Genomic DNA, 204010 nt, shown 5'->3' with positions numbered 1-204010 from the left:
GTGAGGGGACGGGTGGGGCCGGCCGGGCGACGGCCGACGGTCGGCCGCTTGGGCGTCTCCCGACCCTTGCCGCGAGGGCTGGTGTCAGGCGACCGCGCAGGCGGTGCCGTTGAGGGTGAACGCGGCCGGCCGGCCGGTGCCACCCGTGTGGGTCGCCTGGAAGCCGATGTCGACCGAGGTGTTGGGCGCGATCGTCGCGTTGTAGGAGACGTTGCGGGCGGTCACCGCTCCGCTGGACGGGGAGTAGGTGGCGTTCCATCCGCTGGTGATGGCCTGCCCACCGGGCAGGGTGAACGCCAGGGTCCAACCGTTGACCGGCGTGCTGCTCGTGTTGGTCACCGAGACCGACGCGGTGAGACCGCTGTTCCAGGCGTTGACCGTGTACGTCACGCGGCAGTCGCCGGACGGCGGGGGCGTGGTCGGCGGGGGCGTGGTGGGCGGGGGCGTGGTCGGAGGCGTGTCGCCACCGATGCTGCCGGGCACGGTACGGAGAGCGTCGTACCAGGCGGCGGCCATCTTGCGGTAGCCAGTGGCGTTCGGGTGCACCCCGTCGGCCAGATCGCTGAGCGTCAGGGCGCGGTACATGTCGACCAGGTGTACGCGTTTTCCGGCGGCGGCCCGGCTCTGCACGATCCCGGGGATCGCGGCGTTGTAGCCCCGGACCTGGTTGTCAGCGCCGGACTTCGGGATGATCGTCGCGACGAACACGTCAGCGTTCGGGGCGGTGTTGGTGATCCGGTCGACGAGCGTGGCCAGCCGCGACGGAGCCCCGGACGTGTCGCCGTACATGTCGTTGGTGCCGATGTGCAGCAGCACGGTCCGCGGGTTCGTGGCCCGCAGCCAGTTCGCCACGTTGGCGTCGATCTGGGCGATCGTCCAGCCGGAGTGGCCCTGGTGGTCGTGGTCGCCGAGGCTGGCTGGCCCGTTGAACTGGGAGCCGACGAAGTCGATCCGGTAACCACCGGACGTGAACCGCTGCCACAACTCGATCCGGTAACCGCCGGGGACGTTGAATCCGTCGGTGATCGAGTCGCCCAGTGGCATCACGCGTACGCCGCCGTTGGACTCCGCGCTGGCGGGAGTCGTCGCGACCGGCACGGCGGCGATCATGGCGGCGACGGCGGCCAGGGCCGTCCACCACCGGCGGGCCCGCCGGGGTCTCGACGTCCGTGCGCTGGCGGTCGGTGCGAGGGGGACGGGTTGAACGAGGGCTGGACTGCGCATGGGACTTCCTCTGGTGGGGGTGCGCGACGTCAGCGGCTATCGGGAGACGGTTGCCGCCACGAACGCGGTACGCGGAGGTGGGGTGCTCGGCACGACCAGGAGCCCGGACGTCTGCACTGGTGGTCGTGGCGGTTCGGGGTGGGCACCGGTCGTCGAGGGTCTGGCGCGACGGACCGATGAGCCGTGGCGGAAGTGTGCCCTGCACCTCGCCTGACGCACCATAGCGTGTTATCGCTAACACCGGCAATGCATCGGCATTCGACGATGTCCGAGCCGCTACTCCCGGCCTGGATGGAGCACGGAACGCAGCCAGCGCAGCTGACGCCGGACGTGCACGGCCTCGCCGCCCTCATGGCCGTTGAACGGGTAGACGTGCATCTCCCGCTCGGGCGGGACCGGCCTCCCGTTCGCGGCACCGTAGTGGTTGTAGGCGGCGAAGGCGGTTCGCGGCGGGCAGACCGTGTCGCGTTGGCCCACCCCGAAGTGCGCCGGAGCCGTCGCCCGACGCGCGAAGCTCACCCCGTCGACATAGGACAACGTGCGCCACACCGCCTGCTCGGCCTCCCGGTGCACAGCGAGGTACCGGGCGATCTCTCCGTACGGCGCGAGGTCGGTGAGCGCGACGGCCCGGCGCATGTCGCACAGGAACGGGGCGGTCGTCAGCACCGCGCTGAGATCCTCGACGAGACCCGCCACCGCCAGGGCGATGCCGCCGCCCTGGCTGTTGCCGACCACAGTGACCCGGTCACCGTCGACCCCCGGCAGCGCGCGGACCGCCTCGACAGCCCGCACCGCGTCGGTGATCAGACGGCGGTAGTGGTAGTCGCGCGGATCGAGGATCCCCCAGGTGGCCGGCCAGGGCCCGCCGGGCGCGCCGTGCGGGTCGGGGGTGTCCCCGGCACCGTGCTGCCCCGCCTGGCCCCGGTTGTCCATCAGCAGGTGCGCGTACCCGGCCGCCGGCCAGGTCGGCCGCTCGTGGGGCAGGCCGCGCCCGCGACCGTAGCCGGCGTACTCGACCACGGCCGGCAGCGGCTCTCGAACCCCGGCCGGGCGTGTGTACCAGGCGCGGACCGGGTCACCGCCGAAGCCGGCGAACGAGACGTCCCAGGAGTCGAGCAGCCGCAGGTCGGTGGGTTCGGAGCGGACGTCGACGAGCACCGGTACGGCGGCCGCCTCGGCGAGCGTGTCCCGCCAGAACTCGTCGAAGTCGTCGGGTTCGGCGACCTCGGGTGCGTACCGCTGGAGCTCGTCGAAGGTGGAGGCGGAGTGGGGCACGGGTCCTCGCAGGGGCCGGGGTCAGTGCGGGTGGACGGGGGGCGCGGTGCTCTCCCGGACGACCAGCTCGGTCACCAGGTCGATCCGGCTGGTCGCCGGCTCGTTTCCCCTGGTCAGGTCCAGCAACATCTGGGTGGCGATGCCGGCCATGTCGCGCAACGGCTGGTTGATCGTGGTGAGCGCCGGGTCGGTCCAGGCCGAGACCGGCAGGTTGTCGTACCCGATCACCGAGAGGTCCTCGGGCACTCGCAGGCCGCACTGACGGGCGGCCCGGAGCACTCCCATGGCCTGGATGTCAGACCCGGCGAAGATCGCCGTGGGTCGGTCCGGCCGCTGGAGCAGTTGCAGCCCGTGGGCGTGCCCGGCTCCGGCGGAGAAACTGCCGTAGCGGATCAGCTCGCGGTCGACCACTATCCCGGCTTCGTCGTGGGCCGACTGGAAGCCGGCGGCGCGGGCTCGGCTGCACAGCACGTCGGGTGGCCCGGAGATGATGGCGATCCGTCGGTGCCCCAGCTCCAGCAGGTGCCGGGCGGCGAGCAGACCACCGTTCCAGTTGTTCGACCCGACGGTCGGCACGGAGGCCGAGGTGGCACTGTCGGTGTCGACGACGACGAACGGAATGCCCTGCCGGCGCAGGTGCTGTTGTTGGGCCTCGGCCAGGTGGGAGAGGACGAACACCACGCCCAGGGGGCGGTCGGCGAGTAACGCCTCCAACCATCGTGTCGGCGGGCGGTGCGCGCCGTCGAGCTGGGCGATCGACAGCCCGATGCCGGCCGCGGAGGTCACCGCCTCGACGCCCCGCAGGATTTCCATCGCCCAACCCGTGTCGAACTCGTGGAACACGAGGTCCACCCGGCCGCCGCTGGTCGCGTGTCGCCGGGCGCGGCGCTGGTACTGGTGGCGGTCGAGGCTCGCCTCCACCCGGGCTCTGGTGCCGGGGGCGACGTCGCCGCGTCCGTTGAGGACCTTGGACACGGTCGCGACCGAGACGCCGACATCGTTGGCGATGGTCGCGATGGTGGTGGAGGCGGGTGGGTCGAGCGGGCGGTGCTCTGTCATCGCGGCCTCATACAACATCCGAAAGTTTCGGGCGACCTTAACATGATGAGACATTCACGCCAGTGCGTACGGCAGCCGGACTGCGCATTCACGGACATTGCGCGGCTTGTCGACGACGGAGCGCCGATGATGGGGTCACCGTGTGCAGGAAACACCCCCTGGTAGTCCGATTGAGACTCTTGACAGGCATCGATGGGCCACTTAGGTTGCCGAAAAGGTTACGCAGGTTTCCGGAAAGTTTCGGATCGTGAGAAAGGTCCGCCACCGAGCCGGTTCCACCAGGGCACGGGGATGTGGCCGGAGCTAAGGGGTCAGGGCATGAGCAGTCAGTCGCTCGAGGACGGCGGCACCGCGCCGTGGCGAGATCAGCGGCTGTCGCCGACCGAGCGAGCCGAGGCGCTCCTGCCGATGATGTCAGTCGAAGAGAAGATCGCCCAGCTCGTCGGGGTCTGGGTCGGCGCGGACGCCAGCGGCGAGGGCGTCGCACCGCACCAGTCGGACATGATCAGCGAGTTGCCGCAGTGGAGCACTGTCATCCAGTACGGGTTGGGCCAGTTGACCCGCCCGTTCGGCACCGCCCCGGTCGACCCGGTGTCCGGCGCCCGGTCGCTGGCGGCCTCGCAGGCGCAGATCGTTGCCGCCAGCCGGTTCGGCATCCCGGCGCAGGTGCACGAGGAGTGCCTCACCGGGTTCGCGGCGTGGCGGGCCACCGTCTACCCGACTCCGCTCAGCTGGGGCGCGTCCTTCGACCCCGACCTGGTCGAGGCGATGGCCGACCGGATCGGGCGGTCGATGCGCGCCGCCGGTGTGCATCAGGGCCTCGCCCCGGTGCTGGACGTCACCCGCGACTACCGCTGGGGCCGCACCGAGGAGACGATCGGCGAGGATCCCTACCTGGTCGGGACGACAGGTGCCGCCTACGTGCGGGGCCTGGAGCGGGCCGGCGTGGTGGCCACGCTGAAACACTTCGCCGGCTACTCCGCCTCCCGAGGCGGACGCAACCTCGCGCCGGTGCCGATGGGTCGGCGCGAGCTGGCCGACGTCATTCTGCCGCCGTTCGAGATGGCGCTGCGCCTCGGCGGCGCCCGCTCGGTGATGAACTCCTACGCCGAGATCGACGGCCTGCCCGTCGCGGCCGACCGTGGGCTGCTGACCGGGTTGTTGCGTGACGAGTGGGGCTTCACCGGCACCGTGGTGGCCGACTACTTCGCCGTACGGTTCCTCCAGACCCTGCACGGAGTCGCCGAGGACGCCGCCGACGCGGCCCGGCTCGCCCTGCGGGCCGGAATCGACGTCGAGTTGCCCACGGTGGATGCCTTCGGCGACCCGCTGGTGCAGGCGGCTCGCCGCGGCGAGGTCGACGAGGCGCTGATCGACTGCGCGCTGCGTCGGGTGCTGATTCAGAAGATCGAGCTCGGCCTGCTCGACGAGGGCTGGCGGGAACTGCCCGACGACGTGGCGTCCCTGCGCTTCGACGACGAGGCCAGCCAGGACGTCGCCCTTCGCCTCGCCCGGGAGTCAGTCGTCCTACTGCGCAACGTCGGCGTCCTCCCGCTGTCAGTGGGTAGCCGGGTCGCCCTGGTCGGTCCGCTCGCCGACGATCCGATGGCCATGCTCGGCTGCTATTCGTTCCCCAACCACGTGGGCGTCCACCACAGCGACTACGGGCTCGGCCTGCGCATCCCCACCCTGCGCGACGAGTTGGCCCGACGCGTTCCGCTGCTCACCCACGAGCCGGGCTGCGCCATCACCGGCGAGGACACCTCGGGCATCCCGGCCGCGGTCGCCGCGGCCGCGGCCGCCGACGTGTGTGTGCTGGCCGTCGGCGACCGGGCGGGAATGTTCGGCCGGGGCACCTCGGGTGAGGGCTGCGACGCCGTCGACCTGCGACTACCCGGCGTGCAGAGCGACCTCGTCCGCGCCGTCCTCGCCACCGGCACCCCGGTCGTCCTGGTCTCTCTGGCCGGCCGCCCGTACGCGCTCGGTCCGGAGTTCGACGGCGCGGCGGCCGTGGTGCAGGCGTTCTTCCTCGGTCAGCTCGGTGGGCAGGCGCTCGCCGAGGTGCTCACCGGCGCGGTCGATCCCTCCGGGCGGTTGCCGGTCAGCGTTCCCCGCGACGCCGGCGGGTTGCCGAGCACCTACCTGGCGCCGCCGCTCGGCCGGCGCAACAAGGTCTCCTCGATCGACCCGACCCCGGCGTACCCGTTCGGCCACGGGCTGAGCTACACCACCTTCGAGTGGTCCGACGCGACGGTGGTCGAACCGCGCGAAGATCCGACTGCCTGGCCGGTCGACGGCGAGGTGCGGGTGCGGATCACCGTGGCCAACACCGGTGAGCGGGCCGGCACCGAGGTCGTGCAGCTCTACCTGCACGACCCGGTCGCGCAGACCACCCGTCCGGTGGTCCGGCTGATCGGCTACACCCGGCTGCCGTTGGCGCCCGGCGAGGCGGCGCACGTGACGTTCGGCGTACCGGCCGACGTGGCGTCGTTCACCGGGCTGGCCGGCCAACGGATCGTCGAGCCCGGCGACGTCGAGCTGCGGTTCGGCCGATCGAGCGGCGACGTGGCGGCGGCCCTGCCGCTGCGACTGGTCGGCGCCGAGCGCCAGGTCGGCTACGAGCGGGAACTGCTCACCTCGGTGCGGGTCGAGCCCCTCGTGGCCGTTCCACAGTCGGCATAGGAGGGTCGAGGATGACATCCACCCTGCGGCCACCGCCGCCGGCGCCGCCGAGCTCTCCCCAGCAGGCGCAGAGCCCTGCCCCGCGCTCGCCACGACGCGGTCGCAGTTGGCGACAGGCACTGCGCCGGGACTGGCAGCTCTACTCCCTCGCCATTCTGCCGCTGCTGTTCTTCCTGGTCTTCCGGTATCTGCCGATGCTCGGCAACATCATCGCCTTCCGTCGGTTCAAACCGGGCGGCAACATCTTCGGTGAGTACTGGGTCGGGTTGCGCTACTTCCGGATGTTCCTCACCGACCCGACGTTCTGGGAGGTGTTCACCAACACCCTGGTGCTCGGGACGCTGACCCTGCTGTTCTGCTTCCCGCTGCCCATCGTGTTGGCGCTGCTGCTCAACGAGGTCCGGGCCCGCCGCTTCAAGCGGTTCGTCCAGTCCGTCTCCTACCTGCCGCACTTCCTGTCGATCGTGATCGTGGCGGCGATGGTCATGCAGCTGACCTCGATCGAGGGCACGGCCAACCAGCTCGTCAACCTGTTCGGCGGCGACCCGGTGGCGTTCCTGCAGAGACCGGAGTGGTTCCGCACCATCTACGTCTCGTCCGAGGTCTGGCAGACCGTCGGCTGGGGCACGATCCTCTACCTCGCCGCGCTCACCACCATCGACGAGGACCTGTACGAGGCCGCCCGCATCGACGGCGCCGGCCGGCTGCGCCAGACCTGGCACGTCACGTTGCCCGGCATCCGTCCGACGATGGTGACGTTGCTGATCCTCAACATCGGCAGCTTCCTGGCGGTCGGGTTCGAGAAGATCCTGCTGCTCTACAACCCGTTGACGTACCCGACCGCCGACGTGGTCTCCACCTATCTGTTCCGGATGGGCTTCCAGTCGAGCAACTTCAGCTACGCGGCCGCCATCGGCCTCTTCGAGGCGGTGATCGGGCTGGTCCTCGTCCTGTCGGCGAACGTCATCTCCCGGCGCACGGTGGGGACGAGCCTGTGGTGATCCTCGGTACGAAGACCGACGCCCCGAAGACCCGCGGGCCGGATGACAGCCGGGGTTACCGGGTCTTCCGAGTCGTCAACACGGTCGTCCTGATCGGCGTCGTGGTGGTGACGCTGTACCCGTTCCTTAACATCGTCGCCCGCTCGCTCAGCGAAGAGGCGTACATCATCGCCGGCAAGGTGACCATCTTCCCGCGCGGGTTCGACCTGACCGCTTACAAGCTGCTGATGTCGGACGCGTTGTTCTGGACGAACTACCGCAACACTGTGGTGTACACCGTGGTCGCCACGCTCATCTCGATCGTGCTGACCACGTGTTACGCGTACGTGCTGTCGAAACCGCAGCTCAAGGGGCGCACCTTCCTCATCGGTGTCGCGCTGTTCACCATGTTCTTCTCGGGCGGCCTGATTCCCAACTACGTGCTGGTCACCAGCCTGGGCATGAAGAACACCATCTGGGCGGTGGTGATCCCCAATGCCATCAGCGTGTTCAACCTGCTGGTCATGAAGGCGTTCTTCGAGAGCCTGCCGAGCGAGTTGGAGGAGGCCGCGGCGGTCGACGGGCTGAACACGTACGGCATCCTGCTGCGGATCGTGCTGCCGCTGTCGAAGGCGATCATCGCGACGATGGTGCTCTTCTACGCGGTCTCCTTCTGGAACTCGTGGTTCACCGCGTTCCTCTACATCGACCAGCAGGATCTGCTGCCGGTCACCGTGTACCTCCGCAATCTCATCGCGGGCGCCACGAGCGCCGAGTCGGCCGCGGCCGACGCCGACAAGGTTCAGGCCGCGGCCACCCTCCAGGCCGTGACGATCGTGCTCACCACACTGCCGATCCTGGCGATCTACCCCTTCGTTCAGCGGTACTTCGTCCGCGGCGTGATGCTCGGCGCGGTCAAGGGATGACGCTGGGCGCCACACCGCTTCCCCTCGAATCCCCACCACCGAAAGGACGAGCCATGCTCCACAAGACGTGGCGCCGCGTGGCATTGGCCACCGCGGGTCTGCTTGCGCTCTCCCTTGCCACCGCCTGTTCCGAGGACCCCGGTGAGTCGACAGACCTCTCCGAGAACCGGGTCGGCGCGATGGCCAACTACGGCATCGGTGACCAGTTCAAGGCCACCGAGGCGCTCTCGTTTTCCACCCTCTACAACAACCACACGTTCTACCCGCTCAAGGAAGACTGGCTGTTCTGGTCGGAGCTCACCAAGCGGACCAACGTCAAGATCGATCCGGTGGCCGTGCCGCTGAGCGACTACGAGCAGAAGCGCAGCCTGCTGATCGGCGCCGGCGACGCTCCGCTGATCATCCCGAAGACGTACCACCCGCAGGAGGACGCGTTCGTGGCCTCCGGGGCGATCCTCCCGGTGAGCGACTACCTGGATCTGATGCCCAACCTCAAAGACAAGATCAGCAAGTGGAACCTCCAGCCGGAGATCGACAACCTGCGGCAGGCCGACGGTAAGTTCTACCTGCTGCCCGGCCTCCACGAGAAGCCCACGCAGGACTACACGGTGCTGGTGCGCACCGACATCATGCAGGAGCTCAACCTGGCGGTCCCGAAGACCTGGGACGAGCTGTACACGGTGCTCAAGGCGATGAAGGCGAAGTACCCGAACGTCTACCCGTACTCCGACCTGTTCAGCAAGCCCAACCCGACCGGCGCGTTGCTGAACCTCCTCGGCTCGGCCCACGGCACCTACGCGGGTTGGGACTACCAGCACGCCACCTGGGACCCGGCGGCGAAGAAGTTCACCTACACCGGCGCGTCCGAGCAGTACAAGCAGATGGTCACCTACCTGCACAAGCTCGTCGCCGAGGGTCTGCTCGACCCGGAGAGCTTCACCCAGACCGACGACCAGGCGCGCCAGAAGCTCGCCAACGGCAAGTCCTTCGTGGTCACCGGCAACGCGCAGACGCTTGTCAACAACCACAGGCCCGACCTGGCCAAGACCCTGCCGAACGCCAAGATGGCCAAGATCCCGCTGCCGATCGGCCCGGCCGGTGAGGTCAACCCGTTCCCCCGCCTGGAGAACGGCATCATGATCTCCACGAAGGCCCGGGAGAGCAAGAACTTCGTGGCCATGATGCAGTTCATCGACTGGTTGTGGTATTCGGACGCGGGCCTGGAGTTCGCCCGCTGGGGCATCGAGGGCACCACCTTCACCAAGGACGCGTCCGGCAAGCGCACGCTCAACCCCGGGGTCGACTTCCTCGGCCTCAACCCGAAGGCGCCCAAGCACCTGCAGAAGGACTTCGGCTTCCAGAACGGCGTCTTCGCCTACGGCGGCAGCCCCGACCTGGTCCGTGGTTTCTTCTCGCCGGAGGAGCTGGAGTTCCAGAAGGTGATGGACGCCCGTAAGCCGAGGGAGGTCCCCCCGCCGCGCCCGTTCACCGACGAGGAACGCGAGCAGGTGTCGCTCTGGGAGACCCCACTGAAGGACTTCGTCACCCAGAACACGCTGAAGTTCGCCCTGGGCCAGCGCCCCCTCAGCGAGTGGGACGCGTACGTGGCCGAGCTGAAGGCCAAGAACTCCGACCAGTACATCGAGCTGGTGAACAAGGCGTACGAGCGGTTCCAGAAGAAGAACGGCTGACCAGCGGGGGTCCGGTCGGGCGGCCTGTCGCGGCCCGACCGGACCCCGGCGACCACGGATCAGCTGAGTCGACCGGAGGGAGCGACAGTGAGTGGCGCGACTCAGACCCGGCGACAGTTCGGCGACGGACCACTGTCGCGGATCACCTCGCGCGTTTACATCCTGCTCGTGGTCGAGCTGCTCCTGCTGCTCACCACACTGCCCGCCCTGCTCCCGCTGCTTCTGCTGGGCCGTGACCCCAGCAACCTGCCGCTGGCCGCGCTCCTCCTGGTACCGGTCGGCCCGGCGGTCTCCGCCGCCCTGTACGCCCTGCGCCACCAGCGGACCGACCTGACCGACCTGCATCCGGCCAGAGTGTTCTGGCGTGGCTACCGGGCCAACGTGCTCGGTGTGCTGCGCATCTGGGTGCCGACGCTGCTGTGGCTGACAGTGCTCGCCGTGAACCTCGCCTACCGCGGCGCGGTCGGCCTGTCGAGCTGGTGGGCGGTGCCGCTGGTCCTGATCGGAGTGGGCGTGACGCTCTGCGCGGCCAACGCCCTGGTGATCACCTCGCTGTTCGACTTCCGCACCCGGGACGTACTCCGGTTGGCCGCGCACTTTCTGCTGCGTACCCCCGGTGTCGCCGTCGGCAACGCCCTGCTGCTGGCCGCGGCGGCCGGGATCACCGCGGTCTTCTCCGAAGCGGTGTTGATGCTGCTCGCGTCCATCGCGGCGCTGGCGTACCTGCGCGTCAGCGACCCGATGATCCACCTGATCCGGAAGGAGTTCACCGCATGAGCCTGCCCCTCAGCGCCAAGGTGCCCTTCGGGGGCGACTACAACCCGGAACAGTGGCCCGAGGACGTGTGGAAGCAGGACTACCGTCTCTTCGACACCGCGCGGATCGACCTGGTCACCCTCGGCGTGTTCGACTGGGCGCTCACCCAACCCGCCGAGGACACCTACGACTTCGCGCTGCTGGACAGGATCGTCGAACGGGCCAGTGCCGAGGGACGCGGAATCTGCCTGGCCACCGGCACCGGGGCCCACCCAGCGTGGTTGGCGAGGGCGTACCCCGAGGTGACCCGGACCGACTTCGAGGGCCGCAAGCACCGCTTCGGTCAGCGACACAACTCCTGCCCCAGCTCGCCGGTCTTCCGCCGGCTCTCGACGGAGCTGGCCCGCCGGGTCGCCCGCCGCTACGCCGACACACCGGCGGTGCTCGCCTGGCACGTCGGCAACGAGTACGGCGGCGCCTGCTACTGCGCGCTGTGCGCGGACGGCTTCCGGGGCTGGCTGCGCCACCGCTACGGCACCCTCGACGAGCTGAACGAGGCCTGGTACACCACCTTCTGGTCGCACACCTTCACCGACTGGGACGAGATCGAGCCGCCTTCGGCGCTGACCGAGCACTGGCGCGGCCCGGACCACACCGCGTTCCCGGGCATCACCCTCGACTACCTGCGGTTCACCTCCGACGCGATGCTGACCAACTTCCGCGACGAGAAGGCGGCCATCCGGGAGTCCAGCCCGACGCTGCCGGTGACCACGAACTTCATGGGCATGTACCGGCCGATCGACTACCACCGCTGGGCCCCTCATCTGGACTTCGTCTCCTGGGACAACTACCCGCCCGACGACGAGTCGGCGGCCCGGATGGCGCTGACCCACGACCTGATGCGCGGGCTCAAGGACGGCCAGCCGTTCTGGCTGATGGAACAGACCCCGAGCTTCACCGCGTGCCGCGACGTCAACCCGTTGAAACGCCCCGGCCTGATGCGGCTGTGGAGTTGGCAGGCCGTGGCGCACGGCGCCGACGCTGTGCTCTTCTTCCAGCTGCGTGCCTCCCGTGGGGCCAGCGAGAAGTACCACGGCGCTGTCATCGGGCACGCCGGTCGCTCCGACACCCGGGTGTTCCGGGAGGTCGCCGAGCTGGGCGCCGAACTGGAACGGCTCGGCCCGGCGTCGTTGGGCGCGCGGACCCCGGCCCGGGTGGCGCTGCTGTTCGACTGGGACAGCTGGTGGGCGTTGGAGCTGTCCGACGGCCCGTCCCGGCTGGTCCGCTACCAGCAGGTGGTGCTCGCCTACCACAGGGCACTCTGGGACGCCGGTGTGGACCTTGACGTCGTCGCGGTGACCGCCGACCTGTCCCGCTACGACGTGGTCGTGGCCCCGGCCCTGCACCTGCTCAAGGGTGACCTGCCGCAGCGGCTGGAGGCGGTGGCGACGCGCGGCGGGTCGGTGCTGACCACCTACCTGTCCGGCCGGGTGGACGAGAACGACCAGGCGTTCCTGATGGACGTGCCGGGCCCGCTCGGGCAGCTCATGGGTGTCCGGGTCGACGAGTGGGACGCCCGCGGCCCGGAGATGGTCAACCCGGTCCGCCTCGGCGACGGCGTGGATCAGGTGGACGTCGACGCACGACTGCTGTTCGAGCTGGTGATCCCGCAGGGCGCGCAGGTCGTCGGCACCTACCGGGCCGACTTCTACGCGGGTACCCCGGCGGTGACCCGCAACTCCTTCGGCGCCGGTGACGGCTGGTACGTGGCCGCCGGGCTGGACCAGGCCGGGGTGTCCTGGGTGGTGCGGCAGGTGCTCGCCCGGCACGACCTGCTCGGGCCCTACCCGGACGTGCCGGACCTGGAATCCGCCGTCCGGGTCGCGGTGGACGGGTCGCGGCTGCTGTTTCTGCTCAACCACCGCGCCGAGCCGGTCGAGGTGACCGCCCGGACCGGCGGCGTCGACAGGCTCACCGGCGACCGTGTGGCGGCCGGCGGTGCCCTGCGGCTGCCGGCGTACGGGGTTGTCGTGCTGGAGGAGGACCGGTGAACGCCGAAGAGTCGGTGGAGTTGGAGCAGCTGATGTTCGTCGAGGAGCCGATGGACGGTGACGAGCCGCGCGTCCATCCGGCCTGGCTGCCCCCGGAGGCGTTCCGGTCGCTCGGCGCGCGTCGCATCCTCCTGCACGGCGAGGGGTTGCTCGTCGACACCGTCCTCAACGAGGTCTCCCGCGCCTGCGCCCGTTACGGCGGACGGGTGTGGCACTCCCCGTCCTGGGACGTCGACGTCGACCTGGTGCTCGCCCTGCGCGACGCCGCTGAGCTGCCCAACCCGGCGGTGGAGGCGGCACGCGCCGCCGGCGAGGCGGCGCTGGTCGAGCTGGGCGACGGCGGGACGCTCGGCGACGAGGGTTTCGTGTTGGCGCGGGCCGGCGACGTGACAGCGGTGCTGGCCGACACGCCCGCAGGCCTGCTGTACGGGCTCTTCCACGTGGTCCGGCTCTGCGCGGCGGCCTTCGACCCGGCCCGACCCCCGGAGCGGCACCGGCCGGCGCTGCGCCGACGAATGCTGAACCACTGGGACAACGTGGCGGTGCACCCGGTGATGGGCCAGGTCGAACGGGGGTACGCGGGCGGCTCGATCTTCTGGCAGGACGGCCGTCCGCGCGGCGACCTGGCCCGGGTACGGGAGTACGGGCGGCTGTTGGCCTCCTGCGGGGTCAACGCGATCTCGGTGAACAACGTCAACGTGGCCCGCACCGAGGCGCTGCTGCTCACCGAGCGGCTCGGCGACGTGGCCGAGATCGCGGACGCGCTGCGCCCGTACGGCATCCGGGTGCACCTGTCGGTCAGTTTCGCCGCTCCGGTGGTCCTCTCCGGCCTGCCGACCGCCGACCCCCTGGACGAGACTGTGCGGGCCTGGTGGGCTGCTGCCACACGGCGGGTCTACGACCGCATCCCGGACTTCGGCGGCTATCTGGTGAAGGCCGACTCGGAGGGGCAACCAGGCCCGTTCACGTACGGCCGCGACCACTCCGACGGGGCGAACCTGCTGGCCGAGGCCCTCGCCCCGTACGGGGGAGTGGTGCACTGGCGGGCGTTCGTCTACAACCACCACCAGGACTGGCGGGACCGGTCCACCGACCGGGCGCGGGCCGCGTACGACCACTTCGCCCCGCTCGACGGGCGGTTCCGCACCAACGTGGTGGTCCAGGTGAAGTTCGGCCCGGTGGACTTCCAGACGCGGGAGCCGGTCTCGCCGGTGCTCGCCGCGATGCCGGCGACCCGGGTGGCGGTGGAGTTGCAGGTCACCCAGGAGTACACGGGCCAACAGCGGCACGTCTGCCACCTCGGCCCGTTGTGGAGTGAGGTGCTCGGCTTCTCCCCCTGGGGGCCGGGTGGGCGGACGATCGCCGACGTTGTCACGGGGGAGACTGCGGCCGGCGGCGGGATGGTCGCCGTCGCCAACGTCGGCGACGACCTCTTCTGGACCGGGCATCCGTTGGCACAGGCCAACCTGTACACGTTCGGCCGGCTGGCCTGGGACCCTCGGCGGGACCCGACGGCGATCCTCGACGAGTGGATCACGCTGACCTTCCCGCCGTCGGCGACCGCCGACGCGGAGCTGGTGCGGCGGACCCTGCACGAGATCATGGACGACTCGTGGCGCACGTACGAGCGCTACACCGCCCCGTTGGGCGTCGGCTTCATGGTCAACCCCGGCGACCACTACGGTCCCGGCGTCGACGGGTACGAGTACACCCGGTGGGGCACCTACCACTTCGCCGACCGTGACGGTGTCGGCGTGGACCGCAGCCGCGCGTCGGGCACCGGCTTTGCCGGCCAGTACCCGCCGTACTGGGCCCAGGTGTACGAGTCACCCGAGACCTGCCCCGACGAGCTGTTGCTCTTCTTCCACCACGTGCCGTACGGGCACGTGCTGCACAGCGGCTCGACAGTCATCCAGCACATCTACGACACCCACTTCGCGGGGGTCGAGGAGGTGACGGCGATGCGACGGAGGTGGCAGACGTTGACCGGCATGATCGACCCGAGCGTGTACGAGCGGGTCGCCGAACGCCTCGAGGAGCAGGTGCGCTGCGCCACCGAGTGGCGCGACCAGATCAACACGTACTTCTTCCGCAAGTCCGGGGTGCCGGACGAGCGAGGGCGGGACATCTACTGAGCGGCGGCGAGGGCGGCCCGGCCATCCGGTCGGGCCGCCCTCGTGACCGTGCGGCCCAGCGGCCTCGCAGGTTCCGAAAACGTCCCGATAATTTATCGCCACCCATCGGCGCTGATCATGCCCGCCGGTGCCCATTGTTGCGCAGGTGACCGCCGGAACCGTTGCGGCGAAAGGTTTCCGGAAGTCTTGACAATCGAGTGTGCTCGATTGAAGCTGACATGGTCACGCGAGCCGCGGTCAAGGTCGGGCGAAGGGCAACCCTCGACTTAAGTTCCCCTTCCACGCGCCTTTTTCGCAAGGGATCGCGACGATGACACTGAAGACAAAAATGCTTGGCGTCGTCATGGCGGCAGTGACACTGGCCGCCGCCGCGTTGACGTTCGCCACCCCCGCGTCGGCGGCGACGCTCACGCAGGTGACCAACTTCGGCACCAACCCCACCAACCTGCAGATGCACCTGTACGTCCCGGACCGGGTGGCCGCCCGACCGGCGATCCTCCTGGCCATGCATTACTGCACCGGAACGGGCCCCGCGTTCCACTCGGGCACCCAGTACGCCTCCCTCGCGGACCGGTACGGGTTCATCGTGATCTACCCGTCGGCAACCCGCAGCAGCAAGTGCTGGGACGTCTACTCACCGCAGGCGCTACGCCGTGGCGGCGGCAGCGACCCGGTCGGGCTGATGTCGATGGTCGACTACGTGCGGCAGCGCTACTCCGCCGACCCTGCCCGGATCTTCGCCACCGGCACCTCTTCCGGCGCGATGATGACCAACGTCATGCTGGGCGTCTACCCGGACGTGTTCGCGGCGGGCGCCTCGTTCGCCGGGGTGCCGTTCGCCTGCTTCGCCACCGGTGGCACCTCGGAGTGGAACAGCCAGTGCGCCAACGGGCAACTCATCCGGACCGCGCAGCAGTGGGGTGACCTGGTCCGGGAGGCATACCCCGGCTACACCGGCCAGCGGCCCCGGATGCAGATCTGGCACGGCACCAACGACGAGACGCTGCGCTACCCGAACTTCGGTGAGCAGGTCAAGCAGTGGACCAACGTGCACGGGCTGAGTCAGACCCCGACGTACACCGACTCCCCGCAGTCCGGCTACACCCGCACCCGGTACGGCAGCAGCGGCCCGATGGCGCCGGTCGAGGCGATCAGCATGCAGGGTGTCACGCACAACCTGCCGGTCGACGCCGCGCAGGTGATCCGCTTCTTCGGGCTGGACGGCACCGCGCCGCCTACCACCCCGCCGCCGACGACGCCGCCCCCGACGACTCCGCCCCCGACCACGCCGCCCCCGACCACGCCGCCCCCGACCGAGGGCGCCTGCCGGGTCGGCTACACGGTCAACGCCTGGAACAGCGGCCTCACCGCGAGCGTGGCCATCACCAACACCGGCGCCACCGCCGTGAACGGCTGGGCGCTGACCTTCACGCTGCCCAGCGGACAGCGCATCACCAGCGGCTGGAACGCCCAGTACGCCCCGGCGAGCGGTGCGGTGACCGCCCGCAACGTCTCCTACAACAACACCATCGCCCCGAACGCGTCGGTCGAGATCGGCTTCCAGGCCACGCACGAGGGTGGCACCGGCAAGCCCACGTCGTTCGCCCTCAACGGTGCCGCCTGTTCGGTGTCCTGATTTCCTTTCCCACCCCACCACCCCTAGAAGGAGTCACACGATGAGAAGTACGAGATGGAAGGCGGCATCCAGAGCCGCCATCGCGCTGGCCGGCGTGGGTGCCCTCGCCGCCGGCATGGCGCTGTTTGCGACGGCACCCGCCTCCGCGGGGACGACGCTCGGTGCGTCCGCCGCCGAGAAGGGTCGGTACTTCGGTACGGCGGTGGCCGGATTCAAGCTCTCCGACAGTGCGTACACCACGATTTTGAACCGTGAGTTCAACATGGTGACCGCCGAGAACGAAATGAAGATGAACGCCACCGAGCCGCAGCAGAATCAGTTCAGCTACGGGGCCGCGGACCAGATCGTCAACCACGCCCGCAGCCGCGGGATGAGCGTGCGGGGTCACACCCTGGCGTGGCATTCGCAGCAGCCCGGCTGGATGGAGAGCATGAGCGGCACCGCGCTGCGCCAGGCGATGCTCAATCACGTGACGCAGGTGGCCACCCACTTCCGCGGTCAGGTGGTGGCGTGGGACGTGGTGAACGAGGCGTTCGCCGACGGCAGCTCCGGAGGCCGTCGCGACTCCAACCTCCAGCGCACCGGCAACGACTGGATCGAGGCGGCGTTCCGGGCGGCGCGTGCCGCCGATCCGGGCGCGAAGCTCTGCTACAACGACTACAACACCGACAACTGGACGCACGCCAAGACCCAGGGCGTCTACAACATGGTGCGCGACTTCAAGGCCCGTGGCGTGCCGATCGACTGCGTGGGCTTCCAGTCGCACTTCAACAACGATTCCCCGTACGTGAGCAACTACCGCACCACGCTGTCGAGCTTCGCGGCGCTCGGCGTGGACGTGCAGATCACCGAGTTGGACATCCAGGGCGCTTCGGCGAACACCTACCGCAGCGTCGTCGAGGACTGTCTGGCCGTGGCCCGCTGCAACGGCATCACTGTGTGGGGGATCCGCGACAGTGACTCCTGGCGCGCTTCGCAGACCCCGCTGCTGTTCAACAGCAACGGCTCGAAGAAGCCCGCGTACGACGCGGTTCTCGCCGCGCTGAACAACGGCACCACGCCCACCGACCCGCCCACGGACCCGCCGACCGACCCGCCGACCGACCCGCCCACGACTCCGCCCCCGGGCACGGGTGGGTGCACGGCGACGGTGTCGGTGAACCAGTGGACGGGTGGCTTCGTGGCGAATGTTCGAGTGACGGCCGGCTCGTCCGCGCTCAACGGCTGGACGGTGACGATCGCGCTGCCGTCGGGCGCAACGGTCACCAACGCGTGGAGCGCCGACCGCAGCGGTAACAGCGGCTCGACAACCTGGACGAACGTGTCGTACAACGGCCAGGTCGGCGCCGGACAGTCCACCGAGTACGGCTTCCAGGCCAACGGCACCGCCGGCAGCCTCAGCCCCACCTGCTCGGCCCGCTAGACCCCCACCGGCCGGGGGGGGGGGGCCCCCCCCCCCCCCCCCCCCCCCCCCCCCCCCCCGGGCGCGGGGGGGGGGGGGGCGGGGGGCGGCGCGCCCGCCCCCGGGCCCGCCGCGGCGGGGGCGCCCCCCCCCCCCCCCCGCCCCGCCCCCCCCCCCCCCCCCCGGGGGGGGGGGGCCCCCCCCCCCCCCCCCCCCGGCCCCGCACAGCCCTCGTTGATCAAGAGGTTTGCGTCATGACACGCCAGGCCGGATGACGCAAACCTCTTGATCACCGGAGTGGGAGGGGGAGGGGGAGGGGGAGGGGGCGCCTGGGTGTTGGCGGTCACGCTTGGGCGGCGACGAGGAAGATCGGTACGACGACGAGGATCCGGTTCGCGTGGGCGCGTACGGCCTGCTCGGCGAGCCAGGTCTCGTCGTCGGTGATCCGTTTCAGGATGTCGAGTGCGGTGTCGTCGGTGAACACGGCGGTGTGCACCTCGACGATCGGGTCGGTGAAGCCGGCGTCGAGCAGCAGGTTGCGATACCGGCGGGCAACGCGCGGCGACGGCAGCGAGTCCGCCTTCTCGTGGACCAGCCGGCGGGTGGTTTCCGGGTCGTCCGAGTCGATGGCGATCAGGTCCCAGTCCTGGCCGAGCAGCACGGCTCGCCCGCCCGGTGTGAGCACCCGCCGGGCCTCGGCGACGGCTCGCGCCGGTTCGTCGAGCACGTGCAACACCTTGTCGGCCCGGTAGTAGGTCACCGACCCGGTCTCCAGCGGCAGCTCGGTGGCGTCGCCGACATGGAACTCGCCGGCAGGCCAGCGCCTTCTGGCCGCGGCGATCATCTCGGTATCGAGGTCGACGCCGATCGCGTGGGCTCCGCGCTCGGCCAGCTCGGCGACGGCACGGCCACTGCCACAGCCGGCGTCGACGACAGTTCGGCCAGCGAGGTCGCCGAGCAACTCGTAGGAACGGGTGCGCAGTTCGACGGCCGCGGGCTCGCTCTCGATGGCATCGAGGACAGCTAGAAGACTGGACATGCCCGCCATGCTCGGACTTAATGTCGACATGAAGTCAAGCCCGATGACGATCGGTGAGGTGGCCGACCACTTCGGCCTGCCGGCGCACGTCCTGCGGCACTGGGAATCGGTGGGTCTGCTCTGCCCCGCCCGGGTCACCGGCGGCCGTCGCCGCTACACCCGCGACGACCTGTTCCGGGTGGCTTCGATCCTGCGCGCGAAGCAGGCCGGCCTGCCGCTGCCGGACATCCGGGCGTTCCTCGCCGCGGGTGACCCGGCCGCCCGCAAGGACGTGCTGCGCCGCAACCATGGCGCGCTGCAGGCCAGGATGGCCGCGCTGCGGTCGGCGCTCGATCTGCTGGAGGCCGGGCTGTCCTGCTCACACGAGGACATCTCGACCTGCCCGAACTACCGCACCCACCTGGCGGAGCTGGTGGAGGCCGGGGGACGTGGCTAGCCGTCGATGCGGACGATGTTGCGGATCTTGTTGGACGCGTCCAGGGCGGCGACCTTGTACGCCTCGGCCAGCGTCGGGTAGTTGAACACCGCGTCGACCAGGTAGTCGATGGTGCCGCCGCAGCCCATCACCGCCTGACCGATGTGGACGATCTCGGTGGCGGCCGTGCCGAACACGTGCACCCCGAGCAGTCGGCCGTCGTCGGGGGAGACGAGCAGCTTGAGCATGCCGTACGAGTCGCCCACGATCTGACCCCGGGCCAGTTCGCGGTACCGGGCGATGCCCACCTCGAACGGTGTCGAGCTCTCGGTGAGCTGCGCCTCGGTCTGCCCGACGAAGCTGATCTCCGGGATCGTGTAGATGCCGATCGGTTGCAGGCCGTGCATCTCCCGGATCGGCTCACCGCAGGCGTGTTGCGCTGCCAGCCGGCCCTGCTCCATCGAGGTGGACGCGAGCGCCGGAAAGCCGATCACGTCGCCGACGGCGTAGATGTTCTCCACACTGGTGCGGTAGTTGGCGTCCACGGCGATCCGACCGCGTCGGTCCGCCTCCAGCCCGGCCGCCTCCAACGCCAGATCGTCGGTCTGACCCTGCCGCCCGGCCGAGTACATCACCGTGTCGGCGACGATCTTCTTGCCGCTCTTGAGGATGCACAGCGCCGCCGTCTGGTGCTTCTCCACGGCGGCGACCTCCTCGCCGAAGCGGAACGCCACGGACAGGTCGCGCAGGTGGTACTTGAGTGACTCGACGACCTCGTCGTCGCAGAAATCCAGCATCCGCTCACGGCGTTCCACCACCGTCACCTTGGTGCCGAGGGCGGCGAACATCGAGGCGTACTCCATGCCGATCACGCCGGCGCCGACCACGACCATGCTGCGGGGTACGGCCTGAAGGTTGATGACCCCGTCGGAGTCCACGATCGTCCGGTCGTCGAAGTCGACGCTGTCCGGGCGGGCCGGGCGGGTGCCCGCCGCGATGACGATCTTGTCGAAGGTCACCCGGGATTCGCGGCCGGAGCCACCGTCGACCCAGATCGAGTGCGCGTCGGCGAAACGTCCAGTGCCGGTGATCATCGCGACCCGGTTGCGGGCCAGCTGATTGCGGATGACGTCGGTCTGCCGGGTGATGACGTGCTGGGTTCGGGCGGCCAGATCGCTGACCGTGATCTCCTCCTTGACCCGGTAGCTGCTGCCGTACAGGTCCCGCTGGCTCAGGCCGGTCAGGTAGAGCACTGCCTCGCGCAGGGTCTTGGAGGGCACGGTGCCGGTGTTGATGCACACCCCACCGATCATGTCGCGGCGGTCCACGATGCCGACCCGCCTGCCGAGCTTGGCGGCGGCGATCGCGGCCTTCTGACCGCCGGGCCCGGAGCCCAGCACCAACAGGTCGTAGTCATACACAACCGCTAGCGTCGCAAGATGTCGTGTCGGGCGCCAGACCTCGGAGTCGAGCGTTATTCGTCTGCCACGGTGCAGAGGCCGCCGTTCAGCGTGATCTCCTCCGGCAGTTGCGTGCCAGAGGCGACGAGCCCCAGCGACACAGTGCCGCCGGGCGGGATCACCGCGTTGCGACCGGTGTCGCGCACCCGCAGGTAGCTGTTGTTGAGCCGGTCGACCACCTTCGCGCCCCAGATGCCGCGGACCTGCTGGCTGGCCCAGAACCGCCACGTCATCGTCCACCCGTCGACCGCCGTGGTGCCGGTGTTCTCGACGACGAGATGGGCCACGAAGCCGTCCGGCCACTGCCGCACGACGGATCGGACCGCGCAGCTCGGCGGTGGCGGCAGGGTGGTCACCGTGACCGGTGCGGACAGTGGGGACAGGTGTCCGACCTCGTCGCGGGCCTGCACCACGAAGGTGTACGTGGTGTTGGGCGTCAACCCGCTGATCTGGGCACTGTTCACGGGCGGGTACTGGTACACCTCACGGACCCGGGTGAGAGTGCCGACGGCGTCGACCTGGAACACCTCGTACCGGTCGAGCGCGACGTTCTCCACCGAGTGCGCCCACCGCAGCCGGACCACAGTGGCGGCGACGTCGTACGCCACCGGTTGACCAGGCGCGCCCGGCGGCTGGTCGTCCCCGGGCGGCATGGTCAGCCGCAGGCTCGGGTTGGACACCGAGCTGTTGCCGGCCGCGTCCAGAGCCCACACCGAGAAGGTGTACGTGCGCGAGGGCCGCAGGTTGGTGATCCGGATGCTGTTGGTGTTTGTCGAATACTGGGCGCCGGAATCCTCGAACTGCGCGCCGACCGGGTAGCGGACCACGCCCACGTTGTCGGTCGAGGCCTCCCAGGTCAGCTCGACCGAGGTGGTGTCGATGGCGACGACGGTGATCGGGCCGGGTGCGGTGGGCCGTTCGGTGTCGGCGGCGGCGGCGCGCGCCGGGGTCGCGCCGGCGGCGACCAGGGTTGCTGTCAGTGCGCACGCGACCAGCGCGGCAGCCTTGGAGCGAATTGCTCGACTTCGACGATCACGCACGATGAATCCCCCGCCTCCGGTCGTCCACCACTCCACCAATTCATCCACATCGATACTAGGTCACTGTTGCTCGGCAGGATGCCCCGTCGGATTCGGACGCCGACCTTGGCACGCCGGTCACCCCAGGGCTGGTGGACGGTGTGGCGGTCGTTGCCTTTCGAGTTGAATCGTCTGCGACATCGGTGACCGCCGGTGCCGCTGATTCGTTCACGACATCAGCTCCAAAGGCAACGAACAAAGACATCAAGCCGCCCGCGAGCCGCCGCCCGCGAGCCGCCGCACGACCTAGCCGACGAGGCGGCGTTCCCAGGCCCAGGCGGCGATCTCGACCCGGTTGCGGGCCTTGAGCTTCATCTGCACGCTCGCCAGGTGGGTCTTGACGGTGCCCACGGCGATGAAGAGCTGAGTGGCGATCTCGGCGTTCGTCAGGCCGCGGGCGACGAGCTTCACGACGTCGAGTTCCCGTGGGGACAGGCCACCGTCGTCGCGCGCCGGAGCGGGCGAGCTGAGGTGCTCCAACAGCCGTACCGTGATCGAAGGGCTGATCAGCGCGTCGCCGGACACGGCCGCGCGGACCGCCTCCACCAGCAGAGCCGGGCCGGAGTCCTTGAGCAGGAAACCGCACGCGCCGTTGGAGAGCGCGGTGTGCACGTACTCGTCGAGGTCGAAGGTCGTCACGACGACCACCCGGATCGGGTCGGCGACGCCCGGCCCCGCCAGCAGCCGCAGTGCCTCAAGACCGTCGAGGCGGGGCATCCGGATGTCCAGCAGCACCACGTCCGGGCGCAGTCGTCGGGCCAGCTCGACGGCCTGGACGCCATCGGCGGCCTCGCCGACCACCTCCATGTCCGACTGGGCGCCAATGATCATGCCGAAGCCGGTCCGGACCATGGCCTGGTCATCGGCGATCAGTACCCGGATCACCGGGCCACCACCGCTTGCAGCGGGAACGCCGCGTCGAGCACCCAGCCACCGGCGACGCCGGGCCCGGCGGTGATCGTGCCGCCGAGGGCGCGTACCCGCTCGGTGAGGCCGATCAGGCCGAAGCCGTGCCCCCGGGCCGGCGCTGTCCGCGGCGACGTGCCGTCGTCGGCGACCCGGACCAGCAGCCAGTCCGGGGTACGCCGTACCGCCACGTCCACTGACCGCGCATCCGGCGCGTGCTGGCGGGTGTTGGTCAGCCCCTCCATCACCACCCGGTACGCCGACGTCGACACCTCCACCGGCAGTCCGTTCAGGTCGCCGTCGACGTGCAGTCGTGCCGGCGCGTTCGCCGCGCCGTTGAACCCGGTCAGCAGCGGCTCCAGTTCGGTCACCCCGGCCAGTGGCGCCAGCGGCGCGTCCGGTGGGGCGTCCGGGTTGCGCAGGATGCCGACCATCCGCCGCATCGAGGCCATCGTCTCCGCGCCGGCCCGCTCGATCTGCTCCAGGGCGACGATCACCCGCCGCGGGTCCTGCTCGGCGACGAACCGGGCGCCCTGCGCCTGCACCACGATGCCGGTGACGTGGTGGGCGATGAAGTCGTGCAGGTCCCTGGCGAACTCGGCACGCTGCTCGGCGCGGACCAGCGCGATGGCCCGCTCCCGGCCGGCTGCCATGATCCGTAGGTAGAGCCCCACCCCGGCGGCGCCGGCCGCGGCGAGCACCTGGAGCAGGCCGAAGATCACCAGCAGGTTCTCGGTGCCGACGCGCAGTGGCATCGCGGCGACGGCGAGCCCGGCGGCCGCCGCCGCCCACGGGGCGAGCCGGGCCGCGCCCCAACGGCTCACCACGAAGACCACGCCGATCAGCCCGGCCGACTCGGCGAGCCCCCAGGTGCGGGCGGGCAGGAGGCCGCCGCCTCCGGAGACGAGCACCACCCCCGCGGTCACGGCCAGTGAGGCGGTGGCGAGGGCCAGCGCGGCCACCGGCAGCCGCCGGGAACCCGGCCGGTGCACTGGCAGCCAGAGTGGCACGGTCGCCACCGCCAACCCCACCGGCACCAGCAGGAGCACGAGAGCGGCGAGGCTTCGTTCATCCGCCGTGCTGGCCGCGAAGTCGAAGAAGGCGAGCAGGCCGAAGGCCACCAGCCCGGCCGTCTGGGCCAGGCGTACCCAGAAACGTCGAAGATCCGGCGCGCTCATGATGACCCAGCGTAGCCAACCGGACGGAGGTGGCAGATCGGCCAAAAGGCAGACCCGACGACGGCGATACCCGGCCCCGGGCCGATGCGCCCACCCGCCGGTCGCGGCGACGCTGTCCGGGTCACCACGCAGCCACTGGAGGAACGATGACAACCCACGCCCCGCCGGAGACCAGCCACGCCGCGGTCGCCGCGGTCAACCTGGTGAAGGTGTACGGCAGCGGCGACACCGCCGTCCGTGCCCTGGACGGGGTCTCGGTCGGCTTCGGCCGGGCCGAGTTCACCGCGATCATGGGCTCGTCCGGGTCCGGCAAGTCGACACTGATGCACTGCCTCGCCGGCCTCGACACCGCCACCTCCGGTCGCGTCCTGCTCGGCGGCACGGAGCTGACCGGCCAGTCGGACCGGACGCTGACCCGGGTACGCCGGGAGCGGATCGGGTTCGTCTTCCAGTCCTTCAACCTGCTGCCGCAGCTCACCGCCGCGCAGAACATCACGCTGCCGCTGGACCTCGCCGGTCGGCAGCCCGACGCTGAACTCCTCGCCCACCTGGTGCGGGTGCTGGGCCTCGGCGACCGCCTGAACCACCGGCCCAGCGAGCTGTCCGGCGGCCAGCAGCAGCGGGTGGCGTTGGCCCGGGCGCTGGTGGCCCGGCCCGAGGTGGTCTTCGCCGACGAGCCGACCGGCAACCTCGACTCCCGCTCCGGGGCGGAGGTGCTCACCATCCTGCGCGACTCGGTACGCGACCTCGGCCAGACCGTCGTCATGGTCACCCACGACCCGATCGCCGCCGCGTACGCCGACCGGGTGGTGCTGCTGGCCGACGGCCGGCTGGCCGGCGAGATCGACAAGCCGGACCAGGTGTCGGTCACCGACGCCCTGCGTGACCTGGCGGCCCGCCGATGAGGGCGACGGTGCTGCGTACCCAGACGACAGCCGCGGCGCGGCGGCCCGGCCGGATGATCCTGACCGGCCTGGCGATCCTGGTCGCGTCGTTCGTCGTCTTCGGCACCGTGCTGGTGCAACAGATCACCGAACGGACAGTGCGGGACAACCTCAGCGGCACCCCGGCCGTCACCGATCTGGTGATCGGCACCCCCGGCGTGCCGCCACCCACAGTGACCGACGTGCGGCAGGTCCGGGCCGTGCCCGGGGTGGCCGAGGCGGTGGCCCGGGTGGCTACCGGGGTCTCCATCGGAGAGGGGTACCTCAACCTCCAGTCCGATCCGGGCACCGGTCCGCTGACCACGGTCCGGGTGATCGAGGGCAGCTACCCAGACCAGCCCGGCGAGATCGCGATCACCCCGCGTACCGCCGAACGGCTCGGGCTCTCGGTGGGCACCACCACCAGCGGCACCGGCGGTGAACTCACCACGCCCGCCCCGCTCACAGTGACCGGCATGGTGGAGACCGGCGCCGACGCCGGTTACGACGCGTACGCCCCGGACAGCGCCGTGATCGCCTGGGCGCGCCTGACGGCCGTGGAGCGCATCGACCTGCGGGTGGCCCCCGGCAGCTCGGCCGAGGCCGTACGCCAACGGGTGACCGCCGCGGTCGCCGGCCAGCCGATCCGCTCCGGCGCCGAGGTGCGCGAGACCGAGGCTCAGGCGGCGGCCCAACAGGTCGGCAGACTCTTCATCCTGGTCGGCATGTTCGTCTCCATCGCGGTCGTCGCGGCGGCACTGGTGGTCACCTCGACCTTCCGCATCGTCTTCGCGCAGCGGATGCGGCAGCTCGCGCTGCTGCGGGCGGTCGGCGCGAGTCGGGGCACACTGGTGGGTGCGCTGACCGCAGAGGGAGCCCTGACCGGGTTGGTCGCCGGCGTCGTCGGGGTCGCCAGCGCCCTCACCCTCGGTTACGCGCTGCCGGCGATCCTGCGCGCCACCGGCCACGCCGTCTCCTCACCGGGCCTGCCACTGGCGGCTGCGGTCGCTGTGGTGATCGGCGCCGTCGTGATCACCGTGCTGGCCGTGCTGGCACCGGCGCTCTCCGCCGCCCGGGTCTCGCCGCTGGAGGCGCTGCGCGCGGCGAGCACCACCGCCGGCCGGCGCGGCATCGGCGCTCTGCGTCTGGTCCTCGGGCTGCTCCTGGCCGTCGGCGCGATCCTGGCCGCGGTCGGAACGATCAGTCAGTTGCCGAAGCCGGAGCAGTCGGACTACGACCCGTCGATGCCACTGCTCATGCTCGTCGGGTCCGGCGGGTTGGCGTTCTTCGCGCTGGTGGCCCTCGGCCCGCTACTGGTGCGTCCGGTGCTGGCCGTGGTGGGTTGGCCGCTGCGTCAGCTCGGGCCGCTCGGGCGGATGTCGGTCGGGGGGATCGGCGGGGCGCCGCGCCGGGCCGCCGCGGTCTCCGTCGTGGTCGCGCTGGGCGTGACACTGATCTCCGGGGTGGTCATCGGCGGCGCGTCGTTGCAGATCCTCGCCGACCGCGAGATGGCGCTCTCGGCCCCGTCCGACTTCGAGGTCACCAGCAACGGTGGAACGCTCCCGCCGGCCGTGGTGACCCGGGCCGAGGCGGCACACGGCGCGCTGGCGAGGGTGGTGCCGTACCGGATGGTCGACGACGCCCGGCTGCTGCGCGGCGCGGACAAGCTCGGCGACGTCGAGTCCGGTTATCCGACCAGCGACCTGGACCTGGCGGCGTTGCCGAGCACCGGTGCCCTGGACGTGGCCCAGGGCACCCTGACCGATCGTGGCCCCGGCCGGATCGTGCTCAACAGCTGGGTCGCGCGGGACGCGGGTCTGCGGGCCGGCGACACGGTTACGCTCGCCGTCGCCACCGGCACTGTCGACGTGCGGGTGGCCGCCGTCCTGCCCGGTGACGGGCCGCTGCACGCGGGCATCCTCGCCGATCCGGCCGACCTGGACCGGCTCGGTGTGCCGACCGCGTACACCGGTCTGCTGGCCGACGCGGCCGGTGCCGGCGAGGACGGTCGCACCGTCGGCGTACGGGCGCTGCGGCAGGCGATCGGGGGCAGCGACGGGGTTGGCCTGGCGGTGCTCGCCGACGAACGGGACCGCAACGACGCGTTGGTGCGCACCCTGATCTGGATCGCCGTCGGTCTGGTCAGCCTGACCGTCCTGATCGCGGTGGTCGGCGTGGGCTCCACCACCGCGCTCTCGGTGGTGGAGCGGGTACGCGAGTCCGGCTTGCTCCGGGCGATCGGGCTGTCCCGGACCGGCCTACGCACCATGCTGACCGTCGAGTCGGGCCTGTACGGGGTGATCGGCGCGACCATCGGCCTGGTGCTCGGCATTCCGTACGCCTGGTTGGCGGTCCAGACCCTCGGGATCGAGGCGCCGCTGACCACGCCGCTGCTGCCGCTGGCCGGGCTCTTCGTGGTGCTGGTCGGGTTGACCGCGCTGGCCGGGGTGCTGCCGGCCCGTCGGGCGTCGCGGGTCAGCCCGGTGGTGGCACTGGGGGCCGACAACTGAGCACCGCCGTGGGGGGGGGGGGGGCGGGGGCCCCCCCCCCCCCCCCCGCCGGGACGGGGGGGGGGGTCTGGGGGGGCCCACAACTTTCCCCCGCCGTGGGGTGACGCCGTACGTTCGGCGCCACCCCACGGCGGCCTGGATCAGTTGGGGTTGTTGGCGTGGGTCAGCGTTTCCCAGGCAACGAAGAGGTTGTTGGTGCCGGCCGGACGTTGTTGCAGCGTGAGGGTCTGGGTGTTGGTCATGACGTTGCCCAACCGGGTGCTCATCGCGTTGAAGCCGACCTCGGTGATCGGTCCGAGGCCCCGGGTGAGGCTGCCACCGCAGAGCCAGGAGGGCGGCGCCTCGCCGAGCTGGTAGCGCGAGTGGAAGCCCAGCGCCTGACGCAGCCGTTCACCGACCTGCGGGTACAGGTCCCGTCCCTGGATCCGGGAGGTCTCCGCTACGTGCGAGATGGCGGAGATCCCGTACCCGGTGTGGACGAAGTCGCGGCAGGTCTCCTGGGCGAGGCCGGCGACGAAGGTGGACTGGCCCTGCCAGTAGCCGATGATCTCCGCGCTGGTGTCCAGGCCGCTGCCGGGCATCGTGTACGGCAACGCGCCGTCGCTGGGCAGGTAGACGAAGGCCCGGGCGCGGTTGAGGAAGCGGGTGGTCGCCGCGTCGTACACGGCCCGGTCGTCGAGGAACACCGCGATGCCGACGGTGGCCTCCATCATCGTCAGCTCCCAGTTGCCGTTGCTGTTCGATCCGTTGCGCACCATCGGCAGGTAGACGTTGCGCAGCATGGTGGCGAAGCGGTTGGCGTTGGGCCAACTCGTGTACGTGTACTTGATGATCTCGGCCGCCCGGGGCCAGACCGAGGCGGCCCAGCCGGTCTGCAGGGGAGCATTGCTGCCGGTGTGCGCGGTGATGGTGGCCGACCAGGCGTCCATGATCTGGATGGACTTCTGCGCGTACCGGGCGTCCCCGGTGATGTACCAGGCGAGCGCGTCGGTGTACGCCGCGATCGCGTCCTCCCGCTCGTCGGTGCAGCCGTTGTTCGGGTTGGAGTAGGAACCACACTCGACCACCGAACGGGGCGCCGGGGTGCGCGACAGGGAGGCGTACCGGCTGCTCATCATCTGGTTGTGGGCCGCCGCCCACGGCTGCGCGCCGGCCTGCACCCGGCCGCGGACGAAGTCGAGCTGGCCTTTGCTGACCAGCACGCCGGGGTGGGTGAAACCACCAGAGGGCGGTGGTGTGGTGCCGCCGCCGGTGGGCAGCGTCCAGGTCTGGTTGGCGGTGCCGGTGCAGCTCCAGAGCTGTAGCGGGGTGCCGTCGGCCGAGCTGGGGCCGGTCGCGTCGAGGCACTTGCCCGATGTCGGGTTGACCAGTTGCCCGGCGCTGGGCGACCACTGCTGCGCTCCGGTGCCGTTGCAGTCGTAGATCTGCACCCGGGCACCGTTGGCGGTGCTGGCGGCGGCGATGTCAAGGCACTTGCCCAGCGCCCGGATCGTGCCGTCGTCGGCCACCGTCCACTGTTGCGCTGTGGAGCCGTTGCAGGTGAAGAGCTGCACCGGCGTGTTGTTGGCCGGGTTCGCGGCGGCCACGTCGACGCACTTGCCGCCGTACCCGGTGATGGGGCCTGTCGTGGCCGCCATCGCTGGCGATGCGCCGACGACCAGGCCGGTCGGTACGGCGAGCAGGGCCGCGGCGAGCGCGGAGGTCAGTCTGATGCGGGGGCGGCGGGGCGGGAGCCCGGCCAATCGTCGCGCCATGTGGGGGTCCTTCCGGGGCGGCGAAACAACTGTAAAGTGTGTTAATTATTACAGCCATACACACCGATATCAATGTCTTCGTCGCCACGGATGCCGTTACGGGTGCATGGACGCACCCTTGAGCACCTTGTCCACCACGTTGCGCGGCGCGTGCAGCGCCAGGCCCACCAGGTCGAGCTTCTCGCGTCCGACCGCCTGGACGGCGGCGCGGTTGTCCCGGTCGTTGCCGGTGGCGAACAGCTCGGAGGTGAAGATCGCCAGCCGTAGGCCACGGGCGAGGGCGCGCGAGTGCGCGCCGACCAATGTGGCCCGGTCCCCGGCGAAGATCAGTACCGGCTGACCGAACATCGGCAGGTAGCTGGTGCCGTCGGCGTCGCGGTACTCCTCGCCGACCAACTCCGGCAGCGTGCTCGCGATGCCGCTGACCAGGAAGGCGGTGACGTTCAGCCGTTGCCAGCTCGCCAGGTCGTTGCGGAGCAGCACGGCGATCTTGGTGGGAAAGCGGATCGGTTCGGTCATGGCGTCGAGCCTGCCCGCCCCGACGCCTACCGGTCTTGTACGTTCTTAGCGTGGCCACCCGCCCGGCGGGCTCGCACGTCAGCGCGTGGCGACCCGCGGTAGCCGGGGTCGCCGAGGTCTTCCACGCCCATTTCGTCGACCACGCCTACCCCCGGCACATCCACCAGGTGTGGACGCTGTTGATCGTCGACGACGGCGCTGTCCGCTTCGACCTGGACCGGCACCGGCACGGCGCGCTGCGCACGTCGGTCACCCTCCTGCCGCCGTACGTGCCGCACGACGGCAGCTCCGCCACCCCGGACGGCTTCCGCAAGCGGGTCCTGTACCTCGACACCTCGGCGCTCGACGCGGAGCTGGTCGGGCGCGCTGTCGACGAGCCGGACCTGGCCGATCCGCAGCTGCGCGACCGGGTCCACCACCTGCACCAGGTGCTCACCACACCCGGCGACGAGTTCGAGGCCGAGAGCCGGCTCGCGTTCATCCTGGACCGGCTACGCCGCCAACTCCGCCAGCGTTCCCCGGCCGGTGGCCAGCCTCCTGGACGCAGCCTCGCGGTGCGACTGCGGGAGCTGCTGGACGCCCGGACCGTCGAGGGCATCACGCTGGGAGAGGCCGCGGAGCTGCTGCACGCCCACCCGACCCACCTGGTTCGAACGTTCACCCAGGTGCACGGCGTGCCACCACACACGTACCTGACCGGCCGTCGGGTCGAGCTGGCTCGTCGCCTGCTCCTCGCCGGGCAGCGGCCTGTCGAGACCGCCGTCGCGGCCGGGTTCTTCGACCAGGCGCACCTGACCCGCCACTTTCGGCGCTACCTGGGCGTCAGCCCAGCCCGCTACCCCCGCCCGAGCTGACAGCGGTCAGACGAGCTGGCCGCCGATGACGGCGAGCAGGCGCAGCTTCTCGTCGCTTGGCGACCCGGGCACGGCGGTGAAGACCAGCAGTGTCTGTGACTGGTCGGGATCCACAAGTGTCTGACAGTGCAGCTCCAACGCCCCGACCTCCGGGTGCACGAAGTGCTTGGGCGGGCAGTAGCCGGCCGGCACCGGGTGCTCCCGCCACAGCTGCGCGAATTCCGGGCTCCTGGCCAGCAGGTCGTCGACGAGCGCGGCGGCCCGTGAGCCGCGCCCGTCGCGGGTGTACGCCGCGTGCAGGTGCGCCACGAGCAGGCGACTCTGCGTCTGGTGATCCTGCGCCGGGTGCAGTTGCCGGGCCCTTGGGTCGGTGAACCAGCGGTGGTGCGCGCTGCGCGCCAACCCGGTGTACCGGGTCTCGTCACCGAGCAGGGCGACGGCCGGCGCGGTCTGCGCCAGGGTCTCGCCGAGGTGGTTCACCACCTGGGCCGGGGTGTCGTGCATCCGGTCGAGGATGCGCATCATTCCCGGGTTCACGTGGTCGGCCCGCACCGCGCGGCGCGGAACGGCGTGACCGGCGAGCTGGAACAGGTGATCACGTTCGGCGAGGGAGAGCCGCAGGCCCCGGGCCAGGGCGGCGAGCATCTGCTCCGAGGGGTGCGGCCCGCGCTGCTGCTCCAACCGGCTGTAGTAGTCGGTGGACATCCCGCTCAACGTGGCGACTTCCTCACGCCGTAGCCCTCCGGTGCGCCGGCGCGGACCCCGCGGCAGCCCGACGTCCTCGGGCTGGAGCGCCTCGCGGCGGGTGCGCAGGAAGCTGGCGAGCTGGGCGCGGTCCACGATGTCTCCGATCGGCAGGTGCCGGACAACGCCCCGGCACATCGAGCGCAACAGCACACCCCCAACCCCGTGTTCCCCCACCCCCACCCCACCCCTCTGCTTTCGCGATCTTGCAGTTTCTGTCGGTACATGAGGTGCATTTCGCCTCATACCGACGACCGAAAGTGCAAGATCGGCGGGGACAAGGGGTGGGGTGGGGTGGGGGGTAGGGGGTTAGCGCTGGATGGACTTGGTTTCCAGGAACTCTTCGAGGCCCATCCGGCCGAACTCGCGGCCGTTGCCGGAGTGCTTGTAGCCGCCGAACGGGGCGAGTGGGTTCCAGTGGCCCGCGTTCACGTCGACCTGGCCCACGCGCAGCCGGCGGGCGACGGCAAGGGCGTGCTCCGGCTCACCGAAGACGCCGCTGGTCAGGCCGTACAGCGTGCCGTTGGCGATGGCCACCGCCTCCTCCTCGTCGGTGTAGGGGATGATCGTCAGCACCGGGCCGAAGATCTCCTCCTGGGCGATAGCGGAGGCCGGGTCGACGTCGGCGAAGATCGTCGGCTGGACGTAGGCCCCGACGGTCAGCCCCTCGGGCCGCTGCGGGCCGCCGAACACGAGCCGGGCGCCGTCGGTGATGCCCCGCTCGATGTAACCGACGACCTTCTGCCGGTGGGCCTCGGACGCCATCGGGCCGATGCGGGTGGCCTCGTCGCCAGGGTCGCCGACGGTGTACTGCTTCGCTGCCTCGACGGCCAGGGCCACGACCTCGTCCTGGCGGGCGGCGGGCACCAGCATCCGCGGCCACGCGCCGCAGACCTGACCGCCGTTGCCCAACGCCATCATCAGGCCCCGCTCGACAGCGGTGGGCAGGTCGGCGTCGTCGAGGATGATGTTCGCGCCCTTGCCGCCCAGCTCCAGCGCGACCCGCTTGACGGTCGCCGCGGCCACCGCGGAGATCCGCTGACCCGCCCGGGTGGAGCCGGTGAAGGAGATCATGTCGATGTCCGGGTGGGCGGAGATCGCCTCGCCGACGGTCGCGCCGGTGCCGTAGACGACGTTGAAGACACCCGCAGGTACGCCGGCCTCGGCGGCGACCTCGGCGAGAACGCGCGCGGTCAGCGGGGCGTTCTCGGACGGCTTGAAGACGATCGTGTTGCCGGCGAGCAATGCCGGCGCCAGCTTGGAGACGATCTGCTGAAGCGGGAAGTTCCACGGCGTGATCGCGCCGACCACGCCGATCGGCTCGCGGACGATCAGCGAGTTGCCGACCTCCTCGGTCCAGGCGAAGTCGTCTGCCAGGCCGGCGATTGACTCGACCACGGCGGCCGGGAACGCGACCTGGGCGGTCCGGGACATGCCGATCGGCGAGCCCATCTCGGCGGTGATCGCCTGGGCGATCTCCTCCGTGCGGGCGGCGAGGCCGGCGCCGAGGCGGCGCAGCACGGCCGCCCGGTGTTGCGGGGTGGTCGCCGACCAGGCCGGGAAGGTGGCTCGGGCGGCGGCGACGGCGCGCTCGACGTCGGCGGCGGTGCCGGCCGGGGTCTCGGCGACGACCTCGCCGGTGGCCGGGTTCACCACGGGAAGGGTGCCGGCGGAGCTGGTGACGGTCTCGCCGCCGATCCAGTGGCCGGTGACGGTGTAGGTGGAAGGTGTCATGGACCGACCGTCGCACCGCTGCCGAACCCCAACCAGGTGCGGTTTATCCAGGGTCCCGCGATCCTTGGCTGGGGCCCGGCCCGCTCAGAGCGCGAGGACGATCCGGCCGGCGGTGGTGCCCGCGTCCTGCCGGGCCCAGGCGTCAGCGATGGCGTCGAACGGCACGATCTCGTGGTCGACGGTGAGCCGGCCGGCCGCCGCGTGCACGGCCACCACTGTCAGCGCCGCGGCCCGCTCGGCGGTGGACAACCCGTTGTTGGTGTAGCCGATCATCCGCAGTGCCCCGCTGCGCAGCACGGCGGACTCGATGGGGGCGGTCGCGCCGGCGGCGCTGCCCAGGTTGACCAGTCGCCCACCGGGACGCAGCACCCGCAGCGCCGCCGCGGCCGGGACACCGAAGACCGGGTCGAGGACGAGGTCGACCGGCCCGTCGGCGGCGTCGCGCAGCCGGTCGGCCATCGAGGCGACATCGTCGTCGGGGAGCAGTGGGAGGGCGACGGCGGCGCCGAACTCCAGGGCGCGGGCCCGTGCCGCGGCCGACCGGGCCACGGCGATGACCCGGCGGGCGCCGCCGAGCAGGGCGAGTTGGACGGCGGCCTGGCCCACCACGCCCCCGGCCCCGAGCACGACGACCTGTTCGCCCGCCGCCAGGCCGCCGGCCTGGGTCAGCGCCGCGTGCGCGGCCACCGCGGAGAGACCGAGGGCGGCGAGCAGTGTCAGCGGTACGCCGGCCGGCAGCGCCACCACGTCGGCGGTCGGCACGGTGACGGTGCTCGCCATGCTGCCGTCCACACCGGAACGCATCCCGGCCGACGTGCCGAACCAGACGGCGGTGCCGTCGGCGAGCCGACCGACCCCCTGCACACCCGGCACGTACGGCGTGCTCGGCGGGCCGAAGTAGCTGGTGCCGCTGGCGCAGAGCACGTCCAGCGGGGTGATCGGCACGGCCTCGACGGTGACCGCCACCGCACCGTCGGCCGGCACGGGCGTCGGCCGTTCGGTGATCGCCGGGACGGTGCCGCAGGCGGTGAGCACTGCCGCGCGGATCACGACGCGATGTCCGGGTAGGGCATTGAGAAGTGGGCAAGCCGCGCGCCGTAGGACTTCTGGTATTCCAGCGGCTCGGTGTTGTCCCGTTCGAAGAGGGCGATGAAGAGGGTCAGGGTGAGGAACGGGTGCGCGCCCAACTCGAAGAGCTTCACGTGGTCGTGGGTGGCCAGCGCCTCGCGCTCCACGTCGTCGAAGCGCAGCCAGGTGCTCGCCTCGCCGGTGTGGCAGTTCAGCACGGCGTTGGCGCGTTCGGTTTCCCACCAGGCGACCAGCTCACGCGGCTCGCTGCGGTAGCGCTCGACCAGCTCCGGGTCCCGGTCGACGGTGAAGAGGAACTTGTTCAGCAGGTATCTGCTCATGCCGTCGGCGCTCCGTTCGGGTACCAGGTGAAGTACGCCTCCATGGTGTGGAACAGATCGAGGGTGTCCACGTAGTCGGCCTTCACCCCGGCGCCGGCCACGCCCATCATCAGCATGAAGTCCATGAAGCCGTGGGTGGCGTTGCCCGGTGAGTGCAGGCTGTCCAGGGTGACCTCGCGCAGGCACTCGTCCAGGTCGCCGTTGGCGATCCACTCGACGGCCCGCCTGTCGAACTCCGGGTCCGGGCCGTGCGGGCCGAACTGCCGGGGGCCACCCAGCTCCAGCGAGAGGTGACCGGTGCCGATGACGGCCACCCGCAGGTGCGATGGCCACGACTCGACGATGTCGCGGATGCTCTGGCCGAGCTGGACGAAGCGCTTCGGCTGCGGCAACGGTGGCGCGAAGATGTTGGTGTAGATCGGCACGATCGGCAGGTCGGCCTCGGGCCGCAGCGTGATGATCGGGCAGGTGATGCTGTGGTCGATGCGCAGCTCGTTGCTGAACGCGAGGTCGAAGCCGGCGTCGAGCCCGGCCCGCAGGATGTGCCCGGACAGGTCCTCCTGGCCCCTGAGTAGCATCCGGGGCAGCCCGAACTCGCGCTCCTCGTTGTACCAGTTGGCGTCGTAGTGGGGCGCCTTGCCGACCAGGAACTGCGGCATGTTGTCCAGCCAGAGCTGGTGGAAGTGGTCCGAGCCGACCATCACCAGCACATCGGGTCGGGCTCGGGTCAACGTCTCCCGGAACGCCAGGATCTTATGGGTCCACTCGTCGGCGAACGGTGGCCGATCCTCGCCGGTGGCGGTGCTGGCCCGGTAGTAGAAGGGGTGGTGGGTGGAGGCGATGACCGCGACGATGGAGGCCATTCCCACTCCTTTCGGGGGTGGAGGAGGGGATCAGGGTTCGTAGACGGCGTTGCGGTCGACGGTGCGGTAGATGTCCATGCCGAGCGGTCGTCGTCGCTCCTCGGCGAGGTGCCCGAGCAGCCCCGCCGCGCGGGCCAGCAGGGCGAAACCGCGCAGCATCTCGACCGGGAGCCCGAGGTCGGCGAGGGCCGCCCCGCAGACGCCGGCGCCGTTGAGCGGCAGGGTGCGGCCGAGCACCTGCGGGTGTACGCGTCCGATCGCCTCGAACAGCAGCAGGTGCGGGCCGTGCAGACCCTCCTCGGTGGCGATCCTGATCAGCACTGGGGTGCGCGGGTCCTGCTCCTTGTGCACGGGGTGCCCGAGCCCGGGGACCAGTCGACGCTCCCGCTTGGCCCGGGTGACCGCGTCGAGCGCCACCGCGTCGTAGTCGGTCACCTCGCCGGCCTGGGTGAGCGTGTCGGCGAGGAAGCGTCCACAGTCCTCGGTGACGCCGAGGAAGCGGGAGCCGCCGCCGAGCAGGCCGGCGGCGAGCGCGCCCTGCAACGACTCGGGCGCGGACAGGTACGTCAGCCGGGCGGCGATCGCCGTCGGGGTGAAGCCGTGGTCGGCGAGGGCCACCAGCACCGCCTCGAAGACCCGTACCTCACCCGGGGTGGGACGGCGGCCGGCGACCAGCCAGTACGCCAGTTCGCCGAAGCCCACAGTGCCCATCAGGTCGGCGGCCAGGTCCTGTCCGAGCAACGAGATGGTGGTCGGGTCGGAGGTGCCGATCCCGGTGGGGAAGCTCAGTTCTTCAGCCACGCGCGGATCTCCTCGCCGTGTTCGTCGAGCCCCGGCGGTGGCAGCTCGTACCGGGCCGGGGTGTCGGAGAAGGTGATGGGGTTGCGGACACCGGGCACGTCTCCGACGGTGACGACCGGGTCGAGCCCCAGTTCCTCGGCGAGCGCCACACCACCGTCGATGGTGTTGATCGGCGCGCACGGGACGCCGGCGGCGAGCAGGTCCCGAAACCACTCCTCAGTTGTCCGCCTGGCAAGGCGTTCGACAAGCAGGGGCCGCAACTGTTCGCGGTTGGCCGTGCGGTCCTGGTTGCGGCCGAAGCGCGTGTCGTCCGGCAGGTCGGGCAGGTCGAGCACCTGGCAGAGCTTGCGGAACTGCCCGTCGTTGCCGGCGATGACGATCAGCTCGCCGTCGGCGGTGGGCAGTGGCTCGTACGGGAAGAGGCTGGGGTGCGCGTTGCCCATCCGGAACGGGACGGTGCCGCCGGCGACGTAGCCGCTGGAGTGGTTGACCAACCCGGACAGTGCCGAACTGAGCAGGTTGACCTCGACGTGCTGGCCTCGTCCGGTCTCGCCACGGTGGTACAGCGCGGCGAGGATGCCGATGCTGGCGTGCAGCCCGGCCATCACGTCGAAGACGGAGATGCCAGCCCGGTACGGCGAGCCGTCCGGGTCGCCGGTGAGGCTCATCAGGCCCGAGATGGCCTGCACCATGAGGTCGTAGCCGGGAAAGTCCTTACCGGCGCCGGTGCCGAAGCCGCTGATGCTCGCGTACACGATCTTGTCGTTGTGCGCGGCCACGGTGTCGTAGTCGAGGCCGAACCGGGCGAGGCCACCGGGCCGAAAGTTCTCGATCAGCACGTCGGCGCGGCGGGCCAACTCCTGCGCGGCGGCCAGGTCGTCGGGTTTCCTGAGGTCCAGGGCGATCGACCGTTTGTTGCGGTTGATGCCGAGGTAGTACGTCGAGACCCCCTCGCGGGTGGGCGGCATCCAGGTGCGGGTGTCGTCGCCACCGGGGCTCTCCACTTTGATCACCTGGGCGCCCAGGTCGGCCAGGAGCATCGTCGCGTAGGGCCCGGCGAGGATCCGGGAGAAGTCCGCGACGAGCAGGCCGGCCAGTGGGCCTGTCGAGTGCTGCACCATGTTTCCGCCCGTTCTGCGGACACCTGTCCGCCGGGACAGCTTGCGATACCGCACCGTGCGTGTCAACGGTGCTTTTATCGAACAGGGCCACACTCTTGACACGCTTAGTGGTCGGGACCACACTTGCGCCACTCGGGCTGGCCGCACAGCGGACAACGGTCCGGATTCCCCTCGTACTCCGAAAGGAATGGGTGGCGAATGAGCGCAACCGACCGGCCGGTGGTCTTCCGTAACGGCCTGGTTCTCACCATGGACGACGCGCGCACGGTGCTGCCCGGTGCCGACGTGCTGGTCGTCGGCGGCCGGATCGCGCAGGTCGGTGTCGGCCTCACCGCACCCGACGACGCCCTGGAGATCGACGCCACCGACGGCATCCTCATGCCCGGCATGGTCGACACCCACCGGCACCTGTGGCAGACCGCGATGCGCGGGTACGGCGCCGACTGGACCCTGACCCAGTACTTCGTCTGGTACTACCTCGAGTCGGGCAAGCTGTTCCGGCCCGAGGACGTCTACGCCGGCAACCTGCTCGGCGCGATCGAGGCGATCGACGCCGGCGTCACCACCACTGTCGACTGGTCGCACGGGTTGCAGACACCCGAGCATGCCGACGCCGCAGTGGACGCCCTGGAGGCGGTCGACGGACGGTTCGTGCTCGCCTACGGCAACATCCAGCAGGGGCCGTGGGAGTGGGCCACCTCGCCGGAGTTCCGCGACTTCCACCGCCGCCGCATCGACGGTGGCAAGCTGGCCGGCTTCCAGTTGGCGTTCGACGTCACCGGCGACCCCGCCTTCCCGGAACGGGCCGCGTTCGAGGTGGCCCGGGAGTTGGGCGCCGCGGTGACCACCCACGCGGGCGTGTGGGGTGCCACCAACGACGACGGCATCCGGCTGATGCACGAGAACGGGTTCATGACCCCGTCGAACGTCTACGTGCACGCGGCGACGCTCACCCAGGACTCGTACAACCGGATCGCCGCGACCGGCGGCTCGGTCTCCGTCTCGACCGAGAGTGAGCAGAGCGCCGGCCAGGGCTACCCACCCACCTGGCAGTTGCGCCACCACGACATCCCGGTGTCACTGTCGATGGACACCAGCGTGTGGTGGAGCGGCGACCTCTTCTCCGCGATGCGCAGCACGCTCGGCGCGGACCGCTCCCGGGAGCACCTGGAGGCGCACGCCAAGCAGGAAACCATCACCCACTGCCACCTGCGCGCCGAGCAGGTCGTCGAGTGGGCCACCCGGGGTGGCGCCCGTGCGCTCGGCATGGACGCCACGATCGGCGCGCTCACCCCCGGCCGCCAGGCCGACGTCGTGCTGATCAAGAACGACGCCTCGCCGGCGATGTTCCCGATCCTGAACCCGCACGGTCACGTCGTCTTCCAGGCCCAGCGTGCCGACGTGCACACAGTGCTGGTGGGCGGCCGGGTCGTGAAGCGCGACGGCCGCCTCGTCGGCGTCGACCTCGCCGCCGCGCGGGCCACTGTGGCAGCGACCATCGACCACCTGCGCGAGACGATGGGGGAGCAGGCGTGGCAGCGGGGAATGAACCCGGACATCCCCGAGACCGCGATCCTGGAGAACCCGTACCAGTACACCGAGTGGGACGCCGGGTCGGCGCAATGGAAGCATTAAGGACATGAGTGACAACGGAAGGGGCGCCGGACCCGACTTCATCGAGGCTCTCGCCCGTGGCCTCGACGTCCTGCGCTCCTTCCGTCCGGCCTGCCCCTCGATGACGCTCAGCGAGATCGCCACCGCCACCGGCCTGGCCCGCCCCACCGTCCGGCGCATCCTCATCACGCTCGAATCGCTGGGCTACGTCCGCGCGGTCGGTCGCGGTCACACCCTCACCCCGCGCGTCCTGGAGCTGGGGATGGCGTACATCAACGCGCTGAACATGTGGGACGTGGCCCGGCCGCACATGGAGAAGCTCGTGGCGCAGACCAACGAGTCGACCTCGATGGCCCAGCTCGACGGCAGCGACATCGTCTACGTCGCCCGGGTGGCCGTCCCCAAGATCGTCACCCTGGGCGTCACCATCGGCACCCGCTTCCCGGCACCGGCGACGTCGATGGGCAAGGTGCTGCTCGCGGCCCTCCCACCGGACACGCTGGCGACCGTTCTCGCCGAGCCCAGCCGCTCCGGCATCACACCGCGCTGGCAGCCCGCGCCGGGCGACCTCGATGCCGTGCTGCGCGAGGTCCGGGCGAAGGGCTGGGCGCTCGCCGACCAGGACCTGGCCCCGGGCATCCGGTCCGTCGCCACCGGCGTACGCGACGGCGACGGGCGGGTCGTCGCCGCCATCAACGTGACAGTGCACGCCGCCGAGACCTCGCTGGAGACCCTGCGCGAGGAGCACCTTCCGCGGTTGCTGCGCGCGGCCGCCGACATCGGGCACGACTGGGCGCTCACCGCCGTCGTGCCGGTGGTCACGGCGTAGGGGCGTGACCTGGCCCAAACGCGCGTCCCTCTACTGATCCAGCCTGGTCCTGATCGCCGCGATCAGGTGGCTTCCACGATCGGCGCTACCTAGACTGCGTCGATGACGGATGAGGACCTGGCGCTGCCTGCGGTGCTCGTCGAGGCGCACAGGGCGGGGTTCTTCCACGAGCACAGCGGGCATGACTTCGAACCGTACGACCTGTTCATGTGGTCGGGCGAGATGATGGAGTGGTGGCAGAACTGGACGAACGACCCTATGGCCGGCGCTCCTCCATTCCGCGCCTTCGGTCAGGACGGCACCGGTGGTCTGGTCGCCTTCTGGCGCCGTAACCCGGGCGACCCTCTCGACCGCCAACCGGTCGTGTTCTTGGGCTCTGAAGGCGAGTGCACCGTCATCGCGCGCGACCTTGGCGACTATCTGTGGCTGTTGGCGAACGGCGTCGGCCCGCTCGAGACGGTCGACGGCATCGAGCGCGTGCCCGAGCCCATCGCAGCGTTGACGACAATCGCACAGCGGCACGCCGCCTCCGCCCGACGGTCGACCGCAGAGGTGATCGCCGCCGCGCAAGCCCAGTTCCCCGCCTTTGAGGCACTGCTCAACACGCACGCACCGGCGAAGTAGCGCTGGAGTTGGACCCGTCAATAATGGAGCCGGATTCTCATGATCGGCAGGCAGGCGGGGCAACGCCGACGCCCGACCGGATGCGATAGTGCCGCGATGAAGGCGGACCTGCACAGTTACTTGAAGGGCGGCCGCGAGTCGCTGCTGTGGAAGCTCGACGGGCTCGGCGAATACGATATTCGGCGTCCGTTGACCCCGACCGCGACCAACCTGCTCGGTCTGGTGAAGCACTCGGCGGCCATGGAGATCCTCTACTTCGGCGTCGTGTTCGGCCGACCGTTCGAAGAGGAACTGCCGTACGTCGGCGACGGGGCGGAGGCCAACGCCGACATGTGGGCAACCGCGGATGAGACCCGTGAGGAGATCGTCGCGCTGTACCGTCGCGCGATCGCCCACGCCGACACCACGATCGAAGCCCTTACACTGGATGAGGTAGGCCACGTGCCGTGGTGGGGCGGTGCAGGGGTCACGTTGCACCACGTCCTGGTCCACGTCATCGCGGAAACACAACGGCACGCGGGCCACGCCGACATCGTGCGCGAACTCATCGACGGCACGGCCGGGCTGCTGCCCAGGAACGACAACCTGCACCCGGCCGACGAGTCGTGGTGGCTGGACTACCGCCAGCGAGTTGAGCAGGCAGCCCTCGACGCCAGCAAACGCGGCAACTAGGTTCGCTGCCGATCGTTCGCCCGCGCTCAGGTTACGGGCGGCCTGCCCGCCTGCCCGCCGGCACGGTCTGCGGCGGCGGCTCATGCGGCGGCAAAGGCGGCGGGCCCGGCCGACGAACGGAGACTCCGCGCCGACGCCCCCGACGCCCAGGCCGAGCCGATCGAGCATTGATCATGGTGACTGAAAAGTGTCGTACACCTGTTCTAGTCTCGGGTCATGGTCGAGGAGTTGGCGCAGGCAGACGACGCGGTCGCCGCCTGCGTCGACGCCGCCACCTGGGCCCTTACCGAGCACGACCTGATCGCCGCGCTCGACGCCGCGCACCGCCTCGAGCAACGCCTCGCCGCCGTGAAGCTAGCCCTGATCCGTGAGCTCGACGGCCGCGGCACCGCCACCGCGCAGGGCGCCTCGTCGACCGCGGTGTGGCTGCGCGAACGGTTGCGCCTCACCATCCCCGCCGCCCGCCGTCTCGTCGACCTCGCCACCGCCCTCGACACCGGCAACCCAGGGGTACGACAAGCGCTAGCCGACGGGCAGATCAGCCTCGATCAGGCCCGGGTCATCGCCTCCACGGTCAACACCGTGCAGACCACCGCTGGTCCCGAGGCGGCCGACAAGGCCGTCGGTGTGCTCACCGACTGGGCCGGGCAGTTCGACCCCACCCACCTGCGCACACTCGGCACCCGCATCCTCGACCACGTCGCCCCCGACCTCGCCGACGCCGCCGCCCGAGCCGCCCTCGAAGCTGACGCACGGCGGGCCACCCGCGACCGACACCTCACCCTCTCCGAGCAGACCGACGGCCGCCTGCGACTCACCGGCATCCTCGATACCGAAACCGCCGGGCTGTTCCGCGCCGCCATCGACCCGTTGAGCACGCCCTCGGGCGCCGATGACTCCCGGTCCGCCGGGCAACGCCGCCACGACGCCCTCGCCGACATCTGCCGACTCGCCCTGCGGACCAGCGAGCTGCCCGAGCACGGCGGCGACCCCGCGCAGATCGTCGTCACCGCCACCTACGACGAACTGACCCGGCAGTTGGGCACTGGCACCCTCGACACCGGCCTGCACCTCACCCCGGAAACGGTTCGCCGCCTTGCCTGCGACGCCACCATCCTCCCCGCCGTCCTCAGCAGCACCGGCCAACCACTCGACGTCGGCCGACAACGCCGTCTCATCTCAGGGCCGGTGCGACGCGCCCTCGTGCTGCGCGACCGCGGCTGCGCCTTCCCCGGCTGTGACCGACCACCACGCTGGTGCCACGCCCACCACATCCACCACTGGGCCGACGGTGGCACCACCAACCTCGACAACAGCGTGCTGCTCTGCGGCCACCACCACCGACACCTGCACCACAGCGACTGGACCGTGCGACTCGCCGGTGACGGCCACCCCGAATTCGTGCCACCTGCCTGGCTCGACCCCGAACAACTCCCCCGCCGCAACCACTACCACCGACGAACGTGAGCACCGGCAGCGTCCAACGATCATGTGCCAGCAGCCCAGCCCAGTACGCCCTACTTCCGTGCGGTTCACCGAGGCGAAGCGAGGTGCGCGGCCAGGGTTCGGCACGCCCCACTCTCACCCAGTCACTCGGGGCGGGGCCGTCCTGCCGCACGCCGCGCCTGTGGTTGACGTGCCAATCGTTACGACGGTGATCGCGTAGTCGCCAGCCAGCCAGCCAACCGTTGGCCGGTGCCGCGTTGGCCGGTGCCGTGCTGATCCGGGCCGCGACCAACCGCCGGCTCGCGGTTCTGCCGTCTGATCGACACCCCGACGTCCAGTCACAGTCGTACGGCCGTTCGGATGCGACGCCGGGCCGTCACGAAATCCGGCGGCGAATCGTCACAGCTGGCGGTTAGTCTTCCTCCGCGCGTCGTCGTCCTGGCACGTCGCGCCCCCGCGCCCGGTTGGCGCGGCATCGCCGCCACCGCCCACCGTCGGCCGGCTCAATCGACTTCAGGAGAGTTAGTGACACAGCAATCCATCGCGACATCGGACAAACTCGACGCTGCGGTGCTCAAGGTGGCGGGCGTCGTCGTCCTTGGCGCGATCATGTCGATCCTCGACGTGACGGTGGTCAGCGTGGCGCTGCCCAAATTCCAGAGCGAGTTCGACGCGTCCTACGCCCGCGTGGCCTGGACCATGACCGCCTACACCCTCGCGCTCGCCACAGTGATCCCGCTCAGCGGGTGGGCGGCGGACCGGTTCGGCACCAAACGGCTCTACATGGTGGCGCTGGCCCTGTTCACTATCGGGTCGGGGCTCTGCGCCATGGCCGACACGATCGGCGAGCTGATCGGCTACCGGGTCCTGCAGGGCCTCGGTGGCGGCATGCTCATGCCGCTGGGCATGACCATCATGACCCGGGCCGCCGGGCCGCACCGGATCGGCCGGTTGATGGCCGTCCTCGGCATCCCGATGCTGCTGGGGCCGATCGGCGGCCCGATCCTCGGTGGTTGGCTGATCGACACCGCGAGCTGGCACTGGATCTTCCTGATCAACCTGCCGATCGGCCTGATCGCCCTGGTCTACGCGCAGGTCGCGCTGCCGAAGGACGCGCCCGAGCCGTCCGAGTCGTTCGACTTCGTCGGCATGCTCATGCTCTCGCCGGGTCTCGCCCTGTTCCTCTACGGCATCTCGTCCCTGCCGGAGGCGGGCACCTTCGCCGAGACCAAGGTCTGGGGCCCGATGCTGGTCGGCGGCGCGCTGGTGGTGGCGTTCGTGCTCTACTCGTTCAAGCCCCGGCACCCGCTGCTCGACCTGCGGCTGTTCCGCAACCGCAGTCTGACCATCGCGTCGGTGACGATGTTCGTGTTCATCATCGCGTTCATGGGCGCGGGCCTGCTGTTCCCGAGCTACTTCCTGCAGGTGCGCGGTGAGTCGACGCTGGCCGCCGGCCTGCTGATGGCCCCGCAGGGCATCGGCGCGATGATCACCATGCCGATCGCCGGCACGCTGGCCGACCGGGTGCCGATCGGGCGTACCGTCCCGTTCGCGCTGGGTCTCATCGTCGTCGGGTTCTTCGGTTTCACCCAGGTCGACCCGCAGACCTCGTACTGGCTGCTCGGCGGGTCGCTGTTCGTGATGGGTCTGGGCATGGGTGGCACGATGATGCCGATCATGACGTCGGCGTTGCGGACGTTGCAGGCGCAGGAGGTGGCCCGCGGCTCGACGCTGGTCAACATCCTCCAGCAGATCGGCGGCTCGGTCGGCGCCGCCGTGATGTCGGTGATCCTCACCAACGAGCTGAACGGCTCTCGGCCGATCCCCGGCCTGGTGGACGAGAGCGGCAAGCCGGTCACCGAGGCCGGGCTGGCCATCGCCTCCCAGCAGCGGCCGGAGCTGCTTCAGCAGATGCCGGTGGACCCGTCGCTCATCGAGCGCGGGCTCGACTTCGCCGCCAAGTCGTTCGCCAGCACGTTCTGGGTCGCGTTCGCGTTGGTCGTGCTCACGCTCATCCCGGCGGCGTTCCTGCCGCGTCGGCGTCAGCCGGCGCAGCTCGACGACCCGCAGGGCGAGCAGGTCAGGACGCCGGTCGTCATCCACTGACCGATCCCGCCGCGCCCGGCACCCACTGAGGTGCCGGGCGCGGCGGGTACGGCGTCAGCGCAATGGACCGTCGCCGGGCCCGTCCGGGTCCTCGACGACGTGGATCGCCGCTTCCTCCGCGCTGGCGGCACCCGCGTCGATGCCGGCGTCCCACGCCACCGACTCGGCCTCGTCGTCCTCGCGGACACCCTCGTCGTAGGCGACGAGACGGCCGGCGCGTGCCTCCGCCTCGTACCCCCGGCGGGTCAGCTCGTCCTCGTCGTCGCCACCCTCGGCGTACGGGTCGACATCCGGCACCTCCTGGGCGAGGTGTTGCTCCAGCGATTCGCCCGCGCGCTCCTCGGCTGGCGTGGTGCCGAACCGGTTTGCCGCCGTCCAGTGGTCCTCGGCGATGATGCCGGTGTCGAGGGGGTCGCCGACCCGGTCGTCGTCGAGGGTGTCGGAGGCGTCCAGGACGCCGTCGTCCTCAACCACGTTCCACTCGTCGACGGAATCCATCCGTTCGGTCTGGCTCACGGTGGTCTCCTCTTCGTCACGGTGCAGCAAAGCGCTCAGCCTATGACCGTGCAACGCGCCAGCATCCCGAGGCCTGCCCGTTGTGACGAACGAACCTCGGGGCGGGCGGCGCCACTGTGGGTCAACGCTTCAGCAGCTCCGCCACAGCGTCGGTGAACTCCACCGGCTGCTCGATGTGCGCGAAGTGTCCGCTTCGCTCCAGCGTCACCAGCCGCGAGTCCGGAAGCCCCGCGTGCAACTGCTCGGCCCAGCGGGGGCCGCAGATGAAGTCGTACGTTCCGACGATCACCACGACGGGCACGGTGATCTCACCGAGGTTCTCCCGCACGTCGAAGGGCGTGGGGTCCTGCGCGCCGGCCGGCGTCGCCCAGATCCGGACGGCCGCCTGAAACGGGGCGAACTCGTCCTGTCGCCCCCAGAAGTCGGCGAAGTACACAGGCAGGGCGGCGCGCAGAGCGGCCCCCAACGACTCGTTGTCAGTCGCGCCGCCGATCTGCGCGAAGGCAGCCGGGACCGCCGCCGCCTCCGGCCGGTCCGGGTGCCGCTGCGGGTAGGCGGCGAGGCCGGCCATGGCCTCGCCCCAGAATTCGGCTCCGGTGACGGGCGAGGTGTCGTACAGGGCGAGGCCCGAGATCCGGTCCGGGTGGGCCAGCGCGTACCGCTGGACGACGAAACCACCGTGCGAGTGCCCGAGGAGGTATACCCGGGGTTCGCCGAGGTGCTCCACGACGGCGTGCAGGAACCGGACATACGTGTCGAGACGGTAATCGTCGGGATTGTCGAGCTGCCCCGACGCGCCAGTGCCCACTGGCTCGACGTAGACCATCGTGAAGTGCGTCTCAAGGCTGGGCGTCCGCAGGTATTCCCACTCGATGCCCGGGCCGCCGGAGTGCGCCACGCAGACCGGGCCGGTGCCGGCGACGTGGTAGACCTGCCGAACGCCATCCACCGTGAACGTGTGGGCGCCGGGTGCGAGGGCGCTGACGTCGTGGCTGGTGAAACCCATGAACTATCTCCCGATCCGAGACCCGCGCGGCGTCCGCCGACACGGCGACTGGTGCATGACGCGGACCAGATGCGCGGGGCGCGGGAAAAGTTCGCTCGGTCGGAGAAGTTTCTTCAGACCAGCGCGGGGACGGGGTGGAAGAGGGTGAGTTGGCGTACCCGGCCCTCGCGCAGCACCTGCAACCACAGCGCTGCGGGTGGGCAGTGCTCCGGGTCGTCGGGTGGGCTGATCAGGTCGGTTTCCCAGATCAGCACGTTGCCGCTGGCCACCACGTTGCGCAGCCGCTGACGTACCCCGGCGGTCAGGTCGCGGTTCATGCCGTTGATCGCCAGATCACGGCCACCGCGCGGGCCGCCCGGCACGATCATCTCGGCTTCCGGCCACCAGCTCTCGCGGACCACCCGCTCGAAGTCGCCGCCCATCGCCGTGGTGATCATGTCGTGGCCCGCCCGCCACCGCGAGTCGTTCGAGGCGGCGACGTCCGTGTGGGCGGCGTCCGCCGCCGCCCGCAGGCCGCCGGCGAGCGCCCGGCGGGCGTGGCTGAGGCGGCTGCGGACGGTGCCGACCGGCACGCCACACACTGCCGCGATCTGGTCGTACGAGGACGCGTCGCTGAAGTACCGCAGCAGGGTGACGAGCCGGTCAGGTTCGGACAGTTGCCCCAGGGAGTGCCACACCCAGTCGCGCATCGCGACCCGGTCCAGTGCCTCCTCCGGGGTGGGTGTGTCGGCGGGGCGGGTGAACCACTCGGGTTCGGCGACCGGGACGGCTCTGGGCCCACGCAACGTCATCCGGCTGTTGTTGCGGACGATGGCTCGCAACCACTGGCCGACGGCGTTCGGGTCGCGGACCTCGCCGATGCGACGCAGGGCGACGACCATCGCGTCCTGCACCGCGTCCTCGGCGTCCGGTCCGTAACCGAGGACGCTCAGCGCGACGGCCCGCATCCCGGCCTCGTGCCGGGCCAGCAGCGTCCCCAGCGCAGCCGCGTCTCCCGCCTGCGCGAGTACGACCAGCTCCCCGTCGCTCTGCGTCACGCCCAGTTCCTCCCCGAAACGCCTGTTCTGAACGCTTGTGCTCCACCAAGCGTACGGCGGACCGGCGTGCCGATGCCCCGGGCCGCCGGCCGTCCTACGCTGCGGACGGGCTGGCGGCGTGGGTCGCCCGGGAGCCGATCTGCCGTAGGTGCGCGATCAACTCCGGAGGCTCGTGCACCTCCATGTCGTAACCGAGGGTCAGCAGGCGCCACGCCAGCCACTCCAGAGTGTCGGCGTTGCTGCGCAGGCTGACGCCGAGCCGGGTCGCCAACTCGCTGCCGGGCCATTCGCGGGGCGTCTGCAACAGCGACAACAGGCCCAGCAGTCGGGCGGGGGTGTCGGACATGATCCCAAAATGCCAGCGATGTGTGCCAGAAGCTGTCCTACATGGGCCGTAGCGTTCCCGGCATGACGCCATTTCGCAGCCCTGGAACGACCCGCCCGCCGGGCTGTTGGCCTGGATGATGCAGACGTTGAAGGAGGTCACCATGACGGTGTCGACGCCGGAGCAGGCCATCGACCGGGACCACCTGCTCACCAATGTGAGCCTCTACCCGGGCAGCCACTTCGTGGCGATGGATGAGCCGCTGGCGCACGCGGCGGTCATCCGCGCGTTCTTCGCGGGCCCGCGATGATCGAGCTGACCTGGGCTCAGGTCTCCGCTCGACGTCTTCAGCGGCACCGGCTCGACCCGTCGGCCGCGCCGACGGCACCGGACGCCGCGCGCGTCGCCGACGTGGTGTCGGCGATCTGCGGCGCGCACGCCCAGATCGCGTCGGCCGCCGAGCTGTCCATCGGGCTGCGGGTGCCGGGCGCGACCCGCGCCCTGGTGCGCCGATCACTGTGGACCGATCGCACAGTGGTCAAGACCCGGGGGCCGCGCGGGACGGTGCACCTGCTCGCCGCGGCGGACCTGCCGATGTGGGTCGGCGCGCTGTCCGCGTTGCCGGCCCCGTCGTGGGAGCGGAGTGTGGTCCTGCTGACGCCCCGGCAGACCGAGCAGGTCCTCGCGGCCATCGCCGACGCGGTCGCCGAGGCCGACCTGACCACCGCCGAGCTGACCGAGGAGGTCGTCGCCCGTACCGGCCCGTGGGCGGGTGACCTGGTCATGGAGGCGTTTCAGGACAAGTGGCCCCGGTGGGTCGCGGCGATGACCGCCGCCACCCGGGCCGGAGTGGTCTGCTTCGGCCCGAATCGCGGTCGGGCCAGCACGTACACCAGCCCAACCCGGTGGCTGCCCGACTTCGCGCCGATGCCCGGCCGGGCTGCTCTGGCCGCCCTCGTCCGCGGCTACCTGCACGCGTACGGGCCGGCCACCCCGGCGCAGTTCGCCCGGTGGCTGGGGGTGCCCACGGGGTGGGGGACGTTGCTGTTCGACTCGCTCGACCTGACCGAGGTGACGGTGGAGGGCACAGGGGCCTGGGTGACCGCCGACGACACCGAGTTCCCCGACGACCGGCCGTCCGGGTTGCGGCTGCTGCCGTACTTCGACGCGTACGCGGTTGGCTGCCACCCCCGCGAACGGCTCTTTCCCGGTGCCGCCGCCGAGCGGGCGCTCGCCGGTGGTCAGGCCGGCAACTATCCGGTGCTGCTGGTCGACGGGGTGGTCGCCGGCGTGTGGCATCAACGCCGTTCCGGCCGCTCGATCCGGGTCACCGTCGAGCCGCTGCGGGCGCTCGGAGCCGCCCAGCAGCGGGCGTTGGGGGAGGAGGTCGAACGGGTTGGCGAGATTCTGGAGGGCAAGGCGTCGCTGACCATCGGCACCGTCAGTGTCGGTCCGCACGCCTGAGGCCACGCCGGTTCACCGCCTGGGCGACGATGGGAGTGTGCACCCCGAACCGGTCGACCACGCGCCCCGGCAGGCGTTCCCCTGGGCGCTCCTGCGCCAACGCTGGGAGGACCTCACCTTCCTGCACTGGGCCGTCGCTCCGGAGGTGGTCGCGCCGTTGCTGCCCGCCGGCACCCGTCCGGACACCCTGGACGGGGTCAGCTACGTCGGCCTGATCGGTTTCCGGATGGTCGGGCTGGGCCTCGGCCGGGGGCCGGGGGTGCCGTACTTCGGCACCTTCTGGGAGACAAACGTCCGGCTCTACTCCGTCGACGACGCCGGCCGCCGAGCTGTCGTGTTCCGCTCGCTCGACGCGTCCCGCCTGCTGCCGGTGCTGGTGGCGCGGGCGACGCTGCGCCTGCCGTACCTGTGGTCGTCGATGCGGTTGGATCGCGACGGCGACCGTCGCACCTACCGCTGCCGGAGACGCTGGCCGGGGCCAGCGGGCGTGACGAGCCGGATGGTGGTGCGGGTGGGGGAGCGGATCGTCGAGCCGACCCCGCTCGAACACTTCGTCACCGCCCGCTGGGGGCTGCACACCCGGGCGTACGGGCGCACGCTGCACCTACCGAACTGGCATCCGAGCTGGCCACTGCACCGGGCCGAGATGCTGCACCTGGATGACGAGTTGGTCGCCGCCGCCGGGCTACCGGCACCGGTCGGGCCACCGGTGAGCGTGCTCTACTCGCCCGGTGTCGGGGTCAGGTTCGGCCCGCCGGTGGCGGCCCGGCCACGCGGTGCCGGGCCGCCGGAGCCTCAGTAGCGGCCACCCTCGGGCGCGGGCAGCGCGTCCAGGTCGGCAAGGTCCTCGGCGCTGAGCCGCACGTCAGCGGCCAAGCAGTTGTCCACCAGGTACTTCGGGGTCTTGGTGCCGGGGATCGGGATGACCTGGTCACCCTGGGCGACCACCCAGGCGAGGGCGACCTGCGCGGGGCTGAAGCCGGCCCGGTCGGCGATCTCCCGGACCCGGGCGACGATGGCGAGGTTGGCGCGCAGCGCGTCCTGCTGGAAGCGCGGCAGGCCGCGCCGGAAGTCGTCGGCGGGCAGGTCGTCGAACGAGGTGAACCGGCCGGCGAGGAAGCCGCGACCGAGCGGGGAGAACGGCAGGAAGGCGATGCCCTGCTCGGCGCAGTACGGCAACACCTCGGTCAACGGGTCGCGCGTCCACAGTGACAACTCGGACTGCACCGATGCCACCGGGTGCACGGCCTGGGCCCGCACGATCTGCGCGACAGTCACCTCGGACAACCCGAGCTGCCGGGCCTTGCCCGCTGCCACGACCTCGGCCATCGCGCCCCAGGACTCCTCGATGGGCACCTCCGGGTCGACCCGGTGCAGTTGGTAGAGGTCGACGTGGTCGGTGCCGAGCCGGCGCAGGCTCTCGTCGATCGCCGTGCGGATGTGCTCCGGGCGGCCGTTGTTGCCGATCTTCGGCAACTTGCCGGTGTCGCCGGTGGGGGAGGTGGCCACCAGGCCGACCTTCGTGGCCAGTACGGCCCGCTCCCGGTGACCGCCGGCCAGCGCTCGCCCGACCAGCTCCTCGTTTGTGTACGGCCCGTACACGTCCGACGTGTCGATCAGTGTCGCGCCCAGGTCCAGTGCCTGTCGGATGACGGAGATCGACGTGTCGTCGTCGTGAGGGCCGGTGATGTCGTAGGCGTGGCTCATGCCCATGCAGCCGAGGCCGATGACGCCGACCTCGGGTCCGGTGCTGCCCAGCGTGGTGGTTCGCATGCGCCCACGCTACGACTGGCCCGGCCGACCCGCACCCGCCGAGCGGGGCATTGATGTTCCCGGGCAGGTGACGACTCTCACCGGATGTGGACTCGGGAGTCCGGTACGGTGAGAGCTAAGCGGACCTGCGAGTCCGGATATGCCTGAGAGTGACCCACGAGGAGCCCCATGACCTACGTACGGATCAGTGACGCCCTGCGCGCTGTGGTCTTCGAGCCGACGCGCGACCTGACCGAGGCGCTCGACGAGTTCTACGCCCCCGACTACACCCACCGCAGCGACGGCGAGACCCTCGACCGGGCCGGATTCGTCGAGATGGTGACCCAGGTCCGCGGTCAGATCGTCAGCGGCACCGTGCGGGTCCTCGACGAGCTGCGCGACGGTCTGCGCTACGCCGAACGACACGTCTACGAGATCACAGTGGCCGACGGGTCGACCGCCCGGCGGGAGATCACCATCTTCGGGACGTACGCCGAGGACGGCCGCTTCCGCCACCTCAGCGAGACGGGTTTCGACCTGCCCGCCTGACCCCACCTCGACCACCAACAAAGAAGAGAGAGCCATGCCCCGCCTTACCGACCCCGACCCGAACACGATTCCGGCCGACGTCCGCGCCGTTCTGTCCGCCCTGCCGCCCGACCCGATGGTCAAGATGCTGACCCACTCGACCGGCACCGTGAACCTCTTCATCCAGCTCGCGAGGGCGCAGTTCACCTCGTTGGAGCTGCCCGCCCGCTCGCGGGAGCTGGTCATCCTCACCGTGGCCGCGCACACCGGGTGCGAGTTCGTGGCGGCCCAGCACGGCCCGATGTCCGCGACGGCCGGTGTCGACGAGCGCACCCGGGGGATCATCAGCAGTCGGGACGTCGACAACCCGCACCTCTGCGCGTACGACCGCACGCTCATCCGGTTCGCCGCCGAGGTGGTGCGGTCACCGCGCGTTCCCGACGACCTCTTCGACCAGGTGCGGCACATCCTCAGCGAGCGCGAGATCGTCGAGGTGCTCCAGGTGATCGGGTACTACTGGTCGTTCGGCCGGGTGGCCACTGTGCTCAACGTCGAACTCAGCACCGTGTACGGCGACGAGCCGCTGCTGACCGACGAGACCGAGCGGGCAGACTGAGGCGATGACCGCGCCGACGCCGAGCGACCCGGATACGCCCCACCGGCGGCTGGACGCCCGTCGCAACCAGGAGCGGGTCATCGCCGCCGCCCGGGAGCTCTTCAGCGAGCAGGGTCTCCAGGTGACGGTGCCGCAGGTGGCGGAGCGGGCCGGGGTGGGTCGCGCGACTGTGTACCGCAGCTACCCCAGCAAGGAAGACCTGATCGTCGCTGTCGTCCAGCGGCAGTTCGAGGAGTTGGAGCAGCGCATCCGTGCTGCGCTCGACGGCGTCGACGCGTACCGGGAATGGTGTTCCTTCGTGCCCGACCTGTTCGGACGCCTCGCCCGCGACCGGGTCCTCGCCGACGCGTTCTTCGAGGGCCGGCTGGTGCCCGCCGCGCGCATCCTGGAACTGATCGGGCAACTGGTGGCGGCAGCCCGAGCGTCCGGCAAGATCCGTCCGGACGCCGGGGAGCTGGACATCCGGGTAATCCTCTGCGGAGCGGTCCGGCAGCTCATCGTGCTCGACGAGCGAGACCCGGCGGTGTGGCGCCGCTACGCCGACCTCGTGCTCAACGCGCTGCGCCCCTGACGGCCACGGCTGACACTGGGAGAAGGCTAGGCCGACGAGCCGACACCCCACGGACCGAGGAGTGGATCGATGACGAAGGTGACGACCGGGGCGACGATGTCGTTGGACGGCTACATCGCGGACGCGTCCCATGGCGGCTTCGAGTATCTCTTCCAGTGGTACGAGAACGGCGACGTCGAGACGCCGACGGTCGACCCCGAGCTGACCTTCCGGACGTCCGCCGCGAGCGCCCGGCACCTGCGGGCTCGCACCGAACGGACCGGCGCGCTCGTCGTCGGCAGGAGGCTCTTCGACATCACCAGCGGGTGGGGTGGCCGGCATCCGTTGGACGTGCCGGTCGTGGTTGTCACGCACAGCGTGCCGGAGGGCTGGGCGCCCGAGAACGACTCCTTCGTCTTCGTCACCGACGGCATCGAGAGCGCCATCGCCCGGGCGAAGGCGATCGCCGGCGACAAGGAGGTCGGCGTCAACGGCGGCACCATCGCCGCCCAGGTCGTCGAGGCCGGCCTGCTCGACGAGGTGCACGTCGACCTCGTCCCGGTCCTGCTCGGCGCCGGCATCCCGCTCTTCGCCGACCTGAGGATCGCGCCACTTCAGCTGGACGGCCCGTTCAGCGTCGTCGAGGGCGATGGCGTCACCCACCTGGCCTACCGGGTACGCCCAGCGGCCTGAGCGCCGCGGGGGCCAGCGCCCCACCTTGCTCCCATAGTCATTGATCGATATTGTGCGCGCAGGCGCCGCCCCGCCTCAGACCACCACCGTCGATCCGAAGCGGGTTCCGCATGCGCACACTGAGACTTGTCACGACCCTGGCCGTCGCCGGCCTGCTCGCCGGTGGGGTGGCAGTGGTCGCCGCCACACCGGCCAGCGCGGCGAGGGCCGTGTTCTCGGTGACGAACAACTGGGGCAACGGCTACCAGGGGCAGGTCACCGTCACCAACGACACCTCCGCACCGATCACCAGCTGGCGGGTCGAGTTCGACCTGCCGTCCTCCTCGACGGTCAGCCAGTCGTGGAACGCGCAACAGACGACCTCGGGCAGCCACTACACCTTCGCCAACGTGTCCTGGAACGGCACCCTCGCCGCCGGGGCCTCCACCTCGTTCGGCTTCCTCGTCAACGGCACCGGCACCCCGGTCAACTGCACTGTGAACGGCGCGTCCTGCGCCGGCGGCCCGCCCCCGACCACGCCGCCGCCTACCACGCCGCCCCCGACCACCCCGCCGCCGACCACCGGCACGCCTGTCGAGCGACACGGGCAACTGCGGGTCTGCGGCACCACGATGTGCGACAGGTCCGGCGCGCGGGTGCAGCTGCGGGGCATCAGCAGCATGTGGCTCAACTGGGAGACGGCCCCGTACGCCGAGAACCTCTCCGCGTTGACGTGGATGCGCGACAACTGGAATCTCCAGGTGATCCGCGCGGCCATGGGCGTGGAGCCGGCGGGGGCGTACCTCAGTGACCCGGCCAAGGCGCGCGCGCAGGTGGAGACCATCATCAACAACGCGGTCACCGCCGGGGTCTACGTGATCGTCGACTGGCACGCGCACGAGGCGCAGAACAACCAGTCCCAGGCGGTGGCGTTCTTCGGTGACCTGGCCCGCCGGTACGGCCACCTGCCCAACGTCATCTGGGAGCCCTACAACGAGCCGCTCCAGGTGAGCTGGACCAATGTCATCAAGCCGTACCACCAGGCGGTGGTGTCCGCGATCCGCGCCGCCGACCCGGACAACATCGTCGTGCTCGGCACCCCGACCTGGTCACAGGACGTGGACGTCGCGGCGGCCAGCCCGGTCACCGGCACCAACCTGATGTACACCCTGCACTTCTACTCCTGCACGCACGGGGCGTCGCTGCGCGCCAAGGGCGACGCGGCGATCCGCGCGGGCCTGGCGCTGTTCGTCACGGAATGGGGTGCCAGTAACGCCGACGGCGGCCTCGACGGCCGGTCCTGTCTGCCGGAGGCGCAGTCCTGGATCGACTGGATGAAGGCGAACGGCATTTCCTGGACGGCCTGGAAACTCGACGTCGGCACCGACACCACCAACCTGCTCAGCCCGGGGGCGCCGGTGACCGGCGGGTGGACCAACCACCTGCACGGCCACGCGCCGTTCGTGGTGGCGAACATGAGGTGATCCCGGCGGCGCCTTGACCGGGACTGTTCGAATCGAGACTGCTGATGTCGGGGTGTCCAGGCCGGCGGGACACCCCGACATCACCCCCCAGCACGACCACCGTCGCAGGGTCAGGGGGTGAAAGCCCGCCGGTACGCGGTAGGGGTGGTGGCGAAGGCCCGCTGGAAATGCGCCCGGAGGTTGGTCGCCGTGCCCAGGCCGGTGCGCCGTGCGATCTCGTCGATGGTGATTGCGCCGTCCTCGAGCAGAGTGCAGGCGGCGCGCAGCCGTTGCTGGATCAGCCAGGCTCGTGGGCTCATCCGGAGCCGACTCTGAAAGGCGCGGTGCAGCGTACGGCTGGACATCACACCCTGCCGGGCAAGGTCCGCGACGGTGATCGGGCGGTGCAGATTGCCGCTCGCCCAAGCGGTGACAGCGGCCAACTCGTCGTCCGGACCCGTTACGTCGACCGGAATGAACTGGGCCTGACCGCCGGCCCGGTGCAGTGGTGTGACCATGTGCCGGGCCCGTTGGATGGCGACAGCCTGCCCGTGGTCGCGGCCGACGAGGTAGAGGCACATGTCAAGACCGGCGGCGAGTCCGGCGCTGGTGAGCACCTCACCTTCGTCGATGTAGAGCGCACCCGCGTCCACTGACACCAGTGGGTGCTCGTGGGCGAGCGCGTCGGCGTGCGCCCAGTGGGTCGTCGCGCGGCGGCCGTCGAGCAGACCGGCCTGGGCCAGCGCGAAGGCACCGGTGCAGATCGACGCGATGCGAGCGCCACGACGGTGGGCGAGCCGCAGCGCTTCGAGGGCGCGCGCCGGCGCCGGGCCACGGCGGAACCCGGGCACGATCACCGTGTCGGCGTCGTCGAGCGCGTCAAGCGTCGCGGCGACGGTCAGCTCCAGACCGGCGGTGGTGGTGGTGACCGAGCCACCGTCCAGTGCGCACACAGTCATCGCGTACCGACCGTGGCCCTCGTGGCCGAACACCTGCGTCGCGATGGTCAGATCGAAGGCGACGACTCTGGGCAGGGCGAGAACGGCGACCCGATGCGTGGCGGAACTCTTACGCATGATGGCAAGGATGCCACTCGTCGCCGCCCGTTCGACGGGAGATTCTGGGCCGTATGCGAATCGAGATCGTGGTGTTCGACGGCTTCGACGAACTGGACGTCTTCGGGCCGTTCGAGGTGTTGTCGATGGCCGGTTTCGACGTGGCGCTGGTCGCCGTCGAACGGTCGGGGCTGGTCACCAGCATGCGGGGCGTCCAACTCCAGGTCCCCGAGGTGCTGGGTCAGGCCGACGGTGTGATCGTCCCGGGTGGCGGATGGCTGAACCGGGCGCCCGAGGGTGCCTGGGCGCAGGCGCAGCACGGTGTGCTGCCGGCGAGGCTGGCCGCGCTGGCACCATCGGCCCGGTGGATGGCGTCGGTGTGCACCGGTGCGCTGGTGCTCGCGTCCGCCGGCCTGCTGACGGGTCGGCGGGCGACCACCAACCGCAACGCGTACGACGAGTTGCGCGCGCACGACGTCACAGTCCTCGACGAGCGGGTGGTCGACGACGGTGACCGGGTCACCGCCGGCGCGCTGTCGGCCGGACTCGATCTGGGCCTGTGGCTCACGGAACGGGAACTCGACGCCGCCACCGCCAACCGGGTCGCCGCGGCCATCGAGTACCGGACTGCGCGACGCTGAGCAGCGCGAACAGAACGGGCGCGTCACCTTAACGCGCCGGAAACACCCCCGGTACCAACCCTGGGAACGCTCGTCGGACAGCCAGACCACCGACACGCGAACCGGGGTGACAATGGCCGACAACACCACGAACGCGCCGACGTACGACGAGCCGGTGGGCCGGTCCGGCAACGGCCGGACGCTGCCCACCCCCCGTACGAATCCGGTCCTGTCGCTGGACGACGGCGACCCGGCGGACCTGGCCACGATCGGGGTGGAAGAGGAGTTCCACGTCGTCGACCTGCACACCCGGGAGTTGGTGCCCCGCGCCGGGGAGTTGCTCGACCGGTTGCCGGCGGCCTCGTTCACCGCCGAACTGCACCGCAGCGTGGTGGAGACCAACACCGCTGTCTGCCGCACCCTGGACGAGATCCGCGCCGAGCTGACCCGGCTGCGTCAGGCGGCCGTCCAGGTCGCCGACCGGGCCGGTCTGGGCATCGTGGCGGCCGGTACGGTGCCGCTGCGCGCCGACGGCGACCCGAGTGTCACCCCCACCTCCCGCTACCGGCGGATGCTCGACGAGTATCAGATGCTCGCCCGGGAGCAGTTGATCTGCGGCGCGCAGGTGCACGTCGGTGTCTCCGACCGGGACCTGGCGGTGGCGGTCACCCGCCGGGTCCAGCCGTGGCTGCCGGTGCTGCTCGCCCTCTCCACCAGCTCGCCGTACTGGATGGGTCAGGACAGCGGCTACGCCAGCGTCCGCTCCCTGGCCTGGCAGCGCTGGCCCACCGCCGGTGACCCGGGCGAGGTGACCAGCGCCGCCGACCACGAGGCGCTGGTCGCCGAGCTGATCTCTTCCGAGACCATCACCGACCCCGCCATGATCTATTTCGACGTCCGGCCGTCGGCGCACGTGCCCACAGTGGAGCTACGGATCACCGACGCCAACCCCGACGTCGAGACCATCGTCCTGCTCACCGGTCTGTTCCGGGCGCTCGTCCGACGGGAGGTCGCCGCCCTGCGCGCCGGTGTGGAACGCACTGCCGTGCGACCACCGGTACTGCGCGCCGCCGTGTGGCGGGCCGCCCGCTCCGGATTGGAAGGTGACCTGCTCGACCTGCCCCGGTCGGCCCGACCGGTGCCGGCCGCCCAGGCGGTCCGCCGCCTGGTGACCGACCTGCGCCCACAGCTGGTGGCGACCGGGGACTGGGAGCAGGTCAGCGAGCTGACCCGGTACGCGCTGGAACGTGGCAGCTGCGCCGCGCGGCAGCGGCGGGCGTACGAGCGACGGGGCCGGTTGGCCGACGTGGTCGACCTGCTGCTCGACGAGACCCGGGGCCGGGTCCGTGCTCCGCTGCCGGGTGCGCCGACACCGCCGGCGCTGCCCACGTACGTCGACGCCGGCGACGAGGTCTTCGGACCGGCCGGACCGCAACCGGCGTACGCCCCGATGCTCGCGGCCCTGCGCCAACTCGGCGCCGGGGCCCTGCGTCAACGCGAACACGACCGGGACGAGGAGCAGCGGGCCAGAGGCGTGACGTTCAGCGTGGCCGGCGAGGCGAGCACCCGGCTCTTCCCGGTCGACCTGGTGCCCCGGGTGGTGCCCGCCGCCGACTGGCGGAGCCTGCGGACCGGCCTGGTGCAACGCGCCCGTGCCCTCGACGCGTTCCTGCGCGACGTCTACGCCGACCGGGCCGTGGTGGCCGACGGTGTGGTGCCGGCGTGGGTGGTGGAGTCCTCACCCGGGCTGCGCCCGACAGGCGCGCTCATGGGCCGTCGGGGCACCCGCGCCCAGGTGTCCGGCACCGACCTCGTCCGGGACCCGGACGGCGGCTGGTACGTGCTGGAGGACAACCTGCGGGTGCCCTCCGGGATCGGCTACGCGGTGCAGAACCGTCGGCTGACCCAGGCGGTGTTGCCGGAGCTGCCGGTGCCGGAGGATCTGCTGCCCGCCGACGAGACGCCGGCGATGCTGTACCGGGCGCTGGTCGCCGCCGCGCCCGCCGCTGCCGACGACCCCGCCGTGGTGGTGCTCAGCGGCGGCCCCGGTGACCCGGCGTGGTTCGAGCATCGGCTGCTCGCCGACGAGATGGGGGTTCCGCTGACCGAAACCAGCGACCTGCTGGTGGAGGAGGGTCGGGTCCGACTGGTCCGCGAGGGCTGCCGCCGCGAGGTCGACGTGATCTACCTGCGGATGGACGAGGAGGCGCTGCTGCACGCGCCCGGCGCGGACGGGGTGCCGCTGGGCTGGCCGCTGCTCGCCGCAGTGCACGCCGGGCGGCTCACGCTGGCCAACGCGCTGGGCAACGGTGTCGGTGACGACAAGGCGCTGTACGCGTACGTGCCCCGGCTGATCGAGTACTACCTGGGCGAGAAGCCGCTACTCGGGGACGTGCCGACGTACCTGTGTGGGCTGCCCGAGCAGCGGGCCGAGGTGCTGGGCCGGCTCGACGAGCTGGTGCTCAAGCCGGTCGACGGGTACGGCGGTGACCGGGTGGTGATCGGCCCCCGCGCCGAAATGGAGGAGTTGGCCGCCGTCCGGGAGCAGATCCTCGCGGCCCCGCACCGGTGGATCGCCCAGGAGATGATCGCGCTGACCACCCACCCGGTCTTCGACGGCACGGCGCTGGCTCCCCGTCACGTCGACCTGCGGGCGTTCGTGTTCCTCGGTGACACCGCCGAGGTCGCGCCGGTGGCACTGACCCGGGTGGCTCCGGCCGGCAGCATGATCGTCAACTCGTCGCGCGGCGGCGGGTCGAAGGACACCTGGCTGCTCGGTGGAGCCGACGAACAGTCGGCGTAACCGACGCTTGACCCACCCGTCATCGGGACGCAACCCGGGCCGCCAAGCCTGGACCGGTCAGCGGCCCCCAGCGGATCCAGCCGATGAGAGGTGTACGCCATGTGCGGTATCGGAGGCGAGTTCCGCCTCGACGGAGCGCCGCCGGACCTGGCCGCCGTCGAGCGGATGCTCCCCGCCCTGGCCTCCCGGGGCCCCGACGGCGAGGGTCGGTGGCAGCACGGGCCGGTGGCCCTGGTGCACCGCCGGCTGCGCATCATCGACCTGTCCGACGCGGGCGCCCAGCCGATGGTCGACACCGAGCTGGGTCTGGCCACTGTCTTCAACGGCTGTATCTACAACTACCGGGAGCTGCGCGACGAGCTGACCACCGCCGGCTACTCCTTCCGGTCCACCTCGGACACCGAGGTGATCCTCAAGGCGTACCACAGGTGGGGGGCGGCCTGCGTCGAGCGGTTCTACGGGATGTTCGCGTTCGCCCTGGTCGAGCTGGCCACACACACGATGGTGCTGGCCCGGGACCGGCTCGGCATCAAACCGCTCTACCTGGCCGAAGGGCCGGGCCGGGTGCGCTTCGCCTCGACAGTGCCGGCGTTGCTCGCCGCCGGTGACGTGAACACCGACCTCGACCCGGTGGCGCTGCACCACTACATGAGCTTCCACTCGGTGGTGCCGCCGCCGCGCACGATCCTCGCCGGGGTCCGCAAGCTGCCGCCGGCCACCGTGCGGGTGATCACCGCAGACGGCCGGAGCACCGACACCATCTACTGGCGGCCGGAGTTCAACCGGGCCGCCGTCCCCGCCATGTCCGCCAACGAGTGGCAGGAACGGCTCATGGCGGCGTTGCGCACCGCCGTACGACGGCGGATGGTCGCCGACGTGCCGGTCGGCGTGCTGCTCTCCGGCGGTCTCGACTCCAGCCTGATCGTCGCCCTGCTGGCCGAGCAGGGCCAGACCGGCCTGGCCACCTTCAGCATCGGCTTCGAGGCGGCGGCGGGGGAGAGCGGCGACGAGTTCCACTACTCCGACCTGATGGCCCGCCACTTCGACACCGACCACCAGCAGATCCGCATCGGCGCGAAGCGGTTCGTCCCCGCCGTGCACCAGGCCATCGCGGCGATGAGCGAGCCGATGGTCAGCCACGACTGCGTAGCGTTCCACCTGCTTTCCGAGGAGGTCTCGCAGCGGATCACGGTGGTGCAGTCCGGCCAGGGCGCCGACGAGATCCTCGCCGGCTACGACTGGTACCCGCCGATGGCCAACGTGGCCCGCGCGGACGCCGTCGAGGCGTACGCCCGGGTGTTCTTCGATCGTCGCCACGACGCGCTCGGCGGGCACCTGGCGCCCGAGTGGATGCTCGACCACGCCGCCAGCCTGGAGTTCGTCGCCGCGCACTTCGGCGCGCCCGGAGCGGACACCGCGCTGGACGCGGCGCTGCGCCTGGACAGCCTGGTGATGCTCGTCGACGACCCGGTCAAGCGGGTCGACAACATGACGATGGCCTGGGGGCTGGAGGCCCGGGTGCCGTTCCTCGACCACGAGGTGGTCGAGCTGGCCGCGGCCTGCCCACCGGCCCTGAAGCTGGCGCAGGGCGGCAAGGGGGTGCTGAAGGCGGCGAGCCGGGGCATCGTCCCGGACGAGGTGATCGACAGGCCGAAGGGCTACTTCCCGGTGCCCGCCATCCGGCACCTCTCCGGTCCACTGCTCGACGACGTGCGGGACGCGCTGACCGCCGGACCGGCGCGCGAGCGGGGCCTGTTCCGCAAGGACTACCTGGAGGAGTTGCTGGACGCGCCGAACGCCCGGCGGACCACGCTGGGCTCCAACGCGCTCTGGCAGCTCGGGCTGCTGGAGCTCTGGTTGCAGCGGATCGGGGTTTAGATGAGCGTACGGATTGAGCCGCCGCGCACCACCCGGCGGCCCCGACCCGCCAGCCACCGGCCGGTGCCGCCGCCGGTGCCGATCAGCGAGGACTTCGCCCCCGCGCCGTCCCCCGACGGCCGCCGGGTGGCGTTCCTCTCGGACCGGGCCGGCACGCCCGGCGTCTGGGTCTGCCAGGTCGACGCGGGTGAGCCCGTCGCGGTGCCAGTCGGTGACGAGCCGGTCCTCGCGCTGAGCTGGTCCCCGGACGGCCGGTGGTTGGCCTGTGTCGTCGCCCCCGGTGGCGCGCCCCGCACCGAGCTGTGGGTGCTGCGCCCGGACGGTACGCGACGTCACCAGGTCGCCGGGTTCGGTCGCCGCAGCGCCGCGCTGGCTGGCTGGCTGCCGCACGGCGCGGTGCTGGCGGTCACCGAGACCGACGAGCACGGGCAGGCCCTGCTGGTCGACGCGGCCACCGGGCACCGGCGGGTGCTCGCTGAGGGCGACCTGCTCACCCTCCTGGACGTGACCCCGGACGCTGCTGTGGCGCTGCTGCGCCGTGGTCCCCGTAACGCCCGCTGGCTGGAGGTGCTCGACGTGGCCACCGGCGTTCGGCGGCGGTTGTTCCCGGACACCGGGCGGGGCAGCACCGACCAGGGCTGGTTCGGCCCGGACGGAACGTGCGTGCTGGCCCGCACCGACGCGTACTCCGAACTCGCCGCGCTGGTGCGGGTCGACCTGACCCGACCGGAGCAGCCGCCGACCCGGCTCGCCGGGCGACCGGACGCCGAGCTGGAACACGTCACGCCCAGCGCGGACGGGCAGCGCGGCGCGTTGCTGTGGAACACCTACGGCGGGCGCAGCGAGCTGAGCCTGCTCGACTTCGCCAGCGGTGTGCAGCGGGCCGTCACCGCCCCCGGCGAGGTGCTCGGCGACGCCGTCTTCGCCGCCGACGGCGGACTGCTCTGCCTCACCGCGCAGGGGCCGGTGCAGCCCCGGGAGTTGTGGCTGGTCGACCCGTCAACCGGGGTGCCGCGCCCGCTGCGGCCGGCCACCGCCCCGCGCTGTGACGATGCCGGTGTCGCACCGCACCTTCTCGACCTGCGCGCCCGGGACGGGCTGGCGCTCTCCGGCTGGCTCTACCGCCCGGCCGGGCCGGGCCCGTGGCCGACCGCGATCAGCCTGCACGGTGGCCCGGAGGCGCAGGAGCGTCCCGGCTACAACCCGCTGTTCCAGGCCCTGGTGGCAAAGGGCATCGCGGTCTTCGCGCCCAACGTCCGTGGGTCGTCCGGGTTCGGCCGCTCGTTCGTCGCCGCCGACAACCTCGCCGGCCGCTTCGGCGCGATCGCCGACGTGGCGGCCTGCGCCGACTTCCTCGTCGACGCTGGCGTCGCCCGGCCCGGCCAGCTCGGCTGTCTGGGTCGCTCCTACGGCGGATACCTGGTCCTCGCGGTGCTGGTGAACTTCCCCGGGCTGTTCGCCGCCGGGGTCGCCGAGTGCGGCATCTCCGACTTCCGGACCTTCTTCGCCGGCACCGAGCCGTGGATCGCCGCCGCCGCCGTCAGCAAGTACGGCGACCCGCGCCGGGACGCCGACCTGCTGCGCGACCTCTCCCCGCTGACCCACATCGACCGGCTGGACGTGCCGGTGCTGCTGATCCACGGCGCCAACGACACGAACGTGCCGGCCGGCGAGTCGGCGCAGGTCGCCCAGGCCCTCGCCGACCGCGGTGTGCCGCACGGGCACCTGGTGCTCGCCGGGGAGGGGCACGACTTCCTGTCCCGGACCAACGCCGAGGCGGCCCGTGCGGCCACCACCGGCTGGCTGACCCGGCACCTCGCCGCGACCGCGGGCGTCTTCGGCTGAGGCGTTATCCTGCGCCGGTGGAGGTCGCGGCGCAGGACGAGCGGTTGGCCGCGGACCTGGGTCGCTGGCTGGCCGAGGTGACCTTCGTCGACCTGGACACCGACGAGGTCACCGCACGGGTGATCGACTCGGTGGTGCGGTGGGCGCAGGCCCAGGGCTGGCGGGTCTACCGGCGTGCGCCAAGCGTGCTGCCGTTGCCACCGCCGCTGGAGCAGCGACACTCGGTGCTCGACGTGGCGTGTGCCCGTCCGGACGGCCCACCCGTCGTGGTGGAGGTCGACCACACCGACCGGGCCCGTACGGTGCAGAAGCTGCGCGCGGAGGCGGACGCCGGCCGGATCCCGATCTGGGTGCGGTGGGGCGTCGGGCGTTTCACGCCGCCGCCACCGCCGGTGCGGATGGTGACCGTCGAGGTGACCCGGCGGGCCGGGCCGGCGGGGCGCGGGCGGCTGCACAGCCGCGGCGGTGACCGCCCCGCCCCGGCCCACTCGACCGGCGGCGGCACTGTCACCCCGCAGGCGCTGCCGATCCCGTCGACCGACCCGGCGCGGGGCCCCGTCGACGACGCGGGTAAGAGCACCTGAAGCGAATCGTAAGCGGGCTCCGGCAGAGTTCTGGGTGTCACCGGAGAGCACGACAGACACCCAGGAGATCCCGATGCGCAAGCTCATCAACTCGACCTACATCACCCTCGACGGCGTCATCGAAAACCCGATGTGGACCATGCCGTACTTCGACGAGGAGGCCGCCAGCCTGGCCGGGGCGCAGACCGAGGAGGCCGACGCGATGCTGATGGGCCGGGCCACCTACGACGGCATGTCCGCCGCATGGCCGACCAGGGACGAGAGCGACCCGACCACTGGCGCCGCGTACTTCAACAACGTCAAGAAGTACGTCGCCTCGACCACCCTGACCAACCCCACCTGGAACAACACGGAGGTGCTCCAGGGCGACCTGGTCGAGGCGGTCACCGCGCTCAAGGCCCGGCCGGGCAAGAACATCATCCAGTACGGCTTCGGCTCGGTCACCGCCGAACTGCTCCGGGCGGGCCTGGTGGACGAGGTTCGGTTCTGGATCCACCCGGTGCTGGAGGGCGGCCCCAGCCTCACCACGCCGCTGGCCGACGTCAAGGCGTCGTTCGACCTGGTCGACACCCGGGTGCACAAGAGCGGCGTGATCGTCGCCTCGTACCAGCCGAAGGTGTCCTCCTGAGCACCGGTCAGAGCTGGGCCCGGGCCTCGCCCGGGCTCAGCTGCGCGCCCTCGGCGAGCAGCGCGTCGAAGCGTTCCGGCCCGAGTTCGGCCCGCAGTCGTGCTGTCGTCCGGTCGGTGTCGTCGCGTTCGGCCGGAGCGGCGGGGGACCGCGTGGCGAGTCGGGCGGCGGCTGCGGCGCCCAGCAGTCGGGCGGCGACCTCGGGGGAGCGGACCGCCGCCGCCATCCCCTCCAGCGGGCCGACCGCGTCGCGCATCGTCGCCATCGCCTCGGCGGCCTCGAACGCCTCGATGTGCAGGGCCAACGCGGCGTCCGGGTCGCCGCCCTGCTCGACCGCGTAGCCCAGCTCGACCAGCACCATCGGCAGGTAGAGCGCGGATTGGCTCTCGCCGCGGCCCAGGTCGGCGAGGTGGCTGAGGTGGGTGACGGCCAGATCGAGCTTGCCGTCGCGGCGGGCGGCCAGCCCGAGGCTCATCTCCGCGAAAATCAACGCTCCGGGCGAGCCCTGGTCCACCGCCAGGTCGTAGGCGCGTTCGGCCAGTTCCCGACCCTGCGCGTAGTCGCGGGTCTGCACGGCGAGCCAGGCCAGCCAGGACAGCTCGGCGCAGACCTGCGGCCACAGCGCCAGCTCCTCGGCCCAGCGCAGCCCGTCGCGGTGCAGCGCGGCGGCGCGCTCGTGCTCGCCGCGCATGTCGGCCAGCCCACCCACCCACTCGGTCGCCCGGAGCCGACCCCACCGGTCGCCGAGGTCGGCGAAGAGCGCGGCGCTGCGGGTCGCGGTGCGCTCCAGGGTGGCCTGGTCACCGTTGGCGTGGGCGATGTGGGCCAGGGAGGTGAGCGCCGCCGCCTCGGTCCACGGATCGGTTGCGGCGGTGGGCAGCAGCTCCGACACCAGGGCCAGGTCGCCGTGTTCGATCACCGCGTTGGCCGCGAACCACGCGGCGTGGCTGCCCGGGTCGGCGGCCACTGCGGCGCGTACGTCCTCCGGTGCGATCACCTCACCCTGCGACAGAGCGAAACCGACCCGCCAGGGTGCCGCGCGGGCCTCCTGCTCCGGGTCGCCGGGCACGGCCAGCGCCCGCCGTGCCTCGGTGAGCCGGCCGCGCAGGAACCAGTACCAGCTCAGTGCGACAGCCAGGCGCAGCCCGCCACCGTGCGCCAGCGCCGACCGTAGGTTCGCCAGCTCGGTGTCGAGAAGTGCCAGCCACCGCTGCTGGTCGGCCCCGCGCAGCCCGGGGTCGGCCCGTTCGGCCAGCTCGGTGTAGTAGGTGGCGTGCCGCCCGCGTACCTCGTCGGCGTCGGTGAGGCGGTCCAGGCAGAACGCGGCCACCGATTCGAGCAGCCGGTAGCGGGGGGCCGCACCGGAGTCGTCGAGCACCACAAGCGACCGGTCCACCAGCCGGGCGAGGACGTCCAGGTCGGTTCGGCAGACCTGTTCGGCGGCCTCCGGGGTGCAGCCGTCCGGGAACACCGCCAGTTGGGCGAGCACCACCCGGTCGGACTCGTCCAGGAGGTCCCAGCTCCAGCCGATCACCGCGGTGAGTGTCCGCTGTCGAGGTGGCACGTCCCGCTGCGCGGTGGTGAGCAACCGGAACCGGTCGTCGAGCCGGTCCACCACCCCGCGTACGCCCAGCGCGCGGACCCGGGTCGCGGCCAGCTCCAACGCCAGCGGCAGACCGTCGAGGCGGCGGCAGAGTTGGGCCACCGCTGTCGCGGTCTGCCCGTCGAGGCGGAAACCGCGCTGCTGCGCTGCGGCGCGGGCGACGAACAACCGGGCCGCCGCCGAGCGCCGGACCGCGTCCAGGTCACCGTCGTCCGGCACCGGCAGTGGGGGTACCTCCCAGATCAGCTCACCGGTCAGCCCGAGTGGCTCTCTGCTGGTGGCCAGCACGCTCACCCCGGGCACGTCGCGCAGCAGCCGGGCGACCAGCTCGGAGACCGGTTCGATGACGTGTTCGCAGTTGTCCAGCACGAGCAGCAGCTGCCGGTGCCGCAGGGCCGTGACCACCCGGTCGGCGGGGGACTGGGTCGTTCCGGCGGCCTCGTGGGCGCCCAGGGCGGCGAGCACCTGTTCGGCGACGCGGGCGTCGCCGGCCGGGAGTGGTGCCAGCTCGACCAGTCGGACACCGTCCGGATAGGACGTCGCTCGGGCCGTCTCGGTGGCCAGCCGCGTCTTGCCGACGCCACCTGGCCCGACCAGCGTGACCAGTCGTTGCCGGGGCAGCAGCGCCAGTAGCTCGGCCAGCGCCTCGTCCCGCCCGATCAACTCGTCGAGCGGGGCCGGCAGGTTGTTCCGGATGGTCGCCGCCCTCGGCGGGGCGTTCAGGCCGGCGTCCTGTTCGAGGATCCCGCGGTGCAGGGCGACCAGCTCCGGGCCGGGGTCGAGGCCCAGCTCCTCGGCGAGCCGGGCCCGCAGCTCGGCGTAGCTCTCCAACGCCTCGGACTGGCGGCCGGCCGCGTACAACGCGCGCAACTGCACCGCCCGCAGGCCCTCGCGCAGCGGATGCCTGGCGACCAACTCGGCCAGGTCCGCGGCCACCAGGTCATGCTCGCCCCGGGCCAGCCGGGCCTGCGCCAGCCGCTCCTGAACGACGAGGCGCTGCTCGGCGAGGCGGGCCGCCTCGGCGCGCACGAACTCGGCGTCGGCCACGTCGGCGTACGCCTCGCCGCGCCACAACGCGAGGGCCTCGGTCAGCCGTTCGACATCGGCGCAGCGGGCCAGCTCGTCGAAGCGGCCGACGTCGACCGTGTCGACCCGCAGCAGGTAGCCGGGTGGCCGGGACTCGACAAGCTCGCGGGCGCCGGGCTCGGCGTCGTTGAGCGCCTTGCGGAGCTGAGACACCCGCACCTGGAGGGCTCCGGCCGGATTGGCGGGGGCGTCGTCACCCCACAGGTCGTCGATGAGGCGGTCCGCCGAGACGACCTGGTTGCGGTTGGCCAACAGGTCGGCCAGTAACGCCCGTACCTTGGTGCCGGGCACCACCACCGGCTCGCCGGCGTCCGTGGTCACGGCGAGCGGCCCGAGCACCCCGAACTGCACGGCGGTCATCCTAGCGCCGGCAACGCGACCCGAAGTGGACCGTAAGCGCGCCGACCAACTCCGCGATCTTGCGCTTTGTGCAGTGCCATAAGGCGCGAAAGCCGTGTAGCGGCCACAGAAAGTGCAAGATCGCGGGGAGGGGGGCTCGCGTCGCGGCCCGGCGCGAAGGTTCGCCACTCCTGGTCGTGGCGTGTGGGCGGATTAACGGGTAGAAACATCTCAACCCCTTCCGGCCCGGCCCAACCTCCGGCGGCAAGGGTCAGAGAGCGCTCTCACCGCCCCCAGCTGCGCCGGAAGTACGCCCCGGCCAGCGGAGAGGACGAACCACATGACAACCCCGTCCCGAGACGTGCGCCGGAGATCCGGTCGTACCCTCCTGCTCGCTCTGGTCTTGACCACCGCCACCACGATGACCAGCACGGCGGCCAGCGCCGGCCGCCCGACGCACGGCGCACCCGACTTCGGCCCGAACGTGACGATCTTCGACCCGTCGATGCCGGTCGGCGAGATTCAGCAGACCCTCGACGCGGCGCACGCCCGCCAGGTCGACAACGAGATGGGCACGGAGCGGCACGCGTACCTGTTCAAGCCCGGCACGTACGGCACGGCCGCGCAGCCGTTGCAGGCCAAGGTCGGCTACTACACCGAGGTGTCCGGCCTGGGCGCCTCGCCCACCGACGTCACAATGAACGGCAAGATCGAGGTCTACAACCGATGCCTGGCCGACGGGGGCACCGGCAACTGCCTCGCGCTGGTGAACTTCTGGCGCACCCTGTCCAACCTCTCGCTCACCATCAATGCGGCCGGTCAGGACGACTGCCGGTCGACGGCGAACTTCTGGGCGGTCTCCCAGGCGGTGTCGATGCGCCGGCTCAACATCGGCGGCGGCGGCCTGTCGCTGATGGACTACTGCACCGCGGGCCCGCAGTACGCCAGCGGCGGGTTCATCGCCGACTCGCGGCTGCCGGCCACCACCAACGGCTCCCAGCAGCAGTGGCTGACCCGCAACAGCGAGGTCGCGAGCTGGTCCAACGCGGTGTGGAACCAGGTGTTCGCGGGGGTCGAGGGCGCGCCCGACGACGCCACCTTCCCCGACCCTCCGTACACCACACTGGAGGCCACCCCGCTCAGCCGGGAGAAGCCCTACCTCTTCGTCGACGGCAAGGGTCGTTACCAGGTACGGGTGCCTGCCGCGCAACGCGACAGCCGGGGCGTCTCCTGGGCGGACGGCATCACGCCGGGGCGGACCATCGGGATCGATGACTTCTTCATCGCCAAGCCGTCCGACCCGGTCCGCGTCATCAACAGCCAGTTGGCGCGCGGCAAGCACCTGCTGCTCACCCCCGGCACCTACGACATCGCCCGCAGCATCGAGGTTCGGCGCCCGAACACCGTCGTGCTCGGGATCGGGCACGCCACGCTCACCGCCGTGAACGGCGCGATCCCGCTGGATGTGGCCGGTGTGCCAGGGGTGATCGTCGCCGGTGTCACTATCGACGCCGGCACCGTCGAATCACCGGTCCTGCTGCGGGTCGGACGCCAGCACGGCCACAACGCGAGCAGCCCACACAACCCGACCACGCTCTCCGACGTGTACTTCCGAGTCGGCGGCCCACACATCGGACGGACGAACACCGCGCTGGAGGTCAACAGCGACAACGTGCTGATCGACCACACCTGGGTGTGGCGCGGTGATCACGGCGTCGAGGGCTTCACCGAGGGCGTCAACGGTGACACCGACCGCTGGCGTACCAACACCGGTCGCTACGGCGCCGTCATCAACGGCGATCACGTGACAGCGACCGGCCTGTTCGTCGAGCACTTCCAGCGCTACAACACGGTCTGGAACGGCGAGCACGGCACCACGATCCTCTACCAGAACGAGCTGCCGTACGACCCGCCGACGCAGGCCGACTGGATGAACGGCCCGGTCGAGGGTTGGGCCGGGTACAAGGTCGGTGACCGGGTGCGTCACCACACCCTGTACGGCGGTGGGGTGTACGTCTTCAACCAGAACAACCCGTCGATCCACACCGAGAACGGCTTCGAGGTCCCGGACCGGCCTGGGGTGCGGCTGCACCACATCATGACCGTCAACCTCAGCGCCGGCACGATCGACCATGTGGTCAACGGCGTCGGGGACGCGGCCGACATGACGAAGGTCGGCGCTCCGATCTATCTGGCCCAGTACCCGACCTTGTAGCGGGGACCGGGCGTACCGACGGGGCCGGAGCCGACGATGGCTCCGGCCCCTCTGGGCTGGTTTGTGGGGCCCCGGCCGGCTGCGGGTGGTTCGCCTAGCTCGACTGAGACCCGGCGGCCGGCCCATAGTGCGGCAGCGGCAGGAGCCTCGGCTGTAGGCGTCGTTCCACTCCTGCCATGGCTCCGAGCAGGGGGAGTCGGGCCATCGTGTTTCGAGCCCAGATGCCGGCCCGGCTCTTCGGCGCGATCATGCCGATGAAGAGGTTCGACTGACTCCGCTGGACCATCCTTCGATGGCCGTGTTCGTACCGGCGGAAGGCGATCCGATGATCCCCACCGGCGGATGCGAGTTCTCCCGCGAGTCGGTAGGCGCCGATGAGGGACAGCGTCGCCCCGGCACCCGCAGCCGGTGAGGCACAGTGCGCGGCGTCCCCGGCGAGCGTCACGCGCCCTGACGACCACGACGTCATCCGCACCTGGCTCAGTGCGTCGAAGTAGAAGTCGGGGTCGGTGAGTGCGCCCGCCAGCAGGTCCGGGACGTGCCATGACAGGTCGGCGAACGCCTCCCTCAGCAATCGCTTCTGCTGCTCGACGTTCCGGTGGTCGTACCTCAGGGGCCTGCTGCGGAACAGGAAGTTCACTTTCGCCGCGGCGTGGTTGCCCGAGCGATAGATTCCCGCCGCCCGACCCGGCCGGTTGTAGAGCGTCACCCACCGCCGCTCACCCAGGCCAGGGTCCGCGTTGGCGGATGCGAAGTAGTACCCGAGGTGTCTGAGGAACCGCGATTCCGGGCCGAAGGCCAGATCCCGCACGGTGGAGTGTGTGCCGTCGGCGCCAACGACCAGGTCGAACCGGCGGGTCGGAGCGTGCGCGAAGGTGACCGTCACGCCATCGTCGTCCTGGTCCAAGGTGCGGATCGAATCATCGAAGATGTACTCGACGTCGTCCTTTGTCGTCTCGTGCAGGATCGCCGCCAGGTCGCCGCGCATGATCTCGACCTCGGTGCTGGCGGCTCTGCCCTGGATCGCCCGCATGTCGATGCGAGCCACACTGCGATTGTCCGCGTCCACGAAGGACATGCCGATCACGTCCGCCGCCGCCGCGCGGATTCGCGACATGATCCCCATCCGTTCGACGACGTCAACGGCCTGCCCGCGTACGTCGACACCGTTGCCGCCCTCGCGCAGGCGGGGCGCACGCTCGACCACTGTGGGCGCAAAGCCATACCTGGCCAGCCAGAAGGCCAGGGTCGGCCCCGCGATGCTGGCCCCGGAGATGAGAATCCGCTGGTTCATTGACTCCTCCTTGCTGGCGCAGCGAGGAGCACGCCAGTGGCACGTGCGCCGCTTGCGTGTTCCGGGGAGTTTTCGTAGGCTAAGTGAAATACACGTTCCACTTGACGATATGGAATGGTCGTTTCAGATGTCAACCCCTGCCGCCGATGGCGTGCGACGCAGGGCGGACGCCGTCCGCAATCGCCAACGTGTGCTGGCGGCGACGAAGGCCCTCTTCGCCGAGGGGCGCGTCGCCATCACCGTCGACGCAATCTCGCAGCGGGCGGGCGTGGGAGCGGCCACTGTCGTGCGCACCTTCGGCAGCAAGGAGGCGCTCATCGACGCGGCCGTGGCCGAGCTGCTCGAACCGCTCGTTCAGCGTGGCCGGGACGCGCTGCTTGAGCCGGATGCCGAACAGGCTCTTCGAGGCTTCCTCGTCGAGGTGATCGCGTTCCAGTCCGCGCACTGGATCATGGGTGAACGGCTCGGGGACATGGAGCTACCGAGTACGACGGCGCAACGAGCCGCTCTGAACAAGGTCGGGCTCGATCTGATCACCAGGGCCCGCGACGGCGGTGCGATCCGTACCGACATCGACGCCACCATCGTTACCGTGTTGATCAGCGAGGTGACCTACGCGATCGCGAGGTCGGAATCCGCATCACCGGCACTCGCCGAGAATTACGTCTTGGTCATCATGGACGGGCTTCGCCCGCAGCAGGACAGGGTCTGAACTGGTCTGGCGGTCCGGGTTGAGGGAAGGCCAGGGCAAGAGCAGGAACGCACCGGCACACAGCACTCCGATGGCGGCGGCCAGGCCGACCGGCCCGGGCAGCAGGGTCACCACGGTCACCACTCCGCCCAACCCGACGCCGGCGAGCAGCACACCGGGCGCGACGACCAGCACTCTCATCGCGGCGACGCCTCCAACAGAAAGTGCGGCTGGACGCCCCGCGCCGTCCAGCTGCTGCGGGGGGCGACCTCCCGGCATCGGGTAAGCGTCCAGTCCGTTCCGGCCGCCGGCCGCGGGGTGGTGCGCTCAACCACGGCCCGACCGCTCCATCGGCCGTGGCGCTCCGGCGGGCAGCAACTCGTCCTCGCCCAGCCGACCGAGCACCGGGCGGGCGCGTTCGTCGTCGAGTCGCAGCAGGCGGGCGCCGGCGTGCCGGTCCAGCCAGCCACGCAGCGCGCCGGCCGCGATCCGCCGGTTGATCCAGTTGACCAGCGGTACCGAGTCACCCAGCGGCAGCGCGGTCGGTGCGATGGCGTGCCAGGCCGCCGAGCCGATCGGGCTCACCTCGCACCGCCAGCGCGGCCGGCGTCCTGGCGGGTCGACGAAGAGCAAGCGTTGCCCGGACGCCAACTGCCCCAGCATCGTCGGATGCCCGTCGACAGACCAGCGGGTACGGCTGAACAGCACTACCCAGTCGCGGGTGTCACCGGCGGGCAGCGGGCCGACGTCGCCGCGCAGCGCGGCGAGCAGGTCACCCAGGCCCAGCCGTACGGGTCGACCGAGGAGCCGCTTGACCAGGTGGTCTGCGAGCAGCGCGGCCCGGAACACCGGCAACCGGTGCCGGGGCTGGGTCATCCGCAGATATCCGACCAGGCTGCCCAGCAGGTGTCGAGAGCGGATGGTCGGCCCGAGCAGCCGGGTGGACGCGCCACGGCTGTGCGTCACCACGGCGTCGGGAAGCATCCACATCTCATGACCGGCCTGGTCGAGCTGCCGCGCGAGGACCACGTCGTTCCAGTAGACGGGGAACGTCTCGTCGAGGATCGTCTGCTGCCCGAGCACCCTGCGGCGTAGCAGCACGCAGCTGCCCGAGGCGAGTTGCCGGGGACGGGTGAAGTCCTCGCCCCGCAGTTGGAACCTGTGCAGCGCCTGGCGGAACCCGGGCAGTCGGCGCAGCGCGGTCACCAGCGCGATGGTGGCGGCGAAGCTGGGCTGTTGGACGTAGTGCGCTTGGACGGTGCCGTCCGGGTTGAGGTACAGCGGGCTGACCCCGGCGACCTCCGGCCGCTCGCGCAGATGGTCGACCATCCGGGACAGCGCGCCCGGATGGAGCCGGATGTCGCTGGTGAGCAGCAGGATCAGCTGCCCGTTTGCCCGGCGGTACGCCTGGTTCACGGCGGCGGCGAAACCGTTGTTGTGTTTGTTGCGGATCAGTCGGACCCGTGGCTGGTCGGCGAGCAGCTCGGCAGAGCCGTCGGACGAGCCGTTGTCGACGGCCACCACCTCGTAGTCGAGATCGGGGTCGGCGGTCGACGCCAGCGAGTCCAGGCACTGCCGGGTCTGCTCGCGGGTGTTCCAGCTGACCAGCAGCACCGACAGCAGCGGAGCGCCCATCTCGATACCGCCGGGTCGTTGCGGTGGCGGACCCAGAGTCTCTCTCAACGGGCCGTCCTCCCTCCTCTTCGGGTGGTCCCGGGCATGCCGGTGGCCACCTCCGGGAGAAGTTACCCGCGAGAAAGGGCCCAACAATGGTGAATAGCTAAATACAGCACTTTTCGTCGCAAATCACGCATATCTACACCGGACATTGGGCCAAGTGTCCGTTTGGTGGCTCTTGGGTGGGTTACCGTCGTGGCCGGCCGTCCGGTTGCCGCAGCGGGCCGACCGTACCGTCGTTGCGAGGAGTTCCAGATGGACCTGCCCGTTTCCGCCGCCGGTGCCGACCCGTCGGCGGCCCTGACACCCCGGCGCATTCTGGTGACCGGGGGTGCCGGCTTCATCGGCAGTCACGTGGTCGCCCGGCTGATGCTGATGGGCAGCCAGGTCCGGGTGCTCGACAACTTCTCCACGGGCCGGATCGAGAACCTGGCCGACGCCGCGTCCGGCGGGTTGACCGAGGCGGACGTCGTCTCGGGCGACATCCGTACGCCGGAGGGTGTCGAGGTCATCCACCAGTGGCAGCCGGACGTGGTGGTGCACCTCGCCGCGCAGCCGAGCGTTCCCACGGCCCGTCATTCACCCCTGTACGACGCCGACGTGAACGTGTTCGGCACCGTGAACGTGCTGGACGCCTGCGCCCGCGGCGGCGTACGCCTGCTCATCAACGCGGCCAGCAGCGACATCTTCGGCAGCGTCGCCGCCGACGACCTGCCGGTCCGTGAGGACCATCCGATCGCGCCGGTGAGCCCGTACGGCGTCAGCAAGGCCGTGGGCGTGCACTACGTCGACTGGTACGGGCGTCAGCACGCCCTGTCGTACACCTCGATGGTGTTGGGAAATGTCTACGGGCCCCGGCGGGAGGGTGGCGACTGCGGCGTGGTGTCAGTGATGGCCGACGCGCTTCTCGGGGGCCGGCAGGCGGTCATCTACGGCGACGGTACGCAGACCAGGGATTTCGTCTACGTCAGCGATGTGGCCGAGGCGATCGCTGTCGCCTGTCACCACGACGGGGTGGGGATGGTCAACATCGCCTCGGGCCGGCAGACGAGCGTCAACGAGGTGTATGACACGGTCCGGGAGGCGTCCGGCGTCGGCGACGTGGCCCGTTACGAGCCGCCGCCCTGGCCGGACGAGGTGCGCAGCATGGCGCTGGACACCAGGAAGGCGCGCGAGCTGCTCGGGTGGTATCCCAGAATCGGCTTCACCGAGGGCGTGCGGATGACGGTGCGTGATGCGCGTCGCCGGCAGGCCGGCAGCCAGAACCTGTCCCCGGTGTGGGCGCTCAGCCACTGATGACGAACCGCATAATTCCCGTCGTCTGATCGGTAATTTCATCGATCAGTCTAACTCTTGCGGGTTGGTATCCACTACTGCCACGATGGCCGTCAATGCCTTCCGTCCCGAAGGAGTGGTCCTCATGGCGGTGTCCCGCCGCAGGTTCGTCACATCGGTGCTGGCCGGGTCCGCCCTCGCCACCGCCTCCACCACCGAGCTGCTCGCCGCAGTGGCCAGCCCCGCGCACGCCGCCAGTCCCCCCGGGGACGTGGTCGGCAAGGTGACGGTCGGCTACCAGGGCTGGTTCAGCGCACCCGGCGACGGCGCGCCGATCGGCGGATGGTGGCACTGGGGCCGCGACCGGTTCCAGCCGCCCTCGCCCGCCAACACCACAATCGTGTCCTGGCCGGACATGCGCGAGTACACCCGCACCTATCCCACCGCGTACCCCAACCTGGGCAACGGCCAACCGGCCACCCTCTTCTCCTCGTACGACCAGCAGACCGTGGACACCCACTTCCGGTGGATGCAGGAGAACGGCTGCGACACCGCCGCGCTGCAACGGTTCAACCCGATGGGCGACGAGGGCCCGACCCGCGACGCGATGACGCAGAAGGTGCGCTCCGCGGCCGAGCGTCACAACCGCAAGTTCTACATCATGTACGACGTCACCGACTGGCTGAGCTTCCAGTCGGAGATCAAGACCGACTGGACGACGAAGATGGCGGCGCACACCGCGTCCTCCGCGTACGCCCGGCAGAACGGCAAACCGGTCGTCTGCATCTGGGGCTTCGGCTTCAGCGAGCCCAGCCGCCCGTTCACCCCCGGGCCCTGCCTGGAGGTCATCAACTGGTTCAAGGCGCAGGGCTGCTACGTCATCGGTGGCGTGCCCACCTGGTGGCGGCAGGGCATCGAGGACTCCCGCCCCGGCTTCCTCGACGTCTACCACGCGTTCCACGCGATCTCACCGTGGATGGTCTACCGGGCCAGGACCGTGGAGGAGCTGGACTCCTACTACAACAACGTCAACGTCGGCGACATGGCCGACTGCGCGGCGCGCGGCATCGACTACCTGCCCTGCGTGATGCCCGGCGACCTCGCCGGGGGCCACCGCAAGCACGGCGACTTCTACTGGCGGCACATCTACAACATGGTCCGGCTCGGATCCCAGGGCCTGTACGTGTCCATGTTCGACGAGTACAACGAGGGCAATCAGATCGCCAAGACGTCCGAGACCCAGGCCACCACCCCGGCCGGGGCGAACATCAGGGCCCTGGACGAGGACGGTGTGGCCTGCTCTGCCGACTACTACCTGCGGATCACCGCCGACGGCGGCCGGATGCTCAAGGGGCAACTCGCGCTCACCGCCGTACGCCCCACCCCACCGATGGTCGGCACCCCGCCGCCGGTCAGCGGCAACCTGGCCGCCGGCCGACCCACGTCGGCCAGCAGCCAGGGCGGCGGGTTCCCGGCGTCGAACGCTGTGGACTCGAACGCCGGCAGCTACTGGGAGAGCGGCGGCGGTGGGTTCCCACACTGGTGGCAGGTCGACCTCGGCGCCAGCCACCAGGTCAACAAGCTCGTGGTCCGGCTGCCCGCCGGCTGGGGAGCGCGCACCCAGACCATCGCCGTGCAGGGCAGCGTCGACGGCAGCTCCTTCGCCACCATCGCCGGGGCCTCCGCGTTCGCCTTCGACCCGGCGACCGGCAACAGCGTCACCCGCACGCTGACGACCACCGCGGCCCGCTACGTCCGCCTCAGCATCAGCGGCAACACCGGCTGGCCGGCCGCCCAACTCGCCCAGGTCGAGGTGTACGCCGGAACCACCGTCCCGGACAACCCGCCGACCGCGCCCAGCGGCCTCACCGTCACCGGCAAGACGTCGACGAGCGTGTCCCTGGCGTGGACGGCCTCCACCGACGACACCGGCGTGACCGGCTACCAGGTACGCCAGGGCGGCAACGTCGTAGCCACCGTCACGGGCACCACGGCGACGGTGAGCGGGCTCAGCCCGTCCACCGCGTACACCTTCACGGTCGTTGCCCGCGACGCCGCCGGGAACACCTCCGGCGCGTCCTCGGCGGTCACCGTCACCACTGACGCGGCGGCCAACGCGGACCTCGCCCGGGGCCGACCGACGTCGGAGAGCAGTCATGTCCAGAGTTACGGGTCGGGCAACGTGGTCGACGGGGACGCCAACAGCTACTGGGAGAGCGCCAACAGCGCGTTTCCGCAGTGGGTGCAGGTCGACCTGGGTTCCTCGCGCACAGTTGGGCGGGTGGTGCTGAAGCTGCCGCCGTCGTCGGCTTGGGGGAGCCGGACGCAGACGCTTTCCGTGCAGGGCAGTGCCGACGGGGGGAGCTTCAGCACGCTTGTCGGATCGGCGGGGCGGACCTTCGACCCGGCCAGCGGTAACCAGGTGACGCTCACGTTCACCGCTGCGCAGACGCGTTACGTGCGGATCACCGTCACCGGGAACACGGGCTGGCCGGCAGGACAACTGTCGACACTGGAGGTCTACGCGAGCTGACCGAGGCTTGGGCGGCCGCCGGGGGAGCGGCGGCCGCCCATCTCATCGAACGGGCGCAAGCTGCGGGGCTTGCCACCGGGCCGACGGTGGGCCGCGCCAGGAAGGGCTAACCCCAGGACATGCCCGGCATTCGCGGCAGCAAGCAAGCGATTCGTGCGCCTGACACCCTGCTCGGGGGAAGGTCGCGATGGTCCATCAGGCGGCTTCCAGCACAGCGACGAGGCCGGTTTCCGGAGGGGTCCGTTCCCGCAGTCTACGACCGAGGCCCTACTACCTGTTCTGCTCCATTGAGACGACCGAGCCGCCAGCAAGGTACAGGGGAGCCTGTAGGTCACGAGCGCTCGTCGCCGCATGAATTCGTGTGGCGACGTTGTCGGGAAGACGCTGCTCGGCCTCTCGGGGCGAGAAGAAGGCGGCTGCCTCCAACTCTTGTCCCGGCAGGACGAGACCGTCGAGGTCGGCGATCGACCCGCAGTCGAACGTGAAGCTGACAATCGCGCGTGGCCGCTGCCCGGCGGGCGGTGCCCAGTCCACTACGAGAAGGTCACTCACCACCACAGAGATCCCCAGCTCCTCACGGATCTCCCGGGCGCAGGCGTCGTGTGGGTATTCGCCCTCGTCAACATAGCCGCCGGGGAAGGCCCAGTGGTCGCGGTACGTGGGCTTGACGAGCAGCACGTTGCCGGCCGGGTCGGTGATGAAGGCCGCAGCGGCGGCGTAGAAGGAAGCCAGGTTGGCGTACCACGTGGCAGGCTCCGTCCAGGTCACCTTCGTGACGTTAGCGGACGGATCCAGGTGGGGCTCCCGCGCTACGCGGCTGCCGGCATGGTCGCGAGGCTGTGCAGAACTTCGCTGACCTGGGGCGACGCCTGCTGAGGGCTGAGCGTTGCCGCCAGTTCGCGGACGCGCTGTTGCACACGCGCCGAATGGATGCCCGAGGCGTGCTGTGCCAACCTCCGACCCCAGTTACAGGCGGCGTCGGTGTCCCCAGCGCGGGCATGAGTTACGGCGACGAGAGCGGTGTGCAGGGCACGCGTCCGGGTGTTCTCGCTGGCAAGGGTGAGAGCGTCGGTCGCGTGGTCAAGGGCCTGCGAATACAGCTGTAGGTCGCCTAAGCACCTCAGTGCGGCTCCGGCGAGGTGGGCTGGGCTGAAGTAGGTGACCCATCGTGGACCGGGGACTGCGCCTGCGCGGTCGAGAGCACGCTCGGCTCTGGCGAGCGCGAGCTGGCAGCCTCGTCGTTCGCCTGACTGCGCGTACGCGGTGGCGGCGGTGGCGTGCAGCCGAGCGAGTACGGCGGCCGGCGCACGCCCTGCCCCGTCGATGGCCGCTTCGGCTAGCCGGGCCGCGTCCCGAGAGTGGCCCAGGTGCACGGCCTGGGTAGCGAGGTTGGCCAGCAGGTGTGCGCCGTGCAGGCGGTCATCGGCGGCCTTGGCGAGCCGCAAGGCGACGGTCACGTGTTGTTGGGCAGTGGCATGGTCGCCCGCGTCGTATGACATGAAGGCGAGTTGTCCGCACAATGTCGCGGCTGCGCGCATGAGGTGACGCCCAACGGCTTCGGTGTAGGTGCCGTGCAGCATGGGTGCGACCTGGCGTATGAGGAAATCGGCCATGAGGGAACGGGTGCACGGAGAGCCGCTGCCGTGGCGTCGGTCGAGGTCGGTGAAGTGGTCCGCCAGCGCGTACAGCGACTGGACGTCGGTGGAGGTGACTTGCTGTCGGCCGTTCCTGCTGACGGTCACGTCGCTCGGGTCATACCGCCAACCGAGTGCCGCCTGTAGGGCTTTGCCGCTGTCGAAAGGCCCGCTGACCTGTGAGTCGAGGTGCTTGGCGAGCCTCGTCCAGATCTGCTCGGCGGTATCGATCGCGCCGTCGACGGACGCGGGGTAGACGCACGTTCCGACGCTGTCGGCCGCACCGAAGCCCAGCTCCGTGACGGCGACGGACCGACCGAGCTTGCGGCTTAGGGTCTCGGCCATGGCCGCTTGGACGTGCTCGCCTGGCCGGCGACCCCGCAACCACCAGTAGACGCTGGCAGCGTCGTAGCGCCAAGCGCCCTCTTTGCGTCCGGCGTGGTTGAGCTGCCGAGCGAAGGCGGCGTGGGCGTTGCCGTAGCCGGCGGCAAGCAGCAGCCCTTCGAATGCTGCGTTCGTCACCGGTCGCGCCATGGTTCCGCCTCCAGGTATCAGCCAACTACAACTAGTGACGAGCCTATGGGTTGATGCGGTCCTATGGGGACCTGCGCAACCCCGCGCAACCCACGTCCTGACCAGCGCAATCGCACGCATTGCTTGCCATCTGGTCCGTCGATCGGCAACCGGCTTCGGTGATTGCAGGAGTCCTGGGCGCCGACGAAGTCCTAGCGTCGGGCGCCGGCTGACGGAGGTGGTGGGAATGCACGGCGACGAGCCGACGAGCAGGGGCGAGGAGTGCGACGCGGCCGAGCGGGAGGCCGCCAAGCAGCGTCTCCTGGCTCAGGCCGAGGCGGAACGCGTACCGGTGGAGGACACGACCCGTGCGGTCCCGGACCGGCGGTGGCGGCGTGACCAACGATGACCTGCCGATCGGTCGGCGGGTGGCGCGGTGGCGGGTGCGGCGGTCGATGACGCAGCAGATGCTGGCCGACCGGTTGCGGAGGTCGAAGAGCTGGGTGGACAAGGTGGAGCGGGGAGTTCGCGCCCTGGACCGGTACTCGGTGATCCAGGAGCTGGCCCACGTCCTGCGGGTCGACCCGGAGGTGCTGCTCGGTCAGCAGCGAAGCACCCCGGCGGGCACACCGGACGGGGTGGACGACATCCGGGCCGCCCTCGCCCGCTATGACACCCCGCAAGCCCCACAGCACACGGACGAGCTGAGAAGGCAGGTCGGGTATGCCTGGCTGAGCTACCAGCACGCGCACTACGGGCAGTTGGTGCGGGTGTTGCCGGGTCTGCTCGACGCCGCTCAGGCCGTGCGGTCACCGGAGTTGCTGGTGCAGACGTACCGGATCACCTCGTCGCTGCTGGTGAAGCTCGGCGTGGCCGACCTCGGGTGGCTGGCCGCCGACCGGGCGATGTCCGCTGCCGGCGACGACCCGATCCTGGCGGCAACGGCGGCCATCTCGGTAGGCCAAGCGCTCCGCGCGCAAGACCGAGACCATCTGGCCCTGGCCGCACTGCTTCCCGCCGCCAATCGCCTCCTTCCACCCTCATCCCACGACGGTGATCAAGAGGTTTGCGGGACTTTTGGAGATCAAACTTCCCGCAAACCTCTTGATCACCAAGGTCAGCGCGGCAGCCGAGGTCAGGGCGATCACCGGGATTGGGCGGTGGGCGGGACGTTGCTGCTTCAGGCGGCCCTGGCCGCCGCCGGTTCCGGCGAGCACCGCCGCGCCGACGAGCTGACCGACCGGGCTGCGGGCGTCGCCGCCAGCCTGAGGGGGTACGACGATCCGCACCGCACCAGCTTCGGGCCGGTCGCCGCCGAGTTGGCCCGTGTTCTGGTGGCGGCGCAACGGGGGGACGCCGACGAGGCGCTACGACGGCATTCGACCGTCATGCGGCGGGAGGGGTGGCGGCGATTGCCGGCCGAGTACCGGGGTGCGTACCTGGTGGACGTCGCGCGGGCGTACCTCCAGATGGGTGACCTGCGTGGGGCTGCCCGCGCGTTGGTGGACGCGGACAGCATCGCGCCGGCTGAGGTTCGCTGCCGGCCGTTGGCGCGTACCCTCATCGCCGATGTCGCCCGCGCGCAGCCGACGCCGGCCGGCGTGGCGCGACTGGCCACGGTGGTCGGCCTCACCCGCTGACGGACGAGCGCAGGCACAGGTCGCAGGCCGGGCGTTAGTGCTCCCAGAGGTGCTCGGTGCGGAAGTACCTGGCGGTGAACTCCTCTTCCACCGAGGCGGTGTCCGTCTCGTCTGTCCACCAACCCGGCCAGACGTCGACACCGGAAGGCGCGCTGATGGCAGTCAGGACTGTGGAGCACCGGTGGCAGCGCCGAGGTGCCGAGTCCCGGAACCGCCCGCCGCAGTCGCATCGCCGTAGCCGTGCCTCAAGTGCCGCCATCAGCGTGGGGTAGGTCCTGTCCTCGGAAGGGAGCGCGTCGGCGATGCTCCTGAACGTCTTGTCGTAGTAACTGACATCTACCCGCATCGGGCAGCCGTCGCAGTAGAGGAAATGGCAGTCCAGCATCGGAGAGTGGTCGAGGCGGTAGAGCCGTTCGTGGCACTCCGGACAGGTGATTTCCTCGCCGTTTAGCCAGTTGTCGTCGAGTTCGTCCGGTTGGCTCACCGGTTGATCATCCCACGGGTGTGGTGCGGAGACCCGTCGGCGATTCGCGTTTCGGCCCGGGTGGTGCCGGCCCGCTGTGAGACTGGGCGAGTGCCGACTCCGTCGGCGCATCGGCACTGTCCGACTCGACGTGGCGAGGTGGGAAGATGCCCAACGACAACGAGATTCGTCCCTTCCGGCTGGACATACCGGAGGACACGGTCGCCGACCTGCGTAGCCGGATCGCGGCTACCCGCTGGCCCACCCGCGAGTTGGTCACCGATCGCTCGCAGGGGGTGCAGTTGGCGGCGATCCAGGAGTTGGCTCGGTACTGGATGTCCGATTACGACTGGCGTCCGTGCGAGACGAAGCTGAATTCGTTGCCGCAGTACACGACGACCATCGACGGCGTCGAGATTCACTTCATCCACGTGCGGTCGCAGCATGAGAGCGCCCTGCCGCTGATCATGACGCACGGCTGGCCGGGTTCCGTTGTCGAGCTGCTCGGAGCCGTCGGCCCGCTGACCGACCCGACGGCGCACGGCGGCACGCCCGAGGACGCGTTCCACCTGGTGCTGCCGTCGTTGCCGGGCTACGGCTTCTCCGGTGAGCCGACCGAGCCTGGCTGGAATTCGGCGCGGATGGCGCAGGCGTGGGCGAAACTCATGGACCGCCTCGGTTACCAGCGCTACGTCGCACAGGGCGGCGACGTCGGTGCCGCCGTCACGGACGCCATGGGACGCCAGGGACCCCAAGGGCTGCTCGGCATCCACGTGAACCTGCTCGCCGGGGCTGTCGGCATCAAGGACAAGTTGCCGGCGAAGACCGAGCAGGAACGCGCCGCGCTCGACGCGCTGAACCTGTTCGCCAAGGACGGCTTCGGCTACTTCCTGGAGCAGTCCACCCGGCCGCAGACGATCGGCTACTCGCTGCTGGACTCGCCTGTCGGGTTGGCGGCCTGGATGCTCGACCACGACACGGACAGTTACTACAAGATCTCCCGGGCGTTCCTCGACGGCGAGCCGGCCGGGGGTCTCACCCGCGACAGCATCCTCGACAACATCACGCTGTACTGGTTGACGGGTACCGGTGCCTCGTCCGCCCGGTGGTACTGGGAGCAGGGGCGGTTTCAAGCGGCGGCCCAGGCGGCCGGTCAGGCCCCGCCGCCGGTCACGGTGCCGGTCGGCTTCACTACGTTCCCCGGCGAGATCTGGCCCGCTCCGCGTAGCTGGGCCGAGGCTGTCTACCCAGGCATCGCGTACTTCAACGAGGCTGACCGCGGCGGGCACTTCGCGGCCTGGGAGGAGCCGGAACTCTTCTCCGCCGAAGTACGGGCCGCGTTCCGGCCACTGCGGAAATCCTGACGGCTCACCCGCTGACGGACGAGCGCCGGGTTGGTGCGTACCGAGTCGGGCGTCGGCCCTCGGAGTTCAGTCACCCGCCTGCCGCGAATTGGTGTTGTCACAGCCGACCGTGGTGTCGCTAGCATGCGTTCGTGTGCCGGTACTTCGAGACCATTTACAAGGTCCACTACGTGTGCGTGCCGTGCCGTCGTAGCCGCAAGGACGCGTGGGATGGCAAGAAGCACACATGTACGTCCTGTCGGCAGCCGATGGTTCTTGCTGGGCACGACTTCGCCGCACCCCGTCGGCGGAACGACTCCGGGTGGGCCGCGGTTGCGGCAGTTCTCGGGGCAGGGCTGCGCTACGAGGGTTTCGAGATGTGCGGGTGTTCGCGGGAGCCGAAGTTCCGGCCACGAACGAGCGCACAGGTCCGGGTGCGGCGGCGGGTCGCCAGCCGCCTCGGGCTGCCGGAGGCCGAGGCGCTGGCCGCTCGGGATCCCCACGACCTTCGCTGACCCGCCGAGGGGCGATCCGTAGGTTTGAACACATGGCTATCGTGCGAGGTGTGCAGCCGCTGGCCCTGTTCGACCTGGACGGCACACTCGTGGATCGCGACAGGGCATTTCTGGCGTGGGCGGAGGAGTTCGTCGTCGCCCACGGGCTCGATGAGGACTCGCTGACCTTCCTGCTCATGGCCGACGCGCACCACTCGGGACCGATGGACAGCTTCTTCGCGACCGTCTGTCAGACGTTCGACCTGTCCGCGCCGCCGGAGCAGTTGTGGGGGCAGTACCGCCGCCGGCTGCCTGAGCTGGCGTCGTGTCACCCGGACGACCATGATGCGTTGAAGCGGCTCCGTCGTGCAGGCTGGCGGATCGGCGTCGTCACCAACGGGATGACAGACAACCAGCTGGGCAAGATCCGCAACACCGGGTTGGACAGGCTTGTCGACGCGTGGTGCATCTCTGATGACGTCGGTATTCGGAAGCCGGACCCTGAGATCTTCCGTCTCGCCGCTGAACGCTGCGGAAGCGGCTGTGGTCCGAGCGGATGGATGATCGGTGACAACCTCGTCCTCGACATTGCCGGTGGCCATGCGGCGGGGCTGCGCACGATCTGGTTGCAGCCGAAACATCGGCCCGACTCGTGGACATTCGTCGGGCCTGCGCCGGACGTCATCGTGGACTCGGTGTCCGAGGCCGTCGAGGTGCTCCTCCGCTGATCGATCGCGCCCAGAGGGATCGGTTTCGATGGCCGACGGCTGCCGATTCGCTGCCCGCCGCTCTTCGGGCAGAATCGTGAGCCGTGCCGACCTACCCCGATCCGGTTGCCCTGTATCCGGAGGTTGCCGCCGAGGGCAGCCTTGCGGCGGCGTTGCGAGCCGTCGCCGTTCGAGAAGGGCTCTCCATCCCCGCGTCGGCTCCAACGTCCGGTTCGTGGCATGCCGCCGTCGTTCCGACCACCCTCCCGCACCGAGAGGAGTTGAGGGTGTCCGCCAGCCACGTGGAGCGCCGGTGGTACGTCCGCGGTTGCGAGCGTGACCAGGGTCTGGCCCTGATCGAGGGGGACACGGTGGACCTCGCTCAGGTGGCGCGAGTCGCGCAGACGTGGCATGACGGAGCGCCCCTGACCGAGATCCCCAAGGCTGCGTCGTTCGTGAAACTGACCGGATGGTTCGAGGTCCCGGACCGTGACCCGGCGGGGCTGGTCGAATCGGAGTGGCGGCACCTGCGTACGGAGGCAGCGGAGGTGGACTGGCCGGAGTACCACGCACTCGTCGAGGCCGCGTACGCCGAGCCGAAGTTGCGGCGGCTCTACCCCTTCACGAGCCACTGGTCTCTGCGATTCTCCACCAGCACCCGGCCCAGCCTCTCCCGCGATGTCCTGGTGTGCCTGCATCCCAGGCGAGGCAAGGACTACATCGTCACGATGGGCTTCACGGGACAGGAACTCGGCGAGACCGCCACAGCGGAGGAGGCCGTGTCATTGGCTGCGCGCAACCTGCCCGCCCATCTCGACGCGGTGCGGTACGGCGCAGCCGGGCCGAGCTAGCGCCTGTCCGTCGACCGATTGATCGGTCTCGGTCTCAGCCGCTGACGGACGCGCGCCGACGCACGTCGTCGGCCGGGTTGATAGTGCGTACCGGGTCGGGCACCGGCGCGCGGGGCTGCCACTCGCGCGGGTAGCCGAGGGAAACCTCCTCGAACCGGACCCCGTCGTGGAACGTGGTGCGGGGGATGTGCAGGTGCCCGTACACCACTGTGGCCGCGCCGAAGCGCAGGTGCCAGTCGCTGGTGCGAACGGTGCCGCACCACTGGGCGAACAGCGGGTACCGCAGGACGTCGGTGGGTTCCCGCACCAGCGGGTAGTGGTTGACAAGCACCGTCGGCAGCGCCGGGTCGCGCTCGGCCAGCCGGCGTTCGGTCTCGGTGATCCGGGCCGCACACCACGCTTCCCGACTCGGGTACGGGTCGGGGTGCAGCAGCGCCTCGTCGGTGCACACCACCCCGGCCGCGTACGCCAGGGCCAGCGACTCCTCCTTCGTGCGCGCCTCGGGCACCCGGAACGTGTAGTCGTAGAGCACGAAGAGCGGGGCGATGGTGGCCGGGCCGCCGTCGCCGTCCCACACCGGGTACGGATCCTCCGGAGTGACCACCCCCAACCGCCGGCACATCCGCACCAGCTCGCGGTAACGCTCCGCACCGCGCACCGTGACCGGGTCCCGGGGCGGCGTCCACAGCTCATGGTTGCCCGGCGCCCAGATGACCCGCTCGAACCGGCTGCTCAGCAGCCCGAGCGCCCACTCGATGTCGGCGAACCGGTCGGCGACGTCACCGGCGACGAGCAGCCAGTCCCCAGCGTTGTCCGGGCGCAGCTCCTGCACGAACGCGCGGTTCTGCGGGTGCCCGACGTGCAGGTCGCTGACGGCCCGCAGCCGGGGCGGAAGGTTCACCTCCCGAGGTTAGGACGGCAGAGGGTGCTCGCGGAACCTCTGCGCCTGCCGTTCGGGCCGATCCGACGGCCCGCATATCCGGCGACCCGACGGGAAAGCGCGGGGCGTCCGACAGCCCGAGACCGGAGCAGGAGTAAAACATGCCTTTCATCACCGTGGGGACGGAAAACTCCGCGCCCATCGACCTGTACTACGAGGACCACGGTTCCGGTAAGCCGGTGGTGCTGATCCACGGCTTTCCGTTCAACGGCGCGACCTGGGAGAAGGAGACCACCGCGCTGCTCAACGCCGGATACCGGACGATCACCTACGACCGGCGCGGTAACGGTAACTCCGCCCAGCCGGCGTTCGGGTACGACTACAACACGTTCGCCGCGGACCTTGACGTGTTGATGACCGAGCTGGACCTGAACGAGGTGACCCTGATCGGTCACTCGATGGGCACCGGTGAGGTGGTCCGCTACCTCGGTAACTACGGCTCGCAGCGGGTCAGCCGGGCCGTGCTGCTCAGCCCGTTGCAACCGATGCTGGCCAAGGCGAGCGACAACCCGGAGGGCGTCGACCGGAGCCTGTTCAAGGGTTTCCAGGACGCCATCATCAAGGACCGCTTCGCCTACCTGACGTCCTTCTGCGACGCGTTCTTCAACCCGGACCAGAACATGGGCAAGCGGGTCAGCGAGGAGGCGTACCGGGCGCACTGGCAGATCGGCGCGATGGCCTCCGGTAAGGCCACCCACGACAGCGTGGACGCCTGGCAGGAGGACTTCCGTCCGGACCTGCCGAAGATCGCCATTCCGGTGTTGATCGTGCAGGGTGACCAGGACCGGGTGCTGCCCTACCCGGTGACCGGTCAGCGCCTCGGGCCGATGATGCCGACCGGCACGCTCGTCACGCTCAAGGGCGCGCCGCACGGCATCCCGTGGACCCACGCCGACGAGGTCAACAAGGCGATCATGGACTTCATGAAGCAGCCGGCCAAGGCTCGCGCCTGACCCGTACCGGTAGCCGATCGGACGCCCGCGCCGTGAGGCGCCGCGACACCCGGCCCACGGTTCGCACCGGGGCCGGGTGTCGTCGTCGGTCAGGCCCGGCGGGCCACCACAGCGCCGTTGGCACCGGGCGCGTCGAACGGCACGGTACGCACGTCGACGAAGCCGGCGTCGGTGAGCCAGGCCGCGTACTCGACGCCCGAGTAGTTCCGCCCGCCCTCGGTCTCGACCAGCATGTTCATCCCCATCAGGGCCGCCTCGGGCGGCCCGGTGCGCTCGTCGTTGAGCAGCAGTTCACAGACGACGATCACCCCGCCGGGTGGCAACGCCGCGTGGCACCGGGCCAGCAACGCCCGGTTCGTCGGCTCGTCCCAGTCGTGCAGGATCATGCTGAGCAGGATGACGTCATGCCCGTCCGGCAGAGCCGGGTCGGCGAGGAAGTCACCGGCCACGGCGTCGATCCGCCCGGTCAGGCCGGCCTCCGCGATCCGCTCCCGGGCTCGGACGCAGACATGCGGCAGATCCAGGACGGTCGCCCGCAGCTCGGGCAGACGGCGGCAGAACTCGATCGGGAACGCGCCCGCCCCGCCGCCCACGTCGAGCAGCCGGCGGTGCGCGGAGAAGTCGTAGGCGTCGGCCAACGCGCTGGCGGTGAAGCTGGACGTGGAGAACATCGCGTCCCAGAACTGCGCCAGCATCTGCGGGTCCTCGGTGTCGAACATCGACTGTTGGGACTCCGGATCCCAGGTCAACGGTCGATCCGTGCGCAGGGCCTCGCCGATGCGGTGCCAGGGCAGGTAGGTGCGCAGGTCCGAGTAGCGAACCTGCGCCCCGAAGTAGTACGGGCGACCCTCGACCAGGAACTGCTCGGCCAACTCCGAGTTGCGGTAACCGTCGCCGGCCTTCTCCAACAGGCCGAGCGACGCACAGGCGGCCAGCAGCAGGTCCGCGGGCCGGTCGGGCAACCCGAACTCGGCGGCGGCCTGCTCGACGGTCATCGTCCGCCCGCCGGCCAACCGGGTGAACAGGCCGAGTTCAACGCCGACCGCGAGGGTCTTGAACCCCCACACACCGGCCACCAGACGCATGAGGGGAGTCGGGGTGATCACCAGGACATGAGATCACACATCACACGTTTCCACGATGGATGGTCACGCCCGGATCAGCGTCACCAACCCCGCGGCCACCAGCACCCCGGCCCACAGCCGGTCCACGTTGAACCAGGCCCGACGCAGCACACCGACCCCGAACACCTGATAGACCAGCAGCGCCACCGCCAGGGCAACGCCGAGCATGGCCACCGTGTGCACCCCGGCCGCCGCGATGCCGGACAGCGCACCCACCGGCGCGGCGGCCAGGTGCCCGGAGTGACCCCCGGACACCGGCTCGGCCACCAGCACCGGCACCAGCATCAGCCCCGCGCCGTGCGCCGACGACATCAGGAACGACCAGCCGGCGAGCTGCGCCGCGGACAGCCGCATCCCCGCCCAGCGGAAGTGCCGCTCGGAGAGCAGCCGCCACAGCCCGAAGGCGACCAGCAGCACACCGCCGACCACCGCGAGAGCGGTGCTCGCCGTCACCGACCGGGTGGCGGCGACCAACGCGGCGACGATGGCCACCGAAGCGAGATGCCCAGCCGCGATCGGAGGCAGGGCGCGCAGCAGCGCCAGCCGGTTGCGCTCCTGGAGACCCCGGGCCACCGCGAACAGCCACCCCATCGCGGGGTTCAGACCATGGAACGCGCCGAGCGCGGCGAGCGTCGCCAGTGTGGTGACGGTCATGGAAAGCAGTACGAGTCGGAGGACGCGTCGCCGCCCTGCAACCGGGTCTGGTGCACCCGCAGGCCCCGGAACTCGTCCCCGTGCGGGAAGAACCGCGCATCCGGGGTCAGCCCACCGGCGTCCACGTCGACGTCGAGCTTGGCCAGCCAGGCGCCCACCCCGTCGGGGTAGAACTGGTCGTCCCACGCGCCGTAGAGCGAGTTGCTGACGTAGACCCGCCGGCCGTCGCGGCTCACCTCCACCATCTGCGGGCCACCGGCCAACGCCTCGTCCGGCGCGGACGGGTGCGCGGTCCGGCGGACGATCCCGCCGAGGTGCACCGAGCCCGTCTGCACCGGGTGCAGGGGGTCGCTGACGTCGTACTGGCGCAGCTCACCGGTGCCCCAGCAGGAGACGTAGAGGAACCGGTCGTCCACCGACAGGTCGATGTCGGTCACCAGTGGCGGCACCGCCCCGAACGGCTTGAGCAGGTCGGGCAGCTCCGCCGGATCGGCCGGCTCGGCCGGGATGTCGATCACCTTGGTGACCGCCCAGGCGTCCCCGTCGCGATGCCACAACCAGATCGAGGCGGACAGGTCCTCGACGCTGATCACCACCCCGACGAACCCGTACGACTTCGTCGGGTCGTGCGCCGGCCGCAGCTCCAGCGGCATCTGATACTGGTCACCGAGATCGACCCGTTGCACGTGCCGGCGTTTCGCCAGGTCCCAGAAGTGGATGGCGTGCCCGTAGCGACGGCCCAGCAGCAACTCGCCGATGATGCCGTCCTCGATCATCGACGGGGTGCCCCACTCGCTGGTGACCAGCACGTCCTGGGTCAGGTGCCACCACACGTCGTACGCCAGGAACTGCGGACCCCGGTCGGCCTCCCACGCCCCGCGTACCTCGAACGTGGTGTGATCGAGGATGGCGATGCCACCGGGACCCTCCTCGCCGTCCGCGCCGCCCAGAGCGGAGAGGTAGATGCCGTCCGGGCCACAGTGCACAGTGTGCGGCCGCGAGTAGCCGGCCCGCTTCGCCAGCTCCTCCGCCCCGATCACCTTGACGATCTGCGGCTGGCGCGGATCAGGCTGAGTGTCGAGCACGTGGATGCGTGACGACCGCAGGCCGGGCACGATCAGGTAGCGCCGCTCGACGTGCGGGTGCGGGGCGGTCGGGCAGAGCGCGCTGCTGCACGCGTTCCAGCCGAAGTGGTGCAGCTCGTCGCCGACGTACGGCAGGTCGGTCCAGCCGACGACCCGGCCGTAGTCGGCCGAGTCGGGGTCGGTGTCCAGCACCACGATGGCGTCTGGACGGCTGGCCGTCCGGTCGAAGGCCGCCACGTAGGCGAGCTTCTCCGCCGGTGCGGTCACCGCCTCGCGGGGCGAGGGGTAGAACGTGGGATCGGGAGTCCAGCGGGTCATCACAGCTCCGCTCGTCAGGTGGTGGGGACGCCAAGTCGGTCGAGCAGGTGGCGGCGCAGCGCGCCGAAGGCCGGGTCGTCCGGGGTGCGGGTGGGGCGGAGGTCGACGGGTAGCTCCGCGGCGATGCGGCAGTCGTCGAGGAGCAGGATCCGGTCGGCGAGCAGCAGCGCCTCCTCCACGTCGTGGGTGACCAGCAGGGCGGCGAAGCCGTGCTCGGCGCGCAGCCGGCGCAGCAGGATCTGCATCCGCAGTCGGGTCAGCGCGTCCAGCGCGCCGAACGGTTCGTCGAGCAGCAGCAGGTCCGGTTCGCGGACCAGAGCCCGCGCCACTGCCACCCGCTGCGCCTGCCCGCCGGACAACTCGGCCGGCCAGGCGCGGTGCCGCTCGGCGAGACCGACCTCGGCCAGCGCCCGCCGGACACGCCCCGGGCCGTCCACGCCGGACAGCCCGAGCCCCACGTTGTCCGCCACCCGTTTCCACGGCAGCAACCGGTGTTCCTGGAAGACCACGGCGGCGGTGCCGTGTACGACGCTCGTCCCGCCGGCCTCGCCGTCCAACCCGGCGAGAATCCGCAGGAGCGTGCTCTTGCCGGAACCACTGCCGCCCAGCAGGGCCACCACCTCACCGCGGGCGATGCTCAGGTCGACCCCGGCCAGCACGACCGTCGGCCCGAACGCCCGGCGCACCGCGTGCGCGGTCAGCACCGGCTCCGCGCCGGTCAGGTGGCCCGCAGTCCGCGACGCCATGTCAACATCCTCCTCTCCAGGACGCGCAACGCACTGTCGGATATCAGCCCGAGAAGGGCGTAGACGAGCAGGCCGAGCACCACCACGTCGGTCTGGCTGAACTCCCGCGCCTCCATCATCAGAAAGCCGATCCCGGTCTGGGCGTTGACCTGCTCGCCGACGACCAGGCTGAGCCAGGCCGCGCCGATCGCCAGCCGCAGGCCGAGGAAGAGCGACGGCAGCGCGCCGGGCAGCACAACGTGGCGCAGCCGGGCGGCCTGGCCCAGACCACAGGTACGGGCCGCCTCTACCAGCCTCTCGTCGATGTCCCGGATGCCGGCGTAGGTGTTGAAGTAGATGGGGAAGAACACGCCCAGCGCCACCAGGCTGATCTTCAGTGATTCGCCGATGCCGACCCAGATGATCAGCAGCGGGACCAGCCCGAGGTGCGGCAGCATCCGGGCCATCTGCACCGGCGGGTCGACCAGGTCGTCACCGAGCCGCAGCAGCCCGGCCACGGTGCCCAGGGCCAGGGCCAGGAGACCTCCGATCAGCAGGCCCGCCCCGGCGCGGGTGAGGGAGTCCAGCAGGTGGATGCCGAGTGTTCCGTCCCGGCTGAGCCGCCAGCCGGTGGCCAGGACGTCGCTGGGCGCGGGCAGCTTCTCGGCCGCCAGCAGCCCGGTCCGCGCGGCCAACTCCCAGCCCAGGACCAGCGCCGCCGGGCTCACCACCCGCCGCCAGCGCCGGGCCGGCCGCTGACGACGGGGTACGACCGGTGCCGCCGCCGTGACCTCGTCGGGCACCTCGACGAGGCTGGTACGACTCACTGGAACACCTCGTTGAACCGGCCGTCGACCCGGGATCGGAGGTCGACCGGCCCCGGGATGAGGTCCAGGGCGATGAAGCTGTCGGTGATCGCCTGAAGTTCGTCGCCGATGGCCGGGGTGACCGGGGCGAGGGGCTTGGCGCTGCGGGCCAGCGCGCGGCTGGTGACGTCCTGCGGGATCTTCAGCTCCGGTGCGAGGGTGCTGGCTCGCTCCTCGGGGTGGGCGATGCCCCAGTCGGTCACCTCGCGGTAGCGCTGGAGGAACGCCCGGATCTCGTCCGAGCGCTTGTCGACCGCCCGGGGCGCGGCCAGGACGTACTCACGGTTGCTGGCCAGGCCCGTCGCGTCGGCGAGCACCTGGACCCCCGGCTGCTCGGCCAGCGCGAAGTACGGGTCCCAGATCACCCAGGCGTCGATCTGGCCCCCGTCGAACGCGGGCCGCCCCTCGGCGGGCTTGAGGTACTTGACCTGGATGTCCTTCAGGGTCATGTGGTTCGCCTCCAGCAGCCGGACCAGCAGCCAGTGCACGTTGGACCCCTTGTTCAGGGCCACCGTCCTGCCCTTGAGGTCGGCGAAGCTGCGGTAGCCCCGATCGGCCTTGACCAGCACGGCCTCGCCCTGCGGGATCGGCGCCGAGGTGCCGATGATGGAGAACGGGATCTTTCCGGCGGCGGCGAAGACGGGCGGCGCCTCGCCGACCTGTCCGATGTCGATCGAGCCGGCCTTGAGCGCCTCGGTGAGCGCCGGACCGCTCTCGAACAACGACCACTGCACATCGGGTGCGGCGTCGCGCGCCTTGACCAGGCTCAGCCCGCCGAAGCGCTGGTAGCCGATCCGGAGCTTGCCCGGCGCGCCGTCAGCATCGGCGGACCCGCCGCACCCGCTTACCGCGACCGTGGCGAGCACCGCCACTGTGGTGAGCGCGGCCGTCAGCAGGCGGCGATGCGGGGGGTGGCTCGTCGACGGGGTGGGCATGGCGGCTCCTCGGGTCGGGCAGGGCGGGGTGGCGACGCATCGACCGGTGTCGGCGCCTGAAGTAGCCTACTAACCCGATAGGTTTTATGGGTAGGCTGTCGGCGGGATCGTCCCACCCCTCAGGAGGTGCCCGCGTCACCGCGTGCGCCGACCGCCCCGCCGACGGAAAGAGCCGCGATGACCCTCACCTTCCACTGGTTCCTGCCCACCAACGGCGACAGCCGGGACATCGTCGGTGGCGGACACGGTGTACCGACCGGCGCCGCCGGAGGCGCACGCCCCGCCAGCGTGGCGTACCTCGGACAGATCGCGCGCAGCGCCGAGCAACTCGGCTTCGTCGGCGCGCTCACCCCCACCGGCGCCTGGTGCGAGGACGCCTGGCTCAGCACCGCGATGCTCACCGAGGTGACCGAGCGACTCAAGTTCCTGGTCGCCTTCCGACCCGGGCTGCTGGCCCCCACCCTCGCCGCCCAGATGGCCTCCACCTTCCAGCGGTTGTCCCGGGGCCGGCTGCTGCTCAACGTGGTCACCGGCGGCGAGTCGCAGGAGCAGCGGGCCTACGGCGACTTCCTGGACAAGGACGCCCGGTACGCGCGGGCCGACGAGTTTCTACACGTGGTGCGCGCGCTCTGGCGCGGCGACACGGTCGACCACGATGGCACCCACGTACGGGTCGAACAGGCCCGGCTGCACCGGCTGCCCGACCCGGTGCCACCGGTCTACTTCGGTGGGTCCTCCGCGGCCGCCCTCCCGGTGGCGGTGCGGCACAGCGACGTCTACCTCACCTGGGGCGAACCACCAGCCCTGGTCGCCGACAAACTGGAGCGGGTCCGGGCGTTGGCCGCCCGCTCCGGACGGGAGTTGCGCTTCGGCATCCGGCTGCACGTCATCGCGCGCGACACCGCCGAACAGGCGTGGGGGCAGGCCCAGCGCCTGCTCGACGGGGTAGCCGAGGCCGACATCCGGGCCGTGCAGGAAGGGCTGCGCCGCAGCGAGTCCGAGGGGCAGCGCCGGATGCTCGACCTGCACGGTGGCTCCCGCGACGGGCTGGAGGTCGCGCCCAACCTGTGGGCGGGCGTCGGGCTGGTCCGTGGCGGGGCCGGCACCGCCCTGGTGGGCAGTCATGCCGAGGTCGCCGACCGGATCGCCGAGTACCACGCGCTCGGCATCGACGAGTTCATCCTCTCCGGCTACCCGCACCTGGAGGAGGCGTACTGGTTCGGCGAGGGGGTGCTGCCAATCCTGCGCGACCGCGGACTGTGGCGGCACCCCGACGGCCAACCAGGGGCCGCCGACCACGTCGACGTCCCGTTCGTCGGCGTGCCAGCGCCGCAGCCCGCCGGAGCCCGCTGACCGACCGACCCGCGGCAACCGGCGCCACGGCCGCTCACAGGTCCATCGCGTAGACCCGGACCTGACGGCCGGTGTCCGGCTGCACGGTCTCGCGTTCCAGCGACATGCCCAGCTTGACCATCACCCGCGCGGACGCCTCGTTGCCGACGACGTGGATGCTGACCAGCCGCCGCAGGTCGAGCGTGGCACGGGTGTGGGCGACAACGGCCCGCGCCGCCTCGGTGGCCAGGCCCCGACCCCAGTACGCGCGGCCGAGCCGCCAGCCGATCTCCACGGCCGGCATGATCTCGGGCAGGAAGGTCGGCACGGCCAGTCCGGTGAAACCGGCCAGCTCGCCGGTCTCTCTGACCTCCACCGCGTACAGGCCGAAGCCGTGCTCGTCCCACTGCCGCTGATAGGTGGCCAGACGCTCCGCGGTCGCGGCCCGGTCCAGGGTGCGGCCGTCATGGATGTAGCGCATCACCTCGGGCTGCGCGTTGACGGCGGCGAACCCGTCCAGATCATCGCTTCGCATGCGGCGCAACAGCAGCCGCGGAGTTTCCAGGGACGTGGCATCAGGGGAGCTTTTCGGGTCAGGCACCTCCCCTTCGTAGCATTTCGGCGCCCACGGGGCGACGGGACGTCTCTAGGCGGAGCGGCCGGCGAACCGCTGGCCGACCCGCCGCCCGACGAGGCTCACCAGCGTGCTGCCGACAGCCATCCCGACCAGCACCAGAATCCCGCCGACCACCCACAGCCCGCTGTCGTCGGTTCCGGCGGCCCGCCACGACCAGACCGCCGTGAACGCCACAGTCATCACCGGCGCCACCAGCCACGGGCTGAGCCGCGTCCCGGCGAGCGCGGCCAGCAGCACCAGCGTCAGCACGCAGCCGATCACCTGCCACGCCTCGTACGGGCCGCTGCTCGCGCCGGTCTGCGCGTCGACCGTGTACCGGGTGTCCCAGCCCAGCCAGAGGATCCACGCACCGACCGTGGCCACCGCCAGAAACAGAACACCGAGCAGTGCGCGGGTACCCCTCGTCGCCGTCATCGGGCGATCATGCCCTGCCTGCCGCCGCACCGGAACACGGCCCGGCGCCCGGCACCATCAGTGATGGCTGTTGCCTCGGTCGGTGGCGATCCTCTACGGTCTGCTCAGCGGTGGGCGGTGCGGTCCGCATCCGACCCGACACCGCCGGTTGCCCGTCGTGCGGGCCGGGATGGTGGAATCCCGGGTCGCCCCGTCGGCGGTGACCCGGCGGTCGTGTGACTCCCAGCTCGTCCCCTCGGGTCCTGTGCCCGGGTGGCTCCGTGTGGAGCCGACGGCGAGCCGGGGCACGCCGACCCACCGGGAGAGCCCCGTGTTCCTCAGCCCGCACGAGCAGGACCGCCTGCTCGTCCACGTCGCGGCAGATGTCGCCCGCGCCCGCCGCGAACGCGGCCTGCGCCTCAACTACCCCGAAGCCGTCGCGGTGATCACCGCGTTCCTCCTCGAAGGTGCCCGCGACGGGCGGTCGGTGGTCGACCTGATGTCCGCCGGCCGGGCGGTGCTCGGCCGCGACGACGTCCAGGACGGCATCCCCGAGCTGCTGAGGGAGGTGCAGGTGGAGGCGACCTTCCCGGACGGCACCAAGCTCGTGACCGTGCACCACCCGATCCCATGATCCCCGGGGAGATCCTGCCGGCGGCGGACCCGGTCGAGATCAACGTGGGGCGTCCGGTGACCACGGTGCTCGTGGTCAACACCGCCGATCGCCCGGTGCAGGTCGGCTCGCACTACCACTTCGCCGAGGCCAACCCGGCGTTGTCGTTCGACCGGGGCGCGGCCTGGGGACAACGGCTCGCCGTTCCGGCCGGCACCTCGGTCCGGTTCGAGCCGGGCATCAACCGCAGCGTCGACCTCGTGCCACTTGGCGGCGCACGCGTCGTGCCGGGCCTGCGCGCAGAGTGCGCCGGACCGTTGGACCCGTCGCCGCACGCGGTCACGGCCGACGGGTCGCCGCGGTGAGCGCCGTGCGGCGGGACCGCTACATCGACCTGTACGGGCCGACGACCGGTGACCGGATCCGACTGGCCGACACCAACCTGCTGATCGAGGTGGAGACCGACCACTGCGTGGGCGGCGACGAGGCGGTCTTCGGCGGCGGAAAGGTGATCCGCGAGTCGATGGGGCAGTCCCGTGCCACCCGCGCCGAGGGGGCGCTGGACACCGTCATCACCGGCGCCGTGGTGCTCGACCACTGGGGCGTGGTCAAGGCCGACGTGGGGCTGCGCGACGGGCGCATCGTGGCGCTCGGCCGCTCCGGCAACCCGGACACCATGCCCGGTGTCCACCCCGACCTGGTCATCGGCCCGTCGACCGAGGTGATCGCGGGCAACGGTCGGATCCTCACCGCCGGAGCTGTCGACACCCACGTGCACTTCATCTGCCCGCAGATCGTCACCGAGGCGCTGGCCAGTGGCATCACCACAATGGTCGGCGGTGGCACCGGGCCGGCCGAGGGGACCCGCGCGACAACTGTCACACCGAACGCCTGGCACCTGGCCCGGATGCACGAGGCACTGGACACCATGCCGGTCAACGTGCTGCTGCTCGGCAAGGGCAACACCGTCTCCACCGAGGCGTTGTGGGAACAGTTGCGGGCCGGCGCGGGCGGTTTCAAGCTGCACGAGGACTGGGGCACCACACCGGCGGCGATCGACGCCTGCCTGCGGGTGGCGGACGCGTCCGGGGTCCAGGTGTCGATCCACACCGACACGCTCAACGAGGCCGGGTTCGTCGCCGACACCCTGCGGGCGATCGGTGGACGGGCGATCCACTCGTACCACACCGAGGGAGCCGGTGGCGGGCACGCGCCGGACATCATCACAGTGGCCAGCGAACCGAACGTGCTGCCGTCGTCGACCAACCCGACCCGGCCGTACACCGCAAACACCCTGGCCGAACACCTGGACATGTTGATGGTCTGCCACCATCTCAATCCGTCCGTCCCGGAGGACCTGGCCTTCGCCGAGAGTCGGATCCGACCGTCCACGATGGCCGCCGAGGACCTGCTGCACGACCTCGGCGCGATCTCGATCATCGGCTCGGACGCGCAGGCGATGGGCCGGGTCGGCGAAGTGATCATGCGGACCTGGCAGAGCGCCCACGTGATGAAGGACCGGGTCGGCGCCCTGCCGGGTGACGGGCCCGCCGACAACAACCGGGCCCGACGGTACGTGGCGAAATACACCATCTGCGCGGCGATGGCCAACGGCCTGGAACGGGAGGTCGGCTCGGTCGAACCGGGCAAGCTCGCCGACCTGGTGCTGTGGGACCCGGCGTTCTTCGGCGTACGGCCGCACCTGGTGCTCAAGGGCGGCATGATCGCGTACGCCCAGATGGGCGACGCCAACGCCTCGATCCCGACACCGCAGCCGATGCTGCCGAGGCCGATGTTCGGGGCGTACGGCGCAGCGGCGGCCGCCACCAGCCTGGCCTTCGTGGCCCCGGCGGCCCTGGACGCCGGACTCCGCCTCGACGTGCGTCGCCGGGTGGTGCCGGTGAGCGACGTACGGTCGCGGGGCAAGGCCGACCTGCCGGAGAACAACGCGATGCCGCGCATCGAGGTGGACCCGGACACCTTCACCGTGCGGATCGACGGGCAGGTGGTGGAGCCGGACCCGGTGACCCGGCTGCCGATGGCCCAGCGGTACTTCCTGTTCTGATGGCGACGCCGAGCCTGCTGTTGCTGTTGGCCGACGGGCGCTTCCCGGCCGGGGCGCACGCGCACTCCGGTGGTCTGGAGGCGGCCGTCGCCGCCGGCCGGGTGACCGACCTGGCGTCGTTGGAGGCGTTCCTGGCCGGACGGCTGGCCACCGCCGGTCTTGTCGGCGCGGCGTTCGCGGCGGCCGCACACCGGGTGGCGATGCCCGAGACGGTCGGCTCGGCGCACCCGGCCCGGTCCGCCCGACCATCGGACGCGCCGGTCGGGTCCGCCGTCCGGTCGGACGCGCCGGTCGGGTCTGCTGTCCGGTCGGGGGCGCTGGCCGGGTCTGCCGTCCGGTCGGGGGCGCTGGCCCGGCTCGACGCGGAGCTGGACGCGCGTACCGCCGCCCCGGCGTTGCGGGCGGTCTCGCGCCGGCAGGGCCGGGCGCTGCTGCGAGCCGGCCGGTCCATCTGGTCGGACGCCCCGTTCGCCGACCTGCCCGCGACGCCAGGTGGCGCGCACCAACCGCTGGTGCTCGGGCTGCTCTGCGCCGCGGCCGGGTTGTCCCGCGTCGAGACCGCCACGATCGCCGCGTACGGGACGTTGACCGGGGCGGCCAGCGCCGGTGTACGTCTGCTCGGCCTCGACCCGTACCAGGTCCAGACCCTGCTTGTCGGCCTGGCCGACGCCTGCGACGGCACTGCCGCCGACGCGGCGCGGGCCGCCGATGACCCACCGGAGCGGCTGCCGGCCGCCGCCGCTCCACTTGCCGACATCCATGCCGAAATCCATGCCACCTGGGAGGTGCGTCTCTTTGCGTCCTGACACCGTTGTGCCGAGCGCTGTGCCCGCCGTCGAACCGATCACGCCGCCGCCGGCCGTCCCACCCCACGACGAGAGCGTTCCGCACACCCATCCGGAGCCGGGGGTGGACCCCCATCCGCCGTTGGCGCGTGCCGGTCGGGCCCTGCGGGTCGGCATCGGCGGCCCGGTCGGCTCCGGCAAGACGGCCCTGGTGGCCGCGCTCTGCCGTGCCTTCGCCGACGAGTTGCGGCTCGGCGTGGTGACCAACGACATCTACACGACCGAGGACGCCGATTTCCTCCGGCGGGCCGGCGTGCTGGACCCGGCCCGGATCCGCGCTGTGGAGACCGGCTGCTGCCCGCACACGGCGATCCGCGACGACATCGGTGCCAACCTGGACGCCGTCGACGAGCTGGCCGAGGCGGTCGGCCCGTTGGACCTCGTCCTCGTGGAGAGCGGTGGGGACAACCTGACCGCGACCTTCAGCCGGGGGCTGGTCGACCGGCAGATCTTCGTGGTCGACGTGGCGGGCGGGGACAAGGTGCCCCGCAAGGGCGGGCCGGGGGTCACCGCCGCCGACCTTCTCGTGATCAACAAGACCGACCTGGCGCCGATGGTGGGTGCCGACCTCGCCGTCATGGATCGTGACGCGCGGGCCCGGCGCGGCGACCTCCCGACCCTCTTCCTGTCCATCGTGGGAGACCCCACCGCCACGTCGGTAGCGGACTGGATCCGGCACGAGTTGGCCCACCACGCCGCAGTGCACCCACTGACCGCGCCGGTCGGCCCGGCCTGATGCGAGCGCTCGCTCGGCTGGTCGCCCGGGCCGACGGTCGGGGTGGCACGGCCCTGGTCGAGCTGCACGGCGATACGCCGTTGTTGCTGCGCCAGACCCCGACCGACGGTGGTGTCGCCACGGTGCACCTCGTCGGCGGGGCGGCCGGACCGCTCGCCGGCGACGATCTGCGCCTGGAGATCGAGGTCGGGCCGGGGGCGGCGGTCCGGGTGCACAGCGTCGCCGCGTCGATCGCCCTACCGGGTCGCGCGGGTGCCGTCTCCCGGATGGCGGTTCGGGCGGTGGTGCACGCCGACGCCACGCTGCACTGGCTTCCGGAACAGTTGGTCGCGGCGGCCGGCTGCGCGCACCTCGCCGAGTCCCGGATCGAGTTGGCCGCCGGTGCGAGCCTGCTGTGGCGCGACGAGCTGATCTGCGGCCGGTACGGCGAGGCGCCCGGCGGCGCCGTCGTACACACCCAGGTCGACTACGCGGGTCGACCACTGCTGCGCCAGTCCCTCGCGGTGGGACCGCACGCGCCGGGCTGGGCCGGCCCGGCGGTGCTCGGCGGCGCCCCGGCCACCGGATCGCTGCTCGTGGTCGATCCGTCGCAGGCCGCCGAACCGCCAATGGCCGACGGCAGTGTCGCCCGGCTGCCGTTGGCCGGTGGCCCCGCGACACTGTGGACAGCCACCGCTCCCGACGCGCACACCCTGCGCGCTTACCTCGCCGGCTAGCCCACCTCACCGGCTAGGAAGCCCAGTCGGTCCGCCTGGCCCCCGCGGCCGTTCTGGAGGCGGACACTGCGGAGAGCGTGATGTCTGTGAGTCATCACGATGACTCACAGACATCACGCTCTCGGGTGGGAGCCGCGCGAGGCTCGATGGCATTGGCGGCTGGGTGCCGCGTGTGGCCGGCAGTGTTCGCGGCTGGGTGGGTGTCCGGCCGGGTGGCGTTGGCGGCTGGGTGCCGCGTGTGGCCGGGCAGCGTTCCCGGTTGAGTGGGTGTCCGGTCGGAGGTTGTTCGCGGCTGCTTGGGGTCTGCGGCGTTGGTGGCTGGGTGGGGTGTCCGATCGGGTGCCGTTGGCGGCCGGTGGGGGTGTGCGGGCCGGGTCGCGTTGGCGGCTGGGTTGTGCGTGTGGCCGAGTGGTGCGTGCGGTCGGGCGGCGCTTGGAGGCGGGTCGCGCTGAAGGCTGGCCCTGGGCCGATCCTTGTCGCGTCGGGAGCAGGGTGAGACTGCGGCTCGCCCAGGAGGTCGGTCGGTGAGGCGGGGACGGCTCAGCGGTGGGGGCCGGACGCGTCGGCGTGTTCCCGTGGCCGGGCCGGGTCGAGACGGCCGATCAGGTCGCCGATCTGGCTCACCAGGTCGGCGGCGTGCTGCACGCCCAGTTCGGCGATGCTGGCTCGGACCCGCTCGTCCAGGCGGGCGTGCTCGCGGCGGCCCCGAGCGGTCAGGTATGCCCGGATCCGTCGGCGGTCGATCGGATCGACCCGGCGGAAGACGAGGTTGCGGTCGACGAGCTGGTCGACCAGCTTGGTGAGGGTGCCCGGCGGCAGCGACGCCTCGACGGACACCTCGCTCATCGGGTGGCCCTGGCCGTCGGCGAGCAGGCAGAGCACCCGCCACGCCTCGATGCTGATCGCGTCGTCGGCCAGAACAGCGCCCAGTCGGCGGGAGAGCAGCCGTTCGGCGCGGGTGAGCGAGCGCAGCAGGTCGGCTGGCGCCCCGGGCACGTCTGACATGAAACTCCCTGGGCCGGTGGCCCTGTCATGGTAGCGAGTCGTCCCGGCCAGTGGTGAGCGCTGGTCTTCCGTCGTGGGCCGGGCAATCATGTGGTCATGTCCGCGCCGGCACCGCCGTGGCTGACCGTCGACAGTGCCGTGGTCAGCATCGCGCTGGTCTACCCCATGCGCGGGCCGGCCGGCATGTTCGGCCCCACCTGTGAACTCTGCGCGCAGCTCGCGGTCGAGGAGATCAATCGGTGCGGTGGCGTGCTGGGTCGGGAGGTCCGGCTGGTGCCGGTCGACGGTGGCGCACCGCCGGCCGAGGTGGCCGCCGAGGTCGAGGCGTTGGTGTCGGTGGGGGCCGTGCAGGGGGTGACGGGGTGGCACATCTCCTCGGTGCGCCAGGCGTTGGCGCCCCGCGTCGCGCACCGTGTGCCCTACGTCTACACCGCACTCTACGAGGGCGGCGAACGCACCGAAGGTGTCTTCCTGACCAGCGAGACGCCGGATGCCCAACTGTGGCCCGCGATGCGGCTGCTCGCCGCGGAGCAGGGCGTGCGCCGCTGGTTCGTGGTGGGCAACGACTACGTGTGGCCGCGCCGGACGTCGCGGGCGGCCCAGCGGTACGCGCTGCGCGCCGGTGGGCAGGTGGTGGGCAGGCACTTCCTGTCGTTGGACGCGCACGACTTCACCGAGGTGTTGCGCCGCATCGAGCACAGTGACGCGGACGCGGTGTTGATGCTGCTGGTCGGTGCCGACGCGGTCCGGTTCAACCGCGCGTTCGCCCGATCCGGCCTGGACCAGCGCTGCCTGCGGCTGAGCACCCTGATGGACGAGAACATGCTGTTGGCCAGCGGCGCCGGCGCGACCCGGAGGCTGTACAGCACCGCGGGTTTCTTCGCCGGGCTGGTCACACAGGAGAATCTCGACTTCCACGGCGAGTTCGCGCGGCGTTTCGGGGTGGAGGCGCCGCCGCTGGGAAGCCTGGGGGAGTCCTGCTACGAGGGCGTCATGCTGCTTGCCGCGCTGATCGGCCAGGCCCGCACCCTCGACGTACGGGCCATCGAGACGGCCGCCGACACGGTTGCCTACCACGGGCCCCGTGGGCGGTTGCGGCTGCGCCAGCGGCACGTCCGGCAGCGCATCTACCTCGCCGAGGCCGACGGGCTCGACTTCACAGTGCTCGCCCAGCTCTGAACTCAGCACCGCAGTCGGCCCAGCCGACCCTTGACAGCGCCACCCGATCCCGTCCTAAGATGCTTCCTGCGTGAAGTATCTGCCATGGGGTCAGATCTCACCATTGCGTGCCCACCGTTGACGGATTCGTCCGCCGACCATTGTGGTGGCACTTATCCTGCGTTTTTCCGAACGGCCGACACCGCTTCCTCCCCAACGGTGTCGGCCGTTTTTCGTGCGCGCCTCGACGGTCCCTCGGAAACAGTCAATTAAGGACTGGGAAACACCCGCGCAATCATGCCGGTCAACGCTTTCCCTGCCCATATCCGATCCGGTGCCCTGCGCGGCGTCCACCCGTCGACCCTGGCATCGCCCACGTCAGCTCCATCGGACCGCACCGACCGTCCTTTCGCCACTTGAGTGCACCGCAGGGAGAGTAGATGTCATTATTCCGGGGCCGCCGCATCCTGGCGGGTGCCATGACCCTGGTCGCCGCGGCCGCGATGACCGCGTGCGGCAGCAAGACCACCGACGAGGGCGGCGCGACCGGCGTCACCGCCGACGTCTCCGGTGACACCGTCAAGGTGGGCCTGCTCAACTCGCTCTCCGGGACCATGGCGATCAGCGAGGTCACCGTCCGCGACTCCATCATGCTCGCCGTCGATGAGATCAACGCGGCCGGTGGTGTCCTCGGCAAGAAGATCCAGCCGGTCGGTGAGGACGGCGCCTCGGACTGGCCCACCTTCGCCGAGAAGGCCGAGAAGCTCATCTCCGAGGACCGCGTTGCCGCCGTCTTCGGCTGCTGGACGTCGGCCAGCCGCAAGGCGGTCAAGCCGGTGTTCGAGAAGAACAAGGCGTTGCTGTTCTACCCGGTGCAGTACGAGGGGCTTGAGCAGTCGCCCTACATCTTCTACACCGGAGCGACGACCAACCAGCAGATCGTTCCCGGGCTGGACTACCTCAAGTCGCAAGGCGTCAAGTCGGTCTATCTGGTCGGTAGCGACTACGTCTTTCCGCGAACCGCAAACAAAATCATCAAGGCGTACGCGACCGCGAACGGGATGACGGTGCTGGGTGAGGATTACGCGCCGCTGGGCTCGACCGAGTTCGGCACCATCGTCAACAAGGTCAAATCGTCCGGCGCGGACGCGGTGTTCAACACACTCAACGGTGACAGCAACGTGGCCTTCTTCAAGGAGTACAAGTCCGCGGGTCTGAGCGCCGCCGCGATGCCGGTGGTGTCGGTGTCGATCGCCGAGGAAGAGGTGAAGGGCATCGGCACCCAGTACCTGGAGGGCCAGCTGACGGCCTGGAACTACTACCAGACCACCCCGGGCGCGGCGAACTCGAAGTTCGTGGCCGCGTACAAGGCGAAGTACGGCGCGGACAAGCCGACAAGCGATCCGATGGAGGCCGCGTACGTCGGCGTGCACCTGTGGAAGGCGATGGTCGAGAAGGCCGGCGCCTTCGACGTGGAGAAGGTCCGCTCCGCCTCGGACGGGATCACCTTCGACGCGCCGGAGGGTCTGGTCACCGTCGACGGCAAGACCCAGCACATCGCCAAGACCGCCCGGATCGGCAAGATCGGCGCGGACGGTCTGATCACCGAGGTGTGGAACTCCGGCAAGCCGGTCGCACCGGACCCGTACCTCAAGACCTACCCGTGGGCGAGCGGCCTGAGCTGACGCCGCCGGCCCGGGCGGAACGCGTTGCCGCGCGCTCCGCCCGGGCCACCCGACCAGCAGTTCGGAGTCCCCACCGTGACAGTCCTCTTCGGTCAACTCTTCACCGGCATCAGCATCGGCGCGGTGCTGCTGCTCATCGCGCTCGGCCTCGCGCTGACCTTCGGCCAGATGAACGTGATCAATATGGCGCACGGTGAATTCATCATGGCCGGCGCGTACACCACCTACGTTCTGCAACAGAGCATCACCGGCGCCGGCCTCTCGCTGGCGGTCGCGCTGCCGGTGGCGTTCGTGGTCGCCGGCACCATGGGTGTCCTGCTGGAGGTGCTGCTCATCCGCCGGCTCTACGCCCGGCCACTGGACACCCTGCTGGTCACCTGGGGTGTCTCGCTGATTCTGCAACAACTGGCCCGGGACATCTTCGGCAGCCCGAACGTGCAAACCCGCGCGCCCGAGCTGCTCACCGGCAACGTGGCGCTGCCCGGCGGGCTGACCATCGCCAACAACCGGCTGTTCATCCTGGCCCTGGCGCTGGCTGCCGTCGCGGCGCTCACACTGGCGCTGCGACTCACCCCGCTCGGGCGTCGCATCCGCGCGGTGGTGCAGAACCGCGACCTCGCCGCCGTGTCCGGCATCGCCACCTCCCGGGTCGACCGGACGACCTTCTTCCTCGGCTCCGGCCTGGCCGGGCTCGCCGGGGTGGCCCTCACCCTGCTCGGCCCGATCGGCCCGACAATGGGCACCAACCTGATCATCGACGCCTTCCTGGTCGTCGTGGTCGGCGGGATCGGCCAGCTCAAGGGCAGTGTGATCGTCGCCTTCGCCCTCGGCGTGCTCCAGGCCACCGGGGAGTACCTGACCACCCTCAGCGTCGCCAAGGTGATCGTGTTCGTGGCGATCGTCGCGTTCCTCCAGTGGCGGCCACAGGGTCTGTTCACGCTGCGGACCAGGAGCCTCGCATGACCGCCGTCACCCCCGCGCCGCCCAGCACCGCCGTCCGTCCGGCGCCTGCCGGCGCCGTACCCCCGAACCGCCCCGCCGGCCGTTCGCGGCTCCGGACCCTGGCCGGCTTCGCCTTCGGCGCGGCGCTGCTGTTCGCCGTCGCCCCGCTGGTGTTGTCGGACTTCCGGCTGGCCCTGCTCGCCAAGTACCTCTGTGTCGCCATGGTCGCGGTCGGCATCGGGATCGCCTGGGGCCGGGGCGGGATGCTCACCCTGGGCCAGGGCGTCTTCTTCGGCCTCGGCGGCTACGCGATGGCCATGCACCTCAAGCTCGCCGACGCGGGCCCGGGTGGGATGCCCGACTTCATGCAGCTGTACGGGCAACTCGACGAGCTGCCGCTGTGGTGGCGGCCGTTCGCCAGCCCGTGGTTCGCGCTGCCCGCCACTGTGCTGCTGCCGATGGCTGTCGCCTTCGGGCTCGGCTCGCTGGTCTTCCGTCGCCGGGTCCGTGGCGCGTACTTCGCCATCCTCAGCCAGGCGCTCGCCGCCGCGATGGTGATCCTGCTGATCGGCCAGCAGGGCACCACTGGCGGCACCAACGGGCTCACCGACATCACCGGCTTCTTCGGCTACGACCTGGACGACCCGGTCAACCAGCGGATGGTGTATTTCATCATCGCCGGGACGCTGCTGGCGTTGCTCGCGCTGACCCGTCAGCTCATCCACAGCCGCTACGGCGAGCTGCTGGTGGCGGTCCGCGACGGTGAGGAACGGGTCCGCTTCCTGGGCTACGACCCGGCGTCGGTCAAGCTGGTGGCGTACGTGGTCGCGGCGGGGATGGCCGGGCTGGCCGGGGCGCTGTTCGTGCCGGCGGTGGGCATCATCTCGCCCGCGCTGATCGGCATCGTCCCGTCGATCGAGTTCGTCATCGGCGTCGCAGTGGGCGGCCGGGCGACACTGCTCGGGCCGGTGCTCGGCGCGGTGGCGGTCGCCTGGGCGCGTACCGCCCTCTCCGAGCGTTTCCCGGGCACCTGGACGTACCTTCAGGGGTTGCTCTTCGTGGTCGTGGTGGCGTTCCTGCCCGGCGGCCTGGCGTCGCTGTGGGCGTTGGCCCGCCGCCGCGACGTCGCCGCGCAGCCGCTGCGGCGCGGGTGGTTGTCGCTGGGCAGACGACGCACCGAGCGGACGGAGGTGCCGGCGGCATGAGCGAACGCACCGAGCGCAGGGAGGGCCGTGAGCGCATGCCCAGCCAGCACGGCATGAGCGGCGAACGGTTGGACGGGTTGTCCGTCCGTGACCTGCGGGTCAGCTTCGACGGCTTCACCGCTGTGGACGGCGTCTCGTTGGAGGTGCCCGCCGGTGACATCCGGTTCCTGATCGGGCCGAACGGCGCCGGCAAGACCACTGTTGTCGACGCGGTCACCGGTCTGGTCCGGGCCACCGGCTCGGTCCGGTTCGGGGTTGAGGAACTGCTCGGCCGGCCGGTGCACCGGATCAGCCGACTCGGCATCGGGCGGACCTTCCAGACCTCGACGGTATTCGAGGAGCTGTCGGTGTTGCAGAACCTCGACATCGCGGCGGGCGCTCGCCGCAGCTGGGCGACGCTGGCCCGCCGCCGCCGTGGTGTGCCCGACGAGATCGCCGCCGCGTTGGAGACCATCGGTCTGGCCGAGCGGGCCGCTGACCTCGCCGGGACGCTCGCGCACGGCCAGAAGCAGTGGCTGGAGATCGGCATGCTGCTGGTGCAGGACGCGCGGCTGTTGCTGCTGGACGAGCCGGTCGCCGGGATGAGCCATGAGGAACGCGACGCCACCGGCGCCCTGTTGGAGACGGTGAGCCGGGACCGCACCGTCGTCGTGATCGAGCACGACATGGACTTCCTGCGTCGGTTCGCGCGCAGCGTCACAGTGCTGCACGCCGGCCGGGTGCTCAGCGAGGGCACTGTCGCGCAGGTCCAGGCGGATCCGCGCGTGCAGGAGGTCTACCTTGGCCACCCGGTGGACGCCGGGTCGGCCCGCACCGGCCTGGAGGCATGATGCTGACGCTGCGCGGAGTGCACGCCGGGTACGGTCGCTCGGAGGTGCTGCACGGGGTCGATCTGGCGGTCCCGCCCGACGGGGTGGCCGCCGTGCTCGGGCATAACGGCGCCGGCAAGAGCACACTGCTGCGGGTCGCGGCGGGGCTGCTGCGCCCGAGTTCCGGCACCGTCGAGCTCGACGGTGAGGACGTCACCCGCGCCGGGCCGCACGAGCGGGTGGCGCGGGGGATGGCGTACGTGCCGCAGGGTCAGCAGTGCTTCCCGCACCTGACCGCTGCGGAGAACCTACGGCTGGTCGCCGACGGTCGGCGCGACGGGGCGGTGGCCACGGCGGAGGTGCTGGATCTGTTTCCGGCACTGCGCCCGCTGCTGCGGCGTCGGGCCGGGCTGCTCTCCGGCGGTCAGCGCCAGCAGCTGGCCATCGCCCGGGCCCTGATCACCCGGCCGCGGCTGCTGATGCTCGACGAGCCGACCGAGGGCATCCAGCCGTCGGTGGTCGCCGAGATCCAGGAGCGGATCGTCGAGTTGACCCGGCAGTCCGGGTTCAGTGTGCTCCTCGTCGAGCAGCACCTGGGCTTCGCGCTGCGGGTGGCGGACCGCTACCACGTGCTGGAGTCGGGCAGGGTCACCTCGCACGGCGACGGGGGTTCCACTGCCGAACGGGAGGTCCGGGCGGCGTTGGCGGTGTGATCGGGGTGGCGTCGGTCAGGTCCTCGGTGCCGGCCCGGTCGAGTCACGGACCACCAGCAGGTGCCCGGTGGGACGGCGGCGAGGGCGTGTCGTGCGTGGCTTGAGCGCGAGGGCGAGTGCCGTGCGGCCCATCTCGGTCATCGGCAGGCGGATGGTGGTGAGGCTGGGTGCGAGGTCGGCAGCCACGGAGACGTCGTCGAAGCCGACGACTGACATCCGTGCGGGCACCGGCACGCGGCGCGAGCGCAACGTCGACAGCACGCCCATGGCCATCGCGTCGTTGAGCGCGATGATCGCCGTCGTCTCGGGATGGTCGTTGAGGATCTGCTCGGCGGCGGCGCGTCCACCGCCGCGGGTGAAGTCGCTGTGCACGACGGCGAGGTCGGCGGGGGACCGCCCGCGCTCCCGCAGAGCCGACGACACTCCGGCCAGCCGGTCGGCGACGGTGGTGAGGCCGGCGCTGCCCGCGGCGACAGCGATCCGCCGGTGGCCGAGATCCATCAGGTGCTGGGCGAGCGCGAAGCCACCGGCCTCGTTGTCCGGCAGCACGGCGTCGACGCCGAGCGCGTGCCGCCCGATGGCGGCGGCCCGGCCGCCGTGGTCCTGGAACGTGGCCAGCTCGGCGCGCGCCGCGCTCTCCATCCGTGGGTCGTCGTAGCCCGAACCGCTGATCAGGACGATGCCGACCCGTTGGGCGATCAGGTGGCGCAGCTGTTGCAGCTCGTAGTCGGGGTCGCGGCCGGACTGGCAGATCTGCACGAGCAGCCCCTGCTCGGCGGCGAGCTGGATGACCCCGGCGGCGATCTCGGAGAAATACGGGTCGTCGACCTGATGGACGATCAACCCCACAGTGGAGGTGGCCCCGCTGGCCAGGGTGCGGGCGTACGGGTTGGCCACGTAGCCCAGTTCGCGGGCGACCTGCCGGATCCGGTCGGCCACCTCGGCGCTGACCCCCTCACGACCGGCGAGGGCGCGGGAGGCGGTCGCCAGCGAGACGGCGGCGTGTCGGGCGACGTCCACGAGGCGCGGCCGCTGGCTGGCCCTGGGCATCGGCAACCTTCCGAAAACATCCATGTCGCCCGATCTGTTGCGAGCGACATCGATCGAAGCCTAGGGTACGTAAGCGCTTTCGTAAGCGCTTACGTGACCGGCATCCGGGATGCCGCGAAACGAGGTGACAGCCATGTCCAGGGCCCGAAGAGCGGCCGTCTCCCTCCTGGCGATCGGCGCACTGACCGGCGCCAGCGCGCCAGCGGCGCAGGCGGATCGCAGCATGTCGTCCGACGTCCACCCGGCGCTGCGCGCGCACCTGGTCGCCGCGTACGACTTCGACCACCCGGTGCCCGGCGACCCCGCCCTCGAACGCGACCAGGGGCGTTCCGGCACCGAGATCGAGCTGATCAACGGCGGCACCGCCATGCGGGTGCCGGACCGCGCCTACCGCGGCAGCCGCAACGCGGTGCAGACCCGGCAGGTCGCCCCCGCCGTCGCCGGCAACGACGACTGGAAAGCCGGCACCTGGTCGGCCAGCGGGGTGCGGACACTGCGTGCCTTCAGCGCCACCGCCGGCACCACTGTGATGGGCTGGTTCAAGCTGAACATGGACAGCCCGCTACCCAACTCCACCACCGCCGACCCGGACGACAGGTACAACGCGATCGGGCTGGCCGGAGTGCTGACCGGCGACTCCGACGGCCACGGCGTCCGCGCCCTGCTGGAGCTGATCGACGTCGACGGGGAGTTGCGCCTCGTCGCGCTCGGCCGGCGGCTCGACGGCGGCAACTCACAGACCTTCGCCGCCACCCGGGACTGGCGTGAGCTGCTGCCGGTGGGGGAGTGGGTGCACCTCGCCGCCACCTTCGACTTCACCACCGGCGCGCTCGCCCTCTACCGCAACGGCGAGCCGGTGGACGGCTTCTACACCCGCGCCGACGACCCGTGGCTGGTGTCCGGGCCGGGCCCGCACGTGACCACCGCGTCCGACCCCCGGGGCATCAAGATCGGCGGGAGCTTCCCGCAGGACACACTCGAACGCAACCCGTGCGACTGCCGGATGGACGGCCTGATGTTCCTCGACAGTGTGGTCTCCGCGAACGACGTACGGAGGCAGTACCACCACCTTGCCCGCTGACCACCCTCGGCACCGTCCCACCGAGAAGGAGACACGCGTGCGCACCCTGCACCGCCGCGCCGGCACCGTCCGCCGGCCCACAGTGAGGGCCGGCCTCACCGCCCTCGTGCTGATCCTGTCCACACTGGTCGCCACGCCCGCGCGCGCCGCCGACGCGGTCTACGACCCGATCCCCGAGATGCCGGTCCAGTCCCGACTGGGGCTGGTCCTCAGCGAGTACGCAAGCTTCCCGCAGTCGTACCCCACGCCGGCGCCGACCGACGCGCGGCTCATGCGTACCGCGCGGATCAACACCATCATGGAGGTGCCCGACGGCTCCGGCCGGCGGGCGGTGCCCGACCTCAACGGCAGCCTCTACCTGGTCGAGGGTGGCGTGCCGCACGTCTACCTGGACGTGGCCGCGACGTTCGCGCCGCAGTTCTTCTCCGGTCGTGGGCTCGGCCAGGGCTTCGGGTACGTCGCCTTCCACCCGGAGTTCGGGGTGAACGGCCGGTTCTACACCATCCACACCGAGTTGGCGTCGACGACGACCGCCACAGCGGACTACGCCCAGCCCAACACCATCTTCCACGGTGTCATCACCGAGTGGACGGCGACGGATCCGGCCGCCGCCACCTTCGCCGGCACGCACCGGGAGGTGCTGCGCATCGGCTTCGGCGGTCAGGTACACGGCATCCAGGAGATCAACTTCAACCCCACCGCCAAGCGCCACGACCGTGACTACGGCCTGCTGTACCTCGCCGTCGGCGACGGTGGCCAGGGCGCGCGCAACACCGATCCGCAGAACCTTGCCCTGCCGCACGGCAAGCTGCTGCGGATCGACCCCCGGGGCACCAACTCCGCCAACGGGCGTTACGGCATCCCCGCCGGGAACCCGTTCGTCGGCAGGCCCGGCGCGCTCGGCGAGCTCTACGCGGTGGGTTTCCGGGACCCGCACCGCTTCAGCTGGGACCGGGCGACCGGCCGGATGTACCTCGGGCACATCGGTGAACACGCCGTCGAGGCCATCTACGAGGTCCGCGCCGGGGACAACTTCGGCTGGAGCGAGCGCGAAGGCTCCTTCGTCTTCGACAGGGCGGCAACGAATCCCTGCGACCGGCTGTTCCCGCTGCCCGCCGACGATGACAGGTACGGCTACACCTACCCGGTCGCCGCGTACGACCACGACCCCGCCGCCGGTTGGAACTGCACCGACGACGTCGGTGTCGCGGTGGCCGGTGGCTTCGTCTACCGGGGGCGGGCGCTGCCCGCGCTGCGCGGCAAGTACGTCTTCGGCGACCTGGTCGACGGCCGGGTGCTCTACACCGAGGCCAACGAGATGCGCCGGGGCCGGGATCTGGCCACGATCCACCAGCTCGCGCTCTTCGACACGGCTGGCACCCCGGTCCGGATGCGCGACCTGTCCGCCCCGGGCGCGCCCGGTGACCCCAACCGGGTGGACCTGCGCTTCGGCACCGACGCCGCCGGTGAGCTCTACATCCTCGCCAAGGCCAACGGAAAGGTCTGGAAGGTGACCGGTACCCGGGAGTTCGCCAGCGGTGACGTCGGAGACGTCACAGTCCGCCGCGCCGCCGGAGCCGCGAACTGGGCGCCGGTGACGCCTGCGAAGTGGCAGTTCACAGGCGACCAGGTCATCCTGGCCGAGGCCGGGGAGAGCCGGCCGGGCCCGCGCCGGCCCTTCGAGTACGCGGTGCTGACCAACGGCCCGCAGTGGTCGTCGGTGCGGATCGACGCCGAGGTACGACTCGACACCCCGGTGGAGGTCACCAACCGGGACGTGATCATCGTCTTCGGCTGGCGCTCCGACACCGAGTTCTACTACGCCCACCTCTCCACCGACAACACGATCTATCCGCACAACGGCATCTTCAAGGTGGACAACGCCGACCGGGAGCGCATCGACCACCAGTGGAACGGCCGCTCCCGGGGCGCCAATCCGGCGATCACCGATGCCCTGTGGCACCACGTCCGGGTGGTGCACCTGCCGAGCACCGGCGAGATCGCGGTCTACGTCGACGGACACCGCGACCCGCTGCTCACCGCGAGGGACACCACCTTCGGCTCGGGCCGGGTCGGCTTCGGCTCGTTCGACAACGTGGGCCGACTGCGCAACCTGACCGTCACCGGCACGCCGGCCTGAACCGGGGGCGCGGTGGGGACGACGACGCTCGCGCCGTCGTCCCCACCGGCTCATCCGTCGACCTGCCCCGGCGGGCCCGGTCCGGTTCGTAGAATTCCTGCCATGCCGGAGATCGTCGAGCTGTTGGCCTCGCCCGTGCACCGCTTCCTGGGCCGGCCCGCCGACGGCCCAGCCCCGGCCCCGCCCGGTGAGCTGGTGGAAGCCGTCCGGATCCGAGCCGGTCTCGGCATCGTCGGCGACAGGTACTTCGGCCAGCAGGCACACCGCGACGCCAGCGTCACAGTCATCGCCCAGGAGTCGCTGCCGGTCGGCATCGGCCTGGCCGAGGTGCGGCGCAACATCCTCACCACCGGGATCGCCGTGGACGAGCTGATCGGCAGGGTGCTGGTGCTGGACTCCGGCGACGGCCCGGTCAGCCTGCGGGTCAACCGGGCGGCCCGACCGTGCGCCTGGATGGACGTCACCGTCGGCCCGGGGACGTGGAAGGCGCTGCGCACCACCGGCGGCATCCGCTGTACGCCCCTCAACGACGGAACCCTGCGCGTCGGCGCCGTAGAGGCCGTCGTGAGCTGAGGACAGGGCTCGACGTCGACGGCCGAGCTGGCGGATTCGGCGAGGTGACGCTCTGGCGAGCTGGTGCGTGGTAGAACCAAACCGCGCATCGGCTCGCAGGTCTCCAGGCAGCCGGGGGCAGTGCCGACGGGACCTCATCCGAAACAGAGGTGGTGCGTTGAACCTCGAGCTGCGGCAGCTCATCGAGGAGCTGCGGGCTGAGCTGGCCGATGTGCCGGACAGCCTGGCCTACGCCGAGTTCGGCGAGGGGGCGGGGATCGACGCCGTGCCGGCGGGGCTCCCGGCCGGCCTGCGGGACCTCCTGCTGGTTGCCGACGGGCTGCGGGCGGGTCGGGTCGAGCTGGCGTCCTCGTCGACCCTCACCGGGATGCAGTACCACCTGGACTACGCGCCGGACTTCTCGTCCATCCCGCAGGACCGGGCCGGCTGGCTGGTGGTCGGCACCCGCAGCGACGAGCCGATCTTCATGGATCGCGGCACGGGAGCGATCTGGTACTTCCCACCCAACGGCACCGAATGGTTCATGTCCGACGCGTTCGAGGAGCTGGCCCCCGACGTGGAATCCTTCGTGGACTACTACCTGCTCGGGCCGGGCTACGCCGACCTGACCCCCGCCGACGACAGGTGGTTCGCGTTCCTCGACGAACAGGGCCTGCTCGATGAGGACGACGAGGACGGCAGCTGAGTCAGACCGGGCTGATGTGTGCGGCCAGGACCCGCCAGCCGTGCGGGTCGTCGTGCACCCACGTCCGGGTGTAGCGCAGCCGCGCAGCGAACGGCGCCCCCTCGGAGACGCCGGACACCCGGCCCAGGAAGAACGTCACCCCCGTCGCGCCGACAACGAGCAGGTCCAGCTCCTCCTCCACCAGTTCCTCAATGACCAAGCGGCGGTCCCGATGGGCGGCCAGGTCGTCCTGCTTGGTCTGGGTACGCCCGTCCGGGCCGATGGCGATCAGTTGGTCGACCAGCAACTGATCGAGGGCGGCGACGTCACCGGCCCGCTGGGCGGCCTGCAGGGTGCGCTCGGCGTCGAGCAGTTCGGCCTCGCGTGCGCTGTCCGGCATCGTGACGTCCTCCCGTTCGGGTCCGACCCGGTGCCACCATCGGCCCGGGCTGTCCGCATTGTGGCAGCCAACCTGGCCGGGGGCGGATGGGGATCGCCGCCGACCTTCACAGACTCAGGCGAATCCGTACGACGGTCTCCCCGGGGCCGGTGAGCACAGCGACCTCGTCACAGATCTGCTCGACGATTGCCAGCCCGCGACCTCGTACCGAGTCGGCGGCCGGCATGCTCCGGCCCAACGCCCGCGTCGGCCCGTGGTCGACCACGTCGCAGAACAACTGACCCGGCTCGGCCCAGAGCCGTACCCAGCCGCCGCCGGTGGTGTGCTGCAACGTGTTGCTGGCCAGCTCGCTGACCGCCAGCGTCAACAGCTCCACCCGCTCGGCCGACAGGCCACGGGCCAGCGCCCCGGCGCTGACGAACGCGCGCAGCGCCCGTATGTCGGTCGCGACCTGATACGCCATGGTGTCCGCGGCATGGGTGGGGACACTCTGCTCGGCCACGGTCTCCCGTCGCTCGCCCGGCATCAGCCCGCCCGGCACGGCTGCCCGGCCAGCGGCACCGCGTTCCGCGCGGATGTCGTGGGCGTGCGAGCCTCGAAGTGCGCCATCGGGCAGCCGGAACCCTTCTCGTAGCGACAGCTGTTGCCGCCACATCATGTCACCCACTGCCCTCTTGACTGTCTCGTCCGTTCGGCGGTTGATCACCTGCGGGCGGGCCCGACCAGCCTCGCGGCACGGCGTTCCCCCTTGGTATCGGTGGGGCACTCGGCGTCAGGGACGGATGTCCAGGGCGCCGATCAGCCCGTCGCGCAGCGTGAACCGGTACCGCAGCTCGATCGGGCTGCCGGGGAAGTCACCGGACAGCCGGGTGAGCGCCAGATACGAATCACCCGCCTGCGACGTGACCCGGACCGGCTCGACGGTGTACGAGTAGGCGTCCATCGACTTCTGCCGCCAGGCGCGGATCGAGGCCCGCCCGTCGTACAGCCGGTCCTCGTCGGCGACGCTCGCGGTGTCCGCGAAGCAGGCGACGAAGGCGTCCAGGTCCCGGTCGTTGACGGCCCGGAAGTACCGGTCGATCACGTCGGGCAGGTCGAGGGCCATCTGCTCCTCCTGCGGCACGGGCCGCCGTCGGGCAGCCGTCGGGTTCCCGGTCCGACCTCACCGTACGAGAAGCGGACGGCACCGCGCGGAGCAACAAGCAGAACCATCCCGCTCCGGCTGCCGGGTTTGCTACCGGTGGGCCCGGGTAGCCACGCGTTTCCGAAAGCGAAGGGCGGGGGCATGGCCGAGCTGGCGTTCGTCGACAAGGTTGCGGCACGGGCGGGTCTCCCGCCGGAGCAGGCGCGCCCGCTCACCGAGGCGGTCCTGCGGACCCTCACCGAGCGGCTCAGCGGCGGGGAGGCGGGCGCGTTGGCCCCCCACCTGGCCGACGAGCTGAGCCCGCTGCTGGTCAAGGCCGCCGAGCCGCCGGAAACGTTCGGCTACGACGAGTTCCTGCGCCGGGTGGCCGAGCGCGCCGGGATCGACCGTACGGCCGCCGAGCGGGGCACCCGCGCGGTGCTCCAGACGATGCACCGGGTGGTCGGGCACCGGGAGTTCGAGGACGCCCTGGCCCAACTGCCGGCGGACCTACGGGCACTGGCGCAGCCGCTGCCACACGGCCCCTGACCGACGCCCCAGCGCCGCACGCCACGGGCGTCGGTGACCGTTCGGTCCCTGGCGCCCCGCCATGACACCGGATCTACTGTGCGTTACCGATCGAACGCGCAGTGGTGGTGGCCCCGCGCCCGTCCGCCGGGTCGTCGCCGCTCCGATCCGAGGAGCGTCCCCCTTGGTGTCCATGGTGTCCCCGCGTCCCCTGCTGACCGCAGCGACGACCGTCGTCGCGCTGATCACCCTCGCTCCCGCTCCCGCCGCCGCGTCCGCGCACAGCTACCGGGTCGTCGACCTCGGCACCCTGAGCGGCGGTGACGGCGCCGCCACAGCGATGAACGACCGCGGCGACGTCGTCGGCTGGAGCACCGTCGCCAGCGGCGCGCGGCACGCCGTGCTCTGGCGCCACGGTGTCATCACCGACCTGGGCGTGCTGCCGGGCGACACGGATTCCAGCGCCGTGGACGTCAACGAGTTCGGTGACGTGGCGATCACCTCCTTCGGCCCGGACTACCTGACCCGCGCGGTGCTCTGGCGTGACGGCCAACTCCACGACCTGGGCACCCTGGGCGGGGAGAACAGCGTGGCGATCGGCGTCAACGACCGGCGGCAGGTGCTCGGCACCAGTGAACCGGCCGGCGACATGCCGCACCGCTTCCTGTGGCGCAACGGCGTCTTCACCGACCTGGGTCGGGAGTACTTCTACGAGTTCACCGCCGACTTCAACAACGCGGGCGACGTGGTGGGCGGGTTCAACGTGCCGCCGCAGGACTACCCGTGCACCTGCGTCGGTGGCCGGCTGCGCGACGGGGTGCTCACACAGATCGGCAGCGAGGCCGTCGGGATCAACAACCGGGGCCAGGTGGTGGGCGCGGCGAACGGGCGGGCGTTCCGCTGGCAGAACGGGACACTGACCGACCTCGGCACTCTCGGTGGCGACTGGAGTCGCGCCACCGCGATCAACGACCGGGGCGAGGTGGTGGGCCAGAGCACCACCACGGTGGCGTGGCGCCCGTTCCTCTGGCGCAACGGGGTGATGACCGACCTGACCACCCGGGGCGTGTGGGAGACCGACTCGATCGAGGACATCAACATCCGGGGCCACCTCGTCGGCGCCCGGGGTAACCGGCCGGTGCTGTTCCGCTGAGCGGAGATCCTCGCGCCGCTGACGGGCGGGGCGCGGCCTGACCCGCCGGTCAGTCCGCGCCCCCTCGTCCGAGGTCAGCCGGTTACCCCGCTGCTGACCACCCACTTCTGGTGTGCGCCGCCCGCGTACGTGCCGAGCTGGATCTGGGTGCGGTCGGCGCTGCTGCCGCCGGCGGCCTCCAGGACCTTGCCGGACTGCGGGTTGCGGATCGACCCGTCGGCCTGCGGCTGCCACACCTGCGCCGCGGTGGCGTTGCAGGTCCAGAGCTGAACCTTCGTGCCGTTGGCGGTGCCACCGTTGTCCACGTCCAGGCACTTGCCCAGCACCCGGTACGTGTCGCCGACCTTCGTCCACGACTGCGCGGTGGTGCCGTTGCAGGTCCAGAGCTGGATCTTCGTGCCGTCGGCGGTGCCCGCGTTGTCGACGTCCAGGCACTTGCCACCGACGCCGGTGATGGTGCCGCCGGTCGGCGGCGGGGGACTGCCCGGGATCGAGTTGAGCGTGTACCACGCCTCGGTGCTCCACAGGGACTGGCCGCTGCTGGAGGTGAACGGGCGCGGTGACCGCAGGTGCACCACCCTGCCGGCCTTGCGACCGGGCACCGTGAGGCTGACCTTCTTGCCGTCCGCCGAGAGGGTGGCCGAGGTGACCGTCAGGGTCTCCTCGTCGATCTTCGGACCGCCGTAGTTCGACGTCGCCACGTACCGCCACTGCTTGAGCTTGTAGCGCGCGGCCAGGTCGGTGGCGGTCGCCGTCGACACCGGCTGGGTGTACTCCACCTCGAAGCCGGTTGTGGTGGCGCGCATCGCGAGCATCTCGAACGTGGTGGCGGTGTTCGGCGTGAGTTTCTGCAGGCCGTACGAGAGCTTGCCGGTCTGGCCCCAGTTGCCGCCCGCGCCGAGCCCGCCGACGTAGATCGCGCCGTCCGGGCCGACGTTGACCTCGGAGACGCCCGCCTCCAAGCCCTGGGTGAGCCGGAACAGCGCGCCCTGGTACTCGCCGTTGACCTTTTCCACATTCGCGCGTTGCAGGCCGCCGTATGTCACGTCACCGATGACGAACTGGCCGGCGTAGCGACCGCTGGTCAGGTAGAGCGGCGTGCTGGGCGAGTTGGCGATCTCGTTCTGCGGCATCCAGAGCACCGGCTGCGTGACCGGTGCGGTGTCGAACGGACCCGCCGGGTTCGTGAAGTGGTTGAAGAACCGGCCCTGCTTGACGTGCACCAGCTTCGACGAGGGCAGCCAGCCGCCCTGGTTGTCGGTGACGAAGATGCCGCCCTCCGGGCCCCAGCCGATGCCGTGTGGCGTACGCAGACCGCCGGCGACGTAGCTGACCGCGCCGGTGTCCTTGTTGACCTTGAGGGTGGTGCCGCGGTTGGTGGCGGGCTGCGGGTTGGTGGTGGCGCCGCCGGAGTTGATCGACACCGACAGGTTCAGATAGAAGAATCCGTCCTGGTAGAGCAGGCCGAACGCGAACTCGTGGAAGTTGCCGCCGTACGGCCAGGTGGCGACGGTCTCCAGGCGCTCGGCCACCTCGTCACCGCCGGTGTTCACCAGCCGGGTCAACCGCTGCTTCTCGGTCACGTAGACCACCCCGTCGACGACCTTGAGCCCCATCGGTTCCTTGAGGCCGCCGGCGATCTTCTTGGTGGTCACGGCGCCCGGGGTCGTCGACCCGCCGGTGTTGCCGAGGATCCAGACCTCGCCGTCCTGGGAGGTGCCGGACTGGTCGCTGCCGCCCCAGGTGCTGATGACCAGTCGGCCGTCGGCCAGCCAGTCCATGCCGGTGACCTTCGGCTGGAAGCCGCTGGGCCGCAGGTTGGTCAGGGTGTAGCCGGGGTGCACGCCGGTCAGCGGCAGGCCGTCACCGGGGGTGTCGGAGATCCCCTCGCACTCCTTGCGTCCGGGTGCGGTCACCCGGACCACGCCGGCGTCGGTGCTCAGCGCCGAGTTCGGTACGACAACGAAGGTCGACGAACCGGGAGTCTTCCACTCCAGGGTGATCTGCTGCCCGCCCCCACGCTCGAAGTGGTCGATGCGAAGCGGGTGCAGACCGGCGGTGAGGGTGACACTGCCCTCCTTCGGAGGGGTCGCGCCGTGCAGGCCGTCATGGTTGATCACCACAGCGTTGTCGATCGTCAGCTTGGAGCCGTCGTCGCTGCTGAGCCGGAAGGTGTAGCTGCCGGCCTGGGTGGTGGTGATGTTGCCGAGCACCTGCGAGACGAAGTTGTCCTCGAAGCCGAAGTCGGCCGCCGAGGTCCAGTTGATTGTGGACATCAGCTTGTCCACGTTCGGGGTCTGGGCCGGTTTGAGGGTGCACAACTCGGACAGCGGCACCTGCACGTCGAAGACGCGCAGCGTGACGCCCGGTTCCTGCGCGGGGGCGGCGTTGGCGGGGACGGCCCAGAGACCGGCGGCGAGGACGAGTGCCAGCGCACCCAGGACGGGATGGTGGAGTCGGCGTAGCAGGCGTGTGCCCATCGTTCCTCCAGGAGGCAGTGGAGTGTCCGACGGCCGGCGTGGAGCAGCGGTGAGGATGACCGTCGGCCCGGCTCCGTAACGTCCTCGACGCCGACGAGTGACGTTGCGGAAACACCGGGTGGATGGCTCGAAACATTAAGGTGTTTCGATTGGAGTGTCCATGGCTTCGCCTTGATGCATCAAAAGTTTGCTATGTCCGTGCGAAAGTTCGCGACGGTACGCGAAGAATGTCGGGTGCACCGGCCTACCGCCGAGCCGGCAGGGGTAGCGCCGCCGGCGGCCGTCGACAAGGCGGTCCACCGCAAAGCCCAACGCCGTGGAACGCTGCTTGTGCCGCGTTGACGACGAGGCCCTCGATCATCGATGCTCGTGCCGGGCGGTCACCGGGGAGGTGTCATGGCGTTGCTGGATATCGCTGTCACGACGCTTGGCGGCGCGCTCTCGGCGACCGTCGGAGTTTTCGTCGGCGGGATGCTCACCCGCCGTGCCCAGGACCGACACTGGCTACGGGACCGGCAACTCGTGGCCTACCAGGACCTGCTGCGTGAGTACGCCACGTTCTCGATGATCCTGCGGCGCGCTCACTTGGGACGCACGGCCTGGGACTATGACTAGGGGGCGTGGAGCGCCGCACTGATGTCAGCCAGCCTCGTCGCCCCGAGCGCGGTCACCGCCGAGATCGAAAAGTTCGGCCACGCGGTGCAGCGACTCTTGGACGTCACCGCAGGGGTGGACACGACGACCGCGCCACTCTCGCAGGATCAGTTCGAGCAGGCGATGGTGGCGCCGGCCCGGGCGCAACTGGCCTTGGTCAATGCCATGCGCCGATCCGTAGGACGGAGTCAGAGGCCGCTGTCAACGTGGTTGGGCGGAGCAGGCGGCCGCCCACCGCATTGGGAGACGGCTCGATCCTGACACCCTGCCAGGTGCCAGCCCGCGTCGGACCGGCCTACCGCCGTCCGCGCGGACCGCTGGACCGGTTGCCGGGCTTGCGGGCCGGCGTGGCGGCCCTGCGGGCCTGGGTGCCGCCCTTACCTGCCGCGCCGGCCGGCCGACGGCTCGGCGTGGTGGCTCCGCGCGTCGCGGGCCGGCGACGGGCCGCCACCAGCACGATCGCCGAGACCACGACGACGATCAGCGCCGGGACCAACCAGGCCGGGAACCCACCGCCGCGTTGCTCCTGCGCCGCGCCGGCCGGGTTGTCCGCCGCAGCGCCGGTAGGGGCGACCGGACTGCCGCTGGCTCCGGAGTTGGTCGAGCCCTCGCCCTCGGCCTGCGCGAGCAGCGCCGGATCCGGCCCCGCCGTGGGCGCCGACCAGCCGGCCGGGGCCGGCGTGCCGGGCCCCTGGTAGTCGAAGGCCACCTCGCCCCGCACCGCCTCACCGTCCGAGGCCACCGAGAGGTAACTGGCGGTGTAGCGGCCCTTCGCCGGCCAGTGCGCGACGGTCACCATCGCCGGGAAGCCGGTGTGGTAGAGCCGCGGCTCGAACACGCCGTTGACCATGAAGTACTCGGTGACCGGCTTGTCCAGTCGCTTCGGCTCACCGTAGGACCACCCGTTGTCCACTCGCGACCCGTCCGGACCACTGATGGCGAAGTGCGCGTTGGACGCCGGCTTCTCGGTGAAGTACAACGCCAACTGGGTCAGCGGCTCGCGTACGACAGTGCCCTTCAGTGGGGTGGAGGTCGCCAGTTGGCCGTGCGCGGACGCCGGGGCGACAGGCAGCAGCAGCGACACCACCACTGTCGCCGCCAGCGCAGCCACGACACGGCTCAGGACCTTACGCACAGTGACCAGCTTCGATCGCATTCGTTCATCATGGTCATTTCCCCGGCACCGAACAAGACGTAGAGTTCTCCTCCCCGACGATCAACCCGACACCCGTCCCCCTCGCGTCGTTCGGAGTCCGCCCGTGTTCGTCCGTACCCCCGCCGCCCGGACCGTCGCCACCCTCGCCGCCGCCACCGTCGCCGCCCTGCTCCTCGCCGGTTGCGGGCAGGACGACGACCCCTCGGTGGCCACCCCCTCGCCGGTGCCCACGGCCGTCGCCCCGTCGAACGCCACCTCCACCGGGCCGACCCCGACAGCCACCAGCACGCCCAGCGCCTCTGCCAGCACCGCCGCCGTGGACCAACAGATCACCGTCACGATCGTGAAGAAGCGGGTCGACCCGCCGACCGGGCGGGTCACCGTCAGTAAGGGCCAGTTGGTCCGGATCACCGTCACCTCCGACGTGGCCGACGAGTTGCACGTGCACGGCTACGACCTGGGTGCCCGGCTGCCGGCCGGCACGCCCGGCTCGGTGGAGTTCCGCGCCGACAAGACCGGGCTGTTCGAGGTGGAGACGCACGAGTCCGAGCTGGTGCTCTTCCAGCTCGTCGTCCGCTGAACGACATGACGGCCGCCCCCTCACTGCTGGCACACGGCGTCGGTGGCCGCCAGGACCTGCCGATCACGCTGCCGCAGCTCGTCGTCGCCGCCGCGCTGACCCTCGTCGTCACGTTCGTGGCGCTGGGCCTGCTCTGGCGCGAACCCCGGCTCGACCGGGACGCCGTCGGCGGTCGCCCGGTGCCGCGCTGGCTCGCCCGACTCGTCGACGCGCCCACGTTCCGGTGGGCGCTGCGCGGACTCGGCCTGCTCGCCGCCGCCTGGTTCTGCCTCGGTCTGCTGGGTGGGCCGGACACCGCTGACAACCCGACCGCCGGTGTGCTCTACGTGCTGCTCTGGGTCGGGCTGGCCCCGCTGTCGCTGCTGCTCGGCCCGGTCTGGCGGGCGGTCAACCCGCTGCGCACTGTGCACCTGCTCGTGGCGCTGGCGGCACGGCGCGACCCGAACCGGGGGCTGCGTGAGCTGCCCGACAGCGTCGGTTGGTGGCCGGCAGCCGCCACAGTGTTCGGGTTCGTCTGGCTGGAGCTGGTCGCCCCCGACCGGGCCACCCTGCCGGTCATCACCGCCTGGCTGGCCGGGTACGCGGTGGTCATGCTGGTCGGCGCGGTCCTGTTCGGGGCCGGCTGGTTCGACAACGCCGACCCGTTCGAGGCGTACAGCACGGTGATCGGTCAACTCGCCCCGCTCGCTCGGGCCGCCGACGGCGTTCTGGTGTGGCGCAACCCGCTCGACGGGATCGCCGGCCTGCGACCCCGCCCCGGGCTGGTCGCCCTGGTGGTCGTGCTGCTCGGCTCGACAATGTACGACAGCCTCTCCAACGCGCCGGCCTGGTTACGCTTCAGCCAGGAGAACGGCCTGCACCCGGCGGTCACCGGCAGCGCCGGTCTGAGCCTCGTCATCGCCGCCGTCGCGGTGGCGTACCTCGCCGCCACCGGTGCCGCCGCACGCATCGGTCGCGCCGACGCGGCCGAGGCCCGTGGGGTGCCGGGCGAGATCGCCCACTCCATCGTGCCGATCGCCGTGGGGTACGTGGTGGCGCACTACTACTCGCTGCTGATCCTGGAGAGCCAACGCACCGTCGCGTTGCTCTCCGACCCCCTGGGCACCGGCGCCAACTGGCTCGGCACCGCCGGCTGGGAACCGCGGACCGCGCTGATCACGCCCTCCGGGGTGGCGACCCTCCAGATCACCGTCATCATCCTCGGGCACCTGCTCGGCACGCTGCTCGCCCACGACCGCGCCCTGTACCTGTTTCCCCGGGCCCGGGCGGTGGCCGGCCAACTACCCCTGCTGGCGTTGATGGTCGCCTACACCGTCGCCGGTCTGCTGCTGCTCTACGCGGGGTAGCCCCGGCCGGCTGCCGACCCGTGCGTCATGATGGCCCGTGGACTCCGATCTTCAGCGCTATCTCGACGACCTCGTCAGCACCGCCCGGGACGTGCTCGGCCCCGACCTGGTCGGCGCGTACGCGGCCGGTTCGGTGGGGCTCGGGGCGTACCAGCCCGGCCGCAGCGACGTGGACGTGGCGCTGCTCAGCGCCGGGCCGCTCACCGAGGCCGCCAAGCAGACGATTGTCGCCCGGCTGCGACACGAGGCGCTGCCCTGCCCCGCACGCGGACTGGAGTTGGTCGTCTACGACCGGGCGGTGGCCGCCTCCGGCACCCCGGAGCCCGGCTTCGAGGTCGAACTGAACACCGGGGCCGGCATGCCGTTCCGGCGTACCCTCGACCCCGCCGACCGCCCGGTCGCCGACGGTCGATTCTGGTACGGCCTCGATCGCAGCATCCTGCACCAGAGTGGACTCCCGCTGCTCGGGCCGCCGGCGGGGGAGGCCTTCGCCGACCTCGTCCCGGCCGACCTGCGCCGGCTGCTCGTCGAGGCGCTGTCCTGGTGGCTCGCCCTGCCCACGCCCCCGGCCGACCAACCCGCGCCCGGCAGCGAGGACGCCGTACTGGGCGCCTGCCGGTCACTGGTGCGCCACCGCGACGGCGTCTGGTTGGCGAAGGTGGCAGCCGGCCAGCGGTTGATCGACGCCGGCGACCGGGCCGAGGTGATCCGTCGGGCGGTCGCCGCACGCCACGGCGGGCCCCCGCCCACCGGGGCGCAGGCCCGCGCCTTCCAACAACGGGTACGCGACGAGATCGCCGGGTAGCCGTCGCCCGGTTGCCGGTCGGGCTTCGCGGCGCTCAGCGGACCGGGCTGGACTTCAGTGAGGCGAAGAGCAGGTTGAGACCCTCGGTCATTGTCGGGTGGGTGATGACAGCGTCCCGCAGGGCGGTCCACGGCATCCCGGCGAGCATGGCCAGCTGCACCGACGTGATCACCTCGCCGGCCTCGGCGCCGAGCAACGCCGCACCGAGGATCCGGTCGCTGCTGGTGTCGATGACCGCCTTCCACATGCCCTGGGTCTGGCGCAGGGTGCGGGCCCGGGGGATGGCGGCGACCGGCAGGTGGGCGACCTGGATGTCGTACCCGGCGCGGCGTGCCTCGGTCTCGGTCAGCCCGACCCGCGCCAGCTCCGGTGTGGTGAAGACGGTGTACGGGATCAGCCGGTCGGCGGTGCTGCGCTGGCCTCCCGCGAGGTTCGCGCGGATGATCCGGTAGTCGTCCAACGAGACGTGGGTGAACTGCGGGCTGCCGGCGACGTCCCCGGCCGCCCAGGTGCGCTCGGCGCTGGTACGCAGGTGCTCGTCGACGTCCACGAAGCCCCGCTCGCTCAGCCGTACGCCGGCCGCGTCCAGGCCGAGCCCGTCGGTGACCGGTTCCCGGCCGGCCGCCACCAGCACGTCGTCCCCGATCACCACGCTACCGTCGTCCAGCGTCACCCGGAGCGCGCCGTCGGCGTCCCGGTCGACCCGCGCGACAGCCACACCCACCCGTACGTCGATGCCGTCGTCGAGGAAGACGCGCATCACCGCGTCGCTGATGTCGGGGTCCTCGCGGGTGAGCAGCCGTGGACCGCCCTCGACCAGCGTCACCGAGCTGCCGAACAACGCGAACATCTGCGCGAACTCCACCCCGACGGTGCCGCCGCCGAGCACCACCAGCCGGGCCGGCAGCCGGTCCAGGCGCAGCAACTCGTCGCTGGTGAGCACTCCGGCCTCGGCCATCCCGGGCACCGACGGCAGATGGGGGCGGGTGCCCGTGTTGATCACCACGTCGCTGCCGCGCAGCAGCCGCTCGCCGCCGTCGGCGAGTGCCACCCGTACGGTCCGGGGGGCGATGAACCGGGCCTCGCCGATCACCAGGTGCAGACCGGAGTCGAGGAACTGCTGCCGGTTGGCGGCGACCATTCCCTCCACCACGTCCTGCTTGTGCGCGCGCAACAGGTCGATGTCGACCCGGCCGCCCTCCACCGCCAGGCCGAGCGCCGACGCGTCCCGCAGCTGGCGGGCGGCCCGCGCGCTGGTCACCAGCGCCTTCGTCGGGATGCACGCGACGTTGATGCAGCTGCCGCCGATCATGCCGCGCTCGACCATGGCGACCCGCTGACCGGAGCGGGCGACGTCCATGCTCAGCGTCTTGCCGGCCTTGCCGCCACCGACGACGAGAAGGTCGAACTCCTCCGGTTGGTCGGTCACCGGGCGCTCCTCTCGGTCACCGGCCAGGCCGGCGGCCACCGCTGGTGCGCGGCGGCCAGCCCAGCCTGCCAGCTCAACCGGCTACGGCGACCCGCTTCCGTGCAGAATCTGCCCGGACCACCCTCATTCCGCGATCTTGCACTTACTGTGCCGACGTAAGGGGGCATTTCCGCGCATCTGGGCAACCGAAACTGCAAGATCGGCGCGGGCGGGGCCGGGGGTGCAACCACGGGTGAGGTCAGTGGCGGGCGGCGCCGTTCTCGCTGACCGGCTGCCCGAAGGCCAGGAACGGCACTGGCGTCGGTGCGTCGTTACCGATGTGCCGGGGGAAGGTCCGCTCGGCGTCGTCGGCGCCAACCTCGCGGGCCGCCGTAGGTTCGGACGTCGTCGACTCGTCCGCCGCCGCCGGTGCGTCCGCATGCTCGCCGTTCGCCTGCTCCGCCGGTGCCCGGTCGCCGTTCGCCTGCTCGGCCGGGGCCTGGTCGCCATTGGCCTGTTCCACAGGGGTCAGGTCGGCGTAGCGGTTCTCGACCGGGGTGCGGTCGACGGGCGCGGGGCGAAGCGGGGCGCGATCGGCGTCCGCATCGTCCACCGTGGGGCGCTCGGCGGAGTACCTGTCGACGCCGACGCGGTCGACGGTGAGCCGCTCGACGCCCACCCGCTCCGGGGCGGGCCGGTCGGCGTTGGAGCGGGAACCCACCATCGGGTACTCGGCGGTCTCCGTACCGCCGGCTGCCGCGGCCATGACCGCCGCGGCGGCGAGGTCGGCCACCCGCTTCGCCTCCCGCTGTACGCGGGCGCGGACCTCCTTGGCGTGCCGCTCGGCGGAGTCCCCGGCCCGCCGGGCCTCGTCCAACCGGGCACTTTCGGCGGTCAGGTCCCGACGGACCTCGCTGAGTCGCTGCTGCATCCGGGACAGCTCGTTCTCCAGCGTCTCGCCCTCCTGGCGGATCTCGGCGAGCTGCTGGCGGCCGGTGTCCAGCTCGGCGTTCAGGTCAGCGGCCTCCTGCCGGCGCTCGTCAAGCTCCTTCTGCAGGGCGGCGAGCTGCTGCTGATGGCTGGCGGCCTGCTCGTCGGCGCGGTTGCGCAGCTCGGTCACGTGCTGCTGCGCCTCGGCGAGCAGCGCCGCGATCTGCTGCTCGGTCGCGCTGCGCTGCTCGGCCAGCTCCTGCTCGGCGGCGGCCTGCTGTTCGGCGATGTCCTGCTCGGCGGCGGTACGCCGCTCGTTGACCTCTCGCTCCACGCTGGCCTGCCACTGGGCCATCTCCTGCTGGTGCTTGGAGCGGGTCGACTGGAGTTCCTGCTGGATCTGGGTACGGGCCGACTTCATGAGCGCGTCGGCGGCCACCCGGGTCTGGTTGAGCTGCTGCGCGCTCTGCTCGGTGATCCGCTTGGCCTCGGCCTGGGCGCGCTCGTGCGCTGCCTCACCGTCGGCCCGCAACTGCTCGGCGTGCTCGCGGATCGCTGTCAGTTCCGCCTCGGCCAGGGTGCGCCGCTCCTCGTGCGCCTGCTCCTGCTCGGCCCGTCGGGCGGCCAGTTCCTCGGCCAGATCCTGACGTGCCTGCGCGGCCCGCTCACGGGTGTCGGCGAGGATCCGCTCGGACTCGCTGCGCAGCTCGTTGGCCCGGTCGGTGGCCGACTCGGTGATGATGCCGGCCTGCTTCTCGGCGAGCGCCATGATCTCGCCGACCATCGGGCCCAGATCGTGGAACGAAGCGCGGTCCACCTGCACGGGTTGCTCCTGAAGCTCAGCCAGTTCGGCACGCAGCCGCTGCACCTCGGCGGTCAGTTCACGGACGCGGACGGCGGAGCGCCCGTGCTCTCCGCTCAGCATCGCGATCTGGCCGTCGAGCTGCTCCAGGTGCCGGTCCACCTGGCGTTTGTCGTATCCGCGCAGGGCGAGCTCGAAGCTCGGCCGGGAGGCCGCATCGTCGCGTGCTGCGTGCGGCTCAGCGCCGATGGACATGCACCATCCTCCGTACGATCGGGGCGTCAGGGTCGGCGGTCGCCTGCCCCACTGGCCGTCAGTGTGGCGCAACGCTACCGCCGAGCGGACCTCATGCGAAGTCCTGCCCCACCACCTCTCACGTTGCCGTCCCGTGTGCCAGTGTTCCCGCGCCGATCATGGAGTCGTGGTGCCGGAACTGTGGTGCTCCGCCACCTTTGTCATCCACCACAACTCCATGATCGACGCCTGTCGGTGGTGCGAGGTCAGCGTCGGCGGGCGACCAGTACCGCATCGTGGAGGGTGATGTCCTCACCGTTCTGGTCGGTGGCGAGGCGGGAGCGTTCCTCAGCCGCCAGCACCTCCCACTGGGACGGCGCCAGATCGGCGGCCACGTCCTGCGCGGTGTACATCATGTCCGGCATGTGCATCCGGTGCGCCGACCCCCACAGATCCGACGGGTGGTGCCCGACGATCAGCAGAACGCCGCCGGGTGCCACTGCCGCGGCCAGCCGGCCGAACAACTCCCGCCGCTCCGTCGGTGGCAGGTGCATGAACTGCGCGGACACCAGGTCGTACGCCTCCTCGGTGGGCGGCTTCTCCCGTAGGTCGGCGTGGGTGAACTCGATCCGGTCGCCCACGCCGGCGGTCTCGGCGTGTGCGGCGGCCCGGCTCAATGCGGTGGTGGAGATGTCCACCGCCGTCACCTGCCAGCCGCGCTCGGCCAACCACACCGCGTCGGCACCCTCGCCGCTGCCCACGTCCAGGGCGCGCCCCGGGGCCAGGTCGGTGACCTCGGCGACCAGTTGCGGGTTGGGCCGGCCACTCCAGACCGAGGGGCGGGACTGGTAGCGCTCCTCCCACGCCGGTTCCTCGAACGTCGTGGCCACCAACTCCCGGTACGCGGCCACCGCGTCGCGGGTCTCCTCGGCGATGAGATCGGCGTTGATCGCCGCCGCCGCGTTCAGGCCGGCCCCAGCGGACGTGATCACCTGACCGCGGATGTCGGCCACGTTGCCCGCGACCCAGACACCACTGACGGTGGTCGCGCCGGTGGCGTCGGTCGGGATCTGGGCGCCGATGACGTGCTCACCCATCGTCACCTCCTCCGGGGCCAGACCCAACCCCACCAGCATGTCGGCGCGGGGAGTCACCCGCGTCGCCACCACTATCGCGTCGAGCGCCACCACCCGCCCGTCGGCGAGCCGTACACCGGTCAGCGCGTCGTCGGTCACCTCCACAGCGGCGACCGGGCCGGGCACCACCGCGATGCTGCGAGCGGCGAGCCGCTCGGCGGTCTCCGCGTCCGGCGCCGGGGCGTCGTGTAGGAGGAGCAGCACGCTGGAACTCCACTGTCGCCACATCTCGGCCTGGTGCACGCTCAGCGGGCTGGTCGCCAGGACGCCGATCCGGCGGTCCCGAACCTCCCAGCCGTGGCAGTACGGGCAGTGCAGCACGTCGCGACCCCACCGCTCGGCGAGGCCGGGCACGTCGGGCAGTTCGTCGGTCAGGCCGGTGGTCACCAGCAGCCGGCGGGCCCGCACCGATTCCCCGCCGTCGAGGCTCAGCCGGAACCCGTCGTCGTCCCGGGTCGCGGCCTGCACCCGTCCGGTGCGGAACTGCCCGCCGTACCCCGCCACCTCGGCCCGGCCGATCGCGAGCAGCTCGCCCGGCGGCGTCCCCTCCCGGCCGAGGTAGTTGTGTATCCGGTCGGCCGGCGCGTTGCGCGGCTCACCGGAGTCGATCACCAGTACCGAGCGTCGGGCCCGGCTCAGCGCCAGGGCTCCGCTGAGCCCTGCGGCACCGCCACCCACCACCACCACGTCATATGTCTCGTCCACCGGTATATCTCCCTCTTGCTCTGTCGGCTGCGCCCACCATCCGTCGCCGTCGGCAAGGTGGCAACTATCCTTGCCGTTATGGCAAACGAGGACAGCGCCGCGCTGGCGGCCGTCGGCCCCCGGCTGCGTGCCCTGCGTCACCAACGCGGGACCACGCTGACCCAGCTCGCCGACCTGACCGGCATCTCGGTGAGCACCCTGTCCCGGCTGGAGTCGGGTAGCCGTCGCCCCACCCTGGAGTTACTGCTCCCGCTGGCGAGGGCCTACCAGGTGGCGCTTGACGAACTGGTCGACGCCCCCGCCACCGGCGACCCTCGGGTACGCCCCAAACCGCTAGTCATCCACGGCGTGACGTACCTGCCGCTGACCCGCCGGCCGGGCGGTGTCCAGGCGTTCAAGCAGATCTTCCCGCCGGACCCGTCCGCCGGGGGCCGAATCCCGCAGGCCCACGAGGGGTACGAGTGGCTCTACGTGCTCTCCGGCCGGCTACGCCTGCTGCTCGGCGACCGTGATCTCACGCTGACCCCGGGGGAGGTGGCCGAGTTCGACACCCGCATTCCGCACCTCTTCTTCAACCCCGGCCCCGGCACCGCGGAGGCCCTCAGTCTCTTCGGGCCGCAGGGGGAGCGACTGCACGTCCGCGCCCGCCCCGCCACGCCCGACAAGCAGCAGTGATCAGCTCGGCTTTCGTGAGCGGGTACGCCGGGACCGTCGGTGCGAAGATGGCCTGATGATCGATGCGGCATCCCGAGGCTCGACCGACCGGACCGAGCACCGCGACATCGTCGTCAACGAGGTCCCGGGCTTCCGCCCGCTGACGTTGGACCTCGCCGTGCCGGTGGCGGCGCCCCAACCGGCCCCGGTCCTGGTGTGGATCCACGGGGGCGCCTGGCTGTTCGGCTCGCCCAAACACCCGGCGGACTGGCTGATGGAGCTGGACCCGTTCACCGCCGCCATCAGTGCCGGGTTCGCTGTCGCCTCCGCCCAGTACCGGCTCAGCGGCGAGGCGCACTTCCCCGCCCAACTCGACGACGTCAAGGCGGCGGTGCGCTGGCTGCGCCGACACGGCGACACGGTGGGCGTGGACCGCGAGCGGATCGGGGTGTGGGGTGAGTCGGCTGGTGGACACCTGGCCTCGATGCTCGCGCTGACCGGCGACGACCAGGACGACAGCCGCGTCGAGGCGGCGGTCTGCTGGTACGCGCCGTCGAACCTGTTGACCATGCAGTCGCAGGCACACCCGGCCGGAACGATCGACCACGACGCCGCCGACTCGCCGGAGTCGCTGCTGATCGGCGCCCCGTTGGCGGACAACCCGGGCCTGGGCCGGGCGGCCAGCCCGATCACCCACGTCACCGACCAGGCCCCACCCATCCTGCTGATCCACGGCGACCAGGACCTGGTCGTACCGGTGGGGCAGAGCGAGGAGCTGGCCGCGGCGTTGACCGCGGCGGGCGCCGATGTCGAGTTGTCGGTGGTGCGGGGAGCCGACCACTGCTTCGCCGGAGTGCCGGTGGAGCCGCTGATCCGAGACACCCTGGCGTTCTTCACCCGGGTCCTCGCCCCCGACACCGGGGCGCTGCCGCCTCACTAGGGTGACCCGGTGACCGCCTACGACGTCGCCGCCCAACTGCCCGACATCGACCTGCTGCGGCAGCGCTGCAAGGCGTTGGCCGTGCTCGAGCGCATCATCGACGGCTGTGAGCCCTACTACGCCTACACCTCGAACTGGGGTGGGGACGAGGCGGCGTCGGCAGAGCCGGCACTGGGTCGGCGAGTTGGGCGCCGCGACACCGGGCTCGGTGACTGTCGATCTGCACGCCACGTCCGAATCGTGGCGGCTCGGCCAGCCGGTCCCGAAGCAGGTCGACCGCCGGATGGTCTACGACGTCGCGAGCAGGGCCTGGCGGTCGACCGAGGTGGTCGCGCCGCACCCGAATCGGTGATGTCGACAGTAGTGGTCGTGGGGTGACGTGCCGCAAGGGACCGGTTCCCCTCCGGTTCCTGCTGGCATCCCGCTGACCCGCGCGGCTCGGCTCCGAACGTCCGGGCGGTACCTCGGGGGTACCGCCCGGACGCATCGGCGCTCAGGTGGTGTAGTCAGCGTTGATCCGGATGTATCCGTCAGTGAGGTCGCACCCGTACACGGTGAAAGCGTCGGCGCCGATCCCCAGGTCCACCTCGATCACCACGTCGTCGCCTTCGAGGTGGTGCCGCAGCCGAACCAGGGTCTCCTCAGTGGCCGGTGTCGGATAGACCTCGATACCGCCGAAGCCGATCCGTACCCGTTGCTGGTCGATGTCCTCGTCGTCCTCGCACTTGCCGACCGCCATGGCCACCCGGCCCCAGTTCGGGTCCGCGCCGTGCACTGCCGTCTTCACCAGCGGTGAGTTGACGATGGCCTTGCCGACCCGCTTGGCCTGCTGGCCGTCCCGGGCGCCGCTGACCCGTACCTCGATGAGTTTGCTGGCGCCCTCCCCGTCGCGGGCGACCATCCGCACCAGATCCAGTGCGACCGTGTACAACGCCTGCTCGAAGTCGTCCAGATCCACCGGCCCGGCCAGGCCGTTGGCGAAGATGGCCGCTGTGTCGCTGGTGGAGGTGTCGGTGTCAATGCTGACCGCGTTGAAGGTGCGAGCGATAACCGACCGGAACACCCGGTCCAGGTCGACCGGCTCGATGCGCGCGTCCGTACAGAAGAACGTCAACAGGGTGGCCATGTTCGGTTCGATCATGCCGACGCCCTTCGCGACACCGACGATGCTCGCCGCTCCGCAGCTGGCCCGTACCACCTTGGGCGTGGTGTCGGTGGTCATGATCGCCCGTGCGACGCGGTCGAAGTCGGCAGCCGGAAAGGGCCACCGAAGCTCGGCCAGGCGCTGTCGCACCCGCGGCATCGGATACTGCTTCCCGATCACCCCGGTCGACGCGATGAGCAGCTCGTCGTCGTCCAGTCCGGCGGCGCGAGCCACGATGGACCGCACCTCGCGGGCGTTCTCCAGCCCTTCCTTGCCGGTGGCCACGTTCGCGTTGCGGGAGAGCACCACGACGCCACGGGCGGACGACGCCGACGCCGCCGAACGGCTGAGCACGACGCTGGGGCCGGCGAACCGGGAGCGGGTGAACACCGCGGCGCTGACCGCGGGCACCTCGGAGACCAGGGCGGTGAAGTCGTCCTCGTCCTCCTTGAGCCCGGCATTCGCGACCACCGCGCGGAACCCCTGCGGAACGATCATGTCCTGCTCCATCCTTCTCGTCTCGTCTCGGCCCGGTTCTGGCCCGCGAACTCCGCAGCGGGCGACGTCAAGGCTCACACCAGCCCGGACACCCGTGACCTGCCGGTCACCACACCGGAGCACCGGGGGAGCGACCTCCGGACGTCGGCGCGGCGCACGCCGAAACCCGCCGACGGGCAGTCGCAGCGGCCCGCCCTTCGTGACCCAACGTATCAATGAGGTAGCTATCCGACGGACGCCCGCCCGGAGCGTCCCACGGCGGTCCGCCGCACCGTGGCCAGACCGGACGACCTCGCAGCGAGGCAGGCCGGAATGGCGGTCCTGCCGGGCGAGCTTCGAACTGTGCGCACCGAACTTCCGTGTTTATGATCGACAACCCCCGACCGGGGATCCGACCTGGCCGATCGATTCGGCCCGGAGCAGAGCTGAGGTGCGCGACGGTGATCCGCGAGGCGTACGCCTGCTGGGTGCGCGAACCCGGGGTGGCCGAGATCCGGCCGGTGTCGCTGGCCGCCCCGGGCCCCGACGAGGTGCTGGTCCGCACCCGCTACTCAGGAGTGAGCCGGGGCACCGAGACGCTGGTCTTCGCCGGCCGGGTGCCCGCCGACCAGTACGCCACCATGCGCGCGCCGTTTCAGGAGGGCGAGTTCCCCGGCCCGGTGAAGTACGGCTACCTGAGCGTCGGCGTGGTCGAGCAGGGCCCGCCGGAGCTGCTCGGACGGACGGTGTTCTGTCTGCACCCGCACCAGAGCGCCTACGTCGTGCCGGTGAGTGCCGTGGTGCCGGTGCCGGAGGGGGTGCCGGCCGCCCGAGCGGTGCTCGCCGGCACTGTGGAGACCGCCGTCAACGCGCTGTGGGACTCGGCGCCGCTGGTCGGCGACCGGGTCACGGTGATCGGCGCGGGCATGGTGGGCTGCTGCGTCGCGGCGCTTCTGGCCCGGTTCCCCGGCGTGCACGTCGAGCTGGTCGACACCGACGCGCGTAGGGCCGGCGTCGCCGGGGCCCTCGGCGTCGACTTCGCCAACCCGGCCGACGCCCGTGGTGACCGGGACCTGGTCGTGCACGCCAGCGCCACCGCCGCCGGCCTGCAACAGTCGCTGGACCTGCTCGCCCCGGAGGGCACCGTCATCGAGCTGAGCTGGTACGGCGACCGCCCGGTGCAGGTGTCACTGGGCGGCGCGTTCCACTCCGGTCGACTCAGCGTGCGCAGCAGCCAGGTCGGCATGGTGGCACCCGCCCGACGGGGACGGCGCAGTTACACCGACCGACTGGCGCTCGCCCTGGACCTGCTCGACGACCCGGCCTTCGACGCGTTGATCACCGGCGCGTCGCGCTTCGCGGAGCTGCCCGACGTGCTCGACAGACTGACCTCGGGCGACCTGCCCGCGCTCTGCCACCTCATCACCTACGAAGACGGAGAGTGACAGTGTTCAGCGTGACAGTTCGGGACCACATGATGATCGCCCACAGTTTCCGAGGCGAGGTGTTCGGGCCCGCCCAACGGCTGCACGGCGCGACGTTCGTGGTGGACACGACGTTCCGCCGGCCGGACCTGGACGGCGACGGGATCGTGGTGGACATCGGCCTGGCCACCGAGCAGCTACGGGCCGTGCTAGGCGAGCTGACGTACCGCAACCTCGACGACGAGGCGGCCTTCGCCGGGGTGAACACCACCACCGAGGTGCTGGCCCGTACTGTCGCGGACCGGCTGGTCGAGCGGGTGCACGCCGGTGAGCTGGGCGCGGGGGCGCGCGACCTGAGCGGCATCACTGTCACCCTGCACGAGTCGCACATCGCCTGGGCGAGCTACGAGCGGTCGTTGTGACCGATGCGGGCCGGGCGGTGCACGTCGTCCTGCCCGGTGACATCGACGACCCGGCCACGCCCAGCGGCGGCAACGCCTACGACCGGCGGATCTGCGCGGGGCTGGGCGAGCGCGGGTGGTCGGTGCACGAGCATCAGGTGCCCGGCGCGTGGCCGCACCCCGACCCGGCCGACCTGGCGACGCTGGGCGGGGTGCTCGCCGCCGCCCCCGACGACGCCGTGGTGCTGATCGACGGCCTGGTCGCCTCGGCCGTGCCGGACCTGCTCGCCCCGCACGCCAGTCGGCTGCGCCTGGTGATCCTGGTGCACCTGCCGCTCGACGACGAGCCGGAGGCCCGCGCCCTGGCCACCGCCCGCGCCGTCGTCACCACCAGCGAATGGACATGCCGAGCCCTGCTGGCCCGCCACCCGGCCCTCGTCGGCCGGGTCCGGGCCGCGCCGCCCGGGGTGCGGCCCGCGCCGCCAGCGGCCGGCTCGGTCGCCGGCGACCGGTTGCTCTGCGTCGCGGCTGTCACCCACCACAAGGGGTACGACGTGCTGGTCGACGCGATGGCCACGCTGGTCGGCCGGCAGTGGACGATGGTCTGTGCGGGCACACTGGCCCGGGAACCGGAGCTTGTGCACCGGCTGCGCGACCGGTTGACCGGAGCGGGCCTCACCGAGCGGGTGCGGCTGGTCGGCCCGCTGACCGGCGCCGCGTTGGACGACGCGTACGCCGCCGCCGACCTGCTGGTGCTGCCGTCGAGAGGCGAGACGTACGGCATGGTCGTCACCGAGGCGCTGGCCCGTGGCCTGCCGGTGTTGACCACCGCTGCGGGCGGGCTGCCGGAGGCGCTGGGTCACGCGCCCGGCGGTGACCGACCGGGTCTGCTGGTCCCGCCCGGTGACCCGGCGGCGCTGGCCGCTGCGCTGATCCGCTGGCTGGACGACGACGCGCTGCGCGCCCGGCTGCGGCGTGCCGCTCTCGCCCGGCGCGACACCCTGACCGACTGGCCGGTGACCACCGCGTTGCTGGCCGGCGTGCTGAAGGAGGTGGCGGAATGACCGCCGAGGAGACCCTGCCGTTCGCCGACTGGCTGCGGTTGCGTGAGCCGGCCGACGCGGCGGCACGCGCCGAGGACCTGCTCGATGCCGTCCGGGCCCGGCTGACCGGGGACGGCCCGACGGTGATCCACGACCTGGGCAGCGGCACCGGGTCGATGAGTCGTTGGCTGGCCGCCCGGCTACCCGGACCACAGCACTGGGTGCTGCACGACCGGGACGCCGACCTGCTGGCCCGTGCCGCCGAGGGCATGAGAGGGGTGACCGCCGCCGACGGCGCCCCGGTCACCGTCCACACCCGCTGCGGCGACCTCACCCGGCTGACCGCCGCCGATTTCGCCGACGGTTCCCTGGTCACCGCGTCCGCGCTGCTGGACATGCTCACCGCGGAGGAGATCGAACGGGTGGCGGACGCCTGCGTCGGCCGACCCGCCCTGTTCGCCATCTCGGTGACCGGGCGGGTCCGGTTCACCCCGGCCGACCCGCTCGACGAGGCGGTCGAGGCCGCGTTCAACGACCACCAGCGGCGTACCGTCGAGGGCCGGCGGCTGCTGGGCCCGGATGCCGTCGCCGCCACCGCCGCCGCGTTCGCCCGGCGCGGCGTCGACGTGCGGGAACGGCCCAGCCCGTGGCGTCTCGGCCCGGAGCAGGCCGACCTGACCGCCGAATGGTTTCGAGGGTGGCTCGCGGCGGCCTGCGAGCAGCGCCCCGACCTGGCCGATCCCGCCCAGGCGTACGCCCGCCGTCGGTTGGCTGACGCGGCGGCCGGACGACTCACAGTGCTCGTCGAACACACTGACCTCCTCGCCGGTGGATGAACCGTTCACGCCCTGGGTACGTGCACTAGGGCAAGTGGACGATCTTCAAAGGGGAGGCCGGCGCCGATGTTCTGGGCCTGGGCACGAGTGGTCGGCGGGGTGGGTCTGCTCGCCGTCCTGCTGTGGCAGGTGGGCAGCGGCCCGTTCCTCGCCGGAGTACGACTGATCGACGCGCCGGCGTTGGCCGCGGCGCTGGTCATCGGGGTGCTCACCACCGTCTGCGCGGCGTGGCGGTGGAGCCTGGTCGCCGGCGGCCTCGGCGTACGCCTGCCACTGGCGACGGCTGTGGCGCACTGCTACCGGGCCGTGTTCCTCAACGCCACACTGCCCGGTGGGATGCTCGGCGACGTGCACCGGGCGGTACGCCACGGCCGTGACGCCGGTGACGTGAGCCGGGGCATCCGCGCTGTGGTTTGGGAGCGTGCAGCCGGGCAGGTGGTCCTGGTCGGGGTCGCGCTGGTGGTGCTCGCCGCCTTCCCGTCCCCGGTACGGCGGTACCTGCCGGTCGCCGCCGCGCTGCTCGTCGCCGGCGGGTTGGTCGTCGTGCTGGTGGCCAGGGTCCTTCCCAACGGTGGCGGGTCGCGTTGGGCGACGGCGCTGCGTACCGCCGTGGCGGACGTGCGGTCGGGGCTGCTGGCGCGGCGCACCTGGTTCGGTGTGCTGGTCGCCTCGGCCGTGATGGTTGCCGGTCACCTGGCCACCTTCCTGGTGGCGGCGCGCACCGCCGGATCGGACGCCCCGCTGTCCCGACTGCTGCCGTTGACGCTGCTCGCGCTGCTCGCCATGGGCCTGCCGCTGAACGTGGCCGGCTTCGGTCCTCGCGAGGGGGTGGCAGCATGGGTGTTCGGTGCAGCCGGTCTCAGCGCGGCCGAGGGCGTCGCCACCGCCACCGTCTACGGTGCACTGGTGCTGGTGGCCAGTCTGCCCGGGGCCGCCGTGCTGCTGGCCCGGCGGCGTCGAACTCCGGTCGCCGCCCGGGAAGCCGCCTCCGGCGGCGGATGTTGAGTCGGTTGTGAGACGGTACGCGTCGCCGGACGACGGTGACGCCGGACGAAGGAGTCCCATGCCCGAAGCATTGCCGGTTGCCACGATCCGCACGCAGGTCACGGTGCCGCTGGCGTTTCCGGATGGCTACACCACCACCGCCCGGGTGTTCACCTTCAAGGGCCTGGTGGACGGTCGGGAGCACCTGGCCCTCGGCCTCGGCGACTGGGCGGGCGCCCTGGACCGGCTGGCCGCCGGGGGAGCAGCCCCGCTGGTCCGTCCGCACAGCGAGTGCCTGACCGGCGACGTGTTCGGCAGCCAACGCTGCGACTGTGGGCCGCAACTGCGCGAGGCGGTGCAACGGATCGCCGAGACCGGCGGTTTCCTGCTCTACCTGCGACAGGAGGGCCGCGGCATCGGCCTGTACGCCAAACTCGACGCGTACGCGTTGCAGGACGCCGGGTTGGACACCTACCAGGCCAACGTCGCGCTGGGCCGGGGCGAGGATGAGCGGGACTACACGGCCGCCGCGCAGATGCTGGCCACGTTGGGCGTGCCGCGGGTCCGACTGCTGAGCAGCAACCCGGACAAGGCCGAGCAGTTGACCCGGCTGGGCGTGGACGTTGTCGAACGGGTGCTCACCAGCGTCTTCCTGTCGCCGGCCAACGCCGACTACCTGGCTGCCAAGGCGGCCAAGGCGGCGGAGGTCGAGGCGGCCGAGGCGGTCGAGGCGGCGGATGTGCTCGCGGGTCGTGCTCCTGAGCGGCCCGTCTCCCGATGAGTTGGCGGCCGGGGCCGGCGCGGCCGTACGTGCTGCTGAGTTGTGCCGCCTCCATCGACGGGTACATCGACGATGCCTCCGAGCAGCGGTTACTGCTGTCCAACGAGGAGGACCTGGACCGCGTCGACGCCGTCCGGGCCAGCTGCGATGCGATCCTGGTCGGCGCCGGCACCGTCCGACGAGACGACCCTCGGCTGCTGGTGCGCTCCCCGAGTCGACGGGCCGAGCGGGTGGCGGCCGGTCGGCCGGCCTCGCCCACCAAGGTCACCCTGACCGCCCAGGGTGACCTCGATTCGACAGCCCGCTTCTTCACCGCCGGTGATTCGGCCCGGCTCGTGTACTGCGCCACGGGCGCGCTGGAGAAGACCGAGGAGCGGGTCGGCCGACTGGCCACAGTGATCGACGCGGGTGAGCCCGTCGACCCGGGGTGGATGCTGACCGACCTGGCCGCGCGGGGTGTTCAGCGGTTGATGGTGGAGGGCGGCGGGACGGTGCACGCGCAGTTCCTCGCCGCCGGTCTCGCCGACGAACTGCACCTGGTGGTCGCCCCGTTCTTCGTCGGCGACGGCCGGGCGCCCCGGTTCGTCGGCGAGGGTCGCTTCCCCTGGCACCCGGGCCGCCGCGCCCGCCTGGCCGAGGCCCGCCAGATCGGTGACGTGGTCCTGCTCCGTTACGCCCTCTCCGCCCGCTGCCCGGCCGACCCTGCCCGCCCTATCGGTTGATCAGGGGTTTGGCGGGTGATTCGATGTCCGCGGAACCCGCCAACCTCGGGATCACCCCGACCGGTGGGGTGGGTGGGGTTATTTCGTGGACGGCAGTGCCGTGCCCCGACAGAATCTCCGGATGTCCGTAGCGCCCCTGGCCATCCTGCGCTCGCAGTTCGACCTGACGTGGTCGCTGTTCGAGTACCACCTTGAGCGACTCGATGCCGCTGACTTCCTCTGGGAGCCGACCGACCACTGCTGGTCGGTGCGGCAGAGCACCGACGGCACGTGGACCCCGGACTGGGCCGACACCGAACCCGACCCGGTCCCGGTGCCGACGATCGGCTGGCTCACCTGGCACGTCGGCTGGTGGTGGACAGTGGCGATGGACCATCTCCGGGGTGGACCAGCCCGGCAACGCACGGCCGTTGTCTGGCCCGGCCCGGGCGAGCCGAGTGTCGTCTGGCTGCGGGGCCTGCGCACCGAGTGGCTGGGTCTGCTCGACCAGCTCGGTGACAGCGACCTCGACCGCATCGCGACGTTCCCCTGGCCGGACGGGACCGACCACACCGTCACGCACACGGTCGGTTGGGTCAACTCGGAGCTGATGAAGAACGTCGCGGAGATCGGCCAGCTCCGGCTGCTCCGCGCCGCACGGACCGATCGGGGCGGCCCGGCTGCTCGCCCGTAGTACCTTCGTCACTGGCAGTGCCGTGACGAGGCTGGAGGCGGCGTGCTCAGTGTCCGGTGTGTCGAGTGCGAGGCGGAGCTGCCCGCCGGCGCCGGCCGGGGGCGCCCACGCCGCTACTGCTCCCGGCGCTGCCAGGCCCGCGCGTACCGCAGGCGTCGTGAGCACGGCCCGACCAGCACCCCGCGTCGAGTGCCGGACCTGCCCGCGCCGACCGGCGGCGACCCGCGTCTCCGGTTTGTCGCCCTCGCTGTCGAGCTGGCGGACGCCGGCGGCCTGGACGCCGTCTCCCTGCGGGTCCTCGCCCAACGCGCCGGCCTGCCCGCCCACGCCGTGTACCGGCACGTCCGGAACCGGGCCGACCTCCTCGCCGCCATGGCCGAGCAGATCACCGCGACCCGCCCGCCGGGCGCCGCGCCATTACCGCCTGATCCTCGCCAACGGCTCGAACGGCTGGCCGAGGACGAGTGGGCGATGTACCGCCGCCATCCCTGGCTGCTGGCCATCCTCGCCACCGACCGACCGCCGACCGGGCCGGCGGTACTCGCCATGGTCGACCGGGTGGTCGCGGCGTTCAGCAGCGCCGGATACGACCCGGCCGAGGCGTTCCGCGCCTACCTGGCGCTCAGCGGCTACATCCAGGGCATGGCCCTGCTCATCCGGCGCGATCCCGTCGACAACACCTACCACGCCTGGTGGTCGGCGACCCGCACCCGGCTGGAACGGACCGGTCGTACCCGCAACCGACAGTGGCTGGTCGCGGCCGGGCAGACCAGACCCGACACCGACCTGGACACGTGGTTCCAGTTCGGCCTGCGCGGGCTGCTCGACGGCCTGTTGCGCGGCCCGTCTCGGTAGGGTTGCCGGCGTGCCGCGACTGGTGAAGGTCACGCAAGACAACGTGGATGCCGCGTGCCGGGTGAGCGTGCGGCCCGACCAGGAGAAATTCGCCTCTCCGGTCGCCTGGTCCCTCGCCGAGGCGTACGTGCAGCCCGAGATCGCGTGGCCGCGTCTGATCGTCGAGGATGACGAGATCGTCGGCTTCCTGATGGGCTTCTTCGACATCGTGTGGGATCCCGCCCACCCGGACGACAGGCGCTCGGGGCTGTGGCGGCTGAACATCGCCGCCGAGCACCAGGGTCGGGGGTATGGCCGCTTCGCGGTGCAGGCCGTCCGCGACGAGGCCCGCCGACGTGGGCACTACCGCGTCTACACAACGTGGAAGCCGGGGCCGGACGGCCCGGAGCGGTTCTACCTGAAACTCGGGTTCCAGCTGACCGGGGAGACCAGCGAGGACGAGGTGGTGGGCGTCCACTCGACCCACTGATCGGACGCCGTCGACCACCCCGGACCGAGTGATCAGCAGTGCGGCGGGGCCTGCGTACGATGCGGGGTCGAGTTCCCCTCGTCGCGGCGGAGGTATCGGGCAATGGCAGGCCAGCACGAGGGTTTCGCTCTCGGCATCGACCTCGGTACGTCCAACACGGTCGCGGTGCTGCGCTGGCCGGACGGGCGGACCCGTCCGCTGCTGATGGACGGTCAACCGCTCAGCCCGTCCGCTGTCTACGCCGACCCGGACGGCACCCTGCACACCGGCTGGGACGCGCGCCGGTTGGCGCAGGCCGACCCGGCCCGGTTCGAGGCGAACCCGAAGCGTCGGGTGGACGAGCCGACAGTGCAGCTCGGCGACCGCGCGTACCCGCCGGCCGACCTGCTCGCCGCGGTGCTGGCGACGGTCGGCCGCGCGGCGGTGGACGCTGTGGGTTTCCTGCCGCCGGCCGTGGTGACCTGCCCGGCCGCCTGGGACGCGACGCGGCGGCAGGTCCTCGCCGACGCGCTGCTGCGGGCGGGCTGGCCGCAGGCGGCCGAGCACACCCTGGCCGGGCCGACGCCGCCGGGCACCCGGCTGCTGCGGGAGCCGGTGGCCGCCGCCCGCTACTACACGCAGGTGCTGCACCGTCCGGTGCCGGTCGGCGGGGCGATAGCGGTCTTCGACTTCGGTGGCGGGACGCTCGACGTCGCGGTGCTGCGCAACGAGGGCGCCGACCCCTGGGGGGACTCCGGCTTCAGCGTGGTCGCCGACGGTGGCCTGCCCGACCTGGGCGGCCTGGACCTCGACGCCGCGTTGGTGCGGCGGGTCGGTGAGTTGGTCGGTGAGCGGCACGCCGCGCAGTGGGCCCGGCTCACCCGGCCGGTGGATCCGGCACAGCGCCGCGACCAGGTCCGGCTCTGGGACGAGGTACGTGGTGCGAAGGAGACCCTGTCCCGGTCTGCTGTCGCCCCGGTGGCGGTGCCGGGAGTGGCCGAGACGATCCAGCTGACCCGGGCGGACGTCGAGCGGGTGGCCACACCGCTGCTGCGCCGGGCGGTGCAGCGGGCCCGGGAGGTCATCGCCGCCGCCGGGCTGCGCCCCGATCAGCTCGACGGGCTGTTCCTCGTGGGCGGGTCGTCGCGAATCCCGCTGGTGGCCCGCATGCTGCACGCCGAGCTGGGGATCGCGCCGACGGTGCTGGACCAGCCCGAGTTGCCGGTGGCCGAGGGCGCTCTGACCGACCTGCCGCTGCGCAAGCCGCTGCCCGCCCCGGCGTACGCGGGATCGCCACTCGCACCACCCGCGCCCGCTCCGGTGAGCCCGCCGGCCCCGGCCGGAGCGCCCGCGCCGGTCGTACCGTCGCAGCCCTGGCCGGGATCCACCCCGCCGGCGGGCCCGCCCCCCGGGCCGGGCCTGGCTGGCGCCACCCCGACGCCACCTGTCGGCGCGACCCGCTGGCGGAGGGCGCGCTGGGTGGTGCTCGGCGCGGTGTTGGCCCTGGCCGGGGTGGCCACCGCGGCGACGCTCTACCTGACCCGGGACCGCTACCCGGATCTGGAGTTCGCCTCGCTGCGCGAGCTGTCCCGGCTGTCGGCCGGCGCCGAACGGCCGGTCGGCATGTGGACTGCTGTGCTCGACGACCGGGCCTACCTGGCGTTTCCGCTGCCCGACGACCGGCTCGAGGTGGTGGCCGTCGACGCGGGCAACGGCCGCGAGGTGTGGCGCGAGCAGACCGACGTGCGGGCCGACGACTGGGAGGCGATCATCGCCGTCCCCGGGGCGGTGGCGGTCCTCGCCGACGCACCGGGCGACAGCACCCCCCGACCGCTGGCCGTCCTCGACGGTCGTAGCGGCGAGCAGCGCTGGCAACGCGTTCTGCGTGGTGACGACGACGTCTACTTCAGCGACGACACCGCGGTGGTGGTGGACCGGGCCGCTGACGAACTGGTCGGCCTGCGCCTGACCAACGGCTCGGCGAAGTGGAAGCAGCCCAACCCCCGCGGCCAGTACGTCGGTGGCCGTACCGTGGTCCGGCCGGTCGGCACCGACGCGGCGGCGGGCGGGCCGGCCTTCCTCGACGGCACGCCCCGCAACCCGTGGGTGAGCAAGGGGCGGCGACTGGTGCAGGTGGGTGCGGACCGGTCGGTGCGGCTGCTCGACATGGCGTCCGGCGCGGTGCTGCGCCAGTGGGGCAGCGTCGCCGACCTCGACGACCTGGTGGTCGCCCACGAGGACCGCCTGTACGTGGCCGCCAACGAGGGTGGTTACCAGCTGCTCTCGTACGACCTGGGCTCCGACGCCGAGCCGGTGGTGCTGCACCGTTCCGGCAACGACGCGTTCCGCCCGAAGGAGCTGGTCGCCTGCGGTGAGCGGCGGGCCTGCCTGTTGCAGGTGCCGGACAATGACGTCGCGCGCACCGAGGTGGTCGCGGCCACCGAGGGCGAGCGCATGATCAGGTGGTCGGCGCCGGGCGTGACCGGGCTGGTCCCGTTGGGTGAGCAGGTGCTCGCCCAGCGGGAGTTGCCGGAGCCGACCGTCACCGTCTTCGACGCCGCCGGCGAGCCGGTGCTGCGGGACCGGGGCGGGGTGGCTGTCCGTCTGGACGCCGGCAACCTGCTGGTCTTCGCCAAGGCGCCCAGCGTGGTCGCTGACAACCGGGTGCTGGCCGGGGTGTGGGCCGAGTCCGGGGAGGTCGACGAGTTGGGTGAGCTGAAGGACGTGCGCAGCTCGTCCTGCTCGTGGAACACCCACGTGATCGCCTGTGGCGCGGAGAAGGACTTCGTGCTGTACCGCTTCTCCGACGACTGACGTCAACGGCCCACCGGTCGGCTCGTACGATGCTCCGGTGAATCTTCGAGGTACGGTCCGCGCCGATCGTCCGTTGGTGGTTCTTGCCGTGGGGGAGGAGGCCCGCTACCTGCCGCCCGAGCTGCCGGTCCTGCTCACCGGCATGGGCAAGGTGAACGCCGCCAGCGCGGTGGCAGCGGTGCTGGCCGCCGGGCCGCGCCCCACCCTGCTGCTCAACCTGGGTACGGCGGGCGCGTTGCGTCCCGGCTGGGCCGGCATCCACGAGGTCGCCACAGTTCTTCAGCACGACCTGGACACCGACCTGCTGCGCACGCTCACCGGCGAGACCTACGGGGCGCCGCTGTCGCTGGCCGCCGAGGGCGCGGTGCTGGCCACCGGTGACACCTTCGTGGCCGACGACGCGGAGCGGGACCGGTTGGCGCAGCGCGCCGACCTGGTCGACATGGAGGGGTACGCGGTGGCCTGGGCCGCGGCGCAGGCCGGCGTGCCGTGCCGGCTGGTCAAGCAGGTCAGCGACGAGGCGGGGGAGGGCGCGGCCCGGACCTGGCAGGAGTCGGTGGACGCGTGCGCCCGGGACCTTGCCGACTGGGCCGGTCGATACTTCGGCTGAGCCTGGCGGGTCAGTCGTCGGGTTGCCGCAGCCGCAGGCCCGGTGTGGTCTCCCGGGCCGCTCCGGGAATCAGGATGTGCGCCGCCAACGTGAGCGCCACGACTGTGGTGACCAGCAGCGGCGGCCAACGGCCGGCCCACGGCAGCGTCAGCAGCGGCAGGGGGAGGCAGAGCATTCGCCGCCACGGCAGGAGCCTGGACACCAGCAGGGTGAACAGGGCGCGGCCGATCACGAACAGCGCCGGGCCGCCCAGGATCAGTAACAGCCACCCCACCGGCGTGGTGCCGGTCGGCCGGGTGACGACCAGGTCGAACGAGGCCGCCGTGGCGACCACTCCGGCGAGCATCACCAGATGGGTGTAGGGAGCCACTCGCGCCGGCCGGCCCGACTTCGGCCCGGCCCCGGCCTCCAGCAGCTCGCCGGCGCGGAAGACGTAGACCTGCCAGAGCAGCAGCATGATGGCGAACGCGCAGAACAACGCGCTGACCCGGAGCCCGGCCAGCGGGCCCCGGCTGACCTGCAGCGTGGGAACCAGGATGATGTCGCCGAGGGCCAGGATGATGAATTGCTGGTACCGCTCGCCCAGATGTGCTGTGGTTCGCTCGTACTGTTCGAACGGCACCCGGCCCAGCCAGGGCGTGGGGTAGCGGGCCGCCGCGGAGATCAGGTCGATCATGATGGCGATGGTCCAGAGGGCCCAGTTCACAGTGCCGGACACCGCGCCGGTGATCCAGAAGACGCCGGACACCACGAACCAGAAGAAGAACCGGGTGGCCCTGACCATGGCCAACCGATGTCGCTTCCGGTACAACGTCGTCACCAGGATGACGCCGCGGATCACGTGCGTGCCGACGTAGGAGATCGCGAAAACCATCGCGTGCCCGTCGGAGACCATCGGCAACGATGCCGCCATCCCCACCGAACCGACCATGGCGACCATCAGGATGGTCTGGATGGGGCGCTGCTGCGGGTCGTAGAACTCGGTGGTGGTGGAGGTGACCGACCAGGTCCACCAGATCGCTGTCAGCATCAGCAGGACCATCGCCGCGCCGGACCAGTTGTGGACTTCCGCGAGCAGGGTCGAGGTCAGCGCGAGCGAGGCCACGAAGACCACGTCGAAGAGCAACTCCAGCAGCGTGGCCCGCGTGGAACCGTCCGGCCGGCGTACCAGTGCCGCGGTGCCTCCGGTGGTCATGCCCGGCCTCCCGCCGTGTCTCCGAAAATTATCGGCGGTGCCGGCGCGGCCCGTCCTCGGATCGGCGATTCCGGCCGCCCGGGGAAGGCGGCCGGAGGTTCCCACGGCGAGCACCGGTCGACACGTCGGCCGAACAAGCAGGGGTCAGTCGTCGGATTGCCGCAGCCGCAGGCCGGGCGTGGTCTCCCGGGCTGCTCCGGGAAACAGGATGTGACCGGCCAACCCGAGTGCCACGATCGTGGCTACCAGCACCGGCGGCCAACCGCCGGCCCACGGCAGCACCAGCAGCGGCAGGAGTTGCCAGGCAACTCGCCGCCACGGCATGACCCACGACACCGCCAGGGTGAAGAGGACGCGGCCGACCACGAAGAGCGTCGGGCCGGCGATGATCAGGACGAGCCACGGCACCGGCGTCGTTCCGGTCGGCCTGGTGACGACCAGGTCGAAGGTGGCGGCAGTGCCGGCCACGCCGGCCAGCATGACCAGATGGGTGAACGGGGCCAGTCGCGTTGCCCGGCCCCCGTGGGACCCGGCCGCCACCAGCAACTCGCCGGCGCGGAAGACGTAGATCTGCCAGAGCAGCAGCATCGTGGCGAAGGCGCAGAGCAGGGAGGCGAGCCGGAGGTGGTCGAGATGGCCCCGGCTGACCTGCAGCGTCGGCAACAGGATGATGTCGCCGAGGGCCAGGATGATGAACTGTTGGTACCGCTCGCCCAGGTGCTCGGTGGTCCGCCCGTACTGCGCTATCGGCACCCGGCCCAGCCACGGTGTGGGGTAGCGGGTCGCCCCGGCGACCAGGTCGATGGTTATGGCGATCGCCCAGAGCCCCCAGTTCGGAGTCTCTGACAGCGCGCCGAGGACCCAGAGGGCGCCGGACACCGTGAACCAGAAGAGAAAGCGGGTGGCCCGTTCCCGTGCCGTCCGGTGCCCCTGCCGGTGCAGGGCGGTGACCAGGATGATGCAGCGAACCACGTGCGTGCCGACGTACGAGATCACGAAGAGCAGCAGATGCGCGATGCTGACCATCGGCAGCGATGCCGCCATCCCCACCGACCCGACCATGGCGATCATCAGGATGGCCTGGATCGGGCGTTGTTGCGGGTCGTAGAACTCGGTGGTGGTCGTGGTGACCGACCACGTCCACCAGACGGCGGTCAGCATCAGCAGCAGCTTCGCGCCGCCGGACCAGGAGAGCTCTTCGGACAGCAGTTTCGATGTCAGTGCGAGGGCGGCCACGAAGACCACGTCGAAGAGCAACTCCAGCAGTGTCGCCCGGGTCGACTGGTCCCGCCGACGTACCAGCGCCGCATTCCCTTTGGTGGTCATGCCTGGCCTCCCGCCGCGTCTCCCGAGGAATTATCGGCGGCCCCGGCACGGGTCGTCCCCGGATCGGCGATTCCCGCCGGTCGGGGAAGAGGGCGGCCGGAGGTTGCCACGACGTCGGGCACCGGGCGATGCTTTTCTGCATCCATTAATCTCGATCTCTTCGGAGGTTCGGATGCGCCGCTCCCCACTGGCCGCCCTCGTCCTGACCACCCTGCTGCTCGTCGCGCCCGGCGCGGCGCAGGCCGCCGTCCCCGACCGGGCCGCCGCGCCCGCCGCCGACCCGACGGCCACGCTGACCGGGGTACGCACCACGGGCACCGCCTGGGGTCTGGACCCCGCCACCGGCCGGATGACCCTCACCGTCGACGACACCGTGGCCCCCAGCGAACTGGCCGCACTGCGGGCGGTGACCGACCGGGCCGGCGTGCTGCTGCGCCGCGAACCCGGAACGCTGCGCCCCCTGATCGCCGGCGGGCAGGGCATCTACGGCGGCGGTGGCGCGCGCTGCTCGCTCGGCGCGAACGCCCGCAGCGGCAGCACCTACTACGTGATCACCGCCGGGCACTGCACCACCGCCGCCACCACCTGGTACGCCGACAGCGCCCAGACCACAGTGCTCGGCACCCGCACCGCCACCAGCTACCCCACCAACGACTACGGGCTGATCCGCTACACCGGCGGGATCGCCCACCCGAGCGCGGTCTACACCTACCCCGGCCTGCTGACCATCAACGGCCCCGGCAACGCGTACATCGGTCAGGCGGTGTGCCGCAGCGGCAGCACCACCGGCGTGCGCTGCGGCACCGTCACCGGCCTCAACCAGACGGTCAACTACGCCACCGGGGTGATCTACGGCCTGATCCGCACCAACATCTGCGCCGAGCCGGGGGACAGCGGCGGGCCGCTCTACGTGGCCTCCACCGGCAGGATCCTCGGCATCCTCTCCGGTGGCACCGGCAACTGCACCGCCGGTGGCACCACCTACTACCAGCCGATAGCTGAGGTGCTGGCCGCGTACGGGCTGACGTTGCCCTGAGCGTAGAGGTGTGACGTGCGACGGGTTGCCCGTCCCGCGCCGGACACCTAGGCTCGGCGACGCCCAGCACCCCCGCCGCGAGGACGTGTGCCCGATGCCGACCGCCCCCCGACCTGACCGGCCGAGTGTTCCGGCAGGCCTCCCGTCGATCGAGGTGGCCGCCGTGGGGGAGACGATGGTGGTGCTCTGCCCCGCGCCGGGTGAGCCGCTGGAGCACGCCGAACGGGTCGCCGTCTCGGTCGGTGGGGCCGAGTCCAACGTGGCCGGTTACCTGGCCCGCCTGGGACACCTGACGACCTGGGTGAGCCGGGTCGGCGACGACCCCTTCGGCCGGGCCGTCATCCGGCACGTCGCCGCCGCCGGCGTCCGCGTCGACCAGGTGTGCGTGGACCCGGCCGCCCCCACCGGCCTGTACGTCAAGGACCCGGGCCCGGAGGGGACCGCCGTGCACTACTACCGGGCCGGGTCGGCGGCCGCCCGGATGGACCCCGCCACGCTGGCCGACCCGGCGCTGTCCGGTGCCCAGGTGCTGCACCTGTCCGGAATCACCCCCGCGCTGTCCGCGTCCTGCCGGGCGCTGGTCGAGCACGCGGTGACCGACCGGCCGCTGGCGCAGGCCTTGGTCAGTTTCGACGTCAACCACCGGGCCCGGCTGTGGCCCGCCGAGCAGGCCGCGCCGGTGCTGCGCGACCTCGCCAACCGCTGCGACCTCGTCTTCGTCGGGCAGGACGAGGCGGAGACCCTGTGGGGCACCAGCGACCCGACGGCCGTACGTGAGCTGTTGCCCGATCCGGAGACGGTTGTGGTCAAGGACGGCGCGGTGGGCGCCACCGCACTGGTCCGCGACGCCGAACCGGTCTTCGTGCCCGCGCCCCGGGTGACTGTGGTGGAGCCGGTCGGCGCCGGAGACGCCTTCGCCGCCGGCTACCTGGCCGGGCTGCTACGCGGCCTCGACCCGGTGCGGCGGTTGCGCCTCGGTCACCTCGTCGCGGCGCAGGCGTTGACCAGCAGCGGCGACAACGCCCCGGTCCCGCAGTGGGCCTGGTTCGAGAAACTCCTCGACGCCCCCGCCGACGCCTGGTCGCCACTCGACCTGACCGACCCGGGCGCGACGACCTGAGTCGGGTCGTCGGGTTGCGACCCGACCAGCAGCAACAGTCCCACCGCGACCTCGGATGGAGTGCACCATGACCACACCGGACTTCGACCACATCTTCGGCGGCGCCCGGGTGATGGCGATCCTGCGCGGCCTGCCGGTCGCCGAAACCGTTCGGCTCGCCGAGCGTGCCTGGGATCTCGGCATCGACGTGGTGGAGGTGCCGGTGGCCACCGCCGACGCGGTGCCGGCGCTGCGGGCCGCCGTCGAGGCGGGCGCCGAGCGCGACCGGATCGTCGGCGCCGGCACCGTGCTCGACGTCGAACAGGTCGCCGCGGCGGCCGACGCGGGCGCCCGGTTCACCGTCGCGCCCGGCCTGGACCTCGCGGTCGCCGACGCCGCCGCCGCGCGTGGCCTGCCGCACCTGCCCGGTGTGGCCACCCCGACCGAGGCCCAGCAGGCACTGCGGCACGGCCTCACCTGGCTCAAGGCGTTCCCCGCGATCTCCCTCGGGCCGGCCTGGTTCAAGGCCGTCGCCGGCCCGTTGCCACAGTTGCGCTTCGTCGCCACCGGCGGCCTCGACGCCAGCAACGCCGGCGCGTTCCTGCAAGCAGGCGTACGTGTGGTGGCCGTCGGATCCGCCCTCTCCGACCCCACCCAACTCGACGCCCTAGCCAAGCTAACCCGCCCCACCCTCTAACCCGCCCCGCCCCCGACCCCGCCCCGCCCCGCCCCCGCCCCGCCCCGCCCCCGCCGCGCCGATCTTGCACTTACGGTCGCCGATACGTCCTGATTCGCCACGTTGGTCGCGACACAAAGTGCAAGATCGGCGCGCGAGGTGGGGTGGTGGCGCGCGGGGAGGGGGCGGGGTCGTGGCGGGGTTGTGCCATGGCGTAAGTGCGTCGGGGTTGGGGGCGGGGTTGGGGTGGGGTCTGCGTCGATGCTGTGGTGCGTACCACTTCTCGACACAAAGAGGTCATCGTGGCTCTGTCTCACCGGCGTCGCCGATCCGGGCTGATCGCCCTCGGCGCCGCCCTCACCCTGGCGGCCGGGTTCACACCACCCGGCACGGGAGCGGGCGCCGCCCCGCCGAACAACCCCGACCGCCCGGCGGGTCAACCCCCGGCCGCCGCCGGGCGCGCGTCCACCGTCACCCTGATCACCGGTGACACGGTCACCGTCACCACAGCGGCGGACGGCAGCACGGTGTCGACGGTGCGCCGGCCGGACGGCAGCACCCCGAGCTTCCACCGCACCGTGCGCGACGGCGACACCTACGTCTACCCGGACGCCGCGCTGTCCTATGTGACCAGCGGCGTGCTGGACCGGCAACTGTTCAACGTCACCGACCTCATCGCCGACGGTTACGACGACGCGCACACCGACGCGCTTCCGTTGATTGTCACGATGACCGACGCGGCGGCCCGCAACCGCACCCGTCCTGCCGTGGACGGCGCCAAACTGGTCCGCCAGTTGGACAGCGTGCAGGGCGCGGCGCTGACCCGCCAGCGGGCCACCGCCGACCGGTTCTGGACCGCGCTGACCGCCGGTTCGACCCGGCGTACGGGTGACGCCCCGACCCTGGCAGGCGGCATCGCCAAGGTCTGGTTGGACGGTCGGGTGCACGCCGACCTGGCCGAGTCGACAGCGCAGATCGGCGCGCCGAAGCTGTGGGCCGAGGGCAACACCGCCTCCGGTGTCGACGTCGCGGTGCTCGACTCGGGTGCGGACGCCGAACACCCTGATCTCGTCGGTCAGATCGCCGAGTCCAGCAGCTTCGTGCCCGAGGAGCCCGACATCCTCGACTACAAGGGCCACGGCACGCATGTCGCCTCGACGATCGCGGGCACCGGCGCCGCGTCCGGTGGCGCCGAGCGGGGCGTCGCCCCGGGTGCCCGGCTGCACATCGGCAAGGTGCTCAACAGCGAGGGCAGCGGGCAGGACTCCTGGATCATCGCCGGCATGGAGTGGGCGGCCCGGGAGCAGAAGGCCCGGGTGGTCAGCATGAGCCTGGGCGGCGAGTCCACCGACGGCAGCGACCCGATGAGCCAGGCGGTCGACCGGCTCAGCGCCGAGACCGGTGCCCTCTTCGTGATCGCCGCCGGCAACAGCGGCCCGGCGAGCATCGGCAGCCCGGGTGCGGCCAACTCCGCGCTCACCGTCGGTGCCGTCGACAGCACCGACCACCTCGCCGACTTCTCCAGCCAGGGGCCACGCGCCGGCGACGGCGGGCTCAAGCCCGAGATCACCGCCCCGGGCGTGGACATCCTGGCGGCCCGCTCGCACCTCGTGCGGGGCTCCGGCGACTACACGCTGATGAGCGGCACGTCGATGGCCACCCCGCACGTTGCCGGCACTGCCGCGCTGGTCGCCGCCGCGCACCCGGACTGGACCGGTCAGCGGATCAAGGAAGCGCTGGTCAGCACGGTCAAGGCCACCCCCGAGTACACCCCGTACCAGGCGGGTGCCGGTCGGGTCGACGCGGTCGCCGCCGCGCACGCCACGGTCTTCGCCACCCCGAGTGCCTACTCCGGTTTCCAGGCGTGGCCGCAGCAGCCGGGCGCTACCGTCGACCGTACTGTCACCTACACCAACATCGGCAGCACGTCGGTGGCCCTGAAGCTGGCAGTCGACGCGGCCACCGCGCCGGCCGGACTGTTCGCGCTCTCCGCCGACCGGGTCACAGTGCCCGCGGGCGGCACCGCCACCGTGACGGTGACCGCCGAGTACGACAAGCTGCCGGTGGAGAAGCAGGTCAGCGGCATGGTCGTCGCCACCGACGACACCGGTGCGGTGCGTGGCCGCACCCTGATCGGGGCCGGCAAGGAGGGTCAGCGGCAGAACCTGACGCTTGTCGCCAAGGACCGGGACGGCAAGCCGCTCGTCGGCAAGGTCATCCTCACCGCCGACACCCTCTTCACCGCCGTGGACCTGCCCGAGAGCGGCACCGCCACGCTGCGGCTACCGGTGGGAAGCTGGAACGGTTGGATCTCCGCGGACGTGCGCGGCGCGCACGGGCCGCACTCCAAGGGCATGGCGATGCTCAGCTTCACCGACGTGAACCTGGACCGCGACCGCACCGTCACCCTGGACGCGCGCGCCGCCCGACAGGTGCAGGCCCGGATGCCGCAGGAGGCCACCGCCAGCGCGCTGCGGATGGACATCCACCGGTCCACGAAGAACGGTCTCACCGAGAGTCAGGTGCTGCCCGACGACTCGTACGACAGCATGTGGGCGTTGCCGACGAGCCGTCCGGTGACCGACGGCGAGTTCGAGTTCGGTGCCCGGTGGCGGCTGGAGCAGCCGGCCCTGACCGTTTCGGCTGGCGGTCGCTCGTACGACGATCTGTTGGTGAAGCGGGCGACCCCGGCGTTGCCGGCCGGTCGTCGCCAGCTCGACGCGGTCTACGTCGCCGACGCCTCGGCGGCGGGGCTGGCCAAGCGTCCGGTCCGGGACCGGGCCGTGGTGGTGCGCCGCAGTGACAGTGTGGACATCGCCACCCAGGCGCAGGCCGCCGCGGCGGCCGGAGCGAAGCTGCTGCTCGTGGTTAACGACGGCGTCGGGCGGCTCCAGCCCTGGGACGAGTTCGCGTGGAGCCCGGAGAGCCCGGCCCCGGTTACCGTCGCCACCCTCGGTGCCGACGAGGGTGGGCAGCTCATCGCCGCGCTGGAGCGGGGCGCGGTGCGGCTCACCGTCGAGTCGCACCCGCAGACCGACTACCTGTACGACGTGGCGCACCACTGGACCGGCACGGTGCCGGCCGACCCCACCTACCGGCCCACGAAGCGGGAGTTGGCCCGGGTCGACGTGGAGTTCCGCAACTACCGGCAGGGCAAGGCGCTGGAGTTCCGCACCGACGTCTGGCGCGGCTGGGCGTCTAGCAACCAGGAACCGGCCCCGGCGCAGGGCCGGCGCACCGACTGGGTGAGCGCCGACCAACTGTGGATCGACGACGCGTTCATCGCCGGCGAGACCGGTCAGCACCTGATGGCGGCGACCACGTACCCCGCCGGCAAGCCGAGCACCGTCACCTGGTTCGGGCCGATCCAGCGACCCCGGATGGGCGGCAGCTACGTGCCGGTCCGGTACCTGGACACCGTCTACCTGCCCGCGCCCGGGTGGGGCGACGGGGGCGGACACATCGGTGAGGCGTACGCGAACTACGACATGGTCAACCGGACCACCCTCTACCAGGGCGACAAGGAGCTGAACTGGGGCAACGCCGAGTACCTCCAGGTCTCCGGGCTGGCGTCTCAGCGACTGCCGTACCGGCTGGTGGTGGAGAACGACAGGGCCGCGTGGACCAACCCGTACTCCCGGCAGACCCGCACCGAGTGGGGTTTCCACTCGGCGGTCACCGGGGAGGAGTCGGCCGAGGCGCTGCCGATGATCCAGCTGGACTACCAGGTGGCCATCGACTCCGCCGGCACTGCGTCGCGGCGGGCGCCGCTGACAGTTGTCGCCTCCCACCTGCCCGGCGTCACCGGCACCATCAACGCGGTGACCGTCGAGGTGTCCTACGACGACGGGGCGACCTGGCAGAAGCAGCGGCTGACCCGGCACGGCGACGGCTGGCGTACCTCGCTGGCCGCGCCGGCGAAGGCCGGTTTCGTGAGCCTGCGCGCCACGGCGCGGGACAACGCCGGCAACACCGTGAGTCAGAGCATCAGCCGGGCGTTCGGCCTGCGCTGACAGCACTGCGGCCGGCCGTCGCTCGGGGTGCCTCGCGCACCCCGGCGGCGGCCGGTGCCGTCAGCCCCGTTCCTCGGCGAGCTGGTCCCAGTCCGTGATGACCGGCAGCAGGTCGCCGGCCAGCCAGGCGGCGCTCTGGTCGTCGTGGTGCCTGTCGCCGGGCACCCCGCAGGTGCCCAGGGGGACCACCCAGCGGCTGTCCGAGCGGTGGGCCAGGTCCCAGACGAAGCGCGCCGCCGGCCCCCGGAAGCACCAGTGGGTGACCCCGGGCACGCTGGAGGTGGCCAACACGCAGTCGTGGTCACCGTCGAGCCGGGGGCCGGGCCCGGTGTCCGGGCCGGGCAGGGCCCGCCACGGCGCCAGCCGGTGCAGGTCCCCCCAGGGCACCTGCCGGGCTGCCGCGTCGGCGACCTCCTCGGCCGCCGCGCCCACCAGCGCGGCGATGTCCACACCGGGCATCGGGGTCGCGCCGAGCAGGTGCTCCAGCGCGTGACCGACCCGCGGCGTCAGCGCCAGCCAGGGCGCGAACACCTCGGGGTACGCGGGCGGCTCGGCCAGCGCGGCCAGCGCCGGGTGGGCGGCGATCCGACGTACGACAGCCGCCCGCAGGATGGCGTAGGCCGCCGCGTCCGTGCTGTCGGCGGCCATCCGGCGGTCCCAGCGCAGCAGCCGTTCACGCAGCGCGGCGGCGGCCGGACCGAGCCCCGTCGACTCGGCGAGGACCGCCAGCAGCGGCCCGGCCGCGCCCAGGTACGTGTCGGTGTGCACCGAGGCCATCTCGTCGGCCGTCCAGGCCGGACGCGCGTCGAGCAGTTCGGCGATGCGATGCGCCCGGTGCGGTGGGGCGAACTCCACACCGAGTGGTGCCGCCAGCCCGCGCTCGTTGGCCATCACCGACCTACCGACCACCTCGGCGCTGGGCATCGGCGCGTGCCAGCCCTGCCAGGCGTACGCGGTGTCCCATCCGGGGACCACCCGCCGACCGTTTTCCCGGTGCCGTACCGGCACCGCGCCGGCGACCCGGTGCAGCAGCCCTCCGGCGGTGTCCGCCGCCTGCACCACGTTGACCGGCTCCACCCAGTGCCGCAGGGCGTGGTCCACATCGGCCACGGTCCGGGCGCGCAGCAGCTCCGGCAGCGTCGCGAAACCGAGGTCACCCCGAACCCGGGGCGGGTAGCGCAGGCTGACGGCACTCTCGTCGTCCGGCCCACCGGCGATCACCGGACCACGATCGGTCTCCACCACCTCGACCTCGACCGGGTCGGCCCCGGCCACCTCGATCGTCTCGACGTGGCGGTGCGCCGGTCGCCAGCCGTCCGGGCCGAGCGCCTGCACCCGGGGGCCGTCGCGGCGCAGCCGCTCCGCGTACACGTCCTGGTAGTCGGCCATCGCGTTGGTGATCGCCCAGGCCACCGGACCGGTGTGCCCGAAGTGCGCGATGCCCGGCACACCGGGCACCGCCAACCCGACCACGTCGTACTCCGGGCAGGCCAGCCGGATCTGCTGGTAGACGCCGGGATCCTCGATGAATCGGTGCGGATCGCCGGCGAGCAGCGCCGCCCCGGTGCCGGTGCGCTCGGCGGCGAGCAGCCACCCGTTGCTGCCGGCCACGGCGGGCCCGTCGGTGGCGAACCTGTCGACCGCGTCCGGCCCGAGCCGCTGCGCCACGTGCTCGCGCCAGAGCTTGCCGGGGAACCCGGCGAACAGGATGTGGTGGCCCAGCCAGACCGCGAGCGGCGTCCACGGCTCCCACCGACCCGGGCGCAGCCCGGTGGCGGCGAACTCCGGTGACCGGGCCGCCCCGGCGGCGAGGCTGGCGTTGACGCCGTCCACGTAGGCGCCCACCCACTCGGCGGTCGCCGGGTCCAGTGCCGCGTGGCAGCGGCGTGCGGTGTCGTCGAGCCGGACCTGCCGGACGAAGCGGTCCCAGCCGAGCGCGTCGGGGCCGAGGAACGCCGCGCTGGTGCCCTGGGCGCGGTGCCGTTCCACCTCGATCTGCCAGGCCCGGTCGTACGCGGTCACCCGGCCCTGCGCCGTGGCGAGGGCGAGCGGGTCGTCGGCCCGCAGGTGCGGAACCCCCCACGGGTCACGGAAACGCCGGGCGCTGCGCTCGCTCACGCCGGCTCCGGGGCCAGGGTGGTGGCCCGGCGTCGGGCCGCGGGGACGACCAGCGGGGTGCCCGTCTCCGGGTCGTCGATCACCCGGCAGGGCAGCCCGAACACCTCCGCCACCAGGTCGGCGGTGACCACCGACGCCGGCTCCCCGGCGGCCACCACCCGTCCGTCGCGCATGGCGATCAGGTGGGTGGCGTAGCGGGCCGCGTGGTTCAGGTCGTGCAGCACCGCGACAAGGGTGCGGCCCTGCTCCTCGTGCAACCGGGCGCAGAGGTCCAGGATCTCGATCTGGTGGGCGATGTCGAGGTACGTGGTCGGCTCGTCGAGCAGCAGCAGGGGCGTCTGCTGGGCCAGTGCCATGGCGATCCAGACCCGTTGCCGCTGCCCGCCGGACAGTTCGTCCACCGCCCGGTCGGCGAGGTCGTCGACACCGGTCGCGGCCATCGACTCCTCGACCACCCGTTCGTCCTCGCGGGACCACTGCCGCAGCAGCCCCTGGTGGGGGTAGCGACCCCGGGCGACCAACTCGGCGACGCTGATGCCGTCCGGTGCGATCGACGACTGCGGCAGCAGGCCGAGTGTCCGGGCCACGGTGCGGGCCGGCAGATCGTGAATGTCGCGTCCGTCCAGCAGCACCGCACCGGCGCTGGGGCGCAGCATCCGGGACAGCGCGCGCAGCAGCGTCGACTTGCCGCACGCGTTCGGGCCGATGATCACCGTGAAGGATCTGTCGGGCACCGCCACTGTCAGGTTCTCGGCGATGGTGCGCTGGTCGTAGGCGAGGGTCAGCGCGGTGCCGCCGAGTCGGGAATCGCCGGGTCGCATGTGTGCTCCTTCGAGGGCGTCACTGGTGTTCACAGCCGGCCGGCCCGACGTTCCCTCGCCAGCAGCCAGACCAGGTAACCGCCGCCGATCACGCCGGTCACCACGCCGACCGGGAGTTGGTGCCCGGCGAACGCGCGCTGCGCCACAAGGTCGGCCCCGACCAGCAGCGCCGCGCCGACGGCCATCGACGGCAGCAGGTTCGGACCAGGGGCCCGGGTCAGTCGTTTCGCCACGTGCGGGGCGACGAGCGCCACGAAGGACACCGGCCCGGCGGCGGCTGCCGCGAACGAGACCAGCAGCACGGCGGCAGCGAGCAGTACCAGGCGCAGCCGGCGTACCGGCACCCCCAGGGCGCTGGCCGCGTCGTCGCCCAACTCCATCATCCGCAGCGCCGGAGCGCAGCCGACGAGCACCAGCGGCGCCAACAGGACCAGGACGGCGAGCAGCGGCCCGGCGTTTGCCCAGCCCCGTCCGTCCAGGCTGCCGGTGAGCCAGAGCACCGCGCGGGCGGCTTCCATCAGGGGCGCCCGGGTCAGCAGGTAGCCGTTGACGCCGGTCAGGATCGCGGCCACCCCGATGCCGACCAGGATGAGCCGGTAGCCGTGCACTCCGCGCCGCCAGGCGAGCGCGTAGATCACCAGACCGGTGCCGAGGCCACCGACGACCGCCGCGCCGGCCAACGCCAGGCTGCTGCCACCGAGGACGACCACCACCAGCGCGCCGGTCGACGCGCCCTGGGTGAAGCCCAGAATGTCCGGGCTGCCCAACGGGTTGCGCACCAGCGACTGGAACACCGTGCCGGCGAGCGCCAACGCCGCGCCGACCAACACTGCGGTGACCAGCCGGGGCAGGCGCAGTTCGAGCACGATGAACTGCTCCGCGACGGTGCCACCGCCGGTCAGCGTGCGTAGCACGTCCGCCGGCCCCATCGGGTAGTCACCACTGCCCAGGGCCACCAGGCCGAAGCCGGCGGCGAGCACCGCCGCGCCGGCACCGACGCCCAACGCGCGGGGTCGGAACCGCAGCGACAACCCCCATGAAGTACGCAAAACTGTCACGGTTGCGCCACCGGTCGGCGGCTGACCAGCCACAGGAAGAGCGGGCCGCCCAGCACGGCGGTCACCATGCCTACCTGGAGTTCTCCGGGGCGGCCCAGCACCCGGCCGAGCACGTCGGCGCCGAGCAGCAACGCGGGTGCGAGCACCGCGCAGTACGGAAGCAGCCAGCGCAGGTCCGGGCCGGTCAGGGCACGGACCAGGTGCGGCACGAGCAGACCGACGAAGACGATCGGCCCGCACGCGGCGGTCGCCGCGCCGCAGAGCAGGGTGACGGCGACGATGACGGCGGCGCGGATCAGCGCGGGTCGAGCGCCGAGGGCTCGCGCCGCGTCGTCGCCGAGCGCCAGCGCGTTCAGCGGACGGGCGGCACCGAGCGCGACCAGCAGCCCGATGAGGATGAACGGCAGCACCCTGGTGACGGTCGCGGAGTCCGCGCTGGCCAGCGAGCCGACGGTCCAGAAGCGCAGCCGCTCCAGCGACGCGGTGTCGAGCAGCATCACCGCGCTCACGTAGGAGTAGAGGGTGGCGTTGAGCGCGGCTCCGGCCAGCGCGAGTCGGGCCGGTGTGGCGCCGCGTCCGCCGCCGACGGCGTAGACGAGCGCGGTCACCGCCGCCGCGCCGAGCAGCGCGAACCAGACGTACCCGCCGACGGCGGTGACGCCCAGGAACGCGGCGGCGGTGGCGACGGCCGCGGACGCGCCGGCGTTGATGCCGAGTAGTCCGGGGTCGGCGAGTGGGTTGCGGGTGAGGGCCTGCATGACCGCGCCCGCCACACCGAGGGCGGTGCCGGCGAGCAGCCCGAGCAGGGTGCGGGGCAGGCGCATCCGGTGCACCACCGCGTACTCGGTGGCGTCGCGGTGCAGCAACCCGGACCAGACGTCGGCGAGCGGCATGGCCTTCGCGCCGACCGCGATGCTGAGCACCACGATCACCGCGAGCAGTGCCACGGCGGTGACCAGCCCGGCGGCGCGGGCCGCCCGACGGCCACGCCGGCTCGGGGGTGCGGCCGTTTCCCTGGCCGGCACGGATGGTGCCGGTCGGGTGACTGTGGGTGTGGCGTCCAGTGTGGGCTCCGGGGTGGTGGCGACACGGCGTACCGCTGTTGACAATGACCGAGGTTAGGCTAACCTAACCCCGCTGCCCTGGTCGACCCCGGCCAACCCTTGATCGAAAGACAACACCATGCCCGATGCCCTGTCCGCCCGCCGCCTCTCCCGCCGTGGCCTGCTGGCCGCCGGTGGCGCTGCCACACTGGCCACCCTGCTCGCCGCCTGTGGCACTGACGACCCCGCGAAACCCGCCGCAGGCAACGGAAACGGCCCCTGGTCGTTCACCGACGACCGGGGCACGAAGGTGGCGGCGGCGGCCCGTCCGACCCGCGTGGTGGCCTTCACCGGCGTGGCGGCGGCACTGATCGATTTCGGTCTCGACAAGCAGCTCGTGGGCGTGTTCGGTGAGACCAAACGCGCCGACGGCACCGCCGAGCCGCAAGCCGGTGACCTGAACGTCGAGGGCGTCGAGATCCTCGGCAACGTGTGGGGCGAGTTCAGCCTGGAGAAGTACGCGGCGCTGCGCCCCGAACTGCTTGTCACCCACATGTACGACCCGGACGCGCTCTGGTACGTGCCGGACGAGAGCAAGGCCAAGATCCTCCCGCTGGCGCCCAGTGTGGCGATCACCACCGCCCGGGTACCGATGACCAAGCCCATCGAGCGGTACGCGGCGCTGGCCGAATCGCTCGGCGCGGACCTGTCCGCGAAGAAGGTCACCGACGGAAAGGCCCGCTTCGACGCCGCCGCCGAGGCGGTCCGGCAGGCGGTCAAGGCCAACCCCGGGATCAAGGTTATGGCCTGCTCCGGCAGCCCCGACCTCTTCTACGTCTCCAACCCGAAGGTCAGCACCGACCTGATGTACTTCGCCGAGTTGGGCGTCGACATCGTGGTCCCCACCAAGCTCGAAGCCGGCGACTACTTCGAGGCGCTGAGCTGGGAGAGCGCCGGCAAGTTCCCAGCCGACCTGATCCTGCTCGACAACCGCAGCACCGCCCTGCAGGCCAAGGACCTCACCGCCAAGCCGACCTGGCAGCAACTGCCGGCGGTCAGGGCCAACCAGGTGAGCCCGTGGGACGCGGTGCCCCGCTTCTCGTACGCCGGCTCCGCGCCGCTGTTGGAGAACCTCGCCACCGCCATCCGGAACGCGAAGAAGGTCAGCTGACGGAAACCACATCCCGAGGCGCATCGTCGCGCCCGGGGTGGGTTCCGGCTGCCCTCGTGGAGAACGTGGAAGGACATTCCGTGACCGTGCCGACGTACCCAGTCGAGACCACCTCGCCGCCACCGGCGTCAACCGCCGCGCGGGCCCAGCTGCTGCATGGCGGCTCGGTCGAGCAGTACCGCCGGACGATCGCCGACGGCGTCGACCGGGTCGCCCGTCGGGTGGCCACAGTGGACCGTCCCGGTACCGGAATCACGCCGGCCGAACTGGCCCCGCTTGTCGACCGGGTGGACCTGGACCGCCCGCTGGGCGACGCCGGCGCCGCCCTCGACGAGCTGGAGGACGTCTACCTGCGCGACGCCGTCTGGTTCCACCACCCCCGCTACCTGGCCCACCTCAACTGCCCGGTGGCCATCCCGGCACTGCTCGGCGAGTCGGTGCTCACCGCCGTGAACTCCTCACTGGACACCTGGGACCAGAGCGCCGGGGCCACCCTCATCGAGCGCCGGCTGATCGACTGGACGGCCGAGCGGATCGGACTCGGTCCGCATGCGGACGGGATCTTCACCAGCGGCGGCAGCCAGTCCAACCTCCAGGCGCTGCTGTTGGCCCGGGAGGAGGCGTGCGCCGACGCCATCGGCCCGGCGGCGCGCGCGGAACTGCTGCCCCGGCTGCGCGTGATCACCTCCGCTGCCGGTCACTTCAGCGTGCAGAAGTCGGCCAAGCTGCTCGGCCTCTCCCCGGACGCGGTCATCGCGGTGGCCACCGACAGCCGGCGACGGATCAGCGCGGCCGCGGTCAGTGCGGAGATCGTGCGGTGCCGTCAGGCCGGGCTCGTGGTGATGGCCGTCGTCGGCACCGCCGGCACCACAGACTTCGGCTCGATCGACCCGCTCACGGAGCTGGCCGGGATCTGCGCGGCAGCCGACGTCTGGTTGCACGTGGACGCCGCGTACGGCTGCGGTCTGCTCGTCTCGCCGACGCGCCGGCACCTGCTCGACGGCATCGAGCGTGCCGACTCGGTGACAGTGGACTTCCACAAGTCGTTCTTCCAGCCGGTCAGCTCCAGCGCGCTGCTGGTCCGCGACCGGCGGACGTTGCGGCACGCCACCTACCACGCCGACTACCTCAACCCGGCCCGGATGGTGGAGCAGCGCATCCCCAACCAGGTCGACAAGAGCTTGCAGACCACCCGCCGCTTCGACGCGCTGAAGCTCTGGCTCACCCTGCGGGTGATGGGCCCGGACGCGCTCGGCGGGCTCTTCGACGAGGTCGTCGACCGGGCCGCCGACGCCTGGCAGCTGGTCAGCGCGGACCCGCGCTTCGAGGTGGTGACGCGCTCGGAGCTGAGCACTGTGGTGTTCCGTTACCTGCCCACCGGCCCCGGCCGGGAGTTGGCCGACGCCGCCAACCTGCATGCCCGGGAGGCCCTCGCGGCGTCCGGTCTCGCAGTGGTCGCCGGGACCCGGGTGGACGGCCGGCACTTCCTGAAGTTCACACTGCTCAACCCGGAAACCACAGTCGACGACGTCGGGTACGTGCTCGACCTGATCGCCACCCACGCCGGCCGGTACGTGCACGACCACGTCGACGCCGATCTGACCTGCCACGTCGGCTGACGCCGGTGACCACGAACCCGCGCCTGGAGACCCCGATGTCCACCCACGACTTCGTCGCCATCGGGTTGGGCCCGTACAACCTGGGCCTGGCCTGCCTCACCGCGCCCATCGACGAGCTCGACGGCGTGTTCCTGGAGGCGCGGCCGAGCCTCGCCTGGCACCCCGGCATGCTGCTGGAGTCGGCCCGGTTGCAGACCCCGTTCATCGCCGACCTGGTCAGCCTCGCCGACCCAACGTCGCCGTACTCCTTCCTCAACTACCTCAAGGAGATCGGCCGGCTGTACCCGTTCTACATCCGGGAGAGCTTCTACCCGCTGCGCAGCGAGTACGACGCGTACTGCCGGTGGGCGGCGGCGAAACTGCCGAACCTGCGCTTCGGTCACAGCGTGACAACTGTGGAGTACGACACCGCCGACGAGCGGTACGTGGTGCGGGCCAGCACCGGCACGGGGGAGACGGTGGCATACCGGGCCCGGCACCTGGTGCTCGGCACCGGCACCCCGCCGCACCTGCCCCCGGCCGTGGCCGGGTTGCCCGGTGACGCCGTGCACAACTCCCACTACCTGGAGCACCGTTCGGCGCTGCGCACCAAGCGCAGCATCACGGTGGTGGGCAGCGGGCAGAGCGCCGCCGAGATCTACCACGACCTGCTCGGCGACATCGGCCGCTACGGCTACCAGCTCAACTGGGTGACCCGGTCGCCGCGGTTCTTCCCCCTCGAATACACCAAGCTGACGCTGGAGATGACCTCCCCGGACTACGTGGACTACTTCCACGCGCTGCCCGAGGCGACCCGCTACCGGCTGGAGTCCGAGCAGAAGGGCCTGTTCAAGGGGATCAACGCCGACCTGATCAACGACATCTTCGACCTGCTCTACGCGCACAGCGTGGACGGGCCGGTGAACACCCGCCTGCTCACCAACACCGAGCTGGTCAGCGCCGAGCACCGGGACGGGCAGTACACGCTGGGTTTGCGGCAGGTGGAACAGGAACGCGACTTCGCCCTGCGCACCGAGGGCCTCGTCCTGGCCACCGGCTACCACTACCGGGTGCCGGAGTTCCTCACGCCGGTGCGGGACCGGATCCGCTGGGACGCGCACGGCCGCTTCGACGTGGCTCGTAACTACAGCATCGACCACAGCGGGCGGGGCATCTTCCTACAGAACGCGGGCACCCACACGCACAGCATCACCTCACCGGACCTGGGCATGGGCGCCTACCGCAACTCCTGGATCATCAGTGAGCTGCTCGGCCGGGAGCACTACCCGATCGAGAAGAGCATCACCTTCCAGGAGTTCGGGGTGTCGTCGTGACCACCGTCTTCACCCACGTCGACGAAAAGCTCGGTGAGTTCGCGCTGCGGCCGCTCGATCCGGACGCCGACGCGGCGCTGCTGCACACCTGGGTGACCCACCCGAAGGCGGCGTTCTGGATGATGCAGGACGCCGACCGGGCCCAGGTCACCGAGGAGTACCGGCGCATCGCCGTGCACCCGCACCACGACGCGTACCTCGGCCTGTGGCGGGGGAGTCCCGCATTCCTGGCGGAGCGCTACGACCCGGCCCACGTCGAGCTGGTCGGCCTGTACGACCACCAGCCCGGTGACGTGGGCATGCACTTCCTCTGCGCGCCGGTCGACGCGCCAGTGCACGGCTTCACCCGGGCGGTGATCGGCACCGTCATGGCGTGGCTCTTCGCCGACCCGACGACCCTACGGGTGGTGGTCGAACCGGACGTGCGCAACACCGCTGTGCACGCGCTGAACGCCGCCGTCGGCTTCACCGTCGTCGGCCCGATCGTCAAGCCCGAGAAGGACGCGCTGCTCAGCGTCTGCACCCGGGCCCAGTTCCAGGCCGCCGCCGATCGCGCCACGGTCGACAACGCCGCTGCCACCCGAACCGAAGGAGCCCCGGCGTGACCACCACCGCCGTCCCCACCCACCCTCCCGTCACCACCGCGCACAGCGCCTCCGGCGACCCGGTCGGGCACCTCACCCCGCAGCGCTGGGCCCGGGCCAACCGGCTGCTGGTCCGCAAGGCTCTCGCCGAGTTCACCCACGAGCGGTTGCTCACCCCGGAGGCCGTGACCGGCCCCGACGACCGGCAGTGGTACGAGGTCCGCAGCGACGACGGCACTGTCACCTACCGGTTCGCGGCGCGGGTGCTCGCCCTGGCGCACTGGCAGATCGACGCGGACAGCATCACCCGACACCGCGACGGCACGCCAGTGGCCCCGGACGCGGTGGACCTCATCGTCGAACTGCGCGACACCCTCGGGCTCTCCGCGCGGGTGCTCCCGGTCTACCTGGAGGAGATCACCTCGACGCTGGCGGGTACGGCGTACAAGCTGGCCCAGGCCGCGCCGAGCGCCGCCGAGCTGGCCGAGGCGGACTTCCAGACCATCGAGACCTCGATGACCGAGGGCCACCCGTGCTTCGTGGCGAACAACGGCCGGCTCGGCTTCGGCGTCGACGAGTACCACCGGTACGCCCCGGAGGCCGCCGCGCCGGTGCGGCTGGAGTGGCTGGCCGCGCACCGGGACCACTCGACGTTCAGCAGCGCCGCCGACCTCGACTACGACACGCTCATCGAGCGTGAGTTGGACGCCGAGACCCGGGCCCGGTTCGCGGCCACCATGGCCGATCTCGGGCTGGACCTCGCCGACTACCACCTGATCCCGGCGCACCCGTGGCAGTGGTGGAACAAGCTGGCTGTCACCTTCGCCGGCGAGTTGGCCCAGCGGCGGCTGGTGCACCTCGGGCCCGGGCCGGACGTGTACCTCGCCCAGCAGTCCATCCGTACCTTCTTCAACATCAGCGAGCCGGGGCGGCACTACGTCAAGACCGCGCTGTCGGTGCTGAACATGGGCTTCATGCGGGGGTTGTCGGCGGCGTACATGGCGGCCACCCCGGCGATCAACGACTGGCTGGCCGACCTGATCGCCGCCGACGAGGTGTTGACCGGCACCGGCCTGACCGTCATCCGGGAGCGAGCCGCTGTGGGTTACCGGCACCAGCAGTACGAGGCGGCGACCGAGCGCACCTCCCCGTACCGCAAGATGTTGGCCGCCCTGTGGCGGGAGAGCCCGGTGCCCGACCTGGCGCCGGGGCAGCGACTGTCCACCATGGCCGCGCTGCTGCACGTCGACGACGAGGGCGGATCACTGGCGGCCGCGCTGATCGCCCGGTCCGGCCTGACGCCCGAGGTGTGGCTGCGCCGCTACCTGGACGCGTACCTGACCCCGCTGCTGCACAGCTTCTACGCCCACGACCTGGCCTTCATGCCGCACGGCGAGAACGTCATCCTGGTCCTCGACGAGCAGGACACCGTCCAGCGGGTGATCTTCAAGGACATCGCCGAGGAGATCGCGGTGATGAGCGACAGGGTCGAGCTGCCGGCGGCGGTGGAGCGGATCCGCGTCGAGGTGCCCGACGACACCAAGCTGCTGAGCATCTTCACCGACGTGGTGGACTGCTTCCTGCGGCACCTCAACGCCGTCCTGGTCGAGGCCGGTGTGCTCGCCGAGGACGACTTCTGGCGCACTGTCGCTGCCTGCGCCGCCGACTACTTCGACCGGGTGCCGCACCTGGCCGAGCGGGTCCGCCACTACGACCTGTTCGCGCCGGAGTTCACGCTGTCCTGCCTCAACCGGCTGCAACTGCGCGACAACCAGCAGATGATCGACCTGGCCGACCCGTCCGCGGCGCTTCAGTTCGTCGGCACCCTCACCAACCCGCTCGCCGCCCACGCCCCGGCCCGGTGACCGCTGTCGCGTCTGGTCGGCGCGCACGCCAGCGGGTGCAATAGGCGAACCGGTGTTCTGAGTACCGCCAGCCTGTTCGCCGCCACGCTGACCACCGGCCTGACCGCCGGGCTGTTCGCCGCCTTCGGCCGGCTGCTCGGCTGAGGCCGGTTGGCCGACCGACCGGGCCGGCGCTGGCTCAGTCGGTCGGCTCCGCCGTGCCGGCCTGCTGGAACGCGCGGGCCAACGTGGCGAGGTCGAGGCCCTCGAAGTGCTGGAGGAACCGGCGGCGTACGGCGGCCAGGTGACTCGGCCAGGATTCCTCCAGGCGGGCGTAGCCCGCGTCGGTGAGGACGGCGTTCCAGCCGCGCGCGTCCTCCTCGCACCGTTCCCGACGGACCAGGCCCTGCGTCTCCAGCCTGATGATCGTGCGGGTCATGCCGCTGAGGGAGAGGTGGCAGAGAGCGGCGAGCTCGTTCATGCGCATCCGCCGGTCCGGTGTCTCGGAGAGGTTCATCAGCGCCGTGTACTCGGTGAGCGGTAGCTGACGGTCACCGACCATGTCCGCGTCGATCGCGCGGGGCAGCACGTGCATGACCTGACCCAGGGCGCGGACCAGCGCTTCCTCGTCTGGGGTGAGGGGTTGCGGAGTCGCTGCGGAGGTGTTGGACATCCTCATATCATACTTGTTTGACCGAGCAAGTGCTCACCCTCCGTGTGACCACGCCCATAGGCTACATATTTGCTTGACCAATCAAGCACCGGTTAGCGTTCCGGTCGTCAGGCAAGGACCTCTGAAAGGCGCCACACATGACCAGGATCGGGATCATCCTCGGAAGCACCCGCCCGGGGCGTAACGGCGAGGCCGTCGCCCGCTGGGTGCTCGAGATCGCCAAGCAGCGCTCCGACGCGGAGTACGAGCTGATCGACCTGCTCGACTACCAGCTGCCGCACCTCGACGAGGCGTACCCGCCCTCGATGGGCCAGTACACCCAGCCGCACACCAAGCGGTGGGCCGAGACGATCGCGTCGTTCGACGGGTTCGTCATCGTCACCCCCGAGTACAACCACTCGACCTCGGGCGCCCTGAAGAACGCGATCGACTTCCTCTACGCCGAGTGGAACAACAAGGCCGTCGGCTTCGTCAGCTACGGCTCGGTCGGCGGGACGCGCGCCGTGGAGCACCTGCGTCTGATCTCCGGTGAGCTCCAGATGGCCGACGTGCGCTCGCAGGTCGCCCTGTCGCTCTTCACCGACTTCGAGAACTTCAGCGTCTTCAAGCCCAACCAGTTCCACCAGGACTCGCTGACCGCCACCCTCGACCAGGTGGTCGCCTGGAGCACGGCGCTCGCCCCGCTGCGCAAGGGCTGAGCGATTCGCGTCGTCCGGAAACGGCCGCGGGGGATCCCACGGCCGTTTCCGGACGTTCAGGCACGCTCCGCGCCGGCGAACAGATCCAGCGAGAGCTGCCACAGTCGCGCCGCCGCCGCGGGGTCGATCGCGTGGTCGGCGACGCCGCGCAGCGGGTCCGCCGGGTCGTGGCGCACCGCCTGCGCACAGTCCTCGAAGTACCGACCGCCGATGCCCTCCACCTGCGGCCCGGCGGCGAGCAGCACGGACGTCGCGGCTCCCTGCTGCGGGGTCTTGAAATCGAATGCCGGAAGCTGCGTGTAGTCCTCCTCGGTGAGGTGCCGTCCCAGGTTGGTGGCGACCGCGCCCGGATTGGCCACGTTGACGGTGATGCCGTCGCCGGCCCAACGCCGGTTCGCCTCGACAGCGAACAGCGCGGTGGCGGTCTTCGACTCGCCGTAGGCGAGCAGACGGTCATACCGGCGTTCCCGGAAGTTGACGTCCTCGAAGACCATCGGGGCCTGAACGTGGGCGATGGAACTCAGCGACACCACGCGGGCCCGACCGGCCGCGACGAGCGCCCGGTGCAGGCCGTTGGCGAGCGCGAAGTGGCCGAGGTGGTTGGTGGCCAACTGCAACTCCCAACCCTCCGCCGTGCGCACCTCCGGGGTCGCCGACACCCCGGCGTTGTTGACCAGGATGTGCAGGGGCCTGTCCCAGGCGGCCACGAACTCGGCGACCGACCGCTGGTCGGACAGGTCCAAGGGCGCGACCCGGAGCAGACGGTTCGCCGTCCCGGCGCCGATCTCCCGCGCGGTCCGCTCGCCGGCCCGCACGTCCCGTACCGCCAGTGTCACCTCGGCGCCCGCCATGGCCAGCGCCCGGGCGGTCTCCACCCCGATGCCCGACGAGGCGCCGGTGACGATGGCGCGTCGCCCGGTCAGGTCGACACCGGCCACGACGTCGGCGGCGGTGGACCGGGCGTTGAACGGCGTGCTGACGCGTGATTCCGACATGATCGACTTCCTTTGATAGGTGTCCTCGCGTGGCAGTGGCAGCTCGCCGTACAGGCGTACGGTGTGCCGGTACCGCCCTCCGCGCCGATCGTGCGCGGAGGTCTGCGCGGACGGCCAACACGCTCTTCCTGGCGTGGCTACAGTCTGTTCCTGTGGCCACGCCTGAGCTGCGACAACTGCGGTACTTCCTGGTCCTCGCGGAGGAGCTGAGCTTCACCCGGGCCGCCGCCCGCCTGATGATCGCCCAGCAGTCGCTGTCGCAGCAGATCACCGCCCTGGAACGCGCCCTCGGGGCGAAACTGTTCGACCGCGACAGCCGCGGCACCACCCTCACCGACATCGGCGCCCTGTTCGTGCCCGAGGCGCGCGCCGTGACCGAGCGCGCCGAGCAGGCCGTCGCCGTCGTGGGGCGGGCCCTGCGGGGTGAGGTCGGCACCCTCCGGCTCGCCTTCCTGACCACAGTCGCCAACCACCTGCTGCCCCCGGTGGTCCGGGCAGTCCGCCACCACCTGCCCGACCTGCACCTGACCACCGAGTCCACAAGCATCGCGCCCCTGGTCCAGGGCGTTCTCGACGGGAAGTTCGACGTCGCCTTCACCCGGACCCCGCTCGTTCCCGGCCTGGAGTCCAGGAGACTGACCACCGAACCGGTCTGCGCGGTGCTGCCCGAGGGCCACCCGCTCGCCGGGCGCGACGAGTTGACCCTCGCCGACCTGGCCAACGAACAGTGGGTCATGAGGCCGCGTAGCTCCTGGGAACCCTGGCACCGTGCCTACGAGGACCAGTTCCGGGAAGCGGGCTTCGTACCGACAGTCGTTCAGGAGGAGGCCGGCGTGCAGAGCCTCCTCGGCCTGGTCGCCGCCGGACTCGGCGTCACCCGGCTCGCCTGCTCGGCGGCGAGTCTCCGCCGCACCGGCGTGGTGTTCGTCCCGCTGGCCGGCGCCTACGCGTACACCGAGATGGTGTGGTTGGCGGGCAACACCGCGCCTGGGCTGCGCCGGCTCCTGGACGTGGTCACCGACCTCGCGGCGACGACCGACCTCACCAGCACCGGCTGACGGGGGCCGGCCGGCTCAACGCGTCGCGAGGTGGCGGGTGGTGCCGTCGGCGACGGCGCGAAGCTTGTCGGGGTTGGCGACGTTGTGGATGGCGGTGATGCGGCCGTCGGCGTCGATGTCGAAGGAGACGGTGGCGACCACCCGCCCCGCGCCGCTGAACACCAGACCCGGCCCCCGGTTGATCTCGACCAGGGCGGCGCGCATATCGTGCGGCGCAACGCCCTGGTAGGTGACGGTGCCGATGGCCGCGAACCACGCGGCGACAGTTCCCGCACCCCTGACGGGACGCAGTGCCTGCCGGACCTTACCGCCACCGTCGGTCCACAACGCGACGTCGGGGGACAGCAGCTCCAGCAGGGTGTTGATGTCGCCACCGGTCGCGGCGGCGAGGAACCGCTCGGTGACCCCCCGTTGCTGCGACCGGTCCGCCGTGAAACGTGGTCGCTGGCCCCGCACGTGCTCGCGGGCACGGTGGGCGGTCTGGCGGACCGCGGCCTCGGAGCGCTCCACCGCCGCCGCGATCTCCGCGTGGCTGAAGTCGAAGACCTCCCGCAGGACGAACACGGCGCGTTCGAGTGGGCTGAGAGTCTCCAGCACCACCAGCATCGCCATCGACACCGACTCGGCGTCGGTGACGGCGTCAGCGGCGTCCCCTTCGGTCAGCACGGGCTCGGGCAACCACGGCCCCGGATAGGTCTCGCGGTGGTGCCGGGCCGAGCGTAGGCGCTGCAACGCGAGGTTCGACACGACGCGGGCGAGGTACGCCCTAGGGTCGGCGACCTGGGAGCGGTCTGCCGAGGACCAGCTGATCCAGGCGTCCTGCACCGCGTCCTCGGCATCGGCCGCGCTGCCGAGGATCCGGTAGGCCACCGAGAACAGCAGGTTGCGATGACTGTGGAACACCTGCTCGTCGGCGTCCGGCGGGTGCGTCACCGCGCGTCCCGCAGGCGGGTGAGGCGGCCGCCACGCGGCCAGAACGCGCCGGAGGAGGGCAACCGCGACATGCGACGGTAGGTCGGCCAGGGCGAAGCGCTCACGGTCTCCTTGTACCAGACCGCCATCCGCCCGGTCAGACACCCGCGGCGAGGGCTGTCGTCGGGGCGGGTGAACTGCACTACCGCGTCGTTTCGACCCAGGCTCACCGGCGTGTGGTAGTAACCGAACCGGAACGGCCTGGGCTGCCTGCCCCGCAGCGAGCGGGCGATCGACACCGCCGCGTGCACGCCGGTCGGCATGCCGCTCTGGCAGGTGCCGTGCAGCACCCCGTACCCCTGCCGGACGGCTGCCGCGTCGCCGATCGCGTACACCTCGGGGTGCGACACCGACCGCAACGCGGAGTCGGTGACGACGCGACCGCGTTCGTCGACGGTCAACCCGGCGGCGGCGGCCAGCGGCGCCACCCGGGTACCACCCGTCCAGAGCACGACGTCGGCCGCCACGGTCTGCGCGCCGGCCAGTTCGACAGCGTCGGGCCGGACCCTGGTGACCGCCGCTCCGGTGATCACCTGGACGCCGAGGCGGGTCAGCGCGCCCCGCAGGTACGCCCGGGCCTTCGGGTTCATGCCCGCTCCCGGGTCCTGCCGGCCCACCAACGTGACACCGACCTCCGGGTGCCGTTCCGCGATCTCCGCGGCCGCCTCGACCCCGGTCAACCCGCTGCCGACCACCACGACAGTGCCGGCGCCGAGCCGGGTAAGCCGGTCCGCCAGCGTGGTCGCGCCGCTCGGAGCGTCCAGGGCGTACGCGTGCTCCTCGACGCCAGGGACCGCCGCCGTGTCGGTCACGCTGCCCAACGCGTAGACCAGGGTGTCGTAGCGCAGCACCCGGCTGTCGTCGACGCGGACGGTCTTCGCGTTGGCGTCCACAGCCGTCACCCAGCCGCGTACGAACTGCGCACCCGTTCCCGCCAGCAGCTCAGGGATGTCCAACTCGGCGAGCCGCTGCCCGGTCGCCGTCATGTGCAACCGGAGGCGCTCGGTGAACCGCTCCTGTACGTTGACCAGCGTCACCTGCACGTCCGCCCGCCTGGTCCGGGCCGCGAGCTGGGTCGCCGCGGCCATGCCCGCGTAGCCCGCGCCCAGGATCAGCACGTGGTGTGTGCCCGTCGGGACCTGCCGTTGCGCTGTGTTCATTGTTTCGCCTCTCTGATCGACGTGACGACCATGAGATGCGTGCCGCTCGTCGGTTCGTGACATGGCAGCCCTGTGGCACCCGTCACGGCCAGCGTCGGACGACCACTGTGACTACCCTTGGCGCGATGAGCCGATCTGCCACCAACGGTCGGGCTCCGCTCTGGAGGGACCGGACCTTCGGCACGTACTGGGTCGCGCAGTCGCTCTCGGCGGCGGGTGACTCGTTCGCCTACCTGGCGGTGCCGCTGCTGGTGCTCCAGGCGACCGGGTCGGTGGCGCAGATGGGCCTGCTCACCGCCGTCGCGGGCACGGCGTCAGTCGTCGCCGGGATCTTCGGTGGGGTGCTCGTCGACCGGTACGACCGCCGCACCCTGATGATCGTGGCGGACCTGACCCGGCTGGTGCTCTACGCGGTGGTGCCACTGGCGTGGCTCGCCGGCCCGCAGGTCTGGCTGCTCTTCGTCGTGCTGCCGATCTGCGAGGCAGCCGGCATGCTGTTCCAGGTCGCCGCGGTGACCGCGGTCCGTAACCTCGTCGACTCCGATCGGATCACCGAGGCCAACGGCCGGTTGCAGGCGACGTACGCGGCGGCTGCCGTCCTCGGGCCGCTGCTCGCCGGTGTGGTGGCGGCCCGCTTCGGCCCGGCGACCGCCATCGCCGTCAACGCGGCGAGCTTCGCGCTCTCGGCTGCCGGCCTGTGGTTGATCCGACTGCGCCCGGTTCAGGTGGACGAGGGGGTGGTCCGGCAACGCCCGATGGCTGAGTTCCTTGCCGGGGCGCGGTTCCTCTGGCGGCAGCCCGTGCTGCGCGCGCTGACAGTCCTGTTGTCGGTCTTCATCTTCCTCACCTACGGCTTCGTCGACGTGCTGATCTACCACGTCACGCACGACCTCGGCGGCTCGGAGGGCACCGTCGGCACGGTGCTCGGCCTGGCGGCGTTGGGCACTGTCGCCGGTGCGCTGCTGGTGGCCCCGTTGCGCCGCCGTCGCGGCTTCGGCGCCACCTGGATCGGCGCGCACGCGATCTGCGGTTTCGCCGTGGCGGGGGTCGGCATCGCCAGCACCGTGCCGGCGGTCACCACGCTGACCGCTGTGTACCTGTGTTGTCTCAGCGTCGGCGGGATCTGTTCGATGTCCCTGCGGCAGGAGATCACCCCCGATCACCTGCTGGGCCGGGTGACGTCGGCGTTCTGGAGCACGCACTACGCCCTCGGTCCGGCCGGCGCTGTCGTGCTGACCTGGGCCGCCGGGCGGTACGGGACTCCGACGGTCACGCTGGCGGCGGGCGCGGGATGCCTGCTGGTCGCTGTCGGCGGCCTCTTCACCCCGATCCGCCGTGCCGGTGCGGAGCCGGTCGCCGGGCAGCCCGGACTGCGCCCAGCGCCGGCCGGCGGCTGAGCCCTCCCAGGTCGATCATGGACTTATGGTGGGCGCCTTGTAAACGCATGCCCCTTATGCACACCACCACAAGTCCATGATCGACGCGGGCGGGCGGGCGGGCGCGGGCGCGGCGCGGGCGGGCGCGGGGGTTGTTTTTAGAACTCCTGGTACATCACGTGCAGGCCGACCCGGCCGAGGGTGGGGTGACGGAAGGCGCCCGGCACGGTGCCGACCACCTCGAAGCCCTCCCGCTGGTACAACCGCACCGCCGACCCGTTGCTCTCGGCCACGGCGTTGAACTGCATGCCGGCGTACCCCTGCCGGCGGGCCCAGGTCAGGGCGTCGCGGCACAGCGCGGCGCCCACGCCCCGGCCCCGCGCGTCGGCGGCGACCATGAAGCTGGCGGTGGACACGTGCGCGCCCGGCCCGGGCCTGTTGGTGCCCATCTTCGCGGTGCCGAGCACCCGCTCGCCGTCGACCGCGACGACGGTCCGCGCCGGCGCCGCCTCGACCCACATGCCGTACGACTGCTCGGCGGTCATCGCCGGGTCGTAGACGAAGGTCTCCTGTGACCGGATCACCTCTTCGATGATCGGCCACACCTGCGACCAGTCCTGGTCGACGAACTCCCGAATCAGCACCCGGGGAGGTTAAGCCCCGGACGAGTCCCGGACAACGCGATATCGCGGGGTGCATCCGCGCGGCGTCCCCGGTGCGAAGCATGGGTCGTGACGAGACGTCACGGATCCGGTCGCTTCGACGAAAGGCCCGCTGATGAAGATCGCACGAATCGCCGCCCGGATGGCGGCGGGCGCCGTGGCCACCGCGCTGGCCACCACCGCGGTCGCCGTACCGGCCGCCCAGGCCACCAGCAAGCCCAAGCCGCTCGGTACGACGTCACTCGCCCAGGTGCTCACCAGGGACAAGAGCGGCTTCGACAGCAACTCGCGTGACTTCGACGTCCTGACGGCGGCGGTGCTGGCCGTGCTGGAGGCCAAGCCGAACTCGCCGGTCAAGGTGCTCACCGACGGCACCGTGGCGCTGACCGCGTTCATCCCCACCGACGCCGCCTTCCAGCAGTTGGTCCGCGAGATCACGCAGGCCCGGAAGCTGCCGAGTGAGAGCGCCACCTTCACCGCCGTGGCCGGGCTGGGCATCGACACCGTCGAGTCGGTGCTGCTCTACCACGTGGTCCCGGGCGCCACCATCGACCGCAAGACGGCGGTCCGGGCCGACGGCACGGACCTGACCACAGCGCTCGGCTCGTCCGTCGAGGTCGACGTACGCACCTACCTGTACTTCTTCCGCCAGGTGCGGCTGGTCGACGCCGACACCAACGACCGCGACGCCCGGGTCGTCTCCTACGACGTCAACAAGGGCAACCGGCAGATCGCGCACGCCGTGGACCGGGTGCTGCGCCCGATCGACCTGCCCTGACCGAGGGCGGGTGGCGTTCGACCACACGGTGGACGCCACCCGCGCCGGGCCGTCAGCCCGAGGCGAGCGCGGCGAGCTCCTCGTCGAGCAGGGCCGCCAGTCGGGCGTACCGCCCGGGATGGCTGTGCGCGGTCATCGCGCGGCTGGGCATCTCCACAGTCATCAGCAGGTAGAGGTGCAACCGGTAGAGGCCGAGCCGGCGGCGTGCCGAAGCGTTCAGCACCAACGGTTCGGGTGTGCTGGCCTGGTAGCCGCGCAGCACTGGGTGCTCCGGCTCGTCCTCGACACGTCGGAAGAGCAGCGGCGAGACCAGATCCAGCAGTGGGTCGCCGTAGAGGAACCGCTCGCCGTCCACCAGGCCGCGCAGCCGTAACCGGCCGTCGCCGTCGGGTGCCGCCAGCAGGTTGCCGTCCCAGCAGTCGAAGTGCAGCAGCGCCGGTCGACGCACCTCGTCGAGCACGTCGGCGTGCCGCCCCACCAGCGCGCGCAGATATTCCGAGGTCACCGGCAGTTGGACGTCCCAGTCGACCGCGTCGGCCAGGAGCTCGTCGAGCATCGACGTGAACGCCGCCCGCCAGGTCGGCCCGGAGGCCCGGTCGTCGTCGTACCCGAAACGCTCGCCGGTGATCTGGTGCACCGCGGCGAGAGCCACCCCGAGGTCGTAGCGCGCCGGGCCGTCGTCGACCACGACACCGGCCTCGGCCAGGTCGGCCAGCGACCGGCCGGGCAGCATCGCGGTGAACAACCACTCGCCGTACGCCGGGTCGGCGCCGCGCCGGAGCACCGGGGGGACGGGCACCTGCGGCGCCCGCTGCGCGACGAGCCGAAAATACCGCTCCTCGGCGGCGCAGAGCCCGCGCTCGTAGCGCAGCAGCGGCGTTCCGGCCGCCGGGGCCAGCTTCAGCACCACCCGACGGTCGTCGTCGAGCAGCACCCACCAGACAGTCGCGTACCCGCCGCCGGCCAGCGGACCGGCGTCCCGGACCCGGGTGTGTGGCCCGAACGACGCACCGACCAGGTACGCCACGTCGGCGCGCGTGAGGGGCCGCTGGGTCGGGCTGACAGTGGTCACGACGTGCTGTCACCTCGCCGTGCGCGGGGCGCGGAACCCGCCGTGGCGCGTGTGGATCGGGGAACGGGACCGGCGGTGTCGCGGCGGACCAGCTCGGCGGGGAGCACCTCGACCCGGGGAGTCGGTGCTCCGACCCCGAGCACCAGGGACATCGCCCGCACTCCCATGTCGACCAGGGGCAGTCGCACTGTGGTCAACGCCGGTGTCACGTCCCGGGCGATCGGCATGTCGTCGAAACCCAGCACCGAGATCTGCTGCGGCACTGCCAACCCACGTGCGCGCAGGGTGGCGAGCGCGCCGATGGCCATCGAGTCGTTGAGCGCCACGATCGCGGTCAGTTCCGGGTCGGCGTCGAGCAGTCGGGCGGTGGCCTCCGCGCCACCGTCGCGGTCGAACTCCGCGTACCGGATGCGCGATTCGGGAAGCTCGCGGCCCTGCTCGGTGAGGGCCTGCCGGAGGCCGGCGAGCCGGTCGGTGGTGGTGGTCAGGATGCGCGGGCCGGCGACCACGCCGATCGCCCGGTGCCCCAGACCGCACAGCTCCCGCCCGGCGAGGTAGCCGCCGGTCCGGTTGTCCGGCATCACCGCGTCGCCGGAGTGCTCGTGTCGGCCGATCACCGCCACCCGCCCGCCGGTGGCCTCGTACGCGGCGAGCTTCTCGTTGAGTTGCCGGGTGAACGCCTCGTCGTGGTAGCCCGAGCCGGCCAGGATGAGCGCCGCCACCTGGTGGCCGCGCAGCAGCTCCACGTATTCCAACTCGCGGTCCGGGTCCCGGTAGCTGTTGCAGATCATCAGCAGCCGGCCCTGGTCGGTGGCGACCCGTTGCAGCCCTCGGGTGATCTCGGCGAAGTACGGGTCGGAGACGTCGTGCACGATCACGCCGACAGCGCTGCGGTGCGAGCGGGCCAGCAGTTGGGCGTGCGCGTTCGGCACGTACTGCAACTCGGCGACGGCGGCGAGCACCCGTTCGCGCAGCTCGTCGGTGACCGGCTTGCTGCTGCCGTTGATGACGCGGGAGGCGGTGGCGGGCGAGACGCCCGCTCGGCGGGCCACATCGGACAGGGTCGCCATGGCCCACCCCCTCGATCTGTTGACGACGTTTCGTCGCTCCGGCTAGCGTCACCGTACCGCAGAGAAAGCCCTTTCCCGCAGGGAGGCCCGGCCGTGTCCGATCGCTTCGCGGTACTTCAACTCGACGACCTGCCCGCCCGGCGCTGCTCGTGTGGAACCACCCGCCGCGGTTTCATCGCGGAGAGCGAGGGCCAGGCCAGCGTGCATCTGCTCCAGGTGCAGGACGCGGTGACCCACCACCACCGGATCGCCACCGAGTACTACGTCGTGCTCGCCGGTGAGGGCGAGATCGAGCTGGACGGCGTCCGTCACCCCGCTCGGCCGATGTCCGCTTTTCTGATCAAGCCGGGCTGCCGGCACCGGGCCATCGGCGATCTGACAGTGCTGCTGGTGTCCCTGCCGGCGGCTGACGACACCGACGAGTACTTCGATGCGTGATCGGCCGGCACCGCTGCCCGGCGGGGTCGGGGTGTCCCGGCTGCGCGTCTACGACACGGTGGCCCCGGACGGCCTGGTCGGCGGCACCCCGCACGTGCACCTGTGCTGCACCGAGGGGTACGTGGTGACCGACGGCGAGGGCGTAGTGCAGACCCTGACCATGGCCGGCTGTCGGGAGACGCCGCTGCGGCCGGGGGTGGTGGTCTGGTTCGAGCCGGGCACGGTGCATCGCCTGGTCAACGGGGGCGGGCTGAGCATCGTGGTGCTGATGCAGAACAGCGGCCTGCCCGAGGCGGGCGACGCGGTGCTGACCTTCCCATCCGAGGTGTTGGCCGACCCGGCCGCGTACGCCGCGGCGGCGGCGTTGCCCGACGGGGGAGCGCCGGGCGCGGACGTGCGCGCCGCGTACCGCCGTCGGGATCTGGCGGTGACCGGCTTCCAGGCGCTGCGCTCCGGTGGTCCGGCGGCGCTGGCCGCGTTCCACGCCCACGCGATCGCCCTTCGCCAGCCGTTGCTGACGCGGTGGCGGCAGCGGTGGGAGGCCGGCGCGGGACGCGCCGCCGCCGACACCGCCGCGCAGCTCGACGCCCTGGAGCGGGGGGAGCCCGGGTACCTGGGCGACGCCGGCGTGTACGCGGTGAACGAGCCGCTCGAGCGGGGCCGGTTGGGTATGTGCGGCCTCCTCGACATCTATCCGGCGGTCGGCTGACAGTCCCTTCGGGACTGCTGTCGGGCGGCTGCCAGGCATCGGTGGAAACAGATCGAGGAAAGGCCTTGCCCGGCGTGAGGGGGCCGCCTACGCTCCAGGAAAGCGTTTGCCTGATCCGTCGACCGGCCCCGCTGAATGGGCGTCGTGCCGGGCCCCGAGGAGGTTCCGCGTGACCGAGAACTCTTTGGACACGGCGGGCCGGCAGGCCGCCGCCGACCAGGCCGGTGGTGCGCGAGCAACCACTGCCGGGCCCGGCGGTGTCGGTGCGGACGGCCTCGACGGCACACCTTCGTCCACTGTGGTGAAGCCGCCGACCGGCGGCGGGCGTCCGCCACGTCCGACGCTCGGTCGACGGGCGGTGACCTTCGCCGACTCGCTCTGGCGCCCGGCGTTGGTGCTCGCGGTCTTCTTCGCCGCCTGGTGGTTCGTGGCGGCCCGCGAGTACGTCCCGAACTACCTGGTGCCCACCCCGGGCCAGGTCTGGGAGACGATGACCACCCAGTGGTCCGAGCTGGCCCGGCACACAGTGGTGACCCTCTACGAGACGGTGCTGGGCTTCGTGCTGGCCGCCGCGTTGGGTCTGGTCACAGCTGTCGCCATCGCCTACTCCCGCACCCTGGACAAGGCGCTCTACCCGATCGTCCTGTTCGCACAGGTCATCCCGAAGATCGCCATCGCGCCACTGCTGGTGGTCTGGTTCGGCCTCGGCCTCACCCCGAAGATCATCCTGGCCGTGCTCATCGCGTTCTTCCCGGTGGTCATCTCCGGCGTGGCCGGGCTGCGCTCCACCGACCCGGAGCTGCTCGACCTCGCCGCCACGATGGGCGCCGGGCCGTGGCGCACCTTCCGCAAGATCCGCTTCCCGAACGCGTTGCCGCACCTGATGGCCGGCCTGAAGGTGGCCGTCACCCTCGCCGTGGTCGGTGCCGTGGTCGGTGAGTTCGTCGGCGCCAGCGAAGGGCTCGGCTACGTCCTGTTGCTGGCAAACGGCAACCTCGACGCCCCACTGCTGTTCGCCGACCTGATCCTGATGTCGGCCATCGGCATCGTCCTGTTCGTCCTGGTCGAGATCGCCGAGGCACTGCTCATTCCGTGGCACGCCAGCCGCCGGGCCGGCGTGTCCCTCACCACCTCCTGACCGACCCCATCACGGAGGCACCGATGAAACGCACCGCCACCACCATCCTGGCCACCGCCGCCCTGCTCCTCGCCGCCACCGGCTGCGGCGGGGACGATCCCGCCGGCAGCACCAACGCCGACGGCAGCAAGCAGGTCACCCTCACCCTCAACTGGGTGCCCTACGGCGAGCACGCGCCCTTCTACTACGGCCTGCAGAAGGGCTACTACTCCGCCGAGGGCATCGACCTGAAGATCCTGCCCGGCAACGGCTCGGGCAACACCGTCAAGCAGGTCGCCCAGAAGCAGACCGACTTCGGGTGGGCGGACAGCCCGGTGCTGCTGAAGTCGGTGGCCAGCGGCATGCCGGTGCGCAGCCTCGGCGCGTACCTGGAGAAGGGACCCTCCTCTGTGGAGTTCTTCACGGAGGAGAACATCAAGACCCCGGCCGACCTCAAGGGCAAGACCGTCGGCGGCACCCCCGGCGACGCCCTCTACGCGACCTTCCCGGCCTGGCTGGAGAAGAACGGCCTCAAGAAGGACGACGTCAAGGTGGTCAACGTCGACGCCGCCGGCAAGATCGCCGCCCTGGCCGAGGGCAAGGTCGACGCCATCATGGGCTTCTTCCACGACCAGGCGCCCACCATCGAGAGCAAGACCGGCAAGAAGGTCGACGTGCTGCTCTTCGCCGACTACGGAATGAACCTGCTCGGCACCGGCCTGATCGCCAACACCCAGACCCTGCAGAAGGACCCGGAGCTGGTCCGCAAGTTCGTCCGGGCCACCCAGAAGTCCTGGGCCGACGCCGCCCGGGACCCGGCCGGCGCGGTGAGCGCGATGACGGCCCTGGCCGAGAACGAGCCGGCGCCCGAGGTGCTCACCAAGCAGCTCACGCTCAACATGCCACTGATCGGCGCGGACGGCCCGCCCGGGGTGAACACCGAGGCCCAGTGGACCGAGACCATCGACCTGATGTCCCGCTACGCCGAGCTGAAGGACCCGGGAGCGCCCAACGCGTACTGGGACTCCTCCTACGCGGCGCAGGGGTGACCCGGTGACCGCCGCGCCGGCACCCACCGGCACCGCCATCGGGATGTCCGGGCTGACAGTCCGGTTCACCACCCGACGGTCGCAGACCACAGCGTTGGACGACGTGTCGCTGGACATCGAGCCGGGCGAGTTCGTCACGATCGTCGGCCCGTCCGGCTGCGGCAAGTCCACCCTCCTGAAGATCGTCGCGGGGCTGGTCAAGCCGACCAGCGGTGACGTGTCGCTGCTGGAGCGCCCGGTGCGCGGCCCGCAGAAGGAGATCGGCTTCGTCTTCCAGAAGGCGGCCCTGCTGGAGTGGCGCGGTGCCCGAGCCAACATCCTGCTCCAGGCCGAGATGCGCGGCATGGACCGGGCGCAGGCGGCCCGCCGCGCCGACGAGCTGATCGAGATGACCGGCCTGACCGGCTTCGAGAAGGCGTTGCCACACGAGCTGTCCGGCGGCATGCAGCAACGGGTGGCGCTCTGCCGCGCGCTGCTGCACTCACCGCCGGTGCTGCTGATGGACGAACCGTTCGGCGCCCTGGACGCGCTGACCCGCGAGCAGATGAACGCCGAACTGCACCGGATCTGGCGGGAGACCGGGACCACCGTGGTGCTGGTCACCCACTCCATCGCCGAGGCGGTCTTCCTCGGCACCCGGGTCGTGGTGATGAGTCCCCGGCCCGGCCGGATCATCCGCACCTTCCCGGTCGAGCTGCCGGCGCACCGCGACTACGCGCAGGTGATGTCGGATCCCCGCTTCGACCGGCTCGCCACCGACCTGCGTGGGTTGCTCGGCAGCGCGGCCGCCAACCACTGAGCGCGGATCGGCACGACCAGCACGACGGAAGGAACACCATGACCCGCAGGTCGATCGGCATCATCGTCAACGGCGTGACCGGACGGATGGGCTACCGGCAGCACCTCGTCCGGTCGCTGCTGGCCATCCGCGAATCCGGTGGTGTGGCGTTGGCCGACGGCACCACCATCTGGCCGGAACCAGTCCTGGTCGGGCGCAACGAGACGAAGCTCCGGGAGCTCGCCGAGCGGCACGGGCTGACCGACTGGACCACCGACCTGACCTCGGCGCTGGCCCGCGACGACGTCGAGATCTACTTCGACGCGCAGGTCACCCAGCAACGGGAGAAGGCGATCCGGCAGGCTATCGAGGCCGGCAAGCACATCTACACGGAGAAGCCCCTCGCCGAGGACACCGCGGCGGCCCTCGACCTGGCCCGGGCAGCGGACGCGGCCGGCGTCCGCACCGGTGTCGTGCAGGACAAGCTCTTCCTGCCCGGTCTGCGCAAACTCAAGCGCCTCATCGACGGCGGCTTCTTCGGCCGGATCCTCTCGGTGCGCGGTGAGTTCGGCTACTGGGTCTTCGAGGGCGACTGGCAGCCCGCTCAGCGCCCGTCGTGGAACTACCGGACCGAGGACGGCGGCGGCATCGTGGTCGACATGTTCCCGCACTGGCACTACGTGCTGGAGGAGCTGTTCGGCCGGGTCACCGCCGTGTCCTGCGTGACCGCCACCCACGTGCCCGAACGGGTCGACGAGGCGGGTCGCCCGTATGCCGCCACCGCCGACGACGCCGCGTACGCCACCTTCGAACTCGACGGCGGCGTGATCGCGCAGATCAACTCCTCCTGGGCGGTGCGGGTGTACCGCGACGAGCTGGTGGAGTTCCAGGTCGACGGCACGGAGGGCAGCGCGATCGCCGGCCTGCGCAACTGCCGGGTGCAGCACCGGGCCCTCACCCCGAAGCCGGTGTGGAACCCGGACCTGCCGGCCACCGAGGACTTCCGCGCCCAGTGGGCCGAGGTGCCCGACAACGAGGAGTTCGACAACGGCTTCAAGGTGCAGTGGGAGGCGTACCTGCGGCACGTGGTGGCCGGCGAGCCGTTCCGGTGGGACTTCCTGGCCGGCGCGCGCGGCGTGCAGCTCGCCGAGCTGGGGCTGCGCTCCGCCCGCGAGGGCGGTCGCATCGAGGTGCCGGAGCTGCGCTCATGAGCGCCGAGGTGGTGCTGCCCGGTGGACGGCGGCACCGGTTCGCCGGGGGTGGCGGCTTCGCCCACCCGGCCGCGCCGGCGACCAGCCGGATCGCGTACGCCGCCGCGCACGTGGTCGCCGATCCGGGCGCGGAGAACGTGCCGGGTGCCCCGGCTGCGGTGGACTGGGACACCACCCTCGCCTTCCGTCGGCATCTCTGGTCGTACGGGCTGGGGGTCGCCGAGGCCATGGACACCGCCCAGCGGGGGATGGGGCTGGACTATCCGGCCACCCGGGAGCTGATCCGGCGCAGCGCCGCCGAGGCCCGCGCGGTCGACGGGCGGATCGTCGCCGGGGTCGGCACCGACCAACTGCCGGTCGGCCCGGCCACCCTGGCGGCGGTCACCGCCGCGTACGCCGAGCAGCTCGACGACGTCCGCGCCGCCGGAGCCCGGCCGGTGTTGATGTGCAGCCGGCACCTGGCCGCCGCCGCGCGCGGCCCGGAGGACTACCTGCGGGTGTACGACGAGCTGCTGGGCGTCGCCGACGAACCGGTGGTGCTGCACTGGCTGGGTCCGATGTTCGACCCGGCGCTGACCGGCTACTGGGGTGCTGTCGACCTGGACCTGGCCGCCGACACGGTGATCGAGCTGATCAAGGCGCACCAGTCCACTGTGGATGGCATCAAGGTGTCGCTGTTGGACGCCGACCGGGAGATCGCTCTGCGCCGTCGCCTGCCGGCCGGGGTACGCCTCTACACCGGTGACGACTTCCACTACCCGGAGCTGATCCGGGGTGACGAGGTGGGTCACTCCGACGCGCTGCTCGGGGTGTTCGCCGCCATCGCGCCGGCCGCCGCCGCGGCGCTGGCCGCCCTGGACCGGGGGGACCTGACGGCGTACGACGAGATCTTCGGGCCCACCGTGCCGCTGGCCCGGCACCTGTTCGCGGCGCCGACCTGGCACTACAAGACGGGGATCGTGTTCCTGGCCTGGCTGGCCGGGCACCAGGACCATTTCACGATGGTCGGTGGCGCGCAGTCCGGCCGGTCACCGGCACACCTGGCCACGCTGCTCACCCTGGCCGACGCGGCAGGGCTGCTGCCCGACGCCGACCTGGCCGCCGCCCGCGCCCGAGCCTTCTTCACGGTGGCGGGGGTGGAGCAGTGAGCCTCGCGCGGTTCTCGTTCAACCAGGCGACCGCCCAGCGCTGGCCGTTGCCCGATGTGGTGGCCGGGTGCGTTGCGGCCGGTGTACCGGGCGTCGGCCTGTGGCGGGAACCGGTGGCCGAGTACGGGTTGGCCCGCTCGGCGAAGCTGGTCCGCGACGCCGGCCTCGCCGTCACGTCGCTGTGCCGGGGCGGGTTCTTCTCCACGAACGATTGGCGCGCGGAGAACCTGCTGGCCATCGAGGAGGCGGCTGCCCTCGGCGCCCCGGAGTTGGTCCTGGTCTCCGGTGGGCTGCCGGCCGGCAGCCGGGACATCGACGGCGCGCGGCGTCACGTCGCCGACGCGATCGGCGAGCTTGCCCCGCACGCCGAGGCCGCCGGGGTACGGCTGGCCATCGAGCCGCTGCACCCGATGTTCGCCGCCGACCGGTGTGTGATCGCCACCCTGGGCCAGGCGCTGGACATCGCCGAGCGCTTCGACCCGGCGGTGGTCGGCGTGGTCGTCGACGCGTACCACATCTGGTGGGACGACACGGTGTACGCGCAGATCGCGCGGGCCGCCGCCCGGATCGCCGCGTTCCAGGTCTGCGACTGGGTGACCCCGCTGCCGGAGGGGGTGCTGCTCGGCCGGGCGTTGCCCGGTGACGGCTGCATCGAGCTGCGTCGGCTGCGCGAGGCGGTGGACGCGGCCGGCTACGTCGGCCCGATCGAGGTGGAGGTCTTCTCCGCCGAGGTGTGGGCGCGTCCGGGCGCGGAGGTGCTCGACGCGGCGATCGCCGGCTACCTGCGCCACGTTGCCTGACAGCCCGGAACGGCGGTGGCCGGCGGCGGTCGGCGCCTGGCTGGGCATCGGCACCGCACCCGCCACACTGGTGCTCGGCGCGGCGATGGCCGCCCGACACGGCGGCGCGGTGCCGGTGGCCGGGCTGCTGGTCGGCGGGGCGCTGATGGGGGCCCTGCTCTGGGGGCAGGGTCGGATCGGGCTGCGCCGACCGCTCGGCGACGGCGGGACGTTGACAGCGGTGCTGCCCGCGTACCTGGGGGACACCTCGCGGTTGCTGCTGGCGGCGGTGCTGGCCGTGTCGATGGTCGGTTGGAACGGGTTCAACGTCGGGCTTGGCGGGGCCTCGCTGGCCGCGCTGACCCACCTGCCGGGCTGGACCGGGCCGGTGCTGCTGGAGGTGGCCGTCCTCGCCGTCTCCTGGGCGCCGGCCCGGCTCGGCAACCGGGTCGCTGTGGTCACCACGCTCAGCGCGGTGGTGCTGGTCGGCTGGTGCCTGACGGTGCTTCCACCACCCGGCGCGCCGGTCCGCCTCGCCGGCGGCGGGCTCGCCGACGCCGCCGCGCTGATCGGGTACGCGGCCGTGTTCGCGTTGCGCGCACCGGACTTCAGCGTGGGCCTTTCCCGAAGGCGGGACCTGGCCTGGTGCGTGGGGCTGCTGATCGGGCCGGCGTTGCTCGGGGTGCTCGCCGGGGCCGGCCTGTGGCTGCGGACCGGCTCGGCCGACGTGGTCGCGCTGCTCGCCACCGGCACGGGGCTGGCCGCGTACGCGAATCTGTTCGTCGCGGTGGCGGTCTTCGCGGCGGCGTTGACCACCACGTACTCCGGTTCCCTGGCGTTGCGTGGCCTGGCTCCCCGCCTGCCGGCGCGGGCGGCGATGCTGCTCGTCGCGGTGCTCGGCGGGATGCTGGCGGTGGCGCGGTTCGACCGTCTGGTGCTGCCCTGGCTGACTCTGCTGGCCGCCGCGTTGCCGGTGCTGGTGGTGCCGATGGCGGTGGAAGCGGCGGCCCGTCGGCGCGGTCGTGTCCCGCGTACCGTGCCCGCCTGGTGCTGGATGCCGCCGGCGCTGCTCGCGGTCGCCTGCACGCTCGCCGGGGTGGGTGTCGCCCCGCTGCTCGGGCTGGCCCTGGCCGCGGCGTGCACTGTGCTGTGGCGCCGACGAGGAGGCGCGGGCCAGTTGGTTGCTGGCGGCTAGCGGGTGGCGTGCGGGCCGTGGTCGCTGACCTGGGCATCGAACCAGTGGTGCAGGGCATCGCGGAGCCCCGCGTCGTCAGTGGCGTAGGTGGCGCGTGCGCCGTCGGGAACGGCTTCGTACCTGATGGTGATCCGCCCGCCGTGTGCCCGAAGCGCTGCCAGACCGGGCATCTCGGTGCCGTGGATGAGGGCCGGGTCGGTGAAGTCACCGCGCCGGAACCGCTCGACCTCGGCGCTCAGATGCTGTTGGACAAGGGTGATCTGGGCGGTGTCCCGGGAGTCGTCCGCGACCACCGTCTGCACGCCGCCGGTGTCGGTCCTGGTGAAGCGGTGTGTGGTGCGCTCCAGGTCGAACGGCATTACCGAAGCGCCTAACTTGGCGACGTCGGCCTGTCGATCCGAGGTGGTCGCTGTCGGTGTCGTCGGTGTGGAGTCGTCGGCGCAGCCGCTGCTGAGCGCGGCGACAGCGAGGGCCGCCAGGAGCAGAGTTCGATGGGGACGAGGGTGGTCAGAACGGTTCACCGGTGGCCTCCGCGAGGGTCTGGAGCGCACGCACCACTGCCGCACGCTGGTCGTCGGGAACGCGATCGAGCAGGGCGGTGAGCCGGGCCCGACGGGCGTCGGCCTGTCGGGTGGCGGCCGTGGTGCCTGCGGCAGTCAGCAGGAGCAGGACGCCGCGCCCGTCACCCTCGGCTGTCTCCCGGTGCACCCAGCCCCGGTTGACCAGGTTGGTGACCAGGCGGCTGACGCTGCTCTTCTCCAGACGCAGCCGGCGAGCCAACTCCACCTGCCGGAGCTGCCCCTCCCGAGCGATTTCCACCATGGCGTGCGCCTCGGACACCGGCAACGGCTGCCCGCAGGGAGTCCGGTCGGGCTGATGGAGGCCGAAGTTGCGGACGAACCGCATCAGTGCCTCCTGCGCCGCGTCGAGCTCACCAGCCTGCATGGTTCGACGGTACAACCAGATGGTTCGGCCGTGCAACCATTGTGGAGAGAACTCACATCGGAGCCCAGCGGGAGACACGGCATGACACCGGAGAGCGACAGTTACGTGGTTCGGCCCGGCCGGGCCAGCGACGCCGTAGAACCAGCCCGCCTGCACGCCTCGGTTCAGCTCCAGGCGGTGACCGGCGGCCAGCCACACCCCGGGATCGCTGCCTGGGTGGAAGACCTGCTGGACGGCCACCCCTCCGTCGTGCCCGACGACTTCCTGGTTGCCGAGGATCCGGCCACCGGCCGCCCGGTGCCAAGTCTGGTGGGGCCGCGGCAGCACTGGAGTCCCTCGGCCATGTGGTCATCGTCCTCCGGACGCCACGACGTCGAGGTTCGCCGTTTTCGATCAAGGTATTGACGGCACGCTACCTACCGCGCGTACGGTGATCTTGCCAGTACCGGCCTTCCGTAACACCGCGCAAATCCTCGGTTAACCGTCGTGGACTTGGGTGGGGGAGCGCTCCCACTGGCGGAGTCGCGATCAATGAAACACCGCTCCACAAGGGAGCAACCGAAAGGAGCCTCGTGGCTACAGGCACGAGCGGAAACAGACTGCGAAGACTGGCGATACCTACGCTGGTCGTCGCCCTGATCACCGGTACCACCGGTGTGGCGGGAACGGCGTTGGCGGCACCCTCGGGGTCGCCGGGTAACGGCAGTGGCGCCGGCTACTTCACCGCCGGGTCAGACCGGAAGGTCACCCTGACCGACGGGGCCGACCGTCGACCCGGCGGCAACAGTGCGGGCACGCCGAAGGCAGCCGTCGACGAGACCGGCTCCGGCATGTACGTCGTCGAACTGGCCGAAGACCCGTTGACCACGTACACCGGTGGGGTGTCCGGTCTGACCCGGACCCGCCCGGCGGCGGGTAACCGGCTGGACGTGACGTCGACGCCGTCGCAGGCGTACCGCCGGCACCTCGACACGCAGCGGGGCGCGGTCGCCGCCGCGGCCGGGATCACTGTCAACGCCGTCTACACCACCGCCTTCAACGGGTTCTCGGCGAAGCTGACCGCCCAGCAGGTGAGCACGTTGCGGGCGGACAAGCGCGTTCGCGCCGTCACCGCCTCGCGGGCCCTCGGCACCCCCTCGGCGCCGCCCACCGCTACCGAGGCGACCGCCGCCAACCCGACGCCCGCCACCGCCAGTGACGCGGAGCGGTCGACGCCCACGGACCGCTCCGGCCGGCCGGCCAAGCCCGGCCCCGGCACCGGCGCGGGCATGGTGATCGGCGTCCTGGACACCGGCATCTGGCCGGAGAGCGCGTCGTTCGCCAAGAAGATGCCCGCTCCCGCGAACTGGCACGGCACCTGCCAGACCGGTGTGGCCTTCGTGGCCGAGCACTGCAACGGCAAGATCGTCGGTGCCCGGTACTTCGCCGACTCGTGGCTCGCCGGCGGCGGCTCGGTGCCCGAGGGTGAGTTCCTGTCCCCCCGCGACGCATCCGGGCACGGCACCCACACCGCCTCCACGGCGGCCGGTCTGCCGATCCCGGACGTCACGATCGACGGTCGCCGCTTCGGTCCTGTCTCCGGGGTGGCACCGGACGCCCAGATCGCCGTCTACAAGGTGCTCTGGGGTGGCATGGGCTACGACGCCGACATCATCGCCGGCATCGACGCGGCCGTCGCCGACGGCGTGCAGGTGCTCAACTTCTCGATCGGCTCGCAGCTCGGCGACTGGGAGGCCAACACCCCCATCGGCATCGCCTTCCTCAACGCCACCCTGTCCGGGGTGTTCGTGGCGGCGTCGGCCGGCAACACCGGCATCGTGAGTGGAGCCATCAGCAACGCGGCGCCCTGGGTGACCACTGTCGGCGCGGCGGTGACCAAGCTCGACGAGGCCACCGCCAAGCTGGGCGACGGCACGAAGCTGGTCGGCGGCTCGTTGGACGCTCTGCCCGGCGGTGGCGCACTGCCGCTGGTCTTCGGTGAACGGGCCGGCTCGCCGGATCTGGGCGCTGTCTACTGCGAGCCTGGCAGCCTCGACCCCGCCAAGATCAAGGGCAAGGTGGTCGCCTGCGCGCTGTCCGACATGTTCGGCTCCGCCGCCGAGATCAAGGCCAAGGGCGGGGCGGCGATGATGGTGTTCGACCCGGTCGGCAACTACCGGATCAACTCCATCTTCAACTTCCCGGTGGTCTACCTGCCGACCGAGAAGCAGGCCGGCACGCTGTTCAACTACCTGATGCGCCACCCCACCGACGCCACCGTCTCGCTGCGCACCGGTGGTGACGGCTCCAGCGTCCCGGGAATACCGAGCGTGGCGGACTTCTCCTCCACCGGCCCGGACAAGGTGACCCTCGGCGTCTTCAAGCCGGACCTTGTCGCGCCCGGGTCGAACATCATCGCCGCTGTCTCACCGGTGGGCAACTTCGGGCGACAGTACGACGCGTACTCCGGCACCTCGATGGCCTCGCCGTACGTGGCCGGGGCCGCGGCGGTCCTGCGCGCCGCGCACCCGGACTGGTCGCCCGGCGCGGTCGCCTCCGCGCTGCGCACCACAGCCACCGACACCATCGGCACCAGCAGCCCCCTGGAGCAGGGCAGCGGCTTCATCAATCTGCCCCGGGCCACCGACCCGGGACTGGTCATCGAGCCCACGGCCGCCGAGCTGATCGAGTTCGGCGAGACGACCGAACCCGACGGCAAGGCACTCAACCTGCCGGCCATCTCGTTGCGCGAGTACGACGGGACCCGGCCGGTGACCATCACCCGCACCCTGACCAATGTGGGCAAGGCGCGCGAGACCTACCGTTCGTCGGTGTCCGGCCTGCCCGGCATGAAGGTCACCGTGTCGCCGGCATCGGTGACCCTGGCGCCCGGAAAGTCCGCGACGGTCACCATCACGCTGCGTCGGGGCAGCGCGCCCTGGGACCGGTACGTGACCGGGTCGATCACCTGGCAGGGTAAGGCGCACAGCGCCCGGATCCCGGTCGCCGCCCGTCCGTGGGGCATCTCGGCCCGGCCGTACGCGGACGACGGGGAGGAGTTCGCCCGGATGAGCAACGGCGCCTTCGGCATGGTCCAGCCGGGCTTCACCGGCCCGCTCACCGGTCGCAGCACCGGTTACACCCCGATGCGGCGCACGTCGTACTCGATGCCGGCCGGCGTCTACGGGGGCGTGTTCGACCCGAGCGCCACCGGAGTGAAGAAGGTCGACTTCACGGTGCCGGCGAACACCGCCGGCATCGTCGTCGAGGCCAACACCGCTGATCCGAACACGAACCTCGATCTGTACCTGTACAAGGGCGACACCCTCGTCTACAGCAGTGACAGGTACTGGACCAGCGCCGAGCAGGCGTACAAGTTCCTGCCCGAGCCGGGGCGCTACACCGCGTACGTGTTCGCACAGTACCCCGGTGGTCCCGTCGTCGACTTCGAGCTGGGCCACGCCATCATCGGTCGCAACGCCACGTATTCGGGTGCCACCCTCACCTTGCCCTCCACCTCGGAGCGCGGTCAGGGCTTCAACTTCACGCTGAAGCCGAACAAGCCGCTGGCCGAGGGCGACTTCTGGGCGTACACCGAATACCGCACCAACGGCACTGTGGTCCCCGGCAACCTCGTCTACACCCAACAGAGTTCCTGGCAGTAACCGTTCAACCGAACTGTGGGGCGGTGCCGAGCGCGCCGTCCCACAGTTCGCCGCGATCTCCGCGCCGGGACCGCTGCTCGCGCCGGTGACCGGAGCGCGCTTGCCAGCAAACTGCAGATCCATGATCTTCCCCCGTCACGTGGGAAACGCCGCGCCGGTGCTCGGCGCGCTCCACCCGCGTCGCACGGTAGATCTTGGACAGTTTCCGTTACGTGAGAACGGAAACTGTCCAAGATCTACGTTGCAGGCTTCGATCAGCGGGCCGACGACCCTAACGTCGTCCGGTGCGTGACGGCGCTGTTGTCGCCGCGCCGTCCCCGGCAACAGTCGCAGCTCGCGTGCCCCGGTGCTGCAGGACGGTCTGGCCAACCGAGTCGACCGGCTGAACGAGCAACCAACGGTCGTGGACCCACGCCCGAAGGCGCGCGTCTGCGAGGGCCCACCAGCCCGCTGAGGTCACGCCTCAGGGCAGCGGGTACGCGGTGAGACGGTCGGCGAGTTGCTTCGGGTGGCTGAGCGGAACCGTGTGGCCGCCGTCGATCTCGTCCGGGACGACGCCGAGTCGGTCGGCGGCAACCCGGCGCTGGAAGTCCGCCGGGAAGAACCGGTCCTCGCGTGCGAGGAGCACCGTCGTCGGCACGTCCGGCCAGGCGTCCAGGGGCCACGGCTCGTCGCCCTCCGCGCTGACCTGGGCCCGGTTGTGTGCCGCTGCCTCCGCGATGATCTCGGCCGGGACACCGTTGTAGAACTGCTGCTCCTCACTGAGCCCTTCGGCGCTGCGGTAACCGGTGTTGGCCCACCAGTCACCGGGCCGCTCACCGGGCATGGGGATCATCGGTGTGAGCAGGACGAGCAGCCGCACCGGCAGCTTGTCGGCAATGAGCGGCGCGGTGAACGCACCGTACGAGTGCCCGACGACCACGAGGTCGCTCCGATCGCCGATCGCGTCGACGACGGTCCGGCAGAACTCGGCGAACCCCGCGGAGCTGTCCTCGATCGGCAGTTCCGGTACCACCACGTCGTGGCCCCGGCTGGTCAGCTCGGGGACAAGGAGATGCCAGTCCCAGGCGCTGCCCCCACCGCCGTGGATCAGAACGAAAGTCGCCATGCCTCGTAGCCTCACACACAGGTCCGACACGCGCCCTCCGTCGGTGACGATGCAATGGATACGGGCGAGGAAAGCGCTTCGGGACAGTCAGATCGAGGCTGAGGTCAGTAGGGTGCCGTCGTTGGGGAACCAGCCACCTCCGGAGGTAGGTCTCGGCGTGGCTCAGGTGACATCTACCGATCGCGAAGGAAGCCCGGCATGAGCAGCCCACGTGAAACTTTCCTCCGACTGGTGAACGGTGTCTGCGACGGTCCGTACGACGACCTGGCCGACCTGTACGCCGAACAGACCCATGTCACGCATCCGTTCCACCCGCTCAACCCGCCGCCGCTGCGGAGCCGCAACGAGCTGCACGAGCACTTCACCTCGCCGCCTCCGGTCGCCCGGTCGCTGGTCCGTAAGCCGGTCGACGTGACAGTTCATGAGACTGTGGACCCGGAGGTGATTGTCGCCGAGTTCGCCTATCAGGGGCGGGTTGCCGAGACTGGCGAGGCGTTCACGGTGCCCTGCGTCTTCGTGATGCGTATCCGCGACGGGCTCATCATCGAGTCCAGGGATTACATCGACCCCATCGCCAGCGCGCGGGCCTGGGGTCAACTCGACAGTCTCCTGACCGCACTGCGTCCGCAAGACGCACCCATCGAGGGCGTGACCGGACCTTGATTCGCGCCCGACCCTCCGCTTGGTGGCACCGGCGGGCGGGACGCTCCCGCCCGCCGGCGACCGGGGGTCAGGTGACAGTGATGGTCAGGTTGAGCGAGCGGGTCTCCCCGCTGGTGTAGGTGACAGTCACCCGGGCGGTGAAGGTCCCCTTGCGGGGATAGGCATGGGTGGTCGACCGCAGCGTCGCCCCGTGTGTGATGGCGCTGTTGTCGCCGAAGTCCCACGCGTAGTCGGTGATGCTCTGCCCGGACGGCGCCGTCGCCGTGGCGGTGAGCGTGGTGGTCAGCGGCGCGGCGCCGCCGGTCGGGCTGGCGCCCAGGGACAACGTCCCGCCCGGCTCCTGTTTGACCCCGGCACCGTTGAACCGCAGCCAGTCCAGGGCCATCAGGTCCGGTGTGCCACCGACCTGGGCGGCGTTGACGAACTTCGCGTACAGGGTGGTCGTGCCGGTGGGCTTGTTGGTCAACGTGACGGTGGGGGAAACCAGGTTGTCCCATCCGCCGGTGGAGCCGATGGTGGCAGTGCCGATCAGCGTGCCGGTGGGCGAGCCGGTGCGCAGTTCGATGGTGCCGCCGAGCCCGCCGTTGGTCACCCCGAGCGTCACCGAGCCGACGTTGCGCAGGTCCGCCGGCCCGAACGCCACCCAGTCGTTGTGGTCGACCTCGCCGAGCCGCTTGCCGGCGCGGGCGGTGGCCCGGTCGTTGACAGTGACGCCGGACTGGGCGCTGAAGTGCTCGGCCTCCTTGCTCTTGGGCTGCAACTGGACGCGGGTCGAGCCGGTCAGTGCCGGTGCGCCGGCCGCGCCGCCGTCGGTGTACTGCGCGGTGACCAGCGTGTAGAGGTTCTGCCCCGGCCCGTGGCCGTCACCGGCGTCCGCCTCGGTGGCGAGCAGACCGGAGCAGCCGGTGTAGACGTCCAGCGGGTGGGCGTGCGAGTCGTGGCCCAGCTGCGTCTGCACTGTCACCTTGGCGCAGTCGATGCTGGTCTCCTCCGGGTCGGTGACCGTCACCGTGTACGGGATCTTGTCACCGAAGTCGAAGAACCCGCCGTCGGGAACGGTGATGGTCACCGTCGGTCGGGTGTTACCGACCACCACGTCGGTGATAGCGGTGGCGGTCAACCCGTTGCCGCTGTTGCGCACGGTCAGCCGGGCGGTGTGCTTCCCGGCCGTCGAGTAGGTGTGGCTCGGGTTGGCGGCGGTCGAGTCGGTGCTGCCGTCGTTTGTGAAGTCCCAGGCGTAGCTGAGCGTCGACCCGTCACCGGCGGACGACCCGGCCGAGGAGAACGTCACAGCGAGCGGCGTACGTCCGCTGTCCGGGGTGGCGGCGACCTTCGCGGTCGGTGGCCGCCCGTTGGCGACGTAGTCGATCCGGTAGATGCCCGCGCCGGCGTTGCTGCCGCCGCGACCGCTGCCGGTGCCTTCGCCGAAGTCGATGACGTAGAGCGAACCGTCAGGGCCGAACTCCGCCTCGAAGGGCTGGATCCAGCTCATGTTGTCGAAGATCGCGTTGATCGACTGGAGGTCACCCACCGCGGTCGGGCCGAAGCGCGCGTTGCTGAAGGTCTGCGCCGTCTTGTGGATCGACAGCGTCTTGAACCACCTGCGGGTCAGCTCATAGGTGATCCACTTGCCCTCGAAGTACTCGGGGAACTTCGTCGTGCGGGTGTTGGCCGGGTCGTAGTCGTAGACCGGGCCGCTCATCGGCCCGCCACCGCCGGTGCCCAGCTCGGGGAACTGGGTGGAGGCGGAGTACCCGTACCAGACCAGCGCGGACTTCGCCGCCGGCAGGTTGGTCAGGCCGGTGTTGTTTGGTGAGTTGTTCACCGGTGCGGCGCAGTTGAACTTCGCCCCCGAGGTGTTGGTGGCGAAGTTGTAGTCGTTGAACGGGATGTTGTTGCCCACGCAGTACGGCCATCCGAAGTTGCCGGCGCCGGTGATCCGGTTGAACTCGACAGTCCCCTCCGGACCACGGTTGGGGTCGGCGGCGCGGGCGTCCGGACCGTAGTCGGCCACCAGCACCGCGTTGGTCTGCGGTTCGATGGTGATCCGGAACGGGTTGCGCATGCCCATCGCGTAGATCTCCGGCCGGGTCCTCGCGGTGCCGGCCGGGAAGAGGTTGCCGCTGGGCACTGTGTACGTACCGTCGGATTGTGGGGTGATCCGCAGGATCTTGCCGCGCAGGTCGTTGGTGTTGCCGGCGGTGCCCTGGGCGTCCCAGGCGGCGCGGCCGGCGCGTTCGTCGACAGGGGTGTAGCCGCTGGAGGCGAACGGGTCGGTGTTGTCACCGATCGCGGCGTAGAGCCGTCCGGTGGCGTCCATGGCGAGCGACCCGCCCATGTGCGAGTTGGCCCGGCCCTCGCCCCGGTAGGTGGGGATGGCCAGCAGGCGTTTCTCCGAGGAGAGCGCGACGCTGTTGTTGGCGACGGTGAACCGGGACAGGTTGAGCTGTTTGAGGGTCTTGTCCGACCAGAGCAGGTAGATCCAGCCGTTGCTGGCGAAGTTGCGGTCCAGGGTCATCCCGAGCAGCCCGTCGGACTGGTCGGTCATCGCCGAGGTGTACGCGAAGTCGAGCAGCGTGGTGACCTGCAGGGTGTCGGAGTTGACCACCTTCAGTGCGCCGGTGCGTTGGATGTAGTAGACCTTCCGGTCCGGGCCGACGGCCAGTTCGAAGGGGTCGGCCAGGTTCTCGGTGACCAGCCCCACCCGTTCGAAGTTGCTGGTCCTGGTGGCCGAGCAGTCACCGGCGACCGCGCCGGCCGCCCACTCGATGCCGTAGCGCAGATGCTCCAGGAAGGTCGGGCTGCTGAACTGGGAACTGGCGTGCCCGCCGGCGGTGAACCAGGACCGCCCGCCGTCGTAACGCTGACACCAGGAGTACGCGTGGTCGACGCCCTCGTCCAGGCCGTTGATCCCGTCGCGGACCTTGATCTGGGCGAGGGTGTGCACGTTGCCGGTCGGGTTGGTCCGCCAGTTGTACCACTCCTCGCTCTGCTCCCAGAGCTCCGGCAGGTTACGCGTCGAGGGGTGCGCCCGGTCGAGCACCTTGACCCGGCCGGGGAAGGTGCCGCCGGTGGACGAGAAGTCGGGGTGGTAGTCGAAGATCGTGCCGACCAGGCCCTCGTACCATTGCCAGTCGCGTTCGCTGGCCGAGGCGGCGTGCAGACCGGCCCAGCCGCCGCCGTTGCGGATGAACGTCTGCAACGCGGCCCGCTGGCTGGTGTTGAGCAGGTCGCCCGAGGTCGGGAGGCTGTTGGTGTTGTTGAAGACCAGGGCGTCGAACGTGGCGAGGTTGGCGTCGGTGAACGCCGTCGCGTCGGTGGTGGCGACGACCTCGAAGTTGTGGGCGGTGCCGAGCTGCTGGATCGCGGCGATGCCGGCCGGGATCGAGTCGTGGTAGAAGTTGGTGATCTTGGAGAAGACCAGCACCCGGAAGCGCGGGGCGGCTTCGGCGGGCAGGGCGGTGGTGGTGCTCACCACTGTGGCGATGGCGAGCAGGATCAGGCAGAACGCACGGAGGTGTCGGGGCATGGGGGCGCTCCCTGTCGGACGGTGAGGGTCGGAAAGCGCTTTCTCGCTGCCCGCACCACGGTACTGACAGCCAGTGAAGACCGTCAATACCCCTCTGGTAAGCGGTTTCCCGCCTGGCGGCGTCCGCGTGTCGGTGGGCCCCGCAGGCTCATGGGCGCGGCCCACGGCGGTGGACCGCAGGCCCTGACCGGGCGCACGGGTCAGGCCCGTGCGCGTTCAGGCAAACGGTCTCGGGTCGAAGCTGATGCCGCCCCGTTCGGCCATCCGGAGCACCCGAGCGCCGTAGCGTGGAGGTTGGCGCAGGTAGAGCGTGTACCCCGACGCCTGGAACCTCAGGTCCAGGTCGCGCCCGGCCAGGTGCCAGCAGGGCTCCCCTGACCGTGAGGGAGCCTCCTGGCGCAGGTCTTTCAACTCGAACGGCAGACAGATGGAGTGCAGGCTGCCGACGATGTCCCAAACGTTACGGAAGATCAACGTGGCTGGCGCGACCCAGAAGCGCACGTCCCGCATCGGGCCCGGGTCGATTCGGCGCACAATGTAGTCGAGGTCGAGATGCAACTCCAACGCCGACGGCGCGGTGGGATCGACGTCGTCGTCCTCCCGATAGTCCACTGTCGGGTCTGCGGGTGGACCCTCGTCGTCGGTGACGGCGAGCGCGTGAATTCGGCAGTAATCCCAAGACGTTTCCGCCAGGTCCTGATCAGTCAAGGTGGCCTTCCGAAGACCGGACTCGGTGTGCACATCCGTCGTCATGCAACGATTATCGTCCGGAACATCGACAATGCCAGATGTCAGTCTGTGCGTGCCGGCACCGCCGGTCGGGTGAAGAAGCGAACGATGTCTTCCGCCGCGGTAGGCGACAGCATCATCGCCTGGACGCGTGCGGACATGTCGGCGATCGGGTGAATCCTGCCGAACATCGATTCTTCGTACGCCCGAATCGCCGAATTCGGGTCGGCGGGGTCGGCGGCGAGCTGGCTGGCGAGTTCCGCGGCGTCGAGCATGGCCTGGTTCGCGCCCTCGCCGACCGGTGGCATGAGGTGCGCGGCGTCGCCGATGAGGGTGACGTCCGGCCGGCTGGTCCAGCGCGTACCGATGGGCATCGCCTCGATCAGGCGTGGCGTCGGCGCGCCCTCGGCGGCCTCGATGAGTGCGGTGAGGCGGGGGTTCCAGCCGGCGAACAGGTCCAGCAGGGCCTGCCTACTGCGGTACGAATCCAGGGGTCGGTCCTCCGCGCGCAGCGAGATCCCGACCTGGAGGCTGCCGTCGCCGAGACGTTGCGCTGCCAGGATCTGGTTCACGCCGATACACCACAGGTTCCCGGGGCCGACCAGCTCGGCGAGATCGGGATGCCGGCGGTCGACGTCTACGACGCTCAGCTGCACGAGAGTGGCCACGTAGGACAGTTCGACGTCGGTCAGCAGGGACCGGACGACTGAGCGCGCGCCGTCCGCGCCGATGAGGATGTCGCAGCTGGCTCGTTGACCGTCGTGGAACGTCAGGTCCCAGCCCTCGGCGGGTCGGTGGGTCGCCGCGACGAGCCGGTGCCGCCAGGCGACCGTGTCGTCGGGGAGGGAGTCGAGCAGGAGATCACGTAGTGCGCCCCGGTCGATCTCGGGACGTCCGGAGAACGAGCCAGGGTGCGGCACGTGGTGCACCAGGGTGCGTCCGGTCGGGTCGAGGATGCGATGTTCCTCGCCCTCGGGCCGCGCCTCCGACCGGAACCGGCCGGCGAGACCCGCCTCGGCCAGGGCCAGTTGCCCGGACTCCGGGTGTAGATCGAGGGCGCCGCCCTGGGGGCGCGCGGATCGGCTTGCTTCCCGGTCGTACACCACCGCGTCGATGCCGTGTCGGTGCAGGATCCGAGCCAGCGTCAACCCGCCGAGTCCGCCACCGGCGATCGCAATTCGCGTTCTCACGGCACTACCGTACACTGTATTGGTGGATACACCGTACGGTAGGAAGCCGGTGCCCGTTTGGGAGCGGCCCGAACCTCAGCCGCGGGCGGTGCCGGTGCAGTTGAGCCGCGAGAAGATCGCCGCTACGGCGATCAGGCTTGCCGACGCGCACGGCCTCGACGGGCTGTCATTGCGCAAGATCGCAAAAGAGCTCGGTGTCGGTCCGATGCGGCTCTACGACTACGTGATCAACAAGTCGGAGCTACTCGATCTCATGGTCGACGTCGTCTATGCCCGGATCGCCGAGGTGGGCCAGCGCTCCGGGTGGCGCGACACGGTGCTGGCCGTCGCCCACGCGACCCGCGATGCCGCCCTTGACCATGAGTGGTTCTCCGACCTGCTCGGCGGACGGCCACACCTGGGACCACACGCGCTCGCCGTGGGCGAAGCGACCGCCGCGGCGCTCAGTGCGGCCCCCGGCGTGCGTGACATCGACGATCTCCAACGAGCCGTGGGCGCCCTCAACGCCGTCATCATCGGATCGGTCCGCAGAGAGGTCACCGAACGACGCACCGCACGTTCCACCGGCACCGATGAAGCTGCCTTCCAGGCCAGCCTCGGCCCCTACCTCACGCGCATGTTGAAAACCGGCAGGTACCCCACGGTGGCCCGGCTCGTCATCGACGGCGCCCACCTCAACGCCGAGGAGACCTTCAACCACAACCTGACCACCATCCTGGACGGCATTACCCGCCAACGCCCAACGTGACCTCCGAGGTGTGACCGTCTCCACCACAGACAGGAGCCCACGAGTGGACGTCAGCCTGGCGACGAGTTCCGGAAGGGCCGATCGGTCGAACGAGGACTTCGTCGGTGCGGTTCCCGGCGCTGTCGTCCTGCTCGACGGTGCCGGCATTCCGGGAGCCGAATCACTCTGCTCCCACGGCGTCGCCTGGTACACGCACCGCCTCGGTGGCGCGCTGCTCGGTCAGCTGTCGCGCGGCGACGGGCGACAGCTCGCCGCGATCCTCGCCACCGCCATCGGCGACATCGCCGCCGAGCACCGCGACACCTGCGACATCGCGGACCCCAGCAGCCCGCAGGCCACCGTCGCGATGGTCCGCGCCCATCAGGACCGCGTGGACTGGCTCCTGCTCGCGGACTCCTTCCTCCTTGTCGACCAGGTCGGCGGCGGCCCGCTGGTGATCACGGATGAGCGCGAGATGATTGCCCGGCGGGAATGCTCGGCGCCGCTGGCCGGCATTGCTCAGGAAACGCCGGAGTACGACCGGGTGCGCGCCTCCTGCACCACCGCGCTGCGTGCCCGCCGGAACCAGCCGGGCGGCTACTGGATCGCCAAGGACGACCCGCGCGCGGCGCGGGAAGCGGTGACCGGCAGCAGGTCCCTCGCCGACCTGAACGGTGTCGCGCTGCTCAGCAACGGCGCCAGCCGCATCGTCAGCCCGTACGGTCGGACCGACTGGCCGGGCGTGCTGGACCTGCTTCGGGCCAGCGGGCCGGCCGGCGTCATCGCCCGCGTCCGGCAGGCCGAGGCGCAGACCACCGGTGGCGCGGATGCGCACAGCCCGGACGACGCCACAGTGGCCCACTGCACGCACCTGCGGCACTGAGCAACTGCCCGTGCCGCGAGAGCGTGCTCGGCTTCACGCGTGAGACGGGGGAGTCGCGACAGGGGCTCGGTCGTCCGACCCCTCCGGCAGGGTGATCGGCGCCGCGATGATCCGGCTGGGCAGCACCGGTGCGTCCCGGCCGGTGCCCCGCCGGCTGTCGCCGCCGGAGGATTCCTCGTGGTAGTCCTGCTCCACGTTGACCGACCAGACGTCGTGCGTAGTCCCGGTGGCGATGTTCTCGGCGGTGAGCATCGCGGTCAGCATCGAGTGGTCCTGGTTGTTGTAGCGGTGCATGCCGTTGCGGCCCACCGGGTGCACGTTCGGCACCGCCTCGGTCAGCCAGGCCCGGATCACGTCCACGTTGTGCTGGTAGCGCTCGTCGTACACCGGGTAGGCCTTGGGCATGCGCACGACGTAGCCGGCCTCCACCACGCCCTGTCGAACCAACCCCAACCGCTCCAGCTCCGCGGTCGCGAGGGCCACGAGGTCGGCATCCGGGGTACGCCACATCTCGTCGTCCTCGAACACGAAGTACTCCAGGCCCAGGCAGGTGCGGCCGTCCTTGACGAGGTACGGCGACCAGGAGCCGAAGTTCTGGATCCGGCCCACCCGTACCCCCGGGTCGTGCACGTAGATCCAGTTGTCAGGGAACGAGAACTCCGCCGGCACGACCAGGGCGACCGTCAGGAAGTCGCGGTAGCGCAGGTCTGCCGCGCAGGCCAGCACCTCCGGTGGTGCCGGCGGGTGGAGCGCGGTCACCAGTTCCGAGATCGGCATGGAGGAGATGACATGGTCGGCAGCCTCGGTACGCTGCCCGCCCGCGCCGTTGACAGTCACGCTGATCGCCCGCCGGCGGGCCGGGTCGCGGTGCACGGCGGTGACCCAACTGCCTGTGGACAGTTGCCCGCCCCGCTCGCGGACCTGCTCGGCGCAGCGCTCCCACATCATCCCGGGCCCGTACTTCGGGTACTGGAACTCCTCGATCAGGCTGGTCACGTCGGTGCGTCGACGCCGGGGCAGCAGCGCGTTGCGGATCGCCGTGGCCAATGACAGGTTCTTGATCCGCTGCGCCGCCCAGTCGGCCTGCAACCGGTCCGCCGGCATACCCCAGACCTTCTCGGTGTACGTCTTGAAGAAGATCGAGTACAGCCGCCAGCCGAACCGGGCCGACACCCAGCCCTCGAAGTGTGACTGGTCCCGTGGCGGGCGCAGCCGGGCCCGGGCGTACGAGCCGAGGCAGCGGGCGGCCTCCGGCAGACCCAGGTTGCGCAGCGCGTTCATGGCGCTGAGCGGGTAGTTGAACAGGGCGCCCCGGTAGAAGATGCGGCTCATCCGGGGCCGGGTCAGGAAGTCCTCGTCCGGCAGGATCTCGTGCCAGAACGCCTCCACCCGGGGCACCTTGGTGAAGAACCGGTGCCCGCCGATGTCGAACCGCCACCCGTCGCGCTCCACTGTCCGACTGATCCCGCCGACCACCTCGTCGGCCTCGAACACCTGGACCGACCGGCCGTGCCGGAGCAGTTCGTACGCCGCGGTGAGCCCGGCCGGCCCCGCACCGATGATCACCGTGCCGTTCTGCTCGCTCATGCTGACGCGCTCCCTGCTCACCGCCATGGTTGAGGCGCGGCGTCCACCCGCTCTGCGCAGAATGTCACACTTGATGACAGTTGGTCCCTGCTTCGGCGGGGCACGCGGCGGCGTACCACGAGAAGAGCGACTCCCCCGCGCGGCCGGCGGACCGGGGGAGCGGGGAAGCGGGGCGGATGGACCGGTGGCGCAGCGGCGCGACGACGCTGACCGCCCGGGCGGTCGCGACCGGCCGCGGCGGAGCGCGCCTGGCCCGCCGGGTGCCGGCGCCCTGGCCGTACGTCATCGGCCTGTTCCTCGGCGCGAAACTGCTGCTCACAGTGCTCGGTCTCCTGGTCCTGCACGCCTGGGACGGCGTCCCCGGTGCCCCGCCGGCCGATGACGCATTGATGTGGGCGCAACAGCGGGAGATCTCCGGACACCGGTGGATCTCCTTCTGGTTCGCCTGGGACTCGCTGCTCTACCTGCGGCTGAGCACCCTGCCCCTGACCGGGCCGTGGGTGGACTTCGGATTTCCGCTGCTGTACCCGTTCCTGGCCCGGCCCCTAGGCGCGGTGCTCGGTGGCGACACCGCACTGGCCCTACTGCTGATCAGCAACGTCGCGTTCCTGCTGGCCCTCTGGTACGGCTACCGGCTGGCGGAGCTGCTGCTCGGCGACGCGGACGCGGCCCGCCGGTTCACGCGGTACCTGGTGCTGCTGCCGACCGCGTTCCTGTTCCAGGCCGCGCTGACCGAGTCGCTTTTCGTCTGCCTCGCATTGGCCACCTTCTACTACGCCGAGCGACGCCAGTGGCTGCTGGTCGGCGTGATCGGCTACTTCCTGGCGATGAGCCGCTCCGTCGGTCTGCTCGTGGCGCTGCCGCTGGCCCTGGTGCTGCTCCGGCAGCACGACTGGCGGCCCGGACCGCGCGCCCTGCTCGGCTACCTCCGGATCGGCTGGCCGTTGCTGCTGCTACCCGCCGGATGGTTCACCTTCATGGCCTACTGCCGGTGGCGGGGTGGGGACTGGTTCGCCTACCAGCACGCCCAACAGACCGGCTGGGGCATCGAGGTGCAGAACCCCGTACCTGTGCTGCTCAACGGGTTGACCGGGGAGCCGCGCGACGCCGCTCGGGTGTGGTTCGCCGTGGCCGTCCTGGCCGTGCTGGTCGCCGGGTTCCGCCGCCGGGAGCTGGCCTACCTGGTGTACGGCGTCCTCATGGTGCTGGTGCCACTGTCGATGGGCCCGCCGGTGTACAAGAGCCTGCTGCGCTACCTGCTCGCGGCCTTCCCGGTGGCGCTGGTGCTCGCCCGCTGGGCCCGCCACGCCAGCGTCGACGTGTGGCTGACCGCGACGCTCGCCGTGGTGCAGGGCGTGCTGTTCGTACTCTGGCTCAGCTACTGGACCCACATGATCATCTGATTGGCGCTGCCGTCGACCGGGCAACATCCGGGACATGACCGAGCCACGGGTACGCCTCGACGACCTGGGCGCCTGGCTGATCAAGGGCAACGCGGACCTGGTCGACCTCGCCGCCCGGTTCGCCAGTGAGCCACTGGTGACGAGCTGGTGCGTACGCCCCGGCTACCGGGCGCGGTTGATGCGCGCCGGGCAGCCGGTGGTCTTCTGGGCCAGCGGCAGCCGGGCCCTACTGCCGTACGGGGTGTGGGGCGTCGGGCTGGTCACCGGGGCGGCCGAGCCAGGCGCACCGGGGCAGCCGTGGTCGGTGCCGCTGGATCTGCCCATCCTCGCCGAAGGGGACCGGGTATCCCGGCTGCTGCTGCGCGCCGATGACCGGCTCGCCGCCCTGGAGGTGTTCCGCCAGCCGCAGGCCGCCAACCCCTCCTACCTGACCGTGGCCCAGTTCGCCGCTCTGCAGACACACCTGCCGGCGTGAGCGCGGAGGGCGGCCGTGACCTGACCGAGGTGCCTGTGCGAGCCTGGCTACCCACGTGAGAAGCGCATCGAGTGGAGGCCCGGTGTTCGCCCTGCCGCTGACCGAGGACGTAGAGCTGCGCCCGCTGGAGCCGTGGCGGGCCGAGGAGTTCCTCACCCACCTCGATCGGGCCCGCGAGCACATCCAACCCTGGGTGTCGCCGTCCTTCGTCGCCACCGACCTGCCGTCGGCCCGTGCCGTGTTGCAGCGCTACGCCGACCTCTGGGCCACAGACAGCGGCGGCATCTGGGGGCTGTGGTGGCGGGGCACGCTCGTCGGTGGGGTCATGTTCGTGTCGTTCGACGTGACCCGGGGCGTCTGCGAGGTCGGTTGCTGGGTGGAGCCGGCGGCGCAGGGCAGGGGCATGGTCGCCCCGGCGGTGCGCCGGATCGTCGACTGGGCGGTGCACGAGCGTGGCATCCAGCGGGTGGAGTGGCGTACCAACGCCGACAACACCCGCAGTAAGGCCCTCGCCGACCGGCTCGGCCTGCGCCTCGACGGCACGCTGCGCCAGGTCATCCCGGGACCCCACGGTCGGGTCGACATTGAAATCTGGTCGGTGCTGGCTGACGAGTGGCCCGCCCGCCACGCACCGTCCACTGGCGACAGCGAATAGTTGTCATACCTGCGCGGCACCATGCATCCATGGCCGTCCCCGCGCTCACCCCTCATTCCGACCCGCCGCGTTCCGTGCCGCTGCGTGAGGCGCGCACCCGGTTCAGCCAGCTCGTCGCGCTGGCCGAGCTGACCGACGCGGTCACCGTCGTCACCCGCGACGGCGATCCCCGCCCGGTCGCCGCGATCGTCCCCGCCGCAGCCGCCCGCAGCGGCGCCCAGGCCCGTGCCGACGCCAACCGGCTCGCGACCGTCACCGCCGGCTGGGCCCGCCGCCTCGAGGAGCAGCACCGACGCAGCACCCAGCGGCACGCCGCCGAGCTTGGCGCGGTCCGCGCGGCGCTGGCCGAGGCGTGGGCCGAGCTGGATACCCGGGTCGTCCCGGGCAGCGACCCAACGCTGGCCCGGCTGCGCGCCGCACACGCCGACCTGCTGGCTGGCTGATTCGCGTTCGTGTTCGGGTGGCGTTGGTCGCACCCGCCTCGGCGGGTGTCGCGCCGCGCATGTCGACCTGCTGGCTGGCTGATTCGCGTTCGTGTTCGGGTGGCGTTGGTCGCGCCCGCCTCAGCGGGTGTCGCGCCGCGCATGTCGACCTGCTGGCTGGCTGACTCGCGCCGCGTCGGCGGCGCCCGCTGAGGCGGGTGCCGCGCCGGGTGTGCGACGGTGTCGTGCCGGCTGACCGGTCCCGAGTTGGCGGGACAACCCGGTCGGCGTCCGCGCGGGCCGGCGGTCGGCGTGGCAGGGGCGGCGGCGACGGACGCGCCGGCCGGGTCCACCCGGTGACGCTGTGGCCGGCTTCGGGTCAGCCGGTGGCCGGGTACGCGTGGGTCTCGGTCGCCTTGACCGCCACCCAGACCTCCTGGCCGGGGACAAGCCGCAGCTGGGCGGCGGCGGCCGGCGTGACGTCGGCGGCCACCCCGATCGGCCCGTCCAGTTGCACCCGCACGTTGTCACCATGGCGCTGGACACCGGCCACGGTGCCCGCCCAGGTGTTGCGCGGGCTGCCCTCCGGCCGGGCTGGGTGCAGAGCCACAGCGGCCGGACGGAACGCCACGAACGCTTCGCCGTCCAACCGGTCGGCGACCGTGAGGGTCAGCTCCGGCGACACCCGGACCCCGTGCCCGTCGGCGCGACCCCGGTACAGGTTCAGCCCGACCAGCCGGGCGACGTAGTCGGTGCGCGGGCGGGCGGTGACGCTCGGTCCGTCACCCTCCTGCACCACCCGGCCGCCCTCGACGATGACCAGTCGGTCGGCCAACGCCAGCGCGTCCAGCGGGTCGTGGGTGACCAGCACCGTCGCGCCCGCGTGCGCCGACAGGTGCCGGTGCAGCTCCGCGCGGGTGTCCAGCCGGGTGCGGGCGTCCAGCGCGGCGAGCGGCTCGTCCAGCAGCAGCAGCGACGGTGCCACGGCCAGCGCGCGGGCCAGCGCCACCCGCTGCGCCTGACCGCCGGAGAGTTGCCGAGGCCGACGCTGGGCCTGCGCGTCAAGCCCCACCCGGCCCAGCCACTCCCGGGCCGTGGCGCGGGCGGCCCGCCGCTCGACGCCGTGCCGGCGCGGCCCGAAGGCCACATTGTCCAATGCGCTGAGGTGCGGAAAGAGCAGGTAGTCCTGGAACACCACCCCGATCGACCGGCGTTCGGTGGGCACCCAGCCACCGGTCGCCGGGCGGTCCAGGTCGACCTCGTCGAGGGTGACGTGCCCGTCGGTGAGGGGATGCAGCCCGGCCAGCGCCCGCAGCGCCGTGGTCTTGCCGGCGCCGTTCGGGCCGAGCAGCGCCACCACCTCGCCCGGCGCGACCCGCAGCGGCACGTCGAGCCGGAAGACGCCCCGGTCGACGACGAGCCGCGCGTCGAGAAGTCGGTCGCTCATGCGGTGGTCATCCAGCGCTCCCGCAACGCCACCAGGATGCCCACCGACACGACGAGCAGCACCAGGCTGAGCACGATCGCGGACTCCAGGTCCGTCTCCAACGCCAGGTAGACGGCGAGCGGCATGGTCTGCGTCCGACCGGGGTAGTTGCCGGCGAAGGTGATGGTGGCACCGAACTCGCCGAGCGCACGCGCCCAGCAGAGCACCGCCCCAGCGGCCAGCCCGGGTGCCACCAGCGGCAACGTGACGTGGGTGAAGGTGGTCCACCGGCTGGCGCCCAACGTCGCCGCGGCCTCCTCGTAGCGGTGATCGGCGGCGCGTAGCGCACCCTCCACGGCGATCACCAGGAACGGCATGGCGACGAACGACTCGGCCAGCACCACACCCGTGGTGGTGAAGGGCAGGGTGATACCGAACGTGCTGTCGAGCCAGCCGCCGAGCAGGCCACGCCGGCCGAAGACCAGCAACAACGCCACCCCACCGACCACCGGCGGCAGCACCAGCGGCACGGTGACCAGCGCGCGTACCAGCCGACGGCCGGGAAACTCGACCCGGGCCAGCACCCAGGCGAGCGGCACCCCGAGCAGCAGACAGAGTGCGGTGGCCAGCGTGGCGGTCTGCACCGACAGCCGCAGAGCGGTCAACGCGCCCGGCTCGGTGAGCCGCTCCAGCAGGGTCGTCCACGGTGCCCGGATCAGCAGCCCCGCCAACGGCAGGACGAGGAACAGCAACCCCAGCCCGGCAGGGATCAGCAGCGCCGCCGGCACCCCACCCCGCCGTCGAGACGTGGCCGGGCGAACGCGGGATGCCTTGTGGTCGTGGACCTGCCTCACGGAGCCTGGAACCCCGCCTCGGCGAGGACCGCCTGCGCCTGTGCCGAGCGGACGTACGCGACGAAAGCCCGTGCGCCGTTCGGATTCGGGGCGTCCTTCAACACGACGATCGGGTAGTCGTTGACTGCCAGCGCCGACTCGGGAAACTCCACGCCTGTCACGTCGGCGCTCGCCGCCCGGGTGTCAGTGCGGTAGACCAGTGCCGCGTCGACCTCGCCGAGCTTCACCTTGGCCAGCGCACCCTTGACGTCCTGTTCCAGTGTGACCGGCGTCAGCGCGACGCCGGCCGCGTCCAGTGCGGTGCGGGCCGCCGCGCCGCAGGGAACCTGACTGGCGCAGAGCGCCACCTTCACACCCGGGCCGGTCAGGTCAGCCAGGCCGGCCACTGCCTTCGGGTTGCCCCGGGGCACCGCGATCACCAGTTGGTTGCGGGCGAAGACGCTCGGCGTGCCATCGGCGTCGCCAGCCTCGACGACAGTGGTCATGTTCGCCGGGGCGGCCGAGGCGAACACGTCCGCCGGCGCGCCCTGGGTGATCTGGTTGGCCAGGGCGGAACTGCCGGCGACGTTGAGGGTCACGCGGCTGCCCGGGTTGGCGGCCTCGAAGTCCTTCCCGATGCGGGTGAACGACTCGGTCAGCGAGGCGGCCGCGAACACTGTAACCGGGCCGGTCACCCGCCCGTCCCCACCGCCGCCGGTTGCCCGGCCGTCGCCCGCGCCGCAGCCGGACACCGCCAGGCCCGCCGCCACCAGGACAGCCACCGCCGTACGCCTGCTCCGCGAGTTCATCCGCCCGACCGTCGCCGCGTCCATCTGGCCAACTGTCCCCGCGCTCATCTGGCCGACCGTCCCCGTGCTGATCTGGCCTACTGCCCCCGCGTTCATCTGGCCGACTGCCCCCGCGTTCATCTGGCCGACCGTCCGCGCGCCGGGGCGGGTGCGGCCCGCTCCACCACGACAGTGGTCGACTTGATCACCGCAACTGCCACCGAACCGACCCGCAGGTCGAGCTCGTCGACGGCCTCCCGGCTCATCAGCGACACGACCCGGAACGGGCCCGCCTGGATGTCGACCTGGGCCATCACCGTGTCCTTACGGACGTCGACGACGATGCCGCGCAACCGGTTGCGGGCCGAGGAGAACTCGGCGCCCGCATCCGGGTCGGTGGCTTGAGCGCGAGCGAAAGACGCCAGGTCGACACCGTCGACGACCCGGTGGCCGTGCTCATCGCGCCCGGCCGTCAGACGCCCGGCGTCCACCCAGCGGCGAATGGTGTCGGCGCTGACGCCGAGCAGGTCGGCCGCCTCCCCGATCCGGTACGTCGTCACCCGCTCACCATAACGCCCGCATTTGCCATGGCGAAAGGCCGAGATGTGCAGCAGTCGCGTGGATAAGTGAGTGTCAAGGCCGGCAGTTGCGTCTCCGTTCTCTACCTCAGGATGCCCATGGCTCCCTCGGGCGGGCCGCAAGATCGTGCTCGAACCAGGAAGTAGTGGTATCGGCGCATCGATGAGGCCACTACTTCTTGGTTCGAGCACGATCTTGGTGCGGGGTGCGGGGTGCGGGGTGCGGGGTGCGGGGTGCGGGGTGCG

184 protein-coding genes and 2 pseudogenes are annotated in these 204010 nt (G+C 71.2%); 113 read left to right on the top strand and 73 right to left on the bottom strand.

The features are described 5' to 3' along the window. Window positions 1-84 precede the first annotated feature (84 nt). Window positions 85-1224 carry a cellulose binding domain-containing protein gene (locus AB0B98_RS00930; protein WP_357359710.1) on the bottom strand — a complete coding sequence of 380 codons (1140 nt, stop codon included), beginning with the start codon at window positions 1222-1224 and terminating at the stop codon, window positions 85-87. On the opposite strand from AB0B98_RS00930, the gene AB0B98_RS00925 reads away from it, so the two are divergent. Beyond that, window positions 1223-1438 (top strand): hypothetical protein, encoded by a 216-nt coding sequence (locus AB0B98_RS00925; RefSeq protein WP_357359708.1) that lies wholly within the window; start codon window positions 1223-1225, stop codon window positions 1436-1438. The genes AB0B98_RS00930 and AB0B98_RS00925 overlap by 2 nt on opposite strands. Before the next feature lie 62 nt (window positions 1439-1500). Here the strand turns inward: AB0B98_RS00925 and AB0B98_RS00920 are convergent, their stop codons facing one another. Continuing rightward, window positions 1501-2499, bottom strand: a complete 999-nt coding sequence (locus AB0B98_RS00920) for an acetylxylan esterase (RefSeq protein WP_357359706.1) — start codon at window positions 2497-2499, stop codon at window positions 1501-1503. 21 nt (window positions 2500-2520) lie between these two features. Continuing rightward, the gene (locus tag AB0B98_RS00915; RefSeq protein ID WP_357268501.1) at window positions 2521-3558 is read right to left on the bottom strand and encodes a LacI family DNA-binding transcriptional regulator; all 1038 of its coding nucleotides are present in this window, start codon (window positions 3556-3558) and stop codon (window positions 2521-2523) included. Window positions 3559-3876: 318 nt separating this feature from the next. Between AB0B98_RS00915 and AB0B98_RS00910 the strand changes: the two genes are divergently transcribed. The 9 genes from AB0B98_RS00910 (at window position 3877) to AB0B98_RS00870 (ending at window position 17838) form a co-directional block, all read left to right on the top strand. Beyond that, window positions 3877-6240: a glycoside hydrolase family 3 N-terminal domain-containing protein gene (locus tag AB0B98_RS00910; RefSeq protein WP_357359704.1), complete on the top strand. Its 2364-nt coding sequence runs from the start codon at window positions 3877-3879 to the stop codon at window positions 6238-6240. Window positions 6241-6251: 11 nt separating this feature from the next. Continuing rightward, window positions 6252-7241 carry an ABC transporter permease subunit gene (locus tag AB0B98_RS00905; protein ID WP_357359702.1) on the top strand — a complete coding sequence of 330 codons (990 nt, stop codon included), beginning with the start codon at window positions 6252-6254 and terminating at the stop codon, window positions 7239-7241. Further along, window positions 7238-8146 carry a carbohydrate ABC transporter permease gene (locus tag AB0B98_RS00900; protein WP_357359700.1) on the top strand — a complete coding sequence of 303 codons (909 nt, stop codon included), beginning with the start codon at window positions 7238-7240 and terminating at the stop codon, window positions 8144-8146. Before AB0B98_RS00905 ends, AB0B98_RS00900 begins: the two co-directional genes overlap by 4 nt. 53 nt (window positions 8147-8199) lie before the next feature. Beyond that, entirely contained in the window at window positions 8200-9837 is a 1638-nt protein-coding gene (locus AB0B98_RS00895; protein ID WP_357359698.1) for an extracellular solute-binding protein, read from the top strand. Window positions 9838-9924: 87 nt separating this feature from the next. After that, window positions 9925-10614: a DUF624 domain-containing protein gene (locus AB0B98_RS00890; protein ID WP_357359696.1), complete on the top strand. Its 690-nt coding sequence runs from the start codon at window positions 9925-9927 to the stop codon at window positions 10612-10614. Beyond that, on the top strand, window positions 10611-12644 hold the full coding sequence (locus AB0B98_RS00885; protein WP_357359694.1) for a beta-galactosidase: 2034 nt from the start codon (window positions 10611-10613) through the stop codon (window positions 12642-12644). Before AB0B98_RS00890 ends, AB0B98_RS00885 begins: the two co-directional genes overlap by 4 nt. Continuing rightward, window positions 12641-14779: an alpha-glucuronidase gene (locus AB0B98_RS00880; RefSeq protein WP_357359692.1), complete on the top strand. Its 2139-nt coding sequence runs from the start codon at window positions 12641-12643 to the stop codon at window positions 14777-14779. The genes AB0B98_RS00885 and AB0B98_RS00880 overlap by 4 nt, the downstream gene beginning before the upstream one ends. A gap of 310 nt (window positions 14780-15089) precedes the next feature. Then, complete coding sequence (locus tag AB0B98_RS00875) at window positions 15090-16415, top strand: PHB depolymerase family esterase (RefSeq protein WP_357359690.1); 1326 nt, start codon at window positions 15090-15092, stop codon at window positions 16413-16415. Window positions 16416-16455: 40 nt separating this feature from the next. Continuing rightward, window positions 16456-17838, top strand: a complete 1383-nt coding sequence (locus tag AB0B98_RS00870; RefSeq protein ID WP_357359688.1) for an endo-1,4-beta-xylanase — start codon at window positions 16456-16458, stop codon at window positions 17836-17838. Window positions 17839-18160: 322 nt separating this feature from the next. Here the strand turns inward: AB0B98_RS00870 and AB0B98_RS00865 are convergent, their stop codons facing one another. Then, complete coding sequence (locus AB0B98_RS00865) at window positions 18161-18856, bottom strand: methyltransferase domain-containing protein (protein ID WP_357359686.1); 696 nt, start codon at window positions 18854-18856, stop codon at window positions 18161-18163. Between the two features lie 28 nt (window positions 18857-18884). Between AB0B98_RS00865 and AB0B98_RS00860 the strand changes: the two genes are divergently transcribed. Continuing rightward, window positions 18885-19292: a MerR family transcriptional regulator gene (locus tag AB0B98_RS00860; RefSeq protein ID WP_357359684.1), complete on the top strand. Its 408-nt coding sequence runs from the start codon at window positions 18885-18887 to the stop codon at window positions 19290-19292. On the opposite strand, the gene sthA is transcribed toward AB0B98_RS00860, so the two are convergent. The 4 genes from sthA to AB0B98_RS00840 all read right to left on the bottom strand — a co-directional run bounded on the left by sthA (window position 19289) and on the right by AB0B98_RS00840 (window position 23894). Then, entirely contained in the window at window positions 19289-20692 is a 1404-nt protein-coding gene (sthA, locus tag AB0B98_RS00855; protein ID WP_357359681.1) for a Si-specific NAD(P)(+) transhydrogenase, read from the bottom strand. The two genes, AB0B98_RS00860 and sthA, sit on opposite strands and share 4 nt — an antisense overlap. Window positions 20693-20745: 53 nt before the next feature. Then, window positions 20746-21771: a cellulose binding domain-containing protein gene (locus AB0B98_RS00850; protein ID WP_357359680.1), complete on the bottom strand. Its 1026-nt coding sequence runs from the start codon at window positions 21769-21771 to the stop codon at window positions 20746-20748. Window positions 21772-22056: 285 nt separating this feature from the next. Continuing rightward, window positions 22057-22695, bottom strand: a complete 639-nt coding sequence (locus tag AB0B98_RS00845; RefSeq protein WP_091399091.1) for a response regulator transcription factor — start codon at window positions 22693-22695, stop codon at window positions 22057-22059. After that, on the bottom strand, window positions 22692-23894 hold the full coding sequence (locus AB0B98_RS00840) for a histidine kinase (protein WP_357359678.1): 1203 nt from the start codon (window positions 23892-23894) through the stop codon (window positions 22692-22694). Before AB0B98_RS00840 ends, AB0B98_RS00845 begins: the two co-directional genes overlap by 4 nt. A gap of 146 nt (window positions 23895-24040) precedes the next feature. Between AB0B98_RS00840 and AB0B98_RS00835 the strand changes: the two genes are divergently transcribed. Continuing rightward, entirely contained in the window at window positions 24041-24799 is a 759-nt protein-coding gene (locus tag AB0B98_RS00835; RefSeq protein ID WP_357359676.1) for an ABC transporter ATP-binding protein, read from the top strand. Then, entirely contained in the window at window positions 24796-27327 is a 2532-nt protein-coding gene (locus AB0B98_RS00830; protein WP_357359674.1) for an ABC transporter permease, read from the top strand. The genes AB0B98_RS00835 and AB0B98_RS00830 overlap by 4 nt, the downstream gene beginning before the upstream one ends. A 140-nt stretch (window positions 27328-27467) precedes the next feature. Here AB0B98_RS00830 and AB0B98_RS00825 read toward each other — a convergent pair whose 3' ends face one another. Further along, on the bottom strand, window positions 27468-29081 hold the full coding sequence (locus tag AB0B98_RS00825) for a ricin-type beta-trefoil lectin domain protein (RefSeq protein ID WP_357359672.1): 1614 nt from the start codon (window positions 29079-29081) through the stop codon (window positions 27468-27470). Between the two features lie 96 nt (window positions 29082-29177). Then, window positions 29178-29600: a DUF2000 domain-containing protein gene (locus tag AB0B98_RS00820; protein ID WP_357359670.1), complete on the bottom strand. Its 423-nt coding sequence runs from the start codon at window positions 29598-29600 to the stop codon at window positions 29178-29180. Window positions 29601-29650: 50 nt separating this feature from the next. Between AB0B98_RS00820 and AB0B98_RS00815 the strand changes: the two genes are divergently transcribed. Next, complete coding sequence (locus AB0B98_RS00815; RefSeq protein WP_357359668.1) at window positions 29651-30454, top strand: AraC family transcriptional regulator; 804 nt, start codon at window positions 29651-29653, stop codon at window positions 30452-30454. A 6-nt stretch (window positions 30455-30460) separates the two neighbouring features. On the opposite strand, the gene AB0B98_RS00810 is transcribed toward AB0B98_RS00815, so the two are convergent. The 7 genes from AB0B98_RS00810 to AB0B98_RS00780 all read right to left on the bottom strand — a co-directional run bounded on the left by AB0B98_RS00810 (window position 30461) and on the right by AB0B98_RS00780 (window position 37126). Continuing rightward, on the bottom strand, window positions 30461-31294 hold the full coding sequence (locus AB0B98_RS00810; protein ID WP_357359666.1) for a helix-turn-helix transcriptional regulator: 834 nt from the start codon (window positions 31292-31294) through the stop codon (window positions 30461-30463). Window positions 31295-31507: 213 nt separating this feature from the next. After that, window positions 31508-32932: an aldehyde dehydrogenase family protein gene (locus tag AB0B98_RS00805; RefSeq protein ID WP_357359664.1), complete on the bottom strand. Its 1425-nt coding sequence runs from the start codon at window positions 32930-32932 to the stop codon at window positions 31508-31510. 84 nt (window positions 32933-33016) lie between these two features. Beyond that, entirely contained in the window at window positions 33017-33982 is a 966-nt protein-coding gene (locus tag AB0B98_RS00800; RefSeq protein ID WP_357359662.1) for a zinc-binding alcohol dehydrogenase family protein, read from the bottom strand. Beyond that, window positions 33979-34341 carry a hypothetical protein gene (locus tag AB0B98_RS00795; protein WP_357359660.1) on the bottom strand — a complete coding sequence of 121 codons (363 nt, stop codon included), beginning with the start codon at window positions 34339-34341 and terminating at the stop codon, window positions 33979-33981. Before AB0B98_RS00795 ends, AB0B98_RS00800 begins: the two co-directional genes overlap by 4 nt. Next, window positions 34338-35204, bottom strand: a complete 867-nt coding sequence (locus AB0B98_RS00790; protein WP_357359658.1) for an extradiol ring-cleavage dioxygenase — start codon at window positions 35202-35204, stop codon at window positions 34338-34340. Before AB0B98_RS00790 ends, AB0B98_RS00795 begins: the two co-directional genes overlap by 4 nt. Window positions 35205-35234: 30 nt before the next feature. Next, on the bottom strand, window positions 35235-36005 hold the full coding sequence (locus AB0B98_RS00785) for a citryl-CoA lyase (protein WP_238669408.1): 771 nt from the start codon (window positions 36003-36005) through the stop codon (window positions 35235-35237). Beyond that, the gene (locus tag AB0B98_RS00780; protein ID WP_357359656.1) at window positions 35990-37126 is read right to left on the bottom strand and encodes a CoA transferase; all 1137 of its coding nucleotides are present in this window, start codon (window positions 37124-37126) and stop codon (window positions 35990-35992) included. The genes AB0B98_RS00785 and AB0B98_RS00780 overlap by 16 nt, the downstream gene beginning before the upstream one ends. Before the next feature lie 198 nt (window positions 37127-37324). On the opposite strand from AB0B98_RS00780, the gene AB0B98_RS00775 reads away from it, so the two are divergent. From AB0B98_RS00775 to AB0B98_RS00750, 6 genes are all read left to right on the top strand, one after another. Next, a complete protein-coding gene (locus tag AB0B98_RS00775) occupies window positions 37325-38761 on the top strand; it encodes an amidohydrolase family protein (RefSeq protein WP_238669406.1) in 1437 nt (478 codons plus the stop codon). Between the two features lie 4 nt (window positions 38762-38765). Further along, window positions 38766-39569, top strand: a complete 804-nt coding sequence (locus AB0B98_RS00770; protein WP_357359653.1) for an IclR family transcriptional regulator C-terminal domain-containing protein — start codon at window positions 38766-38768, stop codon at window positions 39567-39569. Window positions 39570-39671: 102 nt separating this feature from the next. Further along, a complete protein-coding gene (locus AB0B98_RS00765; RefSeq protein ID WP_357359651.1) occupies window positions 39672-40193 on the top strand; it encodes an SMI1/KNR4 family protein in 522 nt (173 codons plus the stop codon). Window positions 40194-40289: 96 nt separating this feature from the next. Continuing rightward, on the top strand, window positions 40290-40865 hold the full coding sequence (locus AB0B98_RS00760; protein WP_357359649.1) for a DinB family protein: 576 nt from the start codon (window positions 40290-40292) through the stop codon (window positions 40863-40865). Window positions 40866-41081: 216 nt separating this feature from the next. Beyond that, complete coding sequence (locus AB0B98_RS00755) at window positions 41082-42332, top strand: DUF222 domain-containing protein (RefSeq protein ID WP_357359647.1); 1251 nt, start codon at window positions 41082-41084, stop codon at window positions 42330-42332. A 504-nt stretch (window positions 42333-42836) separates the two neighbouring features. Next, window positions 42837-44417, top strand: a complete 1581-nt coding sequence (locus tag AB0B98_RS00750; protein WP_357359645.1) for a DHA2 family efflux MFS transporter permease subunit — start codon at window positions 42837-42839, stop codon at window positions 44415-44417. Between the two features lie 54 nt (window positions 44418-44471). On the opposite strand, the gene AB0B98_RS00745 is transcribed toward AB0B98_RS00750, so the two are convergent. The 4 genes and pseudogenes from AB0B98_RS00745 to AB0B98_RS00730 form a co-directional block, all read right to left on the bottom strand. Next, window positions 44472-44933: a DUF5709 domain-containing protein gene (locus tag AB0B98_RS00745; RefSeq protein ID WP_238669400.1), complete on the bottom strand. Its 462-nt coding sequence runs from the start codon at window positions 44931-44933 to the stop codon at window positions 44472-44474. A 121-nt stretch (window positions 44934-45054) separates the two neighbouring features. Further along, window positions 45055-45939 carry an alpha/beta hydrolase gene (locus AB0B98_RS00740; RefSeq protein ID WP_238669399.1) on the bottom strand — a complete coding sequence of 295 codons (885 nt, stop codon included), beginning with the start codon at window positions 45937-45939 and terminating at the stop codon, window positions 45055-45057. Between the two features lie 113 nt (window positions 45940-46052). Continuing rightward, window positions 46053-46976 (bottom strand): sigma-70 family RNA polymerase sigma factor, encoded by a 924-nt coding sequence (locus AB0B98_RS00735; RefSeq protein ID WP_357359642.1) that lies wholly within the window; start codon window positions 46974-46976, stop codon window positions 46053-46055. A 187-nt stretch (window positions 46977-47163) separates the two neighbouring features. Next, window positions 47164-47322, bottom strand: a pseudogene (locus tag AB0B98_RS00730) (transcriptional regulator); the annotation flags it as partial. Between the two features lie 142 nt (window positions 47323-47464). Here AB0B98_RS00730 and AB0B98_RS00725 point away from each other — a divergent pair. Genes AB0B98_RS00725 through AB0B98_RS00715 form a run of 3 tightly spaced genes read left to right on the top strand, consistent with a single transcriptional unit; the run spans window position 47465 to window position 49567 of the window. Beyond that, the gene (locus tag AB0B98_RS00725; RefSeq protein WP_357359640.1) at window positions 47465-47611 is read left to right on the top strand and encodes a hypothetical protein; all 147 of its coding nucleotides are present in this window, start codon (window positions 47465-47467) and stop codon (window positions 47609-47611) included. Then, a complete protein-coding gene (locus AB0B98_RS00720) occupies window positions 47608-48765 on the top strand; it encodes a winged helix DNA-binding domain-containing protein (protein ID WP_357359638.1) in 1158 nt (385 codons plus the stop codon). The genes AB0B98_RS00725 and AB0B98_RS00720 overlap by 4 nt, the downstream gene beginning before the upstream one ends. A 37-nt stretch (window positions 48766-48802) precedes the next feature. Next, window positions 48803-49567, top strand: coding sequence for a DUF2071 domain-containing protein (locus tag AB0B98_RS00715; RefSeq protein ID WP_357359637.1), 765 nt, complete (start codon window positions 48803-48805; stop codon window positions 49565-49567). On the opposite strand, the gene AB0B98_RS00710 is transcribed toward AB0B98_RS00715, so the two are convergent. Next, window positions 49561-50538, bottom strand: coding sequence for an aldo/keto reductase (locus tag AB0B98_RS00710; protein WP_357359635.1), 978 nt, complete (start codon window positions 50536-50538; stop codon window positions 49561-49563). The two genes, AB0B98_RS00715 and AB0B98_RS00710, sit on opposite strands and share 7 nt — an antisense overlap. A gap of 168 nt (window positions 50539-50706) precedes the next feature. On the opposite strand from AB0B98_RS00710, the gene AB0B98_RS00705 reads away from it, so the two are divergent. From AB0B98_RS00705 to AB0B98_RS00685, 5 genes are all read left to right on the top strand, one after another. Beyond that, complete coding sequence (locus tag AB0B98_RS00705) at window positions 50707-51066, top strand: hypothetical protein (protein WP_238669392.1); 360 nt, start codon at window positions 50707-50709, stop codon at window positions 51064-51066. A 34-nt stretch (window positions 51067-51100) separates the two neighbouring features. After that, window positions 51101-51661 (top strand): carboxymuconolactone decarboxylase family protein, encoded by a 561-nt coding sequence (locus AB0B98_RS00700; RefSeq protein ID WP_357359632.1) that lies wholly within the window; start codon window positions 51101-51103, stop codon window positions 51659-51661. Between the two features lie 4 nt (window positions 51662-51665). Continuing rightward, on the top strand, window positions 51666-52232 hold the full coding sequence (locus AB0B98_RS00695) for a TetR/AcrR family transcriptional regulator (protein ID WP_238669390.1): 567 nt from the start codon (window positions 51666-51668) through the stop codon (window positions 52230-52232). 69 nt (window positions 52233-52301) lie between these two features. Then, complete coding sequence (locus AB0B98_RS00690; RefSeq protein ID WP_238669389.1) at window positions 52302-52904, top strand: dihydrofolate reductase family protein; 603 nt, start codon at window positions 52302-52304, stop codon at window positions 52902-52904. A gap of 110 nt (window positions 52905-53014) precedes the next feature. Next, window positions 53015-54367 (top strand): cellulase family glycosylhydrolase, encoded by a 1353-nt coding sequence (locus AB0B98_RS00685; protein WP_357359629.1) that lies wholly within the window; start codon window positions 53015-53017, stop codon window positions 54365-54367. Between the two features lie 110 nt (window positions 54368-54477). On the opposite strand, the gene AB0B98_RS00680 is transcribed toward AB0B98_RS00685, so the two are convergent. After that, the gene (locus AB0B98_RS00680) at window positions 54478-55422 is read right to left on the bottom strand and encodes a DJ-1/PfpI family protein (RefSeq protein ID WP_357359627.1); all 945 of its coding nucleotides are present in this window, start codon (window positions 55420-55422) and stop codon (window positions 54478-54480) included. A gap of 53 nt (window positions 55423-55475) precedes the next feature. Between AB0B98_RS00680 and AB0B98_RS00675 the strand changes: the two genes are divergently transcribed. The 6 genes from AB0B98_RS00675 to AB0B98_RS00650 all read left to right on the top strand — a co-directional run bounded on the left by AB0B98_RS00675 (window position 55476) and on the right by AB0B98_RS00650 (window position 63759). Beyond that, complete coding sequence (locus tag AB0B98_RS00675) at window positions 55476-56042, top strand: DJ-1/PfpI family protein (RefSeq protein WP_357359625.1); 567 nt, start codon at window positions 55476-55478, stop codon at window positions 56040-56042. Window positions 56043-56154: 112 nt separating this feature from the next. Next, window positions 56155-58824, top strand: coding sequence for a carboxylate--amine ligase/circularly permuted type 2 ATP-grasp protein (locus tag AB0B98_RS00670; protein ID WP_357359623.1), 2670 nt, complete (start codon window positions 56155-56157; stop codon window positions 58822-58824). Window positions 58825-58923: 99 nt separating this feature from the next. Then, window positions 58924-60702: an N-acetylglutaminylglutamine amidotransferase gene (locus AB0B98_RS00665; RefSeq protein WP_357359621.1), complete on the top strand. Its 1779-nt coding sequence runs from the start codon at window positions 58924-58926 to the stop codon at window positions 60700-60702. Then, complete coding sequence (locus tag AB0B98_RS00660; RefSeq protein WP_357359619.1) at window positions 60703-62547, top strand: prolyl oligopeptidase family serine peptidase; 1845 nt, start codon at window positions 60703-60705, stop codon at window positions 62545-62547. A 17-nt stretch (window positions 62548-62564) separates the two neighbouring features. Further along, complete coding sequence (locus AB0B98_RS00655; protein ID WP_357359617.1) at window positions 62565-63131, top strand: hypothetical protein; 567 nt, start codon at window positions 62565-62567, stop codon at window positions 63129-63131. A gap of 73 nt (window positions 63132-63204) precedes the next feature. Continuing rightward, the gene (locus tag AB0B98_RS00650; protein ID WP_357359615.1) at window positions 63205-63759 is read left to right on the top strand and encodes a dihydrofolate reductase family protein; all 555 of its coding nucleotides are present in this window, start codon (window positions 63205-63207) and stop codon (window positions 63757-63759) included. Window positions 63760-63766: 7 nt separating this feature from the next. On the opposite strand, the gene AB0B98_RS00645 is transcribed toward AB0B98_RS00650, so the two are convergent. After that, window positions 63767-66808, bottom strand: a complete 3042-nt coding sequence (locus AB0B98_RS00645; protein ID WP_357359613.1) for a BTAD domain-containing putative transcriptional regulator — start codon at window positions 66806-66808, stop codon at window positions 63767-63769. 319 nt (window positions 66809-67127) lie between these two features. On the opposite strand from AB0B98_RS00645, the gene AB0B98_RS00640 reads away from it, so the two are divergent. Then, complete coding sequence (locus AB0B98_RS00640) at window positions 67128-69002, top strand: adenylyl cyclase (RefSeq protein ID WP_357359611.1); 1875 nt, start codon at window positions 67128-67130, stop codon at window positions 69000-69002. Window positions 69003-69096: 94 nt separating this feature from the next. Here AB0B98_RS00640 and AB0B98_RS00635 read toward each other — a convergent pair whose 3' ends face one another. Next, window positions 69097-70296, bottom strand: coding sequence for an FAD-dependent monooxygenase (locus tag AB0B98_RS00635; RefSeq protein WP_357359609.1), 1200 nt, complete (start codon window positions 70294-70296; stop codon window positions 69097-69099). 190 nt (window positions 70297-70486) lie between these two features. On the opposite strand from AB0B98_RS00635, the gene AB0B98_RS00630 reads away from it, so the two are divergent. Beyond that, window positions 70487-71008 carry a helix-turn-helix domain-containing protein gene (locus AB0B98_RS00630; protein WP_357359607.1) on the top strand — a complete coding sequence of 174 codons (522 nt, stop codon included), beginning with the start codon at window positions 70487-70489 and terminating at the stop codon, window positions 71006-71008. Between the two features lie 306 nt (window positions 71009-71314). On the opposite strand, the gene AB0B98_RS00625 is transcribed toward AB0B98_RS00630, so the two are convergent. After that, complete coding sequence (locus AB0B98_RS00625) at window positions 71315-72670, bottom strand: glycosyltransferase family 2 protein (protein WP_357359605.1); 1356 nt, start codon at window positions 72668-72670, stop codon at window positions 71315-71317. 249 nt (window positions 72671-72919) lie between these two features. On the opposite strand from AB0B98_RS00625, the gene AB0B98_RS00620 reads away from it, so the two are divergent. Then, window positions 72920-73960 (top strand): GDP-mannose 4,6-dehydratase, encoded by a 1041-nt coding sequence (locus AB0B98_RS00620; RefSeq protein WP_357359603.1) that lies wholly within the window; start codon window positions 72920-72922, stop codon window positions 73958-73960. A gap of 124 nt (window positions 73961-74084) precedes the next feature. Further along, a complete protein-coding gene (locus AB0B98_RS00615; RefSeq protein WP_357359600.1) occupies window positions 74085-76472 on the top strand; it encodes a discoidin domain-containing protein in 2388 nt (795 codons plus the stop codon). 270 nt (window positions 76473-76742) lie between these two features. Here the strand turns inward: AB0B98_RS00615 and AB0B98_RS00610 are convergent, their stop codons facing one another. Together AB0B98_RS00610 and AB0B98_RS00605 are read right to left on the bottom strand one after the other, a co-directional pair. Beyond that, window positions 76743-77240, bottom strand: a complete 498-nt coding sequence (locus tag AB0B98_RS00610; protein ID WP_357359598.1) for an NUDIX hydrolase — start codon at window positions 77238-77240, stop codon at window positions 76743-76745. A gap of 41 nt (window positions 77241-77281) precedes the next feature. After that, complete coding sequence (locus AB0B98_RS00605) at window positions 77282-78640, bottom strand: hypothetical protein (protein WP_357359596.1); 1359 nt, start codon at window positions 78638-78640, stop codon at window positions 77282-77284. Between the two features lie 226 nt (window positions 78641-78866). Between AB0B98_RS00605 and AB0B98_RS00600 the strand changes: the two genes are divergently transcribed. Together AB0B98_RS00600 and AB0B98_RS00595 are read left to right on the top strand one after the other, a co-directional pair. Then, the gene (locus AB0B98_RS00600; protein WP_357359594.1) at window positions 78867-79028 is read left to right on the top strand and encodes a hypothetical protein; all 162 of its coding nucleotides are present in this window, start codon (window positions 78867-78869) and stop codon (window positions 79026-79028) included. Further along, complete coding sequence (locus tag AB0B98_RS00595) at window positions 79015-80259, top strand: helix-turn-helix transcriptional regulator (protein WP_357359592.1); 1245 nt, start codon at window positions 79015-79017, stop codon at window positions 80257-80259. The genes AB0B98_RS00600 and AB0B98_RS00595 overlap by 14 nt, the downstream gene beginning before the upstream one ends. Before the next feature lie 34 nt (window positions 80260-80293). Here the strand turns inward: AB0B98_RS00595 and AB0B98_RS00590 are convergent, their stop codons facing one another. Continuing rightward, window positions 80294-80743, bottom strand: a complete 450-nt coding sequence (locus AB0B98_RS00590; protein WP_357359590.1) for a hypothetical protein — start codon at window positions 80741-80743, stop codon at window positions 80294-80296. A gap of 146 nt (window positions 80744-80889) precedes the next feature. On the opposite strand from AB0B98_RS00590, the gene AB0B98_RS00585 reads away from it, so the two are divergent. From AB0B98_RS00585 to AB0B98_RS00575, 3 genes are all read left to right on the top strand, one after another. Continuing rightward, window positions 80890-82086, top strand: a complete 1197-nt coding sequence (locus tag AB0B98_RS00585; RefSeq protein ID WP_357359588.1) for an epoxide hydrolase family protein — start codon at window positions 80890-80892, stop codon at window positions 82084-82086. 544 nt (window positions 82087-82630) lie between these two features. Continuing rightward, on the top strand, window positions 82631-83287 hold the full coding sequence (locus AB0B98_RS00580; RefSeq protein ID WP_357286310.1) for an HAD family hydrolase: 657 nt from the start codon (window positions 82631-82633) through the stop codon (window positions 83285-83287). 266 nt (window positions 83288-83553) lie between these two features. Beyond that, window positions 83554-84117, top strand: coding sequence for a DUF6193 family natural product biosynthesis protein (locus AB0B98_RS00575; protein ID WP_357359586.1), 564 nt, complete (start codon window positions 83554-83556; stop codon window positions 84115-84117). A gap of 34 nt (window positions 84118-84151) precedes the next feature. On the opposite strand, the gene AB0B98_RS00570 is transcribed toward AB0B98_RS00575, so the two are convergent. Beyond that, window positions 84152-85018, bottom strand: coding sequence for a metallophosphoesterase (locus tag AB0B98_RS00570; protein WP_357359584.1), 867 nt, complete (start codon window positions 85016-85018; stop codon window positions 84152-84154). Between the two features lie 140 nt (window positions 85019-85158). On the opposite strand from AB0B98_RS00570, the gene AB0B98_RS00565 reads away from it, so the two are divergent. Next, complete coding sequence (locus tag AB0B98_RS00565; protein ID WP_357359582.1) at window positions 85159-86010, top strand: alpha/beta hydrolase; 852 nt, start codon at window positions 85159-85161, stop codon at window positions 86008-86010. A gap of 89 nt (window positions 86011-86099) precedes the next feature. On the opposite strand, the gene AB0B98_RS00560 is transcribed toward AB0B98_RS00565, so the two are convergent. The 6 genes from AB0B98_RS00560 to AB0B98_RS00535 are packed head-to-tail and all read right to left on the bottom strand — an operon-like array spanning window position 86100 to window position 91717. Then, window positions 86100-87116 carry a methyltransferase gene (locus tag AB0B98_RS00560; RefSeq protein ID WP_357359580.1) on the bottom strand — a complete coding sequence of 339 codons (1017 nt, stop codon included), beginning with the start codon at window positions 87114-87116 and terminating at the stop codon, window positions 86100-86102. A gap of 42 nt (window positions 87117-87158) precedes the next feature. Continuing rightward, complete coding sequence (locus AB0B98_RS00555) at window positions 87159-87788, bottom strand: hypothetical protein (protein WP_357359578.1); 630 nt, start codon at window positions 87786-87788, stop codon at window positions 87159-87161. After that, window positions 87785-89191, bottom strand: a complete 1407-nt coding sequence (locus AB0B98_RS00550; RefSeq protein WP_357359576.1) for a selenium-binding family protein — start codon at window positions 89189-89191, stop codon at window positions 87785-87787. The genes AB0B98_RS00555 and AB0B98_RS00550 overlap by 4 nt, the downstream gene beginning before the upstream one ends. A 14-nt stretch (window positions 89192-89205) precedes the next feature. Then, window positions 89206-89937: an ABC transporter ATP-binding protein gene (locus tag AB0B98_RS00545; RefSeq protein ID WP_357359573.1), complete on the bottom strand. Its 732-nt coding sequence runs from the start codon at window positions 89935-89937 to the stop codon at window positions 89206-89208. Further along, window positions 89910-90743, bottom strand: coding sequence for an ABC transporter permease subunit (locus AB0B98_RS00540; protein ID WP_357359571.1), 834 nt, complete (start codon window positions 90741-90743; stop codon window positions 89910-89912). The genes AB0B98_RS00545 and AB0B98_RS00540 overlap by 28 nt, the downstream gene beginning before the upstream one ends. Beyond that, window positions 90740-91717, bottom strand: coding sequence for an aliphatic sulfonate ABC transporter substrate-binding protein (locus tag AB0B98_RS00535; protein WP_357359569.1), 978 nt, complete (start codon window positions 91715-91717; stop codon window positions 90740-90742). Before AB0B98_RS00535 ends, AB0B98_RS00540 begins: the two co-directional genes overlap by 4 nt. A gap of 177 nt (window positions 91718-91894) precedes the next feature. On the opposite strand from AB0B98_RS00535, the gene AB0B98_RS00530 reads away from it, so the two are divergent. After that, entirely contained in the window at window positions 91895-93070 is a 1176-nt protein-coding gene (locus AB0B98_RS00530) for an LLM class flavin-dependent oxidoreductase (protein ID WP_357359567.1), read from the top strand. 34 nt (window positions 93071-93104) lie between these two features. Here AB0B98_RS00530 and AB0B98_RS00525 read toward each other — a convergent pair whose 3' ends face one another. After that, window positions 93105-93650 carry a GNAT family N-acetyltransferase gene (locus AB0B98_RS00525; RefSeq protein ID WP_308193474.1) on the bottom strand — a complete coding sequence of 182 codons (546 nt, stop codon included), beginning with the start codon at window positions 93648-93650 and terminating at the stop codon, window positions 93105-93107. Window positions 93651-93695: 45 nt separating this feature from the next. Further along, window positions 93696-94100 carry a hypothetical protein gene (locus AB0B98_RS00520; protein WP_357359565.1) on the bottom strand — a complete coding sequence of 135 codons (405 nt, stop codon included), beginning with the start codon at window positions 94098-94100 and terminating at the stop codon, window positions 93696-93698. Between the two features lie 310 nt (window positions 94101-94410). On the opposite strand from AB0B98_RS00520, the gene AB0B98_RS00515 reads away from it, so the two are divergent. The 6 genes from AB0B98_RS00515 to AB0B98_RS00490 are packed head-to-tail and all read left to right on the top strand — an operon-like array spanning window position 94411 to window position 99054. After that, complete coding sequence (locus AB0B98_RS00515; protein ID WP_030335444.1) at window positions 94411-94713, top strand: urease subunit gamma; 303 nt, start codon at window positions 94411-94413, stop codon at window positions 94711-94713. Continuing rightward, window positions 94710-95057: an urease subunit beta gene (locus AB0B98_RS00510; protein ID WP_112672927.1), complete on the top strand. Its 348-nt coding sequence runs from the start codon at window positions 94710-94712 to the stop codon at window positions 95055-95057. The genes AB0B98_RS00515 and AB0B98_RS00510 overlap by 4 nt, the downstream gene beginning before the upstream one ends. Further along, window positions 95054-96757: an urease subunit alpha gene (locus AB0B98_RS00505; RefSeq protein WP_357359562.1), complete on the top strand. Its 1704-nt coding sequence runs from the start codon at window positions 95054-95056 to the stop codon at window positions 96755-96757. The genes AB0B98_RS00510 and AB0B98_RS00505 overlap by 4 nt, the downstream gene beginning before the upstream one ends. After that, window positions 96757-97563 (top strand): urease accessory UreF family protein, encoded by an 807-nt coding sequence (locus tag AB0B98_RS00500; RefSeq protein WP_357359560.1) that lies wholly within the window; start codon window positions 96757-96759, stop codon window positions 97561-97563. The genes AB0B98_RS00505 and AB0B98_RS00500 overlap by 1 nt, the downstream gene beginning before the upstream one ends. A gap of 37 nt (window positions 97564-97600) precedes the next feature. After that, window positions 97601-98338: an urease accessory protein UreG gene (gene ureG / locus AB0B98_RS00495; protein WP_357360552.1), complete on the top strand. Its 738-nt coding sequence runs from the start codon at window positions 97601-97603 to the stop codon at window positions 98336-98338. After that, window positions 98338-99054, top strand: coding sequence for an urease accessory protein UreD (locus tag AB0B98_RS00490; RefSeq protein ID WP_357359558.1), 717 nt, complete (start codon window positions 98338-98340; stop codon window positions 99052-99054). Before ureG ends, AB0B98_RS00490 begins: the two co-directional genes overlap by 1 nt. Before the next feature lie 540 nt (window positions 99055-99594). Here AB0B98_RS00490 and AB0B98_RS00485 read toward each other — a convergent pair. Next, the gene (locus AB0B98_RS00485; RefSeq protein WP_357359556.1) at window positions 99595-100059 is read right to left on the bottom strand and encodes a MarR family transcriptional regulator; all 465 of its coding nucleotides are present in this window, start codon (window positions 100057-100059) and stop codon (window positions 99595-99597) included. A gap of 96 nt (window positions 100060-100155) precedes the next feature. Between AB0B98_RS00485 and AB0B98_RS00480 the strand changes: the two genes are divergently transcribed. The 6 genes from AB0B98_RS00480 to urtE all read left to right on the top strand — a co-directional run bounded on the left by AB0B98_RS00480 (window position 100156) and on the right by urtE (window position 106571). Beyond that, on the top strand, window positions 100156-101238 hold the full coding sequence (locus tag AB0B98_RS00480; protein WP_357359554.1) for a substrate-binding domain-containing protein: 1083 nt from the start codon (window positions 100156-100158) through the stop codon (window positions 101236-101238). A gap of 419 nt (window positions 101239-101657) precedes the next feature. Further along, window positions 101658-102902 (top strand): urea ABC transporter substrate-binding protein, encoded by a 1245-nt coding sequence (gene urtA, locus AB0B98_RS00475; protein WP_238669113.1) that lies wholly within the window; start codon window positions 101658-101660, stop codon window positions 102900-102902. 75 nt (window positions 102903-102977) lie between these two features. Beyond that, window positions 102978-103865: an urea ABC transporter permease subunit UrtB gene (gene urtB / locus AB0B98_RS00470; protein ID WP_112605839.1), complete on the top strand. Its 888-nt coding sequence runs from the start codon at window positions 102978-102980 to the stop codon at window positions 103863-103865. After that, on the top strand, window positions 103862-105049 hold the full coding sequence (urtC, locus tag AB0B98_RS00465) for an urea ABC transporter permease subunit UrtC (RefSeq protein WP_357359551.1): 1188 nt from the start codon (window positions 103862-103864) through the stop codon (window positions 105047-105049). Before urtB ends, urtC begins: the two co-directional genes overlap by 4 nt. Further along, window positions 105046-105879, top strand: coding sequence for an urea ABC transporter ATP-binding protein UrtD (gene urtD, locus AB0B98_RS00460; RefSeq protein ID WP_357359549.1), 834 nt, complete (start codon window positions 105046-105048; stop codon window positions 105877-105879). Before urtC ends, urtD begins: the two co-directional genes overlap by 4 nt. Then, window positions 105879-106571: an urea ABC transporter ATP-binding subunit UrtE gene (gene urtE, locus AB0B98_RS00455; RefSeq protein WP_357359547.1), complete on the top strand. Its 693-nt coding sequence runs from the start codon at window positions 105879-105881 to the stop codon at window positions 106569-106571. The genes urtD and urtE overlap by 1 nt, the downstream gene beginning before the upstream one ends. A gap of 15 nt (window positions 106572-106586) precedes the next feature. Here urtE and AB0B98_RS00450 read toward each other — a convergent pair whose 3' ends face one another. Further along, the gene (locus AB0B98_RS00450; RefSeq protein ID WP_357359545.1) at window positions 106587-107621 is read right to left on the bottom strand and encodes a LacI family DNA-binding transcriptional regulator; all 1035 of its coding nucleotides are present in this window, start codon (window positions 107619-107621) and stop codon (window positions 106587-106589) included. Between the two features lie 133 nt (window positions 107622-107754). Between AB0B98_RS00450 and AB0B98_RS00445 the strand changes: the two genes are divergently transcribed. The 4 genes from AB0B98_RS00445 (at window position 107755) to AB0B98_RS00430 (ending at window position 112100) form a co-directional block, all read left to right on the top strand. Then, window positions 107755-108702, top strand: coding sequence for a LamG-like jellyroll fold domain-containing protein (locus AB0B98_RS00445; protein WP_357359543.1), 948 nt, complete (start codon window positions 107755-107757; stop codon window positions 108700-108702). Between the two features lie 37 nt (window positions 108703-108739). Then, a complete protein-coding gene (locus AB0B98_RS00440) occupies window positions 108740-110842 on the top strand; it encodes a PQQ-dependent sugar dehydrogenase (RefSeq protein WP_357359541.1) in 2103 nt (700 codons plus the stop codon). A gap of 102 nt (window positions 110843-110944) precedes the next feature. Further along, complete coding sequence (locus tag AB0B98_RS00435) at window positions 110945-111415, top strand: molybdenum cofactor biosysynthesis protein (protein WP_357359539.1); 471 nt, start codon at window positions 110945-110947, stop codon at window positions 111413-111415. Between the two features lie 157 nt (window positions 111416-111572). Then, window positions 111573-112100 (top strand): hypothetical protein, encoded by a 528-nt coding sequence (locus AB0B98_RS00430; protein ID WP_357286216.1) that lies wholly within the window; start codon window positions 111573-111575, stop codon window positions 112098-112100. 1 nt (window position 112101) lies between these two features. On the opposite strand, the gene AB0B98_RS00425 is transcribed toward AB0B98_RS00430, so the two are convergent. The 3 genes from AB0B98_RS00425 to AB0B98_RS00415 form a co-directional block, all read right to left on the bottom strand. Then, window positions 112102-112479 carry a nuclear transport factor 2 family protein gene (locus tag AB0B98_RS00425; RefSeq protein WP_238669122.1) on the bottom strand — a complete coding sequence of 126 codons (378 nt, stop codon included), beginning with the start codon at window positions 112477-112479 and terminating at the stop codon, window positions 112102-112104. A gap of 106 nt (window positions 112480-112585) precedes the next feature. Further along, window positions 112586-113137: an ATP-binding protein gene (locus AB0B98_RS00420; RefSeq protein ID WP_357360550.1), complete on the bottom strand. Its 552-nt coding sequence runs from the start codon at window positions 113135-113137 to the stop codon at window positions 112586-112588. 114 nt (window positions 113138-113251) lie between these two features. After that, the gene (locus tag AB0B98_RS00415; RefSeq protein ID WP_357359536.1) at window positions 113252-113584 is read right to left on the bottom strand and encodes a nuclear transport factor 2 family protein; all 333 of its coding nucleotides are present in this window, start codon (window positions 113582-113584) and stop codon (window positions 113252-113254) included. Window positions 113585-113764: 180 nt separating this feature from the next. Here AB0B98_RS00415 and AB0B98_RS00410 point away from each other — a divergent pair, with 180 nt between their 5' ends. Both AB0B98_RS00410 and AB0B98_RS00405 read left to right on the top strand, forming a co-directional pair. Next, window positions 113765-114151 carry a DUF2267 domain-containing protein gene (locus tag AB0B98_RS00410; protein ID WP_357359535.1) on the top strand — a complete coding sequence of 129 codons (387 nt, stop codon included), beginning with the start codon at window positions 113765-113767 and terminating at the stop codon, window positions 114149-114151. 172 nt (window positions 114152-114323) lie between these two features. After that, window positions 114324-115283, top strand: coding sequence for a hypothetical protein (locus AB0B98_RS00405; RefSeq protein ID WP_357360548.1), 960 nt, complete (start codon window positions 114324-114326; stop codon window positions 115281-115283). 74 nt (window positions 115284-115357) lie between these two features. Here AB0B98_RS00405 and AB0B98_RS00400 read toward each other — a convergent pair whose 3' ends face one another. Then, window positions 115358-117763: a ricin-type beta-trefoil lectin domain protein gene (locus AB0B98_RS00400; protein WP_357359533.1), complete on the bottom strand. Its 2406-nt coding sequence runs from the start codon at window positions 117761-117763 to the stop codon at window positions 115358-115360. Between the two features lie 396 nt (window positions 117764-118159). On the opposite strand from AB0B98_RS00400, the gene AB0B98_RS00395 reads away from it, so the two are divergent. Then, on the top strand, window positions 118160-118378 hold the full coding sequence (locus AB0B98_RS00395) for a hypothetical protein (RefSeq protein ID WP_357359531.1): 219 nt from the start codon (window positions 118160-118162) through the stop codon (window positions 118376-118378). 334 nt (window positions 118379-118712) lie between these two features. Here the strand turns inward: AB0B98_RS00395 and AB0B98_RS00390 are convergent, their stop codons facing one another. Next, a complete protein-coding gene (locus AB0B98_RS00390; protein WP_357359529.1) occupies window positions 118713-119573 on the bottom strand; it encodes a copper resistance protein CopC in 861 nt (286 codons plus the stop codon). 103 nt (window positions 119574-119676) lie between these two features. Here AB0B98_RS00390 and AB0B98_RS00385 point away from each other — a divergent pair, with 103 nt between their 5' ends. Genes AB0B98_RS00385 through AB0B98_RS00375 form a run of 3 tightly spaced genes read left to right on the top strand, consistent with a single transcriptional unit; the run spans window position 119677 to window position 122304 of the window. Next, on the top strand, window positions 119677-120153 hold the full coding sequence (locus AB0B98_RS00385; RefSeq protein ID WP_357359527.1) for a hypothetical protein: 477 nt from the start codon (window positions 119677-119679) through the stop codon (window positions 120151-120153). A 5-nt stretch (window positions 120154-120158) separates the two neighbouring features. After that, a complete protein-coding gene (locus AB0B98_RS00380; RefSeq protein ID WP_357359525.1) occupies window positions 120159-121499 on the top strand; it encodes a hypothetical protein in 1341 nt (446 codons plus the stop codon). 37 nt (window positions 121500-121536) lie between these two features. Next, the gene (locus AB0B98_RS00375) at window positions 121537-122304 is read left to right on the top strand and encodes a nucleotidyltransferase domain-containing protein (protein ID WP_357359523.1); all 768 of its coding nucleotides are present in this window, start codon (window positions 121537-121539) and stop codon (window positions 122302-122304) included. Between the two features lie 34 nt (window positions 122305-122338). On the opposite strand, the gene AB0B98_RS00370 is transcribed toward AB0B98_RS00375, so the two are convergent. From AB0B98_RS00370 to AB0B98_RS00360, 3 genes are all read right to left on the bottom strand, one after another. Beyond that, on the bottom strand, window positions 122339-123733 hold the full coding sequence (locus AB0B98_RS00370) for an FAD-dependent oxidoreductase (protein ID WP_357359521.1): 1395 nt from the start codon (window positions 123731-123733) through the stop codon (window positions 122339-122341). Between the two features lie 238 nt (window positions 123734-123971). Continuing rightward, on the bottom strand, window positions 123972-125699 hold the full coding sequence (locus AB0B98_RS00365) for a hypothetical protein (protein WP_357359519.1): 1728 nt from the start codon (window positions 125697-125699) through the stop codon (window positions 123972-123974). Between the two features lie 245 nt (window positions 125700-125944). Further along, window positions 125945-127519 carry a bifunctional NAD(P)/FAD-dependent oxidoreductase/class I SAM-dependent methyltransferase gene (locus AB0B98_RS00360; RefSeq protein ID WP_357359517.1) on the bottom strand — a complete coding sequence of 525 codons (1575 nt, stop codon included), beginning with the start codon at window positions 127517-127519 and terminating at the stop codon, window positions 125945-125947. A 78-nt stretch (window positions 127520-127597) separates the two neighbouring features. Between AB0B98_RS00360 and AB0B98_RS00355 the strand changes: the two genes are divergently transcribed. Genes AB0B98_RS00355 through AB0B98_RS00345 form a run of 3 tightly spaced genes read left to right on the top strand, consistent with a single transcriptional unit; the run spans window position 127598 to window position 129491 of the window. Then, on the top strand, window positions 127598-128194 hold the full coding sequence (locus AB0B98_RS00355) for a helix-turn-helix domain-containing protein (RefSeq protein WP_357359515.1): 597 nt from the start codon (window positions 127598-127600) through the stop codon (window positions 128192-128194). A gap of 55 nt (window positions 128195-128249) precedes the next feature. Continuing rightward, window positions 128250-129113 carry an alpha/beta hydrolase gene (locus AB0B98_RS00350; protein WP_357359513.1) on the top strand — a complete coding sequence of 288 codons (864 nt, stop codon included), beginning with the start codon at window positions 128250-128252 and terminating at the stop codon, window positions 129111-129113. A gap of 9 nt (window positions 129114-129122) precedes the next feature. Next, window positions 129123-129491 carry a hypothetical protein gene (locus tag AB0B98_RS00345; protein ID WP_357359511.1) on the top strand — a complete coding sequence of 123 codons (369 nt, stop codon included), beginning with the start codon at window positions 129123-129125 and terminating at the stop codon, window positions 129489-129491. Window positions 129492-129606: 115 nt separating this feature from the next. On the opposite strand, the gene argJ is transcribed toward AB0B98_RS00345, so the two are convergent. After that, window positions 129607-130755 carry a bifunctional glutamate N-acetyltransferase/amino-acid acetyltransferase ArgJ gene (gene argJ / locus AB0B98_RS00340; RefSeq protein WP_357359509.1) on the bottom strand — a complete coding sequence of 383 codons (1149 nt, stop codon included), beginning with the start codon at window positions 130753-130755 and terminating at the stop codon, window positions 129607-129609. Between the two features lie 440 nt (window positions 130756-131195). Here argJ and AB0B98_RS00335 point away from each other — a divergent pair, with 440 nt between their 5' ends. The 12 genes from AB0B98_RS00335 (at window position 131196) to AB0B98_RS00280 (ending at window position 142325) form a co-directional block, all read left to right on the top strand. Then, entirely contained in the window at window positions 131196-132179 is a 984-nt protein-coding gene (locus AB0B98_RS00335) for a zinc-binding alcohol dehydrogenase (RefSeq protein ID WP_357359507.1), read from the top strand. Between the two features lie 2 nt (window positions 132180-132181). Then, the gene (locus tag AB0B98_RS00330) at window positions 132182-132580 is read left to right on the top strand and encodes a 6-carboxytetrahydropterin synthase (RefSeq protein WP_357360547.1); all 399 of its coding nucleotides are present in this window, start codon (window positions 132182-132184) and stop codon (window positions 132578-132580) included. Continuing rightward, a complete protein-coding gene (locus tag AB0B98_RS00325) occupies window positions 132577-133623 on the top strand; it encodes a glycosyltransferase family 4 protein (protein ID WP_357359505.1) in 1047 nt (348 codons plus the stop codon). Before AB0B98_RS00330 ends, AB0B98_RS00325 begins: the two co-directional genes overlap by 4 nt. Continuing rightward, window positions 133620-134438, top strand: coding sequence for a class I SAM-dependent methyltransferase (locus AB0B98_RS00320; protein ID WP_357359503.1), 819 nt, complete (start codon window positions 133620-133622; stop codon window positions 134436-134438). The genes AB0B98_RS00325 and AB0B98_RS00320 overlap by 4 nt, the downstream gene beginning before the upstream one ends. A gap of 66 nt (window positions 134439-134504) precedes the next feature. Further along, entirely contained in the window at window positions 134505-135443 is a 939-nt protein-coding gene (locus AB0B98_RS00315) for a lysylphosphatidylglycerol synthase transmembrane domain-containing protein (protein WP_238669137.1), read from the top strand. 58 nt (window positions 135444-135501) lie between these two features. Then, complete coding sequence (gene ribA, locus AB0B98_RS00310; protein WP_238669138.1) at window positions 135502-136203, top strand: GTP cyclohydrolase II; 702 nt, start codon at window positions 135502-135504, stop codon at window positions 136201-136203. Next, a complete protein-coding gene (locus AB0B98_RS00305) occupies window positions 136200-136925 on the top strand; it encodes a dihydrofolate reductase family protein (RefSeq protein ID WP_238669139.1) in 726 nt (241 codons plus the stop codon). The genes ribA and AB0B98_RS00305 overlap by 4 nt, the downstream gene beginning before the upstream one ends. A 121-nt stretch (window positions 136926-137046) precedes the next feature. Next, window positions 137047-137598, top strand: a complete 552-nt coding sequence (locus AB0B98_RS00300) for a DinB family protein (protein WP_357359500.1) — start codon at window positions 137047-137049, stop codon at window positions 137596-137598. 42 nt (window positions 137599-137640) lie between these two features. Further along, window positions 137641-138453 carry a TetR/AcrR family transcriptional regulator gene (locus AB0B98_RS00295; protein ID WP_357359498.1) on the top strand — a complete coding sequence of 271 codons (813 nt, stop codon included), beginning with the start codon at window positions 137641-137643 and terminating at the stop codon, window positions 138451-138453. 10 nt (window positions 138454-138463) lie between these two features. Beyond that, window positions 138464-138922, top strand: a complete 459-nt coding sequence (locus tag AB0B98_RS00290) for a GNAT family N-acetyltransferase (RefSeq protein ID WP_357359496.1) — start codon at window positions 138464-138466, stop codon at window positions 138920-138922. Between the two features lie 102 nt (window positions 138923-139024). Next, the gene (locus AB0B98_RS00285; RefSeq protein ID WP_357359494.1) at window positions 139025-141715 is read left to right on the top strand and encodes an Hsp70 family protein; all 2691 of its coding nucleotides are present in this window, start codon (window positions 139025-139027) and stop codon (window positions 141713-141715) included. A gap of 37 nt (window positions 141716-141752) precedes the next feature. Beyond that, window positions 141753-142325, top strand: coding sequence for a nucleosidase (locus AB0B98_RS00280; protein ID WP_238669144.1), 573 nt, complete (start codon window positions 141753-141755; stop codon window positions 142323-142325). A gap of 10 nt (window positions 142326-142335) precedes the next feature. Here AB0B98_RS00280 and AB0B98_RS00275 read toward each other — a convergent pair whose 3' ends face one another. Together AB0B98_RS00275 and AB0B98_RS00270 are read right to left on the bottom strand one after the other, a co-directional pair. Then, entirely contained in the window at window positions 142336-143520 is a 1185-nt protein-coding gene (locus AB0B98_RS00275; RefSeq protein WP_357359491.1) for a low temperature requirement protein A, read from the bottom strand. Window positions 143521-143664: 144 nt separating this feature from the next. After that, window positions 143665-144846, bottom strand: coding sequence for a low temperature requirement protein A (locus AB0B98_RS00270; RefSeq protein ID WP_357359489.1), 1182 nt, complete (start codon window positions 144844-144846; stop codon window positions 143665-143667). Between the two features lie 172 nt (window positions 144847-145018). Between AB0B98_RS00270 and AB0B98_RS00265 the strand changes: the two genes are divergently transcribed. The 4 genes from AB0B98_RS00265 to AB0B98_RS00250 all read left to right on the top strand — a co-directional run bounded on the left by AB0B98_RS00265 (window position 145019) and on the right by AB0B98_RS00250 (window position 151670). Beyond that, window positions 145019-145882 (top strand): S1 family peptidase, encoded by an 864-nt coding sequence (locus AB0B98_RS00265; protein ID WP_357359487.1) that lies wholly within the window; start codon window positions 145019-145021, stop codon window positions 145880-145882. A 163-nt stretch (window positions 145883-146045) separates the two neighbouring features. Further along, window positions 146046-147002 (top strand): sugar kinase, encoded by a 957-nt coding sequence (locus tag AB0B98_RS00260; RefSeq protein WP_357359485.1) that lies wholly within the window; start codon window positions 146046-146048, stop codon window positions 147000-147002. A 67-nt stretch (window positions 147003-147069) separates the two neighbouring features. Further along, window positions 147070-147678, top strand: a complete 609-nt coding sequence (locus AB0B98_RS00255; RefSeq protein WP_357359483.1) for a bifunctional 4-hydroxy-2-oxoglutarate aldolase/2-dehydro-3-deoxy-phosphogluconate aldolase — start codon at window positions 147070-147072, stop codon at window positions 147676-147678. Between the two features lie 281 nt (window positions 147679-147959). Further along, entirely contained in the window at window positions 147960-151670 is a 3711-nt protein-coding gene (locus tag AB0B98_RS00250) for a S8 family serine peptidase (protein WP_357359481.1), read from the top strand. A 60-nt stretch (window positions 151671-151730) separates the two neighbouring features. Here the strand turns inward: AB0B98_RS00250 and AB0B98_RS00245 are convergent, their stop codons facing one another. Genes AB0B98_RS00245 through AB0B98_RS00230 form a run of 4 tightly spaced genes read right to left on the bottom strand, consistent with a single transcriptional unit; the run spans window position 151731 to window position 156692 of the window. Continuing rightward, entirely contained in the window at window positions 151731-153788 is a 2058-nt protein-coding gene (locus AB0B98_RS00245) for a penicillin acylase family protein (RefSeq protein WP_357359479.1), read from the bottom strand. After that, window positions 153785-154609 (bottom strand): ABC transporter ATP-binding protein, encoded by an 825-nt coding sequence (locus tag AB0B98_RS00240; protein WP_238669152.1) that lies wholly within the window; start codon window positions 154607-154609, stop codon window positions 153785-153787. The genes AB0B98_RS00245 and AB0B98_RS00240 overlap by 4 nt, the downstream gene beginning before the upstream one ends. A 29-nt stretch (window positions 154610-154638) precedes the next feature. Continuing rightward, on the bottom strand, window positions 154639-155667 hold the full coding sequence (locus tag AB0B98_RS00235; RefSeq protein WP_357359476.1) for an iron chelate uptake ABC transporter family permease subunit: 1029 nt from the start codon (window positions 155665-155667) through the stop codon (window positions 154639-154641). Beyond that, on the bottom strand, window positions 155664-156692 hold the full coding sequence (locus AB0B98_RS00230; protein WP_357360545.1) for an iron chelate uptake ABC transporter family permease subunit: 1029 nt from the start codon (window positions 156690-156692) through the stop codon (window positions 155664-155666). The genes AB0B98_RS00235 and AB0B98_RS00230 overlap by 4 nt, the downstream gene beginning before the upstream one ends. A gap of 157 nt (window positions 156693-156849) precedes the next feature. Between AB0B98_RS00230 and AB0B98_RS00225 the strand changes: the two genes are divergently transcribed. The 5 genes from AB0B98_RS00225 (at window position 156850) to AB0B98_RS00205 (ending at window position 163262) form a co-directional block, all read left to right on the top strand. Further along, entirely contained in the window at window positions 156850-157881 is a 1032-nt protein-coding gene (locus AB0B98_RS00225) for an ABC transporter substrate-binding protein (RefSeq protein ID WP_357359474.1), read from the top strand. A gap of 80 nt (window positions 157882-157961) precedes the next feature. Continuing rightward, window positions 157962-159500 (top strand): aspartate aminotransferase family protein, encoded by a 1539-nt coding sequence (locus AB0B98_RS00220; RefSeq protein ID WP_357359472.1) that lies wholly within the window; start codon window positions 157962-157964, stop codon window positions 159498-159500. A gap of 35 nt (window positions 159501-159535) precedes the next feature. Continuing rightward, complete coding sequence (locus tag AB0B98_RS00215; RefSeq protein WP_357360543.1) at window positions 159536-160813, top strand: SidA/IucD/PvdA family monooxygenase; 1278 nt, start codon at window positions 159536-159538, stop codon at window positions 160811-160813. Further along, window positions 160810-161418 (top strand): GNAT family N-acetyltransferase, encoded by a 609-nt coding sequence (locus tag AB0B98_RS00210; RefSeq protein ID WP_357359470.1) that lies wholly within the window; start codon window positions 160810-160812, stop codon window positions 161416-161418. The genes AB0B98_RS00215 and AB0B98_RS00210 overlap by 4 nt, the downstream gene beginning before the upstream one ends. Continuing rightward, entirely contained in the window at window positions 161415-163262 is a 1848-nt protein-coding gene (locus AB0B98_RS00205; RefSeq protein WP_357359468.1) for an IucA/IucC family siderophore biosynthesis protein, read from the top strand. Before AB0B98_RS00210 ends, AB0B98_RS00205 begins: the two co-directional genes overlap by 4 nt. 178 nt (window positions 163263-163440) lie before the next feature. Here the strand turns inward: AB0B98_RS00205 and AB0B98_RS00200 are convergent, their stop codons facing one another. Beyond that, on the bottom strand, window positions 163441-163914 hold the full coding sequence (locus tag AB0B98_RS00200; RefSeq protein WP_357359466.1) for a MarR family transcriptional regulator: 474 nt from the start codon (window positions 163912-163914) through the stop codon (window positions 163441-163443). A gap of 137 nt (window positions 163915-164051) precedes the next feature. Between AB0B98_RS00200 and AB0B98_RS00195 the strand changes: the two genes are divergently transcribed. After that, entirely contained in the window at window positions 164052-164612 is a 561-nt protein-coding gene (locus tag AB0B98_RS00195; protein ID WP_112672976.1) for an NAD(P)H-dependent oxidoreductase, read from the top strand. Window positions 164613-164668: 56 nt separating this feature from the next. Here the strand turns inward: AB0B98_RS00195 and AB0B98_RS00190 are convergent, their stop codons facing one another. Beyond that, complete coding sequence (locus tag AB0B98_RS00190) at window positions 164669-165607, bottom strand: SDR family NAD(P)-dependent oxidoreductase (RefSeq protein WP_357359464.1); 939 nt, start codon at window positions 165605-165607, stop codon at window positions 164669-164671. 152 nt (window positions 165608-165759) lie between these two features. Here AB0B98_RS00190 and AB0B98_RS00185 point away from each other — a divergent pair, with 152 nt between their 5' ends. Further along, a complete protein-coding gene (locus AB0B98_RS00185) occupies window positions 165760-166665 on the top strand; it encodes a LysR family transcriptional regulator (protein ID WP_357359462.1) in 906 nt (301 codons plus the stop codon). A gap of 15 nt (window positions 166666-166680) precedes the next feature. Here the strand turns inward: AB0B98_RS00185 and AB0B98_RS00180 are convergent, their stop codons facing one another. Then, window positions 166681-167598 carry an RNA polymerase sigma-70 factor gene (locus tag AB0B98_RS00180; RefSeq protein WP_357359459.1) on the bottom strand — a complete coding sequence of 306 codons (918 nt, stop codon included), beginning with the start codon at window positions 167596-167598 and terminating at the stop codon, window positions 166681-166683. Next, entirely contained in the window at window positions 167595-168797 is a 1203-nt protein-coding gene (locus AB0B98_RS00175; RefSeq protein ID WP_357359457.1) for an FAD-dependent oxidoreductase, read from the bottom strand. The genes AB0B98_RS00180 and AB0B98_RS00175 overlap by 4 nt, the downstream gene beginning before the upstream one ends. A 125-nt stretch (window positions 168798-168922) precedes the next feature. Between AB0B98_RS00175 and AB0B98_RS00170 the strand changes: the two genes are divergently transcribed. Then, window positions 168923-170194 (top strand): MFS transporter, encoded by a 1272-nt coding sequence (locus AB0B98_RS00170; RefSeq protein ID WP_357359455.1) that lies wholly within the window; start codon window positions 168923-168925, stop codon window positions 170192-170194. 137 nt (window positions 170195-170331) lie between these two features. On the opposite strand, the gene AB0B98_RS00165 is transcribed toward AB0B98_RS00170, so the two are convergent. After that, the gene (locus tag AB0B98_RS00165) at window positions 170332-170817 is read right to left on the bottom strand and encodes a GNAT family N-acetyltransferase (RefSeq protein ID WP_357359453.1); all 486 of its coding nucleotides are present in this window, start codon (window positions 170815-170817) and stop codon (window positions 170332-170334) included. Window positions 170818-170950: 133 nt separating this feature from the next. Between AB0B98_RS00165 and AB0B98_RS00160 the strand changes: the two genes are divergently transcribed. Beyond that, window positions 170951-171613 carry a fasciclin domain-containing protein gene (locus AB0B98_RS00160; RefSeq protein ID WP_357359451.1) on the top strand — a complete coding sequence of 221 codons (663 nt, stop codon included), beginning with the start codon at window positions 170951-170953 and terminating at the stop codon, window positions 171611-171613. 52 nt (window positions 171614-171665) lie between these two features. Here AB0B98_RS00160 and AB0B98_RS00155 read toward each other — a convergent pair whose 3' ends face one another. After that, window positions 171666-172685: an aminoglycoside phosphotransferase family protein gene (locus AB0B98_RS00155; protein WP_357359449.1), complete on the bottom strand. Its 1020-nt coding sequence runs from the start codon at window positions 172683-172685 to the stop codon at window positions 171666-171668. Further along, a complete protein-coding gene (locus AB0B98_RS00150) occupies window positions 172682-173755 on the bottom strand; it encodes a LacI family DNA-binding transcriptional regulator (protein WP_357359447.1) in 1074 nt (357 codons plus the stop codon). Before AB0B98_RS00150 ends, AB0B98_RS00155 begins: the two co-directional genes overlap by 4 nt. Window positions 173756-173848: 93 nt before the next feature. Between AB0B98_RS00150 and AB0B98_RS00145 the strand changes: the two genes are divergently transcribed. The 9 genes from AB0B98_RS00145 to AB0B98_RS00105 all read left to right on the top strand — a co-directional run bounded on the left by AB0B98_RS00145 (window position 173849) and on the right by AB0B98_RS00105 (window position 182179). Further along, complete coding sequence (locus AB0B98_RS00145) at window positions 173849-174193, top strand: cupin domain-containing protein (RefSeq protein ID WP_091398731.1); 345 nt, start codon at window positions 173849-173851, stop codon at window positions 174191-174193. Beyond that, a complete protein-coding gene (locus tag AB0B98_RS00140; protein WP_357359444.1) occupies window positions 174186-174902 on the top strand; it encodes a cupin domain-containing protein in 717 nt (238 codons plus the stop codon). The genes AB0B98_RS00145 and AB0B98_RS00140 overlap by 8 nt, the downstream gene beginning before the upstream one ends. A 169-nt stretch (window positions 174903-175071) precedes the next feature. Continuing rightward, entirely contained in the window at window positions 175072-176040 is a 969-nt protein-coding gene (locus AB0B98_RS00135; protein WP_357359442.1) for an ABC transporter permease, read from the top strand. A gap of 23 nt (window positions 176041-176063) precedes the next feature. Further along, entirely contained in the window at window positions 176064-177068 is a 1005-nt protein-coding gene (locus AB0B98_RS00130; protein ID WP_357359440.1) for an ABC transporter substrate-binding protein, read from the top strand. A gap of 4 nt (window positions 177069-177072) precedes the next feature. After that, the gene (locus AB0B98_RS00125) at window positions 177073-177867 is read left to right on the top strand and encodes an ABC transporter ATP-binding protein (RefSeq protein WP_357359438.1); all 795 of its coding nucleotides are present in this window, start codon (window positions 177073-177075) and stop codon (window positions 177865-177867) included. A 38-nt stretch (window positions 177868-177905) separates the two neighbouring features. Beyond that, window positions 177906-179057, top strand: a complete 1152-nt coding sequence (locus AB0B98_RS00120) for a Gfo/Idh/MocA family oxidoreductase (RefSeq protein WP_357359436.1) — start codon at window positions 177906-177908, stop codon at window positions 179055-179057. Then, complete coding sequence (locus AB0B98_RS00115) at window positions 179054-180205, top strand: dihydrodipicolinate synthase family protein (protein WP_357359434.1); 1152 nt, start codon at window positions 179054-179056, stop codon at window positions 180203-180205. Before AB0B98_RS00120 ends, AB0B98_RS00115 begins: the two co-directional genes overlap by 4 nt. Beyond that, the gene (locus AB0B98_RS00110; protein WP_357359432.1) at window positions 180202-181005 is read left to right on the top strand and encodes a sugar phosphate isomerase/epimerase family protein; all 804 of its coding nucleotides are present in this window, start codon (window positions 180202-180204) and stop codon (window positions 181003-181005) included. Before AB0B98_RS00115 ends, AB0B98_RS00110 begins: the two co-directional genes overlap by 4 nt. Further along, window positions 180998-182179 (top strand): hypothetical protein, encoded by a 1182-nt coding sequence (locus AB0B98_RS00105; protein WP_357359430.1) that lies wholly within the window; start codon window positions 180998-181000, stop codon window positions 182177-182179. The genes AB0B98_RS00110 and AB0B98_RS00105 overlap by 8 nt, the downstream gene beginning before the upstream one ends. Here the strand turns inward: AB0B98_RS00105 and AB0B98_RS00100 are convergent. Both AB0B98_RS00100 and AB0B98_RS00095 read right to left on the bottom strand, forming a co-directional pair. Next, complete coding sequence (locus AB0B98_RS00100; RefSeq protein WP_357359428.1) at window positions 182176-182700, bottom strand: hypothetical protein; 525 nt, start codon at window positions 182698-182700, stop codon at window positions 182176-182178. The two genes, AB0B98_RS00105 and AB0B98_RS00100, sit on opposite strands and share 4 nt — an antisense overlap. Continuing rightward, on the bottom strand, window positions 182687-183124 hold the full coding sequence (locus AB0B98_RS00095) for a helix-turn-helix domain-containing protein (RefSeq protein WP_357359426.1): 438 nt from the start codon (window positions 183122-183124) through the stop codon (window positions 182687-182689). The genes AB0B98_RS00100 and AB0B98_RS00095 overlap by 14 nt, the downstream gene beginning before the upstream one ends. An 81-nt stretch (window positions 183125-183205) precedes the next feature. On the opposite strand from AB0B98_RS00095, the pseudogene AB0B98_RS00090 reads away from it, so the two are divergent. Both AB0B98_RS00090 and AB0B98_RS00085 read left to right on the top strand, forming a co-directional pair. After that, window positions 183206-183457 (top strand): annotated as a pseudogene (locus AB0B98_RS00090) (GNAT family N-acetyltransferase); the annotation flags it as partial. A gap of 239 nt (window positions 183458-183696) precedes the next feature. After that, window positions 183697-186768, top strand: coding sequence for a S8 family serine peptidase (locus AB0B98_RS00085; protein ID WP_357359424.1), 3072 nt, complete (start codon window positions 183697-183699; stop codon window positions 186766-186768). Window positions 186769-187231: 463 nt separating this feature from the next. Here the strand turns inward: AB0B98_RS00085 and AB0B98_RS00080 are convergent, their stop codons facing one another. Next, window positions 187232-187876, bottom strand: coding sequence for an alpha/beta hydrolase (locus tag AB0B98_RS00080; RefSeq protein WP_357359422.1), 645 nt, complete (start codon window positions 187874-187876; stop codon window positions 187232-187234). A gap of 198 nt (window positions 187877-188074) precedes the next feature. Here AB0B98_RS00080 and AB0B98_RS00075 point away from each other — a divergent pair, with 198 nt between their 5' ends. Beyond that, the gene (locus tag AB0B98_RS00075) at window positions 188075-188539 is read left to right on the top strand and encodes a nuclear transport factor 2 family protein (RefSeq protein ID WP_357359420.1); all 465 of its coding nucleotides are present in this window, start codon (window positions 188075-188077) and stop codon (window positions 188537-188539) included. 67 nt (window positions 188540-188606) lie between these two features. Here the strand turns inward: AB0B98_RS00075 and AB0B98_RS00070 are convergent, their stop codons facing one another. The 3 genes from AB0B98_RS00070 to AB0B98_RS00060 form a co-directional block, all read right to left on the bottom strand. After that, entirely contained in the window at window positions 188607-192068 is a 3462-nt protein-coding gene (locus tag AB0B98_RS00070) for a ThuA domain-containing protein (RefSeq protein WP_357359417.1), read from the bottom strand. Window positions 192069-192284: 216 nt separating this feature from the next. Continuing rightward, window positions 192285-192821: a hypothetical protein gene (locus AB0B98_RS00065; RefSeq protein WP_357359415.1), complete on the bottom strand. Its 537-nt coding sequence runs from the start codon at window positions 192819-192821 to the stop codon at window positions 192285-192287. Window positions 192822-192859: 38 nt separating this feature from the next. Continuing rightward, window positions 192860-193987: an FAD-dependent monooxygenase gene (locus AB0B98_RS00060; protein WP_357359413.1), complete on the bottom strand. Its 1128-nt coding sequence runs from the start codon at window positions 193985-193987 to the stop codon at window positions 192860-192862. A gap of 22 nt (window positions 193988-194009) precedes the next feature. Between AB0B98_RS00060 and AB0B98_RS00055 the strand changes: the two genes are divergently transcribed. Beyond that, entirely contained in the window at window positions 194010-194735 is a 726-nt protein-coding gene (locus tag AB0B98_RS00055; RefSeq protein WP_357359411.1) for a TetR/AcrR family transcriptional regulator, read from the top strand. 43 nt (window positions 194736-194778) lie between these two features. Then, complete coding sequence (locus AB0B98_RS00050) at window positions 194779-195597, top strand: hypothetical protein (RefSeq protein ID WP_357359409.1); 819 nt, start codon at window positions 194779-194781, stop codon at window positions 195595-195597. A gap of 33 nt (window positions 195598-195630) precedes the next feature. On the opposite strand, the gene AB0B98_RS00045 is transcribed toward AB0B98_RS00050, so the two are convergent. Then, window positions 195631-197184 (bottom strand): NAD(P)/FAD-dependent oxidoreductase, encoded by a 1554-nt coding sequence (locus AB0B98_RS00045; RefSeq protein WP_357359407.1) that lies wholly within the window; start codon window positions 197182-197184, stop codon window positions 195631-195633. 176 nt (window positions 197185-197360) lie between these two features. Here AB0B98_RS00045 and AB0B98_RS00040 point away from each other — a divergent pair, with 176 nt between their 5' ends. The 4 genes from AB0B98_RS00040 (at window position 197361) to AB0B98_RS00025 (ending at window position 200160) form a co-directional block, all read left to right on the top strand. Then, the gene (locus AB0B98_RS00040) at window positions 197361-198587 is read left to right on the top strand and encodes a hypothetical protein (protein ID WP_357359405.1); all 1227 of its coding nucleotides are present in this window, start codon (window positions 197361-197363) and stop codon (window positions 198585-198587) included. A gap of 34 nt (window positions 198588-198621) precedes the next feature. Beyond that, window positions 198622-199062, top strand: a complete 441-nt coding sequence (locus tag AB0B98_RS00035; protein WP_357359403.1) for a hypothetical protein — start codon at window positions 198622-198624, stop codon at window positions 199060-199062. Between the two features lie 82 nt (window positions 199063-199144). Further along, the gene (locus AB0B98_RS00030) at window positions 199145-199717 is read left to right on the top strand and encodes a GNAT family protein (protein WP_357359401.1); all 573 of its coding nucleotides are present in this window, start codon (window positions 199145-199147) and stop codon (window positions 199715-199717) included. 29 nt (window positions 199718-199746) lie between these two features. Then, entirely contained in the window at window positions 199747-200160 is a 414-nt protein-coding gene (locus tag AB0B98_RS00025) for a type II toxin-antitoxin system Phd/YefM family antitoxin (protein WP_357359399.1), read from the top strand. 358 nt (window positions 200161-200518) lie between these two features. On the opposite strand, the gene AB0B98_RS00020 is transcribed toward AB0B98_RS00025, so the two are convergent. The 4 genes from AB0B98_RS00020 to AB0B98_RS00005 form a co-directional block, all read right to left on the bottom strand. After that, window positions 200519-201586 carry an ABC transporter ATP-binding protein gene (locus tag AB0B98_RS00020; protein ID WP_357359397.1) on the bottom strand — a complete coding sequence of 356 codons (1068 nt, stop codon included), beginning with the start codon at window positions 201584-201586 and terminating at the stop codon, window positions 200519-200521. Further along, on the bottom strand, window positions 201583-202419 hold the full coding sequence (locus AB0B98_RS00015; RefSeq protein WP_357359395.1) for an ABC transporter permease: 837 nt from the start codon (window positions 202417-202419) through the stop codon (window positions 201583-201585). The genes AB0B98_RS00020 and AB0B98_RS00015 overlap by 4 nt, the downstream gene beginning before the upstream one ends. Further along, window positions 202416-203207 carry a molybdate ABC transporter substrate-binding protein gene (modA, locus tag AB0B98_RS00010; RefSeq protein ID WP_357360541.1) on the bottom strand — a complete coding sequence of 264 codons (792 nt, stop codon included), beginning with the start codon at window positions 203205-203207 and terminating at the stop codon, window positions 202416-202418. The genes AB0B98_RS00015 and modA overlap by 4 nt, the downstream gene beginning before the upstream one ends. Window positions 203208-203323: 116 nt before the next feature. Continuing rightward, on the bottom strand, window positions 203324-203746 hold the full coding sequence (locus tag AB0B98_RS00005) for a MerR family DNA-binding transcriptional regulator (RefSeq protein WP_210782284.1): 423 nt from the start codon (window positions 203744-203746) through the stop codon (window positions 203324-203326). Between the last annotated feature and the right edge of the window lie 264 nt (window positions 203747-204010).

The sequence above is a fragment of the Micromonospora sp. NPDC048947 genome, assembly GCF_040649495.1.
Lineage (GTDB): Bacteria > Actinomycetota > Actinomycetes > Mycobacteriales > Micromonosporaceae > Micromonospora > Micromonospora alfalfae.
Note: the sequence above shows the minus strand (reverse complement) of the source record. Positions and strands in the feature narration are given on the sequence as shown.

Excerpts from the sequence above, each read along its gene's own strand:
- AB0B98_RS00115 (WP_357359434.1), top strand. The coding sequence starts at position 179,054 with ATGAGCGCCGAGGTGGTGCTGCCCGGTGGACGGCGGCACCGGTTCGCC.
- AB0B98_RS00860 (WP_357359684.1), top strand. The coding sequence starts at position 18,885 with ATGAAGTCAAGCCCGATGACGATCGGTGAGGTGGCCGACCACTTCGGC.
- AB0B98_RS00925 (WP_357359708.1), top strand. The coding sequence starts at position 1,223 with ATGGGACTTCCTCTGGTGGGGGTGCGCGACGTCAGCGGCTATCGGGAG.
- AB0B98_RS00175 (WP_357359457.1), bottom strand. The coding sequence starts at position 168,797 with ATGAACACAGCGCAACGGCAGGTCCCGACGGGCACACACCACGTGCTG.
- AB0B98_RS00930 (WP_357359710.1), bottom strand. The coding sequence starts at position 1,224 with ATGCGCAGTCCAGCCCTCGTTCAACCCGTCCCCCTCGCACCGACCGCC.
- AB0B98_RS00150 (WP_357359447.1), bottom strand. The coding sequence starts at position 173,755 with ATGGCGACCCTGTCCGATGTGGCCCGCCGAGCGGGCGTCTCGCCCGCC.
- AB0B98_RS00830 (WP_357359674.1), top strand. The coding sequence starts at position 24,796 with ATGAGGGCGACGGTGCTGCGTACCCAGACGACAGCCGCGGCGCGGCGG.
- AB0B98_RS00020 (WP_357359397.1), bottom strand. The coding sequence starts at position 201,586 with ATGAGCGACCGACTTCTCGACGCGCGGCTCGTCGTCGACCGGGGCGTC.
- AB0B98_RS00415 (WP_357359536.1), bottom strand. The coding sequence starts at position 113,584 with ATGGCCCTCGACCTGCCCGACGTGATCGACCGGTACTTCCGGGCCGTC.
- AB0B98_RS00690 (WP_238669389.1), top strand. The coding sequence starts at position 52,302 with ATGACGAAGGTGACGACCGGGGCGACGATGTCGTTGGACGGCTACATC.
- argJ (WP_357359509.1), bottom strand. The coding sequence starts at position 130,755 with ATGATCGTTCCGCAGGGGTTCCGCGCGGTGGTCGCGAATGCCGGGCTC.
- AB0B98_RS00400 (WP_357359533.1), bottom strand. The coding sequence starts at position 117,763 with ATGGGCACACGCCTGCTACGCCGACTCCACCATCCCGTCCTGGGTGCG.
- modA (WP_357360541.1), bottom strand. The coding sequence starts at position 203,207 with ATGAACTCGCGGAGCAGGCGTACGGCGGTGGCTGTCCTGGTGGCGGCG.
- AB0B98_RS00285 (WP_357359494.1), top strand. The coding sequence starts at position 139,025 with ATGGCAGGCCAGCACGAGGGTTTCGCTCTCGGCATCGACCTCGGTACG.
- AB0B98_RS00410 (WP_357359535.1), top strand. The coding sequence starts at position 113,765 with ATGGCCGAGCTGGCGTTCGTCGACAAGGTTGCGGCACGGGCGGGTCTC.
- AB0B98_RS00075 (WP_357359420.1), top strand. The coding sequence starts at position 188,075 with ATGAGCAGCCCACGTGAAACTTTCCTCCGACTGGTGAACGGTGTCTGC.
- AB0B98_RS00910 (WP_357359704.1), top strand. The coding sequence starts at position 3,877 with ATGAGCAGTCAGTCGCTCGAGGACGGCGGCACCGCGCCGTGGCGAGAT.
- AB0B98_RS00305 (WP_238669139.1), top strand. The coding sequence starts at position 136,200 with ATGAGTTGGCGGCCGGGGCCGGCGCGGCCGTACGTGCTGCTGAGTTGT.
- ribA (WP_238669138.1), top strand. The coding sequence starts at position 135,502 with ATGCCCGAAGCATTGCCGGTTGCCACGATCCGCACGCAGGTCACGGTG.
- AB0B98_RS00555 (WP_357359578.1), bottom strand. The coding sequence starts at position 87,788 with ATGACCGTCACCACACTGGCGACGCTCGCCGCGCTCGGCGCGTTCCAT.
- AB0B98_RS00875 (WP_357359690.1), top strand. The coding sequence starts at position 15,090 with ATGACACTGAAGACAAAAATGCTTGGCGTCGTCATGGCGGCAGTGACA.
- AB0B98_RS00780 (WP_357359656.1), bottom strand. The coding sequence starts at position 37,126 with ATGGTGCAGCACTCGACAGGCCCACTGGCCGGCCTGCTCGTCGCGGAC.
- AB0B98_RS00605 (WP_357359596.1), bottom strand. The coding sequence starts at position 78,640 with ATGGCGCGACCGGTGACGAACGCAGCATTCGAAGGGCTGCTGCTTGCC.
- AB0B98_RS00510 (WP_112672927.1), top strand. The coding sequence starts at position 94,710 with ATGATCCCCGGGGAGATCCTGCCGGCGGCGGACCCGGTCGAGATCAAC.
- AB0B98_RS00670 (WP_357359623.1), top strand. The coding sequence starts at position 56,155 with ATGGCCGACAACACCACGAACGCGCCGACGTACGACGAGCCGGTGGGC.
- AB0B98_RS00450 (WP_357359545.1), bottom strand. The coding sequence starts at position 107,621 with ATGCCCAGGGCCAGCCAGCGGCCGCGCCTCGTGGACGTCGCCCGACAC.
- AB0B98_RS00665 (WP_357359621.1), top strand. The coding sequence starts at position 58,924 with ATGTGCGGTATCGGAGGCGAGTTCCGCCTCGACGGAGCGCCGCCGGAC.
- AB0B98_RS00500 (WP_357359560.1), top strand. The coding sequence starts at position 96,757 with ATGGCGACGCCGAGCCTGCTGTTGCTGTTGGCCGACGGGCGCTTCCCG.
- AB0B98_RS00200 (WP_357359466.1), bottom strand. The coding sequence starts at position 163,914 with ATGTCCAACACCTCCGCAGCGACTCCGCAACCCCTCACCCCAGACGAG.
- AB0B98_RS00720 (WP_357359638.1), top strand. The coding sequence starts at position 47,608 with ATGATCGAGCTGACCTGGGCTCAGGTCTCCGCTCGACGTCTTCAGCGG.
- AB0B98_RS00435 (WP_357359539.1), top strand. The coding sequence starts at position 110,945 with ATGCCGGAGATCGTCGAGCTGTTGGCCTCGCCCGTGCACCGCTTCCTG.
- AB0B98_RS00215 (WP_357360543.1), top strand. The coding sequence starts at position 159,536 with ATGTCCACCCACGACTTCGTCGCCATCGGGTTGGGCCCGTACAACCTG.
- AB0B98_RS00225 (WP_357359474.1), top strand. The coding sequence starts at position 156,850 with ATGCCCGATGCCCTGTCCGCCCGCCGCCTCTCCCGCCGTGGCCTGCTG.
- AB0B98_RS00070 (WP_357359417.1), bottom strand. The coding sequence starts at position 192,068 with ATGCCCCGACACCTCCGTGCGTTCTGCCTGATCCTGCTCGCCATCGCC.
- AB0B98_RS00550 (WP_357359576.1), bottom strand. The coding sequence starts at position 89,191 with ATGACCCGCTGGACTCCCGATCCCACGTTCTACCCCTCGCCCCGCGAG.
- AB0B98_RS00620 (WP_357359603.1), top strand. The coding sequence starts at position 72,920 with ATGGACCTGCCCGTTTCCGCCGCCGGTGCCGACCCGTCGGCGGCCCTG.
- AB0B98_RS00490 (WP_357359558.1), top strand. The coding sequence starts at position 98,338 with ATGCGAGCGCTCGCTCGGCTGGTCGCCCGGGCCGACGGTCGGGGTGGC.
- AB0B98_RS00535 (WP_357359569.1), bottom strand. The coding sequence starts at position 91,717 with ATGCCCACCCCGTCGACGAGCCACCCCCCGCATCGCCGCCTGCTGACG.
- AB0B98_RS00705 (WP_238669392.1), top strand. The coding sequence starts at position 50,707 with ATGACCTACGTACGGATCAGTGACGCCCTGCGCGCTGTGGTCTTCGAG.
- AB0B98_RS00795 (WP_357359660.1), bottom strand. The coding sequence starts at position 34,341 with ATGAGCAGATACCTGCTGAACAAGTTCCTCTTCACCGTCGACCGGGAC.
- AB0B98_RS00120 (WP_357359436.1), top strand. The coding sequence starts at position 177,906 with ATGACCCGCAGGTCGATCGGCATCATCGTCAACGGCGTGACCGGACGG.
- AB0B98_RS00650 (WP_357359615.1), top strand. The coding sequence starts at position 63,205 with ATGCGCAAGCTCATCAACTCGACCTACATCACCCTCGACGGCGTCATC.
- AB0B98_RS00675 (WP_357359625.1), top strand. The coding sequence starts at position 55,476 with ATGCGAATCGAGATCGTGGTGTTCGACGGCTTCGACGAACTGGACGTC.
- AB0B98_RS00065 (WP_357359415.1), bottom strand. The coding sequence starts at position 192,821 with ATGACGACGGATGTGCACACCGAGTCCGGTCTTCGGAAGGCCACCTTG.
- AB0B98_RS00390 (WP_357359529.1), bottom strand. The coding sequence starts at position 119,573 with ATGCGATCGAAGCTGGTCACTGTGCGTAAGGTCCTGAGCCGTGTCGTG.
- AB0B98_RS00395 (WP_357359531.1), top strand. The coding sequence starts at position 118,160 with ATGGCGTTGCTGGATATCGCTGTCACGACGCTTGGCGGCGCGCTCTCG.
- AB0B98_RS00640 (WP_357359611.1), top strand. The coding sequence starts at position 67,128 with ATGACAACCCCGTCCCGAGACGTGCGCCGGAGATCCGGTCGTACCCTC.
- AB0B98_RS00740 (WP_238669399.1), bottom strand. The coding sequence starts at position 45,939 with ATGGGTTTCACCAGCCACGACGTCAGCGCCCTCGCACCCGGCGCCCAC.
- AB0B98_RS00885 (WP_357359694.1), top strand. The coding sequence starts at position 10,611 with ATGAGCCTGCCCCTCAGCGCCAAGGTGCCCTTCGGGGGCGACTACAAC.
- AB0B98_RS00255 (WP_357359483.1), top strand. The coding sequence starts at position 147,070 with ATGACCACACCGGACTTCGACCACATCTTCGGCGGCGCCCGGGTGATG.
- urtE (WP_357359547.1), top strand. The coding sequence starts at position 105,879 with ATGCTGACGCTGCGCGGAGTGCACGCCGGGTACGGTCGCTCGGAGGTG.
- AB0B98_RS00365 (WP_357359519.1), bottom strand. The coding sequence starts at position 125,699 with ATGTCCATCGGCGCTGAGCCGCACGCAGCACGCGACGATGCGGCCTCC.
- AB0B98_RS00080 (WP_357359422.1), bottom strand. The coding sequence starts at position 187,876 with ATGGCGACTTTCGTTCTGATCCACGGCGGTGGGGGCAGCGCCTGGGAC.
- AB0B98_RS00195 (WP_112672976.1), top strand. The coding sequence starts at position 164,052 with ATGACCAGGATCGGGATCATCCTCGGAAGCACCCGCCCGGGGCGTAAC.
- AB0B98_RS00775 (WP_238669406.1), top strand. The coding sequence starts at position 37,325 with ATGAGCGCAACCGACCGGCCGGTGGTCTTCCGTAACGGCCTGGTTCTC.
- AB0B98_RS00160 (WP_357359451.1), top strand. The coding sequence starts at position 170,951 with ATGAAGATCGCACGAATCGCCGCCCGGATGGCGGCGGGCGCCGTGGCC.
- AB0B98_RS00765 (WP_357359651.1), top strand. The coding sequence starts at position 39,672 with ATGACGGATGAGGACCTGGCGCTGCCTGCGGTGCTCGTCGAGGCGCAC.
- AB0B98_RS00350 (WP_357359513.1), top strand. The coding sequence starts at position 128,250 with ATGATCGATGCGGCATCCCGAGGCTCGACCGACCGGACCGAGCACCGC.
- AB0B98_RS00635 (WP_357359609.1), bottom strand. The coding sequence starts at position 70,296 with ATGAACCAGCGGATTCTCATCTCCGGGGCCAGCATCGCGGGGCCGACC.
- AB0B98_RS00025 (WP_357359399.1), top strand. The coding sequence starts at position 199,747 with ATGGCCGTCCCCGCGCTCACCCCTCATTCCGACCCGCCGCGTTCCGTG.
- AB0B98_RS00700 (WP_357359632.1), top strand. The coding sequence starts at position 51,101 with ATGCCCCGCCTTACCGACCCCGACCCGAACACGATTCCGGCCGACGTC.
- AB0B98_RS00835 (WP_357359676.1), top strand. The coding sequence starts at position 24,041 with ATGACAACCCACGCCCCGCCGGAGACCAGCCACGCCGCGGTCGCCGCG.
- AB0B98_RS00315 (WP_238669137.1), top strand. The coding sequence starts at position 134,505 with ATGTTCTGGGCCTGGGCACGAGTGGTCGGCGGGGTGGGTCTGCTCGCC.
- AB0B98_RS00420 (WP_357360550.1), bottom strand. The coding sequence starts at position 113,137 with ATGATGTGGCGGCAACAGCTGTCGCTACGAGAAGGGTTCCGGCTGCCC.
- AB0B98_RS00645 (WP_357359613.1), bottom strand. The coding sequence starts at position 66,808 with ATGACCGCCGTGCAGTTCGGGGTGCTCGGGCCGCTCGCCGTGACCACG.
- AB0B98_RS00685 (WP_357359629.1), top strand. The coding sequence starts at position 53,015 with ATGCGCACACTGAGACTTGTCACGACCCTGGCCGTCGCCGGCCTGCTC.
- AB0B98_RS00320 (WP_357359503.1), top strand. The coding sequence starts at position 133,620 with ATGACCGCCGAGGAGACCCTGCCGTTCGCCGACTGGCTGCGGTTGCGT.
- AB0B98_RS00170 (WP_357359455.1), top strand. The coding sequence starts at position 168,923 with ATGAGCCGATCTGCCACCAACGGTCGGGCTCCGCTCTGGAGGGACCGG.
- AB0B98_RS00270 (WP_357359489.1), bottom strand. The coding sequence starts at position 144,846 with ATGACCACCAAAGGGAATGCGGCGCTGGTACGTCGGCGGGACCAGTCG.
- AB0B98_RS00790 (WP_357359658.1), bottom strand. The coding sequence starts at position 35,204 with ATGGCCTCCATCGTCGCGGTCATCGCCTCCACCCACCACCCCTTCTAC.
- urtC (WP_357359551.1), top strand. The coding sequence starts at position 103,862 with ATGACCGCCGTCACCCCCGCGCCGCCCAGCACCGCCGTCCGTCCGGCG.
- urtD (WP_357359549.1), top strand. The coding sequence starts at position 105,046 with ATGAGCGAACGCACCGAGCGCAGGGAGGGCCGTGAGCGCATGCCCAGC.
- AB0B98_RS00565 (WP_357359582.1), top strand. The coding sequence starts at position 85,159 with ATGCCTTTCATCACCGTGGGGACGGAAAACTCCGCGCCCATCGACCTG.
- AB0B98_RS00600 (WP_357359594.1), top strand. The coding sequence starts at position 78,867 with ATGCACGGCGACGAGCCGACGAGCAGGGGCGAGGAGTGCGACGCGGCC.
- AB0B98_RS00725 (WP_357359640.1), top strand. The coding sequence starts at position 47,465 with ATGACGGTGTCGACGCCGGAGCAGGCCATCGACCGGGACCACCTGCTC.
- AB0B98_RS00265 (WP_357359487.1), top strand. The coding sequence starts at position 145,019 with ATGCGCCGCTCCCCACTGGCCGCCCTCGTCCTGACCACCCTGCTGCTC.
- AB0B98_RS00380 (WP_357359525.1), top strand. The coding sequence starts at position 120,159 with ATGACGGCCGCCCCCTCACTGCTGGCACACGGCGTCGGTGGCCGCCAG.
- AB0B98_RS00480 (WP_357359554.1), top strand. The coding sequence starts at position 100,156 with ATGTCCGCGCCGGCACCGCCGTGGCTGACCGTCGACAGTGCCGTGGTC.
- AB0B98_RS00585 (WP_357359588.1), top strand. The coding sequence starts at position 80,890 with ATGCCCAACGACAACGAGATTCGTCCCTTCCGGCTGGACATACCGGAG.
- AB0B98_RS00695 (WP_238669390.1), top strand. The coding sequence starts at position 51,666 with ATGACCGCGCCGACGCCGAGCGACCCGGATACGCCCCACCGGCGGCTG.
- AB0B98_RS00865 (WP_357359686.1), bottom strand. The coding sequence starts at position 18,856 with ATGTCCAGTCTTCTAGCTGTCCTCGATGCCATCGAGAGCGAGCCCGCG.
- AB0B98_RS00130 (WP_357359440.1), top strand. The coding sequence starts at position 176,064 with ATGAAACGCACCGCCACCACCATCCTGGCCACCGCCGCCCTGCTCCTC.
- AB0B98_RS00530 (WP_357359567.1), top strand. The coding sequence starts at position 91,895 with ATGACCCTCACCTTCCACTGGTTCCTGCCCACCAACGGCGACAGCCGG.
- AB0B98_RS00405 (WP_357360548.1), top strand. The coding sequence starts at position 114,324 with ATGGTGTCCCCGCGTCCCCTGCTGACCGCAGCGACGACCGTCGTCGCG.
- AB0B98_RS00425 (WP_238669122.1), bottom strand. The coding sequence starts at position 112,479 with ATGCCGGACAGCGCACGCGAGGCCGAACTGCTCGACGCCGAGCGCACC.
- AB0B98_RS00445 (WP_357359543.1), top strand. The coding sequence starts at position 107,755 with ATGTCCAGGGCCCGAAGAGCGGCCGTCTCCCTCCTGGCGATCGGCGCA.
- AB0B98_RS00275 (WP_357359491.1), bottom strand. The coding sequence starts at position 143,520 with ATGACCACCGGAGGCACCGCGGCACTGGTACGCCGGCCGGACGGTTCC.
- AB0B98_RS00190 (WP_357359464.1), bottom strand. The coding sequence starts at position 165,607 with ATGTCGGAATCACGCGTCAGCACGCCGTTCAACGCCCGGTCCACCGCC.
- AB0B98_RS00240 (WP_238669152.1), bottom strand. The coding sequence starts at position 154,609 with ATGCGACCCGGCGATTCCCGACTCGGCGGCACCGCGCTGACCCTCGCC.
- AB0B98_RS00820 (WP_357359670.1), bottom strand. The coding sequence starts at position 29,600 with ATGACCGAACCGATCCGCTTTCCCACCAAGATCGCCGTGCTGCTCCGC.
- urtA (WP_238669113.1), top strand. The coding sequence starts at position 101,658 with ATGTCATTATTCCGGGGCCGCCGCATCCTGGCGGGTGCCATGACCCTG.
- AB0B98_RS00045 (WP_357359407.1), bottom strand. The coding sequence starts at position 197,184 with ATGAGCGAGCAGAACGGCACGGTGATCATCGGTGCGGGGCCGGCCGGG.
- AB0B98_RS00545 (WP_357359573.1), bottom strand. The coding sequence starts at position 89,937 with ATGGCGTCGCGGACTGCGGGCCACCTGACCGGCGCGGAGCCGGTGCTG.
- AB0B98_RS00915 (WP_357268501.1), bottom strand. The coding sequence starts at position 3,558 with ATGACAGAGCACCGCCCGCTCGACCCACCCGCCTCCACCACCATCGCG.
- AB0B98_RS00520 (WP_357359565.1), bottom strand. The coding sequence starts at position 94,100 with ATGACGGCGACGAGGGGTACCCGCGCACTGCTCGGTGTTCTGTTTCTG.
- AB0B98_RS00825 (WP_357359672.1), bottom strand. The coding sequence starts at position 29,081 with ATGGCGCGACGATTGGCCGGGCTCCCGCCCCGCCGCCCCCGCATCAGA.
- AB0B98_RS00840 (WP_357359678.1), bottom strand. The coding sequence starts at position 23,894 with ATGAGCGCGCCGGATCTTCGACGTTTCTGGGTACGCCTGGCCCAGACG.
- AB0B98_RS00300 (WP_357359500.1), top strand. The coding sequence starts at position 137,047 with ATGTCCGTAGCGCCCCTGGCCATCCTGCGCTCGCAGTTCGACCTGACG.
- AB0B98_RS00710 (WP_357359635.1), bottom strand. The coding sequence starts at position 50,538 with ATGCGAACCACCACGCTGGGCAGCACCGGACCCGAGGTCGGCGTCATC.
- AB0B98_RS00805 (WP_357359664.1), bottom strand. The coding sequence starts at position 32,932 with ATGACACCTTCCACCTACACCGTCACCGGCCACTGGATCGGCGGCGAG.
- AB0B98_RS00755 (WP_357359647.1), top strand. The coding sequence starts at position 41,082 with ATGGTCGAGGAGTTGGCGCAGGCAGACGACGCGGTCGCCGCCTGCGTC.
- AB0B98_RS00895 (WP_357359698.1), top strand. The coding sequence starts at position 8,200 with ATGCTCCACAAGACGTGGCGCCGCGTGGCATTGGCCACCGCGGGTCTG.
- AB0B98_RS00760 (WP_357359649.1), top strand. The coding sequence starts at position 40,290 with ATGAAGGCGGACCTGCACAGTTACTTGAAGGGCGGCCGCGAGTCGCTG.
- AB0B98_RS00485 (WP_357359556.1), bottom strand. The coding sequence starts at position 100,059 with ATGTCAGACGTGCCCGGGGCGCCAGCCGACCTGCTGCGCTCGCTCACC.
- AB0B98_RS00905 (WP_357359702.1), top strand. The coding sequence starts at position 6,252 with ATGACATCCACCCTGCGGCCACCGCCGCCGGCGCCGCCGAGCTCTCCC.
- AB0B98_RS00770 (WP_357359653.1), top strand. The coding sequence starts at position 38,766 with ATGAGTGACAACGGAAGGGGCGCCGGACCCGACTTCATCGAGGCTCTC.
- AB0B98_RS00035 (WP_357359403.1), top strand. The coding sequence starts at position 198,622 with ATGACCGAGCCACGGGTACGCCTCGACGACCTGGGCGCCTGGCTGATC.
- AB0B98_RS00870 (WP_357359688.1), top strand. The coding sequence starts at position 16,456 with ATGAGAAGTACGAGATGGAAGGCGGCATCCAGAGCCGCCATCGCGCTG.
- AB0B98_RS00355 (WP_357359515.1), top strand. The coding sequence starts at position 127,598 with ATGGCAAACGAGGACAGCGCCGCGCTGGCGGCCGTCGGCCCCCGGCTG.
- AB0B98_RS00615 (WP_357359600.1), top strand. The coding sequence starts at position 74,085 with ATGGCGGTGTCCCGCCGCAGGTTCGTCACATCGGTGCTGGCCGGGTCC.
- AB0B98_RS00680 (WP_357359627.1), bottom strand. The coding sequence starts at position 55,422 with ATGCGTAAGAGTTCCGCCACGCATCGGGTCGCCGTTCTCGCCCTGCCC.
- AB0B98_RS00040 (WP_357359405.1), top strand. The coding sequence starts at position 197,361 with ATGGACCGGTGGCGCAGCGGCGCGACGACGCTGACCGCCCGGGCGGTC.
- AB0B98_RS00660 (WP_357359619.1), top strand. The coding sequence starts at position 60,703 with ATGAGCGTACGGATTGAGCCGCCGCGCACCACCCGGCGGCCCCGACCC.
- AB0B98_RS00095 (WP_357359426.1), bottom strand. The coding sequence starts at position 183,124 with ATGCAGGCTGGTGAGCTCGACGCGGCGCAGGAGGCACTGATGCGGTTC.
- AB0B98_RS00140 (WP_357359444.1), top strand. The coding sequence starts at position 174,186 with ATGCGTGATCGGCCGGCACCGCTGCCCGGCGGGGTCGGGGTGTCCCGG.